Genomic DNA, 225546 nt, shown 5'->3' on the forward strand with positions numbered 1-225546 from the left:
AGGTCGGCCTGGTCTTCGACCGGCGTGTGCAGCATGGCCGCAAGCGGCCCACGCCCGGCCGCTTCCGCACCCGTGTGCTCACCGACGGGGTGACGCCCAGCCTGCACATCGACTACAAGGCCAGCCGGATCAAGCAGTACCACAAGCTCGGCCGGGCGCTGCGCACCGAGACCACCATCAACAACACCCGTGACTTCAAGATCGGCAGACGGCTGACCAACCTGCCCGCACTGCGGCAGATCGGCTTCTCCGCCAACCGACGCCTGCTGCGCGTCCAACGACTCAGCCACGACCCGATCACCGGAGCCGACGCCTTCCACACCACCTGCGACCCGATCCTCACCCAGGCCGGCGACCGGATCCCCGGCCTGCGGTTCACCGACCCACGCGTCCACGCCCTGCTGCACACCCTGCTGGTCTTCCGGCTGCACCTGCACGGCTTCACCAACCGCGACCTGCGGCAGACCACCAGCGAACTGCTCGGCACAGCGCAGCCCATGACCACCACCCAAGCCAGCTACGACCTACGCCGGCTGCGGCACCACGGACTAATCGAACGCATCCCGCACACCCACCGCTACCGCGTCACCAACACCGGCCTGCACACCGCGATGTTCCTCACCCGCGCCCACGACAGACTCCTGCGCACCGGTCTCGCCCAGCTCACCAGCCCCCAGCCGACCCGGTTGCGCACAGCGGCCGACGCCTACGACAAAGCCGTCGACCAACTCGCCCACCAAGCCGGACTCGCCGCATAACCACCAGCAACCCCAGCTGATCAACCAAACTCGCCTCGATCTTCACGACTTCGGTCGGTCAAGCCCTCTAGCTCCAACGCCGTGTAGTTAGGCGGTTGTCGGGGCTGTCAAGGTTCAGCGGGGACGACGATGTCGATGCTGATGGTGGCCTTGTAGGTGGTGCGGTCGACGTTGCCTTTGGCGTTGTATTTGGAGATCGCGCGTTTGACGACGCGTGGTCTGGTGCGTAGTCGCCGGTCGGGCATGAGGTTGGCCAGCACGTGGGTGCCGATGGTGCCGACCAGGGTGATCACGGTGTCGGCGATGACGCCCGCGGCCAGCACGAGCTGGTCGCGGGCGGTCTGCAGGGCGACGGTGAAGCTGGCCCGGTCCGCTGCGGTGCTGGGGCGGGTGTCGGTGGCGTCGGCCATGGTGGTGCGCAGGAGCTGGTAGGTGACCAGCAGGGCGTAGACCTCCTGGGTGATGCCCTGCGGGGTGCGGGCGCGCAGGACGCGGCCGCCCAGGATGGTCGATTTCAGCTCCAGGAAGGCGGTCTCGATCTCCCATCGCTGGTGGTAGAGGGTGACCAGCTGGCCGGCTGGATGGCGGTGGTGGTCGAGCAGTGTGGTGACCAGCCGGTAGAGGCCGGTGTGACGGCCGGTGCTGGTGGTGATGGTGATCTCGGCGTCGATCACGCGGACTCGTCTGGATCCCAGCGTGGACAGGTAGGAGCCGTCCGGGTAGCGGGCCAGGACGGGGAAGTTGCGGCGGTCGGTGTAGCGCACCAGGACCTCGGCGCCGGTCGCGGCGAAGCCGCTGATCAGGTCGCGGCCGACGAGGCCGTGGTCGAGCAGCACGATCATCCCCTCGCGCAGGGAGCGGGCCAGTCGTGGGGCGTAGGTGGTCTCACCGGCGTCGGTGGGGCCGAACACGGCGTCGATGAGGGTGCGGGTGCCGCAGGCGACCAGTGCGAGAAGCCGGATCTGCGGGTAGCCGGAGCCGCCGTTGTTGCAGCGGTGTTTGGTGTAGACGCTCAGGTTCGCCGGGCTGTCCGCGACGGTGAGCATGGTGCCGTCGACAGCGCAGACGAGCAGCCCGCGCCAGCGGACCGGTGTGGGCGAGGGGCCGCGCAACAGGTCGAACAGCCACTTCAGTGGTGCTGGGCCGAGGCGGCGGCGTGCCTGATGCAACGCGCTCGCGGTCGGCGTGGCGGGGCTGAGACCGTCCAGGGACGCGGTGAGCTTGCGCCACACGCCGGGATAGCCGAGTTCGGGAAACAGGCAGGCGGCCAGCAGCAGGTACACCACCACACGCGAGGGCAGGTCCCGGACACGGGACTGGACCGCGCGGGTCTCGGCGAGCGCCTCGTCGACCATGTCGAACGGCACCGCCTGGGTCAGCTCGCCCACGTGCCCAGGCGCGAACGGCCCCTGGGCCACAACGACTTCACGGGTAATGACAGACTGTGTGTGCAACGGAGTTCTCTGCGGATAGCGATCTTGGTCGACGCTGTTCTAGCAGGAACTCCGTTGCCTCGTTTCAGCCGCCTTGACAGCCAGCCAACGCCGCTAACTACACGGCATTGGAACTAGCTCTTCTCGGTGATCTGGGGTGGCTGCGGGATCTCGTAACCCGACGGACCGACGTTGCGTTCGAGGGCCCGCTTCCACTCACCGCTCGAGATCATCTTCTCGATGGCCTCGTTCACGGCGTCCCGCGACTTGGCGTCACCCTTCGGCACGCCGATCCCATAGCGCTCCTTGGAGAACGTCTTGCCGACGAGCTTGAGCAGCTCGGGGTTCTCGGCGGCGAACCCGGCGAGGATGACCTCGTCGGTGGTGACGGCGTCGACGTTGCCCGCCATCAGGGCGATCACGCAGTCGGAGTACTGGCCGTACTCGACGATCTGCACGCCCTGGGCGTAGTCCGTCTTCACCTTCTGCGCGGACGTGGATCCCTTGACCGAGCACAGCTTGCGGCCGTTCAGGGTCTCCGGACCCTGGATGGACTGCTCGGTGAAGCGGACCAGCATGCCCTGGCCCGTCTCGAAGTACGGGCCGGCGAAGGCGACCTTCTCCTTGCGGGCGTCCGTGATCGAGTACGAGGCGATGATCAGGTCGGCCTCGCCGTTCTGCAGCATCGACTCGCGGGCGGCGCCGCGCGCCTCCTTGAACGTGATACCGCTTTCCTGCACGCCGAGCTCGTTCGCCACGTACCTGGCCACGTCGACGTCGAAGCCGACGTACCGGCCGTCGAGCCGCCGCTGGCTCAGGCCCGGCTGGTCGTAGCGGATGCCGATGGTCAGCTTCCCGGTGTCGGCACGTCCGATGACTGTGCTCGTGTCACCGCTCCCACAGGCGGTGGCGAGCACCGCTACGGCAGTGATGAGCGCAGCACGACGGATCACGACAGGCCTTCCAGGGGGTGGTGTGGAGTCGTGAGCAATGCTACGTACCTGCGGCGATGATCAACTGTGATGTGTGACAACTACGGCAGCCGCGATCGGCTCGGTGTCACATGCCGGCCGTGTCGTTCGATCGCACGCCTGAGGTGACCGGGCGGAGCGAGCCTCCTGATCTTGCCAGGCACCAAAAGCGCAGCTCGGCGCATCATTCGCAACCACAGATCGGCTCGCGCGTACGGCTCGCGGCCGTGCAGTTCGAGCGCCCAATCGGGTAGCACCGAATACGCCAGGTGGCCCACCAGAACCCGGTAGAGCGGGAGTCCGTGGCGGGTCCAACCTTGCACGGGCGGACCGTGCAAGAAGTCGTAGATCACGTCGGAATCAGCTGTCCGGCGCAGCTCCGGACGCATCCGATCGAAGTAGTCCTCCATCTCGCGGCGCGATCCCGGGACCTCGTCCTCGTGCAGACCGACCAGAGTGGCCGCGAAACGCTGCTCTGCGTAGTACCGGTCCTTCTGCCGGTTCGTCAACCCATAACCCGCACGGTCGAGAACCGTCTCGAAGCAGTAGACCTCCGAGCAGTGCACCCACAGCAGCAGCTCGGGCTCGTCGACGCGGAACGTCCTGCCGTCGACGACCCCGCGCAGGCTGCGGTGCGTGGCCCGCACCCGTGCCGAGGCCTGCGCGATCTCCTCGTCGGTGCCGTAGACACCCAGACCGACGAAGTCCGCCGTTCGCTTCAGCCTGCCCAGCGGATCTGCCTGGAAGTTCGAGTTCTGCACCACACCTGCGACGGCCTTGGGGTGCAGTGCCTGCAGGTAGAGGCTCGCGATCCCGGCGATCCACATCGTCGGGTCGGCGTGCATCTGCCAGCTGACGGAGTTCGGATCGGGCATGCGGACATCGTCCCGCCTCGCCAGGATGAAGACCATGGACCTCGACCAGGCACGGGAAGTGCTCCGCAGTCAGCACCGCGCGGTGTTCTGCGCCATGAAGTCGGACGGCACGCCGTCGATGTCGCCGGTGCTCGTCGCGTTGGACGACAACGGCGACGCGCTCGTCTCCACCCGAGCGACGGCGTACAAGACGAAGCAGGTCCAGCGTGATCCGAACGTCTGGCTGTGCGTGCTGCCGGACAGCTTCTTCGGCCGGTGGATCCAGATCACCGGCACCGCGACGGTCGTGCCGTTGCCGGAAGCGATGGATCTGCTGGTCGAGTACTACCGGACGATCTCCGGAGAGCACGACAACTGGGACGACTACCGGGCCGCCATGCAACGCGAGCAGCGGGTCGTTCTGCGCATCTCGCTGACCGGTGCGGGGCCAGACAAGACAGGATGAGGCCCGCGAGTAACACCGTTAGCGGGCGAAACGATTCCACGGGGACGGCGGCTACCGGGCAGGCGGAACCTGGGGAGCAGAAGCGATGACTGGTGTCAGACGCCGCGGCTACCTGACAGCCGCGGTGGCGGTGATGGGTGCGGCCCTGCTCACAGGGCTGCTCGCGACGCCTCCGGACAGACCGGTGGACATCCGGCTGGTGGCACCGCCACCTCGTCCGCCCGAGGTCATCACCGCGACCGCCACCACGGCCGTCTCGGCCGTCGCCCCCGAGCTGCGACCTCCGCCTCCCCCTCCGCCACCACCGCGGCAACCCGGCGGTGTCAAGCCGCCACCGCGGCACAAGCCGCCGGTCCCGCCGCCTCCTCCCCAGCAGTTACCACCGAACCTGTTCGACTTCCTGCGCTGTGACCACGACTACCTGGGCGTCATCGACCTGGAGCGCTGCCTGGAGTGGCCTCTCGACGACACCAAGGACTTCTGCAAGCTGCTGAAGGAGCAGCAGAAGTCGCAGCCGATCGACCTCCGCGCCCTCGGCTTCGAGGAACTGGACTGCCACTAGCGGGTCTTCAGCTCCCGCAGCTTCCTGAGGTTCGCCTCGGCGAGCCCGCCGAGCAGCTGCGCCTCGCCCAGGTAGTGGTCGTCGATCAACGCCTCCACCTCGTCGTCGTTCATCGCCGGCACGATCCTCGCGGCCATCCGGTTCATGTTGCGGTAGCTGCCCTGCAGCAGGAACGGTTCCCCAGACGGGTCCGCGGCGGACGCGATGTAGGCCTGGTTGACCTTCAGCACGACCTGCTGGACCCGTTGCAGCTTGCGGACCACGGACAGCATCCGTTCCAGCTCGACGGTCTCGTACTCGTGCCGGACGCTCTCGCCGTTCGCGAGGCGCACCAACGGTTCCACGTCGACGCCGTTCAGGGTCGGGTTCGAACCGGACGCGTTCTCCAGGTAGCTCAACGCGAAGAGGGCATCGCGCCCGGACAGCACGTCACCGAGGTTCCACACGTCCGCGCGGTTCGCGAGCATGTCGGGAACGCGGAACGCGCGCCCGGTCTCGGTGTACGGGTTGCCCGCCATCGACACCGCGAAGCGCTTGCCCCGCAGGTCGAACGTGCGTGTCTCACCGTCCCACACGCCGTCAACGCGTCGTTGTGCATCGCACAGCGAGATGAACTTCTGCAGCAGCTCAGGTGATGTGTGCTGGATGTCGTCGAGGTGCAGCAGAACGTTGCTGCCCAGGGCGAACGCGAAGTTGATGCGTTCGACCTCTTGGCGTGCGGTGGCATTCGGTGCCTCCTCCGGGTCGAGCGAGGTGACGCCGTTGCCCAGCGCCGGGCCGTTGACCTTGACGAACACCATGCCCAGCCGGTTCGCGACGTACTCCATGAGCGTCGTCTTGCCGTAGCCGGGCGGGGAGATCAGCATCAGCAGGCCGGTGCCGTCGTTGAGCTGCTTGGCGAGGTTGTCGCCGATCAACGGCAGGTACACCTCGTTGAGCAACCTGTTGCGCACGAACGTGTTCAGCACCGCGGGCCGGTAGTCGTCGAGCCTGAGCCTGCGGCGTTCCTCGGCGAGCAGCTCGTCGCGCCGGCGCAGGTAGGCGCGGAACGCGGGCACCCGCTCGGTCGTGAACGTCCTGAGCCTGGTGAGGGTTTCGTCCAGACGCAGCTCCATCGACTGGTTGCTCACGCGCGGGTGCGTGCCGAGCAGGCCGGTGACGGTCTCGCTCAGCGCCGCGCTGGAGTCGTAACGCGGCAGGTCGGTCAGCAGGACCGCGACGACCTCGGGAAACTCGGGGCAGTCCTCGTCGCCGAGGAACGCGTGCAGCCACGCCTCGATGAGGTCGCGGTCGTGCAGTTCCTCGGTGACCACGGCGCGGAACCTGTCGATCACCGTGCGGGCGGCCTTGCTGGTGACGAATCCCCTGGGCTCGCAGGCGAGTTCCTCGAACAGGTACTCCGCCGCCAGCTCGTCGATACCGAACTGCTTCGTCAGCTCACGAATTCCGTGCGTGCCACCGAAGATCGTGCGGGCACGGGCCAGCGACTCGGCCTTGCGCGACCACACCGCCCGCTGGTCTTCCGGTTGTTCCGACCAGAAGATCTGCGCTCGAGCGCGGGTGGCCGGCGGGTACCTCAGCAGTTCGGCGTCGGCGTGAAGTCGTTGCAGGACAGCAAGGATCTTCTCGGCGTCGTGGTCGTGGACGCCCTTCTCGTAGCCCTCGTCGTACCGTTCCGCGGCGGCGTTCGTGACGTCCATGCGGCCTTCGGCGAGCAGGCAGCCGGCGAGGTGCTCCGACCGGTAGACGTCCTGGGTCTCGCTCACCAGCAGCTGGTCCCAGAACGCCCTGGTGCCGGCGAACTCCGGATCCCTGACCTCGCTGCGGTAGTCGGTGCCGGTCACGGCGTAGAACACGCTGCCGTCGCGCGGCACGAGCGTGAGGTTCATCGGCTCGGTCGTCACCGGGAAGCGGTGACGACCGAGCACGATCGACGCGCCGTCGTACAGATCGGCCCGGTCGCGCAGTGCCCGGCCTCCCTCTTGCCGGGCATCGCGCAGACTCGCGTCGAGCTCGTCGGCCCGCACGTCACCGAGGTTTCTGAGCTCCTCGGCGACGTTGCGGACCTTGGCGACCATGGGGTCGCCGGCGAAGTAGGTGTTGATCTCGTCGGTCGAGGTGAGCTTGCCGAGGCGACGGCGGATCGTACCCAGCACCCGTTCGGCGGACTGCACGAGCCGGTCGGCCTTGCGCGCCCGTTCGTCGAGCAACGTCTGCTTGCGCGCGGAGAAGGCTTCGTAGACGTCCGTGCGCTTGGCGCCGACCTGGACTAGGAAGTCGTCGAACTCGCCGAACCGCGACTCCAGGTTCTCCAGTTGGAGGAGGAGTCGCCCGAGCTGGTCGTCGCAGCGCTGCGGGGTGTCCGCGACGGACAGCGCGCCGGTGATGGCCTGGCCGAGCAGCGCGAACTCCGCGGCGAACTCGGCACGGCCCTCGGCGTTGGCGAGCTGGGCACGGCGACCGTCCACAGTGGCCCGTGCGCGGTTGACCGCGGCCAGCACCTCGCCGATGCTCGCCAGGATCTGCGTGCGGGTCGTGGTGTCGGCGGCGTCGAGCGTGCTGACGACCTCGGTCAGCACCTCCAGGCCCGCCTGCTGCTGCTCCAGCCGTTCCTTGAGCGGCTTGGCCTCGGCCGCGGTCTTGAGCTCCGCGGCCGCGATCTGCTCGATCTCCTCGTGGTACTGGGCGAACGCGCCCTCACCACTGAGGAACGCGACAGCCCGCCGTGCGGACGCGCCCAGCTCCTCGACGAGTTCGGCCTCACGCCGGTCGATCTCTTCGAGGTCGACGTACTTCAGGTCCTTGAGGGTGATCAACCGGCCCTGCGCGGACCGCAGGTCGGCGAGCAGCCGCACCCACTCGTCGGCACTGCGCGGCGCGGCGGACCTGGCGAGCCTGACGAGCGAGGCGAGCTTCTCGGAGGCGGTGCGGAGCTGCCCCGCGGCGTGCTCGGTGAGCGTGCGGACGGCCTCGAACTCGTCCAGCACCTGCTCGGCGGTGGCGCGGACGGCCAGGACGTCCTGCTTGAGCCCCAGCTCGTCGAGCCAGTGGACACCGTCGACCACCCTGGTGCACAGCGCGATCAGGCCCTCGAACACCGGCGCGCTCGGGGTCATCTCGGCGCTCATCCTGGTGATGGACAGGCAGTCCGAGATGCCGCGGACCAGTTCGGCGTTGCCGATGCGGGCGAGCGGGCCCGCCTGCTCGGGCAGCACCTCGTCCTGCACGAACGGCGTGCGCCAGACCTGCATCGGGTGCACCCGCACGGGGTCGGAGCCGGTCTCGCGGAAGACCACCAGCGTGCCGTCGGCGAAGAGGCAGTAGCCGTGGCAGGTGATCGGCGTCGCGACTTCCTTGCGGATCACGTTGTAGGGCAACAGCAGGCTGCGGCCCTCACGGCGGGCGTGGTAGACGAACAGCACGTCCTCGCCGTTCGCCGATTTGACGACCCGCTCGAACTCCAGGTCGTCGGTGTCGACGTCGAACGTCTTGTCCGCGCCCGTGACCAGGTAGTAGCCGCCGGGGAAGATGATTCCCTGGTCCTCCGGAAGCCGTTGGCAGGCCTGGCCGATGCCGTCGAGCCTCACCACCGCCTTGGTGCGGGTGTTGAAGACGAGGTGCCGGAAGGCCGTCTCGTTGTACGGGCGGATCCTGAGCAGGATCAACGGGCCGACGCGGGCGTAGTGCACGTCGGCGTCCGCGAGGCTCTGCAACGGCTCGTCGACGGGCTCGTCGTAGACGCCCTCGCCGACCTCGGTGTTGTTCTCGATCTTGACGGTCAGCGTGCCGCCGACCGTCTCGACGAAGACCTCGTTCTCGATCGCGATGTGCGGGTGCCGGCCGAGCACGTGCTGCTCACGGGTCGTCTCGACCCACGTGACGTCGTGCGAGGGCGGGAACACGTGGTCGCGGTCGCCGCGGTTGTCGAGGTAGGTGACGGTGCCGTCGACCGCGATGTCCCAGCGCAGGACGCGGATGTCCTCGATCCGCGCGCCGGTCTGGAACACCGCGAGCAGCCGTGACTCGACGGTCCGCAGCTGGAGCAGCCGCGTCTCGCGGTAGTAGCGGTAGAGCTCGGCGAAGTCGTTGCGGAACCTGGGGTCCTGCAGGAAGTCCGCCTCGACCGCGGTGAAGTCCCTGCCGTGCACCGCGAAGACGTCGCTGACCGTCGTCTCGGGCTTGAGACCCATGAACACGTTGTAACCGAACAACATCTGCTCGCCGAGAGCGACGATGTCCCGCGGCACGCAGTTGTTCTCGGTACGGATCCGTTCGGTGGCGAGGAGTTCGAGCGCGGTGCTGCCGAACGTCTCGACGCGCTGGGCGTTCAGCGCTTCCGTGCTCCGGGCGAGCCCGGCGGCCTGTTCGGCCAGCCGGGCCCGCAGCACCTCGTAGGTTCCGGCGTCCAGTCCAGAAGGTGTGGACACCGTCATGCGTTCTGGCCGTTGTTCTTGGCCATCTGGGTCAGCGCGATCGCCGCGGCGATGTTCTGCGCGTCACCCGTCGTGAACGAGCTGAGGATCTTGGTCAGGTCCTCCGGGAAGTTCGAGGTCCCGTCCATCCACTTGGCGCCCAACGCCTGCACGACGTCGGAGTGGCCGACGAAGCTGTCGACCTGCTTGCCCGCGGTGATCGCGTTCGCGATCTTGTCGAAGAACATCGTGTCGCCACCGACGATGTCGATGTCGGCCTTCTCCAGGCCGGCCGCGAGGACCACGGCCTGGGCCTCGGCGACCTGGCGCTGCACGTCGATGCCCTTGAGCCGGATCTCCTTCTCGGCCTCGAGACGCAGGCGGTACTCCTCGTGCTCGCGGGTGGCGGTGTCGAGCGCGGCCATGGCCTCTGCCTTGTGCGACAAGCCTTCCGCTTCGCCCTTGAGGCGTTCCTTGATGCCCTCGGCGTCGGCCAGGGCCTTCTCGCGGTCCACCACGGCCTCGGCGCGGCCGACCTTCTCGATGGCCTCGGCGTCGCGTTCCTTGACCTGGACGTTCGCGAGGCCGGCCGCGGCGGTCTCGGCCTGGATGCCCTCGGCGAGGCGGATCTTGGCACGGGCGTCGAGGTCCGCGGCCTGCTGGCGCGACTCGGCGAGCACGACGACCTCGCGGGCCTTGTGCTGCGCGGCCTGTTCCGCGGCCTCCGCGGCCTTGATGTCCTTGACCAGCGACTGCTGCGCCTCGGCCTCGGCCATGATCACGATCTGTTGGCGGTCGCGTTCGGCCGACTCGACCGCACGCAGGCGCTTGATGTTCTCCTCCTGCTCGGCCACGGTCTTCTCGACCGCGACCCGCTCGCGCACCAGGTCGGCGATGGCGCGGCGCTCGTGCTCGAGCTCCTTGTCCTTCTCGATCATGCGCAGCGCGGTCTCGCGTTCGCGCGCGATGACCTCCAGCATGCGGTCCTTCTCGATGCGCTCGGTCTCGACGGCGATCACGCGCTCGCGGTTCTTCTCGGCGACGGCGATCTCGCGGGCCTTGTTCTCGGACTGGATGCCGAGCTGCTCCTCGGTGCGGATGAACGCGGTGTTGGCCTTGAGGCGTTCCTCGGCCTGCACCTTCTGGGTCTCCGCCTCCTGCTGCGCGCGGGCCGTCTCGATCTCGCGCTTCTGCCTGATCTCCGCGTCCGCCTGACGACGTTCGAGCTCCAGGATCGCCTCACGCGCGCTGACGTTCTGGCGCGTGATCTCCTTCTCCTCGTTGCGGGTGAACTCGTTGGTCTTGACGTGCTCGATCGCGGTCAGCTCGGTGATCTTGCGGATGCCCTGCGCGTCCAGGATGTTCGCCGGGTCGAGCTGCTTGAGCGGCGTCTGCTCCAGGTAGTCGATGGCCGCGTCCTCGAGGCTGTAGCCGTTGAGGTCGGTGCCGATGACCTGGACGATCCGGTCGCGGAACTCGTCGCGGTGGGTGTAGAGGTCCACGAAGTCGAGCTGCTTGCCGACGGTCTTGAGCGCCTCGGAGAACTTGGCGTTGAACAGCTCCTGCAGCGTCGCCTCGTGGCTCGCGCGCTCGGTGCCGATCGCCTGCGCGACCTTGATGACGTCCTCGACGGTCTTGTTGACCCGCACGAAGAACGTGATGCGGATGTCCGCGCGGATGTTGTCCTTGCAGATCAGGCCCTCGTTGCCGGCCCTGCGGATCTCGATGGTCTTCACCGAGATGTCCATCGTCTCGCATCTGTGCAGCACGGGCAGGACGACTGTGCCGGTGAAGGTCACGTCGACCTTTCTCATCTTCGAGACGATGAGCGCCTTGCCCTGTTCGCACTTCTTGAACAACCTGCTCAACGTGATCGTCGCGAGGATCAGCACGACCACGATCACGGCGATCAGCACGAGCAAGCCCGTCGAAATCGCACCCATTTGTCAGCCCCCTGTGGTGATGTCCACGACCCAGAAGAACTCGCCCTCTGCGTCGTAGTCGAAGATCAGCGCGGTCTGTCCCGCTTTCAGTTCGGTGCTCTGCGAGGCTCGCACCTGCACGACCGCCGTTCCGCCGTCGTCGGCGGTCACCTCGGCCTGCCCGTAGTTCTCGGTCACCCGCGCTGTCTTCACGATCGCCGTGCGACCCACGAAATCGTTGCGGGACGCGGGTTTCTCCGGCTTGGTCCAGTTCCTGACCGGGATCAGGAGGATCTTGGTGAGCAGCGCGCCCACGAGCAGCGCGCCGAGGAGGACGACGTACCGGAGCTTCCCTTCCGGCGTCATGACCGTGCCGACCAGCGCCGCGAACCACGTGATCAACACGAAGAGCGAGATCGAGATCGGCAGCACCGGGGCGTGGAGGTGGTCCATGCCGATCAGCGCCGCCGTGAGCCAGTACGCCAGCACCACGAGCACCAGGAAGCTGAACAGCACGGTCGGGAACGCCAGCGCGGCAGCAACGAACTCGGTCATCCTCGCCCCCCCTTCTTGCCCCTCAGATGTTCTGGAGGCGTGATCCGTTGCACTGATACGCGAGTTTTCGCGGGAATGACAGAGGTCACTCGGCAGTTGTTCGGATCATGGACATCGGGGTGCAGGGGCTGAACTTCGGCGACACCGCCGGACCGGACGAAACGCGACGACTCGCTCAGCTGGCGGAGTCCCTCGGCTATCACTCGTGGTGGGCGTCTGATCACGTGGTGCTGCCGTCGCCCAAGGTCGACCCGTCACCGTCCGAACCGGACACCGTGATCGTGGATCCGATCGCGCACCTCGGGTTCGTGGCGGCCTCGACGTCCCGGCTGGAGCTCGCCACCGGCATCCTGATCCTGCCCCAGCGCAACCCGTTGGTGCTCGCGAAGCAGGTGGCGTCGCTCGACCTGTTGAGCGGCGGGCGGTTCACGCTGGGCGTGGGCGCGGGCTACCTGGAACCGGAGATGACCGCGGTGGGCGCGTCGTTCGAGGACAGGGGCGCGCGGACCGACGAGTACCTGGACGCGATGGACCAGCTGTGGCACTCGCCGTCGCCGTCGTTCGACGGCAAGTTCGTGTCGTTCTCCGGCGTCGACGCCCATCCGCGGCCGTCCAACGTGCGGGTGGTCGTCGGCGGGCACAGCCCCGCGGCGTTCCGGCGAGCGGTGAAGCGCGGCCAGGGGTGGTTCGGCATCGGCACGCCCGACGACATCCGCGGCCACCTCGCGCGTTTTCTCGACCGGCCGGCCGGGTTCCGGATCAGCGTGTCCGCGCAGGTTCCCCTGTCGGACTCGGTGATCAAGGAGTACGAGGACCTCGGCGTGGACGAGCTGGTGATCTACCCGCCGGCGTTCGACGGCACCGTGGACGAGGTGCTGAAGCGCAACGCCGAGTTCATTGGCTAACCTCGGTCGGCGTGATCCCCGTCGTCGTGCTCGCCGGCTTTCTCGGTTCCGGCAAGACCACCCTGCTCAACCACCTGCTGCGCACGTCCGGCGGCACGCGGATCGGCGTCGTGGTGAACGACTTCGGGCGGATCAACATCGACGCGTTCGCGGTGTCGGCCCAGGTCGACTCGATGGTGTCGCTGTCCAACGGCTGCCTGTGCTGCGCGGTCGACGGCACCGAGCTGGACTCCATGCTGTCGAAGCTGGCCGCGGCCGACCTGGACGTCATCGTGATCGAGGCGTCCGGCCTGGCCGAGCCGTCGACGCTGGTCAGGATGGTGCTCCAGGCGCCGGGGGTGACGTACGGCGGCTTGATCTACGTGGTCGACGCGGTGGAGTTCGAGGCCGTGCCGGACCTGTCACGTGATCTTTCGCTGGCCGACCTGGTGGTGCTGAACAAGGTCGACAGGGTCTCGTCGCTGCCGTCGCTTCCCTGTTCGGTGCCGGTGCTCCCCGTGTCGTACGGGCGAATCGATCCCGCGCTGCTGTTCGAGGTGCGCCCGCCGGACCTGGGGCCGCGCCAGCTGTCGTTCGACGACCTGGAGGACCACTCGACGCACGCGCACGCAGTTTACGACAGCGTGTCGTTCGAGTCTGCGGATCCGTTGCACCCCAAGCTGTTCATGGACTTCCTGGACGCGCGCCCCGAGGGGTTGTTCCGCGCCAAGGGTTTCGTGCAGTTCCCTGGCGGCACGTTCATGCTGCACACCGTCGGCTCCTACGTCTCGTTCACACCGGTCGAGCCCGCCCCGACGCAGCTGGTGCTGATCGGGGCGGGCATCGATCCGGACTCGTTGACGGACTGGCTGATGGCGTGTGTGGCGGACGGACCGGTCACCGAGCAGGACATGCTCTGGGTGCTCCGGTACGCCCGCTGACCTCACTTCTCGCAGAGCGCCCTGTCCACAGTGGACAGGATCTCGTCGTGCGCCTTCGCCGCTTCCTCCGGCGTGTCCTGGAACGTGCCGGGAAGGGCCGTCACCGCGACGGAGAACGCCTTGCCGTTGGGCGCCACACCACCACGCGTCTCGAACCCGTGGATGTCGCCGCCGTGCCCCCAGTACCGGCCACCGCACGTGAGCGGCGAACTCGCGATGCCGAGCCCGTACTCGACGCCGGGCCACATCTCGCCGGCGGTGTCGACGGTCTTCTGCATCTCGTCGAGCTGGGCCTTCTTCAGCAGATCACCCTTCAACAGCCCGCGGTAGAAGCTGTTGAGGTCGGTGGTGGTGGAGATGATCTGCCCCGCCGCCCAGCCCCACGACGGGTCGAGCTCGGTGACGTCCTCGATCCCGTTGCCGGTCCTGGAGTACCCGTGCGGGTGCCGGCCCCGAATGGTCTCGTCACCGACACCCGGCCAGTAGGTGTCCTTCAGCCCGAGCTTCCGGACGATCCGCTGGTCGACGTTCTCGGCGACCGGCCGCCCGGTGACCTTCTGGATCAGCAGCCCCAGCAGCACGTAGTTCGTGTTGCTGTACTTGAACTTCGCACCGGGCTCGTTGGTCACCGGGTGCGCGACGCCGACGGCGAGCAACTCGTGCGGTTCGAGGTACCGGTGCCGCACCTCCTCGAACTTGTCGAGTCCCAGGTACTGCGTGTAGTTCGCGAGCCCGCTGGTGTGGTTGAGCAGCTGCCGCACGGTGATCCGGTCGTCCTTGACCGCGCCCGGCAGGTAGTGGTTGATCGGCTTGTCGAGCTCGACCTTCCCCTCCCCGACGAGCTGCATGACCACGGTGGCGACGAAAGCCTTGGTGTTGGACCCGGCTCGCACCTGCCCGTTCCGCGGAACGGGCACGCGCTTGCCCAGCTCAGCCGTGCCGGACGTGTACTGCACCGCCCTGCCGTTCGCCTCGGTGACGGTGCCGAGCGCGGCGGGGAACTCCTTCGCGAGCCCGTCGAGCCGCTTCTGGAGCTGGTCACCGGGCGCGGCCATGGCCGTTCCGCTGCACAGCATGGCCACGGCCAGCACTCCTACCAGCGTCTTCTTCATCGTGCGCCTCCCCTTTTCCGTCGATGGGGAGAGACTTCCAATTCTTCTTCGGCCACACAGTCACGCACGCTGCCGATGACCAGGTGAAGCAGGCTCCACCTCAGTAGCGAACGCTGCTTTGCCGGAGCGGCGGGTAGACGGCGGACGCCTCGCCGTCCACCGTCGTGCCGGCGAACTGCAGCATGGCCCGCAACTCACCGTGCAGCGGCGCGGGGTAGTTGAGGTCGGGCCGGGAGACTTGGTCGAGCTCCTGGATCTGATCCGCGGTGAGCACGACCTCCTGGAGATTGCTCTCCAGGTGCTCCAGCCTCCGCGCCCCGATGATCGGCACGACGGTGCCCTTCTGCGCCTTCAACCAGGCCAGCGACACGGCCGCCGCAGTGGTGCCCGCCTCCTCGGCGATCTTGTTCACCACGTCGATGACCTTGAACTCGTCCTCGGTCGGCGGGTTGACGAAAGAGGCACGCTCCGAGTCGCTGACCTGCACGTTCCTCCGATACTTGCCACTGAGGAACCCGTTCTTGAGCGGACTCCAAGGCACCAGCGCCATACCCATGTCCCGGGCCATGGGCGCGATCTCCCCCTCGACAGTCCGCGCCAGCAACGAGTACTCGACCTGCAACGCGATCAACGGCGTCCACCGGTTCAGCACGGCCATCGTCTGGGCCTGCGCCGTCACCCAGGCAGGCACGTTGGAGAACCCGATGTACCCGACCTTGCCCGATCCCACCAGATCGTCGAGCGCCGCGAGGGTCTCCTCGACGGGGGTGTTCCGATCCCAGTTGTGCATCCAGTAGAGGTCCAGGTAGTCCGTCTGAAGACGCCGAAGAGTCTCCTCGAGCTGCCGGCGGATCGCCGTGCGCCCCGCCCCGCCGCCGTTGGGGTCGCCGGGGTGCATGTTGAAGAAGAACTTGGACGCGAGCACCACCCGATCGCGAATCCCGTTGGCCTTCAGGAAGTCGCCGAGGATCTTCTCCGAGTGCCCGTTGGTGTAGAAGTTGGCGGTGTCGACGAAGTTCCCACCGCGATCGAGGTAAGCCTTGAGGATCTTCTCCGACTCCTCGACACTGCAGCCGGCAGATCCGGGGTCCTCGCCGAAGGTCATGGCGCCGAGGGCAGCGGGGCTGACGCGGAGGCCGGAGCGGCCCAGGGTGACGTAGTGGTCGAGCGGCATTTGGCTGGCTCCTTGGAGGGTTCGTTCGTTGTGCTCCAAGTTCAGCCGGTTGCGGTTGGCGGCGGTACGTCGATCCGACCTCGGTCTTGCCTGATCCTCTCGCTCTCGGTCGGCGGGGTGCGTCAACCGTGAGGTTGGCAACCCGGACGACACACGGCGGGGTAGATCGGTAGGCTGTCCCGGCGAGGGCTGCTAGCTCAATTGGCAGAGCAGGAGACTTTTAATCTTCGGGTTCAGGGTTCGAGTCCCTGGCGGCCCACCAAACCCCCAGGTCACAGGCCTGGGGGTTTCGCTTTGTCCGGGTCTCCCCACACTTAACCCACACAAAACCGCTGGTCATTCAACTTCGTCGTCTTCGGCTTGATCGTCTTTTGGCCCGCCGAGCGCGTCCTCCAGGGCGTCAGCGGCCCGCCTGTCGACCAGCTTCCGACCCATGTAGGTGTCCTGCGTCATCGACGGCCGAGCGTGGCCGAGCTGGTCCGCGACCTGCCGCGCGGAGAGCCCCGCCTCATCGAGGATGGTCGCCGCCGTCTTCCGGAAGACGTGCGAGGTCACCCAGGCGAACTCGTCACCGCCCCGCGCCTTCCGGAGGTCCTTCCGGGTATTGGACGGGTCACGGAGTCCACCGAGGGCATCCGGGAAGACCGGCCCGTTCGGGAAGCTCGTGGTCTTGCGCCTCCTTCGGAGCATGTCGAGCGCCCATCGTGGGAGCAGGAGCGTTCGCTCACCGGCCTCCGTCTTGGTCGACTTCCTGATCAGCCCGACGCCCTTGACCCGGATGACCGTGTAGTTCACGGCGACCGTGCCGGCCTCGAAGTCGACGTCCTCCCAGTAGACGGCCAACGCCTCGCCGATGCGGACGCCCGTGGCCATCATGAAGCGCGACAGGTCAGGTAGGTCCCGCTTCACGGCCTTCGGATCGGACTCCAGCATCTCCAGCCAGAGAATCCGCTCCTCCAGCGTGAGCGCCCGCGGACTCTTCTTGCGGCCAGCCTCCAGCGGCTCCACCTCCCTGACCGGGTTCGTGTCGAGCGCCTTGTCCCGGACAGCGATTCGCAGAGCCCCCGAGATCACCGAGCGAGCCGTCTTCGCCGTATCCACGCTGACCGACCGCCACAACGCACTCAGGAATGCATCGATCCGCGCCACCGACATCTCATGAATCCGCAGCTCACCAAGGCCAGGCAACACGTGCCGATCCATAATGCTTCGATACGTGTCGACGCTGCTCGGCGACCTCTTCCCAGCGTCAGCGAGCGCCTGGAACTTCGTGAACCACTGGTCCAAGGCCTCCTTGAACCGGCTGTCTCGGGTCAACGAGTTACCGGACGGCCCCTTGCGTTCGGCGAGGGCTTTCTTGAGGCTCCGTTCTGCCGCCGTCTTGGTCTTGGCCCACCGCTCCACCGGCCGTGTCTTGCCGTCGTAGTCGCGATACTTCGTGGTCGCACGCCAGCCTGAATCCGTTTGATAGCAACGAATCGCGCCGTATGTGCCGATGTCTAGAGGCGGACGCGCCATCAGGCCGCCTCCTCAAGCAGGTGCTCGAACCAGCTCCGCACCTCGGACGGCAGGTACCGCAGATGCTTCCCCACCCGCCGAGCAGGCGGACCGTAGTTCTTCGTTCGCCAGCCGTAGAGCGTGTGGACCGGGACGTTCAAGAAGAGTGCGACGTCGCCGACTGTCCACAGTGGCTCAAACTGTTGTGCGTCCATGATTTCTCCCCCTAGGTCAAGCAGCTTGCGGTGTTGCCGAACTCCCCGGAGGTCCGGCAGATGCGAGCAGCGCGGCCGTGTATTCGGCCTTCCACCTGCGGCGCTCTGCGACAGCGCTCAGAAGCAGGTGCGCCCGCGGAGGCACATTCGGGTCACCGGGCTGGACGTTGTTCCAGACGAGGCGTTGTGGCTGGTCATCGGGCTTGATCCCGACATCGGCCAGCAGTTGCCGAACGAATGCCTTGCGGTCGTGCTTGTGGTCCGCGAGCGACTTCCCCGACCACTTCCGCGACACCAGCACCCGCCGACCAGCAACGCCGAGCGTGGTCCGCTTGTGCGCCTTCCCCTTGCACGTCCCCGGCACCGTCGACAGCCGAGCCCCACGAGGCTGCACGCCGTAGAGCAACCACAGCCCGCATTGCGGCGAGCAGGGCGTGACCGCAAGCTCAGCGCACAGCCGTTCGGCGTGGTCTTCCTGCCGCGCGGTCTGCGCCTCGAAGCACTCGTTGATGCTCTTGGTGAGGTACTTCGTCAGGTAGCCGATGTGACGGCCGGCTTCCTCCGTGCCGCCGAGGATGCCCTTGGAGTGCACCTGCACCCCGAACCGCGCTACGTGCGCCGGTCGCTCGACCTCATCAAGCGCCTCTTCCCAGGTAGGCAAGGCCCTTCGGGTCTGCGGATCGACAAAGCCTTTGGCACGCACGTCCCACACCGGCAGGTTGTCGCCGCTGTACTTGATCTCGTTATGCGCAGGCCACCAGACCTGGTGATACGTGGCCTCAGCGACCGCCCGCAGCTCTGCACGGGAGATGCTTCCTCGAACCGCCGCGTGCCAGTGCGGAGCGAGCCGCCGCTGTGGTTCGACGGCGGAGAAGTACTGGACCTCCCAGCCGACGCAGCGGCGAAGGTTCTGCACGAACCGGTCCAGCAGCGCCGCGAAGTGCACAGCGTCCCGAGCCGCACGGCGGTAGTCGTACCGCGAGGGATCAACAGGCGTGCCGTCGCTACGCACCTTGCCGTAGCTATCGAGCGTCAGCGTGAGAAACGTCGAAGGCTGGTACTTGCCGCCGAAGACCTTGCCAACGGTGCGCTTGCTGACCGTCCGACGAGGCAGGTTCGGAGCGTCCTGACGCCGCTTGGTCGACCGCTTCCGCGCACCCTTGAGCGGGACCTCCAGAGAGGGGAGTGAGCCGCGGACTCCGAGTTGCCGAAGTTCTTCGTCGACCTCCGCGACCTCCTCCCGCACCTCCTCCGCGCCAACCTCGTCACCCTCATCGAGGGCCAGGCGGAAGGCCTTGACCAGGTCAGCCCGGTACTCAGTCAGCTCCCGCTGATCGTTGCTCGGGGCATTCGGCGTGAAGTCCGGTTCGTCGGTCAGATGCCATCCCTCACGACACTGCGCCATCCGCAGACGCCGGTTCTTCTCCGCACAGGTAGGGCAGACACTCGCGACCGTCGAGCCACACGGCACGGGCACGATGTCCACGCGTCCGGTGTCGAGGTCGATCCGTTCCTTGGCCAGCGGCCGAACGCACACGCCGTGTTCCTCGGCGACAGCACGAGCGATATCGAGCGCGGCCGGCTGCTTCATCCGCTCCGAGCGGTTCAGGTACTCAGTCATGCGGCAGCCCTCCCGTCAGTCAGCTCGGGGAACTCGTGGACGGTGGCCGGAGCGAGGTAGACGCCCAGTTCGACCAGGTCCGCGTCCGTGACGTGGAAGGCCCGCGCGCGTTCGGGTTCGCGCTGCCCGTCCTCCTTGAGCCAGGCGACACCAGGCGTGTTCTCGCTGATCTCATGAGCCGCCGCACCGCGTTGCCGGACGCCATCGCCCAGGACCATGTCGACCTGCACCGGTTCGTCCAGGCGCAGCGCCACACGGGTCGTGAAGAGGTGCCGGAAGGCGACCACTTCCTTGCGCGGGTCCTGGACCAGGCCGACCACGGCGTAACCAGGAGCACGGCCTTGCGAGGTAATCGTCTGAACCGCACGGGTCGCGCGCTCACGCAGGTTCCGGTCCGGCTGGTAGGCGATCAGGTCGGCCAGCTCATCCACGATCAGGACCGTGAACGGTTCACCAGTGTTGCGAGCCCAGAGCCGCCGAATGCCTCGGTATCGCGAGGCACGCTCCTTGACCTCTGCGGCGATTTCTTCAAGCAGGGCAACAGCTTCCGACCCATTGTCGTAGATGACCTTCTCGAACGCGTCCGGACACTGACCAAGCTCCATCCCGCCCTTGGGATCGATGCCGACGAGTCGGACCATGCCGGCCTTGATAGCCGGGGCGAGCTGCCAGACGATCGACCACAGCACCGAGCCCTTACCGGCACCGGGCACGCCGACCACGAGCACCTGCGACCCGAGCAGCTTCAACCGCCAGGGCTTCCCGGTCTCGGTACGGCCGACGACCACACGCTTGAGGTCAACTTCTCCGGCATCGGCGAGCTGCGGCACGACCACGGGACGCGACAGCGGGTCAGCATGGATGAAGTCGAGCTCAAGCACGCGCGGCTTGAGCACCCTGACCCGGCAAGACCGGGCGTTGAACGAGTGCGCCAGGTTGTCCCGACGTGCTTCCCATTGCTCCGGTGACTGCGCGGGGATCATCCGCACCCGGACCTTGTCCCGCCAACCCTCAGACCGGACTCGGCGCAGCTTCGGGAGGTACTCCTTCCCGCGGACTTCCTTCGCAAGCTCGGCGAGCCGCATCACGGTGCGCCATTGCGGCACGTAGACAGTCAGCCGCCGCCACTCGGTCAGCAGCCGGTACCAGCCGTGCCGTAGGAACGACGCCCGATCGAGGCCATACCAAACGGTCAGGGCACACACGAGCGACAACAGAGCCAAGACCAGCGGCGACAGCCCGAACTGCCGATAGGCGACATAGCCGCCGAGGCCAAGCGTCACCACAATCGGATAGTGGGTGGCCAGCACGGTGAGCTTCACGGCCAGACGGACCGTCAGCCACACCAGTGCGACCGGCGCGAGCACGAGCTTGACCCAACTGGGAAGCCATACCCACCAAGGAACCTGCGGACGAGCGCCCTCGAACGGAGCAGGATCGACCCAACGATTGCCCTTCATCGCGCACCGCCCGAGCACGCGACACACTGGAAGACGCTGCCAACGCTCGGGATGCGCCCAATGGGCAGGAACGCTCCCGCACCAGCGGTGTGCTGCGCCTTGCAGGTCAAACACTCGAAGCCCTCAGCCTGTGCGGCCGTGAGTTCCATCGTCTCCAACGAGCCGCCGTCGAGCATGACGACGTAGCTGGAGACGGCTTGCTTGCTGGCGATCATTCGATCCCACAGCAGTTGCTTTGTGGCCCCGTCTAGCGCACGAATGCGCTCAGGCTTTACGCTCATCGTTGTTCGCTCCTGAGTTGGGTGGACAACGCAGGAGCGGCGAGGTTGGTAGCCGGGTTCCGCTCCTGCGTCTCACGTTCTCTTTGCGCCGCAACAAGACGCGCGGCATCGACACGTGACCCAGCAGAGTCACGCGCTCTGTCCAAACAGGACTTATTTAGCTCTTGCGGAGCTTGATCGCCTCGCCCTTCTCACGCTCACGAGTCGCCCAGTACAGGGCCTCGTGGTGGTGACTCCGGTCGGTCTCCGCGACCCGCGCATAGATAGCGGCCGAGCGGAGGTAGTAGTCCTTCAACACGCCAGGCTTGGACTTCGGGTGAGGAAGCAACTTGCTCAAGACGTCATGCGCTTCGCTAAGCGTCCTGACCTGCTCCGCCAGGCCCCAATGCATCAACTCAACCGCGGCCATCAGAGTCTCCCTCCGCAAGGGCGTGACGCCCCTCCTGACTGCCGAGGTGATCCGCCAGCTTGGACGCCTCACGCGACAGCTCCCGACAGAACCGCATCAGCACGTCCGACCCGCCAGGGAACGGCGGGAGCTGGATCGCGATGTTGACCGGGTCCAGGTAGATCACCAGTGCCGGAACCTGCGGCGTCACGCGAACCATCGCCGCAGCTGCGTCACGCCCAGGCGTGCAGGTGGCGTTGAAGCCCATCACTGCCCACCTTCCTGCCGAGCAGCCGACGCCTGAAGCGCCTTCCACCCCTCGTCCAGGACCTCCCGCAGCCGAGGCACCGCGTCGCGGTCGACCACGAGCACCACAGGGAACGCCTTGCCGAACCGCAGCTCGACCCGGTCAGCGAACGGCATCGCGAGGGGACGCATCGGGAGATCGGCGGTCACGTGGACCCGCACCATGTCTGGCATTACGCAGCCTTAGCGGCAGGCTTGCTGACAGCCGGCTTCATGCCAGAGGCCCGCAAGCTGTAGCCCAACTTCGCCCGGCACCGGTGACGCTCACCGGCGTGCGTGGCACGGCAGCCCTTGTCATCGATCCACGGCGTGACCGTCAGCCCCTCGAAGACCACCGGCCGCACGTCCGTACCGGGGATCGCCTCCGGCGGCACCGGCTGGTGAGGTGCGGAGATCTTCACCGTGACCACCGCGTCCGTCTTGCGCTCGGCCGCCTGGTCAATCACCAGCACCGACCACACCAGTAGACCCGTCTCCTTGTCCTTCTCCTGCTCTACCGGCAGCCCCTTCGCCCGTTCATCGGCGGACTGGAACTTCAGCACCGGTTCCACGCCCATGACGAGCGCGCCCCTCGGGAACACGAAGTCATGACCCGCCGGGAGCCTGCTCCCACCTGTGATCGCCATCGTCTTGCTCCTGTCGTCTGTGCCGCCTGACCTGCTGTCAGCCGTTCTCGACACCTACGACTTTCGACGAAACACGAGGACGCAAGCACCGCACAGCGGGATTTCTGAGGACGTCTCTGTTACGTTGAAGTCGTCCCTAGTCATCCCTCGGGAGGGCAGATGGCCAACGACCGCCTACGCGAAGCGTTGCTACGCAACGGCTTGAGCCTCGACCACGTGGCCCGCGCGACCGGCGTCGACCCGAAGACCGTCGAACGCTGGATCACCAGGGGACGCATCCCATACCCGCGCCACCGCAATGCCATCGCGTCGATGGTCCGCGAGACCGAGCACTACCTCTGGCCCGATGCAGTAGCCGCGGACCGCAAGGCCGAGATCGCCGAGTCCGAGGTCGTGAAGGTCTACCCGCACCGCAACAACATTCCCGCGGACTTGTGGGACCGGCTGCTCAGCGACGCCACCGAGCACATCGAGGTCCTGTCACTCGCGGCGCTGTTTCTAGTCGAGCGGCCGATGTTCGCGAAGGAGCTGCGTGCGAAGGCCGAGAACGGCGCGAAGGTCAGGCTGTTGTTCGGCGACCCGGCCGGCCGAGAGGCATCCCGACGTTCCGAGGAAGAGCAGCTAGGCAAGGGCACTGTTGCTGCACGCATCCGCAACGCGCTGGCGTTCGTCCGACCACTGGTTGATGTGCCCAACATCGAGATCCGTCTGCACAAGACCACGCTCTACAACTCGGTCTTCCGCTTCGACGATGAGATGATCGTCAACACCCACGTCTACGGGTTCCCTGGTGCCCACGCTCCGGCGCTGCACCTACGACGACTGTCCGCTGGGGACCTGTTCGAGACCTACTCCGAGAGCCTGGAGACCGTCTGGGCTTCCGCGAAACGCACGACATTCTGAGGAGCCGCAACGTGGCCCGCACCGACCATTACCACGACCCGAACGCCCCCAAAGCGACCAACATCGTCGTGGCCGTGAGCGCGTTCGTGCAGGACGAACACGGCCGACTGTTGATGATCCGGCGCACCGACAACGACCTCTACTCGATCCCAGGCGGAGCACAGGAGGTCGGCGAGACCATCGGCCAGGCGGTCATCCGCGAGATCAAGGAAGAAACGGGGATCGATGTAGAGCCCACGGACATCATCGGCATCTACTCCGACCCTAAGCACGTCATCGCCTACACGGATGGCGAGGTACGACAGCAGTTCTCAATCTGCTTCCGGGCACGGCCGACCGGTGGCAACCTGCGGCTGAGCAACGAATCAAGCGAGGTCCGCTGGGTGAGCCGCGAAGACCTAGGCGTACTGAACATCCACCCGTCGATCCAACTCCGGATCAAGCACGGGTTCGATGAGCGATCGACGCCTTACTTCGCCGTGTAGTCGATTCCCGCTTCACGCAACCGGCTCTCAGTTCGCTCAACCGAAGCGACAATTTCAGCCTTGGCTTGGCGAATAAATAGTGTCACGATGTTTTCTGCCCCATAGCGCTTCTGGATCTCCTCAATTCGATCATGCACATTCGTCACTTTGCCCTCCGGCGTGGTTGTCATGTCAGCCCACCAAAGCGCATCCCTAACCGGAGTCTGCTCATCGCGCCACCCTGCCAGCTCAGCAGAAAGTCCTCGCAGTTCCGCCTCCACGTACGCACACGAATGATGCGCAACTAGCGCACAAAGGCGCTCTGATGCCTTTATTGATTTCAGGTATCGAGCACCGTCGTAAGGATGAAATCCCGTATGCGCCACGCCAGGAGCGTATCCGATATCATGAAGCAGCGCTGCAGCCAGGAGCATCTCTCGGTCATCTGTGTCGAATAGCCTCGCTGACTGCTCAGCACGCACACTCACACCCTGCACATGCGCCCACCTCTTCGGCAATACCAATGCAAGCTGCGCAGAGGCGACCATACGCGCCCAGTCCGGTAGTCCCACATTCCACCCTTAAGCACACAGGAGAAGCTAGACGTGACACACTCCAAATCAACCCGCCCTAACTTGCATCAATCCAAGAGATCGCCTCCTTAGACGCCGCCAACCAGGAGTTAACCAGCTTCTGACGATCGCGCTCAAAAAGCGCGTTAAAATCGTCTTTGAAAACTCCGCGATGCATCAGCGAGTTTCGCTGCCTGTACATTTCTTGAACCAGATCGAAGCTCACGGGGTCGACGCTCTTAAATGACTTTGAAACTACCGCCTGAGGCAGCTTCTCATAGTAGCGTTCAGCAAACGTTACATTGCGCAACGAAATAACCGAAGAGATTCTAGGATCTTGCTCGCCGCCATTTCTATCAACGAAGAGGCGCGCCGCCAATTCGCAGGCGCTAGCCATAGACAATACAGCTTCGCGCAGCGCCAGGTCGTAGACATATCCTTCCGAGTCGATAAGAAGCGACCGATGCAGAGGCGGCGGTACCGCCGTTCGAAGGCTTGCTTCAAGATCCGCACGTCCCGCAAAACCGGATTCGGGAGACTTGATAGAATTAGACTTAATAACACTGCTAAAACCCGGCCCAAGTATGCGCAGCTCGGTTCCATCTTCCGCATTGAACCACGCACAACTAAAGGGCACATTAATATTAACTTCTTCGTCTTCAGATCGCCAAGATCGACCTATCGGCTTGACGTGCGGAGAACTGGCCACATACCGATAGTGGCTAATATAATAGTCCGCCATCGCCACAGCGCGATCCAGCGAACGCCGAAGCTCTTCATCAGCATCAAAATTATCGAGATCAGCCTCCCATTCAAGCACAACTTGAATTCTATCCATGCAGACTGATTTGACCTCGATATCCAGCTGACCTTCAGATCCATCCGCTCGCGCAATAGTCAACTTCATCGAAGACAGAGAAACATCTATGTCCTGCGGAAAGAGCGGATCGCCTGTAGCCTTTGGCCTAATGCGCGCCAGGAACTTGTCTGTGGTAATCGCTAGCTCACCAGCCTCTTCACCGCCGTTCAGCCGAGGCAGAACGTAATCAAGGTAGAACTGGTACACCCCTGCGATCTTCATACGGCCTCCTCAGCCAAGCCATCGGTCCCAGCCCCAAGCATCATTCGCTTCACGCCGTGAATGTTCAAATGTGTTGACCGTGACTTGCCGAATTCGGCTCTACAGGATCAAGGCGCCGCCGCTGGCGGCGCGTGCGGTCTAGCGCTGCACCAGCATCCATCCCGGCACTCCCGGCATCCGCTCCGCTGCGCCGGTCGGCCGGGCGGCGCTGCGCGCCGAACCTTAGGCGTCAGCTGACGGCCTACCCGATCCAAGCCTGGTTCGTCGTCAACTCCCAACGAGCGCCAGCGCAGTCACCACGGGCCGGCTGTGCACGGCGCTCGACTGCCGCGACGGCTGCGCCGCCTTGCCGCCGATCAGGCCCGGGACGAAGTCGTGGGAACGCTCAACGAGCATCAGGCCGAGCAACAGCAACCCCAACGCCGCGAGCATGACACCGGCCGGCGACGCCGCGTCAAGGCTGGAACGAGTACCTTGACCCAACATCACCGGCCGCGTTCGAGGCTCAGTGTTGGGATGATGGCAGAGGTATGGGCGGGTCCAGAAGACCAAGATCAACCCACACTTAACCCTCACAAAACGACGACAGACATCGAGAAGCGACTGTCCACAGTGCTCAGATCAAGACTGCATCCGTGCAGGTAGTGAGCACTATCGAGGAAGATCGACAAACAACGCCAAGCGAAGGCTCTTACTCTTCGGGTTCAGGGTTCGAGTCCCTGGCGGCCCACGGCTTGGGCGACGTGTGTCCACGGAAAGCGAGGACACACGTCGCCCGTTGTGTCTTCTGGGGACGCCCCCAGACCCGCAAGTTCGGTCGCTGCGCCCCAGTAGTTCGCGTGCCCGGTCGACAAAAGCCGAAACCCCCAGGTCTGAGACCCAGGGGTTTCCGCGCGTGTCAGGCCTCAGTGGGCGGGCGCGTCCACCGGGTTGGTTCGGCTCGGCAGCAACGCCGCCACCACGACCGTGCCCGCCGCCAGCGCCGTGGCGATCACGAACGCCAGCTTCATCCCGCTCAGCTGTGCCGACGCCACCGCGGTGCCGTCTGCGACCAGTTGGGTTGTGCGGGCGGACATCACGGTGACCACCATGGCGGTTCCGAGGGCTGCTGCCACCTGCTGCATGGTGCCGAGGATCGAGCTGCCGTGCGGGTACATGTTCGGAGGGAGGTCGCCCATGCCCAGGGTGAAGATCGGGGTGAACGTTGCTGCCAGGCTCACCATCAGCAGGGCGTGCAGGGCCAGGATCTGCCAGTACGGCATGGTCGTGGAGATCTGGGTGAAGCCTGCGAGGGCCAGCACGATGCCGATCGCGCCGGGGAGGACCAGCGGGCGGCTGCCCACCTTGTCGTAGAGCTTGCCGACGGTCGGGCCCAGGAGGCCCATGGCCAGGCCGCCTGGCATGAGGAGCAGGCCCGTCTGCAGCGGGGTCAGGGCTCGCAGGTTCTGGAGGTAGAGGGGCAGCAGGATCATCGCGCCCATCATCGCCAGGAACGCCACGCACAGGATGATCAGCGACAGGGCGTAGGTGCGGTGGGTGAGGGTTCGCAGGTCCATCAGCGGGGCGCCGGAGCGCTGCAGTTTGAGCTGGCGGAGCACGAAGATCGTGATGGTGGCGACGCCGGCCAGGACGATGCCGATGCTCGGACCCAGGTTGGCCGTGCCTTCGCCGAACAGGCTCAGGCCGTAGACCAGGCCGCCGAAGCCGAGGGTTGCCATGGCCGCGCTGAACCAGTCGATGGAGCTCACCTGGGGCTCGCCGATGTTGGTCATCTGGCGCAGGCCGAAGTAGGTCACCGCGCCCGCGATCGGCAGGACGGCCACGAACAGGAGCCGCCACGAACCGAGCTGCAGGATCAGGCCGGAGATGGCCGGGCCCAGGGCCGGGGCCACCGAGATCGACAACGTCACGTTGCCCATGACCCGGCCTCGGTCCTGTTCGGGCACGACGGTCATCAACGTGGTCATCAGCAGCGGCATCATCACGGCTGTGCCCGCGGCCTGGACGATCCGGCCCAGGAGCAGAACCGCGAACGTCGGCGCGGCGGCGGACAGGGCGGTGCCGGTGAGGAACACGCCCATGGCGATCGCGTAGCCCTGGCGCGTGGTGACGCGCTGCAGGAACCAGCCGGTGATCGGGATCACGGCGGCCATCGTCAGCATGAACGCCGTCGACACCCACTGGGCCGCCTGCTCGGTGACCGACAACGACTCCATCAGGCGCGGGATCGCGTTGATCATGAGCGTTTCGTTCAGGATCACGACGAACGTGGCCAGCACCAGCAGGCGCACGACCAGCGGTGTTCGGGCCGCTTGTGCGGTCGGCCGGTCTTGGATCGCAGCAGGCATGTCAGGCCCTCACTAGGTTGCTGGCAGTCGTGTCGCGGCCAAGGCCGCCGGCGTCAACGTCGCGCATGACACCGGTAGAGACCGGCAGATGTGGAAGAACTCATCGGTGTGCCCGAGTCTTCCTCATCATCGTGCCCGTCTCACCCGAATTTCCGGGTCCCTTGGCCGTTCTACTGACACGTCGAACGGTGAGAGCGCGGATCGACACACGGGTCACCGGAAATTTCCGGTGACCCGTCACACCTCAGCAGGGGCGAAGGTCACCCGGGCCGGCCGCGGCGCGGAAGCCCTCGTGGCCGTTGGCGTGGTTCAGCGACCACCACCAGTAGAAGTTGTTCGCCACGTGGTAGCAGATCGCCGCGACGTCGTCGCCTGCGGTGGCGAAGCCCTGGTTGCAGTAGCTGTAAGGACATTGGTACAGGGTGTAGTTGTTCTGACTGACGGTGCCCGAACCGACATTGTTGCAGCTCAGCGGCGGGTCTGCGTTCTTGAGGTAGTCCACGGGGATGAAGCCGGAGTGTTCGTTGGCCCGGTTGAACACGAGGCCCCACTTCACGCCGCTTTGCCAGACCGTGCACACCTCGGCCAGGTCGTTGCCCACGTAGGCCTGGCCCTGGTTGCAGTGGAACGCCGGGCATTGGTACAGGGCCCGTGTTTGGGTGACTTCGTTGTGCCAGCCCTCGGCCATGATCGTCAGGTCCGGCGATGGTTTGGGCGCGGCCATCACCGGAGTGGTCCAGAACGCGGACACGACCAGCACGAGCAGGCCTGCCAGCACGGATTTGAAGAACGTTCTACTCATCGAATCCCCCAGATGTCGACTGAGGACAGTCTGGTTCCGGAGACCTCGGGATCACACCGCCAGCGGAGGGAACGACGGTCCGGCTGGCCCTACCGTCGAAGCGCCGGGAAGCTCCATGGTTCGAACGATCATGAATCGACAGGCTCGACGCCATGAGAACAGCAGTTGTCACGATCATCGCCGCCGCCGCTACCGCCCTCGGCGCGGTGCCGGCAGGGGCAGCCTCCACACTGCCGCCGCCCAACGACGCCGCGCTTCGGGCCTCCATCAGCGGACTGCCTGGCAGGGACACGACCGGGGCGCTGGTCCGGATCACCGGGTCCGCGGGCTCGTGGTCCGGGACGTCCGGCGTGTCCGACGTCCACACGGGAGCGCCGGTGCGGGAGCAGGGGCGCTTCCGGATCGGCAGCATCACGAAGGTCTTCACCGCGGTGATGGTGTTGCAGCTCGCACAGGAACGGCGGATCGATCTCGACGAACCCGTGCAGCGGTACCTGCCGGGCGTGCTGCCCGCCGACTACCCGCCGGTTCCGGTGTACACGCTGCTCGACCACACGTCCGGGCTGCCGTCGGTGGACATTCCCGGCCTGAGCGATCCGCAGTGGGTCCTCGACCACCGCTTCGAGCACTGGAGTCCGCGGCAGGTGCTGGACACCGCCGTGCGCCACCCGATCGACTTCCGGCCCGGCAGCGCGCAGAAGTACACGAACACCTCCTACGTCACGGCCGGCATGATCGTCGAGAAGGTGACGGGACGCTCCTACGCGCGAAACCTGCGCGAACGGATCACCGGTCCGCTCGGTCTGTGCCACACCTCTTTTCCAGGGGACGACCCGAGCCTGCCCGGCGCGGCTGCTCGCGGGTACCTGGACGTCGACGGGCAGCTCGTCGACGTGACCGAGATGAACCAGTCGATCCCCGGCACCGCGGGCGCGATCATCTCCACCGCGGAGAACCTGGACGGGTTCATCACCGGGCTGTTCCGCGGCCGTCTGCTCGGCCAGGAGATGATGACCAGGCTCTTCACCGTGCCGGACGTGCAGACTTCCGACGGCAGCGGCCCCGCCCTCTACAGCCAGGGCCTGATGAGAATCACGATGAACGGCGTCGAGGTGTGGGGGAAGACCGGCAGCCGGCACGGGTACTCGAGCGGTGTCTTCGCGACGCGCGGCCTGGAGCGGAAGCTGACGTACTCGGTGAACCCCACGGTGAAGTCGCCGGACGGTCAGCCGTTGATCGTGCGGAAGATCGCCGCCGCGGCGCTGAGCTGACTCGGACCGTGGTCTGAGGCGCAACGCCGGACCGCGGGCCGATCCCCGGCGGCGTTCGCGCTGACAGCGTTGCCGGCATGACGTGCAGGTTCCCGAACGGGTGGGTTGGTGGCGCGGCGTTGGTCCTCGGGCCGGTGCTGCTCCTGGTGGGCACGCTGTTGCGGTCGCCGTTCCACTTCTTCTTCCCGGACCAGCTGCAGGCCGTGGCCGAGCACCCGGCGCTGATGCAGGCGGCCTACACGGCGTTTCTGGCCGGGAACGTCGTGATGTGGGCCGCGGTGGCCTGTCTCGTGCAGCGGATCGGGCGGGAACGACCGCGGTGGGCGACTTGGGGCGGGATGCTCGTGACCGTCGGGTTGTTCGCGCGGACGTTTCACGCCGGGGTGGACCACGCGGCGTTCTCGGCCACGAAGCACCTCGGGGTCGAGAGAGCCACGGAACAGGTGGCGCAGGGGTACGGCGACCTGCACCTGTTCAGCTTCCTGTCCTTCACGATCATGTTCGGGTGGTACGTGCTCGCGATCGGCGCGTACCGGAGCCGGGTGCTCGGGCCGGTCAGGGCGACGGGGCTGGCGGCGATGGGGTTGTTGCCGCTCGGTGTGCTGAAGGGGACCGAGGTCCTGTCGATCGTCGGGACCATCGGGTTGTGCGTCGCGTTGGTGCCGTTGGGGATTCGCGTGCTCTTGCAGCAACCGAAGCCCACCAGGCGCAACGTGCTCGTGGCGGTTCCCGTGGCGGTCGGACTAGGGGCGCTCGCGGTCCTGAGCACGCTGGGATGAGGCGAACGGCAGCGCGAACCACAGGCCGGAGAAGACGGCGAACGCCAGGACACCCACCACGATGGACAGCCAGCCGCCGAGGATCACCTCGGCCAGCAGCAGGACGGTGCCGGTCATGGCGATCGCCAGGAAGGCGAGGCCGACCAGGGCGAACACGTTGCCCACGGCCACGACGTCCTCGCGGCGGCCCTGGCGGAAGAGCACGCGGTGCCAGGCGGCCGGGGCGGTGAGGAACGCGACGGCGATCGCGGCGCACAGGACCGTGACGAGGTGGGTCACGCGGATGTACGTGCCGATGGTCGCGTACTTCTCGGTGAAGGCGATGGAGAGCAGGAACCCGAACAGGATCTGCACGCCGGCCTGGGCGACGCGGAGTTCCTGCAGCAGCTCGTTGACGTTGCGGGCGAGTCTGCGTTGGTCTGATTCCTCGGCTTCGCTCACGGCAGTCACGTACCCGGTCGGGGCCAGTTGAAACGCCGATCCGCAGCAAAAATGGCGGAACCCGCCGGGTACCGCTATGCAAGGGCCATGAAGACGCTCGCAGTCGCGGTTGCCCTCGCGTTCGCGTTCACCGGAACAGCGCACGCCGAACCCGCGCAGGTGGCCCACACGTCCGCGAAGTTCTCCAGCTACAGCCCGACTGCGAAGGCCGTCACGTACGACGCGGCCAAGGTGCCGGAGGGCGCGAAGGTCACCGTGGTGAGCGTGCCGCGGTTCGGCGGCGGCACGACGGTGTTGTTGCTGCTCAACGGTTTGCTGCCGAACCGGGCGTACGGGGCGCACGTGCACGTCAAGAAGTGCGGTGCGGCGCCTGCCGACTCGGGACCGCACTTCCAGAACGTCGTGGACCCCGTGCAGCCGTCGGTCGATCCCGCGTACGCCAACCCGCACAACGAGATCTGGCTCGACGTCCACACGAACGGCAACGGGTCCGCCCACACCTCGTCCACTGTGGACTGGCAGTTCACCGACCGGCACGCCCAGTCCGTGGTGCTGCACAACGACCACACGCACACCGCGCCCGGCGAGGCGGGCACGGCGGGACCGCGGCTCGCGTGTGTGAACGTGACCTTCTAACGGTTGATCACGAACTAGCCTCTGTTGATCACGAAAAAGTCAGTGACGAACGCGACCGGGTCGCCCGCGGTGTTGCGGCCGACCCAGGTCGGGTAGACGCCGTCGCCCCAGCCGGTGGAGAACGCCACGACGTTCAGGCCGGACTGCGGGTCGGTGACGTTGGCCGGGCCGCGGCCGCCACCCACCTTGCCGAGGGCGTCGATGAGGTCGCAGTTGCCGACCTCGTCGTCGCTCGCCAGCCGGTCGATCGCCGGAGCGGCGGCCAGGTCGAAGAACGCGCCGGTGCTCGACTTCACCTCGTAGCCGAACTCCTCCTGCATCGGCACGAGCTCGCCCGGCAGCACGGCGGGCGTCCACGAGTACGCGGGCTCGTCCCGCACGGTCAGCTTCGCGGCGGCCACGCGGTAGCCCTGGCGAAGGTCCGGGAAGCCGTCGCTGTCGACCCACGACACGAGCGAGACCGACACGGGGTACGTGCCCGGCTCGACCTCGGTTGTGAACGCCTCGGCGTCCTCCGGCCACACCACGAACGGGTCGGCCGCGACGAGTCTGCCCGTCGGCAGGGCCAGCTCACCCACCTGCTGCACGGCGACGACCTGCTGCTCGCCGCCTCCGGTCGACTTGCCGACGGGCCCGTCGACGAAGAACCGCTCGAACCCGGACCTGATCAGTTGAACCGCCCCCACGCGTAGGCCACCTCCAAGGGCATGTTGGCAGAAGCCTCTGACACCCGATCGGGGCACCGGGGGTGTTCGCGTTGCGTGAAGTCCGCCCCGGCACAACGGCGCAGGTGCCAGGCTTCCGGGCATGGGGACGATCGAAGTGGTGCTCGGCGACATCACGGCCGAACGGGTGGACGCGATCGTCACGGCCGCCAACGAGTCGCGGCTGGGCGGCGGCGGGGTGGACGGGGCGATCCACCGCGCGGCCGGGCCGAGGCTCGCGGAGGCCGGGGCGGAGCTGGCACCGTGCGAACCGGGGAAGGCGGTGGCCACGCCCGCGTTCGACCGGGAGACCTTCGACGCCCTCCGCAGAAGCACGGCCGCCCCGGTCGAGGGGTGTGGCGCCGGCTGGCAGTGCACCGCGAACGAGAGGCATGACCGGACCAACGGCGAACGTGACGAACGTCGCCACCAGGTGGCGTTCAAGGACGCGATCGCGGCCGCTCTCGGTGAAGATCGCGGCTGGTCAGTGCCGTAACCTGGAGCGCGTGCCCGTTCCAGCCACCCTCAAGATCGGCCCGTTCGCCGTCGACCCGCCCGTTGTGCTCGCGCCCATGGCCGGCATCACCAACGTGGCGTTCCGGCAGCTGTGCCGTCGCTACGGGGCCGGGCTGTACGTCTGCGAGATGATCACGGCGCGGGCGCTGGTCGAGCGCGACCCGATGACCATGCACATGATCACGTTCGACGAGGACGAGAACCCGCGGTCGATGCAGCTCTACGGCGTCGACCCGCGCAACGTCGGCGAGGCCACGAAGATGATCGTGGACGAGAACCTCGCCGACCACATGGACATGAACTTCGGCTGTCCCGTGCCCAAGGTGACGCGCAAGGGCGGCGGGGCCGCGCTGCCGTACAAGCGGGAGCTGTTCCGGCAGATCGTGCGGGCCGCGGTGCGCAACGCCGGGGACATGCCGGTCACCGTGAAGTTCCGCATCGGCATCGACGACGACCACCTGACGTACCTCGACGCGGGCCGCATCGCGCAGGACGAGGGCGCACAGGCCGTGGCGCTACACGCGCGCACGGCGTCGCAGCGCTACTCCGGCAAGGCGGACTGGACGGCCATCGCCCGGCTCAAGGAAGCCGTGACGAGCATTCCGGTGCTGGGCAACGGGGACATCTTCAGCGCCCAGGACGCGCTCGACATGGTCGCCGAGACCGGGTGCGACGGCGTGGTCGTCGGGCGCGGCTGCCTCGGGCGGCCCTGGTTGTTCCGCGACCTGCAGGCGGCGTTCCGCGGTGAGCCGATTCCCGAGGGGCCGACGCTCGGCGAGGTCGCCGAGGTCCTGCGCACGCACGCCGAGCTCCTCGCCGCCCACGACGGCGAGCACAAGGGCCTGCGGGACCTGCGCAAGCACATGGCCTGGTACTGGCACGGCTTCCCGGTCGGCGGGGACACGCGGCGCGCGTTCGCCATGGTGTCGAGCCTTCAGGAGCTGGACGACCTCATCGGCAAGCTCGACAAGGACGTGCCGTTCCCCGTGAACGCCGAGGGGCCGCGCGGCAGGCAGGGGTCCGCCGCCAAGGTCGTGCTGCCGGAGGGGTGGCTCGACGACCCCGAGGACGCGACGGTTCCGGCGGGCGCGGACGTGATGCACTCCGGTGGCTGAACGCGTCGCGGTTCTCCTCGCCTGCATCGCGCTCCTCGCGGGTTGCGCGGGTCCTGTCGCGGGTACGGCGCGCCCGGTCCAGCTGAGCGACGGCGACCGCGCCAAGTTCAAGGAGTTCTACGAACGCCTCAACAAGGCGGGCGACACGAGCGCGTCCGAGCAGCAGAAGCTGTTGAAGGACACCCAGCACCCCGACTTCCGGCAGAAGACGTGCGACCTGCGCGGGGCGACGATCAAGGTCGAGCCGACCTGGTCGACGCTTCGGGTGGACGCCGACTGGGCACCCCCTGGCGAAAAGGCCCATCCGCGTGGGGACGTCTACGTCGTGGCGGTCACGGTCACGCTGCGGCAGGAGGACGCGGTGATCGGCAGCCAGATCGGATCGCTGCACGTGGTGCTCCTGGAGGACCAGGTGTTCGGGTTCGCGCCCTGCCTCGGTGGCTGAACGGGTTGTTGATCATCCCAGCTCACTGGATCGGAGCAGCTGACGGTCAACCGGACGGGGGAAATCCCGGTTCCACGTGTCCTTCTAGCTCAAGCGTCGCCTCCTGGGAGACGACACCTGGCAAGTAAGGAGGTGACCGCGATGACCGCGCTGCGACCCGAGATCGCAGAGACCCAGCAGTCCGACGCCAGCGTCGACAAGCAGGGTCCCGGGCTTGTCGGGCTGCACGAGTCCATCGCGACGTTGCTCGCCTCTCGCGGCCAGTGGCGCCAGGCGTACCAGCACCTGCGTTCCGCCCTCGACCTCGTCCACGCCGACCAGGACGAGGAGCCGCAGGTTCCCGAACAGCTGCGCCGCGAGGTCGACCGGCTGCGCAGGGAGCACGCGGAGGCCCGCGAACAGAGCCTGCGCGACAGCCTCACCGACTCCTACAACCGCCGCTACCTCGACCAGCGGCTGATGGGCCTGCTCACCGAGCACGGCGCGTGCCGGCACGGGCTCGCCATCGCGTTGATCGACCTCGACTGGTTCAAGCAGGTCAACGACAGCTTCGGCCACCTGCTCGGCGACCGCGTGCTGCAACGCGTGGTGGAGCTGCTCCAGCAGGACCTCCCAGAGGACGCCTTCTGCGCCCGCTACGGCGGCGAGGAGTTCGTGCTCGTGCTCCCGCGGGTGGACGCGGCGACGGCCGTGGAGATCGCCGAGGCGGCCAGGGAACGTGTCGAGCGTCACCCGTGGCAGGAGATCGCGCCGGGGCTGCGCGTGACCGTCAGCGCGGGCCTCGCGTACGAGCCGCCCGCGGACGAGGCGCCGGAACGTCCGGCGGTCGGCGCCGAGCAACAGCTGCTGCGGGCCGACAGCCTCCTCTACACGGCCAAGCAGTCGGGACGCAACGCGGTGGCGTACCGTGCGGACGGACGGGTTCGCCTCGCCGGTGCGGCGAGTGGTCGGCGTGCCATCACCGAGACACGTGTTCTCGGTTACTACTGAGTGAGCTGGCTCACCCGTTCAGGGCAGACGGACTGCGCAGAATCGCGTACAGATCAAATCCGTATCACCCGGAGTGGTCGTCAGAAGTCGGCTACATCCGTAGTATCGCGGGCGCAACTGACACGCCGGTGATGCAACCCTTGTGTCCCGGTCGTCGTCAACTCGTAATGACGAACCGCTTTTGCTTCTGACCCAGAAGGGAGATTGGGTGCCCGACGACCCCCGACGTGGCGGCCCCTCTTCCCGTGGTGATCAGGACCCCCAGCACGACCAGCCGACCGGCCGTAGACGTCGCTCGATGGAAGGCTCTGGGGGCCTGAGCGTCTCGGACCTCATCGAGCAGCACAGCAGGACGAACATCCCCCGACCCGTCCCGCCAGGCTCGCCCGAAGCACCCACGACAGGCAGGCGCGCCCTGCCGGACCCACCCGCTACGGGCAGGCGTGCACTGCCCGACCCACCCGCACCGCAGGCTCCGCGGCAGCAGCCACCCGCGGCTCACCGTCCTGGTGAGCAGACGGGCACGCGCCCGCGGCCTCCCGCGGCGGAACCACCGCAGAACTTCACCGGTGAGCAGACCGGCAGGCGCCGTCGTCCGGACGCGCCCGCCGAGCAGACCGGCACCCGGCCCAGCCATCCCGGCGAGCAGACCGGCCAGCGTCCACGACCGGACGCGACGGGGATGCAGCGCCGCCCGGCACCGGGTGAACAGCCAGTCCGGCGCCCCGAAGCGGACGTGACCGGTACGAGGCGACGTCCCGCGCCCGGCGAGATGGGGCCGGGCGGCACTCCGCCGCGCAGGCTCGCTCCCGGCGACGCACCGTCGTCCAACGGCATCCCGCGCCCGCCCGCACCCGGCGAGGTCACGTCCAACGGCATGCCGAGGCCCGGCGACCCGCGCCGGATGCCTCTCGGCGACGGCCCGCGGCGTCCCGCGCCCGGTGGAGCGCCCGAGGCGAACGGCATGCCGAGCGGCACGCTGCGCCGGCCCGCACCCGACGTGAACGGTGCACCGCCGCGCAGGCTCGCTCCTGGCGACGCACCGTCGTTGAACGGCATCCCGCGGCCGCCCGCTCCTGGTGAGCCGACGGCCAACGGCGTCCCGCGCCACCCGTCGCCTGGTGACGGCACCGCCAACGGCATGCCCCGCCCGCCGAAGCCCGGCGAGCCGACTGCCAACGGCATGCCCCGCCCGCCCAAACCGGGCGAGCCCACGGCCAACGGCATGCCGCGCCCGCCGAAGCCCGGCGACGCGAACGGCATGCCCAGGCCACCGGCCGACCCGACGGCGAACGGCCTCCCGCGTCCCCCCGCACCCGGTGGAGCGCCGGACGGCCCAGCACCTCGGCGACTCCTGGCCGGCGACGCACCGTCGTCGAACACGATCGCCCGTCCTCCCGCCCCCGGCGAGGGGCGGCCCATGCCCCCGAACGGGGACGTGACCGGCAGGCAGCCGATGCCGTCGCGCGCGGAGTCCAGCGGACCCCGCCCGATGCCCCCGCGGGCGGAGTCGAGCGGTCCCCGCCCGATGCCCGCAGCGGGCATCTCGAACCGGCTCGGTGCGGCACCCGAGGGCGAGGAGCCCCAGGACGGGCCGGGCCCCGAAGCCACCCAGATCGCCTCGGCGGCGGGTGTGGCCAAGGTCGAGAAGCGCGAAGAGATGGACCCGACGTGCCTCACCACCGAGATGGAGGCCATCGGTGAGGACGTGAAGAAGCGTCGCGAGGTCGACCACACCCTCGCGCGGTTCTCCGCGGTGCACGACGAGCTGCTCGAGCAGGAGCGCCAGCGCAAGGAGCGGCGCGCCAAGCTCATGCCGTGGGTCAAGGACGAGGACGATCTCGAAGAGGCGACGCAGTTCGCCGACCCGGTCGTGCTCGACAGCGAAGAGGACGCCGAGCCGCGGATCACCGGCCGCACGCCCCAGCAGCGCAAGTTGATGCGCGGCGCCAAGGTCGGGGCGATCGCCGCCGCGGCCGTGGTGTTCGCGGCGAGCGGCGTCAGCTGGACCGCGACGAAGTGGGCCAACTCCAAGCTCACGCAGATCGACGCGCTCGGCGGCAACACGCAGGCCGTGCAGCAGGCGGAGAAGCAGCGCGGTGACGAGAACTTCCTGCTCGTCGGCTCGGACACCAGGGCGGGCGCGAAGCCCGAGGACCACGTCGGCACCCAGGCCAAGGAGGGTGGCGCGCGGTCGGACGTGATCATGCTCGCGCACATCCCCGCGGACCGGAAGCGCATGGTGATCGTCTCGCTGCCGCGGGACGTGCGGGTCGACCGGCCGACGTGCAACCAGTGGAACCCGGACACCGGGCAGTACGGCGGCCCGCTGGCGCCGGAGACAGAGGTCATGGCGAACTCCGTCTACAACGACGGTGGGCCCAAGTGCGTGGCCAACATGATGACCCAGCTGTCCGGCCTCAACATCAACCACTTCGTCAGCATCGACTTCGCCGGTTTCCGCGAGATGTCGACGGCGATCGGCGGTGTGCAGATCTGCACGCCCAAGGCGATCAAGGACGACGAGCTCGGCGTGGTGCTCGACAAGCCGGGCAAGTACACCCTCAAGGGCGACCAGGCCCTGTCGTACGTGCGCGCCCGCAAGGTCGCGGGTGACGTCGGCGGCGACTTCGACCGCATCAAGCGGCAGCAGGGTTTCCTGTCGGCGATGCTGCGCCAGGCGTTGTCGAACGAGGTGCTGCTGAGCCCGACCAAGCTCAACAACTTCATCAACGCCCTCACGAAGTCCACGGCCGGCGACAACATCGACGTCGCCTCGCTGCTGGATCTCGCGAACTCGTTGCAGAGCCTCGATGCCGGCCGCGTCTCGTTCGTGACGATGCCGCACTGGACGGACGAGGGTCCGACGAAGTCCAACGACGACAACATCGAGCGACTGCGGAACGACGACGTCAAGAAGCTGTTCCAGACGATCATCGACGGAACGCCTCTGCCGCAGGAGAAGCCGGCCGAGCAGACGCCGGGTGACGCCAACACTCCGGCCAAGCCCGGTTCGGTGATCGACCCCAAGCAGGTCACGATCCAGCTGTTCAACGGCAACCCGGCCGGCAACCGGGCCGCGAACCTGGCGGCCAACGCCCTGCAGCAGAAGGGATTCCAGATCTCGAGCAGGGGCGAGGCACCGGAGCGGTCCACGAAGACCACGATCAAGTTCGCGAAGGGCCGCGAGGACTGGGCGGCGACGCTCAAGGCCGCCGTGCCCAGCGCGGAACTGGTGGAGGCACCCGAGATGGGCGGCGCGGTGCTGCTCACGATCGGCTCCAGCTTCGACGAGGAGATCGTGACACCTCAGCCGGGAACGCAGGGACAGACCCAGAACCCGAACCAGACCACCGGGAAGCTGGACGTCGTGAACGCGGCGCAGGACCCCTGCGCGAAGTGATTCGCCTGGGGTTCACCTGCGGTTCATCCTGGAATGTCGCTGGCGAGGGGGTCGGGACGTAGGCTGAGCGCCATGCGCGAGGCCTACCACGACCAGCTAGAACAGCTCGCCGACCGACTGGCCGACATGACCGGCATGGTCGCCGAGGCGATGGAGAACGCCACCGCTGCCCTGCTGCAGGCCGACCTCGGTCTCGCGGAGCAGGTCATCAGCGGTGACCAGAAGGTCGACGACATCCGCTCCAGCATCGAGGAGCAGTCGTACGCGCTGCTCGCGTTGCAGGCGCCGGTCGCGACGGACCTGCGCACCGTGCTCGCGGTGATCCACGCCGCCGAGAGCGTCGAGCGCATGGGTGACCTCGCGCTGCACGTGGCCAAGGCCGCGCGGCGCCGTCACCCGGCGTCGGCGGTGCCGGAGGACGTCCAGCCGTACTTCGCCGAGATGGGCCAGATCGCGGTCAAGCTCGCCAAGGAAGCGGCGGAGATCATCCGCAACAAGGACGTCGACCGCGCCCGCAACCTCGAGGACGAGGACGACGCGATGGACGACATCCACCGCCACCTGTTCTCGGTGATCATGGACAAGGAGTGGCAGCACGGCGTCGCCTCCGCGGTGGACACGACGCTGCTCGGCCGCTTCTACGAGCGCTACGGCGACCACGCCGTGTCGGTCGCCAAGCGCACGGTCTTCGTCGTCACCGGCCGGATGCCCGGCTACGGCGGCGACGAGAACCTCTGATGCCGCATTAGTTCCTAACGAAACTGCCCATCGCGTTCTGCCGCGAGCTCCGGATCGGCGTAGGCCTCGGAGAACTCGGCGAGCACGGTGGGCAGTTCCTCGTCCCACGCCGCCCGCGCCTCGTCACGCGGCAGATTCCGGGCGTCCACGGTGAAGTAGGCCCACGCCCGCACGATCTCCGGAAACAACGCGAGGTCCTCTTCGGACACGTGCAGGCGGGCGGCCACGTTCAGGATCAGCACCGCCGTGAGCGACGCCGGCCCGTACACCACGGGATCCCGGTTCTGCTCGACCGCGGCACCAACGACGATCTCCGCGAACGCCCGTGCGGCCTCGACGTCGGCGATCCCGTGCTCTGAAGCCAGGAACGCCTCCACCACCTCGTCCGTCCTTTCCGGACTGATGGTGGCGATCTCGTACTCGTCGGGCACCAGCACGCTCACGCGCGCGTCGGCCAGGGCGATCAGCTGGACGGGGTGCCGCACGTCCTCCTCGCCCATCAGGCCCTCTTCGGCCTCCTCGTCGGGCCCGTCCGCCCAGAACTGCTCGATGTCGGGCCACACGCGGTCGTAGACGTCGCTGGCGCTCAACGGCGTGATGGTGTCCTGGAACGCGCCGGGCGTCGAGGCGATCATGTCCTCCAGCAACGCCACGGTGCCCTCGTCCGGCGTGTGGAACAGCTCGATGGCGGTCGCGCCGAGCACCGGCTGGCGCATGAAGAGCACGGTCTCCCCGACACCGACGCGCTCCTGGGTGAACGCGACGACCTCCACGTCTCCCAACAGGTTCGTGACGAGGAAGGCGTCACGGAAGTCCGCAACGGTGCCGGCGACGTACCACGACGGCTCGGCGGCACCGCGTGCCGCAACGGTTTCCGCGGCCTCGAACGCGGCCTTCCGGTGCTCCGCGGAACCCACACCGGACAGCGCGCGCAACGCGGTGAGCGCCGCCGGGTCGTCCATCGCGGCGAGTGCGTCGACCAACGGCGCGTGGCCGGATCCGGCGAGCCAGAGCGTGGCGTAGAGCTCGCTCGCCCAGGCGTCCGCGAGCAGCCAGGACTCCGAACGCAGCGCGGCCGCCGACTCGAGCAACGCCCCGTACGGGGACTGCTGCTCGGGCCTGCGGCCGGGTGCCTTGCCTTGCTTCTTCTTGCGGGACTTGCTCTGCGGACTCACCCGCAAGAATCTAGCCGAACCGGCCCGAGATGTAGTCCTCGGTCGCCTTCTGGCCGGGGTTCGAGAAGATCTTCTCGGTGTCGTCCACCTCGATCAGCTGTCCGGGCTGACCGACACCCAGCAGGTTGAAGAACGCGGTCTGGTCGGACACGCGCGCGGCCTGCTGCATGTTGTGAGTCACGATGACGATCGTGTACTCCTTCTTCAGCTCCGTGATCAGGTCCTCGATCGCCAGCGTGGAGATCGGGTCCAGGGCCGAGCAGGGCTCGTCCATGAGCAGCACGTCGGGCTGCACCGCGATGGCACGCGCGATGCACAGACGCTGCTGCTGACCACCGGAGAGGCCGCCACCCGGCTTGTCGAGGCGGTCCTTGACCTCGTTCCAGAGGTTGGCGCCGCGCAACGAGCGCTCCGCCACCTCGTCGAGCTTCTTCTTGTCCTTCACGCCCGCGAGCCGCAGACCCGCCACCACGTTGTCGCGAATGGACATCGTGGGGAACGGGTTCGGCCGCTGGAACACCATGCCGATGGTGCGGCGCACCTCGACCGGGTCCACAGTGGACGCGTAGATGTCCTCGCCGTCGAGCAGCACCTTGCCCTCGACGCGCGCGCCGGGCGCGACCTCGTGCATGCGGTTGAGCGACCGCAGCACCGTCGACTTGCCGCAACCGGAGGGGCCGATGAACGCGGTCACGTTCTTCGGCGGCACCGCGAGCGAGACGTTCTCGACGGCGTGGAACTTGCCGTAGAAGAGGTTCAGGTCCTTGATGTCGAGTCGCTTGGCCATGTCCGCCCGCTCACTTCGTCTTCGGCGCCAGCACCCGCGAGATCACGGTCGCCAGCAGGTTGAACAGGGTGATGATCAGCACGAGCGTGATCGCCGCGCCCCACAGTCGCTCGAAGCCCGCCTGGGTCGGGTTGTTGCGCTCGTTCACCATCATCAACGGCAGCGAGGCCATCGGGCCGCTGAACAGGTTGTAGTTGATGAACGGGGCGTACGCCGCGAGCACCAGCACCGGCGCGGTCTCACCCATGACGCGGGCGAGGGCCAGCATGATGCCGGTCAGGATGCCGGAGAGCGCCGTCGGGATGACGATCTTGACGATCGTCTTCCACTTGGGGATGCCCAGCGCGTACGAGGCCTCGCGCAGCTCGTCCGGGACGATCTTGAGCATCTCCTCGGTCGTGCGCACCACGACCGGAACCATCAGCAGCACCAAGGCGATCGACACCGCGAACGCGCTGCGGCCCATGCCGGCGTAGGTGATCCACACCGTGTAGATGAACAGCGCCGCGACGATCGACGGGACACCGGTGAGGATGTCGACCATGAACGTCGTGGCCTTCGCGAGCTTCGAACGGCCGCCGTACTCGACGAGGTAGATCGCGATCATGATGCCGATGGGCACGGAGATGACACCGCACACGAGGCCCTGCACCAGGGTGCCGTAGATCGCGTGGTACGCACCGCCGCCCTGCTGGCGGGCGAGCAGGCCGGAAAGCGACTTCTGCCACCAGTCACCGTCGAGGATGACCGGGAAACCGCGCTGCACCACGGTGTAGAGCACCCACACCAGCGGGATGATCGCGATCAGGAAGGCACCCCACACGAGCGCGGTGGCGAAGCCGTTCTTGATCCGGCGGCTGAGGCTGACCGCCTGGAACGTCGGCGGCGTCGCGAGGCGAGTGGGGTCGGCGAGGTTCGTGCTCACTCGTACTCCTTGTGGCCGGCGACGATCGAGCGCGCGATGGCGTTCACGACGAAGGTCAGCACGAAGAGCACCAGACCGGCCGCGATGTAGGCACCGGCCGACCGCGTGTCGTTGAACTCCGGCGCGGCCAGGGCGATCTTCGACGCGAACGTGGCGCCACCGTCGAAGAGCGACCAGCCGAACGCGGCCGACGTGGTGCTCAGGATGATCATGACGGCGATGGTCTCGCCGAGCGCGCGGCCGAGACCGAGCATCGAGGCGCTGACGTAGCCGGCCTTGCCGAACGGCAGGACGGTCGTGCGCACGACCTCCCACTTGGTCGCGCCGAGCGCGATGGCGCCCTCGATGTGCATCCTGGGCGTGCGGTCGAAGACCTCGCGGCTGACGGCCGTGATGATCGGCAGGATCATCACCGCGACGACGATGCCCGCGGTGAAGATGGTGCCGCCGAGCTGCACGTTCACGTTGCCCTTGGCGAAGATCGGGATCCAGCCGAGGGTGTCGATCAGCCACTCCGAGAACGGGTACAGCACCGGGCCGAGCACGAACAGGCCCCAGAGGCCGAAGACGATCGACGGCACCGCCGCCAGCAGGTCCACGACGTACGCGAACGGCCGGGCGAGGTTGCGCGGCGCGTACTGCGTCAGGAAGAGCGCGATGCCCAGCGCGATCGGCATCGCGATCAGCAGCGCCAGGATCGAGACGATCACCGTGACCAGCAGCAGGTCGAGGATGCCGAACCGCAGGTTCGCCGGGTCCGAGGTGTTCCACTCGCGACTGGTCAGGAAGTTGATCTGGTCCAGCCCGAGCGACGGGATGGCCTGCAGGATCAGGAACAGGCCGATCGCGCCGATGAGAACGACGATGAAGACACCGGACCCTGTGGCCAGGCCGCGGAAGATGCGGTCACCGGGCCGGACGTGCGGTGCCTTGGGGGTTTCTGGAGCTTCCGGTGTCGGGGGAATCGGAGCCTCCGAAGCGGTGGGAGCAGCCGCGACGCCCCGCGCGGCGCCGGGGTCACCGGAGCCGGCGGGGCGCTTGGCCACGACGGGATCGTTCATCGCGTCAGCGTTGGTCGCAAGAGTCCTTCGCAGTGTCGCATCAACCTCAGGCGATCGCCTTGACGGCGGTCAGCAGCTTGTCCTGGAACGCCTTGGGCAGCGGCACGTAGCCGGCGTCGGCGAGCTGCTCCTGGCCCGAGGTGGCGGCGACGGTCAGGAACGCCTTGACGGCCTTCGCGGTGTCGGCGTCGTAGCCCTTCGAGCAGACGATCTCGTAGGTCGCGAGGAGCAGCGGGTACGCACCGGCGGCCTTGGTGCCGTAGATCGAGTTGAGGTCGAGGACCAGGTCGTTGCCCTCACCCTTGATCTTGGCGCCGTCGATGGCCTTGCCGGCCGACTCGGCGGTCAGCTCGACCGCACCGGCACCGGCGTCGATCTTGGCGATCGAGAGCTTGTTGTCCTGCGCGAACGACCACTCGACGTAGGTGATCGCACCATCGATCGAGCCGACGGCCTGCGCGACACCGGCGGACTTCTCCTTGCCCTCGCCGACACCGCCCTTGAACTGCTTGCCGTCGCCCTTGGTCCAGCCACCGGCGGCGGTCAGGTACTTCTGGAAGTTGTCGGTGGTGCCCGACTCGTCCGAGCGGTAGATGACCGCGATGTCCTTGTCCGGCAGGTTCGCGGAGCCGTTGAGGGCCTTGATGGCCGGGTCGTTCCACTTCTTCACGGCGCCGGAGAAGATCGCGGCGGTGGTCTTGCCGTCCAGCACGAGGCTGTCCACACCGGACACCTTGTAGCCGATCGCGACCGGGCCGAAGACCAGCGGCAGGTTCCACGCCGGGTTGCCCTGGCAGCGCTTGGTGGCGGCCTCGACCTCGGCACCGGCCTTCAGCGCGGAGTCGGAGCCACCGAAGTCGACCTGACCGGCGTTGAAGTTCTTGACGCCAGCACCGGAGCCGGAGGGGTTGTACGCGAGGTCCACGCCGGGGCAGGCCTTCTGGTACGCCTGCACGAACGCGTCGACCGCGTTCTTCTGGGCGGAGGAGCCCTCGGCGTTCAGCTTGGTCTTGCCGCCACATTCGACGGGCACAGAGGCAGCGTTCGACGTGGTGTTGCCACCCGTGCCGCCCGTGTTGTTGTCACTGCCACACGCACTGAGAAGAAGCGCGCTGGCCGCGACGAGGCCGAGCACGGCGCCGTGCCGCTGGATCTTCACCTTGGTCCTCCACCTTGCGGAAGCATTCGCGGTTTCGCGACGGACGTCGCCGCTCGCTTCGGAAGGTAGGTATCCATGGTGGACAGCCCACCTAGACGAGGTGAACGGAAGGTGAACACCGAACGGGAAGTGACGGGTCACACGGCCGAAAGAGTGAGGGCGTGACCAGGGCGTATGCGTTTTGTGACGATCCGTTGACTACCGGGCGTACTGGACGTCCGCGTCCCAAAGAGTGAAGCCGAGCTTGGTGTAGACGCGCACAGCCGGGGCGTTGTCCGACTCGACGTACAGCATGACCTCCTTGACCTGCTGTTCTCGCAGGTGCTGGAGGCCGGCGAGGGTCAGCGCCCTGCCGAGGCCACCGCCCTGGGCGTCCGGGTCGACGCCCACGACGTAGACCTCGCCGAGCACGGGCGTGTGCACCTTCGTCCAGTGGAAGCCGACGAGCCTCTCGTCGGCGTTGAACGCGAGGAGGAACCCCTTCGGGTCGAACCAGGGCTCTTCTTCTTTGGCGCGGACGTCCTCGATGGACATGGAACCCTGCTCGGGGTGCCAGTCGAACGCGCGGTGGTTCACGTAGACGACCGCCGCCTCGTCCTTGCCGGGGACGAACGCCCGGATGGTGATGCCCTCGGGCAGCTCGGGCTGCGGCAGGTCGTTCTCGACGCGCAACCGCATCCGCAGCAGTTCGCGGACCTTGCGGAAGCCGAGCTTCTCCGCGAGCTTCTCGGCGTCGGGGTGGCCGCCGTGCGCCCACATCCGCAGCGACTCCTCCGGCAGCGCCTTCACCAGCGCCTCGCCGACGCCCTGGTGGCGGTGCTCCGGGTGTACGGCGAGTTCGGCGATCTTGTTGCCGCCGGAGTCACCAAGCATGTCGACGTGCGCGTACCCGGCGAGCTCGCCGTCGCGGCGGGCGAGGAGGTGCCTGCTGCCGGTGGCGCCGGGGCGCATCCGCAGTCGCACGGCCTCGCCGACCGGTGCCACGCCGTCGGTGCTCTCCGCAGCCTCCAGCAGCCGCCCGACCTCGGCGACCTGCTCGGCCGTCAGCTCCTCGTACCAGCTCAGTTCCGCCACACAGGCGAACCTACCGCGCGATCAAACGCTCATCCAGAACGCGGACAGCGTCACCCATCTCGTCGACCTCGGTCATCTCCGCCGGACGACGGGACGAACCGGGCCGCGGCGGGCGGACGAACTTGTAGCCGACGTTGCGCACGGTGCCGATCAACGCCTCGTGCTCGGGGCCGAGCTTGGCGCGCAGCCGTCGCACGTGGACGTCGACGGTGCGGGTGCCACCGAAGAAGTCGTAGCCCCAGACCTCCTGCAGCAGCTGCGCGCGGGTGAACACCCGGCCCGCGTGCTGCGCGAGGTACTTGAGCAGCTCGAACTCCTTGTAGGTGAGGTCGAGCGGGCGGCCCTTGAGGCGCGCGGTGTAGGTGGCCTCGTCGATCACGAGGTCGCCGAGCTGCAGTGCGCCGTCGCCACCGGGCTGGGCGGCACCGCGGCGCGAGCGGACCAGGCGCAGGCGGGCGTCGATCTCGGCGGGGCCGGAGGTCGGCAGCAGGATCTCGTCGACCGACCAGTCGGAGTTGACGGCGACCAGACCGCCCTCGGTGACGATCGCCACCACGGGCACGTCCACGCCGGACGAGTCGAGCAGGCGGCACAGCGAGCGGGCGCCGACGAGGTCGGTGCGCGCGTCGACCAGCACGATGTCGTGAGGTCCGGCTTCGAGGAGTGCGGAGACCTCCGGCCGCAACGGCCGCACGGCGTGCGGGAGCAGAGCCAGCGCCGGAAGCACAGCCTCCGAGTCAGGGTCTGTCGTCAGCAGAAGCACGTCGATGCTCATCGCGGCGCCCTCCTAATCGGCCGTGGTCAGGTCACCTCGACCAGACCAGCGGCGTACGGTGACCGGGCCCCGTTGCCTGCGGATGACGGAGACAATACCGGTGCACCCCAGAAAGTCCCAGGTCAAGAAGCCGTGCTCACACTTGTTTCCACAAGCGTCACGCCTGTTACATCCATGTCACACGACGGCGTACGCCTGCACGGCGTCCACCACAAGGGTGAAAGCGACCTCGCTTTCGTTGTGGGACATGGGTTCACGAACCACGTGCGCAAGCCGTACGTCGCACGGCTGCTCGCCCGTTTGGCCACGCACGCCGGTGTCGTCGCGTTCGACTTCCGCGGCCACGGACGGTCTGAAGGACGCTCGACGGTCGGCGCGGACGAGGTCCACGACATCGAGGCGGCCGTGCTCAAGGCGCGCGAGCTCGGGTACTCGAAGATCGCCACGATCGGGTTCTCGATGGGCGCCTCGGCGGTTCTCCGGCACGCGGCACTGGGCGAGACCAGGCCTGACGCCGTCGTCTCCGTCAGCTCGCCCGCCAGGTGGTGGTCGCGGGAGACCGCGCCGATGCGCAGGGTGCACTGGTTGCTGGAGCAGCCGCACGGGAAGCTGGCGGCGCGGGCGATCGGGGTTCGGCTCGGCGACAGCTGGGTACAAGCGCCGGAGAGTCCCCTGGAGGTCGTGGCGCGCATCACGCCCATCCCACTGCTGATCGTGCACGGTGACCTGGATCACTATTTCGGGGTGGAACACGCCGTGTCGTTGCACCGCGCGTCCTTGGGACATGCCGAGATGTGGATCGAGAGCGGCATGCGGCACGCGGAATCGGCCGCGACCGAAGACCTGGTAGACCGGATGGCGGCATGGGTCGCCGACAAAGCCGAGGACGAGGAATGACTGCGCACACCCCTGCACGGCCGCGAAAGAAGAAGTCCCGGCGCGGGAAGTTCCTCATCATCACCGTGCTCGTGCTGGGCGTGCTGCTGGTGGCGGCCGACTTCGCGCTGGCCGCGGCGGGCGAGTACCAGATCGCGCAGCGGATGCGGGAGAAGCTGCAGCTCGACGAGGACCCGTCGGTGCGGATCAACGGGTTCCCGTTCATCCTCCAGGCGTTGCGGGGTGACTACAAGCACGTCGAGATCCGCGCGTACGGCGTGCCGATCAGGAACGAGCAGCAGGGCGTCGACCTGCGCGACCTCGACATCGAGGCCGACCTCCGGCACGCCCGCGTCGAGCTCGCGGATCTGTTGGCGGGCAACGTCTCCAAGGCGACCATCGACCAGGTGGACGGCAGCATCAAGATCAAGGCGCTGGACCTGAACCGGCTCGCGAACCAGGTCACGCCGTTCGACAAGCTCTCGATCGAGCCGGACAACCGCGCGGCCGCCACGCAGACGCCGACCCCGGACCCCAAGGCGCCCAAGACGACCGCCGCGATCAAGCTCTCCGGCCAGACCAACGTGGCCGGCAAGGTCGTCACGCTCACCGCGTACGGCCAGATCGCGCTCGTCAGCGGTGCCATCCAGATCAACATCGACGACATCGAGCTCGAGGACAACTCCCTCAAGCAGATCATCCCGCAGCTGCGCCAGGCACTCGCGATCAAGATCGACCCCGGCACGCTGCCGTTCGGCGCGAAGCCCACCGCCGTTGAGGTGGAGAGCGGTGCGTTCAAGCTCAGCGGTGTGATCACGGATGTACCGTTGGTCCAACGATGACTGGTGTGTGGGCGCTGCTGGGCGCGCTGGCCGCGGCCGGCGCGATCGGTGTGCTGCTCAAGGTCCGCGAGGGCCGTATTTCTCGCCGTTCGTCCGTCGACCTGCCGGCCCCCGTGCGCGACCTGCTCGTGCCGGGGGTGACGCTGGTCCAACTCTCCACCACGTTCTGCGCGCCGTGCCGGCACGCGAAGGTGGTCCTGCGCGATCTGGCGGACAGGACCGAAGGCTTGTCGCACGCCGAACTGGACGTGACCAACCTGCCGGACGTCGCCGCTGCGCTGGGCGTGATGCGCACCCCAACCACGCTGGCCCTGACGGCCGACGGCGTGGAGGTGTTGCGAGTCGGTGGCGTGCCGAAACGCGACTCGTTGCTCGCCGCGCTGCAACCACATTTGCCCTAATCCGGTCGAGTGAACCTGCGTTGTTCCACCAGATGGACATACCTCCCGGACCGAGGGATTGAGGGCTACCCTCGCTGGCATGACCATGCTGCTCACGAAGCGACGCGCGGTTGACCTGTGCCGCGTGCGCAGCAGCCTGTGTCGCACGACGAGCTGATTGGGCCACTTGACGCCCAGCAGCCACCTCTGACGGACTGAATTTCTCCTCGTCCGAATGCCCGGAGGTCGTCGTGCCCAAAGATGCCCCAGTAGACCCGCGCGGACCGCGCTTCTCCGCCTGGATGACCACAGTCGTCCTGGCTGTCGTGTTGCTCACCGGCTGGTGGCGGCTCCTCGCCGCCCAGACGGTTCTGTTCGCGATGTGCGCGTTCATCTCGCTCAAGCTCAACCCGTGGGGGCACGTCTACCGCTACGCGATCCAGCCGAGGATCACCCCGACCACCGAACGCGAAGAGGCGGCACCGCTGCGCTTCGCCCAGGGCGTCGGCTTCGTCTTCGCGCTGATCGGCACCCTCGGTTACGCCACGGGCCTCACCACTCTCGGCACGGCGGCAACCGCCCTCGCACTGGTGGCAGCGCTGCTCAACGCCGCGCTCGGCCTGTGCCTCGGGTGCGAGATGTACCTGCTGCTGCGCCGGTACGCACCCGTCCTAGCACGTCCGCAATCGCAATAAAGCCACGCACTACCAACAGGAGCAACTTCCCATGAGCCGTGAGAACGTGCTGGTCTCGGCCGCCTGGTCCGAGGAGAACCTCCAGACGCCCGGCGTCGTCTTCGCGGAGGTCGACGAGGACACCACCGCGTACGACGGCGGGCACATCCCCGGAGCCGTGCGCATCGACTGGAAGACCGAACTCCAGGACCAGGTCCGCCGCGACTTCGTCGACCGCGAGGGCTTCGAGAAGCTGCTCTCGGCCAAGGGCATCTCCAACGACGACACCGTCGTCCTCTACGGCGGCAACAACAACTGGTTCGCCGCCTACGCGTACTGGTACTTCAAGCTGTACGGCCACAACGACGTCAAGCTCCTGGACGGCGGCCGCAAGAAGTGGGAGCTCGACGGCCGCCCCCTGGACAAGGAAGAGGTCACCCGTCCCGCGACCTCCTACAAGGCGCAGGAGCAGGACCTCTCGATCCGCGCGTTCCGCGACGAGGTCGTCGACGCCATCGGCAACAAGAACCTCGTCGACGTCCGCTCCCCCGACGAGTTCTCCGGCAAGCTCCTCGCCCCGGCCCACCTCCCGCAGGAGCAGGCCCAGCGCGCGGGCCACATCCCGTCCGCGGTGAACGTCCCGTGGTCGAAGGCGGCCAACGAGGACGGCACCTTCAAGTCCGACGACGAGCTCCGCGAGATCTACGCCGAAGCCGGCTTCGACGGCTCCCGCAAGACCATCGCGTACTGCCGCATCGGCGAGCGCTCCTCGCACACCTGGTTCGCCCTGCGCGAGCTGCTCGGCCACGAAGACGTCAAGAACTACGACGGTTCTTGGACGGAGTACGGCTCGCTCGTCGGCGTGCCGATCGAACTCGGTTCCGGCAAGGAGGCCTGATCATCATGAGCAACGGCTGCGGCGCACCCGCCCAGGGCGGTTCGGTGGACGCCAACACCACGGAAACAGTCCTGGAAGGCAAGGTCCTCTCCGAGGGCACCCCGGTGGGCGGCGCGTTCGTCCGCCTCCTCGACGCGACCGGCGAGTTCACGGCCGAGGTCGTCTCCTCCCCGGAGGGCGACTTCCGCTTCTTCGCGGCCCCCGGCGCCTGGACCGTCCGAGCGCTCCACCGCACGGGCAACGGCCAAGCCGACGTGTCGGCCACGGGCCCCGGCGTGCACGCGGTGGAGATCGCGGTCGCCTGACACTCTTGGCTGGTATGACGAAGGCCCCGGCGGTGCACACCGCCGGGGCCTTCCACGTGCAGGGCCGCGCGGTTTTTTGGGAGGCGACGGCCGGAGTTGGGGCGGGAGTCGGGTCGGGAACGGGAGCCACCACCGAGGCCGAAGGCGAGGCGGCTCAAGCCGAGGCCGAAGGCGAGGCGAGGCGATGGCGCAGCCGAGCAGCTCTTAGCGTGGGGTTCCGGTGGGTTGGTCCCGTCACGAGTCGTGCCACAGCTCTTGTCGCGCCCGAGGGGAGAGGTCAAGTCGAACGCTTTTCGCGACTTGACCTCTCCCCTCGGGTGTGACTCGCTCCTGGCACGGCTCGTGACGGGACCAACCCACCCGAACCGCACGCCCTACGCAACGCGCAGCCGCCGTAAGCACCAGGCGTGCCATCAACCCGCCCACGGCGCTGGCCGGTCTTTGATCAGATTGGCGGGGTAAGGGCAGAGCCCCCAATCTTTAAACAGGAACGCCACACGGCGACGCAACCACCGCGCCCCAGGCCGTGCCACCGCGCCCCCAGGCCGTGACCCACCGCACCCCACAGGAGCCGTGACCACCGCACGCTCACAGGCGACGACCACCGCGCGCTCACAGGAGGGCTCACAGGAGGGGTGACCAGCGCCCGCCACGCCCGGTGTCCTCCACCACCACAACCCTGCACGTCAGCCACCGCGAGATATCCTCACCCCCGTGGCACACATTTTCACAGGACTCCTGGTACTAGTGACGATCGCCGTGATGTGGTTCGCCGGCTACGTCGTCTACCGCCTCTACTCAGACCAGCGATGACCACGAGCAACGCCGTCCCCGGCAGCGGCGACGAGGCCATCCGCCTGGCCGAGGAACGAGCAGCGGCAACCAGGGAACGCAACCTGCCCCAGTTCACCGACATGCCCATCCCGGGCGACACGGCGAACCTGCGAGAAGGCGCGAACCTCAACGACGCCCTCCTCGCCGTCCTCCCGCTGGTCGGCGTCTGGCGAGGTGAGGGAGAGATCGTCTACCCGACGATCGAGGGCCCGTTCCGCTTCGGCCAGCAGATCACGTTCGCCCACGACGGCCGCCCGTTCCTCGTCTACGAGGCCAGGTCCTGGCTGCTCAACGAGGCCGGCGAAGTGATCCGCCCGGCTGCCCGCGAGCAGGGCTTCTGGCGCCCGCAGCCGGACGACAGCATCGAGCTGCTGCTCACCCACAACACGGGCATCGTCGAGCTGTACTACGGCAAGGTGCGCACGCAGACCTCCTGGGAGTTCGAGACGGACGCGGTCATCCGCACCGCCACCGCCAAGGACGTCAAGGCCGCGCAGCGCCTGTACGGCATCGTCAACAACGGCGACCTCGCGTACGTCGAGGAGCGCGCCATGGTCGGCCAGGAGATGCAGCCGCACGCGTCGGCGCACCTCAAGCGCGTCGTCGGCTAGCTCGGCTGCGGGGGATTGTTCAACAATCCAACACCTGGATCGCAGGATCGTTGGATCGTTGGATCGTTGAACAATCCGACACGCAGATCGTCGGATCGTTGAACAATCCAACGTGGGTTGCCGCCACAAGCACCCAGGGTCGTTGAGCGGGCCACCAACGCTGGTCGCCGCCACCGAGACCTGAGGTTGCTGAGCGGCCCGGCGCCGAGGTCGCCGCCACCAGAACTCGAGGCTGCCGAGCGACCCAACGCCAGGTCGCCATCACTGGAACTCCGAGGTCGCCGAGCGATCCAGCGCTGGTCGCCACCACCAGGCCTCCGAGGTTGCCGAGCGGCCCAGCGCCGCGTTGCCACCACCGGAACCACGAGGTTTCCGAGCAACCCAGCGCAGGGTCGCCACCACACGGACTCCGAGGTTGCCGAGCGGCCCAGCGCCGGGTCGCCACCACCAGGACCCCGAGGTGGCCGCGCGACCCAGCGCCGGCTCGCCACCACCAGGACCCCGAGGTGGCCGCGCGACCCAGCGCCAGCTCGCCACCACCGAGGCCCCGAGGCTGTCGAGCGACCCAGCGCGGGGTCGCCGCCACACGGACCCAAGGATGTTGGGCGATCCAGCGCTGGTCGCCGCCACAGCGCGCCCGGCGGGTTGTTCAGCAGTCCGATGCGGACGTTGTCGGATTGCGGGATTGTTGAACGATCTCAGCGTGGGATTGTTCAACAATCCCACGATTCCCCGTAGCATGTGCCCATGTTGCTCCGGCGCTGCGGAACCGACGCCCTCCTCGTCGAGGTCGACTCACTGACCGAGGTCGCGGCCGTTCGTGCAGCCCTCCAAGGGCTCGACGGCATCGAGGAACTCGTGCCCGCTGCCAGGACCGTGCTGGTCAAGGGCGCCCTCCACCAGGCCAGGGAAGTGCTGAAGACCGTCGACCTCACCAAAGCACCCACCACGCACCCCAGAGAGATCACCATCCCGGTCACCTACGACGGCCCCGACCTCGACCTGGTCGCGGACACCGCCGGAGTCAGCCGAGAAGAGGTGGTGAAGCTCCACACCGGAGCCATCTACGAGGTGGCGTTCTGCGGTTTCGCGCCCGGCTTCGGCTACCTCACCGGCCTCCCGCGGAACCTCCAGCAGCCGCGCCTCGACTCGCCGCGCACGAAGGTTCCGCAAGGGTCTGTCGGCATCGCTGGCGAGTTCACCGCCGCCTACCCCAGGGCGACGCCGGGCGGTTGGCGGTTGATCGGGCGCACCGAGATCACGCTGTTCGATCCCACGGCCGAGACCCCCGTGCTCCTCCAGCCCGGTGACCAGGTCAGGTTCGTGATCGCATGAGCCGCAGCGTCACGATCATCCGGACTGGACCGCAGGCGCTCGTCCAGGACCTGGGGCGACCCGGCAACGCGCACCTGGGCGTGCCGCCGTCGGGTGCGGTCGATGCGCACTCGCTGAAGCTCGCCAACCGGCTTGTCGGCAACCACGAGACCGCGGCCGGGCTGGAGGTCCTGCTGGGCGGCCTGGCCACAAGAGCCAACGCCAGTTGCACGGTTGCCGTCACCGGGCCCGCCGTCGACGTTCGGATCGACGGCAGGCTCGTCGACTCGCATCAACCCGTGCACCTCGGAGCGAGCGCGACCCTCGAGATCGGCACCCCGCACACCGGGCTGCGCACCTACGTCGCGTTCTCCGGCGGTGTCGACGTCGCGAAGGAGCTCGGCAGCCGGTCCACCGACCTGCTGTCCGGAATCGGTCCAGACCCCTTGCGGGACAACGACGTCATCGAGCTCGGAACCCCGAATCCCGCCAGTGGCGCGGACGTCGTGCCACCGGTCCACGTTCTGCAAACGTTGGTCATCCCGATCAGGCTCGGCCCGCGCGACGACTGGTTCGCGGACGCCGAAACCCAGCTGCGGCAAGGGTCCTGGACGGTCTCGGACCGCAGCAACCGGGTCGGCGCGAGGCTCCAGGGCACGAAGCTGAATCGTCGTGACGGGGAGATTCCCAGCGAAGGGATGATCACCGGCGCGGTTCAGGTGCCGCCGGACGGGCAGCCCGTGGTCTTCCTCAACGACCACCCGACAACTGGCGGTTATCCCGTCATCGGCGTGGTCGACTGTGATCACCTGCGGTTTCTCGGCCAGGCGCGACCGGGGACGACGGTGCGGTTCCGGCCGATCGACTGAGGGCCACGACGTTGACGTAAGTGGTCCAGACCAAATACCGTAACAACCAGGCCGCCGCGGAACCTCTACCAACCTGGAGTTCCGCATGCGCCGAATCCCTGCCCTGCTGGCAGTTCTGGTCGCTGTGCTGGCACTGGCGGTCCCTGCCAGAGCCGCCACCGGCATCACCGCGACCTTCTCCCGCACCGGTACGAGCGCCAAGTTCGTGGTCGCCAACGCGAGCACGACAACGCTCAACGGGTGGTCGATCAAGTTCGACCTGCCCGCCGGTGTCACGGTCAGCAACGTCCAGAACGCCACCACCACCCAGAACGGCACGCGAGTGACCCTCACTCCTGCCTTCTACATCAACAACATCCCCGCCGGGCGCAACACCGAGCCGTACAGCCCGACGTTCTCCCTCAGCTCGGCCGCCGACCCGACCACCTGCACGATCAACAACATGGCGTGCGACGGCAGCGGTGATCCCGCGCCGGCACCTATCGGACTCACGGCCGACTACTCGGTCGCGGGCGGCACGGCGAAGTTCATCGTGCGCAACAACACCACCGCTGCCATCTCCGACTGGTCGATCGTCTTCACCCTCCCCGCGGGCGTGACGGTGAGCAACGGCCAGAACGGCACGGTTTCCCAGTCCGGCAACACGGTCACGCTCACCCCCGTCTACTACAACAAGAACGTCGCGGCGGGCGGCAGCACCGAGCCGTACAGCCCAACGTTCTCCATCAGCTCCAACGTCGAGCCCACCACCTGCCGCATCAACAACGCGAACTGCAGCGGTGCCCCGGACACTCCGCCAGGCGCGCCAACGGGTCTGACCTCGCCGAGCAAGACCACGCGCACGGTGACGTTGCAGTGGAACGCCTCCACCGCGGGTTCGCTGCCGATCGCGGGTTACGACGTCTACAACGGCTCGGCCCTCGCGACGAGCAGCAGCACGACGTCGGCGATCGTCACCGGCCTGAACCCGAACACCGCCTACTCCTTCACCGTCAAAGCCAAGGACTCCAAGGGAACGCAGAGCGCCCCGAGCCCACTGTTGAGCGTCACGACCAACGACCCCGCCAACGACACCACCCCGCCGACAACACCGGGCAACCTGCGTTCGACCGCCAAGGACGCGGGCAGCATCACGTTGGCGTGGAACGCTTCCACGGACGCCAGCGGCGTCGCGAACTACGACGTCTACCAGGGCTCGGCCGTGAAGACGACGGTCTCCGGCACCACGGCCACCGTCAGCGGCCTCGCGCCGTCGACCAGCTACACCTTCACCGTCCGGGCCCGCGACACGTACGACAACGTGTCCACACCAAGCAACGCACTCACCGAGCGCACTAGTGACATCGTCGGTGGATACGCCCGCGTCGGGTACTTCGTGCAGTGGGGCATCTACGGTCGTCAGTACTTCGTGAAGGACATGGACGCCGCCAAGCTGACGCATGTCAACTACGCGTTCGGCAACATCGACCCGGTCAACCTGACGTGTCTGCACGGCGTCACGAAGGGCACCACGCCGAACCCGCAGGACCCGAGCCAGGGTGACGGCGCGGGCGACGCCGAAGCCGACTACAGCAGGCCCATGAGCGCGGCGCAGTCCGTCGACGGCGTCGCGGACTCCGGCTGGGAACCGTTGCGCGGCAACTACAACCAGCTCCGCAAGCTCAAGGTCAAGTACCCGAACCTCAAGGTGCTGATCTCGCTCGGCGGCTGGACGTACTCGAAGTACTTCTCCGACGTCGCGGCAACGGACGCCTCGCGCAAGAAGTTCGTGTCGTCCTGCATCGACGTCTACCTCAAGGGCAACCTGCCGACCTACAACGGCGCCGGCGGGCCCGGCACCGCCGCGGGCATCTTCGACGGCTTCGACCTCGACTGGGAGTGGCCGGGCGCGGAAGGTCACGCGGGCAACCACTTCGGGCCGCAGGACAAGGTCAACAACAGTCTGCTGATCGAGGAGTTCCGCCGGCAGATCGACGCCTACGGTGCCACCACGGGCAAGCGCTACCAGCTGACCGCGTTCACGCCCGCCGACCCCGCCAAGATCGCGGCGGGCTGGGAGCTCGGGCGGGTCGCGCAGTCCATGGACATCTTCAACGTCCAGGGCTACGACTTCCACGGCTCCGGCAGCGACAACTCGTGGGAGCCGAACAGGACCGGCCACCAGGGCAACCTCTACCCCGACCCGGACGACCCGTACCCGTTCCACTTCGACGTGGCGAGCACGGTGCAGGCCTACCTCGACGCCGGGGTGCCGTCGCGCAAGATCACGCTCGGGCTCGCGTTCTACGGCCGCGGCTGGCAGAACGTGGTCGACGGCGGCAAGAAGGGCGAGTGGCAGCAGGCGGGTGGCGCGGCACCGGGCCAGTTCGCGGAAGAAGCGGGCACGCGCGGGTACGCCAACCTCGTCGCGTCCGTGCCGAACTGCACCGTCTACCACGACGAAGTCGCCGTGGCGACGTACTGCTACACCGGCAACCAGTGGTGGACGTTCGACGACGCCTGGTCGATCCAGCGCAAGACCGCGTGGCTGAAGTCGAAGAACCTGCTGGGCACGGTTTCAGTACTCGGACTCGTACAGGCCCTGCAGTTCCGTGAGCAGGGCCGACGAGTCGGGCAGCTGCTTGCCGTCCAACGTGGTCACGCGCGTGATCTTGCGGACGCTGGACGCGAGGAACACGCCCTCGGCGTCGTAGAGCTCGCCGGTCTGGATCGGCTCCACGAGCACGGTCCAGCCGGCGCGCTCGGCGGCGCGGAACAACGCGTACTGCGTGGTGCCGGGCAGGATGCCGAGCTTCGACGGCGGCGTCACCAGCGTCTTGCCGCGCACCAGGATGACCGTGGAGGTCGGGCCCTCCAGCACGGAACCGTTCGAGGTCGTGAAGATCACCTCGGCGGCACCGCGGCGCTCGGCCTCGCGGATCGCGGCCATGTTGATCGCGTACGACAACGACTTCGCGCCCAGCAGCAGCCACGGCGCGCGGTCGGCGAGATCAGGTTCGATGCCGCGGTCCAGCGTCACCGCGGAGAGGCCCTCCGCGCGCTGCTTGAGCACCTTCGCGCCGATCTCCATGCCGAGTGCGAAGCCGGTGGGCGTGCCGTCGCCGCCCTCGACACCGCGGGTGTAGACGAGCTTGAGGGCGAACTCGCTGCCACCGGTCCAGTTGCCGATGACGAGCTCGACGGCGCGCTCGAACTCCGCGCGGGGCGGGGGCGGCATGTCCAGCATCGCTGCGGACCGGTCGAGCCGGTCCAGGTGCGGCGTGAGTTCGCGGGGCTTCCCGTCGACCACGAGGATCGTTTCGAACACGCCGTCACCGCGCATGAGTCCGAGGTCGTCGACGCGGATCAGCGGCGAGTCGGGGTCAGCGAGGGTTCCGTCTAGCAGTGCCAGCACGCGCATGGACCGAGCCTACTAACATCGGTGGTGTGGAGACCGCAAGAGGCCTGCGCAAAACGCTGCACGACCGCGGCATGAGGATGACGCCGCAGCGTCAGCTCGTGCTGGACGCGGTCAGGTCGCTGGAGCACGCGACGCCGGAACAGATCTGCCAGCGCGTCCAGGAGACGGCGCCGACGGTCAACATCACCACGATCTACCGCACGCTCGACCTGCTCGACCGGCTCGGGCTCGTCCGGCACACGCACCTGGGTCACGGCGCGCCGAGCTATTCGGTCGACGACCACCAGCACGTGCATCTCGTGTGCCACGTGTGCGGGCGGATCGACGAGATCCCGTGTGAGCTGCTCGACCCTCTGGTCGGAACATTGCGGCAACGCGACGGGTTCGAACTCGATGCGAGCCACCTCGCGCTGTCCGGCACGTGCCGTGACTGTTTGAAGCAGGAGCAGGAGACCGAGTGATCCTCCCCGGAGCCGTCCCGCCGCCCGACGATTCCACCGACGCGGGTGTCGCGTGGCACTACGGCGACCCGTTCGCGGAACAGCGGTCAGCCGCCCGTTCCGCGGTCGTCGTCGACCGTTCGAACCGCGGCATCATCGCGATCCCGGGCGAGGACCGGCTCACGTGGCTGCACCAGCTCACGAGCCAGCACTTCGAGCAGCTCGGCGAGGGCGCCGGCACCGAGGCGCTGATCTTGGACGCGCAGGGCCGCCTGGAGCACCACATGGTCGTCGCGAACGTCGGCGGCACGGTGTTCCTCGACGTCGAGAAGACCGACGACCTGTTCGCGTACCTGAAGAAGATGGTCTTCTGGTCGAAGGTCGAGCCGCGGGACGCCACGGGCGAGTTCGCGCTGCTGTCGATCATCGGACCGGACACGCCCGCCCTGCTGGAGAAGCTGGGCCTCCCGCTGCCGGCGAACGTCGAGGCCCTGGGCGAGGGCTTCGTGCGCAGGCGGTCGTGGCCCCAGAACTCGGTCGACCTGCTCGTGCCACGTGCCGAGCTCGCCGGCTGGTGGCAGCGGATCACGGACGCGGGCGCACGTCCCGCCGGCAGCTTCGCGTACGAGGCGCTGCGGGTCGAAGCGCTGCGGGCCCGCCAGGGCGTCGACACCGACGAGCGCACGATCCCGCACGAGGTCAACCTGATCGAGAGCGCGGTGCACCTGAACAAGGGCTGCTACCGGGGCCAGGAGACGGTCGCGAAGGTCCACAACGTGGGACGTCCGCCGCGCCGGATGCTCCTACTCCACCTGGATGGTTCTGCGGACGCCCAGCCGGAGACCGGTGACCCGGTCACCCTCGACGGGCGGACCGTCGGCCGGGTGGGCAGCGTGGCACTGCACCACGAGCTCGGACCCGTGGCGTTGGCGCTGGTCAAACGATCTGTTCCGATCGAGTCGGACCTGGTCGCAGGCGCCCCCGAACGAGAGGTGCAGGCGCGGATCGACCCGGACTCGGTGCCGCCCGACACCCCAGGTCTCGGCCGGGAAGCCGTTCGCAACCTGCGGGGCTGACACCCTAGAGTCCCGGGACATGTCCCAGGGCACGCTCATCACCGTCGCTCCCACCGGAGCGGAACACGCGAAGGCCGACGTCCCGCAGCTTCCAGTGACCCTGGAAGAGCTGGTCGCGACGGCGCAGAGCTGCGAGCAGGTCGGCGCGGCCATGATCCACGTCCACATCCGCGGCGAGGACACCAAGCCGTCGCTGGACCTCGGCCGCCTGAAGGCCACCGTCGAGGCTCTGCGTTCCGAGACGAACCTCGTCGTGCAGCTCTCCACCGGCGGGTCGGTGCACGACCCGGAGGAGCACCGGCTGCGCGTGCTCGAGGCGATGCCGGACTCGGCGTCCTGCACGATGGGCACCGTCAACTTCGGCGACGACGTGTTCATGAACCGCTGGGAGTTCATCGTCGCCCTGCACAAGGGCATGCAGGAACGCGGCATCGTCCCGGAGTACGAGATCTTCGACATCGGCCAGCTCGCGTCGTTGAAGCGCCTGCTGGACCAGCACGGCCTGCCCGCGGGCGGCCACGTGCACGTCGACTTCGTGATGGGCGTCCCCGGCGGCATGCCCGGTGACGCGGCGACGCTGGTCGCCGCAGTGAACGCTCTGCCGGACGGGGCAACGTTTTCCGCCACCGGCATCGGTCGCACCACCATTCCGGTGATGTTCACCGCACTGGGTGCGGGTGGTCACCTCAGAGTGGGTATGGAAGACACGATCAGCTACTCGCGGGGCGTGCCGGTGCGGGACAACGCACAGTTGGTGGCACGCGCGGCGGGCTTGGCCAAGATCGCGCAACGACCTGCTTTGTCACCAGATGAGACGCGAAAGCTCTTGGGCGTGCACATTTGAGACAAGTTTGGTGCATGGGATGTGTTGGCGGGTGAGGAGGATCTACCGCAGGATGGACACGTGATCGAGGTGCGTCCTGGCGGGCGCCGCCGAATCGACAGGGTGCTCGCCCCCGACTACACGGAGGGCGTCGAGCAGCGCCCGCTCGTCGAGGTGCGCGAACTCCGCGACGAGGCAGCGCAGGAAGAGACCGACCTGTCCTACCTGCGGCGGCTGTTGCACGCGCGGATCGACATCGTGCGCGCGGAGCAGGAGCGCCGCAGTTCCGGTGGCTCGGCGGTGGTCGAGCAGCTGGCCACGATCCTGTCCACGAACGCCGTTGGTCCGGCGACCGGTCTCGGCCGGTACCAGACCCATGAGCCGTCACGCGCTGATGCACATCAACGGCACGTCGAGGCGCTCATCTCCGACGTGGACCTCTCCGACGTGAGCAAGTTGTCCGACTCCAAGCTGGGCGAAGTGCTGGAGACGTTCATCGCGGAAGAGGCCTCGGTGTCGGTGCGGCGGCGCGAGGTGCAGGTGGTCGTGGACAAGCTCAACGCCGAGATCGCCTCGCGCTACCAGCGCGGGAGCGCGTCCGTCGACGAGCTGCTGGCGGCTGAGCGCGGACACCACCACCGTCCCAAGAGGTAAGACAGGCGTTCCACTTTCTGAGCAACCGACCTAGCGTGCCCCCATGGGGTACCGCTGGGTCGTGCTGTGCATCGGAGCTTTGGCGCAAGGCACGAACGCGGCCGTCTTCCTCGGTCTGCCCGCGATCAGCCCACAGCTCCAGCACCACTTCTCTCTCTCGTTGCCCCAGGTCGGGCTGCTTCTCGGTGCCGTCAACCTCGGCACGATGATCGCCCTCGTGCCGTGGGGAGTCATCGCGGACAAGCGCGGTGAACGACTCGTGATGACCATCGGTGGCCTCGGGGCCGCCGTCTGCCTGCTCTCCGTGGCGTTGGGCAACGCCTGGATCGCCGGTCTCGCCCTGCTGGGCGCAGGACTCTTCGGAGCGAGCGTCAACGCGGCGAGCGGCCGCGCGGTGATGTCGTGGTTCAGCAGCGGGTCCCGCGGGCTGGCGATGGGAGTGCGCCAGACCGCCACCCCGCTCGGGGCGGCCCTCACGGCGGCCTTCCTGCCCGGCATCGCGATCTCGTCCGGGGTGCCGGTGGCGTTCGTGGCCCTGGCGGGCGTGACGGCGTTCGTGGCGCTCGCGGTCGCCGTGCTCGTGCGGGAACCACCCGGAGCGGTCCGGGGGAGCACCGACCACGGGCTGGTGCTCAAGGACCCCCGGTTGCTGCGGCTCTCGCTCGCCAGCGGGCTGCTCGTTGTGCCCCAGTTCACCGCGACCGCCCTGCTGGTGCCCCTCCTCCACGAGCACCGCGGCATGAGCGTGACAGCTGCCGCCGCCGTCTTCGGTGTCGCTCAGGCGCTCGGCGGGGCCGGACGACTGGCGGTCGGCGTGTGGTCGGACCGGGTGCGCAGCAGGATCGGGCCGTTGAAGATCGTCTCGATCATCACCGCGACCGGGTTCGTGCTGGTCGCCGTGCTGGACCAGGCACCACTGCCGCTGCTCGTGGCTGTGTTGGTGCCGGCGAGCGTGTTCGCGTTGTGCTGGAACGGCCTGGCCGTCACCGAGGCGGGCGAGCTCGCGCCGGACGGCCGCAGCGCCACCGCGATCGCGATGCAGAACTCCGCGAACTACCTCAGCGCGGCGATCACGCCGTTCGTGGCGAGTTTCGTCGCGGTGCACGTGGCTTGGCCCGCGGCGATGGCGCTGGCAGCCGCGGCGGCCGTGACCGCGCGGGTGCTGCTTCAGCCGTGGCGTTCCCTGCGGGCCAGTTCGCCCCAGAACTCGCGCAGCGTCTCGTAGCGCAGCGCGACCTCCTCGGCGTCACCGGTCTCCAGGGCGTCGACGATGGCGTTCACGTCTGCCGCGGAGGTGTCCTCCAGCAGGTCCTTGTCTTCCAGCAGCTGCACCAGGCCGCCGTAGTCGAGCTCGACGGCCGAGTGCGGGTGGAAGTGCTCCAGCCAGCGACCCGTGTCGGCGAGGACCGTTGCGGGCCCGTCCTCGCCCAGCGCGCCCTTCACGACCTTGAGCGCCCTCGCCACCCTCCGCCGGGCGTCCGCCATCGCCACGCGCCACGACACCTGCCGTTCCGGGTCGTCCTGGGCGCTGGCCAGCACCACGCGGCGCTGCGCCGGGTCGACGAGGGCGAACCACGGCAGCGGCACCGTCCACGTCGTGGAGATCACGTGGACCGCGCCTGCCGCGAGCTCGGCCATCACGGCGGACGCGCGCGCTCGGACCGTCTCCGGGGCGACGTTGAGCGCCGCGTCCTGGAGGATCGGCGGTGCGGAGGCCAGGAAGCCCACCAGAGCGGCGGCGGAGCGGGCCCTGAGGTCCAGCGGGCAGACGAGCGGACCCGGACCGACACGGGCGGCGTCAGAGGTCGGAACCTCGGCCGGACTGATCGTCATCACGTCGAACGACTCGCCCGGGAGCAGCTTTTGGCCCAACTGTGATCGCAACCACAGCTCCCGTTCCCGGTCACCCACCTCCGCGCGGGGGATCGCGCCCTTTTCCAGGGCTTTCGTCACCTTGTCCGCTAGCGGTGCGTCCAATACCGATAACGGTTCGTACACCCTCAGGTAGGCGACGAACGGTCTGGGCACCTGTGCATCCTTCCACGCGGGGGCGGCCGTGAGATTTGGCGGTACGTGTCACGCCTACCGCGTCGCGAGGAACCCCATCGGCACGGTACGGTAGTTACCAGGAACTAGTTGTCGAGACGAGTGGGGCCGCCGTTCCCCCGGCCGCCCCCGTCCCTGTGCGAGGGGGTCGAGCCATGGGGCGCGGCCGAGCGAAGGCCAAGCAGACGAAGGTCGCCAGGGAGCTCAAATACAGCTCTCATGAGACCGACTTCGCTGCTCTGCAGCGCGAGCTGTCTGGTGGCGAAACGTCGCCGAACGGACGTGGTGGCGAGGAGAGCCACGACGATCCGTACGACGACTACGACGACTACCGTCGCTGAATTCAGCCTGAAGAGTTCAAGGGCTGGGCAACCGGGTCACCGGTACCCAGCCCTTGAACTCTGAGGGCTGCTTCAGAACGCCCTGGCGTACTGCCTCGGTGCCCGGACCTCCACACCCAACTCCTGTGCCGCGTGCAGCGGCCAGTACGGGTCGCGGAGCAGTTCGCGCGCGAGCAGGACCAGGTCGGCGGAACCGTCCGCAATCACTTGTTCGGCCTGACTCGCCTCGGTGATCAGGCCGACCGCACCCGTGGGCACGTCTGCCTTGCGTCGCACCGCCTCGGCGAGCGGCACCTGGTAGCCGGGCCCGATCGGGATGTCCGCCTGCGCGGCGTTGCCCCCGCTGGACACGTCGATCAGGTCCGCACCCGCGGCCTTGAGCGCCAGTGCCAGCACAACGCTGTCGTCGACGGTCCAGCCTTCCTCCACCCAGTCGGTGCCGGAGATCCTCACGATCACGGGCACCGCGGGGCCGACCGCTGCCCTCACGGCGGCGGTGACCTCGACGGGGACGGCGATGCGTTCCTCGATGCTGCCCTCGTTCGTGAGCGGCGAGTAGTACTCGTGGAGCAGGTAGCCGTGGGCGGCGTGGATCTCGAGGACCTCGAAGCCGGCTTCGACCGCCCTGAGCGCCCCGTCGACGAACGCCTTCACGACCTCAGTGTGGTTCTCGATTTTTTCCGGCACGTTGAGACCGGGAAACGGCTCGGTCGTGGGCGCGACCGGCACCCAGTCGCCGAACGCCTTGCGCCCGGCGTGCGCGAGCTGGATCCCGGGCACCGAGCCCTGGTCCTTGATGAACGTCGTGATCCGCTTCCAGGCCGCGACCTGTTCGTCGTTCCAGATGCCGACGTCCTGCGCCGAGATCCGGCCGCGCGGCTCGACCGCGGTCGCCTCGGCGATGACGAGACCGGCGCCGCCGACCGCACGCGAACCCAGGTGGACGAGGTGCCAGTCGTCCGGCAGGCCGTCGGTGGCCGAGTACTGGCACATCGGGCTCACCGCGATGCGGTTGGGCAGCGTGACCTCGCGCAGGGTCAGCGGGGAGAAGAGCAAGCTCACGGGGGGACTCCCTTAAACGGTTCGTAGGTCTACGAAGGTTCAAGGAGGCGCGCCGGACGCGTTGTTCCCGGGAGCGAGGTCGTCTCAGTCACTGGGCGGCTACTCGGCCCGCCGGTAGCTGTAGAAGATGAACCCGTCGTGGTACTTGCCGATCCGGTCGTACAGCGCACGGGCCGGGGCGTCCTCCAGCGTGTTCCAGTACAGACTGCGGAAGCCGTGCTCCTCCGCGTCCCGCGCGACCCAGTCGATCACCGCCGTCGCGACGCCCTGGCGCCGGACCCCGGCGTCGACGAACAGGTCGGCGAGGTAGCACCGGCCGACCTTTCCCCAGACGCTCGCGTGGAACACGTAATGCGCGATGCCGACCATCGCGCCGTCGAGCCACGCGGCGATCCCGCGCGTCTGCCCGCCGTCGAGCAGACGCCACCAGGTCCGTTCGTAGTCCTCGTCGGTGCGCGAGGTGTCGAAGTACGCGTCCTTGCCGCGGGCCAGCACTTCCCAGCGGTCGCGGTCTGCCTCGGTCAGAAAGTCGATCTCCACCACGCCGCCATCGTGCCGGGTTCAGCCCAGGTAGCGCACCTGCTTCGCCTTGCCCTCCAGCACCTCGTCACGAGCGACAGCGATCTCCGCCCGGTGCGACACCTCGGGCACGCCGACCTCCCACCACGCCCCGGCCTCGGTCCACGACGACGGGTGCGTGCGGATCACGACGACGGCAGGGCGTTTCTCACCGGCCGCCACCTCGCGCGCCTTGCGGTAGGCGCCTTCGAGATCGCCCAGCGACTCCGCCGGGAACACCGCGCAGCCCATCGCCGCCGCGTGGGCCGCGAAGTCCGTGCGCGGGGGTTCGGTGTGGCCGGTCGTGCAGTCCGGGTAGAGGTTGTTGAAGCCCGCGCCGCCCTGGCCGGTCTGCAGGCGGTGGATCACCGCGTAGCCGTCGTTGTCGCAGACGACCGCGACGAAGCCGTGGCCCGCGAAGGCCGCGGAGAAGAGCTCGGAGTTCAGCATCAGGTACGAGCCGTCGCCGAGCAGCGTGGTGACGACGCCGTCGGTGTGGGCGATGGCGGCACCCCAGGCGCCGGCCAGTTCGTAGCCCATGCAGGAGAAGCCGTACTCGACGTCCATGGTGGACTCGCCGGTGGCGCGCCAGCCGCCGATCAGCTCGCCGGGCAGGCCGCCGGACGCCGTCATCACGTAGTCGGTGGGACCACTGACCTCGTTCACCACGCCGACGACCTGGGCGTACGTCGGGAGGCCCTCGCCGGGCGTGCGCAGGGCGCTGATGTGCTGGTCCCACTTGGTGCGCTCGGTCAGCGCGCGGCGAGCCCAGTCCGCAGGAGCCTGCCACGAGCCGAGCACGTCCGTCAGTTCGCGCAGGCCCTCGTCGGCGTCCGCGACCAGGGCGAACGAGCCGTGCTTCACGGCGTCGAAGCGGGCCGCGTTCAGCGAGATCATCCGCGCGTCGGGCGAGAAGACGGTCCAGGACGCCGTGGTGAAGTCCTGCAGCCGGGTGCCGACGGCGATGACCAGATCGGCTTCGCCCGCGAGGACGTTGGCCGAGGTGGAGCCGGTGATGCCCAGCGGGCCGGCGTGCAGCGGGTGCTCGTGCGGGACCAGCGTGCGGCCCGCGGTGGTCTCGACGATCGGGATGTTGTGCTGCTCGGCGAACCGCAGCGCGCGGCCCGCGGCACCGGAGTAGCGGACGCCGCCGCCCAGCACCAGCAACGGGCGGGACGCGCTGCGCACCGTGCGGGCCGCCTCAGCCAGCGAGTGCAGGTCCGGACGCTGGCGCAACGGGCGGTGCACCACCGGCTCGAACAACGCCGGAGGGAAGTCGTAGGACTCGGCCTGGACGTCCTGCGGCAGCGCCAGGGTCACCGGTCCACAGTCGGCCGGGTCGGTCAGGACCCGCGCCACCTGCGGCAACGTCGACAGCAGCTGCTCGGGCCGGGTGATGCGGTCGAAGTAGCGGCTGACCGCGCGGAACGCGTCGTTGACCGTCGTCGTCGGGTCGTGGAAGTGCTCGACCTGCTGGAGCACGGGGTCCGGGGCGCGGCCGGTGAAGGTGTCGCCGGGCAGCAGCAGGAGGGGCAACCGGTTGGCGTGCGCGACACCGGCGGCGGTGACCATGTTCAGCGCGCCGGGGCCGATCGACGACGTGGCGACGCCGACCTGACGGCGGTGCGAGGCCTTGCCGATGCCGACCGCGGCGAGCGCCATGCCCTGCTCGTTGTGCCCGCGCCACACCGGGATCCGGTCGCGGACCTCCTCCAGCGCGTTGCCGAGGCCGAGCACGTTGCCGTGGCCGAAGATCGCGAACACGCCGGGGAACAGCGGCGCGTGCGAGCCGTCGAAGAGTTCGGTGCGCTGGGCCAGCATCCACCTGACCAGCGCCTGTGCGGTCGTCAGCTTCACTTCACTCGCCCCTCAGCGGTCGTCACCGGGCAACGCGGGTCCAACTCCTGCGTCGCCCAGCTGTCGCGGACCCAGGTGTGCGCCGGGTCGTCGCAGAACGCCATGGAACGTTCGTCGCCAGGTCCGGCGAGAACGTTCAGGTAGTACATGGGATAGCCCGGCGCCGCGACGCACGGGCCGTGGTAGCCGCGCGGGATCAGGAAGACGTCACCGTCCCGCACGGTCACGTCCTCGTCGATCGTGCCGTCGTCGGTGTACGTGCGGTGGAAACCGAAGCCGGTGCGCGACGGCGTGACCTGGTCGCGGTCGGCGATCCGGAAGTAGTAGATCTCCTCGTTGTCCACCTCGCACGGCTCCGACGAGTCGTGCTTGTGCGGCGGGTACGAGGACCAGTTGCCGTCCGGGGTGATCAGCTCGCACGCGTTGAGCTTGTCCGTGTGGTCCCACACGCCCGGCACGCCGAAGTTCGTGACCTGACGGGTGGCGTTGCCGGAGCCGCGGACCTCGACGGGAACGCCGTCAGCCGGGCCGTACTTGGGTGCCAGGCGGTTCTCGCAGCGGGCCATCGGCAGAGCGACCTCACAGCCGTCCACAGTGGACAGCATCACCGATGCGTCCCGAGGTACGTAGGCGAAGTCCGTGACGCGGGTGAAGACCGAGTCACGGCCCTGCAGCTCGTACCGTTCACCGTCGACCTCGACCGCGAGAGACCCGGCCAGCGGCAGCACGAACGCCTCGAACTCGCCGGTCTCGACCGTGCGCGACCCGCCGGCCTCGATCCGCAGCACACGCAGACCGGTGTAGGCCCAGCCCGCGTCCTCCGGTGTCAACGAGATGACGTCGCCGGAGGTCGAGAGCGTCCCGTGTGGACGGTGCAGGGTCATACCGTGACTCCCTTTGCGGTGCGCAGGATTTCGGCGGCGGCGGCGACGGCGGCGGCGACATCACCGTCCGGCGGGTAGAGCAACGCGCGGCCGACGACCAGACCGCGCACGGTCGGGTGGCGCAGCGAGCGGCCCCACGACGCGAGGTCGTCCTCCGGGTTCGCCGACGGCACACCGCCGAGCACCAGCGCGGGCAACGCCGTGGTGTCCAGCACGACCTCCGGCTCGTCCGGCGCGGGCAGCTTCAACCACGTGTAAGCCGAGGTCGAGCCCAGTCCGGCGGCGACGGCCGAGGCACGGGAGAGCGCCGCGGAGTTCTTCTGCAGCACCAGCTTGTCGTTGTGATCACGCTTGTACGGCAACGGTTCGACCATCGCCATCAGCCCGTGCTCCGCCAGTTCGGTGACGGCCCGCGCGCAGCCTTCCAGCGTGGGGATCGTGCCCGGGTCGGAGTCGACCAGGCGCAGCAGCATCTTGCCGCCGTCGAGCCCGAACGTGGCGATGGACGACGCGTCGTAGGCGGTGAACCGGTCGTCGATCTCCCAGTCCGCACCGGCCAGACCGCCGCGGTTCATCGAGCCGATGACCACGCGCTCGTTCAGGCCGTCCAGCAGCAGCAGGTCCTCGATCACGTCCGGTGTGCCGAGCACGCCGTCGACCTCGGGGTTCGCCAGCGCCGTCAGCAACCGGGCCAGCAGCGACCGCCGATCGGCCATCGCCAACGGGTCGCCGCCGACACCCAGCGCGCCTCGCGCCGGGTGGTCCGCCGCGACCAGGAACAGCGTGGACTTGCCGTTCAGCAACGTGTTGCGCCGCTTGCGCGCCTGGTAGGCCCGTCTGATCGAACCGGGGTCCTCTGCCCGCCGCCACAACAGTTCACGCCACTGCCCGTCAGTGATCACAGCATTTCCTCGATCTCTTTCTGGTCCGGCATCGCATCGGCGCAAGCCAGCCGGGAAGCCACGATCGCGCCAGCCGCGTTGGCGTAACGGGCGATCTTCACCGGGTCCCAGCCCGACAGCAGGCCGTGCACCAGCGACCCGCCGAACGCGTCACCGGCACCGAGCCCGCAGACGACCTCGACCGGGTTCGGCTCGACGGTCCACCGTCCGTCGGGGGTGGCCACGAGAACGCCTTCGGCGCCCTTCTTGACCAGTGCCAACGAGATTCCGCGGTCCAGCAACCGGTCAGCGGCGTCGTCCGGATCCGATGTGCCCACCGCGATCTCGCACTCGGTCCGGTTTCCGACCGCGACCGTGACGTGGTCGAGCATCCAGCTGATCTCGGCACGCGCAGTCTCGACGTCCGGCCAGAACATCGGCCGGTAGTCCAGGTCCAGCACGGTGTGGCCGTGCCGGGCCCGGCTCGCGAGCATCATCCGCTGCGACGAGCAGGAGGGTTCCGCGGAAACGCCGGTGCCGGTGACCCACAACAGCGGCACGTCGCGCACGAGCGACCACGGCACGTCGTCCTCGCCGATGGTCAGGTCGGGCGCGATCGGCAGGCGGTAGAACAGCAACGGCGGGTCCGCGGGCGGGTTGAGCTCGCAGAACACCACGGGCGTCAGCAGGTCCGGCGAGGTGCCGACGTACTTCGACGACACCCCGAAGCTTTCCAGCGCCTCACGAACGTAGGTGCCGAAGCCGTCCGGGCCGACCTTCGTGAGGACACCGGCTCGACGCCCCAGCCGCGCGGCGGCGACCGCGACGTTGGTCGCGGTGCCGCCGAGCGACTTGGCGAAGGTGCTGACCCTGGCCAGGGGCACCCCGGACTGCTCCGGGTAGAGATCGACCCCGACGCGGCCGACGGTCAGCACTTCCAGAGACGTCACGCCTCGACTCCTCGCAGTTCGTGAGCCAGGGCTTCCAGTTCCGCGCCACCGGCCATCTGCTTCGTCAGTTCGCCGATGTCGATCTCGGACTTCTCGTAGCTGCCCAGCGCGCGACCACGCTTGAGCAGCAGGAAACGGTTGCCGACCGGGTACGCGTGGTGCGGGTTGTGCGTGATCAGCACGACGCCGAGGCCACGATCACGGGCCTGGGCAACGTACTTCAGCACCACACCGGCCTGCTTCACGCCGAGCGCGGCGGTCGGCTCGTCGAGGATCAGGACCTTGGCTCCGAAGTACACGGCGCGGGCGATGGCGACGCACTGCCGTTCACCACCGGACAGCGTGCCGACCGGCTGTTCCACGTCCCGCAGGTCGATGCCCATGTCGGACAACGCCTTCTTGGTGATCTCCCGGCCCTTCCTGCGGTCCAGGAACCCGAACTTCGTCGTGGGCTCCGAACCCAGGAAGAAGTTGCGCCACACCGACATCAGCGGCACGACCGCGAGGTCCTGGTACACGGTCGCGATGCCGTGGTCCAGCGCCTCGCGCGGCGAGGAGAACCTGATCTCCTCGCCCTCGACCCTGAACGTGCCCTGGTCGTGCTGGTGGACACCGGCCAGGATCTTGATCAGCGTCGACTTGCCGGCGCCGTTGTCGCCGAGCACGCAGGTGACCTCGCCGGCGTTGACCACAGTGGACACATCGCTGAGCGCGATGACGCTGCCGTAGGTCTTGCCGATGTTCTCGACCTCGATGAGTGACGTCATCGCTTCACCCTTTCCGCCCGGCGGCGAAGCATGTTGTTCACCAGCACGGCCGCCAGCAGCATCACGCCGAGGAACAGCTGGAACCAGTCGCTGTTCCAGCCCGCGTAGACGATGCCCTGCCGCGCCATGCCGAAGATCAGCGCGCCGATCGCCGCGCCCACCGCGGAGCCGAAGCCACCGGTGAGCAGGCAGCCGCCGATCACCGCCGCGATGATGTACTGGAACTCCAGGCCGATGCCCTGGTTCGCCTGCACGCTCGCGTACCGCAGGATGTTGATCGAGCCGACCAGCCACGCGGCGAACGCCGTCGTCATGAACAGCAGGATCTTCGACCGCACGACCGGCACACCGACCGCACGCGACGACTGCGCGGCACCACCGATCGCGAAGATCCAGTTGCCGAACTTGGTGCGCACCAGGACGGTCGACGCGATGACGGTGAACAGCACCCACCAGATGATCGACACGTAGAAGCTCTGCCCGCCGATCTGGAACGTCGACGCGAACAGGAAACCGGCCGACTCGTAGCCGACCGTCTCCCGCATGCCCGACACCTGCACGCTGCCGGTCACCAGGCGCGTGACGCCGAGGTTGAGGCCCTGCAACGCGAGGAAGCTGCCCAGCGTCACGATGAAGCTCGGCAGGCCCGTGCGCATCACGAGCCAGCCGTTCAACGCGCCCACCGCCAACGCGAAGGCGAGCGACACGAGCAACGCCAGCCAGACGTTGAGTCCCAGCTGGGTGGCGAGGAGAGCCGTGACGAGCGCGGTGGACGCCGTCATGACGCCGGCGGACAGGTCGAACTCGCCGCCGATCATGAGCAACGCCACGGCGACCGCCATGATGCCGAGCATGGAGGCGTCGTCGAGCCAGGTGGCCGCGCCACCCAGGCTGAGGAACTGCTCGGTGACCACGGAGAAGAACAGGAACACGAGCAGTGCGCCGAGCATGGCGCCGATCTCCGGACGCACGACCAGCTGGTCGAGCAGCCTCGGCTTGCTGAGCCGTTCGTCGGCAGCCGGTGGAGCCTTGGCTGTCACGGTCATCTCCTCGCCCCCTCCTTACCTCTTGCCGTTCTTGGCGTACTCCGCGACCTTGTCCACGTTGGACTTGTCGACGAAGCCGGGACCGGTGAGGACGGGCTTGCCGCCACCGAGGGTGTTGGCGTTGTCCTTGAAGAGCTTCAGCATCACGATCGGCAGGTAGCCCTGCTCGTACTGCTGCTGGTCGACGGCGAACAGCACGTCGCCCGCCTTGATCGAGTTGACCACGTCCGCGTTCAGGTCGAACGTCGCGACCTGCGCCTTCGAGCTCGCGCCCTTGATCGCGGACGCCGCGTTCACGGCGACCTGCGGGTTCAGCGCCAGCACGCCGTCGACGGCCGTGTCGGACTGCAGCTTGGCCTTGATGCGGGCCTCGATGTCGGTCGGGTTCGAGATGTCGACCTGGAGGTTCTCCACCGCGCCGCCGAAACCGGTGCGGGCACCGTCGCAGCGCTGGTTGAGGCCCGTGTTGCCGGCCTCGTGGATCACGCACAGCAGCTTCGTCTTGCCCGCGGCCTTGAGCTTCTTGCCGGCTTCCTCACCGGCGATCGACTCCTCCTGGCCGACGTGCGCCATGGCACCGAACTCCGCGCTCTTCGCACTGCCGGAGTTGATCGTGATGACCGGGATGCCCGCCTTCACGGCGTTCTCGATGGAGGTCTTCAACGCGTCCGGGTTCGCCATCGACACGACGATGCCGCCGACCTTCTGCGTCACGGCGTTGTCGATCAGCTTCGCCTGGGCGCCGGGGTCGCCGTCGGAGTTGTACGTGACGCCGACGCCGAGCTGCTTGCCCGCGTCCTCGGCGCCGACCTTCACCACGCTCCAGAACGCGTCACCCGCGGTGCCGTGCGTGATGACCGCGACCTTGAGGTCACCGGTCGCCGGTGCGCTGTTGTTCTGCGTGTTCTGGGTGTTGGAACCCGTGGGACCGCTGCACGCGGCGAGTAGAGCAACACCGGCGAGAGCAACGCCCGCGCGGATGACCAAGCGAGACTTCATCGTCTCCAGTCCCTTCAGAGGATCTTTCCGAGGTGCGCGAGGCTGCGCGCGGTGTCCTTCAGTGGCTTGTCCACTGGACTTCCGTCCTTGAGCCGCGTGTCCTGCTCAAGCACGAACCATCCGGTGTAGCCCGCCTCTTGAACGAGCTTCACCAGCGCTTCCACGTCCACGTCGCCGTCCCCGAGCGGCACGTAGATGCCCTGTTCCACGGCATCGGTGTAACTGAGCTCGCCGCTGCGCACCTTCGCCGCGATCTCGTCACGCACGTCCTTGAGGTGCACGTGACCGATCCGGTCCGGGTAGCGGCGCGCCAGCTCGACCGGGTCCGTGCCACCGATGAGGAGGTGGCCGGTGTCCAGGCAGAGCTGGAGATCGGAGTCCGCGAGGAACCTGTCGACCTCCGCCTCCCGCTCGACGTGGGTGCCCACGTGCGGGTGCAGCACGGTCTGCAGACCGTGCTTGGCGGCGATCTCCCGGATCTTCGCGCAGGTGTCGACGAGGGTGTTCCACTCGTCGTCGGTGAGCTGCGGTCGTTCGTCGTAGCCGTCGAGGCCCGTCGCGGCGGCGAGCACGAGCACCTCGGCACCGCCCGCTTTGAGGATTCCCGCCACGCGGTCGGCTTCGTCCAGAGTGGACTGGACGTCCGTGTGCAGCGTGACGGCGAGGAAACCGCCGACCAGCGAGATTTCGAACTCGGTGAGCAGCGCCCTCAACGCACCGGGGTCGGCGGGCAGGTAGTCGGGCGGGCCCAGCTCGGTGGCTTGCAGGCCCAGCTCGTTCATCTCGGTGAGAACGGTCGTGGCAGGCAGGACGGTGCCCCAGCCCGGGACCTCGCACACACCCCAGGAGATCGGTGCCCCAGCGATCTTGGCCATGCTCAGTTCCCCTCGATCTTCACCGGTGCGCCGGTGCGGCGCGACTGCTCACACGCTTCAGCCAGGCGAAGGCTGATCAAACTCTCCCGCGCCGGTGACGGGTTCGCGACTTCGCCCGCGACGACCTGCGTGAACAGGTTCATCTCGTTGACGTACGCGCGGTGGAAGCGCTCCGGGAAGCCGGGGTAGGCGTCCGGTCCGGCCACGTGACCGCCGGGCTCCAGCGAGTTCAGCGGGGTCTTCGGGTCGACCCCGGCGACCAGGGAGTCCTTGCTGCCCAGCACCTCGATGCGGTGGTCGTAGCCGACCGGGTCGTGCCGTCCGCCGGCCAGCGTGGCGTGCGCGCCGCCCGCGAACTTGAGCACCACGACCGCGTTGTCCACGTCGTCGGCGTCGGCGAACGCCTGGTGCACCAGCACCGAGCCGGACGCGTAGACCTCGACGACCGGTTCGCCGACCAGCCACGGCACGCAGTCCAGGTCGTGGATCAGCAGGTCGCGGAAGATGCCACCGGAGGCGGGCAGGTAGGAGAAGTCCGGCGGGTTCGCGTCGTTGCCGACGGCCCTGACCAGGTAGATGTCACCGACCTCGCCCGCGCGGATCCGGCGGTTCAGCTCGTAGATGGCCGGGTCGAACCGGCGCTGGAAGCCCACGAGCACCTCGACGCCCGACTTCTCGACGTCCTCGACCAGAGCGGTCATCTCGGCGAGGTCGCTCGCGATCGGCTTCTCGCACAGCGTGGGGACGCCCTGGGCGATCGCCGCCCGCAGCATCTCCGGGTGGGTGTTCGTCGGGGTCGCGAGCAGGACGCCGTCGACGTTGCCGAGCAACGTGCCGAGGTCGTCCACCGCCTTCGTCCCGTTCAGGTCGGCCGACGCCTGCGCGGCACGACCGGGCACCGGGTCGAAGAGAAGCACCTCGTCGACTCGATCCAGTGCGGCGAGGTTGGTCGCATGCATGGTGCCGATCCTGCCGACACCCGCTACTCCGATCCGCATCGCAGGTTTCCCCTGTTCATCGACGAGATGTGTTAGAGCGCTCTATTGGTTGGAGCGCTCTAATGCTGTAGCTTCCGTCACACGGGTGTCAAGGGTGTGTTTCCCGCCCGTGACGTGAGGGGAGGTGGTCACCGGTGGTCAGACCCACGATGGAGGACGTCGCATTGCGTGCGGGCGTCTCGCGGGCACTGGTGTCACTCGTGATGCGCAACTCACCCAAGGTGAGCGAGGCGCGACGCAGTGCTGTCCTGAAGGCGGCGGAGGAACTGGGGTACTCGCCGCACGCCATGGCGCGCTCGTTGGCGTCGCGCACGTCGACAGTGCTCGGCGTGATGGTGTCCGACCTGCACAACGCGTTCTTCGCCGAGGTCGTGGACGGCATCGACGAGGTCGCGCGCGAGCAGGGGTTCGACATCATCATCAACACCGGTGGCCGTTCACCCGCCCGCGAGCGCCGCGCGCTGGAGTCGCTGCTCTCCTTCCGCCCCGCCGGACTCATCCTCCTGTCGCCCGTCGTGCCCGCGACCGCGATCTCCAAGGCCGCCGAACAGCTTCCGATCGTGCTCGTGGCCCGGTCGTCCCGCGTGTCCACTGTGGACACCGTGAATGACGACGGCGAGCAGGGCGCACGGCTGGCGGTCGACCACCTGGTGTCGTTGGGGCACAAGCGCATCGCCCACCTGGACGGCGGCGAGGGCACCCAAGCTGGACCTCGCCGGCGTGGCTACGTGACCGCGATGGAGGCGCACGGGCTGACGCCTCAGGTCGTGCCGTCGGAGTACACCGACGCGGCCGGTGCGCGAGCCATCCGCGGCTTGATCGACGACGGCACGTTGCCCACGGCCATCCTGTCCTGCAACGACTTCAACGCCGTCGGCGCCATCTCGGCGTTGGAGGACGCCGGACTGCGCGTGCCACAGGACGTTTCCGTTGTGGGGTACGACAACACCTCGCTGGCGGCACTCCGCCACGTCTCCCTGACCACGATCGACCAGCCCCGTGCCGAGTTCGGCCGGTTGGCCGCGGACGCCCTGCTGCAACGGGTCCGCGAACAGCGCACGGAACCCGTGCGCCACCTCCTCAATCCCTCGCTAGTCGTTCGGAACACGACCGCCCCACCAGCGACTTCGCGTCGGTCGTCCGGTTCCCCCTTCCCGTCAACCGCCGAAGGCGATTCGGCGGGAAGCGGGAGCCGGACGGCCGACTCAAGAGCGAAGTCGCAGGAGCGGCGAAGCAGCGACCAATAGACACGGAGGAACGCGTTGAGCACCATCCCCCACTGGATCGACGGCGCCCGCACCACGGGGGTGTCGTCCCGCACGTCCGACGTCTTCAACCCGGCCACCGGCGAGGTCGCGGCGCAGGTCGTGCTGGCAGAGCAGGCCGACGTCGACCTCGCGGTCTCCTCCTCGCTGAAGGCCGCGCAGTCCTGGTCCGAGTCGTCGCTGTCGACGCGGTCGCGGATCCTCTTCGAGTACCGCCACCTGCTGCACACGCACCGCGACGAGCTGGCCGCGATCATCACGTCCGAGCACGGCAAGGTGCTCTCCGACGCCGCCGGTGAGGTGCAGCGCGGACTGGAGGTCGTCGAGTTCGCCTGCGGCATCCCGCAGTTGCTGAAGGGCGAGCACTCCGAGCAGGTCTCGCGCGGTGTCGACGCGTACTCGTTGCGCCAGCCGCTCGGCGTGGTCGCGGGCATAACCCCGTTCAACTTCCCCGTGATGGTGCCGATGTGGATGTTCCCCATCGCCATCGCGACCGGGAACACCTTCGTGCTCAAGCCTTCCGAGCGCGACCCGTCCGCCTCGATCCGCCTCGCCGAGCTGTTCGCGGAGGCCGGGCTGCCCGACGGTGTGCTGAACGTGTTGCAGGGTGACGCCTTCGCGGTGAACGCGCTGCTCGACCACCCGGACGTCGCGGCGGCGTCGTTCGTCGGCTCGACCCCGATCGCGCGGCACGTCTACTCGCGCGGCACCGCGGCCGGCAAGCGCGTGCAGGCGCTGGGCGGCGCCAAGAACCACATGGTCGTGCTGCCCGACGCCGACCTCGACGTGGCCGCCGACGCCGCCGTTTCCGCCGGTTACGGCTCCGCGGGCGAGCGCTGCATGGCGATCTCGGTCGTCGTGGCGGTCGGCGAGACCGGTGACGCACTGGTCGAGAAGATCGCTGAGCGGACCCGTGACCTGCACCCGTCGGTGCTGCCCGGCACGGACCCGTCCGCGCAGATGGGACCGCTCGTCACCGGCGTGCACCGGGACAAGGTGAAGTCCTACGTGGACGCGGGCGAGGCCGCCGGTGCGTCCTTGGTCGTCGACGGACGTGGGCACGCGCCCGAAGGCCACGAGAACGGGTTCTGGCTCGCCCCAACGCTCTTCGACCACGTCACGCCCGACATGTCGATCTACACCGACGAGATTTTCGGCCCGGTGCTGTCGGTCGTCCGCGCCGGCACGTTCGAGGACGCCGTGGAACTGGTGAACGCCAACCCCTACGGCAACGGCACCGCGATCTACACCGGCGACGGGCTCGCCGCCCGCGAGTACCAGCGGCGCGTGCACGTCGGCATGGTCGGCATCAACGTGCCGATCCCCGTGCCGATGGCCTACTACTCGTTCGGCGGCTGGAAGGACTCGCTGTTCGGCGACACGCACGTGCACGGTGCCGAGGGCGTGAAGTTCTACACGCGCGCCAAGGCCGTCACGGCGCGGTGGCCGCAGCAGCACGGCGTGAACCTGGGCTTTCCCACGCACGGCTGACCGGTTCAGCCTCGACGGCCGTCCCTGCACGGGGCGGCCGTTTCTATTTGGTACGAACCAATTACCAGTTCGCTGATCATGGAATATCGCGACACGGATCACCGTTCGGCAACAGTGCTGGACAGGTCGGTATTATCGGCGCTCCCAAAAACTGCGCAGGAGGACCGAACACGATGTCGCTCAGCGAGGACGACAGTCCGTTCGCGACGGCATGCCGCGCGACCGAACGTGCCGAATTCATCCGCTCGCTGAACCAGCTGCGCGAGTCGCGAGGACTCTCGTACAAACAGGTCTCCGACAACACCGGCGAGCTCATGCTCCCGAAGAGCACGGCCCACGCCCTGTGCACGTTCCGGTTCTCCAAGCGGGAGGACCAGCTGCGCGCGTTCCTGACCGGCTGCGGAGAGCCGGCCGAGGCGCTCGCGGGCTGGGTGGAGCAGTGGCGGCGCGTGGCGGCCTCCCGCGCCAACGGGAGACCGCACCCCGCAGTCCAGCTGGTCCAGAGCTCGGCCAGGGGTAGCGCAAGCCTAACTGTCGACAGCTTCGACCGGCCAGACCGTTGGACGGCATTGGACGCGGTCAATACGACCAATTGAGCACTGCGTGGTCAGCGGCTTCACGAAAGGTGACAAAAGCTGGACAGTTGGACTTCGCTGGACGGATTGGGACGTTGTTGCGCATGACGTGAAAAACGTGGACGGCGATTCAGTTGGCAGTCACCCGTTCGAGTGACAGGATCGTGGCAGAGCCGTTATGTCGCAGAGTCCGCGGCTACGCCAATAGCCCGCGCTGACGCTTTCCGCGCCCACGGCTTTTCGCCGCACCCAGCTGGTCCACCCCAACCAGGAGTTCGCATGACCACCCCGCCGCATTCACGCAGGCGTTGTTCGTCATCCGGCCCGAGCACCGTCCTGCTCGTGGTGACCTCGTTCGTCTTCACCGGATGGATGCTGACGCAGGGCCACTCGCCGGTCGTCGCCGTGGCGACCACGGGCGCCGTGATGGCCGTGACCACGACGCTGAGCAGGAGCCGCCTGATCGGGATCCGGCCGTTCAGCGCGAGGTTCGGCGTGCTGCCGCCGTCCGACCCGCCGATGATCTGGCAGGACACCGAGCGATGACCTGTCCCGACGGCGACCCGCTCGAGCGCCTCAACCGGCTGTGGTCGCAGCTCATGCTCGCGCTGTCCAGATCGGGACGGCGAACGGAAGCGCTCGCCGCGTACCGGGAGGTCCGCGTGATCCTGCGGACCGAGCTGGGCATCGACCCGGACCCGGCACTGCCGCTCATCGCAACATCCACCGCCGAGCTGCGGGCCGCGACGGAGGCCGAGTTCATCGACCTGCTGCGGCTGGTCCAGGTGCGGTCGGGGCTGACGTTGCCGGAGATCTCCCGGCGGGCGGGCCAGGTGCTGCCGCGCAGCCAGGTCTACTCGTTGTTCAAGCGCCGCAAGCTGCCGACGAAGCCCGAGCAGGTGCGGGCGTTCGTGACGATCTGCGGACTGCCCGAGCCGCAGGTGGCCCGCGTGATGGAGCTGTGGGCGACGTTGCGCGAGCAGGTCGAGCTCGCGGTCAGCGGCCCGGAGGACGAGAAACCGTTCGCGATCCTCATCGTGCGCACCGCTTGACGCACGCGGGGACCTTTCGTGCACCAGGAGTGAACGAAAGGTCCCCGCGTGCACCAGTCAGGCGTCTACTTTCTCGCGCTCGGGAGTGGGAGCGGCAGGAGGGGTTGGGCTCGGGAGGAGGCGGCGGATCAGCGGGAAGAACACGATCAGCAGCACGATCACGTACACGACGACCGCCATCGGGCTGTTGACCAGGCCGGTCAGCGAGCCGTCGGAGAGCTGCAGCGAACGGCGCATCTGCTGTTCCGCGGCCGGGCCGAGGATCACGCCGATGATCGCGGGCAGCACCGGGAGGCCGTAGCGGCGCATCGCGAAGCCCAGCACACCGATCACGAACATCAGCAGCAGGTCGAAGATGTCCGCGTTCACCGCGTACGCACCGACCGAGGCGAAGAACAGGATGCCCGCGTAGAGGTACGGCCGCGGGATCCGCAGCAGCTTCGCCCACAACGGCGCCAGCGGCAGGTTCAGCACCAGCAGCAGCGTCAGGCCGATGAACAGCGACGCGATCAACGCCCACACCAGGCCGGCCTCGCGCTGGAACAGCAGCGGACCGGGCTGGATGCCGTACGTCTGGAACGCCGCGAGCATGACGGCCGCGGTCGCCGTCGTCGGCAGGCCCAGCGTCAGCATCGTGACCAGGGTGCCCGCGGCGGACGCGGACGCCGTGGACTCGGGGCCCGCGACGCCCTCGATCGCGCCCTTGCCGAACTCGTCCTTGTGCTTGGAGAGCCGCTTCTCCGTCACGTACGACAGGAACGTCGGGATCTCCGCGCCACCAGCCGGGATCGCGCCGAACGGGAAGCCGATCGCCGGCCCCCGCAGCCACGGCTTCCAGGTGCGCTTCAGGTCGGCCTTCGACAGCCACGGACGGCCGACGGGAATCGGCACGAAAGGCTTGCGGCGCAGGTGAGCCGCGACCCACAGGGCCTCACCGACCGCGAACAGCGCCACCGCGACGACGATGACGTCGATGCCGTCGGCCAGGTGCAACGAGCCGAACGTGAGGCGCTGCTGGCCGGTCATCTCGTCGAGGCCGACCAGCCCGATCGTCAGGCCGATGAGCAACGACGCCACGCCGCGCACTCGCGACGAGCCCAGCACCGACGTCACGGCGATGAACGCCAGCACCATGATCGCGAACAGGTCCGGCGCACCGATGTCGACGGCGTGCTTGGCCACGAACGGCGCCAGCAGCACGATCAGCATCGTGCCGATGATGCCGCCGGTGAAGTGGCCGATGGCGGCGGCGGCAAGCGCTTGCGCACCACGTCCCTTGCGGGCCATGGGATTGCCTTCGAACGCGGTGACCACAGCAGCGCTCTCGCCCGGTGTGTTCAGCAGGATCGACGTCGTCGAGCCACCGAACATGCCGCCGTAGTAGATGCCCGCGAACATGATGAACGCGCCGGTCGGCTCCATGCCGTAGGTGACGGGCAGCAGCAGTGCCACCGCCATCGCCGGGCCGATGCCCGGCAGGACGCCGATCGCGGTGCCGAGCAGCACGCCGATCGCGGCGAACAGCAGATGTGTCGGCGTCAGCGCGGTCGCGAAGCCGTCGAGCAGTTGTCCCACCTAGAACACCTCCATCAACGGGCCACCGGGGAGCGGGACGCCGAGCAGGTTGTTGAACACCGCGAACGTGAGGATCGACAGGCCCGCCGCGATCAGCGGATCGCGGACGTACGCCCTGCTGCCGAGCGCGTAGGCCGCGCCCCAGAACAGGATCGCGCCGGAGATCGGGAACCCGACGACGCCGATCAGCGCGGCGTTCGCGAGGAAAGCACCGCACAGCAGGAGAACCGTGCGCCAGTCGGCCGGTTCGGACAGGTCGACGTCCTCGCCGCCCTCGGCCTCACCGCGGCCGCCGCGCAGCACGTCGCGGGCGAGCATCACGGCGACGACCAGCAGCAGCGACCCGACCAGGATCGGCACCGCCTTCGGACCGACCGGGCCGCGCTGCGCGAAGTCCGTGGGGATGCGCACGGCGTCGGTCAGCACCAGCACGCCGAGCACGACCAGCAGGGCGCAGATGCCCAGCTCAGAGCGTTCCCGCAACCACGCTTTCGTCGCTGTCATGCCAGCCCCAAGTCCTTGAGCACCGTTGCCACCCGCTTGTTCTCGTTTTCCAGGAAGGTCTTGAACTCGTCTCCCGGTGCGAAGGCGTCCGTCCAGCCGTTGCGCTGCAACGCTTCCGCCCACTGCGACGTCTTGTGGAGCCGCGCGAACACGTCGACCAGCTTGTCGCGGTCGTTCTGCGCGATGCCGGGTGGCGCGACGATCCCGCGCCAGTTGGTGAACTCGACGTCCACACCGGACTCCTTGAGCGTCGGCGCGTCGATGCCCTGGATGCGGTTCTTGCTCGTCACCGCGAGCACCCGCAACGTGCCGGCCTGGATCTGGTCGCGGTACTCGCCGACGCCGGAGACGCCGAACGCGACCTTGCCGCCCAGCACGCTCGCCAGCAGCTCGCCACCGCCGTCGAACGGGATGTAGTTGACCGTCTTGGGCGGCAGGCCCACGGCCTTCGCGATCAGCATCGGCGCCAGGTGGTCGGGCCCGCCCGGTGCCGAACCGCCGCCGACGGTCACGGTGCCGGGATTGGCCTTCCACGCGTCCACGAGTTGTTGCATCGACGTGTACGGCGAGTCCTTCGCGACCACGACGATGTCCGGTTCCTCGATCAGCTTCGCGATCGGGGTCGTGTCGAGCAGCGAGTTCGGTGACTTGTTCGTGTACACCGCGCCGACGACGCCCAGGCCCATCGACATGATCAGCTTGCCGTTGCCGCGCTCGCCGACCGTGCGCCCGAGTCCGACCGTGCCGCCCGCGCCGGGGAGGTTGAACACCTCGGCGTTGCGCAGCAGGTCGGCGTCTTCCATGGCCTTCGCCGCCGTGCGCGCCGTGATGTCGTACCCGCCGCCCGGCTGGTTCGGCACGAGCACGCGCAACGACCGCACCTGGCTGGTCTCGCCGCTGTCCGCACCCGGCGTCAGCAGCGGTGGCACCAGCAGGACGGCGAGCAACGCCGTCGCCACCGCCACCCACACCTTCACCGACACTGTGATCCCCGCCTCTCATCCGCGTGGTTCGACATGTTGCTCTGGTGTAAACCTTGATGTCGCTCTTGCGCTTCTAAGGTTTCTTTCGGTCTTTCTGGTCACGGGAGGTCAAATGCGCCGCAGACGTTCCCTGGCCAGCCAGCTTCTCGCATGGCAACTCGTAGTGGTCACCTTGCTACTGTGCGCGGTGGGCGCGCTGACTGTCGTCCAGACGGGCAGCAACTTTCGCTCCAACGAGGAACGCCGGATGCTGTCGGTCGCCGAGACGGTGGCCGCGAACTCGCTGGTCCAGGAGCAGATGGGCAACTGGCGACTGCTCGCCGCGCCCGCCGAGACGGCCCGCAGCCTGTCCGGGGCCTCCTACGTGCTGATCCTCAACGACAAGCGGCTCGTGATCGCCTCGCCGGTCCCCGACCAGATCGGGTCCACTCTGGACACCAGGACCACCGCGCTCGAGGGCAGGTCGTGGACGGGGACGGTCGGCGACTCGATCGAGGCGCACGTGCCGGTGTTCGACCCGGTCAGTCGTCGCGTGAACGGCATGGTGATCGCGGGCGCGCAGGACCAGGGGGTCTTCGCCGGTGTGCTGCAGCAGCCCGTCGACCTGCTGCGCTACCTGGCGATCGCGCTGCTCATCGGCGTCACCGGGTCGTTGCTGCTGGCCCGCCGCGTGAAGAACCAGACGCTCGGGCTGGAGCCGCACGAGATCACCGCGCTGGTCGAGAACCGCGAGGCGTTGCTGCACGGCATCCGCGAGGGTGTCGTCGGCCTCGACGGGCAGAACCGGATCACGCTGGTCAACGACCACGCGCGCGACCTGCTGGCGTTGCCGGAGGACGCGGTCGGCCGCTCGGTCGAGGAGCTCGAGCTCAACGACCGCCTGCGCGACGTGCTGACCGGCCGCGCGACCGGCGTCGACCAGCTGGTGCTGCGCCAGGGGGTCGTGCTGACGTTGAACCGGATGCCGATCGCGGGCGGCGAGGGTGCGGTCGTGACGTTGCGGGACCGCACGGAACTCCTGGCGCTGCAACACGAACTCGACGCGTCGCAGCACGCCACGGACACGTTGCGAGCCCAGGCGCACGAGTTCGCGAACCGGCTGCACACGATCGCCGGGCTGATCGCGCTCAAGGAGTACGACGAGGTCACCAACTACATTCACCAGATCAGCTCGGCGCAGGACCAGTGGCGGGCCGAGGTCAGCTCGTCGATCGGCGACCCCGCCGTGGCCGCGCTGCTGATCGCGAAGGCGTCGCTCGCGGCCGAACGCGGCACGGCCCTGCGGATGGGGCCGGACAGCGTGCTCGGACGCGTCGACGAAGCGTTGTCGGCGGATCTGGTGATGGTGCTGGGCAATCTCGTCGACAACGCGTTGGACGCGCTGAGCTCGCTCAGCCCGTCGAACGGGGCAGGCAAGTGGATCGAGGTGGGTGTGATGCAGTTGGACGACGAGGTCCAGGTCGTGGTGCGCGACTCCGGTCCCGGTGTGGCACCGGAACTCGCGGAAGAGGTGTTCCGGCACGGGTTCACGACCAAGGCGGCATCGCACGGCGAACGCGGCCTCGGGCTGGCGTTGATCAGACGGGCCTGTCTGCGGCGCGGAGGTTCGGTGAGCGTGTCGGGCTCGGTCTTCACCGCAAGGCTGCCCTGGTGATCCGCGTGCTGGTCGTCGACGACGACTTCATGGTGGCCAAGGTGCACAGCGGTTACGTCGCGCGCACCGAGGGGTTCGAGGTCGTCGGGGTCGCGCACACCGGCGGCGACGCGTTGCGGCTGGTGGCGTCGCTCAAGCCGGACCTCGTGCTGCTCGACATCTACCTGCCCGACCAGAGCGGGCTCGAAGTGCTGAAGTCGTTGCGCGCCAACGAGGACGTGGATGTCATCGTGATCACGGCCGCGACCGACGTGGACACCGTGCGCAGTGCGATGCGCGGTGGCGTGCTGCACTACCTGATCAAGCCGTTCGACTACTCCGCACTGCGCGACCAGCTCGCGCACTTCGCGTCGTTGCGGGAGAAGCTGCACCGCCTGGACTCGGCGGGGCAGGCGGACGTGGACCAGGTGTTCGGGGCACGTCCGTCGTCAAAACCGTTGCTGCCCAAGGGGTTGACGCCGGAGACCGCACGGCTCGTGGAAGGCGCGCTGCGGTCGCATCCGGACGGCCTCTCGGCTTCGGAGTGCGCGTCGTCGACCGGTGTCGCGCGGGTGAGTGCGCGGCGGTACCTGGAGCACTTCGTGGCCATCGGACGGGCCGAGGTGCGGTTGCGGTACGGCGGAACCGGTCGCCCGGAACGGATCTACGCGCTAGTCCCAGGAGCCTGAACGGCCGCGCTTGGTCTCGGCGCGGCGCTTCTTGCCGGCGATGCGGCGTTCCTTCGAGCCCTTCGTGGGCTTGGTCGGCTTGCGCATCGGAGGCGGTGGCGCGGCGGCGCTCCTGAGGATCGCGGCGAGCCGTTCCCGTGCGGCGGCACGGTTCTGCAGCTGCGCGCGGTGCTCCGAGGCCGCGATCGTGAGCACTCCGTCGACCAGCCTGTTCTCCAGGCGGTCGAGCATGCGGCGCTTGAGGTGCTCGGGGATCGACGGCGAGGCAGCCAGGTCGAACGAGAGCTCCACGCGACTGTCCGCCGTGTTCACTCCCTGCCCGCCCGGCCCACCTGACCTGGAAAAACGTTCGCGCAACTCAGACGCCGGTATCACCAGCGTCCGAGTCACGGTCACGTCGTTCATGCCCCCAAGGTTACGAGGCGAGCCCCGGAATTGTCGCGATCTTTATCAGCTCCTCGCTGTCGAGCACGAGGTTCGGCCGCGTCGGCGTCCTGCTGTAGCCGGGTTCGCCCCACGTGCCGTCGTAGAAGGCCGCCATGTTGTCGGTGGTGATCGTGACGACGGTGTTGTCGGGGTAGAGGGCGGTGACGTACATCCTCTTCAGGTCAGGCCTGCCGGGGAACATGGCCTGGCTGATACCGATCTTGATGCCGTTGCGTTCCAGGGTCTGGCAGTCCGGGGTCTCGCCGCAGCTGGTGGTGAAACCCGCGGGGGCGGGTCCGATCGCGATCGTGATGCCGCCGACGCCCTGCGCGTCCCGCAGCCTGGCCACCGCCCGCCGCAGGTTGTCGGGGGTGTTGGTGTTGGTGCGGGTGAAGAACACGAACGCCTTGGCGTTGATCTCGGGGACGTCCTCGGCGGTCACGCCCGCAGGCAGCTGGTAGGACTTCTTGAACAACTCGGTGAGCTGCGCGTTGCGCTGGACCACGGGATCCAGCACGTACCTTTCCGTGCTGGTCGCCGTCGGCCGCGGCAGCGCCAGGTAGCCGGCCGTGCCCAGTCCCACCAGCAGCACGAACGCCATCGCCGTCGCGATCGCCGTGCGCCTGCGGGCCAGCCTCGACTTGCCCTTCCGGATCACCTCGGACGTGTGGATCCGCGACTCCGGCTCGTCCACCAGCAGGTCGCGCAACGCGGCGAGGCCCTTGGCCGCCTGACTCTTCACCGTGCCCTCCGTCCTGCCGAGGATGCGGGCGGTCTCGGTGATGCTCAGGTCCTCCCAGTACCGCAGCACGACGACCGCGCGTTGCCCCGGTGGCAACGCGTCCAGCGCCAGCTTGAGGTCGAGGTCGGACGAGTGGTCGGCGACAGGGCTCTCGGGCACGGCGTCGACGGTCCGTTCGCGCTGGAAGAAGCCGCGGCGGCCGTCGTCGATGGCGGTGCGCACGAGCACCTTGCGCGCGTAGGCGTCCACGCTGTCCCTGCGGACGCGCGACCAGGCCCCGTAGAGCTTGATCAGCGCCGTTTGGACGATGTCCTCGGCGCGATGCCAGTCGCCGCACAGCAGGAACGCCGTGCGGCGCATGACGAGAGCGCGTGCGTCGACGTACTCCCCGAACTCGCGGTCGCGGTCCAAGTGCCCCTCCTCGGTCGCCGCTTAGTACGCGGCGACCGGGTCAGGAGGTTGCCTCAGAAACGCGGGTGGTCGCCGACGAGTGCGGCGCCGCCCTCCTCGGACCTGGTGACCTCGCCGAGCACCCACGCCGGGACGTGGCGGGCGGTGAGCACGGCCAGGGCGCGGTCGACGTCCTCCGGCGCGACGACGGCGACCATGCCGACGCCCATGTTGAACGCCTTCTCCATCTCCTCGCGCTCCACGCGACCGCGCTGGGCGATGAGCTGGAAGACCGGCGCGGGCGTCCACGTGCCGCGGTCGAGCTTGGCGTGCAGGCCCTCCGGCAGGACGCGGGCCAGGTTCGCGGCCAGGCCGCCACCGGTGACGTGCGAGAACCCGCGGACCTCCGTCTCGGCGATCAGCGCGAGGCAGTCCTTGGCGTAGATCTTGGTCGGCTCCAGCATCTCCTCGCCGAGGGTGCGGCCGAACTCCTCGACGTGGCCCTCGAGCGGCATGCGCGCGATCTCCAGGAGCACGTGCCTGGCGAGCGAGTAGCCGTTGGAGTGCAGGCCGGACGAGCCCATCGCGATCACGACGTCGCCGTCGCGGACCCGCTCCGGGCCGAGCAGCTTGGAGTGCTCGACCACGCCGACGCCGGTGCCGGAGATGTCGTAGTCGTCGTCGCCCATCAGGCCGGGGTGCTCGGCCGTCTCGCCGCCGAGCAGCGCGCAACCGGCCTGGACACAGCCCTCGGCGATGCCCTTGACCAGCGCCGCGATCCGGTCGGGAACGACCTTGCCGACCGCGATGTAGTCCTGCACGAACAGCGGCTCGGCACCGCAGACGACCAGGTCGTCCACGATCATGGCGACGAGGTCGATGCCGACGGTGTCGTGCTTGTCGAGCGCCTGCGCGACCGCGATCTTGGTGCCGACGCCGTCCGTGGAGGAGGCGAGGATCGGCTCCTTCCAGCGGTCGAGCTTGAGCTGGAACAGGCCGGCGAACCCACCGATCCCGCCGAGCACCTCGGGCCGGTGCGCCTTGGCCGCCCACGGCTTGAGCTTCTCCACCGCCTCGTCACCTGCGGCGATACTGACTCCGGCGGAGGCGTAGGTGGCCTTGGCGCTGTCGGTCACGTCAACTTCTTCCACTTGGATCTCGGGTGCTCAGGGACGACGCAGGGCGTCTTCGGCACCATAGCTGTTGGCCAGCACGGGAGCGGCCGAGCCCGACACGCCCTTGAGGCCTTCGAGCAGGTGCTTGCCGATGAGCGCGTCCTGCGGCAGTTCGATGGGGTACTCGCCGTCGAAGCAGGCCGCGCACAGCCGCGTCTTGGGCTGCTCGGTGGCCGCGACGAGCTGCTCGAGCGACACGTACCCGAGCGAGTCGGCACCGACCGACCGCCGGATGCCGTCGTCGTCCAGGCCGTTCGCGATCAGCTCGGCCCGCGAGGCGAAGTCGATGCCGTAGAAGCACGGCCACTTGACGGGCGGCGACGCGATCCGCACGTGGACCTCCAGCGCGCCGGCCTCGCGCAGCATGCGGACGAGCGCGCGCTGGGTGTTCCCGCGCACGATGGAGTCGTCCACCACCACGAGCCGCTTGCCGCGGATGACGTCCCGCAGCGGGTTCAGCTTCAGCCGGATGCCCAGCTGGCGGATGGTCTGCGACGGCTGGATGAACGTCCGTCCGACATAGGCGTTCTTGACCAGACCCGACCCGTACGGGATGCCGCTGGCCTGCGCGTACCCGATCGCGGCCGGCGTACCGGACTCGGGCACCGGGATGACCAGGTCGGCCTCGACCGGGTGCTCCTTGGCGAGCCGGCGCCCGATCTCGACGCGCGTGGCGTGGACGCCGCGCCCGGAGATCGTCGTGTCCGGACGCGCCAGGTAGACGTACTCGAAGATGCAGCCCTTGGGCTCGGGCGTCGCGAACCTGCTGCTGCGGAGCCCGTCCTCGTCGATCGCGATGAGCTCACCGGGCTCGACCTCGCGCACGAAGCTCGCACCCACGATGTCCAGCGCGGCGGTCTCACTCGCCACGACCCAGCCCCGTTCGAGGCGGCCCAGCACGAGCGGCCTGACCCCGTGCGGATCACGCGCCGCGTAGAGAGTGCTCTCGTCGGAGAACGTCAGGCAGTACGCACCCTTGACCGTCGGGAGGAGCTCCAGCGCGGCCTGCTCGATGCCCTTGTCGGCCGCCGCGTGAGCGAGCAGACCGCAGAGGATGTCCGAGTCGGTCGTCGCACCGTTGCGCTCGACGATGCCGAGCGCCTTGGCCTTCTCCAGCAGCTCGGCGGTGTTCACCAGGTTGCCGTTGTGACCGAGGCTCAGGCCACTGCCGGCCGCCGTGGTGCGGAACGTGGGCTGCGCGTTCTCCCAGGTCGTGGACCCGGTGGTGGAGTAACGGCAGTGCCCGACGGCCACGTGGCCCTTCAAGCTCTGCAGGACCTGCTCGTCGAACACCTGGCTGACGAGCCCGAGGTCCTTGAAGACGACGACCTGCGCCCCGTCCCCGACAGAGATGCCCGCCGCCTCCTGGCCGCGGTGCTGCAGGGCGTAGAGCCCGTAGTAGGTCAGCTTCGAGACGTCTTCACCGGGAGCCCAGACGCCGAAGACGCCGCACTCCTCACGGGGTTCCTGTTCGGGCTGGGAATGGTCGGCGACCACCGAGTGGCTCCCTCACGAGTGGGGCTGGCTGCACCCCGAGTGTAAGTGGAGCAGGGGGCCAACCACCCCCTCCGAACCCCTGGTGGGGTGACCAAACTCATGCCTTCCGGCACTGAAACAGCTCGGTCTGGATCGAGTTGGTCTGAAGGATGCCGATCGAACGCTGTTTTGCGAGGCAGGTCACCTCGTCGCCGACCGCGACCTCACCGTCGATCTCGGCGGGCTCCACGACCGTGCCGGTGAAGTTGTCACGGTCGTACGCGCTCTCCTGCAACTCTCCGACCCGGTCCAGCCAGACCCGCGCGCGGGGCGGGAGGTAGGTGGGGACGGCATCGTCTTCGTCGATCTTGGCCACCTTCAGGCGGATCTCCGCCTCCCAGGTGCCGGAACAGCCGGCGAGCGCGAGACAGCCCACCAGAACAAGAACGATCTTGCGCATCAAGCCTTCTCACACGACAACAGGTCGGTCCTGATCACATCGGCATCGGCGTAGCCGCTGGTCTTCTGCTCAGCCGCGCAGACGACCTCGTCACCGACGACGACCTCACCCCTGATCTCGAAGCGGTCCACGACCTGTGGGCTCACCGTGTCCGGCTCCAGGGCGTCGTCCGGCACCTCTCCGACCAGCTCGAGCCGCAGCGTCGCGTACTTGCGGTCGTACTTCGGCGCGACCTCGTAGATCTTGTCGACCTTGAACCGGACCTTCTCGCGCCACTCGGCCGCACCACAACCACTCAGCACGAGACAGCCGGCCAGCGCCACGATGATCTTGCGCATCAAGCCTTCTTGCAGCTCTTCACGAAGGTCACGACGTTCGAATCTTCGATTGCGCTGCCCTTCTTCTGCTCGACCAGGCACAGCACCTCGTCGCCGACAGCAGCGCCACCACTCACCGCCTTTGGTTGCACGGGCTTGCGGGCCAAGTCCTGCGGGTCCAGCGCACCCTTCGGCGCGTCACCCACCAGCTCAAGGCGGAAGAACTCTGTCGGGCTGCTGGTATCCAGAGAGTCGATCCGGTAGCGGACCTCCTGCCCCTCCCATGAGGCAGCACATCCGGCGAGCACCAAACAGGTGGCTGCGACCACAGCGAGCTTGCGCATCAATGCCCCCGTCCGACCTTCAGGACGTCCAGCAGGCGCTGGTCGCCGGTCATCTCCTTGAGGTTCATCCGGTTCCAGAGCCAGAAGTAGACGAGCTCGGCATCACCGGTCACCTGCGCGTCACCTTCCTCGCCGGGCGCGGCAGCACGGGTCTGCGGCACCTCGCCCGCGGTGAGGGAGATCAGCCAGGACTCGGGCACGTCGGTCGGCCGCACCACGGCCGTACCGGACACCTCGCTGGGCGAGTCGCCGTCGAGCTTGGCCGCGACGATCGTGGTCAGCACCTCGTCGATGCCGTCGACGCACAGGTCGGTGTCCGTGGCCACGACCTGGCGGACGACCGTCTGCGCGTCGAAGCGGCGCAGCACCGTCTCGTGAGCGATTCGGCGGTGCCACACCCAGGCGAGGTCGGGTGCTGCCGGGGAGAACGTCCACACCGGGCGATTTCCTGACACGGCCGCGAGGACCTCTCCGGCCTCAGCCAGCTGCAGGTCGAGGTAGTCGAGCGGCGACAGCCCGCCCCTCGGTGCCGGCGGCTTCATCGGGTTGCGGCTACCGGTGCGCAGGTAGGCGGTCGAGGTCTCCAGGAAGCGCGCCAGGTGCACGACGAGGTCCTGCACGGTCCATCCCGGACGCGTCGGCACGTCGGCAGTCGGGTCCGCGTCCGCGACCGCCTTCCGGAACATCTCTGCCTGCTCGATGAACACAGCGGTCCACCGCTGAGCCGTCCACCCTGTCTGCACCATGCGCGTCATCGTGCCCCAAACGCGCCACGCGTGAGTGGGGAACCGACCATGATGCTTCTGCGTCGCATGGATCAGAGACCAACCAGGGGGTGGCGATGTTCGGCGTTGAGCCCGAACTGCTGCGCAACGCGTCCAAGGAGTTCGTCAACGGCTCCGACGCGGTGCGCGAGGCGGCGGAGATGATCTCGATGCTCAAGCTCGACGCCGGTGCGCTGGGAGAGGTCGACGCGGCTGCGGAGTTCGCGGACGCCCTCGCGAAGTTCGTCGGCACGCACTCCCAGGACCTCCGGCGCGGTTCCGCATGGATCACCGACGCCGCCGAAGGTCTCGTGTCGAACGCCGACTCCTACCAGCGCACCGACGACGATCACGCGGCCGCGCTGAAGAAGCTCGTCCAGGGACTTGGGGGCGGCAAGTGAGCTACACGGATCCGGAGAGCCTGTACGGCAAGCTCGCGTCCGGCGACGTCGGCCGCATCGCCGCAGCCGCTGACCCGATCACGGGTGCGATCAGCGCGGTCGGCCGGGCCGGCGAGTCCGTGGCAAAGGGTGGCAAGACCGCGGTGAGCAACTGGGTCGGCGACACGGCCACGAAGTTCACCGCTCGTGCCGAGCTGTCCGCGACCGCCGCGAAGGCAGCTGTCGAACGACTCGGTGCAGGTGTGGACATCGTCCAGGCCGCGTCGCGGGCTTACGGTCAGATGCGCGGTGCCGCGGACCAGGCGATCAACGTGTGGCGCAGCCGTCCACCGGGTCTCGACGAAGAGCAGACCCGCACACTCGCCAACCAGGTCAACGACTCCCTGAACAAGGTGAAGTCGGGCTACGACAACGTGCTGCGGTCCTACGCCGGTGCCCTCACCAAGATTCCACCTGGTTTCGAGGAGTCCGCTCGCACGGACTGCGGCTGGGACCGTGCCGCTCAACGGGCAGGCGCAGGCGGGGCACTGCCGCCGGTGCCGCCACCCGGTACCGACCCGAAAACGGTCGCTGCCTGGTGGAAATCGCTCAGTGCGGACCAGCAGAAGGCGTTGCTGGACACCAAGTTCCAGGAGCTCGGCCAGCTTCCCGGCTTGCCGGCCGAAGTGCTCGACAAAGCGAACCGCGCACGCGTCACGGATGACATCGACCGGTTCAACAGCCAGAAAACCGCTCTGCAGCAGCAACTCGCGGAACGTGCTCGTGAACTGGGCGTTGATCCGAACTCGTCAGATGGCCAACGAGCACTGCGCAACGACCCGCAAGGGTCGCAACTGATGGCCAAGTACGACGAAGCAGCCCGCCGCGCGCACAACGCGGAAATGGCGAACAAGTCGTTGATCATGGCGGGCGACCAGGTCGAGAAGAACGGCAAGCAGGCCTACGTCCTCGCCTACAGCCCCGACGGCCCCGGTGGCAAGGAAGGCACGATGGCGGTGGCGTTCGGCAACCCGGACACCGCCAAGAACCTCGCCGTCTGCGTGCCGGGAACTACTTCGAGCCTCGAAAGCGGCTTCAGCATGGAGCAGGCCGCCAACCTCAGCAACGCGATGGGGCCGGACGGGGCCGCGATCCAGTGGCTCGGGTACGACGCGCCCGCTGCCGCGCTGGGACAGGTCAACGACCCGGCACAGGCCATCGAGGGCGGCAGGATCCTCGCGAAGGACGTCGAGAACTACCGCGCGGTCAACCCCAACGCGCACGTCACCGTCATCGGGCACAGCTACGGCAGCACGGTCGTCGGTTACTCGGCGATGGACAACGGTCTGAAGGCCGACGACATCGCATTCGTCGGCTCTCCCGGTGTCGGCGCGTCCAACGTGAACCAGCTCGGTCCGGGCGCTGGGCACGTGTACGTCGGTGGCACCGAGCACGACCCGGTCATCCAGGGCACGAGTGGCGACTGGTTCACCAAGGACGGGTCGTCGACCGGGCCGTACGACGCCTCGTTCGGCGCGAAGCAGTTCGGCACCTCCGGCGAGTCCTGGGTCGGGCACGCGCACTCCGCCTACTACGACAAGGGTTCCGAGTCGTTGGGCAACCTCGCCAAGATCGCGACCGGGCACGGCGGTGACGTCACCGAGCAGCGGTGGCAGGACTCGCCGACGCCGGTCGAGGTACCTGGCTCGAACCTGCCCGGTGTGGGCCCGGTCATCGACTGGGGTGTCAACACCGGCAAGGAGGTCGTCGACATGGGCGAGGACGTCTGGCGCGGTGGCGGCCAGGTCGTCGACGACATCTCCCGGGGCAACTGGGGAGACGCCGGACGCCACGCGGTGGGCACCGCGGGCGAGGTGGCGAGCGATGCCGCCGACGTCGTCGTCGACACGCTGGGCAACGTCGGTGAGCTGGGCCGGGACGCCGTCGAGGGTGTCGGCGGCGTGGTGAAGAAGATCGGGTCCTGGTTCTAGAAACGCACCACCGGCAGCAGGTGGGAGAGGTCGGCTCGGGTCCCCGACGCGGTGACCCGAGCACCGTCCAGGGCGTCGGTCCACGCCAGGTCGCCGGTCGCCAGTTCCAGCCACGTGCGCGGGTCGGTCTCCACCACGTTCGGGGGTGTTCCTCGGGTGTGGCGCGGGCCCTCGACGCACTGCACCGCGGCGAACGGGGGGACGCGCACCTCGACGCTGCGGCCGGGGGCGAGGGTTTCCAGGGTGCGCAGGCTCAGGCGGACCGCGGCGGCCAGCACCGGGCGTTCTGGCTGGTCAGCTTCGCCTCGCAGCCACGGGAGCACGGCCTGCACGGCGGCTCGCATCTCGGCTGGGTCGACGGCTTTGGCTGGCACGTCGCCCACATTAGCGAAGCGGCAGCGGCGGTCCCCGGGCTGTTGGTATATGTGGGCGCGTGATCAGGAACTTCGCCGTCGTCGGTCCCGGGCAGGCGACCAGGGAGCGGTTGACGGCGGCACTCGCGGCCGCGCCGGACATGGCCGTCTACCGGATCGGGCGGGGTGCGGACCCGTTGCCCGTCTCGGCGACGTTCGATCCCGCCGACCAGCCTGGGTGCCGGAGTCTGCTCGACTGGTTCGAGCGGGGTGCGCCGTCCGGGGCCGTGCTGCTGGTGGACGACTGGGCGTTGTGCTCCGAGCAGGACCCCGGGCTCGACAGGACCGTCGAGTGGGTCGCGGCGTTCGGGCCCGCGCGGGGCGTGCAGGTCGTCGTCACGGCACGGAAGTGGGCGGATCTGCCCGGACGGTTGCGGCGGCACCTGCACGGCGAGCCGACGGACTTCCTCGCGCTGCACGGGATCCAGGCCGATCTCAGCGACATGTGGCAGCGCGACGACTTCCGGACGACCGCCGGGGTCGACGACCGCGGCTGGCCGGTCCACCTCCAGCTCGAGATCGGTGGTGCCGTGCACGGCGGCAGCGCGGACCAGCTGCTGAGCGCGCTGCTCGGGCTGATGGCCACGCACTCGGCCGAGCACCTGCAGTTCCTCTTCGTCGACGGCACCGGCAGCGGGATCTTCGAACCGCTGAGCTTCGCGTCGCAGGTCGCGTACACGCTGACGCCCGACGCGGACGACGCGACGGTCCTGCGGTTGCTGGACGCGCTGGCGGGTGAGCTCGGCCGGCGCCAGGAAATCCTGCACAAGGCCGGCAACTTCAGGAACCTCGCCGACTACCGCGAGGCCGTGCGCGACGGCGCCCCGCTCGACCCGATCGCCGACCTGCTGATCTGCGTCGACGGCGCAGCGGCCGTGTTCGACCGGGAACCGTTGTTCCACGAGCACATGGTGATGATGATGCGTGCCGGCCGGACGCTGGGCCTGCACGTCCTGTACTCCGGCGGCGTACCGGAAACCCCTTACGAGCTACCGGAGTGGCCGCTCGCCAACCCGACCTACGACCTGGTCGAGATGCTGGAGCTGCTGCCGCACGCGCCGGGCGCCGGCACCGCCCACGAGATCATGCTTCCGCCGCTCGGCCACGACGGAAAGCCGTTGACGCTCGACATGCTGCCGCCGGGCGCGCTCGGCGTGGTCGACAAGCCCTACGAACACCGCAGGGACGTCCTCGTCCCGGCTTTCACGACGGAACTGCGGCACGGCGCCATCGTAGGCGCGCCCGGCACCGGCAAGTCCACGACGCTGCGCACGCTCGCCACCGTCCTCGGCGACCTGAGCGCCTACCAGCTGCTCGACGGACCCGGCGAACCTCTTGACCCGCAACGGCACATCGTCGTCACCGCCCGCACGTGGGACCAGGTTCCGCCGTTCATCAGGGACAGCCTGGCGTTCGGCATCGAGCTGCGCCTGGACGACCCGAACACGTCGCTGGTCAACCCCCGCAGCGCGGCGCAGGTGCCGATCCTGCCGGGCATCGGGCTGTCCGTGCGCGACAAGGCCGCCGTCCAGATCGCTCTCCCGTGAGCCGGCAGATCTACCGCATCGGCCGAGGCACTCCGTCGACCCCGGTCAACCGCTCGTTCGACCCCGAGGACCACCGCCGCTGCCAGAACCTGCTGGCGTGGTTCGAACGCGGCGCGGAACCCGGCGCGACGCTGCTCGTCGACGACTGGAAGCTTTGCGCGGCAAGCGATCCCGGCCTCGCCGAGTCGGTGAGGTGGATCGCCGCCACGGCACGCGGCGTCGAGGTCGTCATCACCGCCGGCACACCGGACGACGTGCCGGAGCGGCTGCGATCGTTGGTACGACTGGACTTCCTGGCGATGCACGGCCTGAGCACCTTCACCAAGGCCGAAGCCTGGAAGGGCGAGTGGGACCGGGTTCCGATCGGTGCCGGCACGGTCGTCGAGCTCACGCACCTCCCGGACGGGCAGTACCGCACAGGACGTCATCTTCACGCCACCACACGGGAAACGTTCCGCAGCCTGCTGCTCGGCCTGATGACCACACACTCGCCGAAGCTGTTCCAGGCGGTGTTCATCGACGCGCACGACTCCGACACGTTCGCCGGACTCGACGCGGCACCCCACATGCAGGCGCATCATCGAGGCGCGGCAAGCGATCCCGGACAGATCGCGGAATGGCTGGCGGCCGAGTCGGAACGCCGTCTCGAACTGGTCGGCAACACCTGGACGATCTTCCACCACCGCGGCTTCGACCAGGTGCTCCCGCAGCTCCTCATCTGCGTCACGGGCCTCGACGAGATCCCGGGCCTCGCCACCACCCTGGCGGCCATCGCCCAGGACGTCGGCAAGTCCGGCATGCAGCTGCTGCTCGACCGACCGTACGACATCGCACCGCACCAGGTGCCCGAGTGCACCGTGCCCGCGGACCTCGACGACATGGCCAGGTCGCTGCCACCACTGATGCACAAGGTCGAACCCGTGCCCGGCTTCTTCGCGCTGCAATGGGTTTCCGGCGAGTTCGACCGGCAGCGCTCCTGGCGGATGCGCCCGCTCCGCGAGCAGTACCGCGTCGCCCTGGGCACCGACGAGCACGCGCAGCCGATCGAGATCGACGTCAAGACCAGCAGCCTGCAGGACGGAATGGGACCGCACGGCGAGGTGATCGCACCGGCGGACCGCCGCCAGGAGCTCCTCCGCGCGATGCTGCTCAGCCAGACGCTGTGGCACTCACCGGACGACCTCCAGCTGATTCTCATCGACTTCCACGGCACGGGTGTGTTCGCCGGGATCGACAACGCACCACACGTCTACGGGCACTACCGCGGCATGAGTCCGATGATCGCCGACCGCGTCCTCGAAGCGTTGCAGGGCGAGCAGGAACGGCGAACCCGGATGCTCACCCCAGGGCACCACAAAACGACCTGGGACTACCGCAGAGCGCGCTACAACGGCGCGCCGCTCGACCCGCTGCCGGAAGTCCTCGTCTGCGTCGACGGCGTGCGCGGGCTGGTCGACGAGCACCCGGAGTTCCTCAAGGTGCTGATGAGCTTCGGACGGCTGGGACGCAGCTACGGCCAGCACCTCCTGCTGTCGGACTCGACCCAGGTCGACGAGCTGAAGAGCTACATCGGGTACCGCTTCGAGCTCACCGGCGAAGGGTGGACGCGGCGCATCAGCAAGTCCGCGGAGACCTTCACGCTCCCAGCGGACCTCGACGAGGTCGTGCGATCACTGCCGCGTGCGATGCAGAAGGTCGAGCCGCTGCACGACCAGCTCCTGCCACCGCCGTTGCACGAGTGGTCCGCGCTCACGCTCGACCAGCTCGGCACACACGAGCGCGCGATGCCCATCGGCATGCGGGACGTCCCGTTCGAGCACCGGGTCGACGTGTTCTGGGCCGACTTCTCGCGGGGAGGACACGGCGCGATCGTCGGCAAACCGGGCTCCGGCCGCACCACGGCGATGCGCACGCTGACCGAGTCGATCACCAGGACCTTCGGCTCCACCAACGGTTTCCACCTCCAGGACGGCCCGCTGGCAGGCCGCCCGGACGCGCAGCACGTGGTCGTCACCGCGTCGTCGTGGGGCGAGGTGCCGCAGTTCGTCAGGGACGATCTCGCGTGGGGTGTCGAGCTCAAGCTCGCGGACCCGTCCTGGTCGATCGTGGACGAACGCCGGCAGGCGAACCTCCCCGACCGACCGGGCACGGGTCTCTGCGTGCACCTCAAGGAGCAGGTGCGGATCGCCACCTCATGAGCGCCGCAACTTCCGTTGTGCGTCATAGAGGTTCCGTGGAGTCACGTCCGTGGTGCCGTACAGCTCCAACCTGGAGTTCAGCTCTCCGGTGAAGTCCGGTTTGTCGATCTGGCCGAAGTCGCGGACCTCGGAGATCGCGACCGTGGCGCTGCACGGCGCCACCTGGTCGATGCGGACGTTGCCGGCGCGCTGGTTCACCACCGTGACGTTCCAGTGCGCGAACCGGGCTCCGTACAACGGACCCGCGTTCGCGCTGCCGCCGTGCGCACCGACGTTGTTGATGGTGATCTCGGTGCGGACGTTGCCGAACGGCAGACCGCGGTGGGTGTCGAAGACGTCGTGGTCCATGCGGCCGCGCGTCCAGACGTTGCCGCACGACAGGCCTTCGACGTTCAGGCCGTGGTTGCCCGCACCCGCCTGGGACGGCTCGGACGGCGCCTCGATCACGAAGCCGTCGGTCAGGTTGTCGTGGGACTGCTCGCGCGTGGCGTACGCGTGGTGGTGCCCACGGCCGGAGACCCGCGTGTTCAGCAGCGAGATCCCCTTGGCGGACACCAGCAGGAAGCCGTTGTCGACGTCCTGGACGTGCACGTCGTCGGCCCAGCAGTCCCAGGCGCACTGGAACGCGAGACCGTTGTAGCCCTTGTCCTGCAGGTGCTTCGGGGTCGGCACCTTGAACATCTCGATCTTGATGCCCTCGACGCCCGCACCGGTGACGACCGGCGCCATCGTGGTCAGGCGCGGCTTCCACTCCGGGCGGATCTCCAGCGGCAACGGCTGCGCGAGCTTCACCCTGTTGCCGCGCACCCACTCCACGCGCACCGGCCACAGGAACGGGAAGTACGACAGGAGCTTGTCCTTGTCGTCCCACCTGTACGTCGCCGTACCGGGAACGTCACCGCACATGTGCTTCGGCAGCGAGTAGTGGTCGTCGTCCAGCCGCAGCAGCACGCGCTGACCGGCTCGCAGGCTCCGTCCGTTCTCGACGGTCACGACGAACGAACCTCGTGCCGCAGCACCGGAAACCGCCGTCAGCGTCTCACCGGCCTCCAGCTCGTTTCCGGTCCAGCCCTCGAACGGCCACTTGTGCGCCTTGATCGCGTCGACCAGCGGCCGGTAGCGGTCGCGGTGGCACACCCACACCAGCCCGCCGGACCAGCTCCACGCCGAGTTCTCCGAGCCGTACCGGCTGCGGTTGATGCCGACGATCTCCTCCAGCGACCGGGTCGCGTAGAAGGTCGTCTTCGCGCTGCCCGCCCCGCGCAGCACGACGTTGTCGTAGCCGATGCGGATGATGTCGTCGATCCGGTAGCGGCCCGGCGGCACGAAGACGGTGCCACCACCGAGCTTGCCGACGAACTCGACGGCCTTGTTGATCGCGGCGGACGCGTCGGCCGAGCCGTCCCCGCGCGCACCGAAGAAGAGCACGTTCGCCAGAACGGGCCGGCGACCGGGACGCTCACCGGTCCGGTAGCCGGCGTACGCGACGTTCGGAATCTGCGGGTGGTTGTAGGGGTTCGCCACGAACTCCTGCCACAGCGAGGCGGAGGACGCTGCCGAGGCAGTCCCCGTCATCGCTGACGTGCCGACCAGCGCAACCCCTGTAGCCAGCAGGAATCGCCGTCTGTCGATGTTCATTTCGCCGTCTCCAAGGGGTCTTGGCCACGGCGGCGGTGGTCAGATCAAACCAGACATCTACCCGTTCGCGGAACGAACCGCTTCGGAGATCAGGTCGTCTACCTGGTGCATCATCCGGCGGGCGTCGGTCGGCGTGAACGTGCTCCACGGCGGCTGCCCGTTCGACGAACGGCGTTGCTGCAGGTAGCGGCCTTCCTCGGTGTCGAAGAACGCGACCACGCGCTCGGGACGGCAGCGCTTGCCGTACTTGTCGCGCGCGGCGGCACCGAAGTTCCCGGTGTGCACGAGCCCGGTGAACATCTTGACCAGCGCCTTCGCGTCGTCCTCGCGCAGGCCGATGCCCCGGAACGCGGCCTCCATCGACTTCGGCGAACCGTCGGTCTGCGCGATCGCCTTCTCGATGTCGGCGCTGGGCAGCGTCACCGAGAGACCGGTTCCCGCCGGATGCGCGGGCAGGACGGACAGCACGGCCGAGGCGAGCCCGGAGCCCGCCCACGGCTGGAACGTCAGCTGGTCGTCCCGCAACGTCGCCAGCGCGCCCCAGTCGCCGTTCGCGACGGCGAGCACGCGCAGGCTGTGCCCGAGCCAGAGGCGGCCGTCCGCCTCCCGCTCCGGCTTGACGAACATGCGCAGCAGTCCGTCCAGTTCGGACGAAAGCCCGCGCGAGTTGCCCAGGCGGCGGTGGTCCAGCTGCTGGTAGACGCGGTTCTCGAGCATGATCCGCTCGTCCCGCGTCTTACCGGGTGAGGGAACCTTGAGAACGAGCGGCATGGGGCCGACGTTCATGCGTTCCCACACCACGTCGAACTCCTCGGCGGAGAGAGTGATCGGCTCCCTCTCCGCCGGACCGCCGAACAGGCTCACTCCGAGAAGCCGCCGATGACCGGCGGCGCGACCAGGCGCTCGTCACCGAACACGTCGTCGGTCTCGACCAGGTAGTCGGCCGCCTTGTGCTCGAGGTCCTCCTCGCCTTCACCCTTCTGACCGTGCGCGCCACCGGCACCGGCGCCCGCGGCACCGCCCTTGCCCGCGGCACCCGCACCGGAGCCCATGGCACCGCCGCGCATGCCCTCGGGGCCGGAGCCCATGCCGGGCATGCCGCCGGGCTTCATCGAGGTGCCCTGGCCGGACGAGCCGAGCGAGCCCGACATCGGGCCGAACGCCTTGCCACCACCGAGCTGACCACCCTTGACGCCACCGAGCTGACCACCGCGGCCACCACCGGGCACGCCCGTGTTCGGCCGGGTGAACACCGGTCCGCCAGGCGTCGGCGTGGGCGTCGGGTGCGGCAGGTTGGTGGGCGGCGTCGGCGTCGGCGTGTGCACCGGCGGCGGCGTCGACGGAGGCTGGGTCCACGACGTGTGCGTGGTGCCGTCGTTGCCGGGCGGCGTCCACGTCTGCGAGACGGGCGGCGGCGTCGACGGGGGCTGGGTCCACGACGGGTTCGTCGTGCCGGTGTTGCCGGACGGCGAGTACACGCCGGTCGACGTGTAGCCGGCCCGCGTGCTGCCGGTACCGGTGTCGCCAGGAGGCGGCGTGTCGATCACGACCTGTGGCGGCTGCGGGAAGTCACCGAGCGTCGAGGAGTTCCAGCGGCTGTCCGACTGGTAGTCCTCCATGACCTTGACGGCCTGGGCGGCGGCGTTGTCCGCGGCGGCTTCCTGCCGCTCGTGGTCGACCTGCTGGCCCACGACGTGCGCCATGCCGACCGGACCGGTCAGCGCGCCGACGGTCATGTCCAGAATGCCCGGCTTCTCCGTCGTGACCTGGACGACCTCGGGCATCTTCTTGCGCGCGTCGGCGATGAACTCGCCCTGCAGGCGCGCGGAGCTCTCCATCGTGCCCGAGCCCTGCTCGGCGTACCCGGCCCACTGCGCGAGCGGCGACAACGCGGCATTCGCGGCGTCCGCGGCGTCGGACTCCCAGCCCGCGCCCATCTTGGTCAGCGCGGCGTGCAGGTCGTCGTCGATCTGGGCGAGCGTTTCCTTGATCCTCTTCCAGCCCTGCTCCACCGGGATGGAGGCGGAGACGCCGGGGCCTGAGTTGATCATCTTGTACAGCTCGGGGTGTCCGTACCCCTGGAAGCGGTGGTCAGTCATCGGTCAGGCCTCCTCTCAGTCCCGGTCCCGCAGGTGCTTGCCCCACATGGCCGTGTTGTCGCCCTCGACCTGGCGGTACTGCTCTTCGATCATCTTCAGCTGGTCGATCACGCCCACGAGCTGCGCCCGGTAGAAGTTCAGCGCGGCGATCGCCTTGTCGGACGTCTGGTCGTTGAAGGCCTTCGACGTCTCGCTGGAGATCGGGTCGCCCGCCCACGGCTTCGTGGGAAGCTCGCGCACCGCATCTCTGATCTTGAAGTCGAACTCGTCGAGCGCGTGCTCGAACGCCTTCCTGGCCTCTGGAATGGCAGACGGGTCCACCTTCAGCTTGCGCTGACCGAACTCCGTGGGCGTGGACGAGCCACCCCCACCACCATCCGCGAGATACACGGCACACCCTCCTCAGTACGGCCCCCGGGGAACGCGGGCCGCGTGTGCATTTGGGACGACTTTAGCTCTGATGCATTACGCGGGGGACCGGTTCCCGGTACAAGGCGCGTAGTTCTACTCAACTCGTCATTTGGTCGCCAGCACGGGGCCGACGGCGTTCGCGACCTTCTTCGCCTGCTCACACGTCGCGTCCACCGTGGACTTGCTGTCACCAGTGGCGCCGACCAGCAACAACTGCCCGTCGGTCGCATCGATGTAGACGTCACAACCAGGGCCGAGCCCTGCCTTCGGGACCTTGTTGACATAGGCCGGATACCCGGCAACCTGCAGCGGGGTGAGTTCTGCCTCACCGACCGTCCTCTTGAGCCGATCCACACCGCCGTTGACCAGCGTGTAGATCGAAGAGACGTACGTGCGGTCTTCGAAGTTGGCGGTGCAGGTCTTGCTGCCCTCGCCGTAGTCCGGGAGCGGGTCCCGCGGTCCAACCACCCGGACGCCGAGGGCCGTCTTCACCTCGGGCGTGATCAGCGTGCACGGGTCGAGAGCCTTCAGATCGACGGCCTTGGGCCTGTTCACCGGGGTGGTCCCGGCCGAACTTCCGGTCGTCGGCGCGGCACCTGTCTTGTCCCCTGCGGAGGGTGAGCCCTGTTCGGCCGAAGAACACCCGGTCAGGACCGCTGCCAGCAGGAACGGGACGGCAAGTCGACGCATGACGGCCAACGTATCGGATCACCGCGCACGGAGTGTGGCGAACGGTGTGGCTCGTGTCACCCGTAAGGCGCATTGCCGGTGACCCAACAAACAGGAAACCTTCTTTACGATACCCCGAAGCGCCGCCGCCCCGATGCGTCGAGGAGCGACATGCTGCGCAACCGACCACTGCCGACACTGGTCGTGGCCGCGGTGGGCCTGGCCGTGCTCGTGCCAGGCACCTCAGCCAACGCGGGGCCCGTGCCCGGCACGGGAGCGGCGCTCAAGGTGGCCGCGAGCCCCGGAACCACCTCCACCATCCCCGACTGGCGGATGCAGACCAGCAAGACCGCCGGCCAGGCCGGTGACGTGATCTCCGGACCGGCCTATTCGGACTCCGGGTGGCTGACCGTGCCCGCGCGGTCGACGGTGATGGCCGGTCTGATCGCCAACAACAAGTACGGCGACGTCAACTACTCGGAGAACCTCAAGAAGGCCAACAAAGCCGACTTCCAGGTGCCGTGGTGGTACCGCAAGGTCTTCCAGGCTGACCCGCAGCCGGGCGTCAACACGTTCCTCAAGCTCAACGGCGGTGTCATCTCCCGCGGCGAGATCTGGTTGAACGGCAAGAAGGTCGCCGGCACCGACACGGTCGTCGGGGCCTACCCGACGCACGAGTTCAACGTCACCGGCCTGCTGCGCAAGGGCGACAACGCGCTCGCGATCAAGGCGTCGCCGTCCGATCCCGCCAAGGACCTGGTGATCCACTTCATCGACTGGTCCCAGCTCCCGCCCGACCGCAACCAGGGCCTGTTCCGCGACGTCGACCTCGTGCAGAGCGGCCCGGTCTCGTTGCGCGGCCTGCACGTGCTCTCCGACCTGCCGCTGCCGAACCTGACCAGCGCCACTGTCACCGTGAAGGTCGACGCGCGCAACAACACCGGCAGCGCGGTGACCGCGACGGTCGCCGGCAGCGCGGCCGGCCAGAACTACAGCCAGAACGTTAGCCTCGCCGCGAACGAGACCAAGACCGTCACGTTCCCGCTGAACGTCAGCAACCCGCAGGTCTGGTGGCCGTTCCAGATGGGCGCGCAGCCGTTGTACGACGCGACGGCGACCGCGACGGTGAGCGGCGCGAAGTCGGACGAGCAGAAGACGACGTTCGGCATCCGCGAGGTCACCTCGAAGATGATCAGCGGCAACATCCAGTACCAGATCAACGGCAAGCCGATCCTGATCCGGGGTGGCGGCTGGGCGTCGGACCTCTTCCTGCGCACGAACGTGCAGAAGATCGCCGACGAGATGATGCTGACGAAGTCCATGGGTCTCAACACGATCCGGCTCGAGGGCAAGCCGGAGAACGACGAGATCTACGACCTGGCCGACCGCATGGGCATCCTGATCATGACCGGCTGGGAGTGCTGCTCGAAGTGGCAGAACACCAGCGGGTTCTCCGCGGAGGACAAGAGGGTCGCGGGCGCGTCCGCCGAGGGCGAGGCCAAGCGGATCCGCAACCACCCCAGCGTGTTCACGTTCCTGATCGGCTCGGACGAGGCACCGGTCGCCGCCGTCGAGACGATCTACCTGGACGCGTTGAAGCGCGCAGACTGGCAGACGCCGATCGTCAACGCCGCCGCCCGCCGCAGCTCCCCGCAGCTCGGTGACTCCGGCATGAAGATGGACGGTCCGTACTGGTGGGAGCCGCCGGTTTATTGGTACAACAACCAGAAGGGCGGCAGCGCGGGCTTCGCGTCGGAGATCGGCCCCGGCCTCGCGATCCCCGAACGGGACGAGCTGAAGAAGTTCCTCAGCGACGCCGAGATCAACAAGCTGACGGACTACAACGCCACGCAGTACCACCTGTCGCCGTCCGGCAACTTCAGCAAGATCGGCTTCTGGGGCACGGCGCTCGACAACCGCTACGGCAAGCCGTCGAACGTGGACGACTTCATCAAGAAGGCGCAGCTCCAGCAGTACGAGACGAACCGCGCGCAGTTCGAGGCGTTCGGCAGGGACTTCTCCGACACCGGCGCGAACCAGGCGCAGGGCGTCATCTACTGGATGCAGAACGACCCGTGGCCCAAGCTGTTCTGGCACCTCTACAACTACAACCTCGCGACCGCGGGTTCATACTTCGGTGCCAAGACCGGCAACAAGGCCCTGCACGCGCAGTACTCCTACGACGACAAGTCGCTGGCCGTCGTGAACATGGGTCTGCAGGCGCAGGACGGCCTCAGCCTCCAGGTGACCGTCTTCAACTCCGACGGCACGCAGAAGGCCAACGAGACGCGTGCGGTCCCGGCCAAGGCCAACGGTTCCGTGCGGGTCGGCACCCTGCCGCAGCCGTCCGGGCTGTCGACGGCGTACTTCGTGCGGCTGCTGCTGAAGGACGCGAGCGGCAAGGTCGTCGACCGCAACGTGTACTGGCTGTCGACCAAGGCCGACACGCTGAACTACAACGGCGGTGACTGGTACTACACGCCGCAGGCCCAGTACACGGACCTGAAGTCGCTCAGCAGCCTGAAGGCCGGCCAGGTCTCGGTGTCCAGCACGACGACGCCGGGAACGAACGGCAGGCAGGCCACGCACGTGACGATCAAGAACACCGGCACGAGCGTGGCGTTCTTCCTGCGGGCGTCGCTGCGCAAGGGCCAGGGCGGCGCGGAGGTGCTGCCGGTCGACTGGACCGACAACTACATCACGCTGTTCCCCGGTGAGACCGAGACGATCCGGGCCGAGTACCGGGCGGCCGACCTCGGCGGTGCGCAGCCGGTGGTCGAGCTCTCCGGGCACAACGTGTCGAAGCGCTAGTAGCGTGTCGCTGCTTAGTTATGGCGCCTGCGGCTGGGAGGCTGTTGTCATGGCCTCCCAGCTGAAACGGCCGGTGACGTTGTCCGCGCGGGATCGTGAGGAGTTGATCCGGCTGACGACAACGGGTGTGCATTCGGCGTCGGCGATCAGGCGGGCGCGGGTGCTGCTGGCGCTGGACACCTCGGTGGGCGAACCGGATCCGAAGGAAGTGATCGCGGACCGGCTCGAGGTCTCGGGCGAGATGCTGCGACTGGTCGCCAAGCGATTCGCCGAGACCGGTGGTGATGTGCTGGCCACGATCGGGCGTAGGAAGCGGGATCTTCCGCCGGTGCCGTCGCCGGTGACCGGCGAGGTGGAGGCGCGGCTGATCGCCCTGGCATGCTCGCAGCCGCCGGCCGGGCATGCGCGGTGGTCGTTGCGGCTGCTGGAGAAACACGTCCAGCTCACCGAGGACATCCCGAACCTGGACCACTCGACCATCGGCCGGGTTTTGAAAAAACGGAACTGCGTCCTCACCTGAGGAAGTGCTGGAACATCCCGCCGCGGGCGAACGCGGAGTTCGCCGCCCGCATGGAGGACGTGCTCGCCGTCTACGCCCGGTGCTATGACCCGGCCCGGCCGGTCGTGTGCATGGACGAGAAACCCTTCCAGTTCCTCGGCGAGGTCCGCGAGCCACTCCCGGCCCGGCCGGGCCGCGATGCCCGGCAGGACAGTGAATACGTCCGGTGCGGCACCTGCTCGATCTTCGTGTTCGCCGAGCCCCTGCGCGGCTGGCGCCGCGTGCATGCCCTGCCCCAGCGCACCATGCTCGACTGGGCCGCGCAGGTCAAACAACTCCTGACCGTGGACTATCCCGACGCCGAGACCGTGGTGCTGGTCATGGACAACCTCAACACCCACGCCATCGCCTCTCTCTACGAGGCCTTCGCGCCAGACGAGGCGTTCGCCCTCGCCCAGCGCCTGGAGATCCACCACACGCCCAAACACGGGTCCTGGCTCAACATCGCCGAGATTGAACTGTCCGCGCTATCACGGCAATGCCTCGACCGCCGCATCAGCGACCTCGACACCCTCAACACCGAACTCGCCGCCTGGCAACACGCCATCAACACCGAGCAGCGCAAGGTCCGCTGGCAGTTCACCACCGACGACGCACGCGTCAAACTGCGCCACCTCTACCCCAAGAGTTAGCCGCGACAATCTACTAGTGCCGCAACCGGCAGCCTTTGCCCCGTATTTCGACGTTCAGACGGGTGCATCGTGGTGCCGGCCCCGCATCCTCATCCTGGATGGCTGTGGATGTGGGGCCGGTGCCGCGAGGCGCCCTGCTGGGCGCCGGAAGACGCGGCGAAGGTTGCCGGTTGCGGCGCTAGTAGCGGTTGGCCACGACGTCGGGCCGTTCCACGGGACGGCCCGCGTCGAGCGACCACGCCAGCCGCACGTACTGCGCGTGCGTCCAGGCGAGCGGGGTGGCCGAGGTGGTTCCTCGGCCGCCCCACACCTGTTCGGGCAGCATGAGGCCGCTGTTCGCGGTCGCCGCGATCTCGCGCAAGCGCTTGGCGGCACTGGCCTTCTGCCCGATGAGCAGCTCGTACTCGCCGCGTTCGCCGCTGAGCAACGGCCACAGCCGCCCGTAGGTGCGAACCGGGTTCGGCACGTTCCACGGCCCGCCGTCCGCGGTCTCGCCGTAGCCGTCCTGCGTGAACCGGTGCCAGTAGCCCTGTTCCTTCAGGTGCCGATCGACGACGGCGACGGTGTTGCGCACCACCGGATCGTCGGCGCGCTTCACGCCGAGGCGCACCAGTTCGAGGAAGCTCGGGTCCACGACCGCGCGCTGGTCGATGTCGTCCGGGTTGTTGTCGCCGAGGTTGTACTTCGTGCCCTGGTCGGGCTTTCCGTCCTTCGTCAGCCGCAGGTAGTACGGCTTCGGCTCGTACGGCCCGGTCCGCGTCGCCGTCCAGCCCTCCACGTTCCGCTGCCACTCGTCGGCCGCGGCCAGGTAGCGATCAGCGTTCTCCCCGTTGCGCCGCAAGAGGTCCGCGAAGCACACGAGCCCGGCGACGGCCGACGCGATCGTGGCCGGTGAGTAGCCGCTCTGGTTCTCCCACCGCTCCTGCTCGCTGAACGGCGCGTTCGGGTAGTTCAGCAGGTAGTCGGCCGCACGGCGAAGCGAGTCCATTGTGGACTGATCGCGGCGGCCCAGGTGCCAGGCCAGCAGCAACGGCGCCGCGGTCTCGTCCAACTGAACGCTCTTCCAGAACGGGGTGCCGTCGACGCGGGTGTTCTGCGGCAGGTGCCCGTCCGGTTGTTGCTGCCTGCGCAGCATGAAGTCCAGGGAACGCTCGGCGAACGCCGTGTCGCCGGCCGCGATCATGGCCGTCGCCACGTGGTAGAGGTCGCGCGGCCACACCGACGCGTACGGCCCGAGTTCCGGTGCCAGCTCGCGGTCGAACCCGAAGGCCCAGGGGAAGCTCGGCGACGCGATCGACGCGCCGGGGTTCGCCTTGTCCTCCGTCGCCGCCAGCACCATCACGGACATGTCGTAGAGCCGCCGGTCAGCGGACTTCGGCCGCTTCAGCCCGTCCAGGTACGCGTGCCAGCCCTGCGCGTACTCCCGTGCCACCACACCGAACCCGCGGTCCAGCGCGGCCTTCGCAACGCCCGCGCCGAACCCCACCGCGAACGTGCCGTGCGCGCGCCGCACGGGCTCGGTGGGCAGCGTGCTGACCACCTCGCTGGAGCCCTTCATGGGCACGTGGTCGACCGACAGCCGGACCGGACGCTGAGCCGTGACCTGCACGTCCGCCAGCACGGCGGCACGCTGCGGGTCTGTGACGTAGGTGATCTCGGCCCGCCAACCGTCCCCGCGCAGCCGCTGCCGGAACGTCAGCGACCGGTCGTCGGCGGGCTCGGTGTACGCCCTGCCGGGTTTTCCGTCGACCAGCAGCCGAGTCTCACGAGTGGCGGGCGTGCTCAGGTCCGGGTGGAAGATCTCCGAGAGGCCCTGATGGCCCAACGTGAACCACACCGGGCTCAGCGCGGATCTGGCGGTGCCGAAAGCCTGCTTGTCAGCGGGAAGCGGAACGACGTCCGCGGCACGAGCGACGGGCGCCGACATGACGAGCAGGAGCACGACCAGGGCCAGTGGCTTCATGACCCGTGGTGTTCCCCGGACTAGAGATCACCACGCAGGAGGCTGTCGATGTTCTCCGGAGGCCCCGGCCGCGCGAAGAACCAGCCCTGGCCGGTGTCGCACCCGAGCCGCAGCAACCGGGCGGCCTGAGCGGGTGTCTCCACGCCCTCCGCCGTGACGCCCAACGACAACGCGTGCGCCAGCTGCACCAGCGTCGCCACGATCTGCGAGTCGACGGGATCTTCCTCGTTCTCCGCCCGCAGGCCCTCCATGAACGAGCCGGCGATCTTCAGCTCGTGCACGGGCAGGTGCTTGAGGTAGGCGAGGTTCGAGTAGCCCGTGCCGAAGTCGTCGATCGCGATGCGCACACCCATGTCGCACAACGCTCTCAGCGCTTCCAGCGGCTCGTCGGCGGTACCCATGATCGCCGACTCGGTGAGCTCCAGCTGGAGGTGGTGCGGCGGCAGCGCGCACTCGTCCAGGATCCGCTTGACGTCGCGCACGAGCTCGGGGTCGCGGGACTGCCGCACGGCGAGGTTCACCGACACGAACGGCGCCGCGTCGCCGAACTCCTCCAGCCAGCGCCGCGCCTCCTCGCACGCCTTACGAAGCACCCACCGTCCTAACGGGACGATGAGGCCGGTCTCCTCGGCGAGCTCGATGAACCTGTCCGGCGCGAGCCGCCCGAACTCGGGGTGCTGCCAGCGGACCAGGGCCTCGACGCCGGTGACCGTGGAGTCCTCCAGCCGCACCAGCGGCTGGTACTCGACGTAGAACTCGCCGCGTTCCAACGCACGCGGCATCGTGGCCGACAGGGTGAAGCGAGCCACTTCACGGGCGTTGCGTTCCGGGTCGTACAACGCCCAGCGCGCCTTGCCGTCCGCCTTCGCCCAGTACAGCGTGATGTCCGCGTCGCGCATGAGATCAGCCGACGTCGTGCCGGACAGCTGACGTTCGACGATGCCGATCGACGCCGACACCGACAGCTCGTGGCCCGCGATGCGGATCGGCGCCTCCAGCTCGGTCAGCACCCGGTCCGCCACGTCGACGATGTCCTGCTCGCCGGCCGAGCCCTCGACCAGGATCACGAACTCGTCGCCGCCCATCCGCGCGACCAGCTTGCCCTCGCCGGACACGGAGTGGTCCAGGCGTCTGCCGACCTCGACCAGCAGCTGGTCGCCGATGTCGTGGCCGAGGGAGTCGTTGATGACCTTGAAGCCGTCCAGGTCGAGGTAGCAGAGACCGGCCCGCAGGTGCTTGCCGCGGTTGTTGAAGACCCGCCCGAGCCGTTCGAGGAACAGCGCGCGGTTCGGCAGGCCGGTCAACGGGTCGTGCAGCGCCTGGTAGCGCAGCCGGTTCTGCAGCAGGTGCCGATCGGTGACGTCCTCGATCATCGCGACCTGGTACTGCGGCTCGCCGTGGTCGTCGCGGACCAGCGACAGCGTCAGGTGCGTCCACACCTGCTCGCCGTCCGCCCGGTGGAACCGCTTCTCGGCGCGGTAGTGGTCGCACTCGCCCGCGATGAGCTGGTCGTAGAGCCGCCACACGCTGCCCGCGTCCTCGGGGTGCATGAGGTCGCGCACGTTGTACTGGCGCATCTCGTCGACGCTGAACCCGAGCATGTCCTGAAGCGCCTGGTTGACGTCCAGGATCCGGCCCTCGATGTCGGCGATGCCGATGCCGATCGCGGCCTCGGTGAACATCGCCCGGAACCGGGCCTCCGACGCCCGCAGCATGGCCTCTGCCTGGTCGCGGGCGTCCAGCACGGCCGCCCTGATCGCCTCCTGCTCGGCGAGGGTGCGTTCCCGCAGGGCGCGGGCGTACCCGGCGGACAACGCGCCCTGGAGCGCGGCCAGGCGGGACTGCAGCCTGTCGTCACCCGTGGCGCCGAGCTCGGCCAGCAGGTCGTCGCCGAGCAGCTGGACGGTGCGGCCCAGCGTGTCCGTGCCGGTGAAGTGCGCGTCGACCAGCCGTGAGCCGATCTCGTAGCCGGGTGCGGTGCGGAACGGGCTCGCGTACAGGGCCTCGACGAGCATCTCGGTGAGGTCCTGGAGGTGCTGCGCGACCTCGGCGCGGGTCATCGGGACGTAGCTCGACCCGATGACGGCCGTCGCCCAGCTGCGCGCGAACGACGCGGCACCGGCCAAAACGGCCGGGCTCAAAGGAGAGCGGTCGTCACGCACCCGGTGGTCAACCCGTTCGGTCATCTGCTCGGCCCTAACGCCACGAACGCGCAGCATACGGGCGGTCGCCGTCCGGAGTCATCTCTGAGCCTTCCGGCCCAGTCCCGCGAAGCCCGGGAACGCCTTCGCCACGATGCCCTCGTCGTCCGGACCCTCCGGGTGCCACTCCGGCAGGCGCACCACACCCGGTTCCACCAGATCGAATCCGTCGAACAGCTTGGTGACCTGGGCACTGTCGCGCAAAGTCGTCCGCGTGACGCTCCGCTCGTAGACGCTGCGCGCCGCACGGATCTCGGGTGTCTCCTCGCCGGCCTCGAAGCCGGACTGGGACAGCGCGAGGTAGCTGCCGGGAGCGAGACGGTCGCGGTAGCCCGCGATGATGCCCAGCGGGTCCTCCTCGTCCGACACGAAGTGCAGCAACGCGATCATCAGCACCGCGATCGGCTCGCGGAAGTCGAGCAAGTCGTTCATCTCTGGCGAGGCGAGCACCGACACCGGGTCGCGCACGTCGGCCTGCAGCACCCTCACCCGCTCGTTGCCTTCCAACAGCGACCGGCTGTGCGCGACGGCGACCGGGTCCAGGTCGACGTAGACGACCCTGGCGGCGGGATCGACGGCCTGGGCGATCTCGTGCACGTTGCCCACGGTCGGAATGCCGGAACCCAGGTCGATGAACTGCCGGACGCCCTTGGTCAGCAGGTAGCGCACGGCCCGCCGGAGGAACGCGCGGTGCTGGAGCGCGCCGCCGCGCACCTCGGGCATCATCTCCAGGGTCTTCTGGGCGACGTCCCGGTCGACGGCGAAGTTGTGCGCACCGCCCAGCAGGTAGTCCCACACGCGCGCGACACTCGGCCGTTCCAGGTCGATCTCCCCCGGCGCCCAGCTCGGCCGCTCCACACGCCCCACCTCACCCGTGTTCGGACCAGTTCGGGCCCATCATGCACCCGTCGCTTGGCAGAATGCGGACCTCGTGAGGAAAAGTTTGCTGCTGTCGACCATTCTCGCCTCAATTGGCGCGTTTGTGCTGGTCGGCGGCGCGCTGCTGCTGATCGACCCCGGCGCGCCGAAGCACGAGGCGATCAAGACGGGCGGTCTGGCGGGCGGCGCGATCGTCGCTCTCTACGCGTTGTGGCTCAACGACCGGCGCCGCAAGGTCGAAGAGGCCCGCCAGGAGCTCGAGAGCCAGCGCATCGACCACGACAGGTCCCGCGTGGCCGACGAACGGTTCGCGCGCGCCGTGGAACTGCTGGGACACGAGACGGCCCAGGTGCGAGTGGGCGCGATGCACGCACTGGCCGGACTCGCGAAGTCCAGGACCGAGTACACGCAGACCGTCCTCGACATCCTCTGCGCGTACCTGCGGCGCCCGTTCAAGAAGACGACGACCGACGCCGACGAGATCGAGCTGGAGGTCCGGCTCACCTCGCAGCGGTTGATCGAGGACCTCCTGCCGCGCGTCGGCGAGGAGAACGCGCCGCGCTACGACCTGAACCTGACCAAGGCCCACCTGGAGTTCATGGACCTGTCCTACCGGCAGGTCGGCGACCTCTACCTGCGGGTCGCACACTTCGAGGACTCGAACGCGTTCCACCACATGCTGGTGCACGGACACTTCTACGTGACGGAGGCGGAGTCGACGGGTCGGTTGTACATCCACCACACGGAGATCCGCGGCAAGGCGTGGTTCAGCCGGTTCAAGTCGCGCGGGCTCGCCGTGTTCACGGAGACGAAGTTCGGTGGCCTCACCAAGTTCGAGGGCTCGGAGTGGGCGGACGTGAAGGCGGACGGCTGTACGTTCGCGGTGGAGCCCGACCTGCCCGAAGCGTGGAGGAACTGACGTGCGTGCGCCCTGGCTGCTGGCGGTGCTCGCCGCGCTCGTGTCGACGGTGGCCACGGGTGTGGGACTGTGGCTGGTCAAAGCACCGGCAGTCGAGATCGTGAAGACCGCGGGACTCGCCGGCGGCGCCGTGGTCGCGCTCTACGCGTTGTGGCTCAACGACAGGCGCCGCCGCATCGAGGAGGCGCGACACAGCCTGGAGAGCGAGAAGGTCGCCGACGAACGGTTCGCGCGCTCGGTCGAGCTGCTGGGCAACGAGGCGGACCAGGTGCGGGTGGGCGCGATGCACGCGTTGGCGTGGCTCGCGAGGTCCACACCGCGCTACCGGCAGACAGTGCTCGACGTGCTGTGCGCGTACCTCCGCCGCCCGTTCACGCACCCCGCTCACGAGAAGAAGCCGGACGATCCGGACCAGGTCTTCCTGGAGGTCGACCAGGAGATCCGGCTGGAGCACCAGGTCCGGCTCACCGCGCAACGGTTGATCAGGGACACGTTGTCGTGGGGCGACCGCGACGACCACGACCACCTGGATCTCGACCTCACCGGGGCCGTGCTGGAGTACTTCTCGCTCGACGGCAGGCACGTCAACCGGTTCGTGGCCCGGCGCGCGCAGTTCTACGGCATCACAAACCTCCGCAACGTCCACGTGCAGAGCGTCACGCTGTTCTCCGGCGGCACGTTCCACGGCAGGGTGCAGCTCGCCGGCGGGAAGTTCGAGGGCGGCATCTCGTTCCAGGAGGTCGCCTTCGCGGGCCAGGTGGAGCTGGGCACCCAGTTCTTCGGCGCCGCGGAGGTGGGCCGGTTCTTCCACCCGTCGAACGAGCCGCCCACCGACCAGTACGGCGAGATGAAGGTGCTGCCGAAGACCGAGTTCCGCAGGCCCGCGACGGGGTGGCAGCTAACCGGCAGCACGGAGGCGGCCGGACTTGGCCTCCCCGACCACGTCGAGCAGGACGCTCGCGGCGGCGCCGACGGTCTTCGCGGTGACGACGACGGTCTCGGCAACGGGCGCGTCCCCGCGAAGGCCGACGAAGTGCGCGCGGTCGGTCTTGAGGGCGAAGGACTGGGGGACGAGAGCGACCCCGAGACCGAACCAGACGAAGTCAAGAAGTGAGTGCACGTCGTTGACCTCGACCGCGACCCGCCGGTCGACCCCGGCGGCGGCGAGCACGCGGTCCGCCTCGTCGCGCGTGCCCCAGTCGGCGTTGAAGTCCACGAACGACTCGCCCGACAGCTCTTCCAGGGCGACGGACTCCCTTGCCGCGAAACGGCTTTCCGGCGCGCACGCGAGCACCAGCGGTTCACTGGCCAAAGTGGACACCCGCAGGTCGTCGGCGATCTTCGGCTGACGCGTGACGAAGGCGAGGTCGAGGCGTCCGGCGCGCACGTCCTCGACCAGCTCGGCGTTGCCGGACTGGCGCATCCGGATCTCCACGCCGGGGTGCAGCTCGTGGAAGCGCGCCAGCACCGCGGGCAGGTGCACGACGTGCAGGCACTGCAGGCTGCCGACGGACAACGTGCCGCGCAGCAGTCCCTGCACGGCCGCGACCGCGTCCCTGGCCGACTCGACGCTGCTCAGCGCCCTGCGCGCTTCCGGCAGCAGCGCCCGTCCTGCCTGGGTCAGCTCGACCTGGCGGGTGGTGCGCAGGAAGAGCGGTGCGCCGAGCTCGACCTCCAGCGCGCGGATCGACGCCGAGAGGCCCGACTGGGCGACGTGCATGCGCTTGGCGGCCCTGGTGAAGTGGCACTCTTCGGCGACCGCGAGGAAGTGCTCCAGTTGTCTGAGTTCCACGATTCATCACCCGCAGTGCTCAATGAGATCACTTCTCTGCGTTGGACAGCTTAATCGCCGCGGTCCACAGTGGTAGTCATGCAGAAGCGTCGTATCGGAGAAGTGGAAGTCAGTGCCATCGGCCTGGGCGGCATGCCCGTCTCCGTCCAGGGGAGGCCGGACCGCGCGCAGGCGATCGAGACCGTTCACGCAGCGCTCGACGCGGGCGTGACGTTCATCGACACCGCCGACGCCTACTCGCTCGACGACACCGACTTCGGTCACAACGAGGAGCTGATCGCCGAGGCGTTGAGGGGCCGTCCGGAAGAGGTGTTCGTGGCGACCAAGGGCGGTCACACGCGCGAGCCGGGCGGTGGCTGGGGCCTCGACGGGCGACCGGAGTACCTGCGGAAAGCCGTCGACGGGTCGTTGCGGCGGCTCGGGGTCGACCAGATCTTCCTGTACCAGTTCCACCGGCCGGACCCGAAGACGCCGATCGCCGAGTCGGTCGGCGCGCTGAAGGAGCTGCTGGACAACGGGAAGATCCGGTACGCGGGCGTCTCGAACTTCAACCCCGACGAGATCGTGCTGGCCAACGAGATCCTCGGCGGGCGGCTGGCGGCGGTGCAGAACCAGTTCTCGCCGGTGTTCCGGTCGAGTGAGCCCGAACTGGAGCTGTGCGACAAGCTCGGCATCGCGTTCCTGCCGTGGAGCCCGTTCGGCGGCATCGGCAAGGCGGGTGCGCTGAGCGGTCCGTTCAAGGAGGTCGGGGACGCGCACGGCGTCAGCCCGCACCAGGTGTGTCTCGCGTGGATGCTGGCGAAGTCCGAAGTGGTAGTCCCCATTCCGGGTGCTTCTCGCCCGGCCAGCATCCGGGATTCCGCCGCGGCCACCCACCTGGAGTTGACCAGGGAAGAGCTGACCCGCCTGGACGGGTGACGCCGGTGGCCGACTAGGACAAATGGTCGCACGATCTATTCCATGCGGACCTTGATCAGCATCGTGGCGATCGTCGTCGGCCTCACGCCGGCACCCGCGTCCGCGGCGCCCTTGCCCGAGGGCTCCGCGGACCACACTGCGGGTTCCCAGATCCTCAAGCACGAAGGCAGTCAGTTCTGGAAAACAGAGACAGCGCTGTCACCACCGACCGAGAACCAAGTGCCCGGCATGGACGTCAGCAGCCACCAGGGCGACGTCGACTGGCAGTCCTCTTGGGACAAAGGTGCCCGGTTCGCCTACGTCAAGGCGACCGAGGGCACGTCCTACCGCAACCCGAGGTTCACCCAGCAGTACAACGGTTCCTACTACATCGGCATGATCCGGGGCGCGTACCACTTCGCACTGCCGGACCGCTCCGACGGAGCCACGCAGGCGAACTTCTTCGTCGACAACGGCGGCGGGTGGTCCCCGGACGGCAAGACGCTGCCTCCCGCGATGGACATGGAGTACAACCCGTACGGCGAGACTTGCTACAACATGGACCAGGCGGCGATGACCGCGTGGGTGAAGTCGTTCAGCGACACGGTCTTCGCACGCACAAGACGGCACCCGACGATCTACACGTCCACGAGCTGGTGGAACAGGTGCGTCGGCGACTCGGTGAAATTCGGCGACAACAACCCGTTGTGGGTCGCGCACTACGCACACAAGCTCGGGCCGTTGCCGATGGGGTTCGACTTCCACACGATCTGGCAGTGGCAGGCGGCCGGCCTGTTCCCAGGCGACCAGAACCTGTTCAACGGCGAGTTCGCGCAACTACAACGCATAGCGTCGAGCTGACCCTGCTTCTGACGGCACGCGGGGCCCGTTCGTGCGCTCAGTGCGAACGAAAGCTCCCCGCGTGCACTTCGAACGTCAGTCGAAGAGCGCCGGGAGGGTGCCCTCCCAGGCCTCGCGGAGCTCGTCGAGCGGCAGCGAACCGAGGTCCTGGATCTCCAGGGCGTTCGACTCCGGGTCGACGACACCGACCTTGCGCCACGGCAGAGCACGCGCGGTGCACATGTCGGTGAAGCGCTGCTCCTCCGTGCGCGGCACGGCGACCAGCACGCGGCCGGCGGACTCGCTGAACAGCTCGGTGAACAGGTCGCCGTCGAGGAAGACCCGCGCACCCGTCTCGCCGATCAGGCACGTCTCGACCAGCGCCTGGGCCAGACCGCCCTCGGCGAGGTCGTGCGCGGCGGAGACCATGCCGTCACGGGAACCCGCGACGAGGACCTCGCCGAGCAGCTTCTCGCGCTGCAGGTCGGCCTTCGGCGGCAGACCGCCGAGGTGGCCGTGGACGACGTGCGCCCACTCCGACCCGCCGAACTCGGCCTTGGTCTCGCCGAGCAGCAGCAGCGTCTCGCCGGCCTCGGCACCGATCCCGGTGGGGATGCGGCGCCGCACGTCGTCGATCACGCCGAGCACGCCCACGACCGGCGTCGGCAGGATCGCCGTGGAGCCGGTCTGGTTGTAGAAGCTGACGTTGCCGCCGGTCACCGGGATGCCGAGCTCGACGCAGCCGTCCGCGAGACCCTTCACGGCCTGCTCGAACTGCCACATGACCGCGGGGTCCTCCGGCGAACCGAAGTTGAGGCAGTTCGTGACGGCGACCGGCGTGGCACCGGTGGCCGCGACGTTGCGGTAGGCCTCAGCCAGCGCGAGCCGTGCACCCTCGTACGGGTCGAGCTTGGTGTAACGGCCGTTGCAGTCCGTCGAGAGAGCGACACCGCGGTGCGTCTCCTCGTCGATCCGGATCATGCCGGAGTCGCTGGGCTGCGCCAGGACGGTGCCACCGCGCACGTACCGGTCGTACTGCTGCGTGACCCACCGCTTGGAGGCCAGGTTGGGGCTGGCCGCCTGGGACTTGATCAGCTCCAGCAGCTCGTCCTTCGCCGGCTTGGGCAGGCTGTCGGGCGTGTTCGCCTGCAGCTCGTCCTGGTCGGCCGGACGCTGGATCGGCCGGTTGTAGACAGGGCCCTCGTGGGCGACGGTCCGCGGCGGCACGTCGACGACGACCTCGTCGTGGTACGTGATCACCAGGCGGTCGCCGTCGGTCACCTCACCGATCTCGGTGGCGATGACGTCCCACTTCCGGCAGACCTCCATGAACGCCTCGACGTTCGCGGGCTCGACGACCGCGCACATGCGTTCCTGGGACTCGCTGGAGAGGATCTCCGCCGGCGTCATGCCCGTCGCCCGCAGCGGAACCCGCTCGAGCCAGACGTGCATGCCACCGTCACCGGCCGACGCCAGCTCGCTCGTCGCGCAGGACAGGCCCGCGCCGCCGAGGTCCTGGATGCCGACGACGATGCCCTTCTCGAAGAGCTCCAGGGAGCACTCGATCAGCACCTTCTCGGTGAACGGGTCGCCGACCTGCACGGACGGCAGCTTCTTGCGCTTGCCGGCGCTGTCGTCGAACGTCTCGCTCGCCAGCACGCTGACGCCACCGATGCCGTCGAGGCCGGTGCGCGCGCCGTAGAGGATGACCTTGTTGCCGGTGCCCGACGCGTGCGCGAGGTGCAGGTCCTCGACCCGCATCGCACCGACGCACAGGGCGTTGACCAGCGGGTTGCCCTGGTAGGTCTCGTCGAAGACGACCTCGCCGCCGATGTTCGGCAGACCCAGGCAGTTCCCGTAGCCGCCGACGCCCGCGACGATGCCGGGCAGCACGCGCTTGGTGTCCGGCGCGTCCGGCTTGCCGAAGCGCAGCGGGTCCATGACCGCGAGCGGCCGCGCACCCATGGCGAGGATGTCGCGCACGATGCCACCGACACCCGTGGCCGCGCCCTGGTAGGGCTCGACGTACGACGGGTGGTTGTGGCTCTCGGCCTTGAACGTGACCGCCCAGCCGTCACCGATGTCGACGACGCCGGCGTTCTCGCCGATGCCCGCGAGCATCTTCGACCGCATCTCGTCGGTCGTGGTCTCGCTGAAGTACTTCAGGTGCACCTTGGACGACTTGTAGGAGCAGTGCTCGCTCCACATGACCGAGTACATCGCCAGCTCGGCGTCGGTCGGACGGCGCCCGAGGATCTCCTTGATGCGCGCGTACTCGTCGTCCTTCAGGCCCAGCTCCTTGTAGGGCTGCTCCTGGTCGGGCGTGCTCTCCGCGTTCTTCACGGTGTCCACGGTCATGCCTTCACCACCGAGTCGAGCAGGGACAGGAACATCCCGAGGCCGTCGTCCGTCGGGCCGGTGAGCGCGTCGATGGCGTGCTCGGGGTGCGGCATGAGGCCGACGACGTTGCCCTTGGCGTTGGTGATGCCCGCGATGTTGTTGCGGCTGCCGTTGGGGTTCTCGCCGACGTACCGGAAGACGACCCTGCCTTCGCCCTCGAGGGTTTCGAGGGTCTGGGCGTCTGCCTGGTAGCCGCCCTCGCCGGACTTGAGCGGCACGAGGATCTCGGCACCCTGGTCGTAGCGGGTCGTCCACGCGGTCGAGTTGTTCTCGACCTTCAGCCACTGGTCGCGGCACACGAAGTGCAGCTTGTGGTTGCGGACCAGCGCGCCGGGCAGCAGGTGCGCCTCGGCGAGGATCTGGAAACCGTTGCAGATGCCGAGGACCGGCATCCCCTTGTTGGCGGCCTCGATCACTTCCTGCATGACCGGCGCGAACCGAGCGATGGCACCGCACCGCAGGTAGTCGCCGTACGAGAACCCACCGGGCACGACAACCGCGTCGACACCCTTCAGGTCGTGGTCACCGTGCCACAGCGGCACGGCCTCCCCGTCGGCGTACCTGACGGCCCGCTGCGCGTCGACGTCGTCGAGGGTGCCGGGGAAGGTGATGACACCGACCCTCATGCCTCGACCCTGCGCACGGTCCAGTCCTCGATCACGGGGTTGGCGAGGAAGGTCTCAGCGATCTTGGCGAGCGTGGCGTCGTCGACGTCGTCGGCGACCTCCAGCTCGAAGTGCTTGCCCTGGCGGACGGCGGTGATGCCGTCGAAACCGAGGCGCGGCAGCGCGTTCGCCACCGCCTGGCCTTGGGGGTCGAGAATTTCGGGCTTCGGCATGACGTCGACGACGACTCGGGCCACGACAGACTGCTCCCGGGTTTGAGGGGGCTGGCGGTACCCGGAGAGCCTACCTGACCTGGGTGTTCATCAACTCGACAGGTGTTCGGCGGCACATCTTCACCGGGTTTCACCATCGGGTGAACGAGCTTGCCCCGGTGGCGCCGTTTGGTAGAGTTGCGCTTGCCGAGGCCCCGTAGGCCGAGGAAGTGAGCACGGTGCCCGTCCGGACGGTCGGCCGCCGTGCTTTGCGCTATCTGGACCATTTGTCCACCGCAGTCTCCTTCGCGACCAGCGAGCGCACACTCCTTGACCAGTCGCCTCCCGCACCGTGGCACCACGCCACCACGTCCGGGATCCAGAGCAACTCGTCCTGCGTGCTCTCCAAGTGCTCATAGGTGATGTTCGAGTAACTTGGCCGCTTGCCCAGCGTCGTGCGGATCGTCTGGGCGTCGTGGAGATTGCGCTCCTCTCGACTGTCGAGCACCAGCCTCCTCGTGTTCAGGTCGACGAGATCGTTGATGAGTGCGATGAGGCATTCCTGACGCGCGACTTCCTCTCCGGCGGAGCAGTCGCAGGTGTAGATGTGCACGGCGGCGCCGATGGTCACCAGCCTGGACACGATCAGCTTGCGCCGGTCGGTCTTCTCCTTCTTGAAGTGAAGTTCTCGCTGGCCCGGGAACAGCAACCGGCGCAGCGCTTTCCGGGTACGGGCCAAGTCACCGGGATCGACCAGGACAGCGGCCAGCAGGTACGTGTTGTTTCGCCGCGACTCGTCGACGAAGGCGTGCAGACTCACGAAACGTTCATCGACCGGGGCCGAACGATACCGAAGGAGATCCATCCGATCGAGCCGTTACGCCGACAGCGGAGTCCGCTGGTACTTCCACCGGATCGGACGGATGCTGGAGATCATGAAGATCCTGGTGCTCGGTGGAACCGTGTTCCTCAGCAAGGCCATCACGGCGGAGGCCGTCCGCCGCGGCCACGACGTCGTGTGCGCCGCCCGCGGCGCCTCCGGTGGCGTGCCAGAAGGTGCCCGCCTGATCTCGGTCGACAGAAACAAACCCGGTGCGTTCGACCAGCTCGCCGGGGAGCAGTTCGACGCCGTCGTCGACGTCGCCAAGTACTCGGTGAACTGGGTTCGGGACGCGTTGGAGGCGTTCGGGGCCACCACTCCGCACTGGACGTTCGTGTCCAGCATCTCCGTCTACGCGGATCACGCGACGGGCAGCGACGAGCTCCTGCCGCCGCTCGAGGACGATCCGGCGCAGGAGTTCACGGCCGAGCGGTACGGCAGTGTCAAGGTCGCCAGTGAGAACGCCGTCCTCGAAGCCGTCAGGGGGCGCGAGTTCATCGTCAGGGCCGGGCTGATCACCGGGCCGGACGACCCCAGCGACAGGTTCGGGTACTGGCCCGCGCGGATGGCGCGGGGTGGCCGGGTGGCCGTGCCGGACAGTCCTGACCTCGGGTTCCAGCACATCGACGCGCGGGATCTGGCGCAGTGGATCGTGTTCGCGACCGAGGAGCGGATCACCGGCACGTACGACTCGACCGGGCCGGTCATGCCGTTCCAGATGGCCATCGGGGAGATCGCCGGGGCCACCGCGCCGCCCGGCACGCAGCTGGTTCCCGTGCCCGAGAGCGTGCTGAAGGAGCTGGAGATCAACCCGTGGGCCGGGCCGCGGTCGCTGCCGCTGTGGCTGCCGCAGGAGTGGGCCAAGATGGTCGGCCGCGACGTCAGCAACGCGCTGGCGAACGGGTTGCGCGTGAGGCCGCTGGCCGAGACCGCGCTCGACTCGTTGGAGTACGAGCGCGGCCTCGGGCTGGACCGGCCCCGCAAGGCCGGCCTCACCGAAGCGGAAGAGCAGGAAATCCTTACAGCAGTGAGCTGATCTGCGCGGCGACGAGGTCGATGCGCACGCCCTGGTTCGGGCAGCCGCCGAAGTGGTGGAGCCCGATCACCTTGTGCGTGCGCCTCGACAGCACCGGCGAACCGGACGAGCCGCCCTCGGTGTCGCACATGTAGCTGATGTCGGACTGCGACACGTTGCCGTTCACGCGCACCGCGCGCACGACGCAGTAGCCGCCGCCGTTGTTGTTGTCGCGCAACGACAACTTCTTCAGCTTCCCGGCCGGGTGGCCGACGATGTACATCTCTTCACCCACGGCCGGAACGCGCGCGTCCAGCTCGAGGTAGCCGAACGAGCTGATGGCCGCGAAGTTCTGCACGCTGAAGAGGGTGTAGTCGAGCCCGGCGTCCGTCTTCAGCACCTGGTCCACGAGCACCTTCGTGACGGCGGCCGAAGCCGTGCCGCCGCAGGTCGGGCACTGGTAGTTGAACCAGACCTCGATACCGGTCCTGCTCGTGAAGCAGTGGTTGTTGGTGAGCATGCGGTTGTTGGGGCCGACCCGCCACGCGGTGCACAGCGAACTGCCGTTGCGCAGCAGCTTCGCCACGGACGCGGTCTTGCCCCACTCGGTCGGGTTGCTGGACTGGTAGCAGACCGCGTCCTTGTAGTCGTTCGTGCCGCAGATGCTCTGCACGGAGGGCTGCGAGGACATCTCGGCTTCGGTGTAGCCGCGCGTGATCTTGTCGATCCGCACGCGCGACAGCGGGTTCTTCAGCGACACGACGGCCGTCGAGCCGGTGATCGACATGGCCCAGAAGCCGGTCGCGTCGGGAGTGGCGGTGAGGGAGGACTTCAGATCCCTCGTGTACGTGTACTTCTCGGTGCCGTCAGGGTTCGACACCGTGAGCACGTCGCCGGGCAGAATCCGCAGATCCGTGAAATGGATCTTGACGTAACCGGATCCCGGACGTTCGATCGTGGTGGAACGGTTGGTGCCACCCACTCGGACCGAGAGCGTTTCCTCGGTGCCGATTTCCTGCGACTGTGACGCTTCTTGGGGCGACACAGCCTGCGCAGGGGTAGAGGTGGTGGTAGCAGGGACAAAGGACGTCATCGGCAGGGCGAGCGCCAGTGCCGTGAGGAGTTGCAGGGTTTTCCTCATGCCCTTTGATACTTCCGACGTCCCCTGACCGTGTCAGCCCGCCAGAAGTCGGTAATGGAGGAATCCATGCGAGTTGTCCACTTCGGTCATGCCTGCGTGCTTCTCGACACCGGGACGACGCGCATCCTGATCGATCCCGGCACGTTCTCCAGCGGGTTCGAGGACGTGGAGAACCTGGACGCCGTGCTCATCACGCACCAGCACTACGACCATCTGGACGTCGAGCGGCTGCCCGCGCTGCTGAAGGCCAACCCCGGAGCGCAGCTGATCGTGGACGAGGGGTCGGCGCCCAGCGTCGAGAACCCGACAGTCGCCCAGCCGGGTGACGTCATCAAGGTCGGCGACACGACGGTCAAGGTCGTGGGCGGCAGGCACGCGATGATCCACGAGGACATCCCGATCGTGCCGAACACCGCCTACGTGGTCGGCGACGGCGCGTTCTACCACCCCGGCGACTCGCTGTTCGTGCCGGACGAGGACATCGACGTTCTCGGACTGCCCACGGGCGCGCCGTGGCTGCGGCTCGGCGAGGCGGTCGACTTCATGCGCGCGATCAAGCCGCGCGTGGCCGTGCCGATCCACGAGAAGCTGCTGTCGATGCCGGAGAACGCCTACCGGATCTTCGACATGCTCAAGCCGGAAGGCACCCAGGTCAGGCCGCTGACTCCTGCCGAGGAGACGGAAGTCTGACGTAGGTCGTCGGTGCGGCGCCGTGGGCGAGCGCGACGTCCACGGCGTCGAGCACGGCCTGCCGCGCACCAGGCCGGTGCAGGTCGCGCGCGTCCACGGTGATCCGGGTCAGGCCGCCGCGGCGCGCGGACCGTGCCGCGGCGTAGACCAGCGCCAACGACCGCAGCTCACCGAAGCTGCTGCGCTCGGTCAGCGCGTGGAGCCGGCCGAGCGTCGCGAGTCCGCTGCCCACCTCGCGAACGGCGTGGGCGTCGGCGCAGCGGCTGAACCGGTGCTTGGCCAGCGCGATCAACGTCCCGGGCGACGCCACGCACCGCCGAGGAGCGAACGTGTCGGCGTTGAGCCCGATGGCTTCCATCTGGACGCGCGCACCGGTGAGCAGCAGCCCCGCCTCGTAGGCGGGCAACCGCCGTTGGCCGAGACCGTGCAGCACGACGGCGTCGCCGAGCGAGGCGCGCTGCCGCACCCATTCCTGCGCCCTGCCGAGCTCGCGAGGGGTCACGAGCAGCGACAACGGCACCTGCCGCGGATCAAGGGCCGCGGCGAGTTCAGCGCATCGGTCGAGTGTCTGCGGACCGATGCCGGACAGTGAGACCACGAGCTGTGAGTGCACGTACTGAGTGCGCCACGCCGTGGTGACATCCGCGTGAAACCAGCACTAACTCACGCGAGCCAAACGGCGAAAGACCGGCCGGTCAGCCTCTCGTACGCGTCGACGTACCGCGCACGGGTGGCCTCGACGACCTCGGCGGGCAACGGAGGCGGCGGAACATCGCTCTTGCGGTCCCAGCCCGACTCGGCGGAGGTCAGCCAGTCGCGCACGAACTGCTTGTCGAACGACGGCTGCACGCGTCCGGGCTCGTAGCCCTCGGCCGGCCAGTACCGCGACGAGTCCGGCGTGAACACCTCGTCGGCCAGCACGAGCTCGCCGCCCTTGGAGAGCCCGAACTCGAACTTCGTGTCCGCCAGGATGAGGCCACGCGTCAACGCGTACGCGCGCGCCTCGCTGTACAGCTCGATCGTGCGGTCACGCAGCTTCGACGCCAGCTCGACGCCGTGCTTGGCCGCGATGACGTCGAACGACACGTTCTCGTCGTGCGCCCCGATCTCGGCCTTCGACGCGGGCGTGAAGATCGGCGGGTTCAGCTCGGACGCCTCGACCAGACCGGCGGGCAGTTCGATCCCGCACACCGCGCCTGTCGCCTGGTAGTCGGCCATGCCCGAGCCCGTGAGGTACCCGCGCGCCACGCACTCGACGTCGACCATGTCGAGCTTGCGCACCAGCAGCGCCCGGCCGCGGACCTCGGCGGGGATGCGCGGGTCGTCGTACGCGACCAGGTGGTTCGGGGTGAGCCGCTCGAACCAGAACACGCTCATCGCGGTGAGCACGCGGCCCTTGTCCGGGATCTCGCTGCTCAGGATGTGGTCGTACGCCGAGATGCGGTCGGACGCGACGAACAGCAGCAACTCGTCGTCGACGTCGTACAGATCGCGAACCTTGCCACGGGCGACGTGCTGGTAGTCAGCGAGCGTAGGCACGCTGGTCAGCCTACGTGCACGCGCACCGCGAAACCGATGCACACCCCTTCACCCCTACAGATCAAGCCCTCAGACCCTTAAGGTGCACCCGTGTTCACCCGAAAGGCGTTGTGGATCCCTGCTCTGGCCGGCGCGGCCCTGCTCATCGTGCTGGGCATCGCGGGGTGGAGCGGCGACTCCACGCCTGTTTCGTCCCCCTCGTCGGACAAGCAGAACACGAGCACGACCCAGTCGGTGAGCATCGTCCCGACGCCTGACGTCGCCGACATCACGGTGAAGACCACGTCCTCGACGGCGACCACCACCACGACGACGACCACGCAGCCGAAGCCACCGCCCGTGCAGGCACCGCCGCCCGCGCGGCCCACGACGACGACTCAACCCCCGCAGCAGGGCCTGTTCGTCAACGAAGGCGCGCGGTGCAACCCCGAGGGCGCGCAGGGCATCGGGTTCCTCGGCGAGCCGCTGGTCTGCCGCAAGGATTCGCAGCGGGGCGACCGTCTGCGCTGGCAGAGGGCCTAGCGACGCCACTCCAGCACGTCGATCTTATCGCCGACCGCGATCGTGCCGGTGCGCACGACCTGGGCCTTCATCCCGAACGTCACCCCGCCGTCGGGGTCGCGCCGGTAGGTGGCGAGCGACCGGATCGGCTCGGGGCCGGACTTCACGCCCGTCTCCTGGTCGACCATCGGCACCGCGCACCGCACGCAGTCCTTGGCGTAGGCCAGTTCCACGTCACCGATCACCGCGCGCCGCACCGCGTCCTCCGCGTGCGGCTCCGGCGAGCCGGACACGACCACGTTGGGGCGGAACCGGTTCATCGGCACGGGCTCGCCGCCGCGATCCAGGATGCGTTCGTTCAGACCGTCCAACGAGGACCGAGAGATCAGCAGCAGCGCGTTGCCGTCGGCGTACCCCACCAGGCCCGACGTCTCCCCGGTCGTCTCGCGACGCAGGTCCGGAGGCGTCCGCACGAGCCGAACCGACTTCTTCACCGCGTCGGAGAAGTACTCGGCGGCGGCGTCTCCCTGGTCGATCCCGAGGCCGTTCCACGTGTGGACGACGACCGGAATCCGCGGCCCGTCGAGCACGACGGGGAACGACTCCCCGCCCGCGACCAGCGAGGAGTCCACGAGCGACGGACGCAGCGCGGCCATCGCCGGCACCTTGCGCTGCGACAGGAACACGCCCTCGTCGTCGACCAGCATCATCATCCGGTCGTTCCGCAACCCCGTGAGGTCGACGGCCGACGACGTGACGGAGAACCCTCCACAGCCCTTGATCGGGTAGACGATCAGGTCGGCAACGATCACAGAATCGGCTCCGGCTCGTAGGCGGGGTACTTGTCGACGACCGCGGCGACCTGTTCCACGACCGACGCGACCTGCGCCGACGCCACGCCGGTGAACGACAGGCGGTCGGCCAGCAGCGCGTCGAGCGCGGCGCGGTCGAGCGGGAGGCGCAAGTCGGCGGCGAGACGGTCCAGCAGGTCGTTCTGCGCGAGGCCCTGCTCGCGCATCGCCAGCGCCACGGCCACCGCGTTCTCCTTGATGGCCTCGTGCGCGGTCTCGCGGCCGACACCCGCGCGCACGGCCGCCATCAGCACCTTCGTCGTGCCGAGGAACGGCAGGTAGCGGTCCAGCTCACGCGCGACCACGGCCGGGTACGCGCCGAACTCGTCCAGCACCGTCAGGAACGTCTCCAGCAGACCGTCGAACGCGAAGAACGCGTCCGGCAGCGCGACCCGGCGGACCACCGAGCAGGACACGTCGCCCTCGTTCCACTGGTCGCCCGCGAGCTCGCCGACCATCGACAGGTAGCCGCGCAGGATCACCGCGAAGCCGTTCACGCGCTCGCACGATCGGGTGTTCATCTTGTGCGGCATCGCGCTGGACCCGACCTGACCGGGCTTGAAGCCCTCGGTGACCAGCTCGTGGCCCGCCATGAGCCTGATCGTCTTCGCCACCGACGACGGCGCCGCAGCGAGCTGCACGAGCGTCGACACGACGTCGAAGTCGAGCGAGCGCGGGTACACCTGGCCGACGCTCGTGAGCACGCGCTCGAAGCCGAGGTGACCGGCGACCGTGCGCTCCAGCTCCTCGAGCTTCTCCGGCGTTCCGAGCAGGTCGAGCATGTCCTGGGCGGTACCGACCGGGCCCTTGATGCCGCGCAGCGGGTAGCGGGAGATCAGCTCGTCGAGACGGGAGAACGCGACCAGCAGCTCGTCGGCGCCCGTCGCGAACCGCTTGCCCAGCGTCGTGGCCTGCGCCGCCACGTTGTGCGAGCGTCCGGCCATGACCAGGTCGGAGTGCTCCGCCGCGAGCCGCGCGAGGCGTCCGAGGACCGCGGCGACCTTGGACCTGATCAGCTCCAGCGACCGCAGCACCTGCAGCTGCTCGACGTTCTCGGTGAGGTCGCGCGAGGTCATGCCCTTGTGGACCTGCTCGTGGCCCGCGAGCGCGTTGAACTCCTCGATGCGCGCCTTCACGTCGTGCCGCGTGACCCGTTCCCGCGCGGCGATCGACTCCAGGTCGACCTGCTCCAGCAAGCGCTCGTAGTCCGCGATCGCGGTGGCCGGCACGTCGATGCCCGCCGCCGCCTGGGCGCGCAGCACCGCGAGCCACAGCTGGCGCTCCAGCACGATCTTGTGCTCGGCCGACCAGAGCGTCGCGAGCGACGTGGAGGCGTAGCGACCTGCGAGGACGTTGGCGATGCGGGGCTTGGTCACGCCCCTCAGGCTAGTGCACCGCCGACTCACTCCCAGTGCACGTCCGGGTCCGTGACCAGCGTTGTGAGCACCTCCACAGGCACCGGCGCGGCCTGCCTCAGGCCCTGGCCGGTGGCGGGGTTGTAGTTGAAGCTGGAGATCTCCGCGAAGTAGCCGCTCGGGAACTTGCGCAGCACCACCGACCGCGCGAGCTCCTGACCCTCCATGATCTGGGCCTCGGTGACGGTCGTTCCGTCGCTCTGCGCGACGTCCCGGCACGTGGTCGCTCCCGCGCAGATCTGCTCGGCGACAGTCCTGTCCTTGGTGAGGATCACGCGGAGCGCGGTCGGCCCGATCTCGTCGGTGAAGTGCACGAAGCCGGACAGCTCCGGATCCCACGGCCTCTGCGGCGGGGTCGTCGGCGAGTTCGGGTTGTAGGCGTACGCGCCCCCGCGGAAGCTCGCGTAGACCTCCTTGAAGTTGGTCATCCTCAGCCCGAGCTTCTCCGTGAGCTTGTCGCCGATGCGCTGGCCCTTCTTCTCCGCCGACACACTCGGTGGAGCGGACGACGGCGGCGGCTGGCCGTTGGAGGCGAGCTGCCCGTCCTGGTCGCGCGGCAACAGCCCCGGCAGCGCGAGAGACGTCACGACGATCATCGCCGTAGCCACGCCCACAGCGACCAGCGCTCGGCGACGACTTTTTTTCTGCTCCACCCGCCGGATCAGCTTGTCCGGGTCGAAGTCGAGCGGCGGCTCGTCCCAGACGGCCAGCAGCATTCCCTCACGGATCTCCTGCTCACTCACGACGCGACCCTCCCCGAACTGTTGTCGAGCTTCTCCACGACGGTGCGCAGTGTCGCGAGACCGCGCGCCGTCTGACTCTTGACCGTCCCCTCGGTGCACCCCATGGCCACCGCCACCTCGGCGACCGACAGGTCTTCGAAATAACGCAGCACCAGCACCGCTCGTTGCCTCGGCGGCACCTGCAGCAACGCGGTGTGCACCAGCTCACGCGCCCACAGCTTCGCGCTGGTGGTGTCGGGATCCACGGTGGCGTCCGCGGCGTCCGGCAGCTCCCCGTCTCGCTGCTCGGCTCTGCGCCACGGCCTGCGCTTCTCGTCCAGCCAGGTGCGCAGCAGCACCTTGCGGGCGTAGGCGATCAGGTTGTCGAGGTCCTTGATGCGCTTCCAGGCCATGTACATCTTCATGAGGCTCGACTGCATCAGGTCCTCAGCCGTGTGCCAGTCGCCACAGAACAGGTAGGCAGTGCGTCGCAAAGACGCGGCATTGGCTGCCGCGAATTCGCGAAAGCCCTGCTCATCGGCCTTGCGCATGCGATCCCCTCTCGCGTCCTCAATCAGGGGAACGCATCAGGGGAACGCGGGGTTGCATCACGCCTGACGCAAAAGAGCCGAACGGAGCATCCTGGCCGCCACGCCGCGCGGGTCCGGCTTCAGCTCGATGAACGCGTTCACCATCGAACCGTCGACGAGCGCGATCAGCTCCTCGATCCGGTCCGCGGCGACGTCCCGGCCGGAGCGGGCGAAGATGTCGGCGATCAGCTCGTGCAGCTCGGTGGACAGCACGCGCATCAACGGCCGCAGGTACGGGCGGCGGCCGGTCGCCACGAGACGTTCGTAGCGCAGCAGCATCGTCTCGGTGTCGGTGACGTCCTGGCCGACCAGCAGGTCGAGAACCAGCTCGACGAGCACGTCGTCGTCGGAGAGCTGCCCCGAGATCGTCGTGAGGCGCTGCCGGCAGCTCGCCAGTTCGGCACGGCCGTGGAACTCGACGGCCGCGGTGATGAGCTCGTCCAGCGAGTCGAAGTAGTACGTGGTCGAGGCGAGCGGCAGACCTGCGCGTTCGGCGACCGCGCGGTGCCGGACCGCGTCGAACCCGCCCTCCACGAGCAGTTCGGACGCGGCCTCGACGAGCGCCTGTCGCCTGCGCTCGCCCTTGGGGGTTGCTGCCGTCATAGTCGCGCCAGGGTACTTGGCGGCTGATCAGAACCTGGGGGCCAGTGCGGCGGCGACCGGCCCGACCTTGCCTTTCAGCTCTCCGTCGCCCCGGGTGAAGACGTAGAGGTCCTGCCCCTTGGCCGTCTTCAGCTTCTCCGCGCCGGCGGGTGCCTCGAAGTACTGCGGCGTGACGATCGCGGTGATCGTCAGTCCGTCGATCTTGAACGCGGCCGAGCGGGAGTCGGGTGAGCACGTCACCGTCGGGGGGATCGCGTAACCCGGTGAGACCGAAAGCTCGCTGGCGAGGGCGTCTGCGAGCTCTCGGTCCACACCTGCGCAGCCCTGCACTGCGCTTTCACCGGTCGCAAGACCAGTGCTTCCCGGCGGCGTCGAGTCCCCCTGCGTGGACCCGTCGTTGCCAGGGAAGTTCTTGTGCTCCTCCACGGACATCGGCGATTGTGCCGTGTTGTCCTGCTGCTGCCCAGAATTCTCTTGGCTCACGTTGACGCCTTTTTCCGGGCCGAGCCAGGCGGTGCTCGCCACGACGCCGCCGAGGCCGAGCACCACGACCAGGGTAGTGCCGGCGGCGATCGAGTTGCGCCTGCGCAGCGTGGCGCGTCGCGAAGCAGTTCGGACGTCGCCCGCGTCGAAGGACGCGGGTGGTGCGTCGTGTGCCGCGTCCCGGAACAGGTCCGCGAGCTTCTGCTCGTCCATCTACGTCCTCCTCTCGCTGGTCACGACGCCGGTCGCAGGTCGTCGATGGCGTCTCCGAGAGCTTCCCGCAACGCGGTCAGCCCGCGGGCGGTCTGACTCTTCACAGTTCCTTCCGAGCACTTCAGGACCTCGGCCGTGGCCGTCACGTCGAGGCCCTCGAGGAACCTCAGCACGAGCACGGCCCGTTGCCGCGGCGGGACTCTGCGCAGGCCCTTCATCAACGCCTCGCGCGTCGCCACCGCGTCGCCGATCTCGCCGTCCTGGGTCGGCGACTCCGGCAGTTCGTCGGTGAACTTCTCGCGCCGCCACGGACGACGCGACTCGTCGATCACCGCGCGGACGAGCGTGCGCCGGACGTAGGCGTCGAGAGCCTGCTTGTCCCGGATCTTCCGCCACCTCCTGTGCACCGCCACGAACGCCGTCTGCGCGAAGTCGTCAGCGCGGTGCCAGTCGCCGCACAGCAGGTATGCCGTTCGGCGCACGGCCTCACGGCGAGCCACGAAGTACTCCGCGAACTCCTGCTCGTCGCGCTGATCCACGCGGACTGCTCTCCGCTCGTTCCTCGAGTTGCACTTACCGGACGGAATCTGAGGGACCAACGGTTGCACGAACCTCCGGAGAGAGCTACATCACCCCCGCGGTCGTTCACCGGATGTGATGTGATCGGAGCCGTGACCCCCATCGACCTGCGCTCGGACACCGTCACCCAGCCGGACGAGGAAATGCGCCGCGCGATGGCGGCGGCCGAGGTCGGCGACGACGTGCTGGACCACGACCCCACGATGGCGGCGTTGGAAGAGCGGGTCGCGGCCCTGCTCGGCGTCGAGGCCGCGCTGTGGGTGCCGTCGGGGTCCATGGGCAACCTGATCGCGTTGTTCCTGCACCTCTCCCGCGGTGACCGGTTCCTGGCGCCCCTGGGCGCGCACGTGCTGGACGCCGAGCTCGGGACCGCCGCGTGGCTGGCCGGCGGGATGCCGCACGGACTCCCGGTCCTCTCACCCGAGGCCGTGGTGGCCGCCGGTGGTGGCGAGTCTCCTTACTACGGCCTGCGCACGACGTTGTTGTGCCTGGAGAACACGCACAACGCGTCCGGCGGCACGGTGACGGAGCCCGACCAGCACGCGTTGCTGGTGTCGGCCGCCCGGTCCGTCGGGCTGGCGGTGCACCTGGACGGCGCCCGGCTGTGGAACGCGTCGGTGGCGCTGGGGGTGCCGCCCACCGCGCTGACCGTGGGCGCGGACACCGTGCAGGTGTGCCTGTCGAAGGGACTCGGGGCGCCGGTCGGGTCGGTCGTGGCGGGGTCCTCGTCGTTCGTGGTCGAGGCGCGCAGGGTGCGGAAGATGCTCGGCGGCGGTGTCCGGCAGGGCGGCGTGCTGGCGGCGGCCGGCCTGGTCGCGCTGGACCGGATCGACCGTCTGGCCGACGACCACGCCAACGCTTCCGCCCTGGCCGCCGGGCTGCGGACGCTCGGGTGGGAGGTCGCAGAGCCGGCGACGAACATCGTGATGGCGTCGGTCCCGGACGTGGAGAAGACCCTGGCCGTGCTGCGTGACGTGGGGGTGTTCGCGAGCCCGATGGCCGGCAAGGTCAGGTTCGTGACGCACGGCGACGTGGACTCGTCGGACATCACCGAACTGCTGCGCCGGCTGCGGGAGAACGCCTGATGCGCTGGATCGTGTTCGACTTCGGCGAGGTCATCAGCCAGCGGAACCCGGCGCTGCCTCTCATGGCCGCGAGGCTCGGGGTCTCGCTGGACGCGTTCGAGGCCGCGTACTGGGACCGCGACGCGTACGACCGCGGCGGATCGGACGCCGAGTACTGGTCGTTGATCGGGTCGGCGCTGGGGCTCTCGTTCGACTCCTCGGTGGTGCGCGAGATGACTGCTCTCGACAACGCCGGTTGGCTGGACGACCCGGTGATGGACACCGTTGCGTTGATCGAGGACCTGTCTTCGCTGGGCGTGCCGCTGGCGCTGCTGTCGAACGCGCCGGCGACGTTCGCGCGGCTGGCAGAGAAGGTCCCGTGGGCCAAGCACTTCCGGCACCTGGTGTTCTCCGGAGACCTGGGCCTGGCGAAACCGGACCTGGAGATCTGGCGGCACGTGGAGTCCGTGATCGGGTCGTCCGACGTGATCTTCTTCGACGACCGGACGTCCAATGTGGAGGGTGCTTTGGCTGCGGGCTGGGACGCGCGCCTGTGGACGTCAGCTGCTGCTGCGCGCCTTGAGCTCCGCACGGAGTTCGGCGATCTCGGCGCGTAGGCTCCGCAGCTCCTGAGCGGTCTCGAGCTCGGCCTCCTCGACGCCGCGCAGCTTCTCGACGAGCCAGCTGGCGATCGTGCCGGTGATGACACCGAGCAGCGCGATGCCGCCGACCATGAGCAACCCGGCGACCAGCCGCCCCTCGGCCGTGACGGGGAACCGGTCGCCGTACCCGACCGTCGACATGGTGGTCAGCGTCCACCACAAGGCGTCCCCGAACGTGGTGATGCTGGCGTTTTCCGCGTGCCTTTCCGCGTCCAGCACGGCAAGGCTCGCACAAAAGACGACGAGCGCCGTCACACCCGCCACGTAAATGCTGACCCGCTGCCTGATCTTGTGCTGGAACTTCTTGTTGAGCAACGTGATAACGGTGATCAACCGCAGCACTCTGAGCTGACGGACCATCGGAAGAACAACGGCCGCGAGGTCGAAAACGTGCGTTTTGAGAAACCTGATCTTGTCGTCGGCAAGCGTCAACCTGGTCACGTAGTCCACCGCGAACACGCCCCAGACCAGCCACAACACGATTTCCAACGTGAAGTGCATCGCCCCGTGGTCGTCGAACACCTGCCACGCGTAGGCGACGAGGAACAGCACGGCGAGCGCCGTCAACGGCCACTCGACCTTTCGCTCCCACCGCTCGAGGCGGGCCTCGTTGGCTAGCAACACCGCCCCATGGTGAGCGGTTCGTTCGGTTTAATCCAGGGTCATCGCCTGGATTTGATCGCACCGTAAGCCGCCGTGCCTGCGAGGAGTAGTCCTCCAATCACAGCGAGCCAGAAAAGGCCTTTGACGACAGCCCCGACGACGGCCAGCACGATCCAGATCGCCACCAGCCAACCGATGATCGCCCACATGGGTTCCTCCCCTTCTCCTCCTGTGAACGTGCGACGGGCGTGCTTTGTTGCTCTTCGGGCTCTCGGGGTTTTCGGGTTCGGGGCTTCTCCGGGACTTCGGGGCTTTGGGTCTCCGGGGGTCCGGGGGTCCGAGGCTCCGGGAGTCCGGGGCTCCGGGAGCCCGGGAGCCCGGGAGCCCGGGAGCCCGGGAGCCCGGGAGCCCGGGAGTCCGAGGCTCCGAGAGCCCAGGAGTCCGGGAGCCCGGGAGTCCGGGAGTCCGAGGCTCCGAGAGCCCAGGAGTCCGGGAGCCCGGGAGTCCGGGAATCCGAGGCTCCGAGAGCCCAGGAGTCCGGGAGCCCGGGAGTCCGGGAATCCGAGGCTCCGAGAGCCCAGGAGTCCGGGAGCCCGGGAGTCCGGGAATCCGAGGCTCCGAGAGCCCAGGAGTCCGGGAGCCCGGGAGTCCGGGAATCCGAGGCTCCGAGAGCCCGAGGCTCTGGGACTCCGAGACTCTGAAACTCCGGGACTCTCAGAGCCAGGCCTTCAGCCGTCGGAGGGCTTCCTCGATGTCCTGTGTGGCCCCGGCGAACGACATCCGCACGAAGTGGTGCCCGTCCACGGGGTCGAAGTCGATGCCGGGCACGATCGCCACCCCGGTGTCGTCCAGGAACCGCCGGCAGAACCCCATCGAGTCGTCCGTGAGGTGTCGGACGTCCGCGTAGACGTAGAACGCCCCGTCCGCCGGCGCCAACTTGTCGATCCCGAGGTTCGTCAAGCCTTCCAACAGCAGGTCGCGATTGGTCTTGTACCGCTTCAGATGCCCGGCCGTCTCCGCGTACGCGTCCGGGTGAAACGCCTCAACCGCGGCGTACTGCGCCAACGCAGGAGGGCAAAGCGTGAAGTTGCCCGTCAAACAATCCACGGCCCGCCGCAACCGCTCCGGCAACAACATCCACCCGAGCCGCCACCCGGTCATCGCGAACGCCTTGGAGAAGGAGTTCACGACGATCGCATCCCTGCTGAACTCCCAGGCACACCTGAGCGGCGCGCCGTAACTGATCCCGTGGTAGATCTCGTCGCTGACCAGCTGAACCCCGTTGTCCGCACACCACCGCGCAATGGGCGCGACGTCGGCAACGGTCCCAGTGGGATTGGCCGGACTGGCCACGATCACACCCTTGAGGCTCGGATCGAGCATCTCGACCGTGGGCTGGAACCGCGTCTCGGGCCCGCAGGGCAACTCGACAACCTCACACCCCAACGCCTTCAGGATGTTCCGGTAGGCCGGATATCCGGGCCGCGCCAAGGCAACCCGATCCCCGGCGTCGAACGCGGCCAAGAACGCCAACGTGAACGCCCCGGACGACCCCGTGGTGACCACAACATCGTCCGCGACCACATCAAGCCCGTACTGCCGTCGGTAGTGCCCGGCAATGGCACCCCGAAGCTCAGGAATCCCCAGCTGCTCGGTGTACCCCAACGCCTGCTCGCCAAGGGCCCGAACCGCCGCCTCCCGCACAGGCCGCGGCGCCGGACTCGAAGGCTGCCCAGCAGCCAGCGAAACCACGTCCCCGTGCGTCCGCTGCCGAAGCGCAGCAGCAGACAACACGTCCATGACGTGGAAGGGCGGGACGTCGGCGCGGGCAGCCACGGTCAGCATGCCGCCAGGCTAACTCCCCACCCCGCCGCCGGGGCGCGCCATCTCGCCCCAACCGCCTGTCCCGATCCACCCGTCGGGCCCGCCATTCCACCCGTCGGGCCCGCCATCTCCGCCCCAGCCGACACTGCCGGGGCTCACCATCTCCTCCGAACCTCCCTGACCGGCCCGCGCCCCTGGGCCGCCACAAGCCACGCGTCTTGCCAAGCCCATGCCTCCCGCGCCGACACCGGCCGGACCCACTGTCCGCCCTCTGCCCGACCCGTCACCCAGCCCGCGTCCTCGTCTCTCCCGCCCCTTCTCCTTCGGCCGCCCCCCGCGCAACTTCCGCATTAGCGAGAGAAACTGCAACAGTGTTTCCGGACATTGACTACCCGTGTGGGTGTGGACAAACGAAACCCGGCACCTTTCCGTCACGACATACCTGACGGAGAGGTGCCGGGTTCCGGACAAAACCGACCCGATCGGGCGACGTTAATACCCTTGGTAACCGCCGCCCTGGGACATTGCCTTGAGTCCTGGGTGTCCTTCGAAGCCTCCGTACCGCGAGAACGTGTAGCGGACGCCGGCGATGATGTTGTCGACCGGGTTCCAGATGTCGTCGTGGCCGGGCAGCTTGTGGGCGTTGAACGTCGAGTCGATGCACTGCATCAAGCCCTTGGAGGGCGTGCCCTTCTGGGCGTTGGAGTCCCAGAGGTTGATGGCGTGCGGGTTGCCGCTGGACTCCTTCTCGATGATCTTCCAGATCTCGTCGATGTTGTCCTCGGTGACCGGGATGCCGTTGGCCTGAAGGATCTTGATGGCCTCGCGGATCCACTCCTCGACGTTGCCGGGAGGCGGGCTGCCCGAGGGCGGGCCGCCGCTGGAACCGAGGCCGCCCACGCCTCCGCCGCCATCACCACCGCCTCCGCCACCGCCACCGCCGCCACCGGAAGCGCCACCTCCTCCACCACCACCGCCGCCGTGGTCAGCGGGGGCGGGTTTCGGCTGCGAGTCCGCTGTGGACTGCTTGGTCGAGTCGTCGGGCGGTGGGGTCGGCGCCCACTGGACGGGCTTGCCGGGGGCCGGGGTGAAGGTCTGCGTGTTCGGGTCTTCGAGGGTGGAGAACTTCGGCGACAGCGCGCCGGGGCGGCCCTTCAGGGTGCCCGCGGCGGCGTTCAGGGCGCTTTCTGCCTGAGAGATGACGGGGTTCGCGTCGCCGAGGGCTTCGGCGCAGTAGCCGCGGATGACGCTGTCGACGTCTTCCTGCGGCTGGTTGTGGAGCTGCTGGCGTGTTTGGCGGGCGCGGCTCAGGAGGTTCTCGCAGATGCGGGTCATCGAGGACTTCGCGGTTTCCAGCGCGCTCGCGGCCGCCTCGAGGTCGGTCGCGGCGTTGTTGAGCGCGTCGGTCATCGCTGTACCGCACTTGGTGAGGTTGCCCATGTAGGCGACGAAGCCGTCCGCCGACTTGCCCTCCCAGGCGCCGTCCAGCTGGGTGACGGACCTCTGCAGGACGTTCGTCTGGTCACCGCACTTGCCCGCTGCCTGCTTCCAGCGGCTCGCGATGTCGCGCACGGCCTGAGGTTGCGCGGTCTCGATCTTGTCAGCGAGCGCGGCCAGCTCTGCTCCGCCGGGCAGTGCGGCGACCTCGTCCATCGCGCTCACGTCACACCGCCTTCATGGAGTTCTTGTTGGCTTCCTCGACGTCCTCGACGTTGGTCTGGATCGCGTCGAGGGCGGTCTCGACCTTGCGCAGGACCTTCTCGGCCGCCTCGAACTCCTGGGTGCCCGCCTGATCCATTGTGGTCACCGCGCCGGAGATCGCACTGGAAGCGCCGAGCTTTCCGAAAATGTCCGGATTGCCGTACTGATTGGAAAAGCCGTCACCGATCGCGCCGAATTGTCCGGCCTGACTGCTCACGGTCGTGCGGCACTGTTCCATGGCTTCGCTGTTGAACTTCGCCACAGCCATGCGCGCCTACCCCCTCGATGTCTACCCGACGACCATAGAACTGATTGCGCCGAGAAGGGCGAGGATTCGCCCTTTCAACGCCGGTCGGGTGATGTTCGAGGGTGAGACGCAGGGGTGAGCGCGGACGTTCCGCGATCAGACCTCTTGCAGGAGCTCCCAGATGGAGCCGGCCAGGCGGTGGTTGTCGACGGGCGTGATGGTGCACCACTTGCGTCCGTCACTGCTCGGCTTGAGCTGACGGAGGTAGCGGCCGTTGTGCGTGTCGTGGAAGGAAACGACGCGGCCCGCGCGCTGTCCGTTGCGCTGCACTCCGAACTGTCCACGCGTGGTCGTGCCGTCGAGCATCCCGGCGAGCTCCTGGGCGTCGCCGAGGCGCATTCCCTGACGCTCCAACGTGGTGATCATGCGCTGCGCATCCAGTCCGACGCCCTTGGCCGCGGCCACGAGGTCGTCGTAGGGGAGGCTGATCGAGCGCCCGAACCCGGCGGGCATCTCACCCGCGACGGACACCGCCGCCTCGGCGAGAGCGGTGCCGCGGGCCTCGATCAACCACATCTCGTCGCGGTCCTGCACGGCCAGGATCGCCTCGTCCCCGATCGCCGCGGCGAGTCCGCTGATCTGCCGGTCGGCCCAGATCCACAGGTCGATCGCCACCTGCGGGTTCGCCAGCAGGGCGAACCCGTCCGCGAGCTCGGGCACGACCCGGCCGTTGACGGCCAGGCCGCGTGCCTCCAGCGACTCCCAGGCCCGCTTCACCACCTCGGCCTTCTCGGTGTGGGTGATGGAGGGAATCCGCGTGTCGAGCGCAACGTGCGCGGCCGGGAGGCGTTGCGCCTCCCAGACCACGGCGAACTCCACTGTGGACAGAACCACAGAACCTGGTGAGCTCAAGGGATTACTGGTCCTTCGGGTCTTCGCCGATGACGGACTGCACCACCATGCGTTCGTCGCCGAACACGTCGTCGGAGTCGACACCGTACTTGCGCACGTGCTCGCCGTCCTCGTCGCCCTCACCCTTGGCCGCGCCGGCCGCGGGAGACATGAGCGACCCGGAACCCTTGCCACCGGGACCACCCTTGCCGGCACCGGCCCCCGGCCGGTTCGCCTCGGGTCCGACACCGCTGGCGCCGCCGGGCGTCATCGCGCCGCTCTTGGCCGCGGCACCGGTCGCACCAGGACCGCCGGGCACACCAGGCTTTCCACCGGCGCCGGGCTTGTCGCCGCCGATTGTGCTCGGCGCACCCTTGGGGCCAGCGGGCGCGATGGGAGTCTTCGGAGCCTGGCTGGGCCCGCGCCCGCCACCGACGACCTGCGCCCCACGAGCGTTGCCCGTGGTGGCCGCGAGACCGGTCGCCGCAGCGGTCGCCGCGGTCAGACCGATCGGCAACGGCGAACCGAACGGCTTCGGCAGGCCAGGCCCGGTCGCGAGGGGACCGGGCGTGCTGGTGCCGGGGATGACGCCGGTGCTGTTGCCGGGGATGCCCGGGGTGGGACCGAGGGGGACGCCCGGTGTGCCGGGAGTACCTGGCGTGCCGGTGAAGCCCGGGCCGCCGTGGATGCCGGGAGGGCCTGATTGGAGCGGGCTGACGGGCGTGCCCACCGGGGTGGCTACGGCGCCGCTGGTCACCACGATGTCCGGCGGCTGGTTCGGAGTGCGGAACGAGTCCAACGCGCCCTGGCTGTTGGACGTGTAGCCGCTGAGGCTGTCGATCGCCTGCTGACGCGCCTGGTTCGTGGCCTCGACCTGGGCGGCGTGGTCGGTCTCGATGCCGATGAGGCTCGCGCCCTTGTCGAGCAGGTTCGTCTCGGTATCGCCGCGAAGGTCCTGCGAGTTGGGCGTGCTGTGGCGGGCGGTGCTGGTGCTCTCGCCCTGCTGCGTCATCGCCTGCGAGTTCTGCTGAGATGCCTGACTGCTGTCGTCGATGCCGGCGGCCACCACGTCCGTCTTCTCGTGGCTCTTCTCGCCGGCAGCGCCGCCCCACTCGATCTTGAGCTTCTTGAGCTCGCCCCGAATCGTGCTGTCGACGGATTCCAGGGTGTTGGCAAGATCACGCAATGCGGCGGATGCTTCGCTGAACTTCGAAGCAACCGAGGTGCCAGAAAGCTTCTGGACCTCATTCGCGAGTTCCTGGTTGGACCAACCTTCGAAGTTCCAGTCAGTGAGCTGCCGATAACCCGACATGGCTCCCCCTCACTTCAAATTCTTGAGCGTCGCGAGCGCGAAACCAGCAGCCTTCTCGGCCTTCCCGCAGAGCACCGCCTGATCTTTTTCACCGGTCGTCATCGGGATGTAGCTCACCATCAACTGCTGCCCGTCGGCGACGTCGACGGAAATCGAACAGTCGAAACCGCTTCCACCCGACAACTCGATCTTCACAGCACCGTAGTCAGCGACTTTGACAACCTTGGTCGTCACGTTGCCGCCACCCTTGAGCCAATACGAAACACCGTCGTGCGTAACCGCACCAACTGCATATGTGTAACGACCCTCATTGGAGTAATGACAGGCAGGAGATTGCTTCCCGTCCACCAGATCCAGATTCTCCGACCGAGAAGAGAGCACGTTGATTTGCTTCATTTGGTCTTCTGTGAGCAACTTGCAGGTGTCGACAGAACCGAGATCAAGACTCTTTGGCCGCACAGGAATATCGTTCGCCGAAGTGCTAGACGATGAATCGGTTGACGGCGCGGGAGTTGGACTCCCCTTTTCACCACCGGCGGTACAAGCCGACACAATCGCCACACAGATGATCGCGAGAGCTACATTGAAGATACGCATCGTCACACTTTCGGCCTGAACGTCGTCATGATCTCTTCGTCGGTGAATCCGTACTGCTTCGCCGATTCTTTCAGCTGATCAGAAAGACTCTCCAAGGCCTTCATGTACTGCATGATCCGGTTGGCGTAGGAATCATCGTGAAAGACCAGTCGATCATTCCAGGCGTTGACGACATCAGAAGTGACCTTGCCGTCCATCGAGACGATTCGCAGCTTGGGAACCGTGCGCCCGTATGCGTCCCTGAGGAGCATCCATTGGTCGTGGATGATCCTGCCGGCCTGCATGACTGTGTCCTTGTCGACGTGAAACTGCTGCGTCGACGGACCAGACGAGATTCTGTCCATGATCGACGAAGCCGCCTTGAACGCGCTGACCGCACCAGCCACCGCGCCACCAGCCAGTCCCGCACCGGCACCGAGAACGGCATCCGCCCCCGCGTTCTCCTGTGTCACGACGTCCTACCCCCGTACGGTTGGTAACGGTTCGGTCCCGCTTCGCAGGTTACCAACGCCTGCGTAAGACGTACCTGTGGTTGGACGAAGACCACCCCTCGTTGGTTCCACGTCACTCTGCGTTTCGTTTCCGCTGGCGGCGGGTGGTGATTCCGGTGACTTCCGCGACTTGGGGGAGGAACGCACGCGACCGCCTGGGGGAACGGGCCACCCGCCTCAACAGACTCATCCGTTTCGGCAGTATCCACGCCAGGCACGGCGACGTGGCCGTGTTAGACGCCTGCACTGTTTTGCCCGCCACGATGCTCGTGGAGGCTGGCGTTCGGGACGCCGCGCACGGCTGGCACAACCAGACGTAGTGGCCCGGTCTGTCCCTGCCGCGAAGGCGATCGGACTGGGCACAGGAAGTCGGGTGCGCGCCCACCTCACCCCATAGCTTTGAGCACGTGCTGGAACGACTCAACGAGGCCATGGCCCGCATCGAGCAAGACCTCGAAGGCGAGGTCGACGTCAAGCTGCTCGCCCGGATCGCGGGCACCAGTGAGTACCACCTGCGCCGGCTCTTCAGTGCGCTCGCCGGGATTCCGCTCAGCGAGTACATCAGGCGCCGGAAGCTGACGAGGGCGGCGAGTGAGGTCCTCAGTGGACAGGACTCGCTGCTCGACATCGCTGTCAGGTGGGGGTACGGGTCCAACGAGGCCTTTGCGAGGGCGTTCAAGGCCATGCACAACACGGGCCCGCAGGAGGCCCGACTGCAGAAGAAAGCGTTGCAGTCGCAGCAGATTCTCACGTTCAGGTTGACCGTTGAAGGGAGTACGAGCATGGAGTACCGCATCGTCGAGAAGGACGCGTTCCAGGTCGTTGGGCGGGGGACGCGGGTGCCGTTGGTGCACCTCGGGATGAACCCCGCGATCGTCGAGTTCGTCAAGGGTATCGGCATGCCGACGCTGGAGCGGATGAAAGCGCTCAGCGACGGGGAGCCGGGAGGTCTCCTCGCCATCACCTCCAACCAGGAGGGCAGCCAGGAGGGTGATCACCTCGACTACTTCCAGGGTGTGGTCACCACGCAACAGGCGCCCGAGGACATGGAGACCATGACGGTGCCCAAGAACACGTGGGCCGTGTTCCGGAGCGAGGGGCCTTACCCCGAGACGATTCAGTACATGTGGCGGGACATCTACACGCAGTGGTTCCCGTCCAACAGCTACCAGAGCGTCGAGGGGCCTTCGCTGTTGCAGACGCAGATCAACGGGGACACGGCCACGGCCGAGTTGTGGATTCCGGTCACCAGCTGAGGGCCAGGCGTTCGATCACGTCCCGCAGTTCCAGGACTGCGAGCCAATCAGGAGGAATCGCGGCGACGCCGTCTCGGGCGCCGAGGATGTTGCCGCAGATCGAACCCGTCGAGTCCGAGTCGCCTGAGTGGTTCACGGCGACGCGCACGGCCGTTGCGAAGTCGGGCGCTACCAGTGCGGCGTGCAGGCCGATGGCGAGGGCTTCTTCGCCCACCCAGCCGCCGCCGAGTTCGGACTCGATCTCTTCCGGGGTCAGCGGGCCGAGGGTGACGACCTTGTCCAGCAACGAGGTCTGCTCCTCGTGGCCTTCCCAGCGGACCAGTTCGGCACGTGCGACAGCTGCTGCCGACAGCAGGTCCGCGCCTCCCAGCAGAGCACGGACGATCACTGCCAGCACGCCTGCCGACAGGTAGCCGCTCGGGTGGTGGTGCGTCATCTTCGCCGTGCCCACGGCCAGCTCGAAGACCTCTCGGACGTCGCTCGACCACAAGGCGACGGGGGCGGCGCGCATCACGCCGCCGCAGCCCTTCGAGTTGTTCTTCTCGTTGTGCTTCAACGCGGTGATGCAGGTGTGGCCCGGCGCTCGCCGTGAGTGCAGGCGCTGGTCCGACATCAGCCAGCCGTCGTCGGCGACCGGCGGGCCGCCCTGCGTGTGCAGCCAGCGCGCGTAGGCGGCCCGCACGGTCAGCAACGGGTCGACGCCGTGCTGGCGCGCCAACAGCAGGCCCTCCAACGTGAAGAGGACCATCTGGGTGTCGTCGGTGATCTCCAGCGAAGGCAGGTCAACCACGCCCTCGGGGCCGTACTGGCGGCGGATCACGTCGATCGACGAGAACTCGATCGGCGCGCCGAGGCCGTCGCCCACGGCCCCGCCCAGCACGCATCCGAGGAGGCTCACGGCAGCGTGATCTTGCCGTCGACGGCCTTCAGCGCGATGTCCGAACGGTGGTGCGAGCCGGCGAGGTGGACGTCCGCGACGCGCTTGTAGGCACGTTCACGGGCCTTCGCGAGTGACTTGCCTGTGCCCACGACCGACAGCACGCGGCCGCCGGCGGAGACCACGGCGCCGTCCTCGCGGCGGCGGGTGCCCGCGTGCAGCACGCCCTCGGCCTCGGCGCCGGTGATCACGTCACCGGTGCGCGGCACGCTCGGGTAGCCCTCGGCCGCCACGACGACGGTCACGGCGTAGCCGTTCTCCCACTCCAGAGGAGCGAGCGAACCCAGCGAGCCGGTGGCGGCCGCCAGGAACAGCGAGGAGATCGGCGACTTCAGCAGAGCCAGCACCGACTGCGTCTCCGGGTCGCCGAAGCGGCAGTTGAACTCGATCACCTGCACGCCGGACGACGTCAGCGCCAGGCCCGCGTACAGCAGTCCGACGAACGGCGTCTCGCGGGCGCGCAGCTCGTCGACCACCGGCTGCACACAACGCGAAACGATTTCATCAACGAGCCCGGACGGTGCCCACGGCAGTGGCGCGTACGCACCCATGCCGCCGGTGTTCGGGCCGTGGTCTCCGTCACCCACGCGCTTGAAGTCCTGCGCCGGGATCAGCGGCACGACGGAAACACCGTCGGTGACGCAGAACAGCGACACCTCGGGACCGTCCAGGAAGGACTCCAGCAGCACCGGGTGGCCGCCGTCGAGCAACGTCATCGCGTGCGCGCGGGCAGCGGCCAGGTCCGACGTCACCACGACGCCCTTGCCGGCGGCCAGGCCGTCGTCCTTCACGACCCACGTCGGGCCGAAGCGGGCCAGCGCGGCGTCCAGCCGGGCCGGGTTGTCCACGACCTCGCTGTGCGCGGTCGGCACCCCCGCCGCGTTCATGACGTCCTTAGCGAACGCCTTGGAACCTTCGATCCTGGCAGCCGCCTTCGAAGGCCCGAAGCACGGAATTCCCGCAGCTCGGACGGCGTCAGCGGCCCCGACGACCAGTGGTTGTTCGGGGCCGATGACGACGAGGTCTGCCTTCCACTCCTTCGCGAGGGTGGCGACTGCGGAGGCGTCTGCGACGTCCACACCGTAGATTTCGGCGTGCCCGGCGATGCCCGCGTTGCCAGGCGCGCACGCCAAAGCAGTCAGCTGCGGGTCGCGCGACAACGCGAGGACAAGGGCATGCTCACGGGCTCCAGACCCGATGACCAGGACGCGCACGATGCCCCAGCGTAGTTCAGCCCAGTGCCTGCTTCGCCCCAGGGTGCAGCGGAACGGGGTCGGTGGCCGACGCCTTGTCCTTCGAGATGTCCTTCACGGCCGGGTGCACCTTCTCCAGGTCGGACTTCTTGTCGAAGAGCAGCTTGGTCACCGCGCACGCGTTGTTCGCCGCGAAGTCCTCGCGCACGAGCAGGAGGTTCGGCACGACGATCGTCTTGACCTCCGCGGCCCCGTAGGTCGCGGCCGGGATCGTCCCGGTGTCGTAGACGGGGCTGATCTTCTTCATCTCCGCCAGCTGCGGCGTGATGTCGATGAACTCGACCTTGTCCTTGAGGGACGTCGTGATGTCCGTGATCTGCGGCGTGGGCAACCCGCCCGACCAGATCAGGCCGTCGATGCTGCCGTCCTTCATCCCGTCCGCGGTCTTGGTCAGGTCCAGCCGCTGGGCCTGAACGTCGGAGTCGATGTTGAGACCCGCCGACTTCAGCAGGCGGCCCGCGATCACCTCGGTGCCCGACTTCGGCGACCCGGTCGAGATGCGCTTGCCCTTCATGTCCGCCACCGAGTTGATCCCGGAGTCGGCGCGGACGAGCACCTGCGTGTAGTTCGGGTAGATCCGCGACAGCGCCGCGATCTTCTCCTTCTTGCCGTTGAACGCCCCGGCGCCGTTGATCGCGTCGGCGGCGGTGTCGGCCAGCGAGAACGCGATGTCGTACGTGCCCGACACGAGCTGCTGGATGTTCTGCACGGACGCGCCCGTCTCTGCGGACGACGCCTTCAGCTTCGAGTTGTCGCTGATCAGCTTCGCCAGGCCGCCACCGACCACGAAGTACACGCCACCGGAGTTGCCGGTCGCGATCGTGATCCGGCCGTCGGACGCCTCGCACGACGCCCCGCCACCCGACGCGTCCGGAGTCGTGGGCGTGCGCTTGCCGCCACACCCCGAGACCGCGAGCGCCAATGCGATCGCACCGATCGCGTACTTACGCAGCATCACGAACCCTCCCACGGGTAACCAGGTGTACCGCCACGGCCACCACGAGGAACCCGGCCCCGATGGCGATCGTCAACGGCTGCAGGTAGAGCAGGAACAACGCCGCCGGCACGCACAACAGGCGTTCCGGCCAGCGCGCGGGACCGAACAGCCAGCCGCCCGTCAGCACGGCGAGGGCGGCGACCCCCAGCGCGGACGCCCCGAACGTCCACACCGAGTCCAGCAACGGCCCGCGCAACAGCAGCGCGGAGCCCTCCTCGGTCAGCACGAACGCCAGCGGCACGAGGAACGCGGGCAGCGTGTACTTCCACGTCTGCCACATGGTCTTCATGACGTCGCCGCCGGTCAGCGCGGCGGCGGCCACCGCGGCCAGCGCCGTCGGCGGCGTCACCTCGGACAGCACCGCGTAGTAGAAGATGAACATCGCGGTCTCGGCCGGCTCCACGCCCAGCGTGATCAACGCCGGCCCGATCACGACCCACGAGATGATGAACGACGCGGTCACCGGCACGGCCAGACCGAGCACCGACACCGCGATCGCGGCGAGCACCGCCGTGAGCATCAGCACGACCACCGGCGACGAGGACACCGCGGAAGCCAGGTCCACCAACGACCCCGCAAGCGCTTGCCCCAGGCCGGTCTTGGTGATCGTCGACGTGATCACACCGGCTGCCGCGCACACCGCGATCACCGGGAACGCCGAACGCACACCGGTCGACAACGCGTCGGCCATCATCCGGAACCAGTCACGCCGGTGGTTGATCAACGCGAACAGCGCGGCGACACCCGTCGCGTACACGACGGCCCGGTAGACGGGGATGTCCAGCGCCAGGAACACGATGATGATCCCGAGCGACAGGAAGTGGTACCAGCCGAGCTTCAGCACGTCGAGGAACCGCGGCGCGTCCACGTCGACCGGCTTGGCCCCGAACCGCCGCGCGTCGGCCTCGACCGCCAGCGCGATGCCGAGGTAGTAGAGCAGCGTCGGGATGACCGCCCAGATCAGCACCGACAGGTACGAGACCTCCAGGTATTCGGCGATGATGAACGCCGCCGCGCCCAGGGTCGGCGGCGACAGGATCGCGCCGATGCCGGACGCGGCGAGCAGCCCGCCCGCGTTCTCCTTCGGATACCCGGCCTTCTTCAGCATCGGCCACGTGACGGCGCCCAGCGACACCGTCGTCGCGGTGCCGGAACCCGAGACGGTGCCCAGCAGGAAGCCCGCGGTCGCCGCCGTGCGCCCCGGTGCCGTCCGCGACTTCCGGAAGGCGGCGAAGCTGATGTCGACGAAGAACTTGCCCGCACCGGACGCGTTCAGCACCGCGCCGTAGATCGTGAACAGCACGATGTACGTCGCCGCGACGTCGAGCGGTGTCCCGTAGAACCCGCTGGCGTCGTTGAAGAACCCGTTGATGATCTGGGAGAAGTCGACGCCGGAGTGCGCGATCGACCACGACGGTGGCAGGAACCCGCCGTAGTAGGCGTAGGCGATGAACGCCAGGCACACCACCGGAAGCACCCAGCCGGTCGTGCGCCGGCACGCCTCCAGGATCAGCACGAGCAGCACCGCGCCCGCGATCACGTCCAGCGTGGTCAGCTGACCCTGCCGGTTCAGGAACTCGTCATAGCCCCCGAACAGCGGATAGGCGCCGACGACGAAGGCGAGCGCCGCCAGCACCCAGTCCCACCAGGGAGGCGTGTGCCCGCGGCCGTACGACAGGAACACCAGCGGCAGCGTCACCGCCAGGAAGATGATCAGGTAGTACTGGCTTCCCTTGGCGAACGGGAAGAAGACCTGCTTGAGCACCAGGAGTGCGATCAGCAGGCCGGCGATCCACAGCGCCCGCTCCCACCGGGGTGAGAGCGAACGCGACGGCATCTCCTCGTCGTGCTCCGCGACGATGCGGGCGAGGTCCGGGTTGGCCACGAACCGACCGTACTGTGGGGCCGATCACAGCGTTAGACGATCAATCCAAAGGGATTGCAAAGTCCTCACGGGACACGCACATCCGCTGGCGAACAGGTCAGGCGCGCCGTCTTTACGCAGAATGAGCGCATGGTCGGGCCTGAACTCTTGCTGCTGCTGCTCGGGGCGCTGGTCGTCACCTCCATCGCGCGCCGTCTGAACTGGTCGGCGCCGCTGGTGCTGGTGGCCGTCGGGCTCGTGGTCTCGTTCATACCGGGGGTGCCGGAGTTCGAGCTCGATCCCCACCTGATCCTGGTCCTGGTGCTGCCGCCGCTGCTCTACAGCGCCGCGCTGGACAGCTCGTACCTCAACATCCGGGCGAACCTGCGGCCGATCGGCCTGCTCGCGGTCGGCCTGGTGCTGTTCACGACGTTCGCGGTGGGTGTGACGGCGAAGCTGGTCTTCCCGGACCTGCCGTTCGCGGCCGCGCTGGTCCTGGGTGCGGTGGTGGCGCCGCCGGACGCCGTCGCCGCCGTCGCGATCGGGCGGAAACTCGGGCTGCAACGCCGGGCGATGACGCTGCTGGTCGGTGAGAGCCTGATCAACGACGCCACGGCGCTGACCGCGTTCAAGGTCGCGGTGGCGGCCACGGTCGGCACGGCCATGCACCCCGTCGCGGGCGTGGGAATGTTCGTGCTGGTCACGGTTGGTGGCATCGCGGTGGGACTCGTCGTCGGGGTCGCGGTCCGCTTCCTGCGCAAGCGCTTGTGCGAGGGGGTGCTGGAGAGCGCACTGGGCCTGCTCGTGCCGTTCGGCGCCTACCTGCTCGCGGAAGAAGGCCCGCACCTGTTCGCCGACGTCCAGTTCTCCGGCGTGCTGGCGGTCGTCGTCGCCGGCCTCTACGTCGGCCACCACTCGCCGCGCGGCACCTACACGACGCGGCTGCAGGACGCGGCGGTGTGGCGTTCGGTGGACGTGCTGCTGGAGTCGTTCGTCTTCGCGCTCATCGGCCTGCAGGTGTCGACGATCATCAACGACGTCGACCTGAACGCCGGACTGCTGCTGGGCGCCGGTGCCGTGCTGCTGGCGACGGTCCTGGCCAGGTTCGTGTGGATGTACCCGGCCTCCTACCTGCCGGTCTTCCTGTCCAAACGCCTTCGCGAGAAAGAACGGTGGCCCCATCTGGGTCAGGTGACGGTGATCGCGTGGGCGGGCATGCGCGGTGTCGTCACGCTCGCCGCCGCGGCCGCGATCCCGCCGGAGGTGCCCGGCCGCGAGATCATCCTGTTCTGCGCCTTCGTGGTCACGGTCTCGACCTTGCTGCTGCAGGGCACAACGCTGCCGTGGGTGATCAACAAGATCGGGTTCGAGGGCGACGACGCCCGCAAGGACGCGCTGGCGGAGGCCCAGATCCAGCACCGGGCGGCGCAGGCGGCGGTCACCAGGCTGGACGAGGAGATCGAGGACGTGCCCGAGCACGTGCGCGACCAGCTGCGGGCGCTGGCTGAGCACCGGGGCAACGCCGCGTGGGAACGGCTCGGGCGCCAGGAGGAGGAGAGCCCGGCGGCCGCGTACCGGAGGCTGCGCAGGGTGATGCTGAGCGCGGAACGCGACGAGTTCATCAAGGCGCGGGACGCCGGCGAGATAGATGACGAGGTCCTGTTCCGGGTGCTGCGCGAACTGGACCTGGAGGAAGCCGCACTGTCCCGTGAGTAACCGTTCACCTGCGATTCGTGTTGCGATGCTTGGGTGCGCTCTCAACACGAACTGGGAGGTCGAACGATGTTCCGGAGAGGTCTAGCCGCCGCGGTCCTCGTCTTCGCGGGTGCGGTGGTGGCGTCCCTGCCCTCGGCCGAGGCACACGACGACAAGGGCCCGATCGTCATCGGGCACCGCGGCGCGTCGGCGTACCGGCCCGAGCACACGCTCGCGTCCTACGAGCTCGCGGCACGGATGGGCGCCGACTTCGTCGAGCCCGACCTGGTGTCCACGAAGGACGGTCAGCTGGTCGCCCGGCACGAGAACGAGATCGGCGGCACCACCGACGTCTCGACCAGGACGCAGTTCTCCGACCGCCAGAAGACGAAGGTCATCGACGGCACCCCGGTCACCGGCTGGTTCACGGAGGACTTCACGCTCGCCGAGCTGAAGACGTTGCGCGCCAAGGAACGCATCCCCGCGATCCGGCCGCGCAACACCCTCTACGACGGCCGCTTCGAGGTGCCAACGTTCCAGGAGGTCGTCGACCTCACCAAGCGCCTGTCCCGCGAGCTGCACCGCGAGATCGGCATCTACCCGGAGACCAAGCACCCGACGTACTTCCAGTCGATCGGTCTCGCGCTGGAGCCGAAGCTCGTCGACGCGCTCAACCGCAACGGCCTCAACCACAGGGGCGCCAAGGTCTACGTGCAGTCGTTCGAGGTGGCGAACCTCAAGCAGCTCAACAGGTCGCTGCGGGTGCCGATCGTCCAGCTGATCAACGCCTCTGGTGCCCCGTACGACTTCGTCGCCGGTGGCGACAAGCGCACCTACAGCGACATGGTCACCCCGGCGGGACTGAAGGAGATCGCGACCTACGCGGACGGCATCGGCGCCACGAAGGACCGCATCATCCCGCGTGACGCCGCCGGGTTCCTGCAGCAGCCGACCACCCTGGTCCAGGACGCGCACAAGGCTCGGCTGATCGTGCACGCCTGGACGTTCCGCAACGAGAACTCGTTCCTGCCGGCGGACTTCCGGTCCTCGACCGACCCGGCCGCGTACGGCCGGGCCTTCGAGGAGTACGACCTGTTCTTCAAGCAGGGCATCGACGGACTGTTCGCGGACAACCCCGACACCGCCGTCGAGGCCAAGATCAAGCGCTGAGCACCAGCGTGCGGTCCCTGTCCAGCAACCCTCGTTGCGCCAGCAGGGGCCGCACGCCCTCACCGAACCAGTAGGCCTCCTCCAGGTGCGGGTAGCCGGAGAGGACGAACTCCTCGATCCCGACGGAGTGGTACTCCTCGACGAGGTCGGCGACCTCCGAGTGGGAGCCGACCAACGCCGTGCCCGCGCCACCGCGCACGAGCCCGACCCCCGCCCAGAGGTTCGGGTGGATCTCCAGACCGCGGACGCCCCGGCTCAGGTCGCCGCCGTGCAGGGCCACCATCCGTTGCTGCCCAACGGATTCCGACGCGCGCAGCTGTTCCTGCGCCTTCGCCACCGCCGCCGGGTCCAGCGCGTCGAGCAGCCGGGCGGCCGACGCCCACGCCTCCGCCGAGGTGTCGCGGCTGATCGTGTGCAGCCGGATGCCGAACCGGATCGGCCGGTCCGTGAGCGCCCGCACCCGCGCGATCTTCGCGGCCACGTCCTGCGGTGGCTCGCCCCAGGTCAGGTACACGTCCGCCCGTGCGGCCGCCACCGGCAGCGCGGCGTCGGACGAGCCACCGAAGTAGATCGGCGGCACCGGGTCCGGCGCGGCCAGCACCGTGGCGTCCCGCACCTGGTAGTGCTCGCCGGAGAACGAGTACGGCTCGCCGGTCCAGATGCCGCGCACGACCTGGAGGAACTCGTCGGTGCGCGCGTACCGCTGGTCGTGGTCGAGCCAGTCGCCGAACCGTTGCTGCTCAACGGAGTCACCGCCGGTCACGACGTTGAGCAGCAACCGCCCGCGCGAGATCCGCTGGTAGGTCGCGGCCATCTGCGCGGCCAGCGTCGGCGACAGCACGCCCGGCCGGAACGCCACGAGGAACTTGAGCGTCCTGGTCTGCGCGATCAACGCGGACGTGGTCAGCCACGCGTCCTCGCACCACGTGCCGGTCGGCGTGAGCACGCCGGTGAACCCGACCTGCTCCGCCGTGCGCGCGATCTGCGCCAGGTAGTCGATGTCCGGCTCACGACGGGCGTGGGAACTCTTGGCTGCCCGCTGAGCGTGGAAGTGCTCCACGACCGTGCGCCCGTCACCGGACGTCGGCAGGAACCAGTGCAGCGTGATGCTCATGCCAGATCTCCCTGGAACCTCGTGTCGACGAACTTCCCGAAGTCGACCTTGCCCGGCAACGTCTTGTCCTCGGCGAACGCGTCCGCGAGCTCCTGCTCGGATTTGATCAGCGTGTCGTCGATCTTCACCGGCAGGTCGCCGTTGCGGTTCACCGCGGCCAGCGCGACCTCGTACTTGAGACCGGTCTCCGCCGCCCACGCCTTCGCCCACTCCTCGCGGTGCGTGTCGGCCCACTTCTGCGCCTTGTAGTAGCGGACCAGGTACTCCTTGAGCGCCGGGGTCTTCCCCTTGTCGTCCAACGCCTTGCGGCCCGCGACCTGGAACCCGTACCCGTTCGACCTGCCCTCACCAGTGGTCAGCACGCGCGCCTTGGCCTCCTGCTGCGCCTGCGCGGTGTAGGGGTCCCAGACCGCCCACGCGTCGACCTTGCCCTGGGTGAACGCGCTGTAGGCGTCCGACGGTTGCAGGAAGTTCAGCGTGACGTCCTTGGTCGTCAAACCGCTGGCGCGCAACGTGAGCAGCACCTGGCCGTGTGCCGAACTGCCTTTGGCGACGGCGATGTTCTTGCCTTTCAGGTCGCTGACGCTGCGAAGCGGCGAGTTCTCCTGGACCAGGATCGCGTCGGCCTCGACCTCGCCCTTCGACGCTCCGACCGCGGCGATCCTGGCGTTGGCCGCGGCGGCGAAGATCGGCGGTGTGTTGCCGACTCCGCCGAGGTCGATCGCACCGGCCGAGGCGGCCTCCAGCAGCGGCGGACCGGAGGTGAACGTCGACCACTCGATCTTGTACGGGAAGTCGCCCAGCAGACCGGCGGCCGTGAGCAGCGCCTTCGCCCCGCCCTTCTGGTCACCAACCTTCAGCACGACCTCACCGGGCGGGGTGTCCTGCGCGGTCGCGGCACACCCGGTCGTGAACAAGATCGCAGCGAGGAGGCTAAGCAGCTGTTTCAACATCCACTCCCAGATCGGCGAGCACGCGGGTGCGTTGCTCCACAACGGAAGCCCGGCGGCGCGGGCGGGGCAGGTCGACGTGGTGCTCCGCGACGATCCGGCCCTCGTCGAGCACGAGGACCCGGTCGGCCAGCAGCAACGCCTCGTCGACGTCGTGCGTCACGAGCAGGACGGCGGGCCGGTGCTCGGCCCACAGGTCTTCCACCAGGTGGTGCATGGCGAGCCTGGTCAACGCGTCCAGCGCGCCGAACGGCTCGTCCAGCAGCAACAGGTCGGGTTCGCGGACGAGTGCCCGCGCGAGCGAGACCCGTTGCGCCTCACCACCGGACAACGTCAGCGGCCAGGCGTCGGCGTGGCCGGCCAGCCGCACCTCTTCCAGCGCCTTCAAGGCGACCGAGCGGCCGTCCGGCCGGTGCAGGCCGAGCGCGATGTTGCGCCAGACCTTGCGCCACGGCAGCAGGCGCGGCTGCTGGAACGCGATCGACACCGTGCCTTGCACTTCGGCCGCACCCTCGACGTCGCGGTCCAGGCCCGCGAGGATGCGCAGCAACGTCGACTTGCCGCAGCCGCTGCGTCCGAGCAGCGCCACGAACTCGCCGGGCGCGATCTCGAGATCGATGCCGTCCAGTACGGTTCGCGCGCCGAATGCCTTGTGCAGACCACGAACACTCACCGGGTTCGCCATCGCAGGATCCTCCTCTCCAGCACCCGCACCAGGGCGTCCGTCGTGAGGCCGAGCAGCGCGTAGACCACGAGGCCGACGACCACGACGTCGGTGCGGAGGAACTCACGGGCGTTGTTGATCAGGAAGCCGAGGCCCGCGTCGGCGTTGATCTGCTCGCCGACGATCAGCGACAGCCACGCGGTGCCGAGCGCGATCCGCAGTCCCACCAGGGTTTGCGGCACGGCGGACGGCAGCACGACGTGCACGACCCGTTCGAACCGGCTGTAGCCCAGGACGCGAGCGGCCTCGACCAGTCCGGGGTCGGTCTGCCGGATGCCGGCGTGCAGGTTCAGGTAGAGCGGGAACGCCACACCGGACGCGACCAGCGCGAGCTTGGGTTCCTCTCCGATGCCGAACCACAGGATGAACAACGGGATCAACCCGAGGTGCGGCAGCGTGCGCAACATCTGAACCGGTGGATCCAGCAAAGTCTCACCCCACCGGGAAAGACCGGAGACGAGACCCGATGCGCCCCCGACCGCGGCCCCGATGAGAAATCCGAAGAAAACGCGCCCGAGCGAGACGGTGAATGCGTCGAGCAATTGGCCGTCGGCGATCAGCTCACCCGCGGACTGCGCGACGGTCAGCGGAGAAGCGAGTTTCTCGGGCGGCAGCACACCCGTTGAACTGGCGAGTTGCCACAGCAGGACCAGCGCCACCGGGCTGATCCAGCGCAGCTGCCGCGCAGGTTTTCGAACGAGTGAAAGGGTCACGGCGCAGAAGTACAGGCGAGTGGAAGGCGTGAGTCAACGACGCCCAAATCGTGAAAAAGCGTCTGCCATCGACATAGTCGGAAAGGGCGGTTTCCTGCTAACGGCTGAGTGACAGCGGGCAGCACGACGATCATCATTTGGACATGAATCAGGAGGGGGACAGATCCGGTGTGCCCACGGGCACCACGCTGAGGTTCGCGTCGCTGGTGCTGCTCGCGGTCGCGACCACGTTGCAGGTCTTCGGCTTGTACGCGGCCCTGTGGCCCGCAGCCACCTCGCTCGACGACTCGCGCTGCCAGGTCCAGTCAGGCCTCTACCTCACCTCGAACTTCGAGGTCGATCCCGATCAGTCCAAATGGGACGCTTATCGGTCTTGCATGGCGACGTACTTCGGCGGCCGCGCCCTGTGGCTCGTCGGCGGCCTGGTGCTGCTCTTCGCGGTGGCGGCGCTGATCTACGCGCTGCGCCCGGCGTGGCTGCGCTACCGGCGAGACCTGGTTCCCGTTCCGGAAGAACTGGTCGAGCCGCTCGCCGAACTCGTCGCGGAGGCCGGCCTCACCAAGGCCCCGACCTTCCTGATCGACCGGACGAACATGCGAGCGGGCGGCGTCGCGTTCGGCACGCACCGCCGCAAGTACGTCGCGCTCAACGTCGGCATGGTGGCATTGCGCCGGATCGAACCCACGTCGTTCCGCGCGATCGTGCTGCACGAACTCGCCCATGTCCGCAACGACGTCACGATCACCTACGCCACTCTGGCGATCTGGCGCGCCTTCGTCGTCGTGGTGCTGACGCCCTACGCGTTCACCTGGTTGAACCAGCTCGTGCGGAACTTCGCCCCGTTCCAGCTGCCCTTGTTCCCCACCGGCTGGACCTCCTTCACCGTGCTGTGGCACCTCGCTGTGCTGGTGCTGCTGGTGTACGCCGCTCGCGTCGCTGTGCTGCGGGCGCGGGAGAAGCACGCCGACGCGCTGGTCGTCCGGTGGACCGGTGACCCTGCTCCGTACCGGCTGCTGCCACCCACCGGCGACGTGCGCCGATGGCTTGGCCACCACCCCGCTCCAGCAAGTCGGCAGGCCGTCATGCGAGACCCGGAGTCGTTGTTGCGGCCCGGTTTCTGGGAAACGCTCGGCAGCGCGCTGGCCGTGCAGCTCGCGTGGTGGCACGCGGTCACCGGTCTGCAGGATCTGACCTGGTACCGAGAAGGCAACGAGTCGTTCCTGGTCATGAGGATCGTCTGGACCGTGCCGGTGGCCGCGCTCATCGGCCTGATCGCCTGGCGGGGCGCGGCTTTCGGCCCGCGGCGCGGCACGTTCGCGTGGCCCGGTGTCGCCATCGGACTCGGTCTTGCCCTCGGAGACGTGCTGGACCTGAGGAACCTCTTCCCGTTGACACCGCACAGCGTCATCGCCGCGATCGCGCTGGGCGGTACCGCGACCCTCGTGACGGTCTGGGCAGGACATTGCGCGACGCTCGTGCGCACGCGGTGGCACGGATGGTTCCTCGGACTGTCGATCGCCGTGGTCACGTACACGTTGCTGGGCTGGTTCCCCGAGATCCGGGTGGCGCGAGCCGTCTGGCGCGACAACCTCGCGCCGGTCGTGGACCTCCTGCACGGCTACGCGCAGACGCCGCTCAACGAGATCGGCCTGACCGCCGTGGTGATCCCGTTCCTGTTGAACTTCAACCGGGTGCTGACCGTGGTGGCACTGGCACTGCTGTGGCTGGTGCCGCTGGTGCTGCGGCGGGAGTTCCCCCGCTTCGCCGCGCTGGCCGGGGTGATCGGCGCCGTCCCGGCCGTCGCCGCGGTCGTGCTGCTCGGCTCCGCGGGTTCGCCTCTGGTCGCCACCGCCTGGCAGATCGCGGCAGTCGTGGCCGTGCAGGTCGTCGTGGTGCTGGTGGCCCGTCTCGACCGCGTGGCGGCGCTGTTCACCGCGTGGCTGATCGGGCTGGCCGGAACCGGGGCGATCTGGCTGACGCACCTGAACGGCTCGCAGGTCGACAGCGTGCTGGCGACGCGCCCGCACCAGGTTCTGCCGGTCCTCGGAACGCTCGCGGCCCTGCTCGTGGGAGGACGCGGCCGCCAGAGCGGTTACACGCCCTCACGGCCGATCTGGGCCGCCGGAACAGCGGTGCTGAGCGTGGCGGTGGCGGTGTGGTGGCCGACCGCGGCACCGGGTGCGCAGACGCTGCAGCCGCCACCGGCCAGGGCCGAGAGGAACACCGACGACGCGTTGAAGACGTGGATGAACGGCGGTGGTCAGGACCGGCTGATGACCGTCATCCAGGCCAACGACAAGGTGTTCGCCGGTGTGCGGGCCGCGGATCCCGCGGCGATCGCGGCGGGGTGCGAGGCGCTCGGTCCGGTGGTGCGGGAGAAGTTCCCGGAACCACCGGACGCGAAGGTCGCCGCCACGTGGACCGAAGCGTTGCGGGCGCTGGAAAGCGGCGCCCGCTCGTGCCTCTTCGTCTTCCGGGACAGAGGCCCGGACGACGGCTCGATGACGAAGGAGTTCCTCAAGGGCATCGAACAGCTCAAGGTCACGCAGACCGCGCTGGTCGAGGCTGCGCAGCGAGCGATCAGCTGAGCACGTCGTGGCGGACGATCGTCTGGTCGCGGCCGGGGCCGACGCCGATCGCCGACACGCGGGCGCCGATGATGCTCTCCAGGTACTCGACGTAGGCCTTGGCGTTGGCCGGGAGCTCCTCGAACGTGCGGCAGTGCGAGATGTCCTCGAACCAGCCGGGGAGCTCCTCGTAGACCGGCACGGCGTGGTGCACGTCGGTCTGCGTCATCGGCATCTCGTCGACGCGGCGACCGTCCACTTCGTACGCGACGCAGACCGGCACCCGCTCCAGGCCCGACAGCACGTCGAGCTTGGTGAGGAAGTAGTCGGTGATGCCGTTGACGCGCGAGGCGTAGCGGGCGATCACGGCGTCGAACCAGCCGGTGCGCCTGCTGCGACCGGTGGTCACACCGAACTCGCCACCCTGCTTGCGCAGGTACTCGCCCTGGTCGTCGTTGAGCTCCGTCGGGAACGGGCCGGAGCCGACGCGGGTCGTGTAGGCCTTGAGGATGCCGATCACGGTGCTGATGCGGGTCGGGCCGACGCCGGAGCCGACGGTCGCGCCACCGCTCGTCGGGTTCGAGGACGTGACGAACGGGTAGGTGCCGTGGTCGACGTCGAGCAGGGTGCCCTGCGAGCCCTCCAGCACGACGATCTCGTCGCGGTCCAGCGCCTGGTTGAGCAGCAGGCGGGTGTCCGCGATGCGGTGCACGAAGTGCTGACCGCGCTCCAGCACCTGGTCGACGACCTGGTCGGGGTCGAGCGCCTTGCGGTTGTAGACCTTGACCAGCACCTGGTTCTTGAAGTCCAGGGCGGCCTCGACCTTCTGCCGCAGGATCTTCTCGTCCAGCAGGTCCTGCACGCGCACGCCGACGCGGGCGAGCTTGTCCTGGTAGGCCGGGCCGATGCCGCGACCGGTGGTGCCGATCTTCGCCTTGCCCAGGTACCGCTCGGTCACCTTGTCGATGGCCACGTGGTACGGCATGATCAAGTGCGCGTCCGACGAGATCAGCAGGCCGCTGGTGTCGACGCCCTTCTCCTCCAGGCCCGCGAGCTCCTCGAGCAGCACGCCGGGGTCGACGACGACACCGTTGCCGATGACGTTCTTCACGCCGGGGGTGAGGATGCCGGACGGGATGAGGTGCAGGGCGAACTTCTGACCGTCCGGGAGGACCACGGTGTGACCCGCGTTGTTGCCACCCTGGTAGCGGACGATCCACTGGACACGCTCACCGAGGATGTCGGTGGCCTTGCCCTTGCCCTCATCGCCCCACTGGGCACCGATCAGCACGACGGCCGGCATGTGAAACTCCAAGCGCTTGGACTGGTTCGAGCGAACGCCGGTAAGCGAGGGTAGACCAGGAGATGACCGTGCACGGAATCGTGTTGGCCTGCGGAAACACGCAGTTGCCAATGATCACGGAGCGTGATGGCGTGCAGGCCGTTCCCGCACGCCCCGGCAAGGACCACGTCGACCCCCACCTGGACGCGGAGCGACTGGTCGTGTTCGGCACGGACGCCGACCTCGCTGCGGTCGCACTGCGCCTGCTGCGCAAGGAGAAACTCGGCTCGGTAGCGCTGGGTTACGTGCCGATCGACAAGAACTCCGTGGTGGCGGCACTGTGGGGGCTTTCGCCGGATCCCGCCAGGGCGTTGGACATCGCCCTGAACGGTGACGTGGATCCCGTCCCGTTCGTGCGCGACGACGTCGGCGGCGTGTTGATGGGCCTGGGTGTTTTGTCACCCGTTCGTGGCGTTGGTTACAGCGACGCGGACAACGTGCTGCGCGGGCAGGCGTCGCGAATCGAGTGCACGCCGGACCCGGAAGGCGGCCTCGGCCTGGTAGTGCGAATTGTTAACAAGCGCCTTCTCGGATCCAGGGTGAAGGAGAGCCGGCCGCGCGCGTTCCAGCTCGGCTGCCTGCCCACGACCGCCGTTCTAGATGGTCACAAGCACCCTCGGCCGGTCGACAAGTGGACCTGGTACCGGCACACCGAGGACTTGAGGCTCGTTCGAGGCGTCTAGCCGTGCACTTGTCATTCGCTTGAGTGTCACCCAAAGGCATTGCCTAATTTCATAATGTGACTAAGGGTGGTCCCGAAACTTCCAACAAGGAAGGTCGGGATGATGTCAAAAGTTAACCGAACCATTGGTGTTCTGGTTGCCGCGGCGGCCCTCACCCTCGGTTTTGTTTCCCCTGCACTCGCGACACCGCCGAACATCCCCAGTGCCGACACCGCGAAGTCCGAGCTCGCCGGCCTGACCGTTCGGGCCGACGGCTCGATGACGGGTTATTCGCGCGACAAGTTCCCGCACTGGATCACTCAGTCGGGCACCTGCAACACCCGCGAGGTCGTGCTGAAGCGCGACGGCACCAACGTGGTGACCGACTCGTCGTGCGCCGCCACGTCGGGCCGCTGGTTCTCGCCGTACGACGGTGCGACGTGGACCGCGGCCTCCGACGTGGACATCGACCACATCGTGCCGCTGGCGGCCGCCTGGAGGTCGGGAGCGTCGTCGTGGACCACGGCCCAGCGCCAGGCGTTCGCCAACGACCTCACGCGCCCGCAGCTGATCGCGGTGACCGACAACGTGAACCAGGCGAAGGGCGACCAGACCCCCGCCACCTGGAAGCCGCCGCTGACGTCGTACTGGTGCACCTACGCCAAGATGTGGGTACACACCAAGTACTACTGGAAGCTCAGCGTGAACTCGTCGGAGAAGACCGCGTTGACGGACATGCTCGGAAGGTGCTGATGGCGTCACTCTCCTCGCTTTTCGTGGCGGGTCCCGGCGGCGTGATGACCGACGAGGTCGGCGTCGTCACGGGAGACCTCGAGCTCTGCACGGAACTCTCCGACGACGGGAAGCTGCGTGCGCTGGTCCGCTACGAGGGCGCGGAGGAGTGGTACGCCGTCACGGGCGGTTCGTGCGCCCTGGCTGATCCTCGTGATCACGAGCCGGTTCACTCGCTGCTGCTGGGCCTGCTGAACCGGCCGGAGGGCTGAGGGGCGGCAACGCCTCCATCGCCTCGCTCCTGCTCAGTCCCGTGGCCTGCAACAGATCCACGGCCACGCTGCGGATCTGGGCCAGCACGACCTTGGACGAGAACCCGTCCCCACCGAGACGCCGCGCGGTGAGCTGCCGCGCGGCGTTTCGCACGGCCTCCCTGGTGTGCTTGGGCTCCTTGCCCTTCTCCAGCTCGCCCTTGAGGCAGTCGACGGCGTCCGCGTAGTCCTTCAGCACGTCCGGCACGCCGTCCGGGATCTGCTCGTCGGCCTTGAGCGCCGCCATGCTCCTGCGCGCCAGCACACGGGTGTTGCGGATCGCGTAGTCCACCGGCCCGGCCGCGGTGTGGTACCTGCCGAGCTCGTCCTTGGACCGCCACCGGATGGGCGCGATCTTCGTGATCTCGCTGCCGGTCTGCAGCGCCGCCTTGTAGTCGTCGATCGTGCTCTGGCTGGTCCGCAACTCCGCGAGCACCCCAGCTGCCTTGACCGCGTCCTTCTCCGTCAGCGCCTCGGCGAGGGTCCGCAACGCACCGCTGAGGGTGTTCGTGAGCACCCTGAGCTGCCGCTGGGCCACGGTGACCGGGTTGGCGGGCAGCAGCGCCGCCACCGCGAGCCCCACCAGACCACCGGTCAGCGCGTCGATCATCCGGTCGAACCCGCCACCCGCGCTCGGCGGCAGCAGCGTGGCGACCAGGACGGCGGAGGAGCCTGCCTGGAGAGCGATCACCGAACCGCCGTCGAGCAGCACCGCCGCCGACATCGCGAGCCCGACGACGAGCGCGATCTGCCACGGACCGCTGCCGATCCAGCTGATCAACGCGTCGCCCACACCGACCCCGACCGACACGCCGACGACCAGCTCACCGACGCGCCGCAACCGTTGCCCCAGCGAGACACCGAGGCAGACGACGGCGGCGATCGGCGCGAAGAACGGGTGCTGGTGCCCGATGACGAGGGTCGCCACGACCCAGGCGAGGCCGGCGGACAGGGCACTTTGGACGATCGGCAGCGCGGCTCCGCGCCACCGCGTCAGCCCACGCCCGACCGCATCCCTGACAGCACCCACGAACTCTCCCGACCTGGATCAACTGACGCCGCCAGTCTTGGTCAGGCGGCCACCAGGCACAACCTGCGGTGTGTTCGTTCACATGCCCGTGACGACCAGCGTCACACCGGTGCGGGACCGACCAGGTCGCTGCTCCTGGGCACGGCGTGCTCTCTCGTGCGAGAAACGGCCCGGCCCCTGGTTCCACCTGGGGAACTCAGGGGCCGGCCACCGCTTGCGTCAGGCCAGACCCAGCGCGGCAGAAGCCTTGGGGTCGGAGTCGGCGAGGAACTTCGAGCAGCGCTCCCACTCCTCGTCCTCACCGATCTCACGCGCGGCACGGGCCAGCGCGGCCAGCGCGCGCAGGAAGCCCTGGTTCGGCCGGTGGTCCCACGGCACGGGGCCGAAGCCCTTCCAGCCGGAGCGGCGCAGCTGGTCGAGGCCGCGGTGGTAGCCGGTGCGGGCGTAGGCGTAGGCGGCGACCGGGTCGCCGGCGTGCAGCGCGCGTTCGGCCAGCAGGGCCCAGGCCTCGGAGAAGTCCGGGTACGCCCGCACGATCTTGGCGGGGTCGGTGCCGCCGTCCGCGGCGGCCTGCGCCTCGGGACGGTCGGGGAGACGGGTCGGCTCGGGCCCGAGGAGGTTCTCAACCATGCGGCCCATCGTGCCGCACGAGCGCGAGCTACGAGATGAACACCCTCATGACCGCGGCCACAACGGCCAGCAGCAACGCGGTGACGAGCACTCCGGCGACGATCTTCTTGCTCATGGCGGGCATGGTTCCGCGCTGGGCCGAACAGATCAACGATGTTCACCCGGTTGTGCATACGAATTGGAAACATCAGGGTAAAACCAGGGTGGTTTCGCCTTCCTGGAAACCCGACGTCCGCTCATGATGTTCGGATGATGCAGGGGGCAAGGCAGTTCCGGGACCAGTACTGGGAGCGGGGCGAGCCGGGCAGGGAGACACCGGCGGCGCTCACCAAGCAGCTCTACCAGCTGTGGCTCCTAGGCCTGCTGTTGAAGCTGATCGGGTCGTCGTGGGACGTCTCGTGGCACTTCAAGTGGCTGCGCGACGACCTCGCGCCGCCGCATCTGATCAACACGGTCGGCACGGTGATCGTGGTCGGGCTCACGCTGTTCCACACGTTCACCGGGTACGGCGCCGACAAGCTCGCGTTGCGGCTCATGCAGGTCGGATGCGGGATCTTCCTCGTCGCACTGCCGATCGACGTGATCAACCACCGCGTCAACGGCCTCGACATCACGTCGTGGAGCGGATCGCACGCGCTGCTCTACCTCGGCACGGCGGTCATGCTCGCGGGCGCGATCCGCGGGTGGATGAAGTACTTCCCGGACGGCACCATGCGCACGTTCGGGCTCGTCGCGCTGTGGTTCTTCTTCCTGGAGAACGTCTGGTTCCCCAACCAGCACCAGGAGTACGGCGTGCGCGCGTTGCAGGCCTACGACAGCGGACGGCCCGAGGCGGAGCCGATCCTGTTGCAGTTCGCCGCCGACCAGCTCGGACTGCCGGTCGGGCGTGAGGCGGTCGTGCACTTCGCACTGCCCATCGCGGACTGGGTCTACCCGGTGTGGGGCCTGGTCGCGGCGGCGATCGTGCTGGTGATCGCGCGGCGCACGATCGACCGGCCGTGGGCGGCCACCGCCGTCGCCACCGGGTACGTCGCGTACCGGTGCCTGATCTGGCCGCTGCTCGCGGGCATCGACTTCCCGAAGTCCGCCGTGCCGCTGTTCCTGATCCTCGTCGGTCTCGCGATCGACGCGGCGCACGTGGTGAAGATGCCCACGCCGGCCGCGGCCGTGCTGGGTTCCGCGGCCGTCACGACCGTCGGGTACGTCGGCATCTGGTTCCAGCAGGAGTACCTGTGGGGACCGCCCATCGCGTTCGCGTCGGCGGCGGTCACCGCCGTCCTTCTAGCGGTCCTCTGGACCGTCGGCGACCTGCTCATCCACCGCCCGGAAGCCCAACTGCTCGCCTCCCGCCTCAAACTCAGCTGAAACGCACGCGGGGACCTTTCGTTCACTCAGTGCGAACGAAAGGTCCCCGCGTGCACTCTGAAATCAGCCCGCGATCATGCGGCCCGACGACTTGAGGTGCTCGCACGCCTGGGCGATGCGGGCGGCCATGGCCTGCTCGGCTGCCTTGAGGTAGCTGCGCGGGTCGTAGGTCTTCTTGTTGCCGACCTCGCCGTCGATCTTCAGCACACCGTCGTAGTTCTGGAACATGTGCGCCGCGATCGGGCGGGTGAAGGCGTACTGCGTGTCCGTGTCGATGTTCATCTTGATGACGCCGTACGACACGGCCTCGTGGATCTCCTCCAGCAGCGAGCCGGAGCCGCCGTGGAAGACGAGGTCGAACGGCTTCGAGCCGGCGGGCAGGCCGAGCTTCTCCGCCGCCACGTCCTGGCCCTGCTTGAGGATCTCCGGGCGCAGCTTGACGTTGCCCGGCTTGTACACGCCGTGCACGTTGCCGAAGGTCGCGGCGAGCAGGTAGCGACCCTTCTCACCGGCGCCGAGGGCGTCGACGGTCTTCAGGTAGTCCTCGGGCGTCGTGTAGAGCTTGTCGTTGATCTCGTTGTCGACGCCGTCCTCCTCGCCGCCCACGACACCGACCTCGATCTCGAGGACGATCTTCGCCTTGGCGGAGAGGTCGAGCAGCTCGCTCGCGATCTGGAGGTTCTCCTCCAGAGGCACGGCCGAGCCGTCCCACATGTGCGACTGGAAGAGCGGGTTGCCGCCCTTGTCCACCCGCTCCTGGCTGATCGCGATCAGCGGACGCACGTACCCGTCGAGCTTGTCCTTCGGGCAGTGGTCGGTGTGCAGCGCGATGTTCACCGGGTACTTCGCGGCGACAACGTGCGCGAACTCGGCGAGAGCGACAGCGCCGGTCACCATGTCCTTGACCTTGGTGCCCGAGGCGAACTCGGCACCACCGGTCGAGACCTGGATGATGCCGTCGCTCTCGGCCTCGGCGAATCCGCGCAGAGCCGCGTTGAGCGTCTCCGAAGACGTGACGTTGATCGCGGGGTAGGCGAACTCGTTCGCCTTGGCCCGGTCAAGCATCTCCGCATAGACCTCGGGAGTTGCGATGGGCATCGGTCGTCCTCCTCAGGTGCCCTGAACGCCGTATCAACCGCATCCTACGAGGGTGCGTCACGGGGCCAACGCGGCGGCCGACCCTGCGGCATGAACGATCAAGTGCCAGCTGACCAGCCCGTCCGTGCTACCCGCCGGTAAGGGCATAGTGGTTGACATGGCAACCGCGCAGTGGAACGGCAAGATCATCGCGTCGAGCGACGACACGGTGGTCGTCGAAGGCAATCACTACTTCCCGCTGGAGTCCGTGGACCAGGCCGTGCTGAAGGCGACCGACCACACCTCGTTCTGCCCGTGGAAGGGCACGGCGAACTACTACTCGTTGCACGTCAACGGCTCCGAGAACGCCAACGCGGCGTGGTACTACGCCGAACCGATGGAGGCCGCGGCACAGATCAGGGGTCGCGTGGCGTTCTGGAAGGGCGTCGAGGTCACCCCTTGAGCCGCTGCGCCCCGGCGAGTTCGGCGTAGCGGCCGTTCGACGACTGGATCGCCACCTGGTCGGCGACGTGCGCACGCAGCTTCGCGGCCACCCGCTCGGGGCTGCCGTGCGCGACGTCCTCGGGCCCCCGAACTTCCCAACAACTCGCTAATCCTTTCCGGCGACACGGACTACTTTCGATTCATGCCGATCTTGAGCACCACCGACCTGAACGTTTCGCGTCTTTGCCTGGGCGGCAACGTCTTCGGCTGGACCGCCGACGAGACCCAGTCGTTCGCCGTGCTCGACGCCTACGTCGAAGCGGGCGGGAACTTCCTCGACACGGCCGACGTGTACTCGGCCTGGGTGGAGGGCAACTCCGGCGGCGAGTCGGAGACGATCATCGGCAAGTGGCTGGCCGGGCGTGGCGACCGCGACCAGATCGTGGTGGCGACGAAGGTCGGCATGCTCGCCGGCTTCAAGAACCAGAAGCGCGACACGATCCTCACCAGTGCCGAACGCTCGTTGAAGCGGCTCGGCGTCGACCACATCGATCTCTACTACAACCACCTCGACGACCCGAACACGCCGCTCGAGGAGACGCTGGCCGCCTACGACCAGCTCGTCCGCGACGGCAAGGTCCGGTACGTCGCGGCGTCCAACTTCTCCGCCGAACGGCTGGCGCGGGCGCTGGAGATCCAGGAGCGCGAGGGCTTCGCGAAGTTCGTGGCGTTGCAGCCCGAGTACAACCTGGTGAGCCGCGACGAGTTCGAGGGCGACCTGCGGGACGTCGTCGCGAAGAACGACCTGGCGACCGTGCCGTACTACTCGCTGGCCAGGGGTTTCCTCACCGGCAAGTACCGGCCGGGAGTGCAGGTGCAGAGCCCGCGGGCGGGTGCGGCCTCGAAGCACCTCGACGAGCACGGTCTGCAGGTGCTGGAGGTGCTCGACGAACTGGCCGAGACGCACGGGACGACGGTCGCCGCGGTCGCTCTCGCCTGGCTCGCCCAGCAGCCGACGGTGGCCGCGCCGATCGCGTCCGCCCGCACGTTGGAGCAGCTCCAAGACCTCGTCCCGGTGCTCTCGCTCGACCTGACGCAGGCCGAGGTGGACCGCCTGAGCGCAATTTAACTTGCCAGTAGCTTACTCGGAGTAGGTTGCGTTACCGTGACAGCATGGACGTCACGGGCAAGGTGGTACTGATCACCGGCGCGGCCAGGGGCATCGGCGCCGAGGTGGCGAGGCAACTGGCCGCGCGCGGGGCTCGACTCGCGCTCGTCGGGCTCGAGAAGGCCCAGCTCGAAGAGGTCGCCCGGCAGACCGGCGGCAAGGCGTGGGAAGCCGACGTCACGGACTGGGACGCCCTCGAGAAGGCGTTCCAGGAGGCCGCCGAGCACTTCGGCGGCATCGACGTCGTGGTGGCGAACGCGGGCATCGCCGCCACCGGTTTCGTGCGCTCGATGGACCCGAAGGCGTTCGAACGGGTCATCGAGGTCAACCTGCTCGGCGTGTGGCGCACGGTCCGCACGGCGCTGCCGCACCTGATCCGCAGCCGCGGCTACTGCCTGGTCGTGTCGTCGCTGGCGGCGATCGTGCACATCCCCGGCAACGCGGCCTACTCGGCGGCGAAGGCGGGCTGCGAGGCGTTCGCAGACAGCCTGCGCGCCGAGGTCAGACACCTCGGCGTGGACGTCGGCACCGCCTACTTCTCGTGGATCTCCACGGACATGGTCAACAGCGCCGACCAGCACCCGGTCTTCGGCAAGCTGCGGCAGGGCATGCCGGGCGTCGCCGGCAAGAAGTACCCCGTCCGCAACGTCGGCAGGGCCGTGGTCAGGGGCATCGAGAAACGCGCGAAGGCGGTCCACGTCCCCGGCTGGGTGGGTGCGCTGAAGTACTTCCGCGCGTTCACACCGGTGGTCGTGGACCGCCAGGCGGTCGCCGAGGTGGCCGACGCCGACCGCCAGATGGCGGCCAGCGACACGTCAGGCCTGGTCGGACCGGGCGGTCAAGCAGCTAGTCGTTGAGCCAGGCACCGAGAACGGGAGTCCACTCGCGGATCTTCCACTCGGTGATGACGTTCGCGGGCGTGTACGGGTCGGCGGCGATGAGTTCCTTCACGGCGGCCTCGTCCGCGACCTCGTAGATGATCAACGCGCCGGTGTCGTCCGCGTACGGACCTGCGCCGAGGACCTCGCCCTTCTCCGCGAGAGAGGCGATGTGCTCGCGGTGTGCGGGGCGTACCGCGAGACGCTTCTCGGTATCGGGACCGAACACCAATTCGACTGCAAAGCGGGCCATGCGACCACCGTAGCGACGCTGACCGGTACCGTCCTACCTTGTGGTTGGCGAAGAAACCCCGCGCACCGTGCAGGACACCCTGACCAACCTGCGAATCAAGGACGGCGTCGCAGGACCTCCCACAGGGCCGCTCACGCTCGAAGACCTGTACAAGCAGCACCGCATGCGCCTCATCAGGCTCGCGTTGCTGCTCGTGGACGAGCCCGCGACCGCGGAGGACGTGGTGCAGGAGGCCTTCACCGGCCTCCACCGCAACTGGAAGGGCCTGCGAGACGCCCAGGCGGCCGTGGGCTACCTCCGCACGGCCGTGGTCAACGGCTCGCGCAGCGTGCTGCGCCGGCGCAAGACCGCCCGCGACTACACCCCGCCGCACGTGGCGAACGCGCGGTCGGCCGAGTCGCTCGCGATGCTGACCGCGGAGCACCAGGCCGTGGTCAAGGCGTTGCAGCAGCTGCCGCCGCGTCAGCGCGAGGTGCTCGTGCTGCGCTACTACGGCGACCTGTCGGAGGCCGAGATCGCGGAGGCCACCGGCATCTCGAAGGGCACCGTGAAGTCGACGGCGTCCCGGGCTCTCGACGCACTCCAGAAGATCATGGCCGGCTGAGGCGTCACGACGCTCGTCACGGTGCGGCCCGCCCCTCAGAGGACGCGGGCCGCATCCGCCTGACCCCTGGCCGTTTTGCCCGGTGAGAGTGGTTTCACGTGGTACGAACACGCCCCAATCCGGTACTTGGTATAGACCAATAGGGCTCCGATGCCGCAGGATCTGTTCTCGTGGCACGCAGACACGTGGTCGCCGTCGACATCGGTGGCACCGAAACCAAGGCGGCGCTGGTCGCCGGCAGCTCGGACGCGGTGGCGGCGGAGAAGCACGCGCGCCGGGCGACTCCCGGTGAGTTGGAGCCCCTCCTCGCCGTGATCGCCGAGCTCGTCGGCGAGCTCAGGCAGGCCTGCGAGCACGAGATCGACGCCGTGGGGGTCGTGGCGCCGGGCATCGTGGACGAGGCCGCCGGTGTCGGCGTGTACACGACGAACCTGCCCTGGAGCCAGTTCCCGTTCAGCGCCGTCCTCACCGAACGGCTGGGCGTGCCCGTCGCGTTCGGTCACGACGTGCGCGCGGCCGGGCTGGCCGAGAGCCGCATGGGTGCCGCGAAGGACCTGCGCAACGCGGTGATCATGCCCATCGGCACCGGGATCGCCGGCGCGTTGCTGCTCGACGGGAAGATCTTCAGCGGCGACGGCTACGCCGGTGAGATCGGACATGTGAACGTCGGCCACGGCGTGCCCTGCGCGTGTGGCCAGATCGGCTGCGTGGAGACGGTGGCGTCCTCCGCGGCGATCGCCCGCCGGTACACCGCACGTACCGGCACCCCCGTCAACGGCGCCGCTGACGTCGCCGGTCGGGTGAAGAACGGGGAGCCCGACGCCGTCGCCGTGTGGCACGAGGCCGTGGACGCGCTCGCCAGGGGCATCCTGGTCCTGGCGACGCTGCTCGGCCCTCAAGCCGTGGTGCTCGGCGGCGGGCTCGCACTCGCAGGAGATCTGCTGGTGGACCCGTTGCGGGACAGGCTGGACGGGCTGATCGCCTTCCAGCGCCGACCGGAGCTGCGGCTCGCGGCGCTCGGCGACGAGGCGGGCTTCCTCGGCGCGGCGCTGCTGGCCATCGACATGCTGGAGGCGTCATGAGCACGTGGGGTGGACCTGTCCAGGTGACCCTGACCAACGGTCGGGTCGTCACGCCGGACGGGGTGCTCGAGAACGGGTGGGTCAGCGTCGCGGACGGCCGGATCGTCGCGGTCGGCGAGGGCCCGGCCCCCGACGGCCCGACGACCGACGTGGGCGGCGGCACGGTCGTGCCGGGGTTCGTCGACATCCACTGCCACGGTGGCGGTGGTGACGCGTTCACCAGCAGTGACCCGGCCAAGGTCCGCAGGGCCGCCGCGGCCCACCGCAAGCACGGCACGACGACGCTGCTGGCGTCGCTGGTGTCACGTCCGGTGCCGGAGCTGGCCGACCAGGTGTCCGCGCTGGCCGAGCTGGTGCAGGAGGGCGTCGTCGCGGGCGTCCACCTGGAGGGCCCGTTCCTCAGCGCCGCCCGCTGCGGTGCGCACGACCCGGCGATCCTGTGCCCGCCGGAGCACACGGCCGTGACGAAGCTGCTCGACGCGGGCAAGGGCACCGTCCGGATGATCACGATCGCCCCCGAGCTGGAGGGCGCGGTCCCCGCCGTGCGCCAGCTCGTGGACGCGGGCGTCATCGCCGCCATCGGCCACACCGACGCGACCGAGGCGCAGGTCCGCCCCGCCGTCGACGCCGGCGCGTCCGTGGCGACGCACCTGTTCAACGGCATGCGGCCGCTGCACCACCGCGAGCCCGGCCCGATCGGCGCACTGCTGGACGACGAACGCGTGACCGTCGAGCTCATCTGCGACCTCGTGCACCTGCACCCGACCGCCGTCCGCCTGGCCGCGCGCCACGCCGGCCCGAAGCGCACGGTCCTGATCACCGACGCCATCGCGGCGGCCGGTGTCGGTGACGGCGTGTACGACGTCGGCGGGCTGGAGGTCCGGGTGGTCGACGGCGTGCCGACGCTGGCGGGCGGCGCTTCGCTCGCGGGCAGCACGCTGACGATGGACATGGCCTTCCGCAACGCCGTCAACTCCTGCGGGCTCTCGCTCGTGGAGGCGGCGTACGCGGCCTCGACCCGCGGCGCGGAGCTCCTCGGCCTCGACACCGGCAAGCTGCAGCCGGGTTGCGCGGCCGACATCGTCGTTCTCGATGCAGAATTGAAGCCGAGGGACGTGATGGTCAGGGGCGAGTGGGTCAAGGACTAGGTGGATGGCGGACGATCCGGAGCGACTGGTGACCGACGCGCTGCGAGCGCAGGCGACCAGCACGAATGCCGGATTTGCCGTACCTGTCCCAATTGCCGATGAGGGCCACGCGCACCTGCCGGTGTGGTGGGTGCTGGGCCTCGCGCTGCTGTTGGGCCTGGCAGCGGGCACGGTGGCCGCAGTGATCACGCTCAGCTGACCTGTACCGTTGTGGCCGTGACGATTGCATTGGGCCCTGACTGGCTGGATCCCGAAAAACTGCTGACGATGCTCGGCCCGTGGATGCTCGTCGGGCTGTGCTTGATCGTCTTCGCCGAGTGCGGGCTGCTCGTCGGGTTCTTCCTGCCGGGCGACTCGTTGCTGTTCACGGCGGGTCTCTTCGTCGCGGCAGGGCACATCTCGACGCCCCTCTGGGTCGTCTGCGTGCTGCTGACGGTGTGCGCGTTCATCGGCAACGTCGCCGGCTACTACATCGGCCGCAAGGCCGGTCCGGCGCTGTTCAACAAGCCGGAGTCGAAGATCTTCAAGAAGGAGTACGTCGACAAGACGCAGGAGTTCTTCGACAAGTACGGCCCGCGCGCCATCGTCCTCGCGCGGTTCGTGCCGATCGTCCGCACGTTCATCACGGCCATGGCCGGTGTCGGGCGGATGGATCCGAAGAAGTACTTCACCTACTCCGCGATCGGCGGTGTGGCCTGGGCCGCGGGTCTGACCGTGCTGGGCTACTTCCTCGGCCAGGTCGAGTTCATCCGCAAGAACCTCGAGATCACGCTCATCGCCATCGTGCTGCTCTCGGTCGTGCCGATCATCTTCGAGGTGATCAAGGCGCGCAAGGAGAAGAAGTCGCTCCTGCAGGAAGAGGCGGACGACATCACCCAGGTCATGCAGGCGCACGTCCAGGACGACTCGACGCAGATCATCCCTCGCGTCGAGCGTTGAGCGGCCACCAGCGAGGTGCTCGAATGACGAACGGGACGTGGAGCGCTGACACGCCTGGGATCCTGCGTCTGCCCTCGGGGCGGCTGATCCGCGGCCGTGGCCTGCGAAACCCTCTTCCCGCAGGCCAGCAGCCCGAGTTCGGGATCTACCTGCAGGGCAAGGAACCCGCTCCGGTGGAGTGGGAGAGCAAGTGGGTCAAGTGGACGGACTTCTGGCTGCCCGCCGACCGCGCGGCATTCGTCAAGACCCTGCGCGAACTGCTCGAGCGCTCCGAGACCGAACGGGTCGAGATCGCCTGCAGCGGCGGTCACGGCCGGACCGGAACCGCGATGTCCTGCCTCGTCACGCTGGACGGCGTTCCGAACACCGAAGCCGTCGCGTACGTGCGCGCGAACTACAACAAGCGCGCCGTCGAGACGCCGTGGCAGAAACGGTTCGTCCGCCGTTTCTCAGGCTGAGCCGACCCTGACGAAGCACTGAGCACCGAGGCCCGTCTCACGGCGGGCCTTCTTGCTGGCGCGATTTGAATACAGAGCTGTACTGTATTCGTATGGTCATCATTGCGGGGGCGGGTCCGACCGGCTTGGCGCTGGCGTGCGGGCTCAGGCAGTTCGGGGTGGACGTGCGGGTCGTGGACCAGGCGGACGGGCCGGCCACGACGTCACGGGCGTTGGGGTTGCAGCCGCGCGGCGTCGAGGTGCTGGCGAGGCTGGGCGCGTTGGGCGACCTGCCGGAGAAGGCGGTGCGGCTGCGGGCGTTGCGGATCAACGGGGCGGTGGCGCTGGACATGGGTTTCCTGCGCGACGCGGGTCAGTTGATCGTGTCGCAGGCTTGGGTCGAGGAACGGCTGCGCGACCGGCTGTCCGCGCTGGGCGTGGAGATCGAGTGGAACACGCCGGTCTCCGCTGTCTCCGGGTGGGACTGGCTCGTCGGCTGCGACGGCGCCCACTCGGCCGTGCGGAAGGAGGCGGGGATCGCGTTCGAGGGCGAGTCGGTGATGGAGAACTTCCTCCTGCGCGACCTGCACGCGGAGTGGGACCTCGACCGCGAGTCGATCCACCTGTTCGTCGACGGGGCGTCGATCACGAGCGTCTTCCCGTTGCCCGGCGGCATCTGGCGGGTGATGTCGCCCAACGGAGAGCGGTGGACGCCGGGGCCGATCGAGGAGGTGGAGTGGGAGTCGACGTTCCGCATCCACCGGCGGCAGGCGGCGACCTACCGGCGCGGGAACGTCCTGCTCGCCGGGGACGCAGCGCACATCCACAGCCCGTTGGGCGGACAGGGGATGAACACGGGGCTCGGCGACGCGGACAACCTGGCGTGGAAGCTCGCGCTCGTGGTGCAGGGCAGGGCTTCCGAAGAACTGCTGGACACCTACGAGACCGAACGCAGGCCGGTCGGCGCGCGGGTGCTCGCCTCGACCACACCGGCGACGCGACTGGCGATGGGGCCGGGTGTCGTCACGCGGACGATCAGGGACCGGGTGCTGTGGCCGTTGCTGGGCCTGCCGTTCGTGCAGCGGCGGCTCGTGCGGTTCACCTCGCAGCTGGACGTGAAGTACTCCGGCCCGCTGGCGTCCGGGCGGCGCGGCGGCGAGCGGGTTCCCGCGTTCGTGCGAACCGGGAGGTGGGTCCTGGCGGGACCAGCGACGTGCCTGGAGGTGGCGCGGGAGCGGCTGGGGGACGTCGTGCACCATGAACGCGCCGGCGAAACGCTGCTGGTACGCCCGGACGGGCACCTGGCGTGGCGCGGCCCGTCCTCACCGGAAAGGCTTGCCGAGTGGCTGAACGAAGTGCTGGGCGTCCCCGCGACCCCGAGGCGGACAACGCGATCCTGACAGCCGCCTTCGAGCTGTTCCTGGAACGCGGCCTCGACGGCACGTCGATCGAGCAGGTGGCCCGTCGCGCGGGCGTGACCCGTGCGACGGTCTACCGCCGTTTCGCCACCAAGGAAGACCTGCTGTTCAGCGTGATCGAGCTGCCGCGGGAGGTCGCGGCGCTCGATCCGGAACGGATCCTCCTCGCGCCGCCGGAGGAGACGGTCAAGGGCTGGGCCGCGTTGCTGTCCACCCCGGCGGCAGTCCAGCTGCTGCGCCGGATCGTGGGCGCGTCGGCGGACAACTTCGAGTTGATGAAGCGGTACTGGGAGCTGTTCATCGCACCGCGCCGGGCCGCGCTGAAGGAGCTGCTGCGTCCCGGATTTCCGGCCGGTACGGACCTGGGCATCGTGCTGGACATGGTCGGAGGTGCGCTTTTCTACCACTCGCTGACCAGTCCGAGGCAGAGCACGGCGGCGGAGCTGGAGGCGTACCTGGAGGCGTTGTTGCGGCAGGTCGGTTACCAGAAGCGGAGTTGAGTCTGCCGCAACGTCAGGGTGTTGGTTGACCGACATGACTGACACCACCCGACGTGAAGTGCTCGGCTGGCTGGGCGGACTCGGTGCGGCAGCAGGGATCGGCCTGCTCGCACCGGGCCGGGCCGCGGCCGCCGTCAGCGTCACCGCACTGCGCGGCGTCACGCTCGTCGACGCCGCGCACACCCGCTCCGACGCCACGATCGTGCTGGCGGACAACAAGGTTCTCGCGGTCGGATCGTGCGACCTGCCGTTGCCGCGCGGGGCGGCGGTGCTGGACCTGGCCGGGAAGTTCGTCATCCCAGGCCTGTGGGACATGCACGTGCACGGCGCGTTCCTGGACCGGATCACACTGCCGTTGTGCTTGGTCAACGGCGTGACCGGCATCCGGGAGATGTGGGGTTTCCCGCCGATCTACGCGTTGCGCGACCGGATCGAGCGCGGTGAGGTGTTCGGGCCGCGGTTGGTCGTCGGCAGCTCGATCATCGACGGGCCGCACTCCACGCTGCCCGGCGCGTTGATCGTCAGCACGCCGGACGAGGGCAGGCAGGCCGTGCGGGACGCGAAGACGCAGGGCGCGGACTTCGTGAAGGTGTACTCGTACCTGAACCGGCCGACGCTCGCGGCGATCGCCGACGAGTGTTCGCGGCACGACATCACGTTCGCCGGCCACTGCTCGGACCACGTGGCGCTGGGCGACGCGAGCGACCTGGGGCAGCGCACGTTCGAGCACGTGTACGGCCTGCCGCTCGCCACCAGCGCGGCGGAAACCGAGCTGCGCCAGGCGATCGCGACGCTGCCGCTCGACCCCGCGGACCCGTTCGCGTGGTTCGAGCAGGTGCTGGAGTTCGAACGCCAGGCCACCCTCACCCATCGCCGCGGCAAGGCCGTTCAGCTCGCGAAACGGTTGCGCCGCAACGGTTCCGCGCTGTGCCCGACCCTGGTCGCGATGCGGGTCTACTCGAGTCCGGCCGACCGGTTCGAGAACGACCCGCGGATGAAGTACGTGCCCGCGTTCTACCGCGACCTCTGGCGTGACGGCCTCAAGCGGTGGGTTCCGGTGACACCGCAGGAGATCCGGGAACAGGCCGAGTTCTTCCGCCGTCGCGCGGAACAGGTCGCCGAGATGCACGAGCTCGGGGTCGAGGTGCTGGTCGGCACGGACGCGGGCAACCCGTACTCGTTCTCGGGATTCTCGGTGCACGACGAGCTGGAGCTGCTGGTCGAGGCGGGCCTGTCGCCGGCGGCGGCGCTGCGGGCCGGCACCCGCGGCATCCGGCTGGTGCCGGGCGCGGAGGCGAACCTCGTGGTGCTGGACGGCAACCCGCTCGCGGACATCCGCAACACGCAGCGGATCCACACCGTGCTGACGCGCGGCCGCGTGCTCGGGCCCGCCGAACGGCAGCGGATGCTCGCGGACGTGGAGATCGCGGCGAAGGAACCTTTTCCCGCTGTTCAGGCGAGGTGCTGCTGACGTATCGTCTGCCCCGATCCGGCCTGGGGGCCGGCATTTCTCTGGGGGAAAGACATGAGACGTGCGTTGAGCACGCTGCTGATCGCTGCCGGTGTCACGGTGTTCGCCGTGACACCGGCTTCCGCCGCCGCCGCGGTGCCGCGAACTCTGCCGATCACCGGCCAGGGCCACACCGACCTGCGCGAACCCGCCCGGACGTGGACGGGCCAGGACTCGCCGGTCGGCGCCTGGCGGGACGCGGAGAACCGGTTCCACTCCTCGAAGGCGTACGTCACCGTCGACCTGAAGCAGTTGCGCGGCAACAGGATCATCAGCGCCGCCGTGTACTCGCGCGAGACCGCGGTGACCGACTGCGCCAAGCCCAGGTCGGTCGAGCTGTGGCAGACGAAGGTGGCCGAGCAGCCCACGTGGTTCAGCGCGCCCGAGGAGCTCACCCGGTTCGACACCAGGGTGACCGGCGAGTGCCACGCGCACGTGAGCTGGGACGTCAGCGACGCCGTCACCAAGGCCGTCGCCGCGGGCCAGGAGAAGGCCACGTTCGCGCTGCGCATGGCGGGCGGCAGGCAGTACGACACCGGGTACGGCCGCCGGTACGCGCCGATGTCCGTGCAGGTCACCTACAACACGCCGCCGAGCGCGGCGACCGACCCGGTGACCGACGGCAAGCCGTGCACCGCGACGCCACTGCCCGTCGGCGCGCCGCCGAGCCTGTTCGCGAAGGTCACCGACGCGGATCCCGTTCCCGGTTTCGGGGTCCGGTACGTGGTGACCGACGTGGCCGACCCGGCCAAGCGCCACGAGGCGGTCGACGAGACCACCGACACCCCGTACACCTACCTGCCCGCGAGCTTCCTGGAGCACGGCCACACCTACGAGTGGACCGCTCACGGCGAGGACGGCTGGGACAGCGGCCAGGCCAGCTCGCCGTGCCGCTTCACCGCCGACCTGGTCGCCCCCGTCACGGCGCCGTCCGTCACGTCGACGGACTTCACCCGGAGCGAGCAGACCACGGGCGTCGGCATGCCCGGCGAGTTCACCTTCGACGCACGGGGCGACGAGGACGTCGTCGGGTTCCGGTACCGCCTGCGCGACACCCCGCTGCAGGAGGCGGCGGCCGACCGTCCCGGTGGCAGGGCGACGGTGACCGCGCGAGTGCCCTACGCGGGTGACAACCGCATCGAGGTGTTCGCGGTCGACCGGGTCGGCCACTCCTCGCCGTCCAGCACCTACGAGTTCACGGTGCGGCACAACGGACCGCTTGTGGAAGCGGCGGAGGAGGCCCTGCTCGGGGCGGAGATCGAGGTCTCCCTGAGTTCCTCCGAGGCGAACGTGACCGCGTTCGCCTACGTGGTCGACTCCCGGGCTCCGGAGATCACCGTGCCCGCGGTGAACGGCAAGGCGAAGGTGACCGTCCGGGTCACGAACCCGAACTCGACCTCGGTCAGCGCGCGAGCGAAGACCTCGGCCGGCGACTTCACCGAGGTCGGCGGGAGCTTCACCCGCACCGCGGACTCCAGCCCGGTGATCACCCGCGACGGCGACCTGTACACGTTCGCGCCCGGCATGGCCGGCGTCGTCGAGTACAGCTACGTCGTCAACTCCGGGGAGGAGCGCAAGATCGCCGCAGGTCCGGACGGCAAGGTGTCGCTGCCGATCGACTTCGGCGGTTTCCCGTTCCCGAGCCTCGACGTGTGGAGCCGCACGGCGGACGGCCTAGTCTCACGGACGGCGTACCACTACCCCGAGTTCTAGAGGCTGAACATCGAGCCGGGGTTGAACAGGTTCTCCGGGTCCAGCGCGCGTTTGATCTCGCGGTGGACCCGGAGGCCGACCGGTCCGATCTCCTTCTCCAGCCACTCGCGCTTGATCTTGCCGATCCCGTGCTCGCCGGTGACCGTGCCGCCCAGCGCCAGCCCGACGGCCAGGATGTCGTCGAACGCCTTCTGGGCGCGCGCGAACTGGTCGGCGTCGGTGGCGTCGTAGACGATCGTCGGGTGCATGTTGCCGTCGCCGGCGTGGCCGACCACGGCGATCTTCAGGCCGACCTCCGCCGAGATGTCCTCGCAGCCCTGGATGAGCTCGGCGATGCGGGTGCGCGGCACGCAGACGTCGTCGGTCAGCCAGGACCCGTAGACCTCCAGCGCGGTCAGCACGGCGCGGCGGGCGGTCAGCAGGTCGCGGCCCTCGTTGATGTCGTGGGTCGCGTAGACGAGATCGGCCTCCGAGCAGATCTCCTCGATCTTCTGCAGCTCGTGCCGGGCCTGCTCACCGCCCGCGTCGGACTGGCAGATCAGCAACGCCGCGCAGCCGGGTCCGGCGCCGAGCTCGGTCTTCAGGTACTGCTCGACGGCCTCGATCGAGGTGCGGTCCATGATCTCCATCAACGACGGCACCAGGCCCTCGCGGACGATCCTGCTGACCGCGGCGCCCGCCGTGGCGGTGCTGCCGAACGCGGCGACCAGCGTGGCGGGAGCCTGCGGGAGAGGGCGCAGCGCCAGGGTGGCCTTCGTGATCACGCCGAGCGTGCCCTCCGAGCCGATGAAGAGCTTGGTGAGGTCGTAGCCCGCGACGCCCTTGACCGTGCGACGGCCGGTCCGCAGCACCTCGCCGTCGGCCAGCACGACCTCCAGGCCCAGCACGGAGTCGGTGGTCACGCCGTACTTCACGCAGCACAGGCCGCCCGCGTTGGTGGAGAGGTTGCCGCCGATCGTGCACCAGTCGTAGCTGCTCGGGTCCGGCGGGTAGAACAGGCCGTTCTTCTCGACGGCGCCGCGCAGGTCGAGGTTGACCACGCCGGGTTCGACCACGGCGAGGCGGTTGTCCGCGTCGATCTCGATGATGGCGTCCATCTTGGTCGTGACCAGGACGACGCAGCCGTCGATGGCGTTCGCGGCGCCGGACAGGCCGCTGCCCGCGCCGCGCGGAACGATCGGGACCTGGTGGCGCGCGCACGCTCGCACCACGGCCTGGACCTGCTCGGTGTTCAGCGGGAACACCACGGCCAGCGGGCTGCCGTGCGGCGCCAACGGCATCATGTCGCGCTGGTAGCTCGCGGTGACGTCGGCGTCGGTGAGGACACCGGAGTCACCCAGAGCGGCGCGGAGTTCGGCGAGCAGGGTCTCCATGATGACCACGCTAGTGGTGTGACGCGGCACGTTGCCGAGGTAATTCACGGGTCGGAAGGTTCCCGCGAGGTGATCTCGACCGACGGGAGTTCACGTGGTGACTCAGCGTGCTCAACCCAGATTTCGTCGTCCCTTTAGCCCGATGTCGCCGTACCCGTCGCACGACACGACGTAGGCTGACTCACCGTGGCGCATGCTTTCGCCTCGCTGGAGACCGCGGGTCCGGTGGCCGTGTGGGTCATCGTGCTGAGCTTCATCTTCGTCGAGTGCGCATTCATCTTCGGGCTGTTCCTGCCCGGCGACTCGCTGCTGTTCGCCGCCGGGGTCGTGCTGGCGACGCACAACAGCGAGGTGTCGGCGTGGGCGCTGTCCATCGCCGCGCTGGTCGTGGCCGTCGTCGGCAACCAGGTCGGGTACTTCATCGGCCGCGGGACCGGCACGCGCGTGCTAGCGCGCAAGGGCGGCAAGGTGCTGAACCGGAAGAACCTCAAACGCGCCGGGGACTTCCTCGACCGGCGCGGGTTCTGGGCCGTCGTGCTCGCCCGCTGGTTGCCGTGGATCCGCACGCTGGCGCCTATGATCGCCGGTGCCGCGCGGATGGATCTGCGCAGGTTCACGCTGGCCACGACCCTCGGCGCCATCGCGTGGGTGCCGACGCTGGTGCTCGCCGGCTACTACGGCGCGGGGATCCTGCAGCAGTTCCCGTGGCTCGAGACGGCGGCGCTCGTCGTCAGCATCGCGTTCTTCCTCGGCGGCACGGGCTGGGGCATCTGGCGCTACCGCCAGGAGATGCGGAAGCCGGTCGACGAGACCAGCGACGACCTGGGGCACCTCACCGAGCACCACGCGGGTTGAAAATCTGCCACTCTGGCCTTTCACGAAAAGGACGGGGAGGTCTGACGTGCGTTTTTCAGGTGCATTCGCGGTTTTAATTGCACTGTTCGGGTCAGTAACACCGGCTCATGCCGCAACGATGCCGCAATGCGGTGACACGCTGAGACAAAGCGTGAAATTGACGGCCGATCTGGAATGTTCCGGAACGGCCGGACTCGTCGTCGGGGCCAACGGGGTGACGATCAACCTCAACGGGCACGCGCTGAGCGGTTCGCCCGCACTCACCATGACCGACGTGGACGGCACGACGATCCGCAACGGCACGGTGGCCGCCATCAACGTCGTCGCGGACAACGCGACCAACACCAGGTTCATCGACGCGACCTTCGGCAACAGGAACGGGTCCTACTTCTGGAACGGCACGACGTCGGTGACGTTCCTGCGCAGCAAGATCAACGCGTGGCGGATCTTCTGCGGCGCCCGGTGCACCGTGCTGAACAGCAGTTTCACCATGGAACAGATCGGCGCGACCCACGTGCGCATCCAGGGTGACCAGGGCACCACCAACAGCATCAACCACGTCGGCGGCACCGTCACCGAGATCGTCCACACCAAGCTGAACCCCCTGACCGTCGGCGCGACCGAACGGCTGACCATCCGGGACAGCGAGCTCGACCACTTCGACCTGCGCGCGGGCGGACGACTCGAACTGCTGCGCAACACGTTCAGCGGCGGCCTCTGGCTCGGTGTTCACGAGGCGGGCAGCGGCATCATCCGCGGCAACCGGTTCGAGAAGATGAAATTGGCCGGCCTGTTCGTCGACGTGAAGAAGCCGCTCACCGGCCCGCTCCTGATCGAACGAAACACATTCGCCGACAACAAGGAGGACGGGCTGCGCATCAACGTGCCGATTCCACTCGACATCACCGTGCGCAAGAACGTCAGCGAGAACAACCTCCAGTACGGCATGTGGGCTCAGCCGGACACCGTGAAGGACGGCGGCGGCAACGTCTCGAACAACGACGCCCTCGGCTGCTTCACCATCGTGTGCGCTTAGAGCACCTCGGAGATCAGCAGATCCGCTGACCCCTTCGACGAGTTCACCATCAGCGCGTTGACGTGGTCCGTGCCGTGCAGCACCCGTTCCTCCGCCTCCGACAGGGTGCGTCCGTACCGCAGGTGGCGGTCGATCAGGCGCTGCACGCGCACGTCCTCGTCGATGGCGAGAAACCACGCCTCGTCCAGGATGATCCGCACGCGCTTCCACTTGTCGTAGTTGAGCAGCAGGTAGTTGCCCTCCGTGACGACCAGCGGGACGTCCGGGTGCACCGGCACCGCGCAGGCGATCGGCTCCTCGATCTCGCGGCGGAACTCCGGCGCGTAGATCATGTCCGGCCCGCACGCCTTGATCCGGCCGAGCAGGTCCACGTAGCCGGGGATGTCGAACGTGTCCGGCGCGCCCTTGCGTTCGACCAGCCGCAGCCGTTCCAGCTCGCTCTGCGCGAGGTGGAAGCCGTCCATCTCGACGAGCACCGCCTGGCCGTCGAGAGCCTCGACGAGCCGGCGCGCGAGTGTCGACTTGCCGGAACCGGGTGCTCCGCCGATGCCGAGGATCTTGCGCTCACCCTGGTCGGTGAGCACCCGAGCCCGCTCTAGCAGCTCCTCGAACCTGACCTGCTGTCCTGCCACCGTGCCAGCCTCTCAACCCAGTCCCCGACCGCACCGACGCGAACGGCGGCCGTCTCCGACGCGAAGCCGATGGCCTGCACCGGATCCGCCCCTGTCGCGAGCGCGTAGGCGTACGCGCCGTGCCAGACGTCGCCGGCACCGTTCGTGTCCTTCACCTCCACCGCGGGCACGGGCACCGCTCCGGTCGAACCGTCGCGAGACGACCAGGTCACCGGTGCCGCACCCTGCGTGCGGATCACCAGCGGCACCCCGAACGCGTGCACCCCGGCCTCGGACAGCTCGAACCCCGAAGCGCAGGCAGCCACGTCCACCAGCGGCAACAGGTGATCGAGGACAGGTTTCCAGCTCCCGGCGTCGAGCACCACAGGCAATCCAGCGGCCTTCGCCTGCTGGGCGACGGGAATCACCAGGCCTTCGTGGTGTCCGTCCAAGAGCACGACGTCCGCGGCGGCGAGCAGATCGGACAGATCGGGCGCGACGACCGGCACGGACGCGTTGCGGGAGACGACTGTGCGCTCCCCATCAGCATCTCTGACGACGACCATGCTCACCGGCGTCGTACCCGGCACGGCGGTGACTTGGACCGGGTCCAAGGAGGCCCTGACAAATTCACCCAGTGCGTCGGCACCCAACGCGGTGAGCAGTGACGACCTCCCGCCCAGTGCCGCGACGGCACGGGCCGCGTTGGCGGCCGGACCGCCCGGCGACAGCACCACGTCGAGCGAGCGGACCTTCTGCCCGGGTTCCGGGAACTCGTCCACCCGTTGAGTCACGTCGAGAGTTGTGAGCCCGACACACAGCACGGCTGCCATCTGGGCTTCCTCCAAACGGGTAAGGTCCCGGCCATGGTCACCATGCGGGATGTCGCGGCTCTCGCGGGGGTCTCCATCACCACGGTGTCACACGTGATCAACGAGACCAGGCCGGTAGCCGAGGACACACGTGAGCGTGTGCAGAAGGCGATCGACGAAACCGGGTACACGGGTGACGCCATCGCGCGATCGCTGGTCATGGGCGGCACGAAGTCGCTGGGCCTCGCGGTGTCGCTGGTCTCCCACCCGTACTTCGCCGAGCTGATCGCCGCCATCGAGTCGGAAGCGACCCGGAACGGCTACTCGCTCGTGCTGATCGACACGCGGGACACCCCCGAGTCCGAGCAGGCCGCCGTCAGAATGCTGCGCTCCAGACGGGTGGACGGACTGCTGCTCACACCGTCGGCCGGTGGTGGGAGCCTCGTGCTGCCGGAACTCAAGCGGCTGGGCATTCCCACCGTGCTGGTGGACCGGCTGACCGTGGCGAAGGACATCGACCAGGTCGGGCCGGAGAACGTGCAGGCCACGTCGGGTCTGGTGAAGCACCTCGCGGAACTGGGGCACCGCCGGATCGGCATCGTCTGCGGCAAGACGGGTGTCGCCACGACCGAGGAACGCATCCTCGGCTACCGGCTCGGTCTCGGCCGCGCGGGCCTGAAGTGGGACGAGGCGATGGTGTCGCAGAGCGGCTGGCTCGCGCCGCTGCTCGACCAGGACGACCCGGCGACGGCCGTCGTCGCGGCCGACCACCTCGTCACGGTCGGCATGCTGCACGAGGCACGCGCCCGCGGCCTGAAGCTCGGCACGGACCTCGCGGTCGTCGCCTACGACGAGGTCGAGTGGGCGACGTTGATCGACCCGCCGCTCACCACGCTGGCCCAGCCCGTCGAGGAGATCGGCAGGACCGCGGTGAAGCTGCTGCTCTCCCGGATCGCCGATCCGGAGCGGGCACCGGAGACCATCCGGTTGTCGCCCTCGCTGATGCACCGGCAGTCCTGCGGATGCTGATCCCCGGCCTCGTCTCGGTGACGTTCCGGCAGCTCTCGATCGAGCAGATCGGCGAGCTGGCGCTGGAGTGCGGCCTCGAGGCCGTCGAGTGGGGCGGTGACGTGCACGTGCCGCCCGGTGACTTCGCCGCGGCACGGCGAGCGCTCGACACCGGGTTGAAGGTGGCGGCGTACGGGTCGTACTACCGCGCGGGCGTGTCCGATCGTGCCGACCTGGCGCCGATCCTGGAGACCGCGGCCGAGCTGGACGCACCGCTCGTGCGGGTCTGGGCGGGAACCTCCGGGTCCGCCGAGTGCTCCGATCGCGGGCCGGTGGTCGAGGCGTTGCGGCACGCCGTCGAGCACGCCGACGCGATGGGCACGCGGATCGCGTTGGAGTACCACCGGAACACGCTGACCGACACGCTGGAGTCGACCGTCCAGCTGCTGGACGAGGTCGACGGCGTGGTGTCGTACTGGCAGCCGCACGGAGGCCAGGACGTGTTCTCCGCGGTGCACGAGGTGCGCACGCTGGAACCGGTGACAGCGCACGTCTTCTCGTGGGGTCCGGGTGGCTACACCGAACGGCTGCCGCTCGCCGAGCGCCGCGACCTGTGGAAGCCGGTGCTGACCGAGCTGGCGCGCGACGGCGTCGACCGCAACGCCCTGCTGGAGTTCGTGATCGACGACTCGCCGGAGCAGTTCCGCGAGGACGCCAAGACGTTGCTGAGCTACATCAGGCCGTAGTCACGTCCAGGCCCCGGCGTTCGAGCAGAGCCGCGGCCTCCAGACACATCCAGCCACCGAGCTGGACGGACAGGTCACGTCCCTCGCGCTCGTCCGCCGGAACCGTCCACTCAGGACCGAACAGCGGACCGCTCACGGCCATCACGCGGTTGAGCCACGCGGCTTCCGCCGACTGGACCACGAGCTCCCTGGCCAGATCCGCGGTCTCGTGCCGGTCGGGGTCGAGCTCGGGGATCTCGAGGGCGGCCCGCGCGAGGTAGCGCGTGAGGATGCCGGCGAACAGGCCGCCGTCACCGCCGCCCTGGCCCTTGATCACGCCGTTCGTCGCCAGGTCGTCGTGGACGGCGGTGATCGTGCGGGCGGCGCGGTCGAGCCACTTGTCCTGCTGGCCGTGCCGGGCGAGCTCGACGCACGCGCCGATCAGAACCCCTTGGCAGTACGTGTAGATGTTCTTCTCGACCTCGCGGATCTCGCCGTTGGGGTGGACGTGCAGGCCGTCCCACGCGAGGCCGCTGCCGGGGTCGACCAGGTTGTCCTCGACCCAGTCCACGGTCGACCGCGCGCGGGCGAGGTCGGTGCGGTCGTTCTGGCGGGCCAGGAAGATCGCGGCGGGACCGTTGGCGGGCACGTTCTTGAAGTCGTCGTTGCGCTTCCACCAGATGCCGCCGCCGGCGTGGTCGGTCCAGCCGTCCCGCAGCCGTTCGGCGATCGCCTGCAGCGCCTTGGGTTTCGCGACGCCGACCTCGTTCTGGGCGCGTTGCAGGGCGAGGCCGAGCCACGCGATGTCGTCGTAGAAGTCGTTGGTCCAGCCGAGGACGTTGCGCACCCGGATGCCGCGCACGACCTTGGTGATGGCCGCTTTGCGCAGCTCGTTCGGCGAGCGCAGGTAGCCGTCGATCAGGCAGTCGAGCAGGTGCGCCTGCCACCAGTAGTTGAAGCTGGTGTGCAGCTTGTCGCGGAAGAGCGGGGGCCACACCCGTGCCCCGAGCAACGTCCCCGGCACGCCCCAGACCCGTCGCAGGTGCCTGGAGTACACCGCGCGCTCCGCGACGCCCGCGCGCGCCGCCAGCAGTTTCGCGATCACCACGAGATCATGGTGAGTGCTTGACCGGTCAAGAAGCTCGGTGAATCGCCCAGTGGTACAGCCCCATCGCCACGGAAGTGGTCAGGTTGTAGCTGCTGACCTTGTCCCGCATGGGAAGCCGGACGATCCTCGTGGCCTTCGCGCGGACCTCGCCGGACAGCCCGTGCCGCTCCGAGCCGAACGCCAGCACGGCGTCGTCCGGGATCGGCCCGGTGAGCAGGTCGCCGTCGGCGTCGAACGCGATCAGCTCGCCCGCGAAGTCGAGGCTCCCGGCTCTGGCCACGGGAAGCGCGAAGTGCAGGCCGGCGGACCCCCTGAGCACGTTCGGGTGCCACGGGTCCACGTCACCGGTGGAGATCACCCCGCCCGCGTCCAGGCCTGCCGCCACCCGGATGGCGGCACCGAAGTTGCCGAGGTTGCGCGGGTTGTCGAGCAGGACGATCGGCGCGTTGCGGTCGAACGGCAGCTCCGGCCGTGCGGCGAACCCCGCGACCCCGGTCGGATGGGTCTTGCCGACCTGCTTCACGAACTCGGCCCGGTCGACCTCGGTGGCCTGCTTGAACGCCTCGACGAGATCGGGTGCGTGCGACTCGGCGAGCTCGACCGCGTCACTCAGGTTCGTGGTGAGCAACGGATGCACCCGCGCGCCGAAGCGCAGCGCGTGCTTAACAGCGTGAAAGCCTTCGAGCAGCACGCCCACCAGCGTAGAACCCGATCCACGAGATGATCACGATCGACCCCAGCACCAGCTGCACCAGCGTCGACGCGCTCTCCGGGTACCAGACGCCGTCGATGTAGTGGTCGATGAACCCGGTACCGAGCGACGGCATCCCCGCCTGCGCGCGGAAGAACTCCTCGGCGCTCGTGAGCGGGCACGTCACCGGCACCAGCAGACTGAGGATCGCCCACGCCCCGATCGCCAGGTGCGGATAGATCACACCGCGCCACCGCCACGCGACGAACCCGCCGAAGAGCAGGAACGCCAGCACGGCGAAGTGCAGCACCATGACCGCTTCAGCGAAGACCCTGGCCATTCGCACCACCCCGCCCTCCAGACTAGGACGGGGTGACTCGAAGCGCTCTCGATAAAACCTAGGCGAGCCCGAGATCGTCGAGATCGAGCAGGTACCGGTACGGCAGACCCTCGGCCTCGATGGCCTCCTTTGCCCCCGTACCGCGGTCGACAACCGTGGCAACGCCCACAACCTCGGCACCGTGCTCGCGCAGCGCGGTGACGGCCGTGAGCACCGAACCACCGGTGGTGGAGGTGTCCTCGACGGCGAGCACGCGCTGGCCGCGCACGTCGATGCCCTCGATCTGCCGCTGCATGCCGTGCGCCTTGCTGGCCTTGCGCACGACGAACGCGTCGAGCACGTCACCGTCGATCGCCGCGGAATGCATCATCGCGTAGGCCACGGGGTCCGCCCCGAGCGTGAGACCACCGACGGCGACGAAGTCCCAGTCGCTGGTGAGCTGCCGCAGCAGCTTGCCGATCAACGGCGCCGCCGCGTGGTGCAGCGTCGCCCGCCGCAGATCGACGTAGTAGTCGGCTTCCTTGCCGCTGGAGAGGGTCACCTTGCCGTGCACGACGGCCAATTCGCTCACCAGACGAGCGAGTTCCGACTTCGCGTTCGCGTCCAAGACCACTTCAGTTCGCACGGGTCGCTAGCTTCGCACACCTGGGGCGCCCACGCCTCGTACGCTGCATCACCGTGAGCACCCTCTTCGTCGAACAGCCGTGGACCTCCATGAGCCTGTTGTTCCGGCCGCATTACCGGGTGGAGGTGTTCGACGAGCACGACACGCCCGTCGCGGTGGTCAGGGAACGCAGCGGGCCGGGCTTGCAGCGGCCGCTGCGGTACACGGGGTTCTCCGGCTGGACGACGTTCGACCTCGACGTCGTGGCGCCGCACGGCCAGCCGATCATGCACATCAGCAAGCGGTTCGGGCGACGGCCCCACGTGCGCGTCACCTCGCCGCAGGGCCAGTTGATCGGGACGATCAAGACCCACGGCGCGTGGAAGCAGTCGCTGCACGACGCGACCGGTCAGCAGCTCTGCTTCTTCGGCGACATCGGGCGCATCGAGACCGGCGGACGCTCCAAGCGCAACGGCAAGCGCGTCCGCCGGGACGTCGTGCGGATCAACCCCGGCGTGGCCGAGCCGCTGCGCTCGCTGGCGACCGCCTGCGCGGTCGCCTTCGACGTCGTTCGCGGCACCGGCACCAGCCACCTGAGCAGCGGCGGCGACTGGCCGGCCTGAGCTACCAGGCGTCCTGGCGGAAGTGGCTCGGCCCGTCGTCCTCGTCGTCGTCATCCTGGCGCGGCGGCCGCTGGGCCTCCGGGTTGCCGGACGCGATGACGTCCTCGATGTCCTGCCCCTCCTGGATCGCCGTGTAGGCGCGCTGGAGGTCAGGAACACCGGTGGCGAGCGCCTTCTGCACGCCCTCGTCCATCACGCGGCCGGCGGCGATGTCCTTCCAGCTGAACTCGCCGGAGTCGATGCGCTGCTGGAGGTCCTTGAACTCCTTGGGCGCGTTGCCGCCGCGGGCGTACCGCTCGATCGCGGCGAGGTCCTGCTCCGACACCCCGCGCGACCGCGGCTGGTACTGGGCGGCCTGTTGCGCGACCTGCACGGCCGCCGTGGTCCTGGCGTCGACGTCGTCGATCAACGCCTGCAGCCGGGCCTGGTCGTAGGGGAACGTCACTGCTGTCCTCCGCCCGTGCCGCCCGAGCCACCCGTACCGGCACCCGCGCTCGCGCCACCGGCACCACTGCTGCCGGCACCGCTGTACCGGGTGGACGCGGCGGAACCGGACTTGCCGAGCTTGTAGCCGTCCCAGGCGATGCTCATCGCGCCGGACTTCACCGCGGACCTGCCGTTGTCGAACTTCTGCTTGCCGTCCTGCACCCCGTCGACCACGTCGAGGGCGTCGTTGACGTCGCGGACGTCCTTGAGCTTCATCAGCGCGGTGCCCATGGCCTTGATGCCGTCGACCATGCCCTTGACGCCCTCGATGATCTGCTGGATCGAGAGGATGATCTTCCGGATGCGGTCGACGATCTGGATGCAGTCGTAGACGACCCACACCGCCTTGCCCCAGCCGACGACCGGGATCGGTGCCAGGATCACGGCTTCCATCAGCTTGGTGACCAGCATGTCGAGCAAGGTCAGCGCGAGGCCGCACGCCGTCCGGCAGGTGGAGGCCATCGACTGGAACTTGTTGCCGATGATCCGCGCGACCTGGGAGTCCGCCTCGATCGCGATGACCCACATGGTGTCCATGCGGCGCTCGAACCCCTGCGCGGCCGTGCCGTTCCAGTGCGGGTTCAGCTGGTTGACGCCCTCGCCGACGTTGTGGCGCACGGAGTCCAGCGCCTTGGCGACCTGGTCCCACGCGTTGGCGTTGGCGTCGATCTTCTCGAAGTCGCCGAGCAGCGGGTTGATCAGCGACTCGACCAGGTTCTCACCGGTGACCTTCTCGTAGATCCAGTTGACGCCCTGGATCTTCCAGCCGGCCTTCTCGATGAGCTCCTTGGTGCTCTGCCTGCCGGGGCGGTCCTCCGCGGCCGCACTGAGGGCGGCCGACGGGTTCTCGACGTCCGCGTACGCCGTGGTCATCGGCCACCTCCGGCCTGCTTCAGCAGCTGCACACCGTGCAGGTCGACCTTCTCGTAGGACTCGGCCGTCTTCTTCAGCGCCTCGGAGTCCTTGAGCATCATCTTGTTGGCGAACTCCAACGTCTCCCCGTAGAGGTTCGCGACGCCGGTCACGACGGGGTGCAGCAACGTCAGCAGGCCGGTGAACCCGCTGGTGTCACCGCCCTTGGAGATCGCGTGGTCCTTGATGGTCAGGAAGTGCTGGGCGTTGCGGTCCAGCAGCTCGCTGTACCCGCGCAGCTCGTCCGGTTCGACATGGAACTGTTCGCTCACGCGGGCTTCGACGCTCCGTTCGGCCGAACGGTTCCGATCAGGTGCGTCCGCGGCCGCCGGCGAAGCGGGAGGCCATCTTGCGGACCAGGGACCGCGGCAGCACCTTCGTGAGGCTCACGATCGCCTTGTACTGGCCGCCGGGGATCGACAGGACCTTGCCGCGGCGCAGGTCGCGCAGGCCCTCGTGCACCAGGCGGTCGGCGTCGATGTAGAGCCAGTCGGGGGTCTTGGACATGTCGATGTTGGCCCGCTTGTGGAACTCGGTCTTCACGAAACCGGGGCACAGCGCCATGATCCGCACGCCGGAGTGCGCGACCGCGAGGGACATGCCCTCGGAGAACGACGTCACCCACGCCTTGTCGGCGCTGTAGCTGGTGCCGCGGCCGGGCAGGAAGCTCGCCACGCTGGACACGTTGATCACGTCACCCTTGCCGCGGGCCATCATGCCGGGGATCGCGGCCCTCGACAGGCGCAGCACGGTGGCGACGTTGACGTCCAGCTGGGCCTGGAGCTTCTCGACGTCCGCCGCGAAGAACTCGCCGGTGTTGGCGAAGCCCGCGTTGTTGACGAGGAGGTCGACGGGCGACTCGGCCAGGCGTGCCTCGACCTTCGCGCGGTCGCCGTGGTCGCTGAGGTCGGCGGGCAGGACGTCCACGTGCACGCCGTGGCGGTCGTGCAGCTGCTTCGCCTGTTCCTCGAGTGCGGACGCGGTGCGCGCGACCAGCACGAGGTCGTACCCCTCCGCGGCGAGCCTGCGGGCGAAGGCGGCCCCGATCCCGACGGTCGATCCGGTCACCAGTGCGGTTGGCATGCCACCGAACGGTAGTCGGAAAAGCGCCGGGACCGAAGGCCGGCGGTGATCACATTTGGTCCGTCACCCTGGTCATTGCTGCTTGCGGCCGAACGACGGCCGGTAGACCTCGCCACCGTCGTCCTCCTCGTCGACCGGTTCCTCCACCTCGGAGGGGTCCGGGTCGAACGGGTCGATGACGTCCGCGAGCTCACCGACGTCGCGCAGCAGCCGTTCCAGGCGCGCGGGCGACGAGTTCGGCGGAGCGGCGGCCAGCACCCAGTCGTTCTCCATCCAGACGACCGTGACGTCGCCCCCGATCTCCTCGGCGGCGTCGATCAGGTCCGGCGTGATGATCTTGCGGGCGGCCGGGACGTCCGTGACGAACGCGTACCGCGAGCCCACCGGCCCGAGCAGGTCGGGCATCGGCATCTTGTCGTTGTCGCGCTGGAACGGCACTGTCGACAGCCACAGCTCGATGACCACGGACAACGCCCTGCGGCAGCGCACGCCGACCAGCACCGAGTTGACCTTGCCGCCGGTCTCGTGGTCGAGCACGTAGACCTGGCGCCGTCCGTCCGCGGTGAAGGTCGAGCCCGCGACGACGTCACGGGCGAGCCCCGTGCCGTAGTACGCGATGGCGCCGGCCTCCCAGCGAGTCGGCAGCACGTGGTCTGTCTCCTCGAACTGCCAGCCGCGCAGGGCAGCCCAACGGCGCCGTTCACGATTACGCGCGGTTCGTTGCGCCCGGTCGGTCGCGAGCAGGGCGAACCCCGCCACGCCCGCCACCGCGGCGACGGTGAACCAGACCCACGCCGGTATGCCCACAGCTGAAGCGTAGTGGGTCGGGGGCGAGGAACGAAGATCACTTCCGCGCGTGGCGCCCGTACGTCCTATTCGTGGTGGTCGCAGACGCGCGACGAGCGGTTTCCGGCACCGTTGGAGCCGGAAACCGCTCGGGGGCCTCCTCAGGCCGCGCGGCCCACGATCAGGCCGGTCTGGTCGTCCAGCACGTCCACCCGAACCGTGTCGCCGTCCCGGACCTCACCGGCCAGCAGCTCCTTGGCGAGCTGGTCGCCGATCGCCGACTGCACCAGCCTGCGCAACGGCCGCGCCCCGTACACCGGGTCGAAGCCGTTCAGCGCGAGCCAGTCGCGGGCCGACGGCGTGACGTCCAGCGTCAGCCTGCGCGCCGCCAGGCGGTCGGCCAGGCGAGCGATCTGGATGTCCACAATGGACGTCAGCTCCTCGGTGGCGAGCGCGTGGAACACCACGACGTCGTCCAGCCGGTTCAGGAACTCCGGCTTGAAGTGCCGCTGCACCACCGACATCACCGCGTCGCGCCGCTCGATCTCGCTCAGCGACGGGTTCGCGATGGCGGTCGAGCCCAGGTTCGACGTGAGCACCAGGATCGTGTTGCGGAAGTCCACGGTCCGGCCCTGGCCGTCGGTGAGGCGACCGTCGTCGAGGACCTGCAGCAGCACGTCGAACACGTCCGGGTGCGCCTTCTCGACCTCGTCGAGCAGCACGACCGAGTACGGACGGCGGCGGACCGACTCGGTCAGCTGTCCGCCCTGGTCGTAGCCGACGTAGCCGGGAGGCGCACCGACCAGGCGGGCCACCGAGTGCTTCTCGGAGTACTCGCTCATGTCGATGCGGATCATCGCCCGCTCGTCGTCGAACAGGAACGCCGCCAGCGCCTTGGCCAGCTCGGTCTTGCCGACGCCGGTCGGGCCGAGGAACAGGAACGACCCCGTCGGGCGGTCCGGGTCGGCGACGCCGGCGCGGGTGCGGCGGACCGCGTCGGACACGACCCGCACGGCCTCCGCCTGGCCGACGACCCGGCGGCCGAGCTCGTCCTCCATCCGCAGCAGCTTCGCGGTCTCGCCCTCCAGCAGGCGTCCGGCCGGGATGCCGGTCCACGCCGAGACGACGTCGGCGACATCGTCGGGGCCGACCTCCTCCTTGAGCATCGCCGCGTCGTGCGTGGACTCGGCGGCGGTCGCGAGCTCCTTCTCCAGCGCGGGAATCCGGCCGTAGCGCAGCTCAGCGGCACGGCCGAGGTCGCCGTCGCGCTCGGCGCGTTCCGACTCGCCGCGCAGCGACTCCAGCTGCTCCTTCAGGGTCCGGACCTTGTCGATCGAGCCCTTCTCGTTCTGCCAGCGGGCCGTCAGCGCGGACAGTTCCTCGCGCTTCTCGGCCAGCTCGGCGCGCAACGCCGACAGCCGTTCGAGCGAAGCCGCGTCGGACTCCTTGGCCAGCGCCATCTCCTCGATCTCGAGGCGACGGACGGCACGTTCGACGGTGTCGATCTCGACGGGACGGGAGTCGATCTCCATGCGCAGCCGGGACGCGGCCTCGTCGACGAGGTCGATCGCCTTGTCCGGCAGGAAGCGCGCGGTGATGTAGCGGTCCGACAACGTGGCCGCGGCGACGAGGGCGGCGTCGGTGATGCGCACGCCGTGGTGCACCTCGTACCGCTCCTTCAGGCCGCGCAGGATGCCGACCGTGTCCTCCACCGAGGGCTCGCCGACCAGCACCTGCTGGAAGCGGCGTTCCAGGGCGGCGTCCTTCTCGATGTGCTCGCGGTACTCGTCCAGGGTCGTGGCACCGACCATGCGCAGCTCACCACGGGCCAGCATCGGCTTGATCATGTTTCCGGCGTCCATGGCCGACTCGCCGGTCGCGCCCGCGCCGACGATCGTGTGCAGCTCGTCGATGAACGTGATGACCTGGCCGGCCGAGTCGGTGATCTCCTTCAGGACGGCCTTGAGCCGCTCCTCGAACTCACCGCGGTACTTGGCGCCCGCGACCATCGAGCCCAGGTCGAGGGACACGACCCTCTTGCCGCGCAGCGACTCGGGCACGTCACCGGCCACGACGCGCTGCGCCAGGCCCTCGACGATCGCCGTCTTGCCGACGCCGGGCTCACCGATCAGCACGGGGTTGTTCTTCGTGCGCCGCGACAGCACCTGGACGACCCGGCGGATCTCGGCGTCACGGCCGATCACCGGGTCGAGCTCGCCCTTGCGGGCGCGTTCGGTCAGGTCGACGCCGTACTTCTCCAGCGCCTTGTAGGTGCCCTCGGGATCCGGCGACGTCACCCGCGCGGAACCGCGGACGCGCGTGAAGGCCTCCTTCAACGCGTCGGGCGTCGCACCGTGCCGCCGCAACAGGTCGGCGACCTGCCCGCCGTGCTGCGCCAGCCCGACGAGGAGGTGCTCGGTCGAGACGTACTCGTCGCCCATCTCGGTGGCGAGCTCCTGGGCCTTGCCGAGCACGCGCACGGCGTCGCGGGAGAGCTGCGGCGCGGAGACCGTCGAGCCGGAAGCGCTGGGCAGCGAGCGGGAGAGCTGCTCCAGCTCCTTGCGCACCAGCGTCGGGTCGGCACCGACCGCCTCGAGCAACGGCGCGGTCAACCCGTCCGTCTGCGCCAGCAGTGCACTGAGCAGGTGCACGGAACCCACGTCCGGGTTCCCGTTGAGCGTCGCGGCCTGGACCGCGGCGGAAACCGCCTGCTGCGTCTTCGTCGTCGGGTTGAAAGCGTCCATTCCTCCACCTCGTGGTCAGCCTCCAGCATGGACCATCATCCCGCACAACGTCAGAAAAGTTGAGTCTGTTCCGCTCAACTACGAGAACGTGACGGCCGTCGCGAAAATGGCAGGTCGGCTGAGCCCGGTTGGGCGAAGATCAGCGCCATGACATCAATCATCCACAACGTCACCGTCGACGCCCGGAACGCCTACGACCAGGCGTCGTGGTGGAGCGAGGTGCTGGGACTGCCGATCCACCCGGACGACAACCCCGGCGACCCCGAGTGCATGGTCAAGCTCCCGAGCGGGATCCAGTACCTCTTCATCGAGGTCCCCGAGGACAAGACGGTCAAGAACCGCGTCCACGTCTGCCTGCAGCCGTCAGACGTGACCCGCGATGAGGAGGTCGAGCGCCTCCTGGGCCTCGGCGCGACGGTCTACGAAGATCACCGCAAGCCGGACGGCACCGGCTGGGTCACCATGCACGACCCGGAAGGCAACGAGTTCTGTGTGGAACGCAGCGCAGCCGAACGCGCCGCGACCTCCTGACCACCGTCACTCGAAAGCACCAACAGCTTGTCCACAGCGGGGGCCAGGTTATCCACAATCCGCTGTTCAGTATCCACAGGTGAATCAAGTTCAGTGGCGACCGTCTGTGCACCAGAACCCGTTGGAGTGACATCCACGGAGTCGCGCAGCGGCTGCTCCTTGATCAGCAGGACCGCGATCACCGTGAAGACCGCGAGACCGGCGGCGATCAGGAACAACTCACCCATCGCATCGCCGTAGGAGTCCCGCACGACTGGGGAGAGGGAGCCGCGGTCGAGCGTCTTCGTGCTCACGTGGGCCGCCAGCACCGCCCCGAGCACCGAGACGCCGGCCGTCCCGCCCAGCGACCGCAGGAACGTGGCCGTGGAGCTGGCGGCACCGAGGTCCGCCATGCCCACGCCGTTCTGCACGGCCAGCACCAGGTTCTGCATGGTCAGGCCGACACCGACGCCGACGAGTGCGAGGTAGGCCCCCATCAGCACGAGGTTCGTCCGGTGGTCGATCGTGCCGAGCAGCGCCAGGCCCGCGACCAGCGAGAACGCGCCCCAGACGAGGTAGCTCTTCCACTTGCCGCTCTTGGCGATCAACTGCCCGCTGACCGTCGACGAGATGCTCAGCCCCAGCACCAGCGGCACCGTCAGCAACCCGGCCTTCGTGGGCGAGAACCCGCGGGCGATCTGGAAGTACTGCCCCATGAACACCGACGCGCCGAACATCGCCGTGCCCACCGCGACGCCACCGAGCATCGCCAGCACCACGGTCCGGTTCCGGAACAGGTGCAGCGGGATGACCGGCGCGGACGCCCGGCGCTCGACGAAGTAGGCGCCGATGATCGCGAGCAGCGCACCGCCGACGAACAGCGCGCTCTCCTTCGAGACCCACGCGAAGTCCTTGCCCGCGAACGACACCCACATCAGCACCAGGCTGACGCCGCCGGTGATCAGCGTGGCCCCGAGGTAGTCGATCTTCACGTGCTGCTTGCGGACCGGCAGGTGCAGCGTCTTGTGCAGCACGGCCAGCGCCACGAGCGCCAGCGGCACGCAGACGAAGAAGCACCAGCGCCAGCCGGGCCAGTCGACGAGGACCCCGCCGACCAGCGGCCCGCCGACGGTGCCCGCGGAGATCACCATGCCCGTGTAGCCGCTGTACCGGCCGCGCTCCCGCGGGCTCAGCAGCGCGCCGACCACGACCTGGCCGAGCGCCTGCACACCGCCCATGCCCAGGCCCTGGACGACCCGGAACGCGATGAGCTGCTCCATGTTCTGGCTCAGGCCCGACAGGACCGAGCCGACGACGAACAGCACGATGCTGCCCTGCAGCAGCTTCTTCTTGTCGAAGAGGTCCGCGAGCTTGCCCCAGAGCGGGGTGCTGGCGGTGGACGCGAGCAACATCGAGGTGATGACCCACGTGTACTGGGTCTGCGTGCCTTTGAGCTCGGCCAGGATCGTCGGGAGAGCGTTCGAGACGATGGTGGAGCTGAGGATCGCGACGAGCAGCGCCACCCAGATGCCGGACAGCGCTTCGAGGATCTCCCGATGCGACGAGGGCCGGTTCAAGCACACCTCCAGTAGTTAGTTGATGCTACGCAACTATATCTGGAGATAGTTAGCTAGGCCAACTAGTTTTGGGTTACGCGGGGGCCTTTCGTGCACCATGAGTGAACGAAAGCTCCCCGCGTGCACTCAATCGGCGGTCTTGTCCGCCTTGACCCCGAAGTAGTCGCCGCCCTTCCGCTTCACGTCGTCGGTGCCCCAGTCCCGGATGCGGTCGACCGGGATCATCCGGGGGATGTGCTTGCGGCAGTGGATGTAGGCCTCCCGCACCTCCACGACCACCCACCGCTCGACCTTGCGGTCCTCGGTGTCGAACTCCTCCCGCGGCACGATCCGGGCCCTCCCGTTCACGTGCAGCCCGATCAGGTCCTCCGCGAAGTCCACCATCAGCATCCCGACGTGCGGGTTCTCCATGATGTTGCCCAGCGAGGCCATCACGCCGTTGCCGCGGTACTCGGGGTACGCGACGGTCCGGGAGTCGATGACCTGGATGAACCCCGCCGGCCCGGCCCGGAGGGTCGAGTCGCACTCCCCGTCGGCATCAGCGGTCGAGATGAACGCCATCTCCATCCGGCCGACGAACTCGGCCATCGCGGGGTTGAGGTGGTCCAGGACCTGGTCCGAGTAGAAGCGTGTAGCGCGGTCCTGGGTCTCCAGGGCACATTGGAGGAAGTGCTCACCTCGTGAGCCGGGCAGGTCGACACGGTCAGGAGAGGTGGTATCAGTCAGCTCAGGCAGGGACACGCGTGCAACCGTGGCACGCAAGCACGCAACCCGGTACAGACGGGCCCCCACATTCACACTGTTGCGGTAACAACTAGTTGCATACAGTAATCAGACTTCGCTCGAAGGTGGCATCAAGGAGTCAAACCCACCAATCAGGGGTTACTGTCCACCCTGTCGGGGGACGGATGCTTGACGAGGACTACCGCGCCTTGCTGGCGCCAATGAGAACGTGGAGACTGCGCGCGGACCATGACTGCGAACGCTGTGCTGAGCCCCATCCCTACCCCGCCCCACCGAGAACCTCCACCCGGCGTCACCGCGATGGTGCGGATGATCCGGGAGAGCTTCGCGGTGGTGGAGCCGCACGCCGAAGAAGTGGCGAAGTTCTTCTACGGCATGCTCTTCTCGCTCTCGCCTGCCACACGCGAGATGTTCCCCGCGAACATGGAGGTGCAACGCAGCCGTCTGCTGCGCGCCCTCGTGCACGTGGTGCAGATGGTCGACCGCCCGGACGACCTCATCCCGTTCCTCCGCCAGCTGGGCCGTGACCACCGCAAGTTCGGTGTCATCAACGTCCACTACGAGGCGGTCGGGACGGCACTGCTGTCCGCGGTGAAGAAGTTCGCTGGTGCCGCCTGGACGCCCAAGGTCGAGATGGCGTGGGCCGAGGCCTACACGTTGATGGCGCGGGCCATGCAGGAGGCCGCCGACGCCGACAACGGGCCCGCCTACTGGCACGCGACGGTGCTGGAGCACCAGCGCGTCTCGTGGGACCTGGCGGTCGTGCGGCTGCAGCCCGACCACCCGGTCAGCTACCGCGCCGGGCAGTACGTCAGCGTGGAGACGCCGCAGCGCAAGCGCTTGTGGCGGTACTACTCGCCGGCGAACGCCCCGCGTGAGGACGGCGTCATCGAGTTCCACATCCGGTCCGTGGACGGCGGCTGGGTGTCACGCTCGGTGGTCGGCCACACGCAGGCCGGTGACACCTGGCGCATCGGCCCGCCGATGGGACGTCTCTCGGTCGACCGCACGTCCGGGTCGGACATCCTGATGGTGGCCGGCGGCACCGGTGTCGCGCCGATGCACGCGATCATCGACGAGATGGCGCAGTACGGCGAGAACCCCCGCGTGCACCTGTTCTACGGCGGCCGCACCCGCGAGGACCTCTACGACCTGGACAACCTGCAACGCATCGCGACCACGAACCCGTGGCTCACGGTCGTGCCGGTGCTGGAGTCGGACCCCGGTGTCCGGGGCGTCGAGCAGGGCAGCCTGGCCGACGTGGTCACCCGCTACGGAGCGTGGGAGGACCGCGACGTCCTGGTCTGCGGCAGCCCGGCCATGATCAGGTCCACCGTGTCCCGCATGCTGGTCGCCGGAACTCCGCTCGACCGCATCAAGTACGACCCGTTCACACTGGACTAGACTCGGCACGTCCGCGACTGGCGTGCCGAGGGTGGAAGTGACCACCGGGAAGCGACCTGCCGAGAGCACCGAACGCCTGGGTGCCCGGCGTGGAGTCGCGCTGTGCTCGCTGAGACAGATCCCACCGTGTTCGCGCTGATCAACGCCGAGGCCGACCGCCAGGCCCGGAAGCTGCGCATGATCGCGTCCGAGAACGACGTGTCCGCCGCCGTGCTTGAAGCAACAGGCTCGGTGCTGACCAACAAGTACTCCGAGGGCTACCCCGGCAAGCGGTACTACGAGGGCCAGCAGGTCATCGACCAGGTCGAACAGCTCGCGATCGACCGGGCGAAGGCCCTTTTCGGCGTGGACCACGCGAACGTCCAGCCGCTCTCCGGCGCCCCCGCCAACCTCGCCGTGTACCTGGCCTTCCTGTCGCCCGGCGACACCGTCATGGGCATGTCGCTCCCGATGGGCGGCCACCTGACGCACGGCTGGAACGTGTCCGCCACCGGCAAGTGGTTCCGCGCGGTCCAGTACGACGTCCGCAAGGACACCGGCGTCGTCGACATGGACGAAGTCCGCGCCCTCGCCCTGGCCGAACGCCCGAAGGTGATCTTCTGCGGCGGCACGGCGATCCCGCGCACGATCGATTTCCCGGCCTTCGCCGCGATCGCGCAGGAGATCGACGCGGTCCTGGTCGCCGACATCGCGCACATCGCAGGCCTCGTCGCAGGCGGCGCGCACCCCAGCCCCGTCGGACACGCACCGGTGATCACGACGACCACGCACAAGACGCTGCGCGGCCCGCGCGGCGCGATGATCCTCACCGACGCCGACCACGCCAAGGCGATCGACCGCGCGGTCTTCCCCGGCCTGCAGGGCGGCCCGCACAACCACACGACCGCCGCGATCGCCGTGGCACTGCACGAAGCAGCCCAGCCGGAGTTCCGCGAGTACGCGCACACGATCGTCGCGAACGCTCGCGCGCTGGCCGACGCGCTGCTCGAGCGCGGTTTCGACCTGGTGTCCGGCGGCACCGACAACCACCTGATCCTGATCGACCTGACCTCGAAGCTCCTCGGCGGCAAGCCGGCCGCCCGCGCCCTGGACCGCGCGGGCATCGAGCTCAACTACAACGCGGTCCCGTACGACACCCGCAAGCCGTTCGACCCGTCCGGCATCCGCCTGGGCACGGCCGGCATCACGACACGCGGCCTCAAGCCCGGCCAGATGCCGCTGATCGCCGACTGGATCGACCGCGCGATCGCCGCCCACGACAACGACCAGGCCCTGGACCGCATCGCCGCCGAGGTCGAGGACCTACTCAGCACCCTCTAACGCGGCAGCCGCGGCAGCCACCTCCTCGAGCGCCGGGCGGGCGACGTCAGCGAAGTCCCCGCCGGCCTCGAGCCACCGCCCGTAGGCGATCCGCAGCGCCAGAACCCCGAGCTCAGCAACCACAGCCGCCTCGATCTCCGGCACACCCCGCAGCAGCAGCCCGTCCTTGATCACGCCGGAGAACCCGGCCATCTTCAACGCGTCCCGCTCCCGCAACTCGGCGTTGGCCGCAATCACCGCCAGCCGCCGAGGCCCGTTGGCCCGCCGCGAGTCGGTGAACGTGACACCGATGGCCACGAGCGCCCTCTCGACGGCCTTCAACGCCCCGGCAGACGCAGGCGTCCCCTCGATCCCCGCGGCGATCAGCGACACCAACTCGTCCTGCCCGCCGAACAAGACCTCGCGCTTGTCCCGGAAGTGCCGGAAGAACGTGCTCTTGGTGAGCCCCGCACGCTCAGCGATCTGAGCCACGCCGGTGTTCTCGTAGCCCTGCTCGCCGAACAGGTCGAGCGCGGCGACCATCAACCGCTCTCGCGCCTCAGGCTCCCATCGACCCATGGCTCACATCCTAAGTGATGCGACTAAGTCCCATCACCCTGCTACGGTTGATGAGACCAAGTCCCATCACTCTGAGGAGAGACATGAAGGTCTTCGTAACGGGCGCCAGCGGCCACGTCGGCTCAGCCGTGGTCCCAGAACTGCTGCAGGCAGGCCACCAGGTGATCGGCCTGGCCCGCTCAGACACCTCGGCAGCCAAGCTGGAAGCGCAGGGCGCCACCGTCCAACGCGGCAACCTGGACGACCTCGACACCCTCCGCAAGGCCGCAGCAGAGGCAGACGCGGTGATCCACCTGGCGTTCAAGCACGAGGAAATGTTCGCGGGCGACTACGCCGGCGCGTCCACCGCCGACCTGGCGGTGGTCCGCACGTTCATCGACGAGCTCTCCGGCACCGGCAAGGCGCTGATCGGCACCGGCGGCACACTTTCCTACTCGGGCCTGGGCCACACCGCCACCGAGGACGAGCGCGTCCCCGACGACCACAGCCGAGGCACCGCCAGAAACCTGATCATCGACGCCCCGGACCTGCGCGGAGCAGTCGTGGTCCTGCCACCGACCGTCCACAGTGAACTGGACACGGCAGGATTCATCCCACTGCTGGTCAAAACCGCCCGCACCACCGGCGTGTCCGGCTACCCAGGCGACGGCACGAACCGCTGGTCGGCAACGCACACCCTGGACGCGGCAAGGCTCTACCGGCTGGCCGTGGAAAAGGCCCCCGCAGGCTCGGTGCTGCACGCGGTAGCCGAGGAAGCCGTGACACTGCGGGAGATCGCCGAGATCATCGGGCAAAAGCTGAACGTGCCGGTCGAGAGCGTCCCAGCAGAACACTTCGGCCCGCTAGCAACCATGGTGGCGCGCGACGCACCCACGTCCGGCGCGCGAACGAAGGCGTTGCTGGGCTGGGAACCGAAGGGCCCGAGCCTGCGGGAGGACCTGGAGTCCGGTTTCTACTTCGAACAGGCCTGATCACCTCAGCCCGAGGCCGAAGGCGAGGCGACGCGAAGGCGCAGCCGAGCCGTCCTGGCTTGAAACCGCAAGGTTCCGGCGGTGTGGTCCCGTCACGAGTCGTGCCACAGCTCTTGTCGCGCCCGAGGGGAGAGGTCAAGTCGCACGCTTTTCGCGACTTGACCTCTCCCCTCGGGTGCGACCAGCTCCTGGCTCGACTTGGGACGGGACCACACCGCCCGAACCGCACCACCCACGCAACCGCAAGCCGCCGTAAGCAACAGGCGTGCCATCAACCCGCCCACGGCGCTGGCCGGTCTTTGATCAGATTGGCGGGGTAAGGGCAGAGCCCCAATCTTGAAACAGGAACCCGACACGACAAGGCGACCACCGCACCCCGACACGGCGACCGCCGCACACCGGCCCACAGCAAGGCGACCACCGCACCCCGACAAGGCGACCACGCTGACGCAGGCGTCCCCTCGATCTCGGAACCCCTACATCACAACGTACTCAGCACCCCCGACAAGATCACTTGCGCGGCTTGGGCTTCCACACCACCAACGCGGTCTCCTGCCGAATCGGCACCAGGTCCCGCCGATAAGACGCATGCACAGCAGCAGCCGTGGAGTCGGCGACCGCCAGCGCCTGAGCCAACTCCTGCTGCAACTCGGCGACCCGAGACCGCAACGCCTCGACCTGGTTCTCGAGCTCGATGATCCGCTTGATCCCCGCGAGGTTCACGCCCTCGTCCTGCGACAACCGCTGCACCTCACGCAGCAGCACGATGTCGCGCATCGAGTACCGCCGCCCACCACCAGAAGTGCGACCGGGCGACACGAGCCCCATCCGGTCGTACGAGCGCAACGTCTGCGCGTGCAGCCCGGACAGCTGCGCCGCCACCGAGATCACGAAGAACGGCGTGTCCTCGTCGGTCCCTGGCGGGAACGGAAAACTCACCGGAACTCACCGCCCTTCAAGCAGCGCGTTCAGATCACCACGCGGGTCGTGGTCCGCAGTCACGTCCGCGTACGCCTCCAGGGCCTTGCGGGCCTCGGAGGAAAGGTTGTTCGGCACCGCGACCTCCAGGGTGATCAGCAGATCACCGGAGGTGCCGTCCCGCTTGGTGATGCCCTTGCCCCGAGCCCGCAGCACTCGCCCGGAGGCGGTGCCGGCGGGCACCTTCAAGGTCACCTTGCCGTCCAGGGTCGGGACGGTCAACGTCGTTCCGAGCGCCAGCTCCGAGAACGTCATCGGGGCCGTCAGCGTCAGGTCGTTGCCCTGCCGGCCGAACACGCTGTGCGGGTTCACGTGCACACGCACGAACAGGTCGCCGGACGGGCCGCCGTTGCGGCCCGGTTCGCCTTGTCCCGCAAGGCGGATTCGCTGGCCGTCGTCCACGCCCGAGGGGATGCGCACGGTCAGGGTGCGGGTGCGGGTGCTGACGCCGTCGCCGCCGCACTCGGGGCACGGGTCGTCGATGATCCGGCCGGTGCCGCGGCAGTCGCGGCACGGCTCGCTGAACGCGAAGGCGCCCTGCGAGCGGGTCACCAGGCCGGAGCCCGAGCACGTCGCGCAGACGTGCGGGGTGGTGCCGGGCTTGGCGCCGGAACCGTTGCACGTGGTGCAGGCGGCGGGGGAGGACAGGCGCAGCGGCACGGTCGCGCCGCGGACCGCCTCGGTGAAGTCGATGCGGACGTCGGTCTCGACGTCCTCGCCGCGGCGCGGGCGGGTCGCGGAGCCGGTGCCACCGCCGCCGCGCCGGTTGAACAGGCCGCCGAGCAGGTCGCCCAGGCCGCCGCCACCGGTGCCCTGCGCGGCGCGGCCGAACAGGTCGTTCACGTCGAAGCCGCCGGAGCCGAAGCCTCCGCCGGGGAAGCCTCCGCCGCCCGCGAACAGGCGGCGGGCCTCGTCGTACTGCTTGCGCTTGGCGGGGTCCGACAGCACGCCGTAGGCCTCGGAGACCGCCTTGAAGCGGGCCTCGGCCTTGGCGTCGCCGGGGTTCGCGTCGGGGTGCAGCTCGCGGGCGAGCTTGCGGTACGACTTCTTGATCTCGTCCGCCGACGCGTCGGAGGAGACGCTCAGCTCGCGGTAGAAGTCCTTTTCGATCCAGTCCCTAGCACTCACCGGACGTCTCCTCCTCTCGTCAGTTCTCTTCGGCCTGTGGTGCGGCGGCAGGCTCGTGGTCCGTCACCGCGACGAGCGCGGGACGGACGAGCTTGTCGCCGAACGTGTAGCCGCGACGCAGGACCGCGGTGACGGTCGGGCCGTCGACGTCCGGGGACGTGCTGTGCTGCACGGCCTCGTGCACCGACGGGTCGAACGCCTCGCCCTCGTGCGCGAACGGCTCCAGGCCGGTCTTCTGCAACGTGGACACGAGCTTGTCCGCCACCGCCTTGAACGCGCCGGTCAGGTCGCCGTGCGCGGCGGCCCTCTCGACGTCGTCCAGCACCGAGAGCAGCTCGGCGGCCACGGACGCCTTCGCGTTGTTGATCACCGCTTCCCGGTCGCGTTCCACCCGCTTGCGGTAGTTCGCGTACTCGGCGGTGAGCCGCTGGAGGTCGGCGGTGCGCTCGTCGAGCTGGGTCTTCAGCTCGGCGGCCACCTCGTCCACGACCTCGGCGACCAGGGGTTCGTCAGCCGGAGCAGCACCTTCCTCGGCAGCGTGGGCCGGCGGCCGGACCTCACCCGTCTCGGGGTCGATCCGGCGCCGGTCGTTCACGACTACCTGAGGCTGCTCCTCGTCAGGGGCGGCGTGCCTCGGTTCGGTCACTTCTTCTTTTCCTCGTCCACGATCTCGGCGTCCACGATGTCGTCGTCGGCGGCCTTGGCACCGGCACCCGCGGCACCCGGCGCGTCAGCACCAGGGGCCTCGGCACCGGCGGCACCCGGCGCGTTCGCGTAGATCGCCTGGCCGATGGCCTGGGACTCGGTCGCGAGCTTCTCGACTGCCGTCTTGATGGCGTTGATGTCGGTGCCCTTGAGCGCCTCGTTCGCCTCGGCGATCGCGGCGTTGACCTTGTCCTTGATTTCGGCGGGGAGCTTGTCGTCGTTCTCCTTGACGACCTTCTCCGTCTGGTAGACGAGCGTCTCGGCCTGGTTGCGGACCTCGGCCTCCTCGCGGCGGCGCTTGTCCTCCTCCGCGTGGGCCTCGGCGTCCTTCACCATGCGGTCGATGTCGTCCTTCGGCAGCGCGGAGCCACCGGTGATCGTCATCGACTGCTCCTTGCCGGTGCCCAGGTCCTTCGCCGACACGTGGACGATGCCGTTCGCGTCGATGTCGAAGGTGACCTCGATCTGCGGCACGCCACGGGGGGCGGGCGGCAGGCCGGTCAGCTCGAACATGCCGAGCTTCTTGTTGTGCGCCGCGATCTCGCGCTCGCCCTGGAAGACCTGGATCTGCACGGACGGCTGGTTGTCGTCCGCCGTCGTGAAGGTCTCGGAACGCTTCGTCGGGATCGTGGTGTTGCGCTCGATCAGCTTGGTCATGATGCCGCCCTTGGTCTCGATGCCGAGGGACAGCGGGGTGACGTCGAGCAGCAGGACGTCCTTGACCTCACCCTTGAGGACACCGGCCTGCAGGGCGGCGCCGACGGCGACGACCTCGTCCGGGTTCACGCCCTTGTTGGGCTCGCGGCCGCCGGTCAGCTCCTTGACGAGCTCCGCGACGGCGGGCATGCGGGTCGAGCCACCGACGAGCACGACGTGGTCGATGTCGCCGACGGAGATGTTGGCGTCCTTGATCACGTTGTTGAACGGCGCGCGGGTGCGCTCGAGCAGGTCGTTCGTGATTCGCTGGAACTCGGCGCGCGACAGCGTCTCGTCGAGGAACAGCGGGTTCTTGTCCGCGTCGACCGTGATGTACGGCAGGTTGATCGAGGCGTTGCTGGAGCTCGACAGCTCGATCTTGGCCTTCTCCGCAGCCTCACGGATGCGCTGGAGGGCCATCTTGTCCTTGGTCAGGTCGATGCCGTTGGCCTGCTTGAACCGGTCGACCAGCCAGTCGACGATGCGCTGGTCCCAGTCGTCGCCACCGAGGTGGTTGTCACCGGAGGTCGCACGGACCTCGACCACGCCGTCGCCGAGCTCGAGCAGCGAGACGTCGAACGTGCCGCCACCGAGGTCGAAGACCAGGATGGTCTGCTCCTTCTCGCCCTTGTCGAGGCCGTAGGCCAGAGCGGCCGAGGTCGGCTCGTTGACGATGCGGAGCACGTTGAGGCCCGCGATCTGGCCGGCCTCCTTGGTGGCCTGGCGCTGCGCGTCCTCGAAGTACGCCGGGACGGTGATGACGGCGTCGGTGATCTCCTCGCCCAGGTACGCCTCGGCGTCGCGCTTGAGCTTCATCAGCACGCGCGCGCTGATCTCCTGCGAGGTGTACTGCTTGCCGTCGATCTCATCGGTCTTCCAGTTGGTGCCGATGTGCCGCTTGACCGAACGGATGGTGCGGTCGACGTTGGTGACGGCCTGGTTCTTCGCGGGCTGACCCACGAGGACCTCGCCGTTCTTGGCGAAAGCGACGATGGACGGAGTCGTCCTCGAGCCCTCCGAGTTGGCGATGACCGTCGGCTCACCGCCCTCGAGAACGGCGACGACGGAGTTGGTCGTCCCCAAGTCGATGCCGACTGCACGCGCCATTGGAGTTCCTTCCGCTAGTACTTGTTGAGCGTTGCTGGCTCAAGTTTGCCATCTCACCCAACCTTGAGCCTACCCGACTCAAGCTTTCTGACTGTGCCAACGGCCGGGAAAGTCTGCTTGTTCCCCACAACGCAGCGAGGACCACTCCTCGTGGAGTGGTCCTCGACACAGTTCCCCCTTGGCCGGCTCAGGCGCCGATCACGGTGATGTCCCCCGACCCCGCGTTCAGCTTGAGCTCCAGCGCCGCGTTCGGGTCGGTCGGCACGTTGATCGTGCGCTCCCCGCTGCCCGACGTCCCGCTGACCTTGTACGGACCCCCTGGCAGCCGCACCCTGACGTCACCGGAACCGGAGTCCACCTGCACCGACTTCGCCGCGATCAGGGCCAGCTCGACCCGGCCGGAGTCGGCGATGGCGGTCACGTCGTTCGACAGCGAGGTGCCGTCGATGTCCCCGGAGTTGGTGTCGACGAGGACCTTGCCCTTGATCGTGTCCAGCAGGATGCGGCCGGAGCCCAGGTCGGCCGTGACGCTGCCACCGACCCTGGTGGCCTCGAAGTTGCCCGATCCGGCTTTCACCTTCACGTCGCCCGCGATGTCACGGGTGACGATCCGGCCGGACCCGGTCTTGAACTCGACCGACGCCAGGCCCTCGAAGATCGTGTCGCCCGATCCGATGTCGCCGACCACGGAGATTTCCGGCGACGGGACGAGGACGTCGTAGTTGATCGAGCAGTCCCTGCCGCAGCCGTCCAGCACCAGCGCGTTGCCCTCGACGCGGTGCGCGACCCCCGACGGCTTGTTGTCCCTCTCGTGCTCGACCCTGCGGTGGATCTTCGTCTCGGTCAGGCCCTGCTGGTACCGGACCGTCACGTCACCCGAGTCGTTGTCGCTGCGCACGCGCACCGAGGTGAACTTCTCCGCGACGACGTGGTCGTCCTGGAACTCGTACTTCACGATGCGGATGCCACACGCGGAGAGCACCGCCCCCACCAGCAACGCCACCAACGCCGTCCTCAGCATGACCACAAAAGTAGAGGTGGCGAGGCGCAGCTACACGGCAGTCAGCCCCCGGAGGCGGGGTGGGGTTGTCCCTACCTGTCAGACGAGGTCTTCGAGCACCGCGCGCAACGCCGGCGCCGTGCGCGCCGGGTCGTTGAGGAACCGCGTCGAAGCCAGCACGTGCGCGGGCGCGATCCGCTCCCACAGCAGGCCGTCGACCGGCACCTCGGCGATGTGCAGCTCCACGCTCTGCGCCCACCGGCCGATCCGCGACTCGATGCCGCGCAGCACGTCGCCGATCGGCAACGCCGCCGGGCGCTGCACCCGGTGCAGCTCCTCGATGCCCGGCTTCAGCGCCAGCACCGCGGCGCGGCAGGCAGGCCGGGTCAGCAACGCCTCGGCGTTCTCCGGCTCGATCGGTTCGGCGCCCCGCGTGCACGCGTCCAGCGCGTCGGCCCACCAGCCCGGCCACTCGGCGGTCACGGCGGCGCGGTCGACACCCGCGGGCACCCGCACCGGCAGCGACGGCTCCAGACCCGGCACGTGCGGCTCGACGTCGACCGACAACGCCAGCGAGTCCCGCACGTAGAGCGCGGCCAGCAGCCCGAGGCTCACCCCGTGGCCGATGCCTGACACCTCCCGCGCGAACTTCATGCCTTCATTGTCCCCGTGCCGGAGCGGTGGAATCGTCGCGGCCACAGATCAAGAAGGACACGATTGGCTCCAGCTCGTCCTCGTTCGGAGCAACGTCGGCGATCAGGCCCTGGATCAGCAGCCCGTCGACGGCCGCGAGGAGCGCGCGGAACGCCACCGGGTCGGCCGGGCGCATCGCCTCCACCGCGAGGTCGAGCCACCGGCGTGCGGCGGCCCTCAGCTCGGGACGCCGGCCCGCCAGCAGGTAGAGCTCGTACTCGGCGAGCGTGCGGCCGCGGTTCTCGTTGACGGCCTTGGCGAGCATCGCCGCGATCTCACGCGCCGTGCCGCCCCGTGCCACCGTGCCGAGCATTTCCTCGCACGTCTCTTCGGCGGCCTGCACCAGCGTTGCGATCAACAGGTCGTCGAGGGTCGCGAAGTAGTAGGTGGGCGCTGTCGTCGGCACGCCCGCTTCCCGCGCCACGCTGCGATGGGTCACGCCCGCGACGCCGTCACGTTCGATGACCCTCAAGGTGGCCTCGACGATCGCGCGGCGCTTCTTCTCACCGCGCGCTCGCCGGCCGTCCACTGCGACTGCGGTCAGTGCGTCCTCCCGAGCTCGAGCGTCACCACGCCTCCGATGATCAGCGCCAGCCCGATGACCATCGTGGGGTTGAGGGTCTCGCCCAGGAACTTCCAGCCGATGACCGCGACGGCAGCGACTCCGACGGCGGACCACACGGCGTAGGCGACGCCCACGGGCATACCCAACTTCAACGCGCGCGAAAGTGCTGTGAAGGCGATCGCATAACCGACGACGACGACCGCTGACGGCCACGGTCTGCTGAAGCCGTCGGACAGCTTCAGCGACACGGTGGCGGCGATCTCGCCCACGATCGCCGCGGCGAGGTACAGGTACAACACGGCGACCTCCGGAGGTTCGAACCAACTACTTGAACAAGTGTTCCATAAGTTTTTGATCAATTTCCGAATACTTGACCGGTACGTGACGAGACACCGGCCACGTCCAAGTGGTTACTCACGAGTAACGTGGCCTAGACTCCCGCCATGACCCTCCAGCTGGTTCTCGGACTCGTCGCCGTAGCGGTGAGCGTCGTCGCCTGGGGCGTGTTCGGCGCTGGCGTCGGGAAGATGATCAAGATCATCCGGCTCGGCCAGCCGGACGGCACTCGCAAGGGACCGTTCTGGCCGCGCCTGAAGACGTTGATCGTCGAGTTCGTCGCGCACACCAGGATGGCCAAGTTCCGCGCGGTCGCCCCGTGGCACTGGATGGTGATGTGGGGCTTCCTCATCGGCTCCGCGGTGCTGTTCGAGGCCTACGGCGAGGTGTTCGACCCGCACTTCCACTGGCCGATCATCGGCACGTGGTCGGTCTGGCTGCTGCTGGTCGAGCTGCTGGGCCTCGGCACCGTCGTCGGCGGTGTGGCCCTGGCGATCATCCGTCAGCGCAACCACCCGCGCCGCGCCGACCGGGTCTCCCGCTTCCAGGGCTCCGACTTCAAGGCCGCGTACTTCGTCGAGGCCGTCGTGATCATCGAGGGCGTCGGCATCCTGCTGGTCAAGGCGTTCAAGCAGTCGAGCGGCCTCGAGTCCGCGCCGCTGTGGACGTCGTTCGTGACGCAGCCGCTCTCCCACCTGCTGCCGTCGGCGCCGATCTGGGTCTCCGTGATGGCGCTGGTCAAGCTGCTGTCCGGCATGATCTGGCTGGTCGTGGTCGGCCGGAAGCTGACGATGGGCGTTGCCTGGCACCGGTTCTCGGCGTTCTTCAACATCTACTTCAAGCGCGAGGACGACGGCGGCGTCGCCCTGGGCGCGCTCAAGCCGATGATGTCCGGCGGCAAGGTCCTGGACCTGGAGGAGGCCGACCCGGACAAGGACGTGTTCGGCGTCGGCAAGGTCGAGGACTTCAGCTGGAAGGGCTGGCTCGACTTCTCCACGTGCACCGAGTGCGGCCGCTGCCAGTCGCAGTGCCCCGCCTGGAACACCGGCAAGCCCCTGTCACCCAAGCTGGTCATCACGCAGCTGCGCGACCACGCGTTCGCCAAGGCCCCGTACCTGCTGGCCGGTGGCTCGCGCGACATGGCCGGTGACGAGGTCGGCCTGGTCGAGGACAAGTACGAGGACTACAAGAAGCGCCTCGAGTCCATCGACGTGCTGGCGATGGCCGAGTCCGAGCGCCCGCTGGTCGGCGGCCCCGACGAGTTGGGCGTCATCGACCCCGAGGTGCTGTGGTCCTGCACGACCTGTGGCGCGTGCGTCGAGCAGTGCCCGGTCGACATCGAGCACGTCGACCACATCGTCGACATGCGCCGCTACCAGGTGCTGATCGAGTCGAACTTCCCGACCGAGCTCGGCGGCATGTTCAAGAACCTGGAGAACAAGGGCAACCCGTGGGGCCAGAACGCCAAGGACCGCCTGGCGTGGACCGAGGGCCTCGAGTTCGAGGTGCCGGTGTTCGACGGCGAGCTGGGCGACGCGGAGTACCTGTTCTGGGTCGGCTGCGCCGGTGCGTTCGAGGACCGCGCGAAGAAGACCACCCGCGCCGTGGCCGAGCTGCTGCACACCGCGGACGTCAAGTACACGGTGCTCGGCCCGGAGGAGACCTGCACCGGTGACCCGGCCCGCCGCGCCGGCAACGAGTTCCTCTTCCAGATGCTCGCGCAGCAGAACGTCGAGGTCCTCAACTCGGTCTTCGAGGACCGGCCCGCCGGTCAGCGCAAGATCGTCGTGACGTGTGCGCACTGCTTCAACACGCTGGCCAACGAGTACCCGCAGGTCGGCGGCACGTACGAGGTCGTGCACCACACGCAGCTGCTGAACAAGCTGGTGCGCGAACGCCGTCTGGTGCCGGTCGCGCCGGTCACCGAGGACGTCACCTACCACGACCCGTGCTACCTGGGCCGCCACAACAAGGTCTACGAGGCTCCGCGCGAGCTCATCGGTGCGTCCGGCGCGAAGCTGCGCGAGATGCCGCGCCACGAGGAACGCTCCATGTGCTGTGGTGCCGGTGGTGCCCGCATGTGGATGGAGGAGCGGATCGGCAAGCGCATCAACGTCGACCGCGTCGACGAGGCGTTGTCCACCGCGCCGTCGAAGATCGCGACCGGCTGCCCGTTCTGCCGCGTGATGCTGACCGACGGTGTGACCGCGCGTCAGTCGGACGGCCAGGCCGGTGCGCACGTCGAGGTCGTGGACGTGGCGCAGATGCTGCTCGAGTCCGTGCGACGCGGCACCGAGAAGAAGGACACGCCGACCGACGAGGTCCCGACCGGCACGCCGTTGCCGGACGAGGACAAGGCGAAGGCCTGATCCTGACGTGATGAGAACGGCCTCCGGTCCACAGTGGACCGGAGGCCGTTTTCAGTTTCCCGTCAGAAAGCCCAGACCTTGAGCTTCTTGACGTTGTTGTCCAGGTTCACGTCCGGCGCGCCGAGGGTCTCGGCGGTCGCGACGATCTCGCCGCGCCTGATCGGCCCGTCCACCCGTGCCTTGATCGTGTACGTGACGGACTCGCCGATGTACGTGTCCGCCTGGTACACGCTCGACAGGCTCACGCGCTGTCCGTCGATGCCCCAGACAGGTGCGTTGGCGGACAACGGGGTCAGCCCCTCCGGCAGCGTGGCGTAGCCGTGCAGCGGCGTGGGCATGTTGCTCTTGTTCCGGTAAGTGACCTTGACCTCGACCTCGTCACCGACGTGCATGAAGCGTGGCGCGTCCACGCGGTCGACCGCCGTGTCGAACCGCCCCGGCACGAAACCGGCGTCGTACGGACCAGCCTGGCCGCCCGGTGCGAGGGTGAACTTCTCGGTGTCGAGCGTGTTCTGGTCGAAGTCCGAGTCGCCGCCGCTCTTCGTGAACGTCGTCTCGTACTGCCGCGCGACCATGGTCACCACGTAGGTGCCCGCCGGGACGTCCTCGAACCGGTAGTTGCCGTTGGCGTCGGTGGTCGCCCCCCGGTACAGCCCCGGGATCAGGAAGGTGTAGCCGGCTCGCGGCGCCTCGCCCGGCTGCCGGATGCCGTCACCGTTGTCGTCGAACCACGCCGACCCGGTGATCACACCGCCCGGCTCGTCGGCCATCGCCGGTTGGACGACGACGGCCGACGCCGCGAGCGCGAGCCCGATTGCAGAAAGTCTTGCCACAGCACGCATTTCAATTCCCCCAGGAATTCAGTGAACTAGCACTCTGAGGGACGTGCTTCCTCTATCAGGGTTGCGTCAGTCGTTGTCGGTGACCTTGTCGTAGATCACGTTCAGCACCCAGCCGGTCAGGGCGACGATGATCGCCCCCCAGAACGCGGGCCAGAAGCCGTCGACGCGGAACGGCAGATCGAGCTGCTCGGCGATCCACCCGGTGAACATGAACAGCAACGCGTTCACCACGAGCCCGATCAGGCCGAGCGTGACCAGGTAGAAGAAGCAGCCGAAGAACTTCACCAGCGGCTTCACGACCGCGTTCACCAGACCGAAGATCACCGCGACGCCGATCAGCGTGAGGATTCTCGAGCCGGTGGTGCCCTCGCCCAGGTCGATGCCGGGGAGGGCGGTCGACACCCAGACCGCCACGGCAGTCAGCAGCACATGCACCAAGATGCCCATGCCGCAGACTAACCGTGACGGGTCCTATGTGGTCACGAGCGGCGGCGGCGCGCCACGAAGAACACGCTCACACCGGCCGCGATCAGCACCGCACCCAGACCGAGGAACCCGAGCACCGAGGCGCCCGTCGAGGCGAGACCGGACTTGTCGCCCGCCTTCACCACGGCCGGAGCGGTCGTGGTGGTCGTCGTCGGCGCGGTGGTCGACGACGGCGTGGACGGCTCCGTCGTGGTGCCCTTCTCCACGACCTTGACCTGCTTGTAGAAGGGCTGGCCCTGGTTCTTGTGGTCGACGTCCTTGAACCCACCGATGAACGGGCGGGCGAACGGGCCGATCTGCGACAGACCGGTGCCGACGATCTCGAGCTTCATCTTCACCGTGATCGACTGGCCCGGCATCAGCTTCGCGACCGTCTCGAACTCCTGCATCGTGCCGGTCACGTTGTCGCTGAGCGAGATCAGCTCGACGTTGTCGGGGCCGACGCCGAACACCACGACCGACAACTTGCCGGGGACGTCGCCCTTGTTGAGCAGCTTGAACTCGACCTCGATCTGGTCGCCGACCACGTAGGTGTCCTTGGCCGGGCTGATCGTGGTGTCCTCGAGCGCACCGTCGCCCTTGGGCTCGAAGTAGCGCGCGTCGGCTCGGATGTCGCGCTCGCTCCCGGCCGGCCCGAGGGCGAGCGCGCCAGTCACCCAGTCGACGTCCACAGCGGACTTCGGCTTCGCCAGGGCCAGGCCGTTCCTCGTGAGGTCCGGCGAGGTCAGCGTCAGCGCGCCCAACGGCAGGTCGAGCTGGTAGGCGCCGTCCGCGCCCGCCTGGACCTCGGCGCTGAACTGCGCACCGGACTGGACCTGGCCGCTCACCTTGATCTTGCCGGTGTGCGTCTTCTCGTCGGCCTGCTTCACGCCGTCACCGTTGGTGTCGACGAACGTGAAGCCGTTGAGGAAGTAGCCGCGCAACGGGTAGTCGGCGTCCGTCCTGGACTCCGACACGTCGTGCCCGAGCCTGGTGCTGGAGTAGTCCTTCTCCAGGCTGCTGGTGACGTACTTGGGCCCCTTGGGCAGCACGGCCCGGTACCTGCCGTCCGGACCGGTCGGGTAAGTGCCGACCAGTTCGCCGGTGTCCTGGACGCGGATCTGGACACCCGGTCCGCCGGCCCTGACGTTCTCACCGGCGTTGTAGGCGTTGTCGCCGTTGCGGTCGATGTAGAACAGGCCTTCCACGGTGATCTTCTCGTCCTGCGCGAAGGCGGGTGCGCCTGCCGCGGTCAGCACGAGGGCAGCCGTCATCGTGACGGCGAAGACGTTCTTCACTGATCCCCCAGCGTTCGATGCTCCACAGTGGAGTCGAACGACCGGGGGTTCAGGTTGCGTGATGCTCGTCACTCCGACAACGGATAGCCACCCACGTCGCACCCCTCCCTCTCGTGCCCAGTTAGCACGATATCGGATAGTACGAGATCGTAGCAATTACTCCTTGCTGTCGAGTGCGAGCCGTGTGCGCCGGTGCGCGGGCCCCAGCTCGCCCGAGAGCACCTCCATCACCTGACGCAGCAGGTCGCGCAGGTTCTCCAGGTCGGCACCCGGCAACGCGGTGAAGAGGTCCCGCTCCCGTTCCGCCTGACCTGCGACGATCTGCAGGAAGATCTCGCGGCCCGCGTCGGTGAGCGTCGCGGGCAACGACCGGCGGTCGCTCGGGTCGAGCTCGCGGACCACCAGGCCCGCCTTCTCCAGCCGGTCGAGCCGGCTCGTGATCGTGGTGGCCGGGCTCAGCGTGCCGTTCGCGAGCTGCTTGGGCGTGAGCCGGTGCGGCGGTCCGATCCAGAAGAGCCTGGCGAGGATCTCGTAGTCGGCACGGTTGAGCCCGTGCGGCGCGGCGATCTCCGTGGCGAGGAAGTCGAGGTACTTGCTGATCTGGTGGACCCGGTCGACCACACCCTCGACCACCGGATCGATCGCCGGAACCATGGCCCTCCACGACTCGACCTCGGCGTCGGTGTCGTCCGCACCTCGCTTGCCCATCCCACGATGGTAGTTGCGCCGTCATGCAGAACGGCCCGCGTCTCTCCCGGACGCGGGCCGTTCCGTCTTACCCCCTGGTGATCAGCGTCCCCCCGGAGCAGATCCCAGACTTAAGACACCGAAGTGCCTCCTGATGTTGCTCCCCACCGCGAATGTCACTCGAATGCAGTAGCGAACGGGTGCGCGGGCCCCTGCGGCCTAGGCTGATCTCCATGAGCGAGAAGCAGTCGGGCTCCGGTGAAAGCACGCTGACCGTCGTCCTGGCCCTGCTGGTCAACCTGGCCATCGCCATCACCAAGGCCATCGCGGGCGTGCTGACCGGTTCGGCGGCGATCCTCTCCGAAGCCGCCCACTCGGTGGCCGACACCTTCACCGAAGCCTTGCTGCTCACCGCACTGCGCCGCTCGGACCGCCCCGCCGACCGCCGCCACCCGTTCGGCTACGGCAAGGAGCGCTACTTCTGGTCGCTGCTGGCGGCCGTCTCGATCTTCGCCTCGGGCGCGATGTTCGCGTTCTACGAAGGCTTCCGCACGGTGTTCGGCGAACCGGAGGAGCAGACGCGTCCGCTGGTCGGCTACATCGTGCTCGGCCTGGCGTTCGCACTGGAATCGATCTCGTGGACCCAGGCGTTCCGGCAGGTCCGCTCGGAATCTGCCGCGCACGGCCGCGGGTTCTGGGACTTCCTGAAGATGTCGGACGACCCCACCGTGAAGACGGTGTTCCTCGAGGACTCCGCGGCGCTGATCGGCCTGGTGCTCGCGTTCGCAGGCCTCGGCCTGCACCAGCTCACGGGTTCATCGTTGTGGGACGGCCTGGCCTCACTCGCGATCGGCCTGCTGCTGGCCCTCGTCGCGTACGTCCTCGCCCGCACCAACAAGGGACTCCTGATCGGACGCCAGGCGGACCCCGTGATGGTCAAGGCGATCTGGCGCCGGCTGTCCGAGGTGCAGGAGGTCGACGCCGTCGTGGACGTGCTGACGATGCTGATCGGCACCGACCGCGTCCTGCTCTGCGCGCGCCTCGACTTCGACGACTCGTTGACGGCCTTCGAGCTCGAGAACGCGTGCGTGCGCATCTCCGGGGAACTGCGGTCCGAGTTCCCGGACCTCGACGAGATCTTCCTGGAGCCCGTACCTCGAACCGATCCGGATCTGAGGCGGCGGGTGCTCGACCGGTACGGCTTCTAGCGGCGCGTGTCCGTGCGGTGGAAGTTGAGGTAAGCCCTGCTGGGCGTCGGCCCGCGCTGCCCCTGGTACCGGCTGCCGGCCTGCTGCGAGCCGTACGGGTGCTCCGCCGGGCTCGACAGCTTGAACAGGCAGAGCTGCCCGATCTTCATGCCGGGGTGCAACGTGATCGGCAGGTTCGCGACGTTGGACAGCTCCAGCGTGATGTGGCCGGAGAAGCCGGGGTCGATGAAGCCGGCCGTGGAATGGGTCAGCAGCCCGAGCCGGCCGAGGCTGGACTTGCCTTCGAGGCGCCCGGCCAGGTCGTCCGGCAACGTCACCATCTCGTAGGTGGAGCCGAGCACGAACTCGCCGGGGTGCAGCACGAACGGCTCACCGTCCGGCGTCTCGACCAGGCTCGTCAGGTCGTCCTGCTGCTGCGCCGGGTCGATGTGCGTGTAGCGCGTGTTGTTGAAGACGCGGAAGAAGCGGTCGAGGCGCACGTCGATGCTCGACGGCTGGAGCATCTCGACGTCGAACGGGTCGAGGACGAGACGGCCGGACTCGACCTCTTTGCGCAGATCCTGGTCACTCAGCAGCACCCGGACAGGCTAGCCCAGGCTTGTGTATGATCGGCGACGCACTGCTTCGCGGGTGTAGTTCATTGGTAGAACGACAGCTTCCCAAGCTGTAGAGGCGGGTTCGATTCCCGTCACCCGCTCGCGACCGAGGCCGAAGTGTGTCTGCAGAGAGCGCAGACCCACTTCGGCCTCTCGGTTTTTCTCTGGGGGCCAAGCCCCCAGACCCCCGGCCGGGGGGAGCCCCCGGACCCCCATCCACGTGTGTTTCGGCAGCTGCCAACTGGCGATGAGACATCAGCCCCGTACCGGCTGACGGCTCCAGCGTGCTGCGCGGTCTGCGGCGGTAGGTCAAGCCGGCCCGCCACGCCGATGCCGATCGGGTTCATTCATCGGGAATGAACGTTCCGTCGTGGCGTTTGTCAGCAAAACGTCCGTCCGGCTTTTTGCTGCGCGGATTGGAATGCTTCACTCGATCCGGTGACGTGCGTCTCAGATGGGCACTAACGACAGGTAAGAAGTACGCCTGGCGTCGCTCTTTCGATAACGCTGAAGCACTCAGTCGGATGGTTCGCCAGTTACCGCTCTGTAGGCCCGAATTAACCGGGAGTGACCTCTGAGACCCGACGATCGAGCCTCGTTCGACGTCCTCGCGGACGCCCTGGCGCAGGCCCACGCAGACCGAATCACCGGCGCGTTGTGCGTTGCCGGAAACGCAGGCGGATTCTTTCATTTGCGCGACGGCGCGGTGGTCGCGGTGGACAGCCCCGGTTCTCCCGGAGCGGACGTGTTGCTGGTGAGCTCGGGAATGATCGGACAAAGCGACTGGACCGCGGCCCTGGTGGACAGTGTCGAGTTGCGGTCGCTCGAGGCGGCGCTCGCCTCCCGGGGGATCGGAGCCACCGAGGTCCAGGACATCGCGACGGCCGCCGTCCGGGACGGGACGTTCGCCGTTGCCGCCGGCGACATCGAGCGGTGCTTCGTCGACGAGTCCGTCGACGAACCCCTGCTCCCGGCGTCGACCGGCGTCGACCCGGACGTGCTGCTGGCTGAAACGGCCCGCCAGCTGGACGTGCTGAGCTCGGTGTCGCCTTACCGGGACCGCGTGGTCGCCGCGCCGGAGCGCAGCGGCTCGACCGTGGAGGAGCGCGAGATCATCGCGCTCGCCACCGGCAGGCGCAACGCACGGGACATGGCCTTCGCCCTCGGGCGCGGCCTCCACCCGGTGACGGTCGCGATCGCCGGGATGCTCGACGACGGACTGCTGGAAATCGCCCCACCCGACACATCGTTCAGTTTTTCGCATTGGGGGCTGGCTGCACTGCGTCCTCGGACAGGAGCGGAGCTCCTGCCCCACCCCAGGCCGCGGGAGGTGGAATGTTAGTCCTGAGCGGTTCGGCCTTTCCAATTCAGGAATGGAGTGAGTTGAACTACGACGCCCTGGGCGCCGAACTCCAGAAACTTCGAGAAAACGTGGCCGGAGTGACCGACACGGTGCTCGCCGCGTCCGACGGAATCCCCATCCTCGCCGACGTGGCGAAGAACGTCGACCCCGCGCACATCTCCGCACTGGCCGCGGCCGGCCTCGGAATCGCACGTCAGACCACGGAGGTGGTCGGTCTGGGCACGCTCGGCCAGACCGTTGTGTTCGGCAGCGAGGGTTACATGGCCGTGTACGCGATCGGCAGGCTGTCGCTGATGGTCGTGCTCGGGGACAAGGGGCTGAACCTCGGCCGCCTTCTCCACGAGTCCCGCCCCGTGATCGAACGGGTCGGCGCGATTCTGGCCGCTTAGCGGACCGAAGGGTGCTGCGCCTTCTCGGGCGCTCTGCGCACATCAGCACATCACTCCGAGAAATGGTCGCAGCGCATGTTCTCGCTTGGCTCATTGCTCACCACGACAATCTTTTCCGCATGGAGGCGTGTCCGCATGCCATCGAGACACAGGAAAGCGGCCGCGCCGTCCCAACAACCAGCTGAAACAGGGAAGTGGGTTTTGATGAACATCGATGTCGCGTTGAAAGAGGCCATGTCCATCTCCGGCGCCGTTGGTGTCGCGCTCGTCGACCACGACAGCGGGATGTCGCTCGGCACCAGCGGCGGAGGCGACTGGCTGAACCTGGAGATCGCCGCGGCCGGCAACACCGAGGTCATCCGGTCGAAACTCAGGGTGATGCAGGCGCTCGGCCTCAACGACACCATCGAGGACATCCTGATCACCCTGCACCGCCAGTACCACCTGATCCGGCTGATGGGCGGTGTGAAATCCAGAAGCTCGCTCTTCCTCTACCTCGTGCTGGAAAGGGATGTCGCGAACCTCGCGATGGCCCGGCACCAGCTCAAGCGCATCGAATCCGACCTCCAGGTCTAGGCGGATCGGCGCGGGAAAGGCCGACAGACCGCCTGGTGACGGTCGTCGGCCTTTTCCGCTTGCGCTGACCGGATAGTTTCCGGAGCGTGACCGTTTCCCAGCGCGATCTCTTGCACTGGCAGTGCGACCTGACGTGGTCGCTCTTCGAATACCACCTCGACCTGCTCGACCCGGCCGACCTCCTCTGGGAGCCGAAGAGTCCGCACGTCTTCTCGATGCGGCACGACGGCACGACCTGGGAGCGGGACTGGCCGACGCCTGAGCAGGAGTCCGCGGGCGTGGCGACGATGGCCTGGCTGACCTGGCACGTCGGCTGGTGGTGGACGGCCGCGATCGACCACGTCCGCGACGACGAGCCGCGTGAGGTCGTCTGGCCGGGACCGGACGGAGCCGTCGGCTGGCTGCGCGGCCTGCGCGAGGAGTGGCGCGAGGCGCTCGACCGTGCGGACCTCGACGCGAAGACGACCTTCCCGTGGCCGGACGGCTCCCTGACGGTGGCGCACACTGCGGCGTGGGTGAACGCCGAGCTCATGAAGAACGTGGCCGAGATCGGGCAGCTGCGGCGTCTAGTCGACCGGTAGGCCCCACGGCCGCCGGTCGAGCTCCACCCAGCCCCCGCCCCTGGCCAGCGCCGCCCTCACTCCGGCCACGTGCTGGGCGAACGACGCGAGATCGCCGTGCAGCAGCTCGGCGCGCTCCACGTCCAACGGGTGCGTGTCGTCGTGCCAGAGATCGACCGGGAACGAAGCCACGAACGGCATCGACTGCAACAGCTGGAGAAGAGCCACCGAGGGTCGCGTCGACTCGGCGAGGTAGTCCAGCCGGATCGACTCGCAGGCCGCGAGCAGCTCGCGCACCTGGCGGATGGCGTCGGCCGGGGTGCCGTTCCACGACGGGTCCGGCCAGACGCGGTCGCTCAGCTCCAGCCAGAGCCGCCAGCCCGCGGCCAGTTCCGCGTCGTCCGCGGGACTCCACTTACCCATGGCATCCACTGTGCATGCGTTACCGCGCATGAGTCTCGTGACGATGACGCACGCCACGGAACCATCGCGCCACACGTACGTCCTCTAGCGCATGACGAATACGTGGCAAGGACGCACCGCGCTGCGCAGTCTCGCCATCGGGCTCGCGCTGGGGACGGTCCTCACGCTGCTCGCCCTGCCGGCGCTCAAGTACGAGATCGCCGATCACGCCAACCTGCTGACGCGGGTGCTCGCCTACGGCTTCCTGCTCGTGCCCGTTGCGGTTGTCACCGTGCTGAAGAGCGAAAGCCCCATCACGCACACGACCGGGCTCGTGGCCGGTGCGACGGTGGTGCTGGCCACCACCGCCCAGACCTACACCGGCACGCCGATGCCCTACGTGTGGCTCGCGGCGACGACCCTGTTCGGGTGCGCCGCCGCGAGGATCATCAGGAACGAGCGTTACGCCTTGACGGCCTCGACGTCGGGCTCGTCGGCCTTCAACGAGTCGATCAACGCGTCGCGTTCGGCCGTCGGTTCGGGCTTCGCGAAGCCGATCACCAGGTAGAGCACGAGCGAGACCAGCAGCGGCGTCGAGACGATCAGGGCCTGCGAGACCGTGAAGTCCTTCAGGAACTGCTGTTCGACGTAGAGGAACACCCAGGTCGCCAGGCCGCCGACGGTCGAGGTCAGTGCGGCGGTCGGGCCGACCTTGCGGAACCACGGCAGCAGGCCGAGCATCAGCGGGATCGCGATCGGGCCCATCGTGGCTGCCACCAGGGCGATCACGACCTTCAGCACGAAGCCCTTGGTGTCCGCGGTCAACGCGATGGTCATCGACAGACCGATGAACAGGAACGTGGTGATGCGCGCCAACCGCAGTTGTGCGTCCGCGGTCATCGTCCGTGCGCCCTTCCAGATGCGCGGGAGGATGTCACGGGTGATCACGGCGGTGATGACGTTGGCGTCGGAGGAGACCATCGCCATCGTGTGCGAGAAGAAGCCGGCGAGGACGAGGCCCACCATGCCCGCGGGCAGCATGGCCTTGCCCATCTCGACGTAGGCCTGTTCCGCGTTGCCCTCCATGCCCGGCACGATCAGCGGCGCCGCCCACATCGGGAAGAACAGCACGAGCGGCCACACCAGCCACAGCGCCGCGGACAGCAGGGCAGAGCGCTTCGCGGCGAAACCCGACGGGGCGGCCATGTAGCGCTGGGCCAGGTTCCACATGCCGCCGTTGTACTCGAGCGTCTTGATCAGGAAGAGCGCCATGAAGAACGTCAGCGTGTAGGGGCCGGTCAGCGGGTCGCTGTGGCTCTCGGGGAGCTTGTCCCAGATCGTCCACATGAAGTCGAGGCCGCCGAAGTGCGAGGCGACCGCGAAGAACATCGCGAAGCCCGCGAGGCCCTGGATGATGAACTGGCCGAAGTCGGTCAGCGCGTCGGCCCAGAGGCCGCCGAGCACCGAGTAGACCATCGTGACGACACCGACGAGCGCGATGCCCCAGCCGATGGGAACGCCGGCGAAGCCCTGCAGCAGCAGTGAGACGGCGACCCACTTGGCCGCGATGTCGACGACCTTCAGGCCCGCACCCGCCCACGCCATGACCTGCTGGGTCGGCACGTTGTAGCGGATGGCCAGGTACTCGAGCGGCGACTTCACGTCGTGCTTGGCCCTCAGCCGGTTCCAGGCGGGCGCCCACAGGAACGCGCCGATTCCGACACCGAGACCGATCGTCAGCGACCACCAGATGTAGACCGTGAGGCCGAGCCGGTACGCCTCCGCCGCGAACGCGACGAACATGACGGCGCTGTACCCGGACATGTGGTGGGAGATGCCCGACAACCACCAGGGCATCTTGCCGCCGGCGGTGAAGAAGTCGGCGATGTTGTTGATCCGCCCGCGGGACCAGAGCCCGATGCCGACCATCACCACGAAGTAACCGGCGACCACGATCCAATCGAGGGTGCCCATGTGACCTCCTTGCGTGCACACACGTGTGCCCGCGAGAGCACCAGGCCTCATGGCGGCGGGAACCTGGCACATCCGCACGGGATATGTGACGTAGGTCTTACGAGACTGTTGCCGTGGGACGGAAGACCTTCGCCGGTCTTGAATCACATTCGTGACCCTTGTTCATCCACGTGAAACGGCTAGTCCGCGTCACACGTCCGAGGGAACGACGTCTCACCTCCGGATGCACGAACGGAGGTGCTGATGCTCCCGCCCAGCCGGCCTGCTCCCGGCGTCGCGCTGATCGACCCCGTACCGCTCTACCGCGAGGGCCTGTCGGCTCTGGTCCGGCGGACCGCCGGCCTGCGCTGGCTCGGCTCGACGGGCGACCTGCACGCCGCCGTTCGCCTGCACGAACGACTGCGCCCCGACGTGCTCCTCGTCGACTCCGTGCTCGATCCCGTCGGCCACCTGGCACGGCTTCTGGTCGAGCGCGACCCGAACCTGCTCGTCATCGGACTCGTCCGGGACGCGCACTCCCACGCGAACTACGTCACGACCGCGCTGGAGGCAGGCGTTCGCGGCGTCGTGCCGCGCAGCGCCCAGCCGGAGCAGATCGTGCGGGTGATCGCGGAGACCTGCCGTTCACGCGGCTACGTGCACCCCGACCTGCGCCCCAGGGAACGGCCGACGCTCACCCGGCGCGAGTACGAGGTCCTCACGCTCATCGCGGACGGCCTGGAGAACCAGCAGGTCGCGGACGAGCTGATCGTGTCCGTCGAGACCGTGCGAACCCACGTGAAGGGCATCCTGCGCAAGCTCAGCGCGCGCGACAGGACGCACGCCGTGTCGCTCGCCTACCGGTCAGGACTGCTGATCGGCCGCCCAGCCGTGCTCGAGTAGCCCGAACACCTCGTCGGCCGCCTGCTCGCGGTCCTCCCGGCCGAAGATCACGTCACGTGACTCCAGGGCGAACCGGGCCAGCGCGACGCACCTGACGTCGTCCGCAGGCACCCCGACCTCCTCGGCGATGGCGCGCGCCAGCCCCTCCTGGTGGCGCATCCACATCTTGTGCTCGTACGTCCGCAACGCCGGCGTCTCCTGCACCAGCCGGTTGAACGCGCCGAACAGCGGATGGTCGACGTGCCCGTACGACATCCGCACGAAGTGGTCCCGCAGCGCGCGTGGGATCGACTGTCCCGCCGGCCGGTTCCGCACCGCGCCGACCAGTTCGGCCTCCTGCTGCTCGTCCTCGTCGAAGAGCAACGACTCCTTGCTCGGGAAGTGCTTGAACAGCGTCGTCACGGACACGTCCGCGCGGTCGGCGATCTCCTTCACGCCCACGTCGTCGAACCCGCGCGCCAGGAACAGCTCCAGCGCCGCGTCGGCGATCGACTGACGGGTCTGCAGCTTCTTGCGCTCACGGCGGCCGAGTTCGGTCACCGCACGATCGTAGCGCACCGGTGTAGCCACTTCAAAAGTTGAGTGGTTGCACTTTTGTAGTCGATGCGCTTTCATCGAAGACATGACCACACCACGCATCGCCATCGCGGGAGCCGGCCTCGGCGGCCTCACCTGCGCCCGCGTCCTCCAGCTGCACGGCCTCACCGACGTCACCGTCTTCGAGCGCGAGACCTCTCCCGACGCCCGCCAGCAGGGCGGCACGATCGACCTGCACGCCGGCAGCGGCCAGGAGGCCATCCGCGCCGCCGGCCTGTTCGACGAGTGGCGCGCGCTCGCCCGTTTCGAAGGCCAGGAGCAGCGCAAGGTCGACCACGCCACCGCCGCGTTGATCGAGCACGAGCCCGCGGAGGGCGACTTCCGGCCGGAGATCGACCGCGGCCAGCTCCGGAACCTGCTGCTCGACTCGCTCACGCCGGGAACCGTCAGCTGGGGCCTCGGCATCAGCTCCGCGGCACCGGGCGGCGAAGTCACGTTCCCCGACGGGTCGACCGCGAGGTTCGACCTGGTCATCGGCGCGGACGGCGCCTGGTCACGGGTGCGCCAGGCCCTGTCGCCGGCCGTGCCGCGGTACACCGGCGTGATGTTCGTGGAGACCCGTCACGACAACGACGAACGCCTGCTCGACCTCACCGGCCAGGGCACGATGGTCGTGGACCACGAGGGCCTGATGCTGTGGGCGCAGCGCAACAGCGGCAATCACATCCGCGCGTACGCGTGCATGCGCGCGCGTGAGGACTGGAAGCCCTCCAACGCCGAACTGCTCGACCTCTACGCGGACTGGCACCCGGACCTGAAGGCGTTCCTCGCCGGCGAACTGATCCACCGGCCCCTCTACGCGCTGCCCGTGCCCCACACGTGGGAGACCACACCCGGCGTGACGTTGCTCGGTGACGCCGCCCACCTCATGCCGCCGCTCGGCGTCGGGGCGAACCTCGCCATGGAGGACGCGGCCGAACTCGCGGTCGCGATCGCCGAGCACGGCGTCCGAGACGGTGTGCGGGCCTACGAATCGGTCATGTTGCCGCGCGCGATCGACGCACAGGAGCGCACGAACGCAGGTCTCCTGGACATGGTTCCCGAGCGCCCGATACGCGTCTGACCGGCACTCATGCCCGATTCAGGTCGCCAGGAGGAGTGTCTACTTCGCCACCAGTGGGTGGTCACCCTTGCCGGGGTTACTGTCGAGTAATACTCTGTTGTTACCGGTCAGTAGGCGACCCCGCCGCGACCCTGAGGAGTGAGCTGACGAGATGGGCCACTACAAGAGCAACGTCCGGGATCTCGAATTCAACCTGTTCGAGGTCTTCAACGTGCAGGACCACCTCGGCAAGGGGCCGTTCGAGCAGTCCGACGAGGACACCGCGCGCGGCGTTCTGTCCGAGATGAAGACGCTCGCGGAGGGTCCGCTCGCGGACTCGTTCGCCGATGCCGACCGCAACCCGCCGAAGTACGACCCGGCCACGTTCTCGGCGACCCTGCCGGAGTCGCTGAAGAAGTCGTACCAGGCGATCTGGGACGGCGAGTGGTACCGCATGTTCCTGCCCGAGGCGCTGGGCGGCTTCGGCACGCCCCCGTCGGTGGCGTGGGCCGCGTCCGAGATGATCCTGGGCGCCAACCCGCCGATCTACATGTACCTGGCGGGCCCGAGCTTCGCGACGGTCGTCTACAACAACGGCACCGAGCGCGACAAGCACTGGGCGCAGATCATGATCGACCGCGGCTGGGGCGCCACGATGGTGCTGACCGAGCCGGACGCGGGTTCCGACGTCGGCGCCGGCCGCACCAAGGCGATCAAGCAGGACGACGGCTCCTGGCACATCGAGGGCGTGAAGCGGTTCATCACGTCCGGTGACCAGGACCTGACCGAGAACATCATGCACATGGTGCTGGCGCGTCCCGAGGGCGAAGGCATCGAGGCGAAGCCGGGCACCAAGGGCCTGTCGCTGTTCCTCGTGCCGAAGTTCCACTTCGACCCGCAGACCGGTGACCTGGGCGAGCGCAACGGCGCCTTCGTGACCAACGTCGAGCACAAGATGGGCATCAAGGCGTCCACCACGTGCGAGCTGACGTTCGGCCAGCACGGCGTCCCCGCCAAGGGCTGGCTGCTGGGCGAGGTGCACGACGGCATCGCGCAGATGTTCGACGTCATCGAGTACGCCCGCATGATGGTCGGCACCAAGGCCATCGCGACGCTGTCGACCGGCTACCTGAACGCGCTGTCCTACGCCAAGGAGCGCGTCCAGTCCGCCGACCTCACGCGCATGACGGACAAGACCGCCCCGCGCGTCACCATCACCAACCACCCGGACGTGCGCCGCAGCCTGATGCTGCAGAAGGCGTACGCCGAGGGCCTGCGCGCCGTGTACCTGTACACCGCGACGTTCCAGGACAAGGTGATGCTCGGCGGCGACGACGCCAAGCTCGCGGCCCAGGTCAACGACCTGCTGCTGCCGATCGTCAAGGGCGTCGGCTCGGAGCGCGCGTACGAGCAGCTGGCGCAGTCGCTGCAGACGCTGGGCGGCTCGGGCTTCCTGCAGGAGTACCCGATCGAGCAGTACATCCGGGACTCGAAGATCGACTCGCTGTACGAGGGCACCACGGCCATCCAGTCGCTGGACTTCTTCTTCCGGAAGATCATCCGCGACAAGGGCCAGGCGCTCGCGTTCATCAACGGCGAGATCCAGTCCTTCCTCGACAACGAGGGCGGCAACGGTCGCCTGAAGGAGGAGCGCGCGCTGCTCAAGCAGGGTCTCGAGGACCTGCAGGGCATGCTGGGCGCCCTGGTCGGCTTCCTGACCTCGTCGCAGGAGGACGTCCGCAACCTCTACAAGGTCGGCCAGAACTCGGTCCGCCTGCTGATGACCGCGGGTGACGTGCTCGTCGGCTGGCTGCTGCTGCGCCAGGCCGAGGTCGCGCTGCAGAAGCTCGACGGCGCGCCGTCGGCCAAGGACAAGGCGTTCTACGAGGGCAAGATCGCCGTGGCGTCGTTCTTCGCGAAGAACGTGCTGCCGGAGCTCACGTCCCGCCGCAAGATCGCCGAGTCGACCGACAACGCTCTGATGGACGTGGACGAGAGCGTCTTCTAAGCGTCTTTCAAGCGCTGCAAGGACAACGGGTCCCCGCACCTCCTGCCCGAGGTGCGGGGACCCGTTTCTCATTCCTTGAGGGCTCGTGCGGCGACGAAGCAGTAGACGCCGAACGCGGCGATGCCGATCGCGACCGCGGTGAGCAGGAACGCGCCGTAAGGCTGTGCCGCCAACGTGTGCAGCGCCTTGTCCATGCCGCCGGACTGCTCCGGGTCCGCGTAGATCGCCGCGAGTCCGACGAGGACACCGATCACGCCGTACGCGACGCCCTTGCCGATCCAGCCGATCCGTCCGACCGGCTCGATCCACGACGGTGCGCGGCTCATGTCGAGGTCCTTCTCGAAGGACTTCTTGATTCCTTTGTAGACGATCACGCCCGCGGTGATGAGCACGCCGATCGCCACCGCGCCGACGAGCAGCTGGCCGCCTGGCCACGACAGCACCTGCGCGGTCAGCTCCTGCTGCTTCTCCGTGCTGTCGCCGGCGGAGCCGCTGGTCGCGTACTTGAAGGCGGCCAGGGCGATCGCTGTCGCCGTGATGGCACGGGCGGCGGAACCGATGCGCTTGGAGATCCGCTTCCGCTGCTTCTCGACGTAGGTGTAGCCCACGCAGGCCAGGATCAGCTGCCAGATCGCGAAGAACACCAGACCGATGCCGACCGTCCACAACAGCCAGGCACCGTTCTCCGCGAGCTCCGTCAGCGCGCCCTTGGAATCCGTCCGCTCGGCGTCGCCGCCGAACGCGACCTGGAGCGCCAGCCACGCGATGAGCACGTGGACCGCCCCGTACACAACCATCCCCACCCGCCCCAGAGTCTGGACGACGGGGTGTCTTCGCGCCTCATGCGCAACAGTGGCCACGAACGGGTGAATACCCGCGCGTGGCCACTGTGAACCGGGCTTTGTCTCAGCCGCCGGGCGGCGGCTCACAAACGATCTTGTACTGCGGGTCGTAGCGAACCGTGCGCGACTCGCTGCGGGACTGGCCGGTGCGGCGGTCCTTGATCGTGCGGGTGTCCGTCACCGAGAAGCCGGGGACGCCGTTGCTCGGCGAGCAACCGGCCTTGGTGACCTTCTTCTCCTGCGGCTGGGTCGGGTTGAACTCGCCGCTGGTGGAGCCGGTGACGTCGTAGTTCTTGGTGCCCCAGAGCCTGATGGTGATCGTGGAGGGCGTCCAGATCGTCTGGATGGCGATGCCCGTGTCGTCCGGGTTCGTGAACGCGATGTCGATCGGGCTGTTGCCCGCGGTGTCCATGAACACGGTGGCCTCACGGCCCTTCGGGTACCGCGTGATCCAGTAGCTGTGCTCCTTGTGGCCCGCGTCCTTCATGCCCGCGACGTAGGACGCGTTGTAGAGCGTGGTCGCGAACTGCGAGATGCCGCCACCGACCGCCTTGTCGGGGATGCCGTCGTTGATGATGCCGGCCTCGACGTAGCCCTGCGCGGTGCCGCGGGGGCCGGTGTACTTGTTGAGGCTGAACGTCTCGTGCGGCTTCACGATGGCGCCGTTGACCTTCTCGGCCACGACCCGGATGTTGACGCCCGAGGCAGCGGCGAAGCCACCGGTGGTGAACTCGCCGATGACCTCCTTGATGCCCATCTTGTTCGCCTGCTCGGTGGTGACCTTCGCGGGCGTGTGCTTGTACTCGAACTTGAGCTCGCGCGCGTCGGTCTTCTTCAGCACGTCGAAGTAGGGCTGGAGGTTCTTGTCCCAGTCGACGCCGAGGCCGTCCACCGACTCCTTCACGACCGGCTTGCCGCCCTCGAACACGATCTGGGCGTCCTTGCCCTCTTTCTCCGTGTCCTTGAGCTGCGGGCCGACCGCCTCGACGAGCTTGTCCTTGTTCGCCGCGACGTTCAGCGCGCCGCCGTCGCCGGGCGTGAAGGCCAGCGTGGCGCCGATCTGCTCCGGGGTGAGCGTCGCGTCCTTGCCCTCGCCCTTGATCGTGACGGGACCGGACACGGCCGTCTTGACGACCTCGTTGAGCGCCTTCTCGACGCCTTCCTTGGTCGTCTTCACCGGGGTGAAGTCCATCGGGACCTCGACCGGGCTGCCGGACGCCCAGTTCGCGACGACCGCGCCCGCGGCCTGGTCGGCCTTGAGCTTCTGGCCGTCGTGCGGGTCCACGGCGACGGGCTTGGCGCCCTCGAACTTGATGGTGCCCTCGATGGGGTCGTGGTCGAGCTTCGGCCGCAGGGCCTCGAGCGCGCCGGTGACCTTCGCGTTGTCGCCCTTCGTCGCGACACCGACCTCGCGACTGGTGAAGAACGAGGTGACGCGCGTGACCGGGCTGAGCGGCTGGCTGCCCGCGCGGTCGATCGTGGCGTCCCAGTCGAGCTCCAGACCCGCGGCCTTGGGGTCGAGCTCGGCGTTGACGTCGCCGGCCTTGAGCGCGACGGGCTTGCTGAGCCGCGGGCCGATCTCGTCGCGCAGCTTCTTCTCGGCGTCGTCGTGGCTCATGCCGCCGACGTCGACGCCAGCCACGGTCACGCCGCGGGGCACGTTGCCGCTGGACACGAGGATGTCGAGGCCGTAGAGCAGGCCGAACGCTCCGACCACGGCCGCGGCCACGATCAGCGCCTTCTTCTTCGTGTTCTTCGGCGGGGCGTCGTCCTCGCCCGGCTCGATCATCACGGGCCCGTAGACGCCCGAGTCCTCTGGCTGCGGCGCCGGCGGCGCCACCGGCCGCATGTACTCGGTGGCGTCCTCGCTGGCGGGGAACCCGACGTTGGGCACGGCCGCCGTGACGGTCGGCTCGCTGGTGTCCGGCTCCTCCGACGGCCACGCGTCGGTGGCGGCGTTCAGCTGGACCGGGTTGATCTTGGTGGTCTGCTCCGAGGCCGTGCCGCCGGGACCCACCGGAGGCATCGCTCTCGTCTTGTCAGCGTCGTACGGCACAGCTCTCCCCGTTGCCCTGTCTCTACTGAGGTGGCATATGTGTGTAGCTATCAGGCGCAGATCACGAACCGGCGGCTCATAGGTACAGACCAGTACCGTGCTCGGTGAGCTCCGATGCAACGGCGTGCAGGTCGCGTTCCTTCATCACGAGATACGTGGTGCCCTGCACCTCGACCTCAAGCTGATCTTCCGGGTTGAACAGAACCCGGTCGCCGACCTTCACGTGCCGCACGCTGGTACCGACTCCGAACACATCACCCCACGCCAACCGCTTCGCCATCTGGGCCGTAGCGGGGATCACGATGCCTCCGCTGGAACGCCGCTCGCCGTCCTCCGGCGAGATGCGCACCATGACGCGGTCGTACAGCATCTGGATCTCGAGCTTGACATCAGGCACCCGCAGAGTCTACGTGGCCTCCCGACCGGCCTCGTCCATGCCGCCCATGAGCAGGGGCAGGCGGGTAGGTGCATCGGCAACAACTCGAACCGGCACCCCCCAGTCCTGCCTGGTCAGACGGCAGACCGGGTGTTCGTCGGAAGGATCGTCACTGCAACTGGCGGCCTGCGCTACGACGTGCAAAACGCCGTTCGTGACCTGATCGTTGATCCGCAACGCCCGTACCAGATCGGTGCCGACCCCGGCACCCTCCAAGATCAGCTCCGGGGGCGAGCTGGTGATCTCCAGACGCGTGGACGGTCCGTACCTTTCGTCCAGTTTCGTCCCTGTGGGCGGCGTGAACACGACAGCCAGCTCGAACGCGCCCGCGGCGATGTCCGTGCTCGGCCGCTTCACCTCGTGGGCCTCACCGTCGATCTTGGTGGCGGCGGCCGCGAACCGTTCGAGCCGGTGGGCCGCGCTCGCCACGACGACCAGTTCGCCGTCGACGAGCAGCGCGTCGGACGGCTCGGCGATGTCGGTGGCGATGGTGGACAGCGTCCTGGTCTCCGGGTCGTAGCGCCTGATCGCGTTGTTGTAGGTGTCAGAGATGACGACGGAGTGGTCCTTGAGCACGGTGACGCCCAGCGGGTGCTGCAAGAGCGCCTCGTCCGCGTCGCCGTCCTTGTGCCCGAACGCGAACAACCCCTTGCCGATGACGGTGTGGACCTCACCGTTCTCGAGGTAGCGCAGCGCACTCGTCTCGGAGTCGACCATCCACAGCCTGTCGCCGTCCGCGGCCAGCCCCGACGTCTGCGCGAAGAAGGCCCCTTCGGCCGGACCGTCGTTGATGCCCTCGACGGTGGTGCCCGCGAGCCTGCTGACGGTGCCCGTCGCGGGGTCGAAGAAGCCGAGCGTGTGGTTGCCGGCCATGGCGATGGCCACGCCACCGTTCCACCAGGCGACGTCCCACGGGCTGGTGAGGTCGATCTTGTCGGCCGGCCCGTCCGTCTCACCGTCCCGCCACTGCTCGCCGGTGCCCGCGAGCGTCGTGACCTCGCCCGTGTCGAGGTCGATGCCGCGCAGGAGGTGGTTGACGGTGTCCGCGACGACGACGTCGTAACCGTGGGTCTTCGGGACCAGCGTGAGGCCCGCGGGCTCGGAGAAGGTGGGGTTCAGCCCGTCGGCCCGACCACGTTCGCCGGTGCCGATGCGACGGATGACCGTCTCGCCGTCAGCCTCCAGCTCCACGATGCCGTGGTGGGCGGAGTCGCTGACCAGGATCGTGTTGCTCGGCGTGACGACGGCCTTCGCGGGGAACCTGAGCGTGGTGTTCGTGGGCTCGGGCGCGACGTACGGACCGGTGCCGCGGTGCAGCGTGCCCTTGGCGTCGTGCTCCTCGACCAGCTCCCCGATGATCGTCCTGAGCGCCTCGACGTGCCCCTCACCAGCGGCGACGTGCACGACGTAGCCCTCGGGGTCGACCAGCACGAGCGTCGGCCAGGCCTTGACCGCGTAGTTCTGCCAGGTCGTGAGCTCCGGGTCGTCGAGGACGGGGTGGTGCACCTCGTAGCGCTCGACGGCGGCCTTGAGCGCGTCAGCGTCGGCCTCGTGGACGAACTTCGGCGAGTGCACGCCGATCGTGACCAGCACGTCCTCGAACTCGCGCTCGAGCGGCCGCAGCTCGTCGAGGACGTGCAGGCAGTTGATGCAGCAGAACGTCCAGAAGTCCAGCAGCACGATCTTGCCGCGGAGATCCTTGAGGGCGACGGTGGTGTCACCGGTGTTCAGCCAGCCGCGTCCTACCAGCTCAGGGGCTCGTACACGGGCACGCTTCGGTTTCGCGGTACTCACGGGCGTAGTCAACATCCTGGGGCATGGCACCGATTCCGCATCCCACGATGCGGACGCCGACCGTACAGCTCTAGCTGGTGGCAATAAAGGAGGAAGCCAAGCCGCTCCCTACCCATCTTGTCGGACAGCAGAGTAAGTGTTGACAGACAACCTACAACTAGGTGACCCTTGACACGACGAGACGCCTGGGACCGC

General features: G+C 68.3%; 231 protein-coding genes, 2 tRNA genes, 1 pseudogene and 1 riboswitch. Of the genes and pseudogenes, 97 read left to right on the plus strand and 137 right to left on the minus strand.

Annotated features, from left to right (window positions below; translation table 11 throughout):
• Positions 1–758, plus strand: a 758-nt coding sequence (locus AOM45_RS51635; protein ID WP_201779869.1) for a hypothetical protein, incomplete at its 5' end; no start/stop codon positions are given.
• A gap of 107 nt (positions 759–865) precedes the next feature.
• Here AOM45_RS51635 and AOM45_RS00010 read toward each other — a convergent pair.
• The 3 genes from AOM45_RS00010 to AOM45_RS00020 all read right to left on the minus strand — a co-directional run bounded on the left by AOM45_RS00010 (position 866) and on the right by AOM45_RS00020 (position 4037).
• Complete coding sequence (locus AOM45_RS00010) at positions 866–2146, minus strand: IS4 family transposase (protein WP_236703025.1); 1281 nt, start codon at positions 2144–2146, stop codon at positions 866–868.
• A 179-nt stretch (positions 2147–2325) separates the two neighbouring features.
• Positions 2326–3141: a glutamate ABC transporter substrate-binding protein gene (locus AOM45_RS00015; RefSeq protein ID WP_030471755.1), complete on the minus strand. Its 816-nt coding sequence runs from the start codon at positions 3139–3141 to the stop codon at positions 2326–2328.
• 83 nt (positions 3142–3224) lie between these two features.
• Positions 3225–4037, minus strand: coding sequence for an oxygenase MpaB family protein (locus tag AOM45_RS00020; RefSeq protein WP_030471754.1), 813 nt, complete (start codon positions 4035–4037; stop codon positions 3225–3227).
• Between AOM45_RS00020 and AOM45_RS00025 the strand changes: the two genes are divergently transcribed.
• Both AOM45_RS00025 and AOM45_RS52115 read left to right on the plus strand, forming a co-directional pair.
• Complete coding sequence (locus tag AOM45_RS00025) at positions 4036–4482, plus strand: PPOX class F420-dependent oxidoreductase (protein WP_236703026.1); 447 nt, start codon at positions 4036–4038, stop codon at positions 4480–4482. The genes AOM45_RS00020 and AOM45_RS00025 overlap by 2 nt on opposite strands.
• A gap of 85 nt (positions 4483–4567) precedes the next feature.
• Positions 4568–5044, plus strand: coding sequence for a hypothetical protein (locus AOM45_RS52115; protein WP_030471752.1), 477 nt, complete (start codon positions 4568–4570; stop codon positions 5042–5044).
• Here AOM45_RS52115 and AOM45_RS00035 read toward each other — a convergent pair.
• From AOM45_RS00035 to AOM45_RS00045, 3 genes are read right to left on the minus strand one after another with little or no spacing between them, the layout of a single operon-like run.
• Positions 5041–9477 carry a DNA repair ATPase gene (locus AOM45_RS00035; protein ID WP_030471751.1) on the minus strand — a complete coding sequence of 1479 codons (4437 nt, stop codon included), beginning with the start codon at positions 9475–9477 and terminating at the stop codon, positions 5041–5043. The genes AOM45_RS52115 and AOM45_RS00035 overlap by 4 nt on opposite strands.
• Positions 9474–11399 carry a flotillin family protein gene (locus AOM45_RS00040; protein WP_030471750.1) on the minus strand — a complete coding sequence of 642 codons (1926 nt, stop codon included), beginning with the start codon at positions 11397–11399 and terminating at the stop codon, positions 9474–9476. Before AOM45_RS00040 ends, AOM45_RS00035 begins: the two co-directional genes overlap by 4 nt.
• A gap of 3 nt (positions 11400–11402) precedes the next feature.
• The gene (locus AOM45_RS00045) at positions 11403–11933 is read right to left on the minus strand and encodes a hypothetical protein (RefSeq protein WP_030471749.1); all 531 of its coding nucleotides are present in this window, start codon (positions 11931–11933) and stop codon (positions 11403–11405) included.
• 107 nt (positions 11934–12040) lie between these two features.
• Between AOM45_RS00045 and AOM45_RS00050 the strand changes: the two genes are divergently transcribed.
• A complete protein-coding gene (locus AOM45_RS00050) occupies positions 12041–12838 on the plus strand; it encodes an LLM class F420-dependent oxidoreductase (protein WP_030471748.1) in 798 nt (265 codons plus the stop codon).
• A gap of 11 nt (positions 12839–12849) precedes the next feature.
• Positions 12850–13758: a CobW family GTP-binding protein gene (locus tag AOM45_RS00055; RefSeq protein ID WP_030471747.1), complete on the plus strand. Its 909-nt coding sequence runs from the start codon at positions 12850–12852 to the stop codon at positions 13756–13758.
• A 2-nt stretch (positions 13759–13760) separates the two neighbouring features.
• Here AOM45_RS00055 and AOM45_RS00060 read toward each other — a convergent pair whose 3' ends face one another.
• A complete protein-coding gene (locus AOM45_RS00060) occupies positions 13761–14870 on the minus strand; it encodes a serine hydrolase domain-containing protein (protein WP_030471746.1) in 1110 nt (369 codons plus the stop codon).
• Between the two features lie 100 nt (positions 14871–14970).
• On the minus strand, positions 14971–16044 hold the full coding sequence (locus AOM45_RS00065; RefSeq protein WP_030471745.1) for an aldo/keto reductase: 1074 nt from the start codon (positions 16042–16044) through the stop codon (positions 14971–14973).
• 186 nt (positions 16045–16230) lie between these two features.
• Between AOM45_RS00065 and AOM45_RS00070 the strand changes: the two genes are divergently transcribed.
• Positions 16231–16306 (plus strand) — tRNA-Lys (locus AOM45_RS00070).
• 74 nt (positions 16307–16380) lie between these two features.
• Here the strand turns inward: AOM45_RS00070 and AOM45_RS00075 are convergent.
• From AOM45_RS00075 to AOM45_RS00115, 9 genes are all read right to left on the minus strand, one after another.
• On the minus strand, positions 16381–17562 hold the full coding sequence (locus AOM45_RS00075; protein WP_030471744.1) for a tyrosine-type recombinase/integrase: 1182 nt from the start codon (positions 17560–17562) through the stop codon (positions 16381–16383).
• Complete coding sequence (locus AOM45_RS00080; RefSeq protein ID WP_030471743.1) at positions 17562–17756, minus strand: helix-turn-helix domain-containing protein; 195 nt, start codon at positions 17754–17756, stop codon at positions 17562–17564. The genes AOM45_RS00075 and AOM45_RS00080 overlap by 1 nt, the downstream gene beginning before the upstream one ends.
• 16 nt (positions 17757–17772) lie before the next feature.
• Entirely contained in the window at positions 17773–19377 is a 1605-nt protein-coding gene (locus AOM45_RS00085; RefSeq protein WP_030471742.1) for a replication initiator, read from the minus strand.
• Entirely contained in the window at positions 19374–20837 is a 1464-nt protein-coding gene (locus AOM45_RS00090) for an FtsK/SpoIIIE domain-containing protein (RefSeq protein ID WP_030471741.1), read from the minus strand. The genes AOM45_RS00085 and AOM45_RS00090 overlap by 4 nt, the downstream gene beginning before the upstream one ends.
• Positions 20834–21118, minus strand: coding sequence for a hypothetical protein (locus AOM45_RS00095; RefSeq protein ID WP_030471740.1), 285 nt, complete (start codon positions 21116–21118; stop codon positions 20834–20836). The genes AOM45_RS00090 and AOM45_RS00095 overlap by 4 nt, the downstream gene beginning before the upstream one ends.
• 157 nt (positions 21119–21275) lie before the next feature.
• Entirely contained in the window at positions 21276–21527 is a 252-nt protein-coding gene (locus AOM45_RS00100) for an AMED_5909 family protein (RefSeq protein ID WP_236703027.1), read from the minus strand.
• The gene (locus AOM45_RS00105; protein ID WP_030471738.1) at positions 21514–21774 is read right to left on the minus strand and encodes a hypothetical protein; all 261 of its coding nucleotides are present in this window, start codon (positions 21772–21774) and stop codon (positions 21514–21516) included. Before AOM45_RS00105 ends, AOM45_RS00100 begins: the two co-directional genes overlap by 14 nt.
• Complete coding sequence (locus tag AOM45_RS00110; protein WP_229694045.1) at positions 21774–21962, minus strand: hypothetical protein; 189 nt, start codon at positions 21960–21962, stop codon at positions 21774–21776. Before AOM45_RS00110 ends, AOM45_RS00105 begins: the two co-directional genes overlap by 1 nt.
• Positions 21963–21985: 23 nt before the next feature.
• Complete coding sequence (locus AOM45_RS00115) at positions 21986–22438, minus strand: hypothetical protein (protein ID WP_030471736.1); 453 nt, start codon at positions 22436–22438, stop codon at positions 21986–21988.
• 159 nt (positions 22439–22597) lie between these two features.
• On the opposite strand from AOM45_RS00115, the gene AOM45_RS00120 reads away from it, so the two are divergent.
• Together AOM45_RS00120 and AOM45_RS00125 are read left to right on the plus strand one after the other, a co-directional pair.
• The gene (locus AOM45_RS00120) at positions 22598–23341 is read left to right on the plus strand and encodes a DUF5919 domain-containing protein (RefSeq protein WP_030471735.1); all 744 of its coding nucleotides are present in this window, start codon (positions 22598–22600) and stop codon (positions 23339–23341) included.
• Positions 23342–23352: 11 nt separating this feature from the next.
• Positions 23353–23826: an NUDIX hydrolase gene (locus AOM45_RS00125; RefSeq protein WP_030471734.1), complete on the plus strand. Its 474-nt coding sequence runs from the start codon at positions 23353–23355 to the stop codon at positions 23824–23826.
• Here the strand turns inward: AOM45_RS00125 and AOM45_RS49015 are convergent.
• From AOM45_RS49015 to AOM45_RS00135, 5 genes are all read right to left on the minus strand, one after another.
• A complete protein-coding gene (locus tag AOM45_RS49015; protein ID WP_081902569.1) occupies positions 23811–24353 on the minus strand; it encodes an HD domain-containing protein in 543 nt (180 codons plus the stop codon). The genes AOM45_RS00125 and AOM45_RS49015 overlap by 16 nt on opposite strands.
• A gap of 82 nt (positions 24354–24435) precedes the next feature.
• Positions 24436–25458, minus strand: coding sequence for a hypothetical protein (locus AOM45_RS50430; RefSeq protein ID WP_156094235.1), 1023 nt, complete (start codon positions 25456–25458; stop codon positions 24436–24438).
• 267 nt (positions 25459–25725) lie between these two features.
• On the minus strand, positions 25726–25890 hold the full coding sequence (locus tag AOM45_RS50435; RefSeq protein WP_156094234.1) for a hypothetical protein: 165 nt from the start codon (positions 25888–25890) through the stop codon (positions 25726–25728).
• Between the two features lie 473 nt (positions 25891–26363).
• Positions 26364–27806: an MDR family MFS transporter gene (locus AOM45_RS00130; RefSeq protein ID WP_035912744.1), complete on the minus strand. Its 1443-nt coding sequence runs from the start codon at positions 27804–27806 to the stop codon at positions 26364–26366.
• Positions 27807–28050: 244 nt separating this feature from the next.
• Positions 28051–28608, minus strand: coding sequence for a hypothetical protein (locus AOM45_RS00135; RefSeq protein ID WP_156094233.1), 558 nt, complete (start codon positions 28606–28608; stop codon positions 28051–28053).
• Between the two features lie 152 nt (positions 28609–28760).
• On the opposite strand from AOM45_RS00135, the gene AOM45_RS00140 reads away from it, so the two are divergent.
• Positions 28761–29879: a serine hydrolase domain-containing protein gene (locus AOM45_RS00140; RefSeq protein ID WP_030471730.1), complete on the plus strand. Its 1119-nt coding sequence runs from the start codon at positions 28761–28763 to the stop codon at positions 29877–29879.
• Between the two features lie 77 nt (positions 29880–29956).
• The gene (locus tag AOM45_RS00145) at positions 29957–30658 is read left to right on the plus strand and encodes a hypothetical protein (protein ID WP_030471729.1); all 702 of its coding nucleotides are present in this window, start codon (positions 29957–29959) and stop codon (positions 30656–30658) included.
• Here the strand turns inward: AOM45_RS00145 and AOM45_RS00150 are convergent.
• On the minus strand, positions 30623–31099 hold the full coding sequence (locus tag AOM45_RS00150) for a DUF6328 family protein (RefSeq protein WP_030471728.1): 477 nt from the start codon (positions 31097–31099) through the stop codon (positions 30623–30625). The genes AOM45_RS00145 and AOM45_RS00150 overlap by 36 nt on opposite strands.
• An 87-nt stretch (positions 31100–31186) precedes the next feature.
• Between AOM45_RS00150 and AOM45_RS00155 the strand changes: the two genes are divergently transcribed.
• Positions 31187–31735, plus strand: a complete 549-nt coding sequence (locus AOM45_RS00155) for a superoxide dismutase family protein (protein WP_030471727.1) — start codon at positions 31187–31189, stop codon at positions 31733–31735.
• Positions 31736–31749: 14 nt separating this feature from the next.
• Here the strand turns inward: AOM45_RS00155 and AOM45_RS00160 are convergent, their stop codons facing one another.
• Complete coding sequence (locus AOM45_RS00160; RefSeq protein ID WP_051784391.1) at positions 31750–32421, minus strand: DUF4241 domain-containing protein; 672 nt, start codon at positions 32419–32421, stop codon at positions 31750–31752.
• Positions 32422–32542: 121 nt separating this feature from the next.
• Here AOM45_RS00160 and AOM45_RS53685 point away from each other — a divergent pair, with 121 nt between their 5' ends.
• From AOM45_RS53685 to phoU, 6 genes are all read left to right on the plus strand, one after another.
• Positions 32543–32935 (plus strand): macro domain-containing protein, encoded by a 393-nt coding sequence (locus AOM45_RS53685; RefSeq protein ID WP_346004603.1) that lies wholly within the window; start codon positions 32543–32545, stop codon positions 32933–32935.
• Positions 32936–32945: 10 nt separating this feature from the next.
• Positions 32946–34070: a tRNA dihydrouridine synthase DusB gene (gene dusB / locus AOM45_RS00170; protein ID WP_236703028.1), complete on the plus strand. Its 1125-nt coding sequence runs from the start codon at positions 32946–32948 to the stop codon at positions 34068–34070.
• Positions 34063–34515 (plus strand): hypothetical protein, encoded by a 453-nt coding sequence (locus AOM45_RS00175; protein ID WP_030471723.1) that lies wholly within the window; start codon positions 34063–34065, stop codon positions 34513–34515. The genes dusB and AOM45_RS00175 overlap by 8 nt, the downstream gene beginning before the upstream one ends.
• Positions 34516–34656: 141 nt before the next feature.
• A complete protein-coding gene (locus tag AOM45_RS00180) occupies positions 34657–35505 on the plus strand; it encodes a GGDEF domain-containing protein (RefSeq protein ID WP_030471722.1) in 849 nt (282 codons plus the stop codon).
• A gap of 298 nt (positions 35506–35803) precedes the next feature.
• Complete coding sequence (locus AOM45_RS53390; protein ID WP_081902566.1) at positions 35804–38908, plus strand: LCP family protein; 3105 nt, start codon at positions 35804–35806, stop codon at positions 38906–38908.
• 72 nt (positions 38909–38980) lie between these two features.
• A complete protein-coding gene (gene phoU / locus AOM45_RS00190) occupies positions 38981–39646 on the plus strand; it encodes a phosphate signaling complex protein PhoU (protein WP_030471719.1) in 666 nt (221 codons plus the stop codon).
• 14 nt (positions 39647–39660) lie between these two features.
• Here the strand turns inward: phoU and AOM45_RS00195 are convergent, their stop codons facing one another.
• The 7 genes from AOM45_RS00195 to AOM45_RS00225 all read right to left on the minus strand — a co-directional run bounded on the left by AOM45_RS00195 (position 39661) and on the right by AOM45_RS00225 (position 46602).
• Positions 39661–40821, minus strand: a complete 1161-nt coding sequence (locus AOM45_RS00195; RefSeq protein ID WP_030471718.1) for a hypothetical protein — start codon at positions 40819–40821, stop codon at positions 39661–39663.
• A gap of 10 nt (positions 40822–40831) precedes the next feature.
• Positions 40832–41608 (minus strand): phosphate ABC transporter ATP-binding protein PstB, encoded by a 777-nt coding sequence (pstB, locus tag AOM45_RS00200; RefSeq protein WP_030471717.1) that lies wholly within the window; start codon positions 41606–41608, stop codon positions 40832–40834.
• Between the two features lie 10 nt (positions 41609–41618).
• Positions 41619–42533: a phosphate ABC transporter permease PstA gene (pstA, locus tag AOM45_RS00205; RefSeq protein WP_030471716.1), complete on the minus strand. Its 915-nt coding sequence runs from the start codon at positions 42531–42533 to the stop codon at positions 41619–41621.
• On the minus strand, positions 42530–43594 hold the full coding sequence (pstC, locus tag AOM45_RS00210; protein ID WP_030471715.1) for a phosphate ABC transporter permease subunit PstC: 1065 nt from the start codon (positions 43592–43594) through the stop codon (positions 42530–42532). Before pstC ends, pstA begins: the two co-directional genes overlap by 4 nt.
• A gap of 46 nt (positions 43595–43640) precedes the next feature.
• On the minus strand, positions 43641–44753 hold the full coding sequence (gene pstS, locus AOM45_RS00215; protein WP_030471714.1) for a phosphate ABC transporter substrate-binding protein PstS: 1113 nt from the start codon (positions 44751–44753) through the stop codon (positions 43641–43643).
• Between the two features lie 198 nt (positions 44754–44951).
• A complete protein-coding gene (mshD, locus tag AOM45_RS00220; RefSeq protein WP_030471713.1) occupies positions 44952–45827 on the minus strand; it encodes a mycothiol synthase in 876 nt (291 codons plus the stop codon).
• Between the two features lie 10 nt (positions 45828–45837).
• Complete coding sequence (locus tag AOM45_RS00225; protein ID WP_030471712.1) at positions 45838–46602, minus strand: winged helix-turn-helix transcriptional regulator; 765 nt, start codon at positions 46600–46602, stop codon at positions 45838–45840.
• A gap of 264 nt (positions 46603–46866) precedes the next feature.
• On the opposite strand from AOM45_RS00225, the gene AOM45_RS00230 reads away from it, so the two are divergent.
• The 11 genes and pseudogenes from AOM45_RS00230 to AOM45_RS00275 all read left to right on the plus strand — a co-directional run.
• Complete coding sequence (locus AOM45_RS00230) at positions 46867–47499, plus strand: alpha/beta hydrolase family protein (protein ID WP_236703029.1); 633 nt, start codon at positions 46867–46869, stop codon at positions 47497–47499.
• The gene (locus AOM45_RS00235; RefSeq protein ID WP_030471710.1) at positions 47496–48320 is read left to right on the plus strand and encodes an LmeA family phospholipid-binding protein; all 825 of its coding nucleotides are present in this window, start codon (positions 47496–47498) and stop codon (positions 48318–48320) included. The genes AOM45_RS00230 and AOM45_RS00235 overlap by 4 nt, the downstream gene beginning before the upstream one ends.
• Complete coding sequence (locus tag AOM45_RS00240) at positions 48317–48721, plus strand: thioredoxin family protein (protein WP_030471709.1); 405 nt, start codon at positions 48317–48319, stop codon at positions 48719–48721. Before AOM45_RS00235 ends, AOM45_RS00240 begins: the two co-directional genes overlap by 4 nt.
• An 85-nt stretch (positions 48722–48806) precedes the next feature.
• A complete protein-coding gene (locus AOM45_RS53690; protein WP_355300619.1) occupies positions 48807–48878 on the plus strand; it encodes a putative leader peptide in 72 nt (23 codons plus the stop codon).
• 73 nt (positions 48879–48951) lie between these two features.
• Positions 48952–49395 (plus strand): DUF4395 domain-containing protein, encoded by a 444-nt coding sequence (locus AOM45_RS00245; protein ID WP_030471708.1) that lies wholly within the window; start codon positions 48952–48954, stop codon positions 49393–49395.
• 31 nt (positions 49396–49426) lie between these two features.
• The gene (locus tag AOM45_RS00250) at positions 49427–50272 is read left to right on the plus strand and encodes a sulfurtransferase (RefSeq protein ID WP_030471707.1); all 846 of its coding nucleotides are present in this window, start codon (positions 49427–49429) and stop codon (positions 50270–50272) included.
• A gap of 5 nt (positions 50273–50277) precedes the next feature.
• Entirely contained in the window at positions 50278–50577 is a 300-nt protein-coding gene (locus tag AOM45_RS00255; RefSeq protein WP_030471706.1) for a DUF1416 domain-containing protein, read from the plus strand.
• A gap of 809 nt (positions 50578–51386) precedes the next feature.
• Complete coding sequence (locus tag AOM45_RS00260) at positions 51387–52022, plus strand: heme-binding beta-barrel domain-containing protein (RefSeq protein WP_030471705.1); 636 nt, start codon at positions 51387–51389, stop codon at positions 52020–52022.
• 747 nt (positions 52023–52769) lie between these two features.
• Complete coding sequence (pxpB, locus tag AOM45_RS00265) at positions 52770–53357, plus strand: 5-oxoprolinase subunit PxpB (RefSeq protein WP_030471704.1); 588 nt, start codon at positions 52770–52772, stop codon at positions 53355–53357.
• On the plus strand, positions 53354–54205 hold the full coding sequence (locus tag AOM45_RS00270; RefSeq protein WP_030471703.1) for a 5-oxoprolinase subunit C family protein: 852 nt from the start codon (positions 53354–53356) through the stop codon (positions 54203–54205). The genes pxpB and AOM45_RS00270 overlap by 4 nt, the downstream gene beginning before the upstream one ends.
• Before the next feature lie 85 nt (positions 54206–54290).
• A pseudogene (locus AOM45_RS00275) lies at positions 54291–56765 on the plus strand (glycosyl hydrolase family 18 protein); the annotation flags it as partial.
• Here the strand turns inward: AOM45_RS00275 and AOM45_RS49020 are convergent.
• Complete coding sequence (locus AOM45_RS49020) at positions 56763–57605, minus strand: aminodeoxychorismate lyase (RefSeq protein ID WP_081902571.1); 843 nt, start codon at positions 57603–57605, stop codon at positions 56763–56765. The pseudogene AOM45_RS00275 and the gene AOM45_RS49020 overlap by 3 nt on opposite strands.
• Positions 57606–57676: 71 nt before the next feature.
• Here AOM45_RS49020 and AOM45_RS00280 point away from each other — a divergent pair, with 71 nt between their 5' ends.
• From AOM45_RS00280 to AOM45_RS00300, 5 genes are read left to right on the plus strand one after another with little or no spacing between them, the layout of a single operon-like run.
• A complete protein-coding gene (locus AOM45_RS00280; protein ID WP_051784393.1) occupies positions 57677–58066 on the plus strand; it encodes a Fur family transcriptional regulator in 390 nt (129 codons plus the stop codon).
• On the plus strand, positions 58063–59121 hold the full coding sequence (ygfZ, locus tag AOM45_RS00285; RefSeq protein WP_030471700.1) for a CAF17-like 4Fe-4S cluster assembly/insertion protein YgfZ: 1059 nt from the start codon (positions 58063–58065) through the stop codon (positions 59119–59121). The genes AOM45_RS00280 and ygfZ overlap by 4 nt, the downstream gene beginning before the upstream one ends.
• Positions 59122–59140: 19 nt before the next feature.
• Positions 59141–59965 carry a beta-keto acid cleavage family enzyme gene (locus AOM45_RS00290; RefSeq protein ID WP_030471699.1) on the plus strand — a complete coding sequence of 275 codons (825 nt, stop codon included), beginning with the start codon at positions 59141–59143 and terminating at the stop codon, positions 59963–59965.
• Between the two features lie 60 nt (positions 59966–60025).
• Positions 60026–60598 (plus strand): RsiG family protein, encoded by a 573-nt coding sequence (locus AOM45_RS00295; RefSeq protein ID WP_030471698.1) that lies wholly within the window; start codon positions 60026–60028, stop codon positions 60596–60598.
• Between the two features lie 43 nt (positions 60599–60641).
• On the plus strand, positions 60642–61823 hold the full coding sequence (locus tag AOM45_RS00300; RefSeq protein ID WP_051784387.1) for an MFS transporter: 1182 nt from the start codon (positions 60642–60644) through the stop codon (positions 61821–61823).
• Here AOM45_RS00300 and AOM45_RS00305 read toward each other — a convergent pair.
• On the minus strand, positions 61766–62626 hold the full coding sequence (locus tag AOM45_RS00305) for a DUF8083 family protein (protein ID WP_030471696.1): 861 nt from the start codon (positions 62624–62626) through the stop codon (positions 61766–61768). The two genes, AOM45_RS00300 and AOM45_RS00305, sit on opposite strands and share 58 nt — an antisense overlap.
• Positions 62627–62799: 173 nt before the next feature.
• Here AOM45_RS00305 and AOM45_RS00310 point away from each other — a divergent pair, with 173 nt between their 5' ends.
• Entirely contained in the window at positions 62800–62985 is a 186-nt protein-coding gene (locus AOM45_RS00310; RefSeq protein WP_030471695.1) for a DUF3073 domain-containing protein, read from the plus strand.
• A 72-nt stretch (positions 62986–63057) separates the two neighbouring features.
• Here AOM45_RS00310 and AOM45_RS00315 read toward each other — a convergent pair whose 3' ends face one another.
• From AOM45_RS00315 to AOM45_RS00365, 11 genes are all read right to left on the minus strand, one after another.
• Complete coding sequence (locus tag AOM45_RS00315; RefSeq protein WP_030471694.1) at positions 63058–64047, minus strand: NADH:flavin oxidoreductase/NADH oxidase; 990 nt, start codon at positions 64045–64047, stop codon at positions 63058–63060.
• A gap of 99 nt (positions 64048–64146) precedes the next feature.
• Complete coding sequence (locus AOM45_RS00320; protein ID WP_030471693.1) at positions 64147–64590, minus strand: GNAT family N-acetyltransferase; 444 nt, start codon at positions 64588–64590, stop codon at positions 64147–64149.
• A gap of 18 nt (positions 64591–64608) precedes the next feature.
• Positions 64609–66462: a 3D-(3,5/4)-trihydroxycyclohexane-1,2-dione acylhydrolase (decyclizing) gene (gene iolD / locus AOM45_RS00325; RefSeq protein WP_030471692.1), complete on the minus strand. Its 1854-nt coding sequence runs from the start codon at positions 66460–66462 to the stop codon at positions 64609–64611.
• The gene (gene iolB, locus AOM45_RS00330) at positions 66459–67346 is read right to left on the minus strand and encodes a 5-deoxy-glucuronate isomerase (RefSeq protein WP_030471691.1); all 888 of its coding nucleotides are present in this window, start codon (positions 67344–67346) and stop codon (positions 66459–66461) included. The genes iolD and iolB overlap by 4 nt, the downstream gene beginning before the upstream one ends.
• Positions 67343–68248, minus strand: coding sequence for a Cgl0159 family (beta/alpha)8-fold protein (locus AOM45_RS00335; protein WP_030471690.1), 906 nt, complete (start codon positions 68246–68248; stop codon positions 67343–67345). The genes iolB and AOM45_RS00335 overlap by 4 nt, the downstream gene beginning before the upstream one ends.
• Complete coding sequence (gene iolC / locus AOM45_RS00340) at positions 68245–69177, minus strand: 5-dehydro-2-deoxygluconokinase (protein ID WP_030471689.1); 933 nt, start codon at positions 69175–69177, stop codon at positions 68245–68247. The genes AOM45_RS00335 and iolC overlap by 4 nt, the downstream gene beginning before the upstream one ends.
• A complete protein-coding gene (locus AOM45_RS00345) occupies positions 69174–69944 on the minus strand; it encodes an ATP-binding cassette domain-containing protein (RefSeq protein ID WP_030471688.1) in 771 nt (256 codons plus the stop codon). The genes iolC and AOM45_RS00345 overlap by 4 nt, the downstream gene beginning before the upstream one ends.
• A complete protein-coding gene (locus AOM45_RS00350) occupies positions 69941–70990 on the minus strand; it encodes an ABC transporter permease (protein ID WP_030471687.1) in 1050 nt (349 codons plus the stop codon). Before AOM45_RS00350 ends, AOM45_RS00345 begins: the two co-directional genes overlap by 4 nt.
• A gap of 15 nt (positions 70991–71005) precedes the next feature.
• A complete protein-coding gene (locus AOM45_RS00355) occupies positions 71006–71989 on the minus strand; it encodes a sugar ABC transporter substrate-binding protein (protein ID WP_030471686.1) in 984 nt (327 codons plus the stop codon).
• Between the two features lie 14 nt (positions 71990–72003).
• Positions 72004–72864: a TIM barrel protein gene (locus tag AOM45_RS00360; RefSeq protein ID WP_030471685.1), complete on the minus strand. Its 861-nt coding sequence runs from the start codon at positions 72862–72864 to the stop codon at positions 72004–72006.
• A 2-nt stretch (positions 72865–72866) separates the two neighbouring features.
• Positions 72867–73862 carry a Gfo/Idh/MocA family protein gene (locus tag AOM45_RS00365; protein ID WP_030471684.1) on the minus strand — a complete coding sequence of 332 codons (996 nt, stop codon included), beginning with the start codon at positions 73860–73862 and terminating at the stop codon, positions 72867–72869.
• A 134-nt stretch (positions 73863–73996) separates the two neighbouring features.
• Here AOM45_RS00365 and AOM45_RS00370 point away from each other — a divergent pair, with 134 nt between their 5' ends.
• The 5 genes from AOM45_RS00370 (at position 73997) to AOM45_RS52605 (ending at position 78245) form a co-directional block, all read left to right on the plus strand.
• Positions 73997–75109 (plus strand): LacI family DNA-binding transcriptional regulator, encoded by a 1113-nt coding sequence (locus tag AOM45_RS00370; protein ID WP_081902565.1) that lies wholly within the window; start codon positions 73997–73999, stop codon positions 75107–75109.
• 15 nt (positions 75110–75124) lie between these two features.
• Positions 75125–76618, plus strand: coding sequence for a CoA-acylating methylmalonate-semialdehyde dehydrogenase (locus AOM45_RS00375; protein ID WP_030471682.1), 1494 nt, complete (start codon positions 75125–75127; stop codon positions 76616–76618).
• A 173-nt stretch (positions 76619–76791) separates the two neighbouring features.
• Positions 76792–77214, plus strand: a complete 423-nt coding sequence (locus tag AOM45_RS00380) for a hypothetical protein (RefSeq protein ID WP_030471681.1) — start codon at positions 76792–76794, stop codon at positions 77212–77214.
• A gap of 258 nt (positions 77215–77472) precedes the next feature.
• Positions 77473–77739 carry a hypothetical protein gene (locus AOM45_RS52600; protein ID WP_236703030.1) on the plus strand — a complete coding sequence of 89 codons (267 nt, stop codon included), beginning with the start codon at positions 77473–77475 and terminating at the stop codon, positions 77737–77739.
• Entirely contained in the window at positions 77736–78245 is a 510-nt protein-coding gene (locus tag AOM45_RS52605; protein ID WP_030471679.1) for a BTAD domain-containing putative transcriptional regulator, read from the plus strand. The genes AOM45_RS52600 and AOM45_RS52605 overlap by 4 nt, the downstream gene beginning before the upstream one ends.
• A gap of 57 nt (positions 78246–78302) precedes the next feature.
• On the opposite strand, the gene AOM45_RS00395 is transcribed toward AOM45_RS52605, so the two are convergent.
• From AOM45_RS00395 to AOM45_RS00405, 3 genes are read right to left on the minus strand one after another with little or no spacing between them, the layout of a single operon-like run.
• The gene (locus AOM45_RS00395) at positions 78303–79820 is read right to left on the minus strand and encodes a tripartite tricarboxylate transporter permease (RefSeq protein ID WP_030471678.1); all 1518 of its coding nucleotides are present in this window, start codon (positions 79818–79820) and stop codon (positions 78303–78305) included.
• Complete coding sequence (locus tag AOM45_RS00400) at positions 79821–80324, minus strand: tripartite tricarboxylate transporter TctB family protein (protein WP_030471677.1); 504 nt, start codon at positions 80322–80324, stop codon at positions 79821–79823.
• Positions 80321–81289 (minus strand): Bug family tripartite tricarboxylate transporter substrate binding protein, encoded by a 969-nt coding sequence (locus AOM45_RS00405; RefSeq protein ID WP_081902570.1) that lies wholly within the window; start codon positions 81287–81289, stop codon positions 80321–80323. Before AOM45_RS00405 ends, AOM45_RS00400 begins: the two co-directional genes overlap by 4 nt.
• 130 nt (positions 81290–81419) lie before the next feature.
• Between AOM45_RS00405 and AOM45_RS00410 the strand changes: the two genes are divergently transcribed.
• Together AOM45_RS00410 and AOM45_RS00415 are read left to right on the plus strand one after the other, a co-directional pair.
• A complete protein-coding gene (locus tag AOM45_RS00410) occupies positions 81420–82961 on the plus strand; it encodes a sensor histidine kinase (protein ID WP_030471675.1) in 1542 nt (513 codons plus the stop codon).
• The gene (locus tag AOM45_RS00415) at positions 82958–83629 is read left to right on the plus strand and encodes a response regulator (RefSeq protein ID WP_030471674.1); all 672 of its coding nucleotides are present in this window, start codon (positions 82958–82960) and stop codon (positions 83627–83629) included. The genes AOM45_RS00410 and AOM45_RS00415 overlap by 4 nt, the downstream gene beginning before the upstream one ends.
• On the opposite strand, the gene arfB is transcribed toward AOM45_RS00415, so the two are convergent.
• From arfB to AOM45_RS00455, 8 genes are all read right to left on the minus strand, one after another.
• Entirely contained in the window at positions 83612–84034 is a 423-nt protein-coding gene (gene arfB, locus AOM45_RS00420) for an alternative ribosome rescue aminoacyl-tRNA hydrolase ArfB (RefSeq protein WP_030471673.1), read from the minus strand. The two genes, AOM45_RS00415 and arfB, sit on opposite strands and share 18 nt — an antisense overlap.
• Positions 84035–84044: 10 nt before the next feature.
• Positions 84045–85208 (minus strand): SigE family RNA polymerase sigma factor, encoded by a 1164-nt coding sequence (locus AOM45_RS53695; protein ID WP_156094230.1) that lies wholly within the window; start codon positions 85206–85208, stop codon positions 84045–84047.
• A 53-nt stretch (positions 85209–85261) separates the two neighbouring features.
• Positions 85262–86323, minus strand: a complete 1062-nt coding sequence (purM, locus tag AOM45_RS00430) for a phosphoribosylformylglycinamidine cyclo-ligase (protein ID WP_030471671.1) — start codon at positions 86321–86323, stop codon at positions 85262–85264.
• Between the two features lie 30 nt (positions 86324–86353).
• Positions 86354–87859: an amidophosphoribosyltransferase gene (purF, locus tag AOM45_RS00435; protein WP_030471670.1), complete on the minus strand. Its 1506-nt coding sequence runs from the start codon at positions 87857–87859 to the stop codon at positions 86354–86356.
• Positions 87860–87956: 97 nt separating this feature from the next.
• Positions 87957–88298 carry a hypothetical protein gene (locus AOM45_RS00440; protein WP_030471669.1) on the minus strand — a complete coding sequence of 114 codons (342 nt, stop codon included), beginning with the start codon at positions 88296–88298 and terminating at the stop codon, positions 87957–87959.
• Positions 88298–88636, minus strand: a complete 339-nt coding sequence (locus tag AOM45_RS00445; protein ID WP_030471668.1) for a hypothetical protein — start codon at positions 88634–88636, stop codon at positions 88298–88300. The genes AOM45_RS00440 and AOM45_RS00445 overlap by 1 nt, the downstream gene beginning before the upstream one ends.
• Positions 88636–88959, minus strand: a complete 324-nt coding sequence (locus AOM45_RS00450) for a hypothetical protein (RefSeq protein WP_030471667.1) — start codon at positions 88957–88959, stop codon at positions 88636–88638. Before AOM45_RS00450 ends, AOM45_RS00445 begins: the two co-directional genes overlap by 1 nt.
• Positions 88959–89705, minus strand: a complete 747-nt coding sequence (locus tag AOM45_RS00455) for a maleylpyruvate isomerase N-terminal domain-containing protein (protein WP_030471666.1) — start codon at positions 89703–89705, stop codon at positions 88959–88961. Before AOM45_RS00455 ends, AOM45_RS00450 begins: the two co-directional genes overlap by 1 nt.
• A gap of 95 nt (positions 89706–89800) precedes the next feature.
• Here AOM45_RS00455 and AOM45_RS00460 point away from each other — a divergent pair, with 95 nt between their 5' ends.
• Together AOM45_RS00460 and AOM45_RS00465 are read left to right on the plus strand one after the other, a co-directional pair.
• The gene (locus tag AOM45_RS00460; RefSeq protein ID WP_030471665.1) at positions 89801–90124 is read left to right on the plus strand and encodes a DUF2563 family protein; all 324 of its coding nucleotides are present in this window, start codon (positions 89801–89803) and stop codon (positions 90122–90124) included.
• Positions 90121–92094 carry an alpha/beta hydrolase gene (locus tag AOM45_RS00465; RefSeq protein WP_030471664.1) on the plus strand — a complete coding sequence of 658 codons (1974 nt, stop codon included), beginning with the start codon at positions 90121–90123 and terminating at the stop codon, positions 92092–92094. The genes AOM45_RS00460 and AOM45_RS00465 overlap by 4 nt, the downstream gene beginning before the upstream one ends.
• On the opposite strand, the gene AOM45_RS00470 is transcribed toward AOM45_RS00465, so the two are convergent.
• On the minus strand, positions 92091–92438 hold the full coding sequence (locus AOM45_RS00470; protein ID WP_030471663.1) for a sterol carrier family protein: 348 nt from the start codon (positions 92436–92438) through the stop codon (positions 92091–92093). The genes AOM45_RS00465 and AOM45_RS00470 overlap by 4 nt on opposite strands.
• A gap of 89 nt (positions 92439–92527) precedes the next feature.
• Between AOM45_RS00470 and AOM45_RS00475 the strand changes: the two genes are divergently transcribed.
• Together AOM45_RS00475 and AOM45_RS00480 are read left to right on the plus strand one after the other, a co-directional pair.
• Positions 92528–94054: a type VII secretion protein EccC gene (locus AOM45_RS00475; RefSeq protein WP_030471662.1), complete on the plus strand. Its 1527-nt coding sequence runs from the start codon at positions 92528–92530 to the stop codon at positions 94052–94054.
• On the plus strand, positions 94051–96252 hold the full coding sequence (locus AOM45_RS00480) for an FtsK/SpoIIIE domain-containing protein (RefSeq protein WP_030471661.1): 2202 nt from the start codon (positions 94051–94053) through the stop codon (positions 96250–96252). The genes AOM45_RS00475 and AOM45_RS00480 overlap by 4 nt, the downstream gene beginning before the upstream one ends.
• On the opposite strand, the gene AOM45_RS00485 is transcribed toward AOM45_RS00480, so the two are convergent.
• The 5 genes from AOM45_RS00485 to AOM45_RS00505 all read right to left on the minus strand — a co-directional run bounded on the left by AOM45_RS00485 (position 96247) and on the right by AOM45_RS00505 (position 101090).
• Entirely contained in the window at positions 96247–97890 is a 1644-nt protein-coding gene (locus tag AOM45_RS00485; RefSeq protein WP_030471660.1) for a glycosyl hydrolase family 28-related protein, read from the minus strand. The genes AOM45_RS00480 and AOM45_RS00485 overlap by 6 nt on opposite strands.
• 57 nt (positions 97891–97947) lie before the next feature.
• Positions 97948–98754: an ESX secretion-associated protein EspG gene (locus tag AOM45_RS00490; RefSeq protein WP_030471659.1), complete on the minus strand. Its 807-nt coding sequence runs from the start codon at positions 98752–98754 to the stop codon at positions 97948–97950.
• Positions 98751–99989, minus strand: coding sequence for a PPE domain-containing protein (locus AOM45_RS53395; RefSeq protein ID WP_051784386.1), 1239 nt, complete (start codon positions 99987–99989; stop codon positions 98751–98753). Before AOM45_RS53395 ends, AOM45_RS00490 begins: the two co-directional genes overlap by 4 nt.
• Positions 99990–100004: 15 nt before the next feature.
• Positions 100005–100379: a hypothetical protein gene (locus AOM45_RS00500; RefSeq protein WP_030471657.1), complete on the minus strand. Its 375-nt coding sequence runs from the start codon at positions 100377–100379 to the stop codon at positions 100005–100007.
• Positions 100380–100505: 126 nt separating this feature from the next.
• A complete protein-coding gene (locus AOM45_RS00505; protein ID WP_081902563.1) occupies positions 100506–101090 on the minus strand; it encodes a DUF3558 domain-containing protein in 585 nt (194 codons plus the stop codon).
• A gap of 150 nt (positions 101091–101240) precedes the next feature.
• Between AOM45_RS00505 and AOM45_RS00510 the strand changes: the two genes are divergently transcribed.
• The 3 genes from AOM45_RS00510 to AOM45_RS52250 are packed head-to-tail and all read left to right on the plus strand — an operon-like array spanning position 101241 to position 105071.
• Positions 101241–103880, plus strand: coding sequence for a glycosyl hydrolase 2 galactose-binding domain-containing protein (locus tag AOM45_RS00510; protein ID WP_059362116.1), 2640 nt, complete (start codon positions 101241–101243; stop codon positions 103878–103880).
• A gap of 49 nt (positions 103881–103929) precedes the next feature.
• Entirely contained in the window at positions 103930–104400 is a 471-nt protein-coding gene (locus AOM45_RS52245) for a helix-turn-helix domain-containing protein (RefSeq protein ID WP_201779870.1), read from the plus strand.
• Positions 104289–105071 carry an IS630 family transposase gene (locus AOM45_RS52250; RefSeq protein WP_236703086.1) on the plus strand — a complete coding sequence of 261 codons (783 nt, stop codon included), beginning with the start codon at positions 104289–104291 and terminating at the stop codon, positions 105069–105071. Before AOM45_RS52245 ends, AOM45_RS52250 begins: the two co-directional genes overlap by 112 nt.
• 178 nt (positions 105072–105249) lie before the next feature.
• On the opposite strand, the gene AOM45_RS00525 is transcribed toward AOM45_RS52250, so the two are convergent.
• Genes AOM45_RS00525 through AOM45_RS00535 form a run of 3 tightly spaced genes read right to left on the minus strand, consistent with a single transcriptional unit; the run spans position 105250 to position 110093 of the window.
• Positions 105250–107034, minus strand: coding sequence for a glycoside hydrolase family 15 protein (locus AOM45_RS00525; RefSeq protein ID WP_051782858.1), 1785 nt, complete (start codon positions 107032–107034; stop codon positions 105250–105252).
• A gap of 20 nt (positions 107035–107054) precedes the next feature.
• Positions 107055–109220 carry a putative bifunctional diguanylate cyclase/phosphodiesterase gene (locus AOM45_RS00530; protein WP_030465898.1) on the minus strand — a complete coding sequence of 722 codons (2166 nt, stop codon included), beginning with the start codon at positions 109218–109220 and terminating at the stop codon, positions 107055–107057.
• A 54-nt stretch (positions 109221–109274) separates the two neighbouring features.
• On the minus strand, positions 109275–110093 hold the full coding sequence (locus AOM45_RS00535) for an SAM-dependent methyltransferase (RefSeq protein ID WP_030465897.1): 819 nt from the start codon (positions 110091–110093) through the stop codon (positions 109275–109277).
• Positions 110094–110166: 73 nt separating this feature from the next.
• On the opposite strand from AOM45_RS00535, the gene AOM45_RS00540 reads away from it, so the two are divergent.
• Positions 110167–111033 carry a hypothetical protein gene (locus AOM45_RS00540; protein ID WP_051782857.1) on the plus strand — a complete coding sequence of 289 codons (867 nt, stop codon included), beginning with the start codon at positions 110167–110169 and terminating at the stop codon, positions 111031–111033.
• An 898-nt stretch (positions 111034–111931) separates the two neighbouring features.
• Here the strand turns inward: AOM45_RS00540 and AOM45_RS49025 are convergent.
• Positions 111932–112825, minus strand: coding sequence for a LysR family transcriptional regulator (locus tag AOM45_RS49025; RefSeq protein WP_030465894.1), 894 nt, complete (start codon positions 112823–112825; stop codon positions 111932–111934).
• 78 nt (positions 112826–112903) lie between these two features.
• Here AOM45_RS49025 and AOM45_RS00555 point away from each other — a divergent pair, with 78 nt between their 5' ends.
• Positions 112904–113743 carry an aldo/keto reductase gene (locus AOM45_RS00555; protein ID WP_030465893.1) on the plus strand — a complete coding sequence of 280 codons (840 nt, stop codon included), beginning with the start codon at positions 112904–112906 and terminating at the stop codon, positions 113741–113743.
• A gap of 42 nt (positions 113744–113785) precedes the next feature.
• The gene (locus AOM45_RS00560) at positions 113786–114583 is read left to right on the plus strand and encodes a lysozyme (protein ID WP_051782854.1); all 798 of its coding nucleotides are present in this window, start codon (positions 113786–113788) and stop codon (positions 114581–114583) included.
• Between the two features lie 75 nt (positions 114584–114658).
• Here the strand turns inward: AOM45_RS00560 and purL are convergent, their stop codons facing one another.
• From purL to AOM45_RS00580, 4 genes are all read right to left on the minus strand, one after another.
• Positions 114659–116920 (minus strand): phosphoribosylformylglycinamidine synthase subunit PurL, encoded by a 2262-nt coding sequence (gene purL, locus AOM45_RS00565; RefSeq protein ID WP_030465891.1) that lies wholly within the window; start codon positions 116918–116920, stop codon positions 114659–114661.
• Positions 116917–117588 (minus strand): phosphoribosylformylglycinamidine synthase subunit PurQ, encoded by a 672-nt coding sequence (purQ, locus tag AOM45_RS00570; protein WP_030465890.1) that lies wholly within the window; start codon positions 117586–117588, stop codon positions 116917–116919. Before purQ ends, purL begins: the two co-directional genes overlap by 4 nt.
• Entirely contained in the window at positions 117585–117824 is a 240-nt protein-coding gene (gene purS, locus AOM45_RS00575) for a phosphoribosylformylglycinamidine synthase subunit PurS (protein ID WP_030465889.1), read from the minus strand. Before purS ends, purQ begins: the two co-directional genes overlap by 4 nt.
• Positions 117825–118053: 229 nt before the next feature.
• A complete protein-coding gene (locus AOM45_RS00580; protein WP_236703031.1) occupies positions 118054–118644 on the minus strand; it encodes a hypothetical protein in 591 nt (196 codons plus the stop codon).
• 70 nt (positions 118645–118714) lie between these two features.
• Between AOM45_RS00580 and AOM45_RS00585 the strand changes: the two genes are divergently transcribed.
• Positions 118715–119695: an NAD-dependent epimerase/dehydratase family protein gene (locus tag AOM45_RS00585; protein WP_030465887.1), complete on the plus strand. Its 981-nt coding sequence runs from the start codon at positions 118715–118717 to the stop codon at positions 119693–119695.
• Here AOM45_RS00585 and AOM45_RS00590 read toward each other — a convergent pair.
• A complete protein-coding gene (locus tag AOM45_RS00590) occupies positions 119679–120815 on the minus strand; it encodes a trypsin-like serine peptidase (protein WP_030465886.1) in 1137 nt (378 codons plus the stop codon). The genes AOM45_RS00585 and AOM45_RS00590 overlap by 17 nt on opposite strands.
• 66 nt (positions 120816–120881) lie before the next feature.
• On the opposite strand from AOM45_RS00590, the gene AOM45_RS00595 reads away from it, so the two are divergent.
• Positions 120882–121505, plus strand: a complete 624-nt coding sequence (locus AOM45_RS00595; protein ID WP_030465885.1) for an MBL fold metallo-hydrolase — start codon at positions 120882–120884, stop codon at positions 121503–121505.
• Here the strand turns inward: AOM45_RS00595 and AOM45_RS00600 are convergent.
• Both AOM45_RS00600 and AOM45_RS00605 read right to left on the minus strand, forming a co-directional pair.
• Entirely contained in the window at positions 121468–122118 is a 651-nt protein-coding gene (locus AOM45_RS00600) for a polysaccharide deacetylase family protein (RefSeq protein WP_030465884.1), read from the minus strand. The genes AOM45_RS00595 and AOM45_RS00600 overlap by 38 nt on opposite strands.
• Positions 122119–122168: 50 nt before the next feature.
• Positions 122169–123044: a phosphoribosylaminoimidazolesuccinocarboxamide synthase gene (locus AOM45_RS00605; RefSeq protein ID WP_030465883.1), complete on the minus strand. Its 876-nt coding sequence runs from the start codon at positions 123042–123044 to the stop codon at positions 122169–122171.
• 90 nt (positions 123045–123134) lie between these two features.
• Here AOM45_RS00605 and AOM45_RS50455 point away from each other — a divergent pair, with 90 nt between their 5' ends.
• Positions 123135–123566, plus strand: a complete 432-nt coding sequence (locus tag AOM45_RS50455) for a hypothetical protein (protein ID WP_030465882.1) — start codon at positions 123135–123137, stop codon at positions 123564–123566.
• On the opposite strand, the gene AOM45_RS50460 is transcribed toward AOM45_RS50455, so the two are convergent.
• The 7 genes from AOM45_RS50460 to AOM45_RS00645 are packed head-to-tail and all read right to left on the minus strand — an operon-like array spanning position 123563 to position 128961.
• A complete protein-coding gene (locus tag AOM45_RS50460) occupies positions 123563–124357 on the minus strand; it encodes an MOSC domain-containing protein (protein WP_030465881.1) in 795 nt (264 codons plus the stop codon). The two genes, AOM45_RS50455 and AOM45_RS50460, sit on opposite strands and share 4 nt — an antisense overlap.
• Positions 124354–125772 (minus strand): adenylosuccinate lyase, encoded by a 1419-nt coding sequence (purB, locus tag AOM45_RS00620; RefSeq protein ID WP_030465880.1) that lies wholly within the window; start codon positions 125770–125772, stop codon positions 124354–124356. The genes AOM45_RS50460 and purB overlap by 4 nt, the downstream gene beginning before the upstream one ends.
• Positions 125773–125798: 26 nt before the next feature.
• On the minus strand, positions 125799–126554 hold the full coding sequence (locus AOM45_RS00625; protein ID WP_030465879.1) for a hypothetical protein: 756 nt from the start codon (positions 126552–126554) through the stop codon (positions 125799–125801).
• The gene (locus tag AOM45_RS00630) at positions 126551–127084 is read right to left on the minus strand and encodes a SigE family RNA polymerase sigma factor (RefSeq protein WP_030465878.1); all 534 of its coding nucleotides are present in this window, start codon (positions 127082–127084) and stop codon (positions 126551–126553) included. Before AOM45_RS00630 ends, AOM45_RS00625 begins: the two co-directional genes overlap by 4 nt.
• A gap of 57 nt (positions 127085–127141) precedes the next feature.
• On the minus strand, positions 127142–127726 hold the full coding sequence (locus AOM45_RS00635) for a TetR/AcrR family transcriptional regulator (protein WP_030465877.1): 585 nt from the start codon (positions 127724–127726) through the stop codon (positions 127142–127144).
• A 27-nt stretch (positions 127727–127753) separates the two neighbouring features.
• The gene (locus tag AOM45_RS00640; RefSeq protein WP_051782852.1) at positions 127754–128422 is read right to left on the minus strand and encodes a hypothetical protein; all 669 of its coding nucleotides are present in this window, start codon (positions 128420–128422) and stop codon (positions 127754–127756) included.
• A gap of 20 nt (positions 128423–128442) precedes the next feature.
• Complete coding sequence (locus AOM45_RS00645) at positions 128443–128961, minus strand: SigE family RNA polymerase sigma factor (protein ID WP_030465875.1); 519 nt, start codon at positions 128959–128961, stop codon at positions 128443–128445.
• Between the two features lie 183 nt (positions 128962–129144).
• Between AOM45_RS00645 and AOM45_RS00650 the strand changes: the two genes are divergently transcribed.
• Complete coding sequence (locus AOM45_RS00650) at positions 129145–130086, plus strand: threonine aldolase family protein (RefSeq protein ID WP_051782877.1); 942 nt, start codon at positions 129145–129147, stop codon at positions 130084–130086.
• Positions 130086–130682, plus strand: a complete 597-nt coding sequence (locus tag AOM45_RS00655) for an HAD-IA family hydrolase (protein ID WP_035909202.1) — start codon at positions 130086–130088, stop codon at positions 130680–130682. The genes AOM45_RS00650 and AOM45_RS00655 overlap by 1 nt, the downstream gene beginning before the upstream one ends.
• Here AOM45_RS00655 and AOM45_RS00660 read toward each other — a convergent pair.
• From AOM45_RS00660 to AOM45_RS00695, 9 genes are all read right to left on the minus strand, one after another.
• A complete protein-coding gene (locus tag AOM45_RS00660) occupies positions 130626–131351 on the minus strand; it encodes a potassium channel family protein (protein WP_030465872.1) in 726 nt (241 codons plus the stop codon). The two genes, AOM45_RS00655 and AOM45_RS00660, sit on opposite strands and share 57 nt — an antisense overlap.
• A 38-nt stretch (positions 131352–131389) precedes the next feature.
• On the minus strand, positions 131390–131539 hold the full coding sequence (locus AOM45_RS51640; protein ID WP_030465871.1) for a hypothetical protein: 150 nt from the start codon (positions 131537–131539) through the stop codon (positions 131390–131392).
• Positions 131540–132044: 505 nt separating this feature from the next.
• Positions 132045–133175 carry a pyridoxal phosphate-dependent aminotransferase gene (locus AOM45_RS00665; RefSeq protein WP_030465870.1) on the minus strand — a complete coding sequence of 377 codons (1131 nt, stop codon included), beginning with the start codon at positions 133173–133175 and terminating at the stop codon, positions 132045–132047.
• Between the two features lie 471 nt (positions 133176–133646).
• Positions 133647–134816, minus strand: a complete 1170-nt coding sequence (locus AOM45_RS00670; protein WP_236703032.1) for a transglycosylase SLT domain-containing protein — start codon at positions 134814–134816, stop codon at positions 133647–133649.
• Position 134817: 1 nt separating this feature from the next.
• Complete coding sequence (locus AOM45_RS00675; RefSeq protein WP_030465868.1) at positions 134818–135123, minus strand: hypothetical protein; 306 nt, start codon at positions 135121–135123, stop codon at positions 134818–134820.
• Between the two features lie 135 nt (positions 135124–135258).
• Positions 135259–135996, minus strand: coding sequence for an ESX secretion-associated protein EspG (locus AOM45_RS00680; RefSeq protein ID WP_236703033.1), 738 nt, complete (start codon positions 135994–135996; stop codon positions 135259–135261).
• A 22-nt stretch (positions 135997–136018) separates the two neighbouring features.
• Positions 136019–137305, minus strand: coding sequence for a PPE domain-containing protein (locus AOM45_RS00685; protein ID WP_030465866.1), 1287 nt, complete (start codon positions 137303–137305; stop codon positions 136019–136021).
• Between the two features lie 9 nt (positions 137306–137314).
• Positions 137315–137902, minus strand: a complete 588-nt coding sequence (locus AOM45_RS49040) for a DUF3558 domain-containing protein (protein ID WP_156093610.1) — start codon at positions 137900–137902, stop codon at positions 137315–137317.
• Between the two features lie 2 nt (positions 137903–137904).
• Positions 137905–138354, minus strand: coding sequence for a hypothetical protein (locus AOM45_RS00695; RefSeq protein ID WP_156093609.1), 450 nt, complete (start codon positions 138352–138354; stop codon positions 137905–137907).
• A gap of 446 nt (positions 138355–138800) precedes the next feature.
• Between AOM45_RS00695 and AOM45_RS00705 the strand changes: the two genes are divergently transcribed.
• Positions 138801–139649, plus strand: a complete 849-nt coding sequence (locus tag AOM45_RS00705; protein ID WP_030465862.1) for an AraC family transcriptional regulator — start codon at positions 138801–138803, stop codon at positions 139647–139649.
• On the opposite strand, the gene AOM45_RS00710 is transcribed toward AOM45_RS00705, so the two are convergent.
• The 4 genes from AOM45_RS00710 to AOM45_RS00725 are packed head-to-tail and all read right to left on the minus strand — an operon-like array spanning position 139639 to position 144673.
• Entirely contained in the window at positions 139639–140547 is a 909-nt protein-coding gene (locus AOM45_RS00710; protein ID WP_030465861.1) for an ADP-ribosylglycohydrolase family protein, read from the minus strand. The two genes, AOM45_RS00705 and AOM45_RS00710, sit on opposite strands and share 11 nt — an antisense overlap.
• Positions 140544–141800, minus strand: a complete 1257-nt coding sequence (purD, locus tag AOM45_RS00715) for a phosphoribosylamine--glycine ligase (protein WP_030465860.1) — start codon at positions 141798–141800, stop codon at positions 140544–140546. Before purD ends, AOM45_RS00710 begins: the two co-directional genes overlap by 4 nt.
• Positions 141801–141816: 16 nt before the next feature.
• Complete coding sequence (locus tag AOM45_RS00720; protein ID WP_030465859.1) at positions 141817–142794, minus strand: TAXI family TRAP transporter solute-binding subunit; 978 nt, start codon at positions 142792–142794, stop codon at positions 141817–141819.
• On the minus strand, positions 142784–144673 hold the full coding sequence (locus AOM45_RS00725; RefSeq protein ID WP_081901893.1) for a TRAP transporter permease: 1890 nt from the start codon (positions 144671–144673) through the stop codon (positions 142784–142786). Before AOM45_RS00725 ends, AOM45_RS00720 begins: the two co-directional genes overlap by 11 nt.
• A 177-nt stretch (positions 144674–144850) precedes the next feature.
• Between AOM45_RS00725 and AOM45_RS00730 the strand changes: the two genes are divergently transcribed.
• Positions 144851–146416 carry a Na+/H+ antiporter gene (locus AOM45_RS00730; RefSeq protein ID WP_030465857.1) on the plus strand — a complete coding sequence of 522 codons (1566 nt, stop codon included), beginning with the start codon at positions 144851–144853 and terminating at the stop codon, positions 146414–146416.
• A 66-nt stretch (positions 146417–146482) separates the two neighbouring features.
• Positions 146483–147565, plus strand: coding sequence for a glycerophosphodiester phosphodiesterase (locus AOM45_RS00735; protein WP_035909197.1), 1083 nt, complete (start codon positions 146483–146485; stop codon positions 147563–147565).
• On the opposite strand, the gene AOM45_RS00740 is transcribed toward AOM45_RS00735, so the two are convergent.
• Genes AOM45_RS00740 through AOM45_RS00755 form a run of 4 tightly spaced genes read right to left on the minus strand, consistent with a single transcriptional unit; the run spans position 147555 to position 151066 of the window.
• Positions 147555–148679 carry an LLM class flavin-dependent oxidoreductase gene (locus AOM45_RS00740; RefSeq protein WP_030465855.1) on the minus strand — a complete coding sequence of 375 codons (1125 nt, stop codon included), beginning with the start codon at positions 148677–148679 and terminating at the stop codon, positions 147555–147557. The two genes, AOM45_RS00735 and AOM45_RS00740, sit on opposite strands and share 11 nt — an antisense overlap.
• Positions 148676–149629 (minus strand): ABC transporter substrate-binding protein, encoded by a 954-nt coding sequence (locus AOM45_RS00745; protein ID WP_372497500.1) that lies wholly within the window; start codon positions 149627–149629, stop codon positions 148676–148678. The genes AOM45_RS00740 and AOM45_RS00745 overlap by 4 nt, the downstream gene beginning before the upstream one ends.
• A complete protein-coding gene (locus AOM45_RS00750) occupies positions 149613–150314 on the minus strand; it encodes an ABC transporter ATP-binding protein (protein WP_030465900.1) in 702 nt (233 codons plus the stop codon). The genes AOM45_RS00745 and AOM45_RS00750 overlap by 17 nt, the downstream gene beginning before the upstream one ends.
• Entirely contained in the window at positions 150299–151066 is a 768-nt protein-coding gene (locus AOM45_RS00755) for an ABC transporter permease (RefSeq protein WP_236703034.1), read from the minus strand. Before AOM45_RS00755 ends, AOM45_RS00750 begins: the two co-directional genes overlap by 16 nt.
• 143 nt (positions 151067–151209) lie before the next feature.
• Between AOM45_RS00755 and AOM45_RS00760 the strand changes: the two genes are divergently transcribed.
• Positions 151210–153654, plus strand: coding sequence for a M48 family metalloprotease (locus AOM45_RS00760; RefSeq protein ID WP_156093608.1), 2445 nt, complete (start codon positions 151210–151212; stop codon positions 153652–153654).
• On the opposite strand, the gene AOM45_RS00765 is transcribed toward AOM45_RS00760, so the two are convergent.
• Positions 153647–154936 (minus strand): adenylosuccinate synthase, encoded by a 1290-nt coding sequence (locus AOM45_RS00765; protein ID WP_030465851.1) that lies wholly within the window; start codon positions 154934–154936, stop codon positions 153647–153649. The two genes, AOM45_RS00760 and AOM45_RS00765, sit on opposite strands and share 8 nt — an antisense overlap.
• A gap of 110 nt (positions 154937–155046) precedes the next feature.
• Between AOM45_RS00765 and AOM45_RS00770 the strand changes: the two genes are divergently transcribed.
• From AOM45_RS00770 to AOM45_RS00780, 3 genes are all read left to right on the plus strand, one after another.
• Positions 155047–155658 (plus strand): hypothetical protein, encoded by a 612-nt coding sequence (locus AOM45_RS00770; protein WP_236703035.1) that lies wholly within the window; start codon positions 155047–155049, stop codon positions 155656–155658.
• A 102-nt stretch (positions 155659–155760) separates the two neighbouring features.
• Positions 155761–156390, plus strand: a complete 630-nt coding sequence (locus tag AOM45_RS00775; protein ID WP_030465849.1) for an HNH endonuclease family protein — start codon at positions 155761–155763, stop codon at positions 156388–156390.
• The gene (locus tag AOM45_RS00780) at positions 156390–156641 is read left to right on the plus strand and encodes a hypothetical protein (protein ID WP_030465848.1); all 252 of its coding nucleotides are present in this window, start codon (positions 156390–156392) and stop codon (positions 156639–156641) included. The genes AOM45_RS00775 and AOM45_RS00780 overlap by 1 nt, the downstream gene beginning before the upstream one ends.
• Here the strand turns inward: AOM45_RS00780 and AOM45_RS00785 are convergent.
• Both AOM45_RS00785 and AOM45_RS00790 read right to left on the minus strand, forming a co-directional pair.
• A complete protein-coding gene (locus AOM45_RS00785) occupies positions 156550–157710 on the minus strand; it encodes an FUSC family protein (protein ID WP_081901871.1) in 1161 nt (386 codons plus the stop codon). The genes AOM45_RS00780 and AOM45_RS00785 overlap by 92 nt on opposite strands.
• 219 nt (positions 157711–157929) lie before the next feature.
• Positions 157930–158340 (minus strand): DUF3151 domain-containing protein, encoded by a 411-nt coding sequence (locus AOM45_RS00790; protein ID WP_030465846.1) that lies wholly within the window; start codon positions 158338–158340, stop codon positions 157930–157932.
• A gap of 249 nt (positions 158341–158589) precedes the next feature.
• Here AOM45_RS00790 and AOM45_RS00795 point away from each other — a divergent pair, with 249 nt between their 5' ends.
• Positions 158590–159705 (plus strand): hypothetical protein, encoded by a 1116-nt coding sequence (locus AOM45_RS00795; protein WP_051782849.1) that lies wholly within the window; start codon positions 158590–158592, stop codon positions 159703–159705.
• Between the two features lie 63 nt (positions 159706–159768).
• Here AOM45_RS00795 and fbaA read toward each other — a convergent pair whose 3' ends face one another.
• Complete coding sequence (fbaA, locus tag AOM45_RS00800) at positions 159769–160803, minus strand: class II fructose-bisphosphate aldolase (RefSeq protein ID WP_030465844.1); 1035 nt, start codon at positions 160801–160803, stop codon at positions 159769–159771.
• A gap of 157 nt (positions 160804–160960) precedes the next feature.
• On the opposite strand from fbaA, the gene AOM45_RS00805 reads away from it, so the two are divergent.
• From AOM45_RS00805 to AOM45_RS00815, 3 genes are all read left to right on the plus strand, one after another.
• A complete protein-coding gene (locus AOM45_RS00805) occupies positions 160961–161245 on the plus strand; it encodes a DUF427 domain-containing protein (RefSeq protein WP_030465843.1) in 285 nt (94 codons plus the stop codon).
• Between the two features lie 183 nt (positions 161246–161428).
• A complete protein-coding gene (locus tag AOM45_RS00810; protein WP_030465842.1) occupies positions 161429–162355 on the plus strand; it encodes an aldo/keto reductase in 927 nt (308 codons plus the stop codon).
• 44 nt (positions 162356–162399) lie between these two features.
• Positions 162400–163251, plus strand: coding sequence for an SDR family oxidoreductase (locus tag AOM45_RS00815; RefSeq protein WP_030465841.1), 852 nt, complete (start codon positions 162400–162402; stop codon positions 163249–163251).
• Here AOM45_RS00815 and AOM45_RS00820 read toward each other — a convergent pair.
• A complete protein-coding gene (locus AOM45_RS00820; protein ID WP_030465840.1) occupies positions 163241–163525 on the minus strand; it encodes a YciI family protein in 285 nt (94 codons plus the stop codon). The two genes, AOM45_RS00815 and AOM45_RS00820, sit on opposite strands and share 11 nt — an antisense overlap.
• A gap of 40 nt (positions 163526–163565) precedes the next feature.
• Here AOM45_RS00820 and AOM45_RS00825 point away from each other — a divergent pair, with 40 nt between their 5' ends.
• The 10 genes from AOM45_RS00825 to AOM45_RS00865 all read left to right on the plus strand — a co-directional run bounded on the left by AOM45_RS00825 (position 163566) and on the right by AOM45_RS00865 (position 172876).
• The gene (locus tag AOM45_RS00825) at positions 163566–164129 is read left to right on the plus strand and encodes a SigE family RNA polymerase sigma factor (protein WP_030465839.1); all 564 of its coding nucleotides are present in this window, start codon (positions 163566–163568) and stop codon (positions 164127–164129) included.
• A 170-nt stretch (positions 164130–164299) separates the two neighbouring features.
• The gene (locus AOM45_RS00830; protein ID WP_051782848.1) at positions 164300–165211 is read left to right on the plus strand and encodes an ROK family protein; all 912 of its coding nucleotides are present in this window, start codon (positions 164300–164302) and stop codon (positions 165209–165211) included.
• Complete coding sequence (gene nagA / locus AOM45_RS00835) at positions 165208–166359, plus strand: N-acetylglucosamine-6-phosphate deacetylase (RefSeq protein ID WP_030465837.1); 1152 nt, start codon at positions 165208–165210, stop codon at positions 166357–166359. The genes AOM45_RS00830 and nagA overlap by 4 nt, the downstream gene beginning before the upstream one ends.
• A 4-nt stretch (positions 166360–166363) precedes the next feature.
• A complete protein-coding gene (locus tag AOM45_RS49045) occupies positions 166364–166558 on the plus strand; it encodes a hypothetical protein (protein WP_081901870.1) in 195 nt (64 codons plus the stop codon).
• Between the two features lie 68 nt (positions 166559–166626).
• Positions 166627–167298, plus strand: a complete 672-nt coding sequence (locus AOM45_RS00840) for a DedA family protein (RefSeq protein WP_081901892.1) — start codon at positions 166627–166629, stop codon at positions 167296–167298.
• Between the two features lie 23 nt (positions 167299–167321).
• Positions 167322–167756, plus strand: coding sequence for a protein-tyrosine phosphatase family protein (locus tag AOM45_RS00845; RefSeq protein ID WP_030465835.1), 435 nt, complete (start codon positions 167322–167324; stop codon positions 167754–167756).
• 92 nt (positions 167757–167848) lie between these two features.
• Positions 167849–169135 (plus strand): FAD-dependent oxidoreductase, encoded by a 1287-nt coding sequence (locus tag AOM45_RS00850; protein ID WP_030465834.1) that lies wholly within the window; start codon positions 167849–167851, stop codon positions 169133–169135.
• The gene (locus AOM45_RS50465; protein WP_030465833.1) at positions 169078–169653 is read left to right on the plus strand and encodes a TetR/AcrR family transcriptional regulator; all 576 of its coding nucleotides are present in this window, start codon (positions 169078–169080) and stop codon (positions 169651–169653) included. The genes AOM45_RS00850 and AOM45_RS50465 overlap by 58 nt, the downstream gene beginning before the upstream one ends.
• A 34-nt stretch (positions 169654–169687) precedes the next feature.
• Entirely contained in the window at positions 169688–171124 is a 1437-nt protein-coding gene (locus tag AOM45_RS00860; protein ID WP_030465832.1) for an amidohydrolase family protein, read from the plus strand.
• A 54-nt stretch (positions 171125–171178) separates the two neighbouring features.
• Positions 171179–172876, plus strand: a complete 1698-nt coding sequence (locus tag AOM45_RS00865; RefSeq protein WP_156093606.1) for a hypothetical protein — start codon at positions 171179–171181, stop codon at positions 172874–172876.
• Here AOM45_RS00865 and AOM45_RS00870 read toward each other — a convergent pair.
• A complete protein-coding gene (locus AOM45_RS00870; protein ID WP_030465830.1) occupies positions 172873–174249 on the minus strand; it encodes an FAD-binding oxidoreductase in 1377 nt (458 codons plus the stop codon). The two genes, AOM45_RS00865 and AOM45_RS00870, sit on opposite strands and share 4 nt — an antisense overlap.
• Before the next feature lie 186 nt (positions 174250–174435).
• On the opposite strand from AOM45_RS00870, the gene AOM45_RS00875 reads away from it, so the two are divergent.
• Positions 174436–175104: a DedA family protein gene (locus AOM45_RS00875; RefSeq protein ID WP_030465829.1), complete on the plus strand. Its 669-nt coding sequence runs from the start codon at positions 174436–174438 to the stop codon at positions 175102–175104.
• A 46-nt stretch (positions 175105–175150) separates the two neighbouring features.
• Positions 175151–176140, plus strand: coding sequence for a right-handed parallel beta-helix repeat-containing protein (locus tag AOM45_RS00880; RefSeq protein ID WP_156093605.1), 990 nt, complete (start codon positions 175151–175153; stop codon positions 176138–176140).
• Here AOM45_RS00880 and AOM45_RS00885 read toward each other — a convergent pair.
• Both AOM45_RS00885 and AOM45_RS00890 read right to left on the minus strand, forming a co-directional pair.
• Positions 176137–176772, minus strand: coding sequence for a nucleoside/nucleotide kinase family protein (locus AOM45_RS00885; protein WP_030465827.1), 636 nt, complete (start codon positions 176770–176772; stop codon positions 176137–176139). The two genes, AOM45_RS00880 and AOM45_RS00885, sit on opposite strands and share 4 nt — an antisense overlap.
• Complete coding sequence (locus tag AOM45_RS00890) at positions 176736–177584, minus strand: PfkB family carbohydrate kinase (protein WP_030465826.1); 849 nt, start codon at positions 177582–177584, stop codon at positions 176736–176738. Before AOM45_RS00890 ends, AOM45_RS00885 begins: the two co-directional genes overlap by 37 nt.
• A 33-nt stretch (positions 177585–177617) precedes the next feature.
• Here AOM45_RS00890 and AOM45_RS00895 point away from each other — a divergent pair, with 33 nt between their 5' ends.
• Together AOM45_RS00895 and AOM45_RS00900 are read left to right on the plus strand one after the other, a co-directional pair.
• The gene (locus AOM45_RS00895) at positions 177618–178592 is read left to right on the plus strand and encodes a LacI family DNA-binding transcriptional regulator (RefSeq protein WP_030465825.1); all 975 of its coding nucleotides are present in this window, start codon (positions 177618–177620) and stop codon (positions 178590–178592) included.
• The gene (locus AOM45_RS00900; protein ID WP_030465824.1) at positions 178586–179317 is read left to right on the plus strand and encodes a sugar phosphate isomerase/epimerase family protein; all 732 of its coding nucleotides are present in this window, start codon (positions 178586–178588) and stop codon (positions 179315–179317) included. Before AOM45_RS00895 ends, AOM45_RS00900 begins: the two co-directional genes overlap by 7 nt.
• On the opposite strand, the gene AOM45_RS00905 is transcribed toward AOM45_RS00900, so the two are convergent.
• Genes AOM45_RS00905 through pyrE form a run of 4 tightly spaced genes read right to left on the minus strand, consistent with a single transcriptional unit; the run spans position 179307 to position 182048 of the window.
• Positions 179307–180404 carry a glycoside hydrolase family 76 protein gene (locus AOM45_RS00905; protein WP_156093604.1) on the minus strand — a complete coding sequence of 366 codons (1098 nt, stop codon included), beginning with the start codon at positions 180402–180404 and terminating at the stop codon, positions 179307–179309. The two genes, AOM45_RS00900 and AOM45_RS00905, sit on opposite strands and share 11 nt — an antisense overlap.
• A gap of 25 nt (positions 180405–180429) precedes the next feature.
• Entirely contained in the window at positions 180430–181095 is a 666-nt protein-coding gene (locus tag AOM45_RS00910; protein WP_236703036.1) for a TrmH family RNA methyltransferase, read from the minus strand.
• Positions 181067–181435, minus strand: coding sequence for a DUF2784 domain-containing protein (locus AOM45_RS00915; RefSeq protein WP_030465821.1), 369 nt, complete (start codon positions 181433–181435; stop codon positions 181067–181069). The genes AOM45_RS00910 and AOM45_RS00915 overlap by 29 nt, the downstream gene beginning before the upstream one ends.
• Before the next feature lie 58 nt (positions 181436–181493).
• Positions 181494–182048 carry an orotate phosphoribosyltransferase gene (gene pyrE, locus AOM45_RS00920; protein WP_030465820.1) on the minus strand — a complete coding sequence of 185 codons (555 nt, stop codon included), beginning with the start codon at positions 182046–182048 and terminating at the stop codon, positions 181494–181496.
• A 65-nt stretch (positions 182049–182113) separates the two neighbouring features.
• Here pyrE and AOM45_RS00925 point away from each other — a divergent pair, with 65 nt between their 5' ends.
• On the plus strand, positions 182114–182662 hold the full coding sequence (locus AOM45_RS00925) for an LURP-one-related/scramblase family protein (protein WP_051782847.1): 549 nt from the start codon (positions 182114–182116) through the stop codon (positions 182660–182662).
• A gap of 1 nt (position 182663) precedes the next feature.
• Here the strand turns inward: AOM45_RS00925 and AOM45_RS00930 are convergent, their stop codons facing one another.
• The 6 genes from AOM45_RS00930 to clpB all read right to left on the minus strand — a co-directional run bounded on the left by AOM45_RS00930 (position 182664) and on the right by clpB (position 188673).
• The gene (locus AOM45_RS00930) at positions 182664–183107 is read right to left on the minus strand and encodes a hypothetical protein (RefSeq protein ID WP_030465818.1); all 444 of its coding nucleotides are present in this window, start codon (positions 183105–183107) and stop codon (positions 182664–182666) included.
• Positions 183104–184021 carry a WXG100 family type VII secretion target gene (locus tag AOM45_RS00935; RefSeq protein WP_030465817.1) on the minus strand — a complete coding sequence of 306 codons (918 nt, stop codon included), beginning with the start codon at positions 184019–184021 and terminating at the stop codon, positions 183104–183106. The genes AOM45_RS00930 and AOM45_RS00935 overlap by 4 nt, the downstream gene beginning before the upstream one ends.
• Positions 184018–184332, minus strand: a complete 315-nt coding sequence (locus AOM45_RS00940) for a hypothetical protein (RefSeq protein WP_030465816.1) — start codon at positions 184330–184332, stop codon at positions 184018–184020. The genes AOM45_RS00935 and AOM45_RS00940 overlap by 4 nt, the downstream gene beginning before the upstream one ends.
• A gap of 37 nt (positions 184333–184369) precedes the next feature.
• Positions 184370–185143 (minus strand): SDR family NAD(P)-dependent oxidoreductase, encoded by a 774-nt coding sequence (locus tag AOM45_RS00945; protein ID WP_030465815.1) that lies wholly within the window; start codon positions 185141–185143, stop codon positions 184370–184372.
• Positions 185144–185215: 72 nt separating this feature from the next.
• Complete coding sequence (locus AOM45_RS00950; RefSeq protein ID WP_030465814.1) at positions 185216–185950, minus strand: TtfA family protein; 735 nt, start codon at positions 185948–185950, stop codon at positions 185216–185218.
• 140 nt (positions 185951–186090) lie between these two features.
• Positions 186091–188673: an ATP-dependent chaperone ClpB gene (clpB, locus tag AOM45_RS00955; protein ID WP_030465813.1), complete on the minus strand. Its 2583-nt coding sequence runs from the start codon at positions 188671–188673 to the stop codon at positions 186091–186093.
• Positions 188674–188820: 147 nt separating this feature from the next.
• On the opposite strand from clpB, the gene AOM45_RS49060 reads away from it, so the two are divergent.
• A complete protein-coding gene (locus AOM45_RS49060; RefSeq protein ID WP_030465812.1) occupies positions 188821–189204 on the plus strand; it encodes a VOC family protein in 384 nt (127 codons plus the stop codon).
• Here AOM45_RS49060 and AOM45_RS00960 read toward each other — a convergent pair.
• Positions 189102–190760: an MDR family MFS transporter gene (locus tag AOM45_RS00960; protein WP_059362129.1), complete on the minus strand. Its 1659-nt coding sequence runs from the start codon at positions 190758–190760 to the stop codon at positions 189102–189104. The genes AOM45_RS49060 and AOM45_RS00960 overlap by 103 nt on opposite strands.
• 126 nt (positions 190761–190886) lie before the next feature.
• Positions 190887–191501 (minus strand): pyridoxamine 5'-phosphate oxidase family protein, encoded by a 615-nt coding sequence (locus AOM45_RS00965; protein ID WP_236703037.1) that lies wholly within the window; start codon positions 191499–191501, stop codon positions 190887–190889.
• Between the two features lie 303 nt (positions 191502–191804).
• On the opposite strand from AOM45_RS00965, the gene AOM45_RS00970 reads away from it, so the two are divergent.
• Positions 191805–192908: an FAD-binding oxidoreductase gene (locus AOM45_RS00970; protein WP_030465809.1), complete on the plus strand. Its 1104-nt coding sequence runs from the start codon at positions 191805–191807 to the stop codon at positions 192906–192908.
• A 3-nt stretch (positions 192909–192911) separates the two neighbouring features.
• A riboswitch (ZMP/ZTP riboswitch) is annotated at positions 192912–192997 on the plus strand.
• Positions 192998–193010: 13 nt separating this feature from the next.
• On the plus strand, positions 193011–194228 hold the full coding sequence (glyA, locus tag AOM45_RS00975; protein WP_030465808.1) for a serine hydroxymethyltransferase: 1218 nt from the start codon (positions 193011–193013) through the stop codon (positions 194226–194228).
• On the opposite strand, the gene AOM45_RS00980 is transcribed toward glyA, so the two are convergent.
• A complete protein-coding gene (locus tag AOM45_RS00980) occupies positions 194211–194786 on the minus strand; it encodes a TetR/AcrR family transcriptional regulator (RefSeq protein ID WP_030465807.1) in 576 nt (191 codons plus the stop codon). The genes glyA and AOM45_RS00980 overlap by 18 nt on opposite strands.
• Before the next feature lie 83 nt (positions 194787–194869).
• On the opposite strand from AOM45_RS00980, the gene AOM45_RS00985 reads away from it, so the two are divergent.
• Positions 194870–195757, plus strand: coding sequence for an SDR family oxidoreductase (locus AOM45_RS00985; protein ID WP_059362132.1), 888 nt, complete (start codon positions 194870–194872; stop codon positions 195755–195757).
• A gap of 510 nt (positions 195758–196267) precedes the next feature.
• Here the strand turns inward: AOM45_RS00985 and AOM45_RS00990 are convergent.
• From AOM45_RS00990 to AOM45_RS01025, 8 genes are all read right to left on the minus strand, one after another.
• The gene (locus AOM45_RS00990; protein ID WP_030465805.1) at positions 196268–196696 is read right to left on the minus strand and encodes a heat shock protein transcriptional repressor HspR; all 429 of its coding nucleotides are present in this window, start codon (positions 196694–196696) and stop codon (positions 196268–196270) included.
• Positions 196697–196702: 6 nt separating this feature from the next.
• Positions 196703–197863 (minus strand): molecular chaperone DnaJ, encoded by a 1161-nt coding sequence (gene dnaJ / locus AOM45_RS00995; protein WP_030465804.1) that lies wholly within the window; start codon positions 197861–197863, stop codon positions 196703–196705.
• Between the two features lie 19 nt (positions 197864–197882).
• Complete coding sequence (gene grpE / locus AOM45_RS01000) at positions 197883–198509, minus strand: nucleotide exchange factor GrpE (RefSeq protein ID WP_035909189.1); 627 nt, start codon at positions 198507–198509, stop codon at positions 197883–197885.
• Positions 198506–200371: a molecular chaperone DnaK gene (gene dnaK / locus AOM45_RS01005; RefSeq protein WP_030465802.1), complete on the minus strand. Its 1866-nt coding sequence runs from the start codon at positions 200369–200371 to the stop codon at positions 198506–198508. The genes grpE and dnaK overlap by 4 nt, the downstream gene beginning before the upstream one ends.
• A 187-nt stretch (positions 200372–200558) precedes the next feature.
• A complete protein-coding gene (locus tag AOM45_RS01010; RefSeq protein WP_035909186.1) occupies positions 200559–201392 on the minus strand; it encodes a DUF4097 family beta strand repeat-containing protein in 834 nt (277 codons plus the stop codon).
• A gap of 78 nt (positions 201393–201470) precedes the next feature.
• Complete coding sequence (locus tag AOM45_RS01015; RefSeq protein WP_030465800.1) at positions 201471–202025, minus strand: hypothetical protein; 555 nt, start codon at positions 202023–202025, stop codon at positions 201471–201473.
• Positions 202026–202029: 4 nt separating this feature from the next.
• A complete protein-coding gene (locus AOM45_RS01020) occupies positions 202030–202608 on the minus strand; it encodes a TetR/AcrR family transcriptional regulator (protein ID WP_051782874.1) in 579 nt (192 codons plus the stop codon).
• Complete coding sequence (locus AOM45_RS01025; RefSeq protein ID WP_030465798.1) at positions 202605–202928, minus strand: DMT family transporter; 324 nt, start codon at positions 202926–202928, stop codon at positions 202605–202607. Before AOM45_RS01025 ends, AOM45_RS01020 begins: the two co-directional genes overlap by 4 nt.
• A 144-nt stretch (positions 202929–203072) precedes the next feature.
• On the opposite strand from AOM45_RS01025, the gene AOM45_RS01030 reads away from it, so the two are divergent.
• The gene (locus AOM45_RS01030; RefSeq protein ID WP_030465797.1) at positions 203073–205334 is read left to right on the plus strand and encodes a (Fe-S)-binding protein; all 2262 of its coding nucleotides are present in this window, start codon (positions 203073–203075) and stop codon (positions 205332–205334) included.
• Between the two features lie 62 nt (positions 205335–205396).
• Here AOM45_RS01030 and AOM45_RS01035 read toward each other — a convergent pair whose 3' ends face one another.
• The 4 genes from AOM45_RS01035 to AOM45_RS01050 all read right to left on the minus strand — a co-directional run bounded on the left by AOM45_RS01035 (position 205397) and on the right by AOM45_RS01050 (position 208647).
• Entirely contained in the window at positions 205397–206167 is a 771-nt protein-coding gene (locus AOM45_RS01035) for an SdrD B-like domain-containing protein (protein WP_162185612.1), read from the minus strand.
• Between the two features lie 75 nt (positions 206168–206242).
• Entirely contained in the window at positions 206243–206623 is a 381-nt protein-coding gene (locus AOM45_RS01040; RefSeq protein ID WP_030465795.1) for a phage holin family protein, read from the minus strand.
• A gap of 32 nt (positions 206624–206655) precedes the next feature.
• Entirely contained in the window at positions 206656–207939 is a 1284-nt protein-coding gene (locus tag AOM45_RS01045; RefSeq protein ID WP_030465794.1) for a hypothetical protein, read from the minus strand.
• A gap of 156 nt (positions 207940–208095) precedes the next feature.
• Entirely contained in the window at positions 208096–208647 is a 552-nt protein-coding gene (locus AOM45_RS01050) for a MarR family winged helix-turn-helix transcriptional regulator (protein WP_051782844.1), read from the minus strand.
• A gap of 212 nt (positions 208648–208859) precedes the next feature.
• Between AOM45_RS01050 and AOM45_RS01055 the strand changes: the two genes are divergently transcribed.
• Positions 208860–209834, plus strand: coding sequence for a cation diffusion facilitator family transporter (locus AOM45_RS01055; protein ID WP_030465792.1), 975 nt, complete (start codon positions 208860–208862; stop codon positions 209832–209834).
• Here the strand turns inward: AOM45_RS01055 and dcd are convergent.
• A complete protein-coding gene (gene dcd, locus AOM45_RS01060; RefSeq protein WP_030465791.1) occupies positions 209831–210412 on the minus strand; it encodes a dCTP deaminase in 582 nt (193 codons plus the stop codon). The two genes, AOM45_RS01055 and dcd, sit on opposite strands and share 4 nt — an antisense overlap.
• Before the next feature lie 48 nt (positions 210413–210460).
• Here dcd and AOM45_RS01065 point away from each other — a divergent pair.
• The 5 genes from AOM45_RS01065 (at position 210461) to AOM45_RS01085 (ending at position 213339) form a co-directional block, all read left to right on the plus strand.
• Positions 210461–210531 (plus strand) — tRNA-Gly (locus tag AOM45_RS01065).
• 665 nt (positions 210532–211196) lie between these two features.
• Positions 211197–211772 (plus strand): hypothetical protein, encoded by a 576-nt coding sequence (locus tag AOM45_RS01070; RefSeq protein WP_156093603.1) that lies wholly within the window; start codon positions 211197–211199, stop codon positions 211770–211772.
• Positions 211766–212182, plus strand: coding sequence for a roadblock/LC7 domain-containing protein (locus AOM45_RS01075; RefSeq protein WP_269083621.1), 417 nt, complete (start codon positions 211766–211768; stop codon positions 212180–212182). The genes AOM45_RS01070 and AOM45_RS01075 overlap by 7 nt, the downstream gene beginning before the upstream one ends.
• Positions 212183–212386: 204 nt before the next feature.
• The gene (locus tag AOM45_RS01080) at positions 212387–212758 is read left to right on the plus strand and encodes a hypothetical protein (protein WP_030465788.1); all 372 of its coding nucleotides are present in this window, start codon (positions 212387–212389) and stop codon (positions 212756–212758) included.
• 86 nt (positions 212759–212844) lie between these two features.
• Positions 212845–213339 carry a DinB family protein gene (locus AOM45_RS01085; protein ID WP_030465787.1) on the plus strand — a complete coding sequence of 165 codons (495 nt, stop codon included), beginning with the start codon at positions 212845–212847 and terminating at the stop codon, positions 213337–213339.
• On the opposite strand, the gene AOM45_RS01090 is transcribed toward AOM45_RS01085, so the two are convergent.
• Positions 213325–213741, minus strand: coding sequence for a hypothetical protein (locus tag AOM45_RS01090; RefSeq protein WP_030465786.1), 417 nt, complete (start codon positions 213739–213741; stop codon positions 213325–213327). The two genes, AOM45_RS01085 and AOM45_RS01090, sit on opposite strands and share 15 nt — an antisense overlap.
• 91 nt (positions 213742–213832) lie before the next feature.
• On the opposite strand from AOM45_RS01090, the gene AOM45_RS01095 reads away from it, so the two are divergent.
• Entirely contained in the window at positions 213833–214288 is a 456-nt protein-coding gene (locus AOM45_RS01095; RefSeq protein WP_059362138.1) for a hypothetical protein, read from the plus strand.
• Here AOM45_RS01095 and AOM45_RS01100 read toward each other — a convergent pair.
• Positions 214183–215694, minus strand: a complete 1512-nt coding sequence (locus AOM45_RS01100; RefSeq protein ID WP_030465785.1) for a sodium:solute symporter family protein — start codon at positions 215692–215694, stop codon at positions 214183–214185. The genes AOM45_RS01095 and AOM45_RS01100 overlap by 106 nt on opposite strands.
• Before the next feature lie 243 nt (positions 215695–215937).
• Between AOM45_RS01100 and AOM45_RS01105 the strand changes: the two genes are divergently transcribed.
• Entirely contained in the window at positions 215938–216576 is a 639-nt protein-coding gene (locus AOM45_RS01105) for a response regulator transcription factor (RefSeq protein ID WP_051782873.1), read from the plus strand.
• On the opposite strand, the gene AOM45_RS01110 is transcribed toward AOM45_RS01105, so the two are convergent.
• Positions 216538–217116, minus strand: a complete 579-nt coding sequence (locus AOM45_RS01110) for a TetR/AcrR family transcriptional regulator (protein ID WP_030465783.1) — start codon at positions 217114–217116, stop codon at positions 216538–216540. The two genes, AOM45_RS01105 and AOM45_RS01110, sit on opposite strands and share 39 nt — an antisense overlap.
• 82 nt (positions 217117–217198) lie before the next feature.
• Between AOM45_RS01110 and AOM45_RS01115 the strand changes: the two genes are divergently transcribed.
• Positions 217199–218236: an FAD-dependent oxidoreductase gene (locus AOM45_RS01115; RefSeq protein ID WP_035909182.1), complete on the plus strand. Its 1038-nt coding sequence runs from the start codon at positions 217199–217201 to the stop codon at positions 218234–218236.
• Positions 218237–218387: 151 nt separating this feature from the next.
• Positions 218388–220223, plus strand: coding sequence for an acyl-CoA dehydrogenase (locus tag AOM45_RS01120; RefSeq protein ID WP_030465781.1), 1836 nt, complete (start codon positions 218388–218390; stop codon positions 220221–220223).
• A 68-nt stretch (positions 220224–220291) separates the two neighbouring features.
• On the opposite strand, the gene AOM45_RS01125 is transcribed toward AOM45_RS01120, so the two are convergent.
• From AOM45_RS01125 to AOM45_RS01140, 4 genes are all read right to left on the minus strand, one after another.
• Complete coding sequence (locus AOM45_RS01125) at positions 220292–221020, minus strand: DUF1206 domain-containing protein (RefSeq protein WP_051782842.1); 729 nt, start codon at positions 221018–221020, stop codon at positions 220292–220294.
• 109 nt (positions 221021–221129) lie between these two features.
• The gene (locus AOM45_RS01130; protein ID WP_372497505.1) at positions 221130–222914 is read right to left on the minus strand and encodes a VanW family protein; all 1785 of its coding nucleotides are present in this window, start codon (positions 222912–222914) and stop codon (positions 221130–221132) included.
• 283 nt (positions 222915–223197) lie between these two features.
• The gene (locus AOM45_RS01135; RefSeq protein ID WP_081901890.1) at positions 223198–223491 is read right to left on the minus strand and encodes a GroES family chaperonin; all 294 of its coding nucleotides are present in this window, start codon (positions 223489–223491) and stop codon (positions 223198–223200) included.
• Positions 223492–223527: 36 nt separating this feature from the next.
• Positions 223528–225366, minus strand: coding sequence for an NHL domain-containing thioredoxin family protein (locus AOM45_RS01140; RefSeq protein ID WP_082157625.1), 1839 nt, complete (start codon positions 225364–225366; stop codon positions 223528–223530).
• Positions 225367–225546: the final 180 nt, after the last annotated feature.

Origin of the sequence: Lentzea aerocolonigenes, from assembly GCF_000974445.1 — a bacterium.
In the GTDB taxonomy this organism is placed as follows: domain Bacteria; phylum Actinomycetota; class Actinomycetes; order Mycobacteriales; family Pseudonocardiaceae; genus Lentzea; species Lentzea aerocolonigenes.

Coding starts and splice junctions, on each gene's coding strand:
- AOM45_RS00025 (WP_236703026.1), top strand. CDS start 4,036: ATGCGGACATCGTCCCGCCTCGCCAGGATGAAGACCATGGACCTCGAC.
- AOM45_RS00020 (WP_030471754.1), bottom strand. CDS start 4,037: ATGCCCGATCCGAACTCCGTCAGCTGGCAGATGCACGCCGACCCGACG.
- AOM45_RS52115 (WP_030471752.1), top strand. CDS start 4,568: ATGACTGGTGTCAGACGCCGCGGCTACCTGACAGCCGCGGTGGCGGTG.
- AOM45_RS00035 (WP_030471751.1), bottom strand. CDS start 9,477: ATGACGGTGTCCACACCTTCTGGACTGGACGCCGGAACCTACGAGGTG.
- AOM45_RS00040 (WP_030471750.1), bottom strand. CDS start 11,399: ATGGGTGCGATTTCGACGGGCTTGCTCGTGCTGATCGCCGTGATCGTG.
- AOM45_RS00045 (WP_030471749.1), bottom strand. CDS start 11,933: ATGACCGAGTTCGTTGCTGCCGCGCTGGCGTTCCCGACCGTGCTGTTC.
- AOM45_RS00050 (WP_030471748.1), top strand. CDS start 12,041: ATGGACATCGGGGTGCAGGGGCTGAACTTCGGCGACACCGCCGGACCG.
- AOM45_RS00060 (WP_030471746.1), bottom strand. CDS start 14,870: ATGAAGAAGACGCTGGTAGGAGTGCTGGCCGTGGCCATGCTGTGCAGC.
- AOM45_RS00065 (WP_030471745.1), bottom strand. CDS start 16,044: ATGCCGCTCGACCACTACGTCACCCTGGGCCGCTCCGGCCTCCGCGTC.
- AOM45_RS00075 (WP_030471744.1), bottom strand. CDS start 17,562: ATGGCGCGTCCGCCTCTAGACATCGGCACATACGGCGCGATTCGTTGC.
- AOM45_RS00080 (WP_030471743.1), bottom strand. CDS start 17,756: ATGGACGCACAACAGTTTGAGCCACTGTGGACAGTCGGCGACGTCGCA.
- AOM45_RS00085 (WP_030471742.1), bottom strand. CDS start 19,377: ATGACTGAGTACCTGAACCGCTCGGAGCGGATGAAGCAGCCGGCCGCG.
- AOM45_RS00090 (WP_030471741.1), bottom strand. CDS start 20,837: ATGAAGGGCAATCGTTGGGTCGATCCTGCTCCGTTCGAGGGCGCTCGT.
- AOM45_RS00095 (WP_030471740.1), bottom strand. CDS start 21,118: ATGAGCGTAAAGCCTGAGCGCATTCGTGCGCTAGACGGGGCCACAAAG.
- AOM45_RS00100 (WP_236703027.1), bottom strand. CDS start 21,527: ATGGCCGCGGTTGAGTTGATGCATTGGGGCCTGGCGGAGCAGGTCAGG.
- AOM45_RS00105 (WP_030471738.1), bottom strand. CDS start 21,774: ATGGGCTTCAACGCCACCTGCACGCCTGGGCGTGACGCAGCTGCGGCG.
- AOM45_RS00115 (WP_030471736.1), bottom strand. CDS start 22,438: ATGGCGATCACAGGTGGGAGCAGGCTCCCGGCGGGTCATGACTTCGTG.
- AOM45_RS00120 (WP_030471735.1), top strand. CDS start 22,598: ATGGCCAACGACCGCCTACGCGAAGCGTTGCTACGCAACGGCTTGAGC.
- AOM45_RS49015 (WP_081902569.1), bottom strand. CDS start 24,353: ATGGTCGCCTCTGCGCAGCTTGCATTGGTATTGCCGAAGAGGTGGGCG.
- AOM45_RS50430 (WP_156094235.1), bottom strand. CDS start 25,458: ATGAAGATCGCAGGGGTGTACCAGTTCTACCTTGATTACGTTCTGCCT.
- AOM45_RS50435 (WP_156094234.1), bottom strand. CDS start 25,890: ATGCTCGCGGCGTTGGGGTTGCTGTTGCTCGGCCTGATGCTCGTTGAG.
- AOM45_RS00130 (WP_035912744.1), bottom strand. CDS start 27,806: ATGCCTGCTGCGATCCAAGACCGGCCGACCGCACAAGCGGCCCGAACA.
- AOM45_RS00135 (WP_156094233.1), bottom strand. CDS start 28,608: ATGAGTAGAACGTTCTTCAAATCCGTGCTGGCAGGCCTGCTCGTGCTG.
- AOM45_RS00140 (WP_030471730.1), top strand. CDS start 28,761: ATGAGAACAGCAGTTGTCACGATCATCGCCGCCGCCGCTACCGCCCTC.
- AOM45_RS00145 (WP_030471729.1), top strand. CDS start 29,957: ATGACGTGCAGGTTCCCGAACGGGTGGGTTGGTGGCGCGGCGTTGGTC.
- AOM45_RS00155 (WP_030471727.1), top strand. CDS start 31,187: ATGAAGACGCTCGCAGTCGCGGTTGCCCTCGCGTTCGCGTTCACCGGA.
- AOM45_RS53685 (WP_346004603.1), top strand. CDS start 32,543: ATGGGGACGATCGAAGTGGTGCTCGGCGACATCACGGCCGAACGGGTG.
- AOM45_RS00180 (WP_030471722.1), top strand. CDS start 34,657: ATGACCGCGCTGCGACCCGAGATCGCAGAGACCCAGCAGTCCGACGCC.
- AOM45_RS53390 (WP_081902566.1), top strand. CDS start 35,804: ATGGAAGGCTCTGGGGGCCTGAGCGTCTCGGACCTCATCGAGCAGCAC.
- phoU (WP_030471719.1), top strand. CDS start 38,981: ATGCGCGAGGCCTACCACGACCAGCTAGAACAGCTCGCCGACCGACTG.
- pstB (WP_030471717.1), bottom strand. CDS start 41,608: ATGGCCAAGCGACTCGACATCAAGGACCTGAACCTCTTCTACGGCAAG.
- pstC (WP_030471715.1), bottom strand. CDS start 43,594: ATGAACGATCCCGTCGTGGCCAAGCGCCCCGCCGGCTCCGGTGACCCC.
- AOM45_RS00225 (WP_030471712.1), bottom strand. CDS start 46,602: ATGAGCATCGACGTGCTTCTGCTGACGACAGACCCTGACTCGGAGGCT.
- AOM45_RS00235 (WP_030471710.1), top strand. CDS start 47,496: ATGACTGCGCACACCCCTGCACGGCCGCGAAAGAAGAAGTCCCGGCGC.
- AOM45_RS00240 (WP_030471709.1), top strand. CDS start 48,317: ATGACTGGTGTGTGGGCGCTGCTGGGCGCGCTGGCCGCGGCCGGCGCG.
- AOM45_RS00250 (WP_030471707.1), top strand. CDS start 49,427: ATGAGCCGTGAGAACGTGCTGGTCTCGGCCGCCTGGTCCGAGGAGAAC.
- AOM45_RS00255 (WP_030471706.1), top strand. CDS start 50,278: ATGAGCAACGGCTGCGGCGCACCCGCCCAGGGCGGTTCGGTGGACGCC.
- AOM45_RS00260 (WP_030471705.1), top strand. CDS start 51,387: ATGACCACGAGCAACGCCGTCCCCGGCAGCGGCGACGAGGCCATCCGC.
- pxpB (WP_030471704.1), top strand. CDS start 52,770: ATGTTGCTCCGGCGCTGCGGAACCGACGCCCTCCTCGTCGAGGTCGAC.
- AOM45_RS00270 (WP_030471703.1), top strand. CDS start 53,354: ATGAGCCGCAGCGTCACGATCATCCGGACTGGACCGCAGGCGCTCGTC.
- AOM45_RS49020 (WP_081902571.1), bottom strand. CDS start 57,605: ATGCGCGTGCTGGCACTGCTAGACGGAACCCTCGCTGACCCCGACTCG.
- AOM45_RS00280 (WP_051784393.1), top strand. CDS start 57,677: ATGAGGATGACGCCGCAGCGTCAGCTCGTGCTGGACGCGGTCAGGTCG.
- AOM45_RS00290 (WP_030471699.1), top strand. CDS start 59,141: ATGTCCCAGGGCACGCTCATCACCGTCGCTCCCACCGGAGCGGAACAC.
- AOM45_RS00300 (WP_051784387.1), top strand. CDS start 60,642: ATGGGGTACCGCTGGGTCGTGCTGTGCATCGGAGCTTTGGCGCAAGGC.
- AOM45_RS00310 (WP_030471695.1), top strand. CDS start 62,800: ATGGGGCGCGGCCGAGCGAAGGCCAAGCAGACGAAGGTCGCCAGGGAG.
- iolB (WP_030471691.1), bottom strand. CDS start 67,346: ATGACCCTGCACCGTCCACACGGGACGCTCTCGACCTCCGGCGACGTC.
- AOM45_RS00345 (WP_030471688.1), bottom strand. CDS start 69,944: ATGACGTCACTCATCGAGGTCGAGAACATCGGCAAGACCTACGGCAGC.
- AOM45_RS00350 (WP_030471687.1), bottom strand. CDS start 70,990: ATGACCGTGACAGCCAAGGCTCCACCGGCTGCCGACGAACGGCTCAGC.
- AOM45_RS00355 (WP_030471686.1), bottom strand. CDS start 71,989: ATGAAGTCTCGCTTGGTCATCCGCGCGGGCGTTGCTCTCGCCGGTGTT.
- AOM45_RS00360 (WP_030471685.1), bottom strand. CDS start 72,864: ATGGCCAAGATCGCTGGGGCACCGATCTCCTGGGGTGTGTGCGAGGTC.
- AOM45_RS00365 (WP_030471684.1), bottom strand. CDS start 73,862: ATGCGGATCGGAGTAGCGGGTGTCGGCAGGATCGGCACCATGCATGCG.
- AOM45_RS00380 (WP_030471681.1), top strand. CDS start 76,792: ATGTCGCTCAGCGAGGACGACAGTCCGTTCGCGACGGCATGCCGCGCG.
- AOM45_RS52600 (WP_236703030.1), top strand. CDS start 77,473: ATGACCACCCCGCCGCATTCACGCAGGCGTTGTTCGTCATCCGGCCCG.
- AOM45_RS52605 (WP_030471679.1), top strand. CDS start 77,736: ATGACCTGTCCCGACGGCGACCCGCTCGAGCGCCTCAACCGGCTGTGG.
- AOM45_RS00400 (WP_030471677.1), bottom strand. CDS start 80,324: ATGACAGCGACGAAAGCGTGGTTGCGGGAACGCTCTGAGCTGGGCATC.
- AOM45_RS00410 (WP_030471675.1), top strand. CDS start 81,420: ATGCGCCGCAGACGTTCCCTGGCCAGCCAGCTTCTCGCATGGCAACTC.
- arfB (WP_030471673.1), bottom strand. CDS start 84,034: ATGAACGACGTGACCGTGACTCGGACGCTGGTGATACCGGCGTCTGAG.
- AOM45_RS00440 (WP_030471669.1), bottom strand. CDS start 88,298: ATGCGCAAGATCGTTCTTGTTCTGGTGGGCTGTCTCGCGCTCGCCGGC.
- AOM45_RS00445 (WP_030471668.1), bottom strand. CDS start 88,636: ATGCGCAAGATCATCGTGGCGCTGGCCGGCTGTCTCGTGCTGAGTGGT.
- AOM45_RS00450 (WP_030471667.1), bottom strand. CDS start 88,959: ATGCGCAAGCTCGCTGTGGTCGCAGCCACCTGTTTGGTGCTCGCCGGA.
- AOM45_RS00455 (WP_030471666.1), bottom strand. CDS start 89,705: ATGGTGCAGACAGGGTGGACGGCTCAGCGGTGGACCGCTGTGTTCATC.
- AOM45_RS00460 (WP_030471665.1), top strand. CDS start 89,801: ATGTTCGGCGTTGAGCCCGAACTGCTGCGCAACGCGTCCAAGGAGTTC.
- AOM45_RS00470 (WP_030471663.1), bottom strand. CDS start 92,438: ATGCGAGCCGCCGTGCAGGCCGTGCTCCCGTGGCTGCGAGGCGAAGCT.
- AOM45_RS00485 (WP_030471660.1), bottom strand. CDS start 97,890: ATGAACATCGACAGACGGCGATTCCTGCTGGCTACAGGGGTTGCGCTG.
- AOM45_RS53395 (WP_051784386.1), bottom strand. CDS start 99,989: ATGACTGACCACCGCTTCCAGGGGTACGGACACCCCGAGCTGTACAAG.
- AOM45_RS00505 (WP_081902563.1), bottom strand. CDS start 101,090: ATGCGTCGACTTGCCGTCCCGTTCCTGCTGGCAGCGGTCCTGACCGGG.
- AOM45_RS00510 (WP_059362116.1), top strand. CDS start 101,241: ATGCTGCGCAACCGACCACTGCCGACACTGGTCGTGGCCGCGGTGGGC.
- AOM45_RS52245 (WP_201779870.1), top strand. CDS start 103,930: ATGGCCTCCCAGCTGAAACGGCCGGTGACGTTGTCCGCGCGGGATCGT.
- AOM45_RS00525 (WP_051782858.1), bottom strand. CDS start 107,034: ATGAAGCCACTGGCCCTGGTCGTGCTCCTGCTCGTCATGTCGGCGCCC.
- AOM45_RS00530 (WP_030465898.1), bottom strand. CDS start 109,220: ATGACCGAACGGGTTGACCACCGGGTGCGTGACGACCGCTCTCCTTTG.
- AOM45_RS00555 (WP_030465893.1), top strand. CDS start 112,904: ATGCAGAAGCGTCGTATCGGAGAAGTGGAAGTCAGTGCCATCGGCCTG.
- AOM45_RS00560 (WP_051782854.1), top strand. CDS start 113,786: ATGCGGACCTTGATCAGCATCGTGGCGATCGTCGTCGGCCTCACGCCG.
- purL (WP_030465891.1), bottom strand. CDS start 116,920: ATGACCGTGGACACCGTGAAGAACGCGGAGAGCACGCCCGACCAGGAG.
- purQ (WP_030465890.1), bottom strand. CDS start 117,588: ATGAGGGTCGGTGTCATCACCTTCCCCGGCACCCTCGACGACGTCGAC.
- AOM45_RS00580 (WP_236703031.1), bottom strand. CDS start 118,644: ATGGATCTCCTTCGGTATCGTTCGGCCCCGGTCGATGAACGTTTCGTG.
- AOM45_RS00585 (WP_030465887.1), top strand. CDS start 118,715: ATGAAGATCCTGGTGCTCGGTGGAACCGTGTTCCTCAGCAAGGCCATC.
- AOM45_RS00590 (WP_030465886.1), bottom strand. CDS start 120,815: ATGAGGAAAACCCTGCAACTCCTCACGGCACTGGCGCTCGCCCTGCCG.
- AOM45_RS00595 (WP_030465885.1), top strand. CDS start 120,882: ATGCGAGTTGTCCACTTCGGTCATGCCTGCGTGCTTCTCGACACCGGG.
- AOM45_RS00630 (WP_030465878.1), bottom strand. CDS start 127,084: ATGCGCAAGGCCGATGAGCAGGGCTTTCGCGAATTCGCGGCAGCCAAT.
- AOM45_RS00635 (WP_030465877.1), bottom strand. CDS start 127,726: ATGACGGCAGCAACCCCCAAGGGCGAGCGCAGGCGACAGGCGCTCGTC.
- AOM45_RS00640 (WP_051782852.1), bottom strand. CDS start 128,422: ATGGACGAGCAGAAGCTCGCGGACCTGTTCCGGGACGCGGCACACGAC.
- AOM45_RS00650 (WP_051782877.1), top strand. CDS start 129,145: ATGCGCCGCGCGATGGCGGCGGCCGAGGTCGGCGACGACGTGCTGGAC.
- AOM45_RS00655 (WP_035909202.1), top strand. CDS start 130,086: ATGCGCTGGATCGTGTTCGACTTCGGCGAGGTCATCAGCCAGCGGAAC.
- AOM45_RS51640 (WP_030465871.1), bottom strand. CDS start 131,539: ATGTGGGCGATCATCGGTTGGCTGGTGGCGATCTGGATCGTGCTGGCC.
- AOM45_RS00665 (WP_030465870.1), bottom strand. CDS start 133,175: ATGCTGACCGTGGCTGCCCGCGCCGACGTCCCGCCCTTCCACGTCATG.
- AOM45_RS00675 (WP_030465868.1), bottom strand. CDS start 135,123: ATGGCTGTGGCGAAGTTCAACAGCGAAGCCATGGAACAGTGCCGCACG.
- AOM45_RS00685 (WP_030465866.1), bottom strand. CDS start 137,305: ATGTCGGGTTATCGGCAGCTCACTGACTGGAACTTCGAAGGTTGGTCC.
- AOM45_RS49040 (WP_156093610.1), bottom strand. CDS start 137,902: ATGCGTATCTTCAATGTAGCTCTCGCGATCATCTGTGTGGCGATTGTG.
- AOM45_RS00720 (WP_030465859.1), bottom strand. CDS start 142,794: ATGCTGCGTAAGTACGCGATCGGTGCGATCGCATTGGCGCTCGCGGTC.
- AOM45_RS00725 (WP_081901893.1), bottom strand. CDS start 144,673: ATGCCGTCGCGTTCGCTCTCACCCCGGTGGGAGCGGGCGCTGTGGATC.
- AOM45_RS00730 (WP_030465857.1), top strand. CDS start 144,851: ATGGTCGGGCCTGAACTCTTGCTGCTGCTGCTCGGGGCGCTGGTCGTC.
- AOM45_RS00735 (WP_035909197.1), top strand. CDS start 146,483: ATGTTCCGGAGAGGTCTAGCCGCCGCGGTCCTCGTCTTCGCGGGTGCG.
- AOM45_RS00740 (WP_030465855.1), bottom strand. CDS start 148,679: ATGAGCATCACGCTGCACTGGTTCCTGCCGACGTCCGGTGACGGGCGC.
- AOM45_RS00750 (WP_030465900.1), bottom strand. CDS start 150,314: ATGGCGAACCCGGTGAGTGTTCGTGGTCTGCACAAGGCATTCGGCGCG.
- AOM45_RS00760 (WP_156093608.1), top strand. CDS start 151,210: ATGAATCAGGAGGGGGACAGATCCGGTGTGCCCACGGGCACCACGCTG.
- AOM45_RS00765 (WP_030465851.1), bottom strand. CDS start 154,936: ATGCCGGCCGTCGTGCTGATCGGTGCCCAGTGGGGCGATGAGGGCAAG.
- AOM45_RS00770 (WP_236703035.1), top strand. CDS start 155,047: ATGATCACGGAGCGTGATGGCGTGCAGGCCGTTCCCGCACGCCCCGGC.
- AOM45_RS00775 (WP_030465849.1), top strand. CDS start 155,761: ATGTCAAAAGTTAACCGAACCATTGGTGTTCTGGTTGCCGCGGCGGCC.
- AOM45_RS00780 (WP_030465848.1), top strand. CDS start 156,390: ATGGCGTCACTCTCCTCGCTTTTCGTGGCGGGTCCCGGCGGCGTGATG.
- AOM45_RS00790 (WP_030465846.1), bottom strand. CDS start 158,340: ATGGTTGAGAACCTCCTCGGGCCCGAGCCGACCCGTCTCCCCGACCGT.
- AOM45_RS00795 (WP_051782849.1), top strand. CDS start 158,590: ATGATGCAGGGGGCAAGGCAGTTCCGGGACCAGTACTGGGAGCGGGGC.
- fbaA (WP_030465844.1), bottom strand. CDS start 160,803: ATGCCCATCGCAACTCCCGAGGTCTATGCGGAGATGCTTGACCGGGCC.
- AOM45_RS00805 (WP_030465843.1), top strand. CDS start 160,961: ATGGCAACCGCGCAGTGGAACGGCAAGATCATCGCGTCGAGCGACGAC.
- AOM45_RS00810 (WP_030465842.1), top strand. CDS start 161,429: ATGCCGATCTTGAGCACCACCGACCTGAACGTTTCGCGTCTTTGCCTG.
- AOM45_RS00815 (WP_030465841.1), top strand. CDS start 162,400: ATGGACGTCACGGGCAAGGTGGTACTGATCACCGGCGCGGCCAGGGGC.
- AOM45_RS00820 (WP_030465840.1), bottom strand. CDS start 163,525: ATGGCCCGCTTTGCAGTCGAATTGGTGTTCGGTCCCGATACCGAGAAG.
- nagA (WP_030465837.1), top strand. CDS start 165,208: ATGAGCACGTGGGGTGGACCTGTCCAGGTGACCCTGACCAACGGTCGG.
- AOM45_RS49045 (WP_081901870.1), top strand. CDS start 166,364: ATGGCGGACGATCCGGAGCGACTGGTGACCGACGCGCTGCGAGCGCAG.
- AOM45_RS00840 (WP_081901892.1), top strand. CDS start 166,627: ATGCTCGGCCCGTGGATGCTCGTCGGGCTGTGCTTGATCGTCTTCGCC.
- AOM45_RS00845 (WP_030465835.1), top strand. CDS start 167,322: ATGACGAACGGGACGTGGAGCGCTGACACGCCTGGGATCCTGCGTCTG.
- AOM45_RS00850 (WP_030465834.1), top strand. CDS start 167,849: ATGGTCATCATTGCGGGGGCGGGTCCGACCGGCTTGGCGCTGGCGTGC.
- AOM45_RS00860 (WP_030465832.1), top strand. CDS start 169,688: ATGACTGACACCACCCGACGTGAAGTGCTCGGCTGGCTGGGCGGACTC.
- AOM45_RS00865 (WP_156093606.1), top strand. CDS start 171,179: ATGAGACGTGCGTTGAGCACGCTGCTGATCGCTGCCGGTGTCACGGTG.
- AOM45_RS00870 (WP_030465830.1), bottom strand. CDS start 174,249: ATGGAGACCCTGCTCGCCGAACTCCGCGCCGCTCTGGGTGACTCCGGT.
- AOM45_RS00890 (WP_030465826.1), bottom strand. CDS start 177,584: ATGGCAGCCGTGCTGTGTGTCGGGCTCACAACTCTCGACGTGACTCAA.
- AOM45_RS00895 (WP_030465825.1), top strand. CDS start 177,618: ATGGTCACCATGCGGGATGTCGCGGCTCTCGCGGGGGTCTCCATCACC.
- AOM45_RS00900 (WP_030465824.1), top strand. CDS start 178,586: ATGCTGATCCCCGGCCTCGTCTCGGTGACGTTCCGGCAGCTCTCGATC.
- AOM45_RS00915 (WP_030465821.1), bottom strand. CDS start 181,435: ATGGCCAGGGTCTTCGCTGAAGCGGTCATGGTGCTGCACTTCGCCGTG.
- AOM45_RS00935 (WP_030465817.1), bottom strand. CDS start 184,021: ATGACCACGGCGTACGCGGACGTCGAGAACCCGTCGGCCGCCCTCAGT.
- AOM45_RS00945 (WP_030465815.1), bottom strand. CDS start 185,143: ATGCCAACCGCACTGGTGACCGGATCGACCGTCGGGATCGGGGCCGCC.
- clpB (WP_030465813.1), bottom strand. CDS start 188,673: ATGGACGCTTTCAACCCGACGACGAAGACGCAGCAGGCGGTTTCCGCC.
- AOM45_RS49060 (WP_030465812.1), top strand. CDS start 188,821: ATGACATCAATCATCCACAACGTCACCGTCGACGCCCGGAACGCCTAC.
- AOM45_RS00970 (WP_030465809.1), top strand. CDS start 191,805: ATGGTGCGGATGATCCGGGAGAGCTTCGCGGTGGTGGAGCCGCACGCC.
- AOM45_RS00980 (WP_030465807.1), bottom strand. CDS start 194,786: ATGGGTCGATGGGAGCCTGAGGCGCGAGAGCGGTTGATGGTCGCCGCG.
- AOM45_RS00985 (WP_059362132.1), top strand. CDS start 194,870: ATGAAGGTCTTCGTAACGGGCGCCAGCGGCCACGTCGGCTCAGCCGTG.
- dnaK (WP_030465802.1), bottom strand. CDS start 200,371: ATGGCGCGTGCAGTCGGCATCGACTTGGGGACGACCAACTCCGTCGTC.
- AOM45_RS01010 (WP_035909186.1), bottom strand. CDS start 201,392: ATGCTGAGGACGGCGTTGGTGGCGTTGCTGGTGGGGGCGGTGCTCTCC.
- AOM45_RS01015 (WP_030465800.1), bottom strand. CDS start 202,025: ATGAAGTTCGCGCGGGAGGTGTCAGGCATCGGCCACGGGGTGAGCCTC.
- AOM45_RS01030 (WP_030465797.1), top strand. CDS start 203,073: ATGACCCTCCAGCTGGTTCTCGGACTCGTCGCCGTAGCGGTGAGCGTC.
- AOM45_RS01040 (WP_030465795.1), bottom strand. CDS start 206,623: ATGGGCATCTTGGTGCATGTGCTGCTGACTGCCGTGGCGGTCTGGGTG.
- AOM45_RS01050 (WP_051782844.1), bottom strand. CDS start 208,647: ATGGGCAAGCGAGGTGCGGACGACACCGACGCCGAGGTCGAGTCGTGG.
- AOM45_RS01055 (WP_030465792.1), top strand. CDS start 208,860: ATGAGCGAGAAGCAGTCGGGCTCCGGTGAAAGCACGCTGACCGTCGTC.
- AOM45_RS01070 (WP_156093603.1), top strand. CDS start 211,197: ATGATCGGACAAAGCGACTGGACCGCGGCCCTGGTGGACAGTGTCGAG.
- AOM45_RS01075 (WP_269083621.1), top strand. CDS start 211,766: ATGTTAGTCCTGAGCGGTTCGGCCTTTCCAATTCAGGAATGGAGTGAG.
- AOM45_RS01080 (WP_030465788.1), top strand. CDS start 212,387: ATGAACATCGATGTCGCGTTGAAAGAGGCCATGTCCATCTCCGGCGCC.
- AOM45_RS01090 (WP_030465786.1), bottom strand. CDS start 213,741: ATGGGTAAGTGGAGTCCCGCGGACGACGCGGAACTGGCCGCGGGCTGG.
- AOM45_RS01095 (WP_059362138.1), top strand. CDS start 213,833: ATGACGAATACGTGGCAAGGACGCACCGCGCTGCGCAGTCTCGCCATC.
- AOM45_RS01100 (WP_030465785.1), bottom strand. CDS start 215,694: ATGGGCACCCTCGATTGGATCGTGGTCGCCGGTTACTTCGTGGTGATG.
- AOM45_RS01105 (WP_051782873.1), top strand. CDS start 215,938: ATGCTCCCGCCCAGCCGGCCTGCTCCCGGCGTCGCGCTGATCGACCCC.
- AOM45_RS01115 (WP_035909182.1), top strand. CDS start 217,199: ATGACCACACCACGCATCGCCATCGCGGGAGCCGGCCTCGGCGGCCTC.
- AOM45_RS01120 (WP_030465781.1), top strand. CDS start 218,388: ATGGGCCACTACAAGAGCAACGTCCGGGATCTCGAATTCAACCTGTTC.
- AOM45_RS01125 (WP_051782842.1), bottom strand. CDS start 221,020: ATGGTTGTGTACGGGGCGGTCCACGTGCTCATCGCGTGGCTGGCGCTC.
- AOM45_RS01130 (WP_372497505.1), bottom strand. CDS start 222,914: ATGCGGCCGGTGGCGCCGCCGGCGCCGCAGCCAGAGGACTCGGGCGTC.
- AOM45_RS01135 (WP_081901890.1), bottom strand. CDS start 223,491: ATGCTGTACGACCGCGTCATGGTGCGCATCTCGCCGGAGGACGGCGAG.
- AOM45_RS01140 (WP_082157625.1), bottom strand. CDS start 225,366: ATGTTGACTACGCCCGTGAGTACCGCGAAACCGAAGCGTGCCCGTGTA.